The 209,476-nt window shown below is 41.3% G+C and carries 178 protein-coding genes, 3 tRNA genes, 3 pseudogenes and 1 riboswitch; of the genes and pseudogenes, 103 read left to right on the top strand and 81 right to left on the bottom strand.

The features are described from left to right. Nucleotides 1–77 (top strand) — tRNA-Val (locus tag ORI98_RS03235). 27 nt (nt 78–104) lie between these two features. Beyond that, nucleotides 105–181: transfer RNA gene (locus ORI98_RS03230), tRNA-Val, on the top strand. 427 nt (nt 182–608) lie between these two features. Here ORI98_RS03230 and ORI98_RS03225 read toward each other — a convergent pair. From ORI98_RS03225 to ORI98_RS03215, 3 genes and pseudogenes are all read right to left on the bottom strand, one after another. Beyond that, on the bottom strand, nt 609–1,793 hold the full coding sequence (locus ORI98_RS03225; RefSeq protein WP_306134224.1) for a patatin-like phospholipase family protein: 1,185 nt from the start codon (nt 1,791–1,793) through the stop codon (nt 609–611). A gap of 105 nt (nt 1,794–1,898) precedes the next feature. After that, nucleotides 1,899–2,969, bottom strand: a pseudogene (locus ORI98_RS03220) (IS4 family transposase); the annotation flags it as partial. A gap of 369 nt (nt 2,970–3,338) precedes the next feature. Further along, on the bottom strand, nt 3,339–4,541 hold the full coding sequence (locus ORI98_RS03215) for a glyceraldehyde-3-phosphate dehydrogenase (protein ID WP_306134223.1): 1,203 nt from the start codon (nt 4,539–4,541) through the stop codon (nt 3,339–3,341). A 392-nt stretch (nt 4,542–4,933) separates the two neighbouring features. Here ORI98_RS03215 and ORI98_RS03210 point away from each other — a divergent pair. After that, nucleotides 4,934–5,680 (top strand): annotated as a pseudogene (locus ORI98_RS03210) (IS982 family transposase). A gap of 14 nt (nt 5,681–5,694) precedes the next feature. Here the strand turns inward: ORI98_RS03210 and ORI98_RS03205 are convergent. Next, on the bottom strand, nt 5,695–7,623 hold the full coding sequence (locus ORI98_RS03205; protein WP_306134222.1) for a S9 family peptidase: 1,929 nt from the start codon (nt 7,621–7,623) through the stop codon (nt 5,695–5,697). A gap of 822 nt (nt 7,624–8,445) precedes the next feature. Beyond that, a complete protein-coding gene (locus ORI98_RS03200; protein ID WP_306134221.1) occupies nt 8,446–9,735 on the bottom strand; it encodes an alpha/beta fold hydrolase in 1,290 nt (429 codons plus the stop codon). Nucleotides 9,736–9,899: 164 nt separating this feature from the next. On the opposite strand from ORI98_RS03200, the gene ORI98_RS03195 reads away from it, so the two are divergent. From ORI98_RS03195 to ORI98_RS03160, 8 genes are all read left to right on the top strand, one after another. Next, nucleotides 9,900–10,544, top strand: a complete 645-nt coding sequence (locus ORI98_RS03195) for an MBL fold metallo-hydrolase (protein WP_261297904.1) — start codon at nt 9,900–9,902, stop codon at nt 10,542–10,544. A gap of 119 nt (nt 10,545–10,663) precedes the next feature. Continuing rightward, on the top strand, nt 10,664–11,857 hold the full coding sequence (locus ORI98_RS03190) for an XdhC family protein (protein WP_306134220.1): 1,194 nt from the start codon (nt 10,664–10,666) through the stop codon (nt 11,855–11,857). Continuing rightward, the gene (locus ORI98_RS03185) at nt 11,857–12,552 is read left to right on the top strand and encodes a nucleotidyltransferase family protein (RefSeq protein WP_306134219.1); all 696 of its coding nucleotides are present in this window, start codon (nt 11,857–11,859) and stop codon (nt 12,550–12,552) included. Before ORI98_RS03190 ends, ORI98_RS03185 begins: the two co-directional genes overlap by 1 nt. Nucleotides 12,553–12,555: 3 nt before the next feature. Beyond that, nucleotides 12,556–13,020 (top strand): (2Fe-2S)-binding protein, encoded by a 465-nt coding sequence (locus ORI98_RS03180; RefSeq protein ID WP_261297901.1) that lies wholly within the window; start codon nt 12,556–12,558, stop codon nt 13,018–13,020. A gap of 1 nt (nt 13,021) precedes the next feature. After that, the gene (locus tag ORI98_RS03175) at nt 13,022–15,265 is read left to right on the top strand and encodes a xanthine dehydrogenase family protein molybdopterin-binding subunit (RefSeq protein WP_306134218.1); all 2,244 of its coding nucleotides are present in this window, start codon (nt 13,022–13,024) and stop codon (nt 15,263–15,265) included. 229 nt (nt 15,266–15,494) lie between these two features. After that, nucleotides 15,495–18,326: a xanthine dehydrogenase family protein molybdopterin-binding subunit gene (locus ORI98_RS03170; protein ID WP_306134217.1), complete on the top strand. Its 2,832-nt coding sequence runs from the start codon at nt 15,495–15,497 to the stop codon at nt 18,324–18,326. Continuing rightward, the gene (locus tag ORI98_RS03165) at nt 18,326–18,856 is read left to right on the top strand and encodes a (2Fe-2S)-binding protein (RefSeq protein WP_261297898.1); all 531 of its coding nucleotides are present in this window, start codon (nt 18,326–18,328) and stop codon (nt 18,854–18,856) included. The genes ORI98_RS03170 and ORI98_RS03165 overlap by 1 nt, the downstream gene beginning before the upstream one ends. Before the next feature lie 249 nt (nt 18,857–19,105). Next, nucleotides 19,106–20,548, top strand: coding sequence for a methyl-accepting chemotaxis protein (locus tag ORI98_RS03160; RefSeq protein ID WP_306134215.1), 1,443 nt, complete (start codon nt 19,106–19,108; stop codon nt 20,546–20,548). Nucleotides 20,549–20,600: 52 nt separating this feature from the next. Here the strand turns inward: ORI98_RS03160 and ORI98_RS03155 are convergent, their stop codons facing one another. Then, nucleotides 20,601–21,311, bottom strand: coding sequence for an SIMPL domain-containing protein (locus tag ORI98_RS03155; protein ID WP_306134213.1), 711 nt, complete (start codon nt 21,309–21,311; stop codon nt 20,601–20,603). Between the two features lie 116 nt (nt 21,312–21,427). Here ORI98_RS03155 and ORI98_RS03150 point away from each other — a divergent pair, with 116 nt between their 5' ends. Continuing rightward, the gene (locus tag ORI98_RS03150; protein ID WP_306134212.1) at nt 21,428–22,669 is read left to right on the top strand and encodes an HD-GYP domain-containing protein; all 1,242 of its coding nucleotides are present in this window, start codon (nt 21,428–21,430) and stop codon (nt 22,667–22,669) included. Nucleotides 22,670–22,780: 111 nt separating this feature from the next. On the opposite strand, the gene ORI98_RS03145 is transcribed toward ORI98_RS03150, so the two are convergent. Both ORI98_RS03145 and ORI98_RS03140 read right to left on the bottom strand, forming a co-directional pair. Beyond that, nucleotides 22,781–23,848, bottom strand: coding sequence for a 3-deoxy-7-phosphoheptulonate synthase (locus ORI98_RS03145; RefSeq protein WP_261297894.1), 1,068 nt, complete (start codon nt 23,846–23,848; stop codon nt 22,781–22,783). Between the two features lie 242 nt (nt 23,849–24,090). Continuing rightward, on the bottom strand, nt 24,091–24,903 hold the full coding sequence (locus ORI98_RS03140) for a pyruvate, water dikinase regulatory protein (RefSeq protein WP_188839898.1): 813 nt from the start codon (nt 24,901–24,903) through the stop codon (nt 24,091–24,093). Nucleotides 24,904–25,030: 127 nt separating this feature from the next. Between ORI98_RS03140 and ppsA the strand changes: the two genes are divergently transcribed. The 5 genes from ppsA (at nt 25,031) to ORI98_RS03115 (ending at nt 32,154) form a co-directional block, all read left to right on the top strand. After that, on the top strand, nt 25,031–27,400 hold the full coding sequence (gene ppsA, locus ORI98_RS03135) for a phosphoenolpyruvate synthase (protein ID WP_306134211.1): 2,370 nt from the start codon (nt 25,031–25,033) through the stop codon (nt 27,398–27,400). Between the two features lie 155 nt (nt 27,401–27,555). Next, nucleotides 27,556–30,600 carry an FAD-binding and (Fe-S)-binding domain-containing protein gene (locus ORI98_RS03130; protein WP_306134210.1) on the top strand — a complete coding sequence of 1,015 codons (3,045 nt, stop codon included), beginning with the start codon at nt 27,556–27,558 and terminating at the stop codon, nt 30,598–30,600. A gap of 13 nt (nt 30,601–30,613) precedes the next feature. After that, nucleotides 30,614–31,054 (top strand): DUF1285 domain-containing protein, encoded by a 441-nt coding sequence (locus ORI98_RS03125; RefSeq protein ID WP_306134209.1) that lies wholly within the window; start codon nt 30,614–30,616, stop codon nt 31,052–31,054. Between the two features lie 81 nt (nt 31,055–31,135). Continuing rightward, entirely contained in the window at nt 31,136–31,552 is a 417-nt protein-coding gene (locus ORI98_RS03120; protein ID WP_261297890.1) for a MarR family winged helix-turn-helix transcriptional regulator, read from the top strand. Between the two features lie 101 nt (nt 31,553–31,653). Beyond that, on the top strand, nt 31,654–32,154 hold the full coding sequence (locus tag ORI98_RS03115) for a GNAT family N-acetyltransferase (RefSeq protein WP_306134337.1): 501 nt from the start codon (nt 31,654–31,656) through the stop codon (nt 32,152–32,154). A 64-nt stretch (nt 32,155–32,218) separates the two neighbouring features. Here the strand turns inward: ORI98_RS03115 and fur are convergent, their stop codons facing one another. Then, nucleotides 32,219–32,650: a ferric iron uptake transcriptional regulator gene (gene fur / locus ORI98_RS03110; protein WP_188839892.1), complete on the bottom strand. Its 432-nt coding sequence runs from the start codon at nt 32,648–32,650 to the stop codon at nt 32,219–32,221. 610 nt (nt 32,651–33,260) lie between these two features. Here fur and cobB point away from each other — a divergent pair. After that, nucleotides 33,261–33,995, top strand: coding sequence for a Sir2 family NAD+-dependent deacetylase (cobB, locus tag ORI98_RS03105; RefSeq protein ID WP_261297889.1), 735 nt, complete (start codon nt 33,261–33,263; stop codon nt 33,993–33,995). Then, nucleotides 33,992–34,465 (top strand): AAA family ATPase, encoded by a 474-nt coding sequence (locus ORI98_RS03100; RefSeq protein WP_261297888.1) that lies wholly within the window; start codon nt 33,992–33,994, stop codon nt 34,463–34,465. The genes cobB and ORI98_RS03100 overlap by 4 nt, the downstream gene beginning before the upstream one ends. 57 nt (nt 34,466–34,522) lie before the next feature. On the opposite strand, the gene ORI98_RS03095 is transcribed toward ORI98_RS03100, so the two are convergent. Then, a complete protein-coding gene (locus ORI98_RS03095) occupies nt 34,523–35,809 on the bottom strand; it encodes a citrate synthase (protein ID WP_261297887.1) in 1,287 nt (428 codons plus the stop codon). A gap of 414 nt (nt 35,810–36,223) precedes the next feature. Between ORI98_RS03095 and sdhC the strand changes: the two genes are divergently transcribed. The 12 genes from sdhC to ORI98_RS03040 all read left to right on the top strand — a co-directional run bounded on the left by sdhC (nt 36,224) and on the right by ORI98_RS03040 (nt 49,681). After that, entirely contained in the window at nt 36,224–36,619 is a 396-nt protein-coding gene (gene sdhC / locus ORI98_RS03090) for a succinate dehydrogenase cytochrome b556 subunit (RefSeq protein ID WP_188839888.1), read from the top strand. Continuing rightward, nucleotides 36,613–36,960 (top strand): succinate dehydrogenase, hydrophobic membrane anchor protein, encoded by a 348-nt coding sequence (sdhD, locus tag ORI98_RS03085; protein ID WP_261297886.1) that lies wholly within the window; start codon nt 36,613–36,615, stop codon nt 36,958–36,960. Before sdhC ends, sdhD begins: the two co-directional genes overlap by 7 nt. Beyond that, nucleotides 36,961–38,727 carry a succinate dehydrogenase flavoprotein subunit gene (gene sdhA / locus ORI98_RS03080; protein ID WP_261297885.1) on the top strand — a complete coding sequence of 589 codons (1,767 nt, stop codon included), beginning with the start codon at nt 36,961–36,963 and terminating at the stop codon, nt 38,725–38,727. A 15-nt stretch (nt 38,728–38,742) separates the two neighbouring features. Then, the gene (locus ORI98_RS03075) at nt 38,743–39,450 is read left to right on the top strand and encodes a succinate dehydrogenase iron-sulfur subunit (RefSeq protein ID WP_188839885.1); all 708 of its coding nucleotides are present in this window, start codon (nt 38,743–38,745) and stop codon (nt 39,448–39,450) included. Nucleotides 39,451–39,674: 224 nt separating this feature from the next. Then, nucleotides 39,675–42,497 (top strand): 2-oxoglutarate dehydrogenase E1 component, encoded by a 2,823-nt coding sequence (gene sucA, locus ORI98_RS03070; protein ID WP_306134207.1) that lies wholly within the window; start codon nt 39,675–39,677, stop codon nt 42,495–42,497. Nucleotides 42,498–42,525: 28 nt separating this feature from the next. Beyond that, a complete protein-coding gene (odhB, locus tag ORI98_RS03065; protein ID WP_261297883.1) occupies nt 42,526–43,713 on the top strand; it encodes a 2-oxoglutarate dehydrogenase complex dihydrolipoyllysine-residue succinyltransferase in 1,188 nt (395 codons plus the stop codon). A gap of 78 nt (nt 43,714–43,791) precedes the next feature. After that, a complete protein-coding gene (gene sucC, locus ORI98_RS03060; RefSeq protein ID WP_188739245.1) occupies nt 43,792–44,958 on the top strand; it encodes an ADP-forming succinate--CoA ligase subunit beta in 1,167 nt (388 codons plus the stop codon). Then, nucleotides 44,958–45,830, top strand: coding sequence for a succinate--CoA ligase subunit alpha (gene sucD, locus ORI98_RS03055; protein WP_188839882.1), 873 nt, complete (start codon nt 44,958–44,960; stop codon nt 45,828–45,830). Before sucC ends, sucD begins: the two co-directional genes overlap by 1 nt. An 85-nt stretch (nt 45,831–45,915) precedes the next feature. Continuing rightward, nucleotides 45,916–46,140: a hypothetical protein gene (locus ORI98_RS03050; RefSeq protein WP_306134203.1), complete on the top strand. Its 225-nt coding sequence runs from the start codon at nt 45,916–45,918 to the stop codon at nt 46,138–46,140. 130 nt (nt 46,141–46,270) lie between these two features. Further along, nucleotides 46,271–46,468: a serine hydrolase gene (locus tag ORI98_RS18130; protein WP_371931112.1), complete on the top strand. Its 198-nt coding sequence runs from the start codon at nt 46,271–46,273 to the stop codon at nt 46,466–46,468. Nucleotides 46,469–47,249: 781 nt separating this feature from the next. Then, complete coding sequence (locus tag ORI98_RS03045; RefSeq protein ID WP_306134202.1) at nt 47,250–48,743, top strand: lytic polysaccharide monooxygenase; 1,494 nt, start codon at nt 47,250–47,252, stop codon at nt 48,741–48,743. Between the two features lie 533 nt (nt 48,744–49,276). Then, a complete protein-coding gene (locus ORI98_RS03040) occupies nt 49,277–49,681 on the top strand; it encodes an NUDIX hydrolase (RefSeq protein WP_306134201.1) in 405 nt (134 codons plus the stop codon). 114 nt (nt 49,682–49,795) lie between these two features. On the opposite strand, the gene ORI98_RS03035 is transcribed toward ORI98_RS03040, so the two are convergent. Genes ORI98_RS03035 through ORI98_RS03020 form a run of 4 tightly spaced genes read right to left on the bottom strand, consistent with a single transcriptional unit; the run spans nt 49,796 to nt 52,072 of the window. Continuing rightward, nucleotides 49,796–50,197: a CBS domain-containing protein gene (locus ORI98_RS03035; protein WP_261297879.1), complete on the bottom strand. Its 402-nt coding sequence runs from the start codon at nt 50,195–50,197 to the stop codon at nt 49,796–49,798. Then, nucleotides 50,194–50,544: a P-II family nitrogen regulator gene (locus ORI98_RS03030; RefSeq protein WP_306134200.1), complete on the bottom strand. Its 351-nt coding sequence runs from the start codon at nt 50,542–50,544 to the stop codon at nt 50,194–50,196. Before ORI98_RS03030 ends, ORI98_RS03035 begins: the two co-directional genes overlap by 4 nt. Continuing rightward, nucleotides 50,534–51,328, bottom strand: coding sequence for a DUF1538 domain-containing protein (locus ORI98_RS03025; protein WP_306134199.1), 795 nt, complete (start codon nt 51,326–51,328; stop codon nt 50,534–50,536). The genes ORI98_RS03030 and ORI98_RS03025 overlap by 11 nt, the downstream gene beginning before the upstream one ends. Nucleotides 51,329–51,337: 9 nt before the next feature. Beyond that, nucleotides 51,338–52,072 (bottom strand): DUF1538 domain-containing protein, encoded by a 735-nt coding sequence (locus ORI98_RS03020; protein WP_261297876.1) that lies wholly within the window; start codon nt 52,070–52,072, stop codon nt 51,338–51,340. A gap of 202 nt (nt 52,073–52,274) precedes the next feature. On the opposite strand from ORI98_RS03020, the gene ORI98_RS03015 reads away from it, so the two are divergent. The 3 genes from ORI98_RS03015 (at nt 52,275) to ORI98_RS03005 (ending at nt 55,050) form a co-directional block, all read left to right on the top strand. Then, nucleotides 52,275–52,688: a PliI family lysozyme inhibitor of I-type lysozyme gene (locus tag ORI98_RS03015; RefSeq protein WP_306134198.1), complete on the top strand. Its 414-nt coding sequence runs from the start codon at nt 52,275–52,277 to the stop codon at nt 52,686–52,688. Further along, the gene (locus ORI98_RS03010; protein ID WP_306134197.1) at nt 52,685–53,854 is read left to right on the top strand and encodes a lipid-transfer protein; all 1,170 of its coding nucleotides are present in this window, start codon (nt 52,685–52,687) and stop codon (nt 53,852–53,854) included. Before ORI98_RS03015 ends, ORI98_RS03010 begins: the two co-directional genes overlap by 4 nt. Nucleotides 53,855–53,937: 83 nt before the next feature. Beyond that, nucleotides 53,938–55,050 carry a TonB family protein gene (locus ORI98_RS03005; protein WP_306134196.1) on the top strand — a complete coding sequence of 371 codons (1,113 nt, stop codon included), beginning with the start codon at nt 53,938–53,940 and terminating at the stop codon, nt 55,048–55,050. On the opposite strand, the gene ORI98_RS03000 is transcribed toward ORI98_RS03005, so the two are convergent. From ORI98_RS03000 to ORI98_RS02980, 5 genes are all read right to left on the bottom strand, one after another. Then, nucleotides 55,047–55,391 carry a hypothetical protein gene (locus tag ORI98_RS03000; RefSeq protein WP_306134194.1) on the bottom strand — a complete coding sequence of 115 codons (345 nt, stop codon included), beginning with the start codon at nt 55,389–55,391 and terminating at the stop codon, nt 55,047–55,049. The two genes, ORI98_RS03005 and ORI98_RS03000, sit on opposite strands and share 4 nt — an antisense overlap. A 201-nt stretch (nt 55,392–55,592) precedes the next feature. After that, complete coding sequence (locus tag ORI98_RS02995; RefSeq protein WP_306134193.1) at nt 55,593–56,015, bottom strand: CBS domain-containing protein; 423 nt, start codon at nt 56,013–56,015, stop codon at nt 55,593–55,595. Between the two features lie 116 nt (nt 56,016–56,131). Then, on the bottom strand, nt 56,132–57,865 hold the full coding sequence (locus ORI98_RS02990; RefSeq protein WP_306134192.1) for a lysophospholipid acyltransferase family protein: 1,734 nt from the start codon (nt 57,863–57,865) through the stop codon (nt 56,132–56,134). Then, nucleotides 57,865–58,833, bottom strand: a complete 969-nt coding sequence (locus ORI98_RS02985) for a UDP-2,3-diacylglucosamine diphosphatase (protein ID WP_306134191.1) — start codon at nt 58,831–58,833, stop codon at nt 57,865–57,867. The genes ORI98_RS02990 and ORI98_RS02985 overlap by 1 nt, the downstream gene beginning before the upstream one ends. A gap of 329 nt (nt 58,834–59,162) precedes the next feature. Further along, on the bottom strand, nt 59,163–60,194 hold the full coding sequence (locus tag ORI98_RS02980) for a Glu/Leu/Phe/Val dehydrogenase dimerization domain-containing protein (protein WP_306134190.1): 1,032 nt from the start codon (nt 60,192–60,194) through the stop codon (nt 59,163–59,165). A 392-nt stretch (nt 60,195–60,586) separates the two neighbouring features. Between ORI98_RS02980 and ORI98_RS02975 the strand changes: the two genes are divergently transcribed. Continuing rightward, entirely contained in the window at nt 60,587–61,027 is a 441-nt protein-coding gene (locus ORI98_RS02975; RefSeq protein WP_261297868.1) for a DUF4826 family protein, read from the top strand. Between the two features lie 70 nt (nt 61,028–61,097). Here the strand turns inward: ORI98_RS02975 and ORI98_RS02970 are convergent, their stop codons facing one another. The 6 genes from ORI98_RS02970 to rluE form a co-directional block, all read right to left on the bottom strand. Continuing rightward, nucleotides 61,098–62,228, bottom strand: a complete 1,131-nt coding sequence (locus ORI98_RS02970; protein ID WP_306134189.1) for a cupin domain-containing protein — start codon at nt 62,226–62,228, stop codon at nt 61,098–61,100. Between the two features lie 105 nt (nt 62,229–62,333). Next, on the bottom strand, nt 62,334–63,704 hold the full coding sequence (gene purB / locus ORI98_RS02965) for an adenylosuccinate lyase (RefSeq protein WP_306134188.1): 1,371 nt from the start codon (nt 63,702–63,704) through the stop codon (nt 62,334–62,336). Between the two features lie 44 nt (nt 63,705–63,748). Further along, nucleotides 63,749–64,369: a high frequency lysogenization protein HflD gene (gene hflD / locus ORI98_RS02960; RefSeq protein ID WP_261297865.1), complete on the bottom strand. Its 621-nt coding sequence runs from the start codon at nt 64,367–64,369 to the stop codon at nt 63,749–63,751. Nucleotides 64,370–64,381: 12 nt separating this feature from the next. Beyond that, complete coding sequence (gene mnmA, locus ORI98_RS02955; protein WP_261297864.1) at nt 64,382–65,497, bottom strand: tRNA 2-thiouridine(34) synthase MnmA; 1,116 nt, start codon at nt 65,495–65,497, stop codon at nt 64,382–64,384. A 153-nt stretch (nt 65,498–65,650) separates the two neighbouring features. Beyond that, a complete protein-coding gene (locus ORI98_RS02950) occupies nt 65,651–66,109 on the bottom strand; it encodes an NUDIX hydrolase (RefSeq protein WP_306134187.1) in 459 nt (152 codons plus the stop codon). A 4-nt stretch (nt 66,110–66,113) separates the two neighbouring features. Further along, nucleotides 66,114–66,743 carry a 23S rRNA pseudouridine(2457) synthase RluE gene (gene rluE, locus ORI98_RS02945; protein WP_306134336.1) on the bottom strand — a complete coding sequence of 210 codons (630 nt, stop codon included), beginning with the start codon at nt 66,741–66,743 and terminating at the stop codon, nt 66,114–66,116. A 586-nt stretch (nt 66,744–67,329) separates the two neighbouring features. On the opposite strand from rluE, the gene ORI98_RS02940 reads away from it, so the two are divergent. Next, nucleotides 67,330–69,555 (top strand): NADP-dependent isocitrate dehydrogenase, encoded by a 2,226-nt coding sequence (locus tag ORI98_RS02940; RefSeq protein WP_306134186.1) that lies wholly within the window; start codon nt 67,330–67,332, stop codon nt 69,553–69,555. Between the two features lie 124 nt (nt 69,556–69,679). Here ORI98_RS02940 and cspD read toward each other — a convergent pair whose 3' ends face one another. Beyond that, nucleotides 69,680–69,886, bottom strand: coding sequence for a cold shock domain-containing protein CspD (gene cspD, locus ORI98_RS02935; protein ID WP_188839529.1), 207 nt, complete (start codon nt 69,884–69,886; stop codon nt 69,680–69,682). Between the two features lie 195 nt (nt 69,887–70,081). Here cspD and clpS point away from each other — a divergent pair, with 195 nt between their 5' ends. Both clpS and clpA read left to right on the top strand, forming a co-directional pair. Then, complete coding sequence (gene clpS, locus ORI98_RS02930) at nt 70,082–70,390, top strand: ATP-dependent Clp protease adapter ClpS (RefSeq protein WP_188839530.1); 309 nt, start codon at nt 70,082–70,084, stop codon at nt 70,388–70,390. A gap of 38 nt (nt 70,391–70,428) precedes the next feature. Further along, nucleotides 70,429–72,687: an ATP-dependent Clp protease ATP-binding subunit ClpA gene (gene clpA, locus ORI98_RS02925; RefSeq protein ID WP_306134185.1), complete on the top strand. Its 2,259-nt coding sequence runs from the start codon at nt 70,429–70,431 to the stop codon at nt 72,685–72,687. A gap of 200 nt (nt 72,688–72,887) precedes the next feature. Here clpA and infA read toward each other — a convergent pair whose 3' ends face one another. The 3 genes from infA to aat form a co-directional block, all read right to left on the bottom strand. Continuing rightward, nucleotides 72,888–73,106, bottom strand: a complete 219-nt coding sequence (gene infA / locus ORI98_RS02920) for a translation initiation factor IF-1 (RefSeq protein WP_011496276.1) — start codon at nt 73,104–73,106, stop codon at nt 72,888–72,890. A gap of 77 nt (nt 73,107–73,183) precedes the next feature. Next, on the bottom strand, nt 73,184–73,903 hold the full coding sequence (locus tag ORI98_RS02915; protein ID WP_306134184.1) for an arginyltransferase: 720 nt from the start codon (nt 73,901–73,903) through the stop codon (nt 73,184–73,186). Further along, nucleotides 73,893–74,600 (bottom strand): leucyl/phenylalanyl-tRNA--protein transferase, encoded by a 708-nt coding sequence (aat, locus tag ORI98_RS02910; protein ID WP_306134183.1) that lies wholly within the window; start codon nt 74,598–74,600, stop codon nt 73,893–73,895. Before aat ends, ORI98_RS02915 begins: the two co-directional genes overlap by 11 nt. A gap of 53 nt (nt 74,601–74,653) precedes the next feature. On the opposite strand from aat, the gene ORI98_RS02905 reads away from it, so the two are divergent. Then, on the top strand, nt 74,654–75,142 hold the full coding sequence (locus ORI98_RS02905; RefSeq protein WP_261297857.1) for a glycine zipper 2TM domain-containing protein: 489 nt from the start codon (nt 74,654–74,656) through the stop codon (nt 75,140–75,142). A gap of 222 nt (nt 75,143–75,364) precedes the next feature. On the opposite strand, the gene ORI98_RS02900 is transcribed toward ORI98_RS02905, so the two are convergent. Continuing rightward, on the bottom strand, nt 75,365–75,742 hold the full coding sequence (locus ORI98_RS02900) for a hypothetical protein (RefSeq protein ID WP_261297856.1): 378 nt from the start codon (nt 75,740–75,742) through the stop codon (nt 75,365–75,367). 491 nt (nt 75,743–76,233) lie between these two features. Here ORI98_RS02900 and ORI98_RS02895 point away from each other — a divergent pair, with 491 nt between their 5' ends. Further along, nucleotides 76,234–76,986 (top strand): Nif3-like dinuclear metal center hexameric protein, encoded by a 753-nt coding sequence (locus ORI98_RS02895; protein ID WP_306134335.1) that lies wholly within the window; start codon nt 76,234–76,236, stop codon nt 76,984–76,986. A 59-nt stretch (nt 76,987–77,045) separates the two neighbouring features. Here the strand turns inward: ORI98_RS02895 and ORI98_RS02890 are convergent, their stop codons facing one another. The 6 genes from ORI98_RS02890 to ORI98_RS02865 all read right to left on the bottom strand — a co-directional run bounded on the left by ORI98_RS02890 (nt 77,046) and on the right by ORI98_RS02865 (nt 83,009). Next, complete coding sequence (locus ORI98_RS02890) at nt 77,046–77,369, bottom strand: YdbL family protein (RefSeq protein ID WP_261297853.1); 324 nt, start codon at nt 77,367–77,369, stop codon at nt 77,046–77,048. Between the two features lie 11 nt (nt 77,370–77,380). Further along, complete coding sequence (locus tag ORI98_RS02885) at nt 77,381–77,572, bottom strand: YnbE family lipoprotein (protein WP_261297852.1); 192 nt, start codon at nt 77,570–77,572, stop codon at nt 77,381–77,383. A gap of 10 nt (nt 77,573–77,582) precedes the next feature. Beyond that, nucleotides 77,583–80,702: a YdbH domain-containing protein gene (locus tag ORI98_RS02880; protein ID WP_306134182.1), complete on the bottom strand. Its 3,120-nt coding sequence runs from the start codon at nt 80,700–80,702 to the stop codon at nt 77,583–77,585. A gap of 103 nt (nt 80,703–80,805) precedes the next feature. Then, entirely contained in the window at nt 80,806–81,651 is an 846-nt protein-coding gene (locus ORI98_RS02875) for a D-hexose-6-phosphate mutarotase (RefSeq protein WP_306134181.1), read from the bottom strand. 96 nt (nt 81,652–81,747) lie between these two features. Continuing rightward, entirely contained in the window at nt 81,748–82,347 is a 600-nt protein-coding gene (locus ORI98_RS02870; RefSeq protein WP_371931111.1) for a DUF938 domain-containing protein, read from the bottom strand. Continuing rightward, complete coding sequence (locus tag ORI98_RS02865) at nt 82,347–83,009, bottom strand: response regulator transcription factor (RefSeq protein ID WP_306134180.1); 663 nt, start codon at nt 83,007–83,009, stop codon at nt 82,347–82,349. Before ORI98_RS02865 ends, ORI98_RS02870 begins: the two co-directional genes overlap by 1 nt. A gap of 615 nt (nt 83,010–83,624) precedes the next feature. Between ORI98_RS02865 and katG the strand changes: the two genes are divergently transcribed. Continuing rightward, entirely contained in the window at nt 83,625–85,778 is a 2,154-nt protein-coding gene (gene katG, locus ORI98_RS02860; protein ID WP_306134179.1) for a catalase/peroxidase HPI, read from the top strand. A 500-nt stretch (nt 85,779–86,278) separates the two neighbouring features. Here the strand turns inward: katG and ORI98_RS02855 are convergent, their stop codons facing one another. The 5 genes from ORI98_RS02855 to kdnA form a co-directional block, all read right to left on the bottom strand. Further along, entirely contained in the window at nt 86,279–86,665 is a 387-nt protein-coding gene (locus tag ORI98_RS02855) for an acyl-CoA thioesterase (protein WP_261297955.1), read from the bottom strand. A gap of 313 nt (nt 86,666–86,978) precedes the next feature. Further along, nucleotides 86,979–87,194, bottom strand: a complete 216-nt coding sequence (locus tag ORI98_RS02850) for a DUF2897 family protein (RefSeq protein WP_261297847.1) — start codon at nt 87,192–87,194, stop codon at nt 86,979–86,981. Nucleotides 87,195–87,214: 20 nt separating this feature from the next. After that, nucleotides 87,215–87,952, bottom strand: coding sequence for an 8-amino-3,8-dideoxy-manno-octulosonate cytidylyltransferase KdsB (gene kdsB, locus ORI98_RS02845; RefSeq protein WP_261297846.1), 738 nt, complete (start codon nt 87,950–87,952; stop codon nt 87,215–87,217). A 72-nt stretch (nt 87,953–88,024) separates the two neighbouring features. Further along, entirely contained in the window at nt 88,025–89,095 is a 1,071-nt protein-coding gene (gene kdnB / locus ORI98_RS02840) for a 3-deoxy-alpha-D-manno-octulosonate 8-oxidase KdnB (protein WP_261297845.1), read from the bottom strand. Between the two features lie 77 nt (nt 89,096–89,172). Next, nucleotides 89,173–90,357 (bottom strand): 8-amino-3,8-dideoxy-alpha-D-manno-octulosonate transaminase KdnA, encoded by a 1,185-nt coding sequence (gene kdnA, locus ORI98_RS02835; protein WP_261297844.1) that lies wholly within the window; start codon nt 90,355–90,357, stop codon nt 89,173–89,175. A gap of 498 nt (nt 90,358–90,855) precedes the next feature. After that, a riboswitch (TPP riboswitch) is annotated at nt 90,856–90,955 on the top strand. 190 nt (nt 90,956–91,145) lie between these two features. On the opposite strand from kdnA, the gene thiC reads away from it, so the two are divergent. The 8 genes from thiC to ORI98_RS02795 all read left to right on the top strand — a co-directional run bounded on the left by thiC (nt 91,146) and on the right by ORI98_RS02795 (nt 99,827). Continuing rightward, nucleotides 91,146–93,122, top strand: a complete 1,977-nt coding sequence (gene thiC, locus ORI98_RS02830; RefSeq protein WP_306134178.1) for a phosphomethylpyrimidine synthase ThiC — start codon at nt 91,146–91,148, stop codon at nt 93,120–93,122. Then, on the top strand, nt 93,122–95,011 hold the full coding sequence (locus ORI98_RS02825) for a bifunctional hydroxymethylpyrimidine kinase/phosphomethylpyrimidine kinase (protein WP_306134177.1): 1,890 nt from the start codon (nt 93,122–93,124) through the stop codon (nt 95,009–95,011). The genes thiC and ORI98_RS02825 overlap by 1 nt, the downstream gene beginning before the upstream one ends. A 2-nt stretch (nt 95,012–95,013) precedes the next feature. After that, complete coding sequence (locus tag ORI98_RS02820; RefSeq protein ID WP_306134176.1) at nt 95,014–95,793, top strand: HesA/MoeB/ThiF family protein; 780 nt, start codon at nt 95,014–95,016, stop codon at nt 95,791–95,793. Nucleotides 95,794–95,845: 52 nt separating this feature from the next. After that, nucleotides 95,846–96,049, top strand: coding sequence for a sulfur carrier protein ThiS (gene thiS / locus ORI98_RS02815; protein ID WP_306134175.1), 204 nt, complete (start codon nt 95,846–95,848; stop codon nt 96,047–96,049). A 2-nt stretch (nt 96,050–96,051) separates the two neighbouring features. Then, nucleotides 96,052–96,828 (top strand): thiazole synthase, encoded by a 777-nt coding sequence (locus ORI98_RS02810; RefSeq protein WP_306134333.1) that lies wholly within the window; start codon nt 96,052–96,054, stop codon nt 96,826–96,828. Then, nucleotides 96,828–97,955 (top strand): 2-iminoacetate synthase ThiH, encoded by a 1,128-nt coding sequence (thiH, locus tag ORI98_RS02805; protein ID WP_306134174.1) that lies wholly within the window; start codon nt 96,828–96,830, stop codon nt 97,953–97,955. Before ORI98_RS02810 ends, thiH begins: the two co-directional genes overlap by 1 nt. 69 nt (nt 97,956–98,024) lie before the next feature. Further along, nucleotides 98,025–98,306, top strand: a complete 282-nt coding sequence (locus tag ORI98_RS02800; RefSeq protein WP_261297840.1) for a chemotaxis protein — start codon at nt 98,025–98,027, stop codon at nt 98,304–98,306. Between the two features lie 66 nt (nt 98,307–98,372). Further along, the gene (locus ORI98_RS02795; protein WP_306134173.1) at nt 98,373–99,827 is read left to right on the top strand and encodes a putative metalloprotease CJM1_0395 family protein; all 1,455 of its coding nucleotides are present in this window, start codon (nt 98,373–98,375) and stop codon (nt 99,825–99,827) included. Here ORI98_RS02795 and ORI98_RS02790 read toward each other — a convergent pair. After that, the gene (locus ORI98_RS02790) at nt 99,824–100,726 is read right to left on the bottom strand and encodes a LysR family transcriptional regulator (protein ID WP_261297838.1); all 903 of its coding nucleotides are present in this window, start codon (nt 100,724–100,726) and stop codon (nt 99,824–99,826) included. The two genes, ORI98_RS02795 and ORI98_RS02790, sit on opposite strands and share 4 nt — an antisense overlap. A 762-nt stretch (nt 100,727–101,488) precedes the next feature. Next, complete coding sequence (locus ORI98_RS02785; protein WP_306134172.1) at nt 101,489–102,967, bottom strand: hypothetical protein; 1,479 nt, start codon at nt 102,965–102,967, stop codon at nt 101,489–101,491. 509 nt (nt 102,968–103,476) lie between these two features. Here ORI98_RS02785 and ORI98_RS02780 point away from each other — a divergent pair. Next, nucleotides 103,477–104,055 (top strand): annotated as a pseudogene (locus ORI98_RS02780) (transposase); the annotation flags it as partial. A gap of 177 nt (nt 104,056–104,232) precedes the next feature. Here the strand turns inward: ORI98_RS02780 and lgt are convergent. The 5 genes from lgt to ORI98_RS02755 form a co-directional block, all read right to left on the bottom strand. Further along, on the bottom strand, nt 104,233–105,012 hold the full coding sequence (gene lgt / locus ORI98_RS02775; RefSeq protein ID WP_261297836.1) for a prolipoprotein diacylglyceryl transferase: 780 nt from the start codon (nt 105,010–105,012) through the stop codon (nt 104,233–104,235). Nucleotides 105,013–105,590: 578 nt separating this feature from the next. Beyond that, nucleotides 105,591–107,258 carry an asparagine synthase B gene (asnB, locus tag ORI98_RS02770; protein ID WP_306134171.1) on the bottom strand — a complete coding sequence of 556 codons (1,668 nt, stop codon included), beginning with the start codon at nt 107,256–107,258 and terminating at the stop codon, nt 105,591–105,593. A gap of 405 nt (nt 107,259–107,663) precedes the next feature. Then, a complete protein-coding gene (locus tag ORI98_RS02765; RefSeq protein WP_306134170.1) occupies nt 107,664–109,343 on the bottom strand; it encodes a M28 family metallopeptidase in 1,680 nt (559 codons plus the stop codon). A 323-nt stretch (nt 109,344–109,666) separates the two neighbouring features. Continuing rightward, nucleotides 109,667–110,413, bottom strand: a complete 747-nt coding sequence (locus tag ORI98_RS02760) for an HAD-IIA family hydrolase (RefSeq protein WP_306134168.1) — start codon at nt 110,411–110,413, stop codon at nt 109,667–109,669. A 198-nt stretch (nt 110,414–110,611) separates the two neighbouring features. Beyond that, nucleotides 110,612–111,988 carry an L-serine ammonia-lyase gene (locus ORI98_RS02755; RefSeq protein WP_306134166.1) on the bottom strand — a complete coding sequence of 459 codons (1,377 nt, stop codon included), beginning with the start codon at nt 111,986–111,988 and terminating at the stop codon, nt 110,612–110,614. A 299-nt stretch (nt 111,989–112,287) separates the two neighbouring features. Between ORI98_RS02755 and nagZ the strand changes: the two genes are divergently transcribed. Next, nucleotides 112,288–113,304, top strand: coding sequence for a beta-N-acetylhexosaminidase (gene nagZ / locus ORI98_RS02750; protein ID WP_306134165.1), 1,017 nt, complete (start codon nt 112,288–112,290; stop codon nt 113,302–113,304). A gap of 701 nt (nt 113,305–114,005) precedes the next feature. Here the strand turns inward: nagZ and ORI98_RS02745 are convergent. From ORI98_RS02745 to ORI98_RS02735, 3 genes are read right to left on the bottom strand one after another with little or no spacing between them, the layout of a single operon-like run. Then, the gene (locus ORI98_RS02745) at nt 114,006–115,049 is read right to left on the bottom strand and encodes a peptidoglycan binding protein CsiV (RefSeq protein WP_306134164.1); all 1,044 of its coding nucleotides are present in this window, start codon (nt 115,047–115,049) and stop codon (nt 114,006–114,008) included. Then, a complete protein-coding gene (mfd, locus tag ORI98_RS02740; RefSeq protein WP_306134163.1) occupies nt 115,049–118,558 on the bottom strand; it encodes a transcription-repair coupling factor in 3,510 nt (1,169 codons plus the stop codon). The genes ORI98_RS02745 and mfd overlap by 1 nt, the downstream gene beginning before the upstream one ends. Before the next feature lie 28 nt (nt 118,559–118,586). Further along, entirely contained in the window at nt 118,587–119,195 is a 609-nt protein-coding gene (locus ORI98_RS02735) for a hypothetical protein (protein WP_306134162.1), read from the bottom strand. Nucleotides 119,196–119,351: 156 nt separating this feature from the next. Here ORI98_RS02735 and ORI98_RS02730 point away from each other — a divergent pair, with 156 nt between their 5' ends. Genes ORI98_RS02730 through ORI98_RS02710 form a run of 5 tightly spaced genes read left to right on the top strand, consistent with a single transcriptional unit; the run spans nt 119,352 to nt 123,402 of the window. Beyond that, nucleotides 119,352–120,596, top strand: coding sequence for a lipoprotein-releasing ABC transporter permease subunit (locus ORI98_RS02730; protein WP_306134161.1), 1,245 nt, complete (start codon nt 119,352–119,354; stop codon nt 120,594–120,596). Continuing rightward, nucleotides 120,596–121,303, top strand: a complete 708-nt coding sequence (gene lolD / locus ORI98_RS02725) for a lipoprotein-releasing ABC transporter ATP-binding protein LolD (protein WP_261297826.1) — start codon at nt 120,596–120,598, stop codon at nt 121,301–121,303. The genes ORI98_RS02730 and lolD overlap by 1 nt, the downstream gene beginning before the upstream one ends. Then, nucleotides 121,296–122,537 (top strand): lipoprotein-releasing ABC transporter permease subunit LolE, encoded by a 1,242-nt coding sequence (lolE, locus tag ORI98_RS02720; protein WP_306134160.1) that lies wholly within the window; start codon nt 121,296–121,298, stop codon nt 122,535–122,537. The genes lolD and lolE overlap by 8 nt, the downstream gene beginning before the upstream one ends. Nucleotides 122,538–122,566: 29 nt before the next feature. After that, entirely contained in the window at nt 122,567–123,139 is a 573-nt protein-coding gene (locus tag ORI98_RS02715; RefSeq protein WP_261297824.1) for a GNAT family N-acetyltransferase, read from the top strand. Nucleotides 123,140–123,147: 8 nt separating this feature from the next. Beyond that, nucleotides 123,148–123,402, top strand: a complete 255-nt coding sequence (locus tag ORI98_RS02710) for a DUF3624 domain-containing protein (protein WP_261297823.1) — start codon at nt 123,148–123,150, stop codon at nt 123,400–123,402. A 148-nt stretch (nt 123,403–123,550) separates the two neighbouring features. On the opposite strand, the gene ORI98_RS02705 is transcribed toward ORI98_RS02710, so the two are convergent. Continuing rightward, the gene (locus ORI98_RS02705) at nt 123,551–124,054 is read right to left on the bottom strand and encodes a DUF2062 domain-containing protein (protein WP_306134159.1); all 504 of its coding nucleotides are present in this window, start codon (nt 124,052–124,054) and stop codon (nt 123,551–123,553) included. A gap of 31 nt (nt 124,055–124,085) precedes the next feature. On the opposite strand from ORI98_RS02705, the gene ORI98_RS02700 reads away from it, so the two are divergent. The 4 genes from ORI98_RS02700 to ORI98_RS02685 are packed head-to-tail and all read left to right on the top strand — an operon-like array spanning nt 124,086 to nt 129,790. Further along, nucleotides 124,086–126,716 (top strand): DNA internalization-related competence protein ComEC/Rec2, encoded by a 2,631-nt coding sequence (locus ORI98_RS02700; protein WP_371931108.1) that lies wholly within the window; start codon nt 124,086–124,088, stop codon nt 126,714–126,716. Nucleotides 126,717–126,752: 36 nt separating this feature from the next. Then, nucleotides 126,753–128,567 carry a lipid A export permease/ATP-binding protein MsbA gene (msbA, locus tag ORI98_RS02695; RefSeq protein ID WP_306134157.1) on the top strand — a complete coding sequence of 605 codons (1,815 nt, stop codon included), beginning with the start codon at nt 126,753–126,755 and terminating at the stop codon, nt 128,565–128,567. Then, complete coding sequence (gene lpxK / locus ORI98_RS02690) at nt 128,567–129,610, top strand: tetraacyldisaccharide 4'-kinase (RefSeq protein WP_306134156.1); 1,044 nt, start codon at nt 128,567–128,569, stop codon at nt 129,608–129,610. Before msbA ends, lpxK begins: the two co-directional genes overlap by 1 nt. Next, nucleotides 129,611–129,790: a Trm112 family protein gene (locus ORI98_RS02685; RefSeq protein ID WP_306134155.1), complete on the top strand. Its 180-nt coding sequence runs from the start codon at nt 129,611–129,613 to the stop codon at nt 129,788–129,790. Between the two features lie 188 nt (nt 129,791–129,978). Here the strand turns inward: ORI98_RS02685 and metG are convergent, their stop codons facing one another. Further along, on the bottom strand, nt 129,979–132,051 hold the full coding sequence (metG, locus tag ORI98_RS02680; RefSeq protein WP_306134154.1) for a methionine--tRNA ligase: 2,073 nt from the start codon (nt 132,049–132,051) through the stop codon (nt 129,979–129,981). Between the two features lie 152 nt (nt 132,052–132,203). Here metG and apbC point away from each other — a divergent pair, with 152 nt between their 5' ends. The 9 genes from apbC to ORI98_RS02635 all read left to right on the top strand — a co-directional run bounded on the left by apbC (nt 132,204) and on the right by ORI98_RS02635 (nt 139,361). Next, on the top strand, nt 132,204–133,325 hold the full coding sequence (gene apbC, locus ORI98_RS02675) for an iron-sulfur cluster carrier protein ApbC (protein ID WP_371931107.1): 1,122 nt from the start codon (nt 132,204–132,206) through the stop codon (nt 133,323–133,325). Nucleotides 133,326–133,331: 6 nt separating this feature from the next. Further along, nucleotides 133,332–133,970, top strand: coding sequence for a uridine kinase (gene udk / locus ORI98_RS02670; RefSeq protein ID WP_306134152.1), 639 nt, complete (start codon nt 133,332–133,334; stop codon nt 133,968–133,970). A gap of 43 nt (nt 133,971–134,013) precedes the next feature. Further along, nucleotides 134,014–134,601 carry a dCTP deaminase gene (dcd, locus tag ORI98_RS02665; RefSeq protein ID WP_306134151.1) on the top strand — a complete coding sequence of 196 codons (588 nt, stop codon included), beginning with the start codon at nt 134,014–134,016 and terminating at the stop codon, nt 134,599–134,601. Beyond that, complete coding sequence (gene pabC / locus ORI98_RS02660; RefSeq protein ID WP_306134150.1) at nt 134,598–135,431, top strand: aminodeoxychorismate lyase; 834 nt, start codon at nt 134,598–134,600, stop codon at nt 135,429–135,431. The genes dcd and pabC overlap by 4 nt, the downstream gene beginning before the upstream one ends. Before the next feature lie 50 nt (nt 135,432–135,481). Continuing rightward, nucleotides 135,482–136,492, top strand: a complete 1,011-nt coding sequence (gene mltG, locus ORI98_RS02655) for an endolytic transglycosylase MltG (RefSeq protein ID WP_306134149.1) — start codon at nt 135,482–135,484, stop codon at nt 136,490–136,492. Then, complete coding sequence (gene tmk, locus ORI98_RS02650) at nt 136,489–137,127, top strand: dTMP kinase (protein ID WP_306134148.1); 639 nt, start codon at nt 136,489–136,491, stop codon at nt 137,125–137,127. The genes mltG and tmk overlap by 4 nt, the downstream gene beginning before the upstream one ends. A gap of 34 nt (nt 137,128–137,161) precedes the next feature. Continuing rightward, nucleotides 137,162–138,136: a DNA polymerase III subunit delta' gene (holB, locus tag ORI98_RS02645; RefSeq protein ID WP_306134147.1), complete on the top strand. Its 975-nt coding sequence runs from the start codon at nt 137,162–137,164 to the stop codon at nt 138,134–138,136. 64 nt (nt 138,137–138,200) lie between these two features. Further along, nucleotides 138,201–138,527, top strand: coding sequence for a PilZ domain-containing protein (locus tag ORI98_RS02640; RefSeq protein WP_188839587.1), 327 nt, complete (start codon nt 138,201–138,203; stop codon nt 138,525–138,527). 45 nt (nt 138,528–138,572) lie between these two features. Next, nucleotides 138,573–139,361, top strand: a complete 789-nt coding sequence (locus ORI98_RS02635; RefSeq protein WP_306134146.1) for a TatD family hydrolase — start codon at nt 138,573–138,575, stop codon at nt 139,359–139,361. Between the two features lie 447 nt (nt 139,362–139,808). On the opposite strand, the gene rsmF is transcribed toward ORI98_RS02635, so the two are convergent. After that, on the bottom strand, nt 139,809–141,263 hold the full coding sequence (gene rsmF, locus ORI98_RS02630) for a 16S rRNA (cytosine(1407)-C(5))-methyltransferase RsmF (protein ID WP_306134145.1): 1,455 nt from the start codon (nt 141,261–141,263) through the stop codon (nt 139,809–139,811). Nucleotides 141,264–141,375: 112 nt separating this feature from the next. Between rsmF and ORI98_RS02625 the strand changes: the two genes are divergently transcribed. Beyond that, a complete protein-coding gene (locus ORI98_RS02625; protein ID WP_306134144.1) occupies nt 141,376–142,602 on the top strand; it encodes a nucleoside recognition domain-containing protein in 1,227 nt (408 codons plus the stop codon). Nucleotides 142,603–142,739: 137 nt separating this feature from the next. On the opposite strand, the gene ORI98_RS02620 is transcribed toward ORI98_RS02625, so the two are convergent. The 8 genes from ORI98_RS02620 to ORI98_RS02585 all read right to left on the bottom strand — a co-directional run bounded on the left by ORI98_RS02620 (nt 142,740) and on the right by ORI98_RS02585 (nt 150,486). Then, complete coding sequence (locus ORI98_RS02620; RefSeq protein ID WP_261297806.1) at nt 142,740–143,555, bottom strand: alpha/beta fold hydrolase; 816 nt, start codon at nt 143,553–143,555, stop codon at nt 142,740–142,742. A gap of 188 nt (nt 143,556–143,743) precedes the next feature. Next, on the bottom strand, nt 143,744–144,454 hold the full coding sequence (locus ORI98_RS02615; protein WP_306134143.1) for a M15 family metallopeptidase: 711 nt from the start codon (nt 144,452–144,454) through the stop codon (nt 143,744–143,746). Next, nucleotides 144,445–145,575, bottom strand: coding sequence for a succinyl-diaminopimelate desuccinylase (dapE, locus tag ORI98_RS02610; protein WP_261297804.1), 1,131 nt, complete (start codon nt 145,573–145,575; stop codon nt 144,445–144,447). The genes ORI98_RS02615 and dapE overlap by 10 nt, the downstream gene beginning before the upstream one ends. Then, nucleotides 145,575–145,916, bottom strand: a complete 342-nt coding sequence (locus ORI98_RS02605) for an ArsC family reductase (RefSeq protein WP_261297803.1) — start codon at nt 145,914–145,916, stop codon at nt 145,575–145,577. Before ORI98_RS02605 ends, dapE begins: the two co-directional genes overlap by 1 nt. A gap of 207 nt (nt 145,917–146,123) precedes the next feature. Next, nucleotides 146,124–146,639: a PTS glucose transporter subunit IIA gene (gene crr / locus ORI98_RS02600; RefSeq protein ID WP_188839594.1), complete on the bottom strand. Its 516-nt coding sequence runs from the start codon at nt 146,637–146,639 to the stop codon at nt 146,124–146,126. A 138-nt stretch (nt 146,640–146,777) separates the two neighbouring features. Next, the gene (gene ptsP / locus ORI98_RS02595) at nt 146,778–148,514 is read right to left on the bottom strand and encodes a phosphoenolpyruvate--protein phosphotransferase (protein WP_306134142.1); all 1,737 of its coding nucleotides are present in this window, start codon (nt 148,512–148,514) and stop codon (nt 146,778–146,780) included. A gap of 9 nt (nt 148,515–148,523) precedes the next feature. After that, nucleotides 148,524–148,781 carry an HPr family phosphocarrier protein gene (locus ORI98_RS02590; protein ID WP_226410078.1) on the bottom strand — a complete coding sequence of 86 codons (258 nt, stop codon included), beginning with the start codon at nt 148,779–148,781 and terminating at the stop codon, nt 148,524–148,526. Nucleotides 148,782–148,881: 100 nt separating this feature from the next. Next, a complete protein-coding gene (locus ORI98_RS02585; RefSeq protein ID WP_306134141.1) occupies nt 148,882–150,486 on the bottom strand; it encodes a methyl-accepting chemotaxis protein in 1,605 nt (534 codons plus the stop codon). Nucleotides 150,487–150,756: 270 nt separating this feature from the next. Between ORI98_RS02585 and ORI98_RS02580 the strand changes: the two genes are divergently transcribed. The 18 genes from ORI98_RS02580 (at nt 150,757) to ORI98_RS02495 (ending at nt 164,828) form a co-directional block, all read left to right on the top strand. Beyond that, a complete protein-coding gene (locus ORI98_RS02580; protein ID WP_306134140.1) occupies nt 150,757–151,470 on the top strand; it encodes a DUF3334 family protein in 714 nt (237 codons plus the stop codon). Between the two features lie 44 nt (nt 151,471–151,514). Beyond that, nucleotides 151,515–152,546: a LacI family DNA-binding transcriptional regulator gene (locus tag ORI98_RS02575; RefSeq protein ID WP_306134139.1), complete on the top strand. Its 1,032-nt coding sequence runs from the start codon at nt 151,515–151,517 to the stop codon at nt 152,544–152,546. A 147-nt stretch (nt 152,547–152,693) separates the two neighbouring features. Further along, nucleotides 152,694–153,560 (top strand): transporter, encoded by an 867-nt coding sequence (locus tag ORI98_RS02570; protein ID WP_306134138.1) that lies wholly within the window; start codon nt 152,694–152,696, stop codon nt 153,558–153,560. A gap of 26 nt (nt 153,561–153,586) precedes the next feature. After that, the gene (locus ORI98_RS02565) at nt 153,587–154,525 is read left to right on the top strand and encodes a DUF808 domain-containing protein (protein WP_306134137.1); all 939 of its coding nucleotides are present in this window, start codon (nt 153,587–153,589) and stop codon (nt 154,523–154,525) included. 874 nt (nt 154,526–155,399) lie between these two features. Continuing rightward, a complete protein-coding gene (locus ORI98_RS02560; RefSeq protein WP_306134136.1) occupies nt 155,400–155,864 on the top strand; it encodes a hypothetical protein in 465 nt (154 codons plus the stop codon). Nucleotides 155,865–155,979: 115 nt separating this feature from the next. Then, nucleotides 155,980–156,333 (top strand): hypothetical protein, encoded by a 354-nt coding sequence (locus ORI98_RS02555; RefSeq protein WP_306134134.1) that lies wholly within the window; start codon nt 155,980–155,982, stop codon nt 156,331–156,333. Nucleotides 156,334–156,481: 148 nt separating this feature from the next. Beyond that, complete coding sequence (locus tag ORI98_RS02550; RefSeq protein WP_306134133.1) at nt 156,482–157,330, top strand: hypothetical protein; 849 nt, start codon at nt 156,482–156,484, stop codon at nt 157,328–157,330. Between the two features lie 80 nt (nt 157,331–157,410). Beyond that, on the top strand, nt 157,411–157,929 hold the full coding sequence (locus tag ORI98_RS02545) for a GNAT family N-acetyltransferase (protein WP_306134132.1): 519 nt from the start codon (nt 157,411–157,413) through the stop codon (nt 157,927–157,929). Between the two features lie 121 nt (nt 157,930–158,050). Next, nucleotides 158,051–158,386 (top strand): DUF6176 family protein, encoded by a 336-nt coding sequence (locus ORI98_RS02540; RefSeq protein ID WP_306134131.1) that lies wholly within the window; start codon nt 158,051–158,053, stop codon nt 158,384–158,386. Nucleotides 158,387–158,492: 106 nt separating this feature from the next. Then, nucleotides 158,493–158,996, top strand: a complete 504-nt coding sequence (gene def, locus ORI98_RS02535; protein WP_306134130.1) for a peptide deformylase — start codon at nt 158,493–158,495, stop codon at nt 158,994–158,996. 376 nt (nt 158,997–159,372) lie between these two features. Beyond that, nucleotides 159,373–160,392: an agmatine/peptidylarginine deiminase gene (locus tag ORI98_RS02530; RefSeq protein ID WP_306134129.1), complete on the top strand. Its 1,020-nt coding sequence runs from the start codon at nt 159,373–159,375 to the stop codon at nt 160,390–160,392. A gap of 277 nt (nt 160,393–160,669) precedes the next feature. Continuing rightward, entirely contained in the window at nt 160,670–161,293 is a 624-nt protein-coding gene (locus ORI98_RS02525; RefSeq protein WP_306134127.1) for a hypothetical protein, read from the top strand. 120 nt (nt 161,294–161,413) lie between these two features. Then, nucleotides 161,414–162,019 carry a DUF998 domain-containing protein gene (locus ORI98_RS02520; RefSeq protein WP_306134126.1) on the top strand — a complete coding sequence of 202 codons (606 nt, stop codon included), beginning with the start codon at nt 161,414–161,416 and terminating at the stop codon, nt 162,017–162,019. A 124-nt stretch (nt 162,020–162,143) separates the two neighbouring features. Then, a complete protein-coding gene (locus tag ORI98_RS02515; protein ID WP_261299985.1) occupies nt 162,144–162,515 on the top strand; it encodes a nuclear transport factor 2 family protein in 372 nt (123 codons plus the stop codon). A gap of 89 nt (nt 162,516–162,604) precedes the next feature. Then, a complete protein-coding gene (locus ORI98_RS02510; protein ID WP_261299984.1) occupies nt 162,605–162,892 on the top strand; it encodes a hypothetical protein in 288 nt (95 codons plus the stop codon). A gap of 115 nt (nt 162,893–163,007) precedes the next feature. Then, nucleotides 163,008–163,277, top strand: coding sequence for a hypothetical protein (locus tag ORI98_RS02505; protein ID WP_306134125.1), 270 nt, complete (start codon nt 163,008–163,010; stop codon nt 163,275–163,277). 136 nt (nt 163,278–163,413) lie between these two features. Continuing rightward, nucleotides 163,414–163,971 (top strand): hypothetical protein, encoded by a 558-nt coding sequence (locus ORI98_RS02500; protein WP_306134124.1) that lies wholly within the window; start codon nt 163,414–163,416, stop codon nt 163,969–163,971. 347 nt (nt 163,972–164,318) lie between these two features. Beyond that, complete coding sequence (locus ORI98_RS02495) at nt 164,319–164,828, top strand: type II secretion system protein (protein ID WP_306134123.1); 510 nt, start codon at nt 164,319–164,321, stop codon at nt 164,826–164,828. A 292-nt stretch (nt 164,829–165,120) separates the two neighbouring features. On the opposite strand, the gene ORI98_RS02490 is transcribed toward ORI98_RS02495, so the two are convergent. The 11 genes from ORI98_RS02490 to ORI98_RS02440 form a co-directional block, all read right to left on the bottom strand. After that, nucleotides 165,121–165,504, bottom strand: a complete 384-nt coding sequence (locus ORI98_RS02490) for a DUF805 domain-containing protein (protein WP_261299209.1) — start codon at nt 165,502–165,504, stop codon at nt 165,121–165,123. A 218-nt stretch (nt 165,505–165,722) separates the two neighbouring features. Beyond that, nucleotides 165,723–168,182 carry a glycoside hydrolase family 15 protein gene (locus tag ORI98_RS02485; RefSeq protein ID WP_306134122.1) on the bottom strand — a complete coding sequence of 820 codons (2,460 nt, stop codon included), beginning with the start codon at nt 168,180–168,182 and terminating at the stop codon, nt 165,723–165,725. Nucleotides 168,183–168,236: 54 nt separating this feature from the next. Continuing rightward, a complete protein-coding gene (locus ORI98_RS02480; RefSeq protein WP_306134121.1) occupies nt 168,237–169,796 on the bottom strand; it encodes an MFS transporter in 1,560 nt (519 codons plus the stop codon). Nucleotides 169,797–170,173: 377 nt separating this feature from the next. Continuing rightward, a complete protein-coding gene (locus tag ORI98_RS02475) occupies nt 170,174–172,210 on the bottom strand; it encodes a glycoside hydrolase family 97 protein (protein ID WP_306134332.1) in 2,037 nt (678 codons plus the stop codon). Nucleotides 172,211–172,458: 248 nt separating this feature from the next. Next, a complete protein-coding gene (locus tag ORI98_RS02470) occupies nt 172,459–174,252 on the bottom strand; it encodes a YdiU family protein (RefSeq protein WP_306134120.1) in 1,794 nt (597 codons plus the stop codon). 137 nt (nt 174,253–174,389) lie between these two features. Further along, nucleotides 174,390–174,986 (bottom strand): tRNA (pseudouridine(54)-N(1))-methyltransferase TrmY, encoded by a 597-nt coding sequence (trmY, locus tag ORI98_RS02465; protein ID WP_261299213.1) that lies wholly within the window; start codon nt 174,984–174,986, stop codon nt 174,390–174,392. Nucleotides 174,987–175,302: 316 nt separating this feature from the next. Next, nucleotides 175,303–176,172 carry a GGDEF domain-containing protein gene (locus tag ORI98_RS02460; protein WP_306134119.1) on the bottom strand — a complete coding sequence of 290 codons (870 nt, stop codon included), beginning with the start codon at nt 176,170–176,172 and terminating at the stop codon, nt 175,303–175,305. Nucleotides 176,173–176,774: 602 nt separating this feature from the next. Continuing rightward, nucleotides 176,775–178,778, bottom strand: a complete 2,004-nt coding sequence (locus ORI98_RS02455; RefSeq protein ID WP_371931106.1) for an alpha-amylase family glycosyl hydrolase — start codon at nt 178,776–178,778, stop codon at nt 176,775–176,777. Nucleotides 178,779–178,794: 16 nt separating this feature from the next. After that, nucleotides 178,795–180,696 (bottom strand): glycoside hydrolase family 13 protein, encoded by a 1,902-nt coding sequence (locus ORI98_RS02450; RefSeq protein WP_306134117.1) that lies wholly within the window; start codon nt 180,694–180,696, stop codon nt 178,795–178,797. A gap of 73 nt (nt 180,697–180,769) precedes the next feature. Next, nucleotides 180,770–182,269 (bottom strand): tryptophan halogenase family protein, encoded by a 1,500-nt coding sequence (locus ORI98_RS02445; protein ID WP_306134116.1) that lies wholly within the window; start codon nt 182,267–182,269, stop codon nt 180,770–180,772. Between the two features lie 82 nt (nt 182,270–182,351). Continuing rightward, nucleotides 182,352–185,078: a TonB-dependent receptor gene (locus tag ORI98_RS02440; RefSeq protein ID WP_306134115.1), complete on the bottom strand. Its 2,727-nt coding sequence runs from the start codon at nt 185,076–185,078 to the stop codon at nt 182,352–182,354. Nucleotides 185,079–185,579: 501 nt separating this feature from the next. Here ORI98_RS02440 and ORI98_RS02435 point away from each other — a divergent pair. The 4 genes from ORI98_RS02435 (at nt 185,580) to ORI98_RS02420 (ending at nt 192,449) form a co-directional block, all read left to right on the top strand. Further along, on the top strand, nt 185,580–187,202 hold the full coding sequence (locus ORI98_RS02435; protein WP_306134114.1) for an alpha-glucosidase: 1,623 nt from the start codon (nt 185,580–185,582) through the stop codon (nt 187,200–187,202). 79 nt (nt 187,203–187,281) lie between these two features. After that, the gene (locus tag ORI98_RS02430; RefSeq protein WP_306134113.1) at nt 187,282–188,550 is read left to right on the top strand and encodes a sugar MFS transporter; all 1,269 of its coding nucleotides are present in this window, start codon (nt 187,282–187,284) and stop codon (nt 188,548–188,550) included. Between the two features lie 296 nt (nt 188,551–188,846). Then, nucleotides 188,847–190,061 carry an RsmB/NOP family class I SAM-dependent RNA methyltransferase gene (locus ORI98_RS02425; RefSeq protein ID WP_306134112.1) on the top strand — a complete coding sequence of 405 codons (1,215 nt, stop codon included), beginning with the start codon at nt 188,847–188,849 and terminating at the stop codon, nt 190,059–190,061. A 150-nt stretch (nt 190,062–190,211) separates the two neighbouring features. Next, complete coding sequence (locus ORI98_RS02420; protein WP_306134111.1) at nt 190,212–192,449, top strand: EAL domain-containing protein; 2,238 nt, start codon at nt 190,212–190,214, stop codon at nt 192,447–192,449. 200 nt (nt 192,450–192,649) lie between these two features. On the opposite strand, the gene ald is transcribed toward ORI98_RS02420, so the two are convergent. Then, the gene (gene ald, locus ORI98_RS02415; protein ID WP_306134110.1) at nt 192,650–193,765 is read right to left on the bottom strand and encodes an alanine dehydrogenase; all 1,116 of its coding nucleotides are present in this window, start codon (nt 193,763–193,765) and stop codon (nt 192,650–192,652) included. Between the two features lie 182 nt (nt 193,766–193,947). Here ald and lrp point away from each other — a divergent pair, with 182 nt between their 5' ends. The 7 genes from lrp (at nt 193,948) to ORI98_RS02380 (ending at nt 201,249) form a co-directional block, all read left to right on the top strand. Beyond that, nucleotides 193,948–194,451, top strand: a complete 504-nt coding sequence (gene lrp, locus ORI98_RS02410) for a leucine-responsive transcriptional regulator Lrp (RefSeq protein ID WP_261299224.1) — start codon at nt 193,948–193,950, stop codon at nt 194,449–194,451. Nucleotides 194,452–194,697: 246 nt separating this feature from the next. Continuing rightward, complete coding sequence (locus ORI98_RS02405; RefSeq protein WP_306134109.1) at nt 194,698–197,388, top strand: DNA translocase FtsK; 2,691 nt, start codon at nt 194,698–194,700, stop codon at nt 197,386–197,388. A gap of 8 nt (nt 197,389–197,396) precedes the next feature. Continuing rightward, entirely contained in the window at nt 197,397–198,038 is a 642-nt protein-coding gene (gene lolA, locus ORI98_RS02400) for an outer membrane lipoprotein chaperone LolA (protein WP_306134108.1), read from the top strand. Between the two features lie 6 nt (nt 198,039–198,044). Beyond that, nucleotides 198,045–199,376 (top strand): replication-associated recombination protein A, encoded by a 1,332-nt coding sequence (locus ORI98_RS02395; protein ID WP_306134107.1) that lies wholly within the window; start codon nt 198,045–198,047, stop codon nt 199,374–199,376. Then, entirely contained in the window at nt 199,369–199,743 is a 375-nt protein-coding gene (gene crcB, locus ORI98_RS02390; RefSeq protein ID WP_261299228.1) for a fluoride efflux transporter CrcB, read from the top strand. The genes ORI98_RS02395 and crcB overlap by 8 nt, the downstream gene beginning before the upstream one ends. Nucleotides 199,744–199,761: 18 nt before the next feature. Next, entirely contained in the window at nt 199,762–201,048 is a 1,287-nt protein-coding gene (gene serS / locus ORI98_RS02385; RefSeq protein WP_306134106.1) for a serine--tRNA ligase, read from the top strand. A 78-nt stretch (nt 201,049–201,126) separates the two neighbouring features. Beyond that, nucleotides 201,127–201,249: a hypothetical protein gene (locus ORI98_RS02380; protein ID WP_261299230.1), complete on the top strand. Its 123-nt coding sequence runs from the start codon at nt 201,127–201,129 to the stop codon at nt 201,247–201,249. A gap of 150 nt (nt 201,250–201,399) precedes the next feature. Here ORI98_RS02380 and ORI98_RS02375 read toward each other — a convergent pair whose 3' ends face one another. The 6 genes from ORI98_RS02375 to punR all read right to left on the bottom strand — a co-directional run bounded on the left by ORI98_RS02375 (nt 201,400) and on the right by punR (nt 204,722). Beyond that, nucleotides 201,400–201,729, bottom strand: coding sequence for a TusE/DsrC/DsvC family sulfur relay protein (locus tag ORI98_RS02375; protein WP_306134331.1), 330 nt, complete (start codon nt 201,727–201,729; stop codon nt 201,400–201,402). Nucleotides 201,730–201,746: 17 nt separating this feature from the next. Beyond that, nucleotides 201,747–202,043 (bottom strand): sulfurtransferase complex subunit TusB, encoded by a 297-nt coding sequence (tusB, locus tag ORI98_RS02370; RefSeq protein WP_306134105.1) that lies wholly within the window; start codon nt 202,041–202,043, stop codon nt 201,747–201,749. Next, nucleotides 202,040–202,396 (bottom strand): sulfurtransferase complex subunit TusC, encoded by a 357-nt coding sequence (tusC, locus tag ORI98_RS02365; protein WP_306134104.1) that lies wholly within the window; start codon nt 202,394–202,396, stop codon nt 202,040–202,042. Before tusC ends, tusB begins: the two co-directional genes overlap by 4 nt. Nucleotides 202,397–202,408: 12 nt before the next feature. Beyond that, a complete protein-coding gene (gene tusD / locus ORI98_RS02360) occupies nt 202,409–202,798 on the bottom strand; it encodes a sulfurtransferase complex subunit TusD (protein ID WP_306134103.1) in 390 nt (129 codons plus the stop codon). 58 nt (nt 202,799–202,856) lie between these two features. Then, the gene (locus ORI98_RS02355) at nt 202,857–203,516 is read right to left on the bottom strand and encodes a Bax inhibitor-1 family protein (protein ID WP_188839627.1); all 660 of its coding nucleotides are present in this window, start codon (nt 203,514–203,516) and stop codon (nt 202,857–202,859) included. A 303-nt stretch (nt 203,517–203,819) separates the two neighbouring features. Continuing rightward, a complete protein-coding gene (gene punR, locus ORI98_RS02350; protein ID WP_306134102.1) occupies nt 203,820–204,722 on the bottom strand; it encodes a DNA-binding transcriptional activator PunR in 903 nt (300 codons plus the stop codon). Nucleotides 204,723–204,835: 113 nt separating this feature from the next. Here punR and punC point away from each other — a divergent pair, with 113 nt between their 5' ends. The 3 genes from punC (at nt 204,836) to ORI98_RS02335 (ending at nt 207,693) form a co-directional block, all read left to right on the top strand. After that, the gene (gene punC, locus ORI98_RS02345) at nt 204,836–206,104 is read left to right on the top strand and encodes a purine nucleoside transporter PunC (protein ID WP_306134101.1); all 1,269 of its coding nucleotides are present in this window, start codon (nt 204,836–204,838) and stop codon (nt 206,102–206,104) included. A gap of 89 nt (nt 206,105–206,193) precedes the next feature. After that, nucleotides 206,194–206,283: transfer RNA gene (locus tag ORI98_RS02340), tRNA-Ser, on the top strand. Between the two features lie 87 nt (nt 206,284–206,370). Further along, on the top strand, nt 206,371–207,693 hold the full coding sequence (locus ORI98_RS02335; protein ID WP_306134100.1) for a tyrosine-type recombinase/integrase: 1,323 nt from the start codon (nt 206,371–206,373) through the stop codon (nt 207,691–207,693). A gap of 474 nt (nt 207,694–208,167) precedes the next feature. On the opposite strand, the gene ORI98_RS02330 is transcribed toward ORI98_RS02335, so the two are convergent. Then, nucleotides 208,168–208,419, bottom strand: coding sequence for a helix-turn-helix domain-containing protein (locus ORI98_RS02330; RefSeq protein WP_306134099.1), 252 nt, complete (start codon nt 208,417–208,419; stop codon nt 208,168–208,170). A gap of 127 nt (nt 208,420–208,546) precedes the next feature. Here ORI98_RS02330 and ORI98_RS02325 point away from each other — a divergent pair, with 127 nt between their 5' ends. After that, a complete protein-coding gene (locus tag ORI98_RS02325) occupies nt 208,547–209,026 on the top strand; it encodes a hypothetical protein (protein ID WP_306134098.1) in 480 nt (159 codons plus the stop codon). The last annotated feature ends 450 nt before the right edge of the window (nt 209,027–209,476 follow it).

Here is a 209,476-nt window from a genome sequence, read left to right as displayed (position 1 = left end):
ACACCCGTAGCTCAGCTGGTTAGAGCACTACCTTGACATGGTAGGGGTCGGTGGTTCGAGTCCACTCGGGTGTACCAATTTTATTCCCTCAAGCATCCCAGTATACACCCGTAGCTCAGCTGGTTAGAGCACTACCTTGACATGGTAGGGGTCGGTGGTTCGAGTCCACTCGGGTGTACCATTTCTTGTTTAAATTCATGTGTTTAGCATTTTCAAGTTATTTCGAATCTGTGCCTAAATCAAGTTTTCAATTTCTAGCTTTTAAATTATTCAAACAGAAAAATCGTATTGAGTACTCAAAAAATTAATTTTTTGTACTTCGATTAAATCTTCGCTCTCAGCCTTTGTGCCCAAACTTGTGCCCATGTGCCCAAAGTAAATTTTTGATGTATTTTGCCGTGAGCACTATCCTCTTAATTTTGCATCTTTCAAAGTTAATGCTTTCTCATAGCCTGAACCTCAAGCATTTAAATGTTCCAATATCAACTCCAAGCAGTTGTGTGGTACTAAAGAAAACGGTTAAATATCCAAGTAAAAATGCCACTCGCTCTTAAGCAAATGGCATTAAGACTAAATCTGGGGTCATTGGCTGCGATATAACGATATTGTTAAGGGACGGTTTTTTGCCAAACACTGTTGTTGATTACTTTATCGTAACCATATTTGTATAAGGCTTGCATGTATTGCTGGTCAAACATTTGTTTGGTTGCTTTTTCTCCATCAAACTCATGTTCAATGTAAGTGAATGATAAGTCGTACTGGTTTATTTCACTTGAATAAAGCATACGGTATAAATCACCACGAGTTTGTTGTACCAATAGGGTTTCCAAACTGCGACCGATTAAATCCACACCTTTGTCTCTTAAAGGTTTGTAAGTGGCTTTAAGCACGCCATTACGGATAATATGAATGGTTGGTTTTTGCTGCTTGCCGAGCGCGTTATTGACTAGGTTGTAATTAAAGTTACCTGTAGAAGCAAACATTTGTGTGTTCATACCACCATCAACATGTAATTCCTCTTTAACTTCACCATCGACTTCAACTTGAATAAATTGTGGTGGAAATACCTCAGGTATAGAAGAACTTGCTGCTAAAATTTGGTGGATTAAGCGGTTTTTATTCGCTAAATTACTTGCAGCAATTGCTCCTACATTCCAAATGACTAATTCACCAGAATCAAAATGAGTGGTACCAATAAACAGTCTGCGGCCTTTGTTGTGCTCTTGGGCAATTTTCTCGATCATTTCAGCATTATATAAGTGTTCAACCGTTTCAAATAACTTGTCACCATTGGTAAAGGCATCTTTAATGAGCGCGTTTAAAAAGTTGCGGCTACCCAAAACCTCCTTGTCATTAATACCTAGCATTGCTTCTTTTAAGCGAGGTATTTGATCGCCTCCGACAAACACAAAGGGTGCAATCATTGAGCCAGCACTGATCCCCGTGACAATTGAATATTCAGGTAATTGGTTGGTGTCATATAGTGCATTGATTACACCGGTACCAAACGCGCCATTGGCACCTCCGCCAGATAACACCAGTATATTTAAACTATCAGCAGCACTAACGAGTGGCGTCGTGTTTGTTGCTGAATCAAATAAAAAGGCCGGTTTCTCATCGCCCCAAAAACGGTAGGGCTCTGCTGCTTTGTTGGTTACTGGTGCGACTTGCGCGACTTGCGCACTTTTATAATTGTCTTCATCAACACGCATATCAAGCTCGTGATGAGTACTACAGGCAGTAATAAACAAAGTGATAAACATGAACTTGGCCAAGTTATTAAATGTCTTCATTAAGTTATCTCCAATTTTTAATTGTATTCGAGGTTAGATGGGGGAGTCCTACATCACACACTGGACATTAAGCTTAGCATAAATCACATTTAAGCTTATGTCTTCTTAGGGTTTTCTTTGCTGTGACTTTTGAGTGTTTTTGTTATAAAACAAATCGCCCAGTCTAGCTTTTCTGCTATTTCTGACCAGGCTAGATGACAGATACACTCAAAGATAGGCAGCAGCCAAACGTCCACATTCTTTGCTGCTTTGAACAGTTAAACAGTTGGCATTATTTGAAGTGCGGTACTGTGTCTGATGATAACTGCCAGCAGGCTGGCCCAGACTAGGCCGTCAACTACCGCTTTTTGCGCGGTAGCCATTTTTGCCAGTTTGTATGTAATTTCAACTCTTTGAACAGCAGTTCAACCTACCAGCGATAGCGATAGCGATAAATCGCCATAATATCATCGGCTGAGTAGGCCTTTTTCGGTAGGTTTGTTAACCAGATGCAAAAACGCTTTTCTTCTGCAACCACAGCCTTACAACTCGAAACTCTTGTTTTCCTCTGCTGACTGTTAAGTCAAGGGCTTCTGTACGGTTGGTAAGGCGCGTTATGTCTTTGAGTTTCATTCCAACAAGCTTAGGAAGAACGCGGCCCTTGCCATTTTTAGCTTCAACAACCCTTGGGTTGAGTGACTTTGCACCCCGAACAATATAGAAACCATTATGACGTTCCACATCGGCAAAAAAATCGAAATCAGGGTATCCCGTATCAGCCAGAAGTAGCTTGTTTTTCACCTTAAATGGCTTGGGGAGATAGGCTCTTTCTGAAGCCGTATCAGCTGTTATCGTCATCGAGGTTGGGTTAAATGTTCGCAGAGACATCGTCATATAGGACTCTATCGCTGCAGGATTAAGTTTAAAACGGCTGGTGTAGACATCAGCTAAGGCTTTGAGAACATAAAAAGAACTGCCATCCTGAAGCAAGATATCATCAAAGCAAGACAGCTTCTTTGGAGGTTGAGCACATTGCTGGCGGGCTAATTGAGCGATAGCAAACTGAACCCGTTGTTGCATAAAATGAGGAAACGCTTCTTTACGGAGCTGTTTATTGAATGGCTTGTAAGCCACATTATCGTTTTCAGTCAGGCACATACCATTGAACTGACGATGCAAGTTGGCAATGGCTGTGCAGCATAAAGTTGAGCCACAGAGGATCAGTTTCATTAATGCCCCATCTTTAAAACAGGATGAGTTTGGTTGGAGTGACAGAGGGAGTCCAGGCGCGATCCCACAGCACTTAAAACGATTGAGGCAAAATGGCAAAAGGTTGATTTACCCCCAAAGAGGAAGCGACCATGATATCCACGCGTGGTACTAAAGAAAACGGTGAAATATCAAAGTAAAAATGCCACTCGCTCTTAAGCGAATGGCATTAGTTTTATACTCGGTTATTTTTTAGATATGTGAAGCAGATATCTCTGCTGATATAGTCGATAGTCGTGACGAGCTAGTTTATTGCTCTGGTCGAAAGACGCTTTAATTTGAGCTAAGTCGGTATGTTTAAAAACCGGTACCGACTTTAAAGTATACGGCGCTATCTTCTTCACTAAATGCCACGTCAATACCTGTTCTAAGGCCATAGCGTCTGGCAATCAAATATCTAAAGCCTAAGCCGTAAGCGTATTCAGTATTTGAATTAAATAAATCGCTAAATTCATCGGTTGCTGACCCTGCGCCAACAAAAGCTAGAGTAGACCATCTATTATCAATTTCCCACGTTACTTGTGCTTCCAGTGAACCGACAACTTCACCTTGATAGCGATTACTGGCAATACCGCGAAGGTTGATATAAGGGTAAGCATTTGGTGGTAAAAATTGTTCGTTATTGACTAAGGCATCAAATTGTACTTTTACGCCTAAATTAACCACATCGGTTAATTCCCAGAAATTTTTACCGTCAATATCAATAGAGTCATATTTATAATCAGATCCGATAGCGTCCCTAAATAGCATATATGACAATACGTAATTATAACCTTCTGTAGGATACATAAAGCTGTTTTGGCTGTCGTATTCAACCATAACGCCAAGTCCCGATAAGGCCGGTGACAAATTTAGCCATTTGCCTAAAATGTCATTTAATCGGTCTTGATCTTTTATTCCCATTTCAGGTTTGACATAGGATTGTTTTAAGCCAAGTAACCATGGACTGCCATCAATGCGAAATTGTAGTTGTTGGATAGCACCAAAACCGGTTAACTCTAGTTCTAAGCCATCATTTAAAATACCTGAACCACTGGCTTCCGATTGACTAAATGGATAGTAAACCATGTTTATTTGGCCATAGCCGCCACCAACTAAATAGCGAATAGAATCTTGTTTCCATGAGTGACGATGAGCCGCAAAGCCTAACCAACTACCATTAGATGTAGCAAAACCACCGATAGCGGTAATCCCAGTTGTTAATAATTGAGCTCCACCATCAATAGACTTAAGTGCTAATTGTTTACGTTTTTCTCTTTGTTCGTCGCTTTCGTTTAGAAATACACCGGTAAAACCGCCACCGTAACCTAATGCAGGCTCGGTAATAATGATGGGGACGGGCAAAAATCCATAGGCATTTTCGGCAAGGTACTCACCCATATCAAATTGCTTATCAATTGGGTCAAAAAGGTTAACAGCATAGCTACTTGTTGAAAATAATGAAAATAATAGCGCAGTTACTATGCAGGCAGAACTTAATTTAGGTAGATTTAGTTCCATTTTACGTCTACTCCCTTTTGAAATGTGGCTATCAATTTAGCTACTTTTTAACACAACTAAACCATTACCGTAATGTTGTTTTAATGCTGTAAAAATGTTGATTTCCATAATGATAGATAATTCATATTTCAATTACCATTAAATTGAACTAGATATTAGAGTCCGGTGGACATATTTATGTTGTTTTTGCTGCAAATGAGTTAACTAACCTGAGCTTCGGATAAAAAATTAGTTCCCCAAAGGAACTAAATGCTCGTCCCCATATCATTCGACCAAGAGTGATTAGAAAAAGGAACGAATATGAAGAAATTGGTTGAAACCTAATTCGATGTAGATGACTTCTTTCAGTTATTTATCTCACATTGGCAGCGCATACTACTTGAAATGGTGAAATGAAGCGCAATAGAACTTGTCGCCTTTCTCCCGCAGAAGTGATGACCATTATTATTCATTTCCATCAATCACATTACCGAGATTTCAAAAATTACTATCTTAACTATGTTTGTCGCCAGCTTAAGCCCTATTTTCCTGAGTTGTTATGTTGCACGCATTTTCTTGCATTAATGCCTAGCGTCGTTGTACCCATGTGTAGCTATCTGACTGCAAAACTTGGAAAGCCAACTGGAATTCAGTTTGTAGACTCCAGTAAAATTGAAGTCTGTCATATCATTAGAGCGAAGCGAAATGAGGTTCTTGAAGGCATTGCCGAACATGGAAAGGAGACCATGGGGTGGTCGTTTGGATTTAAACTGCATCTTATTATCAATCTCTTGGGTGAAATTGTAGCGTTAAAACTGACAAAAGGTAATGTGGATGACAGACAGCCTGTCAGAGAAATGGCTGAGTGTCTTTTCGGTAAGCTATATGGCGATAAAGGCTAGATTATCCAAGACCTAACGGGTGGGCTTTTGGAAAAGGGCGTTGAATTGAGCACCACCGTACGTAAGAACATGAAGAAAAAGTTTATTTCTTTATGGGATAGCGCCATGTTAAAAAAGCGATTCATCATTGAAACAGTGAATGACCAGTTGAAGAATATTTCCTATATCGAACACTCAAGGGCGGGTGTTGAGTTGCTTGCTGATGAAGATATAACCAAGCCATTGATTCGCCCAATGGCCTGGTGCGATTTGAAGTAAATTAAACTCGGTACTTATTTGCTCGTTTTCATCAAATAAGTATTTAAAAATTCGAGATATTTATTAGAAGCACTGATACGGTTATTTTTTTTAGTAAAACCATGACCTTCATCATCAAACACAAGATAATCAACATAGGTGCCACCAGAACGAATTGCTTCTACCATTTCATCACTTTCAATTTTGAGTACCCGTGGATCATTCGCTCCTTGCACAACCAAAACAGGGCTTTTAACTTTTTCACCGAAAAATACCGGTGAAATGTTGTGTAATCTCTGTTTGTCGGTAGCTGGATCACCAAGTTCGTCATACAAACTTTTCCTAAAGGCTTCCCAATATGGTGGGATACTTTCGAGGGTGCGCACCCAATTAGTTACACCAAAGATATTAATGCCAACCTTGAATTCGTCTGTGAATGTCATTGCCGCCATGGTTAGGTAGCCGCCATAGCTTCCCCCCATAACACCTATTTTATCAGCATCAACCCAATCTAAAGTTTGAAGATACTTTTTGTTATATACAACATCTTGTAAATCATCTTCCCCATGGCGTTTATCATCTAAATGGAAGAATGTTTTGCCATATCCACTCGACCCACGATTATTGATCATCATAATCGCATAGCCGTTATTAACAAGATGCTGAATCATGGCACTGTAACCCTTACGTGATTGTCCACCAGGGCCGCCATGAATAAATACCAATGCGGGCACTTTGTTTACACTGGCTTGCTTAGGTTTATACAATATTGCGGGAATTTCTAGACCATCAAAACTTTTGAACCTCACCACCTCACCAGTAACTAGGTTTTGCTCTTTAATATTTGGATTACCAGAGTTGGTCAATCGTTTTATAGAGCTTGTACCTAATGTATGAACATATAAATTAGAGGGTGAAGTATCAGAGTTAATATAAAACACCATAGACTTGGAATCATCACTGAAATTTACGCCACGTAAATCGCCACTAGGTAATGTTGGCAAACTAAGTTCTGATTGATTAAACAAATCTTTAATGACGAGTTGCGTTTGTGCATCAGCATTAACACCGGTTACTTGGAATCGACCATCTTTTGAGAAGTAGCTAAAAATGACATCCCAATCAGCCTTGTAGTTTAAGCTACTCTTACCCGTTTCTAAATCATAAGCCCAAGATTGGTTAAACTCACCAAATTCATCCGTTGCATAAAGCAACTGTTTACTATCTTTAGAAAAAGTATAAACAGAATATGATACATCACCGCTATGTTGGGTTAGCAATTTAGGTTTCACCATTTTCAAACGCAGATCTACTAGGTAAAGATCAGAATTACTATTCGAATGTGTTTTACTCAAGACGATAAATCGTCCATTAGGACTGACACTTTCAACACTAAAACCTAAATCGTTTTTGAACACTAATTCTCGATTGTAATCATTAGTATTGTATTGATAAACATCAAAAAACTTTGAGTCACGTTCATTTGTGGAAACGAAGAATGAGTTTTTATTTTCATGCCAAGACATCATTAGTGCTTTTAAGCCTTCACCTGGGGTTAAATCTAACTTTGTACCATCTAATTGTTGAACATAAAGGTGATTCAGTTCATCACCGCCTTTATCAGCGCTATATAAAAATCTTTCATCTTGAGGAAACCATGATTCAACAAATATGGATTCTTTAGTTGAGTTAGTCAGTTTTTTTGCTGGACTGCCATCAACAGGCACTCGGTAAGCATTAAAAATGCCACTTTCATCATTACTAACTAAAACGGCATTACCTAGATGATTAATAGACGAACCCAAAACACTTGTCGTTTTGAAAAACTCTTCCGCATTATAGGTTTCAAAAGCGACAGAATTAATTGGGTCAGGTAAAGATTTTACATCATCGGAGTCAGTTGAGTTCGAGCAAGCGCTGAGGGCCGCGATTGCTAAAACGGTTGTCATGAAAAGCTTATACATAAAAGGTCCTTTTTTATTGACAATATTATCGAGCTAATTCGAAACAGAGACGTATTTAGTTAATCCCAATCACAGTAGCTAATGTTCATATAGATTGTGAAAAATACAAGAAGATAAATTAGCATATCCTCGCATTAACTAGGATTTTCACCATATTCAAACTAGTCGTAAAAACCGATATTAACAAGGCTGAATTCAATTTATCATTCATGAATTTCTTTGTTATTAACAATAAGTCATGTGACGGTAGTCCCCATCGGGTAGGTACTGTCAAATTAATCACTGCCGTTAACTTGAGAGCTACTTTTTCATTTTTGCGATAACTTTTGAATAAAAATTTAAATAACGAACTAGGTTATCATTATTTAAACAAATTATTGGTCCAGCAGTTTGGTTTTATCATCGTTTCTCGTTCATTTTTCGTGATATTGAAGAGTTGTTTTAAGCTAGGGGGATTGTTGTTAGCAATAAAACATTCAGCCAAATCAATAAAAAGGTTCGACTAACTGTCTGAACATAAAAAGAGCCGTGGCCTATATGGATTTAATGGCTATTTCGGATGAGGTTCGCTAATGAATATTTGGATGAAAAAAAAGGTAAACCAATTCGGTTTACCTGCATACGGGAAAGGTTTAAAACTTATAATGATGGGTCAAATATCATTGATTAAACACATAAATGTATAAAGAGTGTGTAGAACGCTTACATCCTACAAGCTGATACTTAACTGACTATTAATTAGAAATTAAGTGCTTCAAATTTTGTTTGTTGCGGCTAAGCATCACTTTTTGGTTAATCCCTTCACTTGGGAGGAGTTAAGTATTAACGTAAGCTATGACCACGATTCAATTTGATTAATTTATCTAAAATATGTTCACCGTCCATACGAATACCATTGTGTTCATATTCTGAAGTTAACCAGTATTTTAAGTTAGCGACCTGTTTTGCCGTTTCTAAGCTATATTGCATCTCAACAAACATATCTTCGCTGTATATTGCCGCAGCAAGTGGCACCTTGTTGTTGGCCAATTGCTGTAAATTATACAGTTCAGGCCAATCTTTTTTAGCGGCCAAAAGATCTGCTGCAGCGCTTAATGGTTGCAGACCTTCAAATTGATTAAACATCCATGGATAGATCATTTCGCCAGTGAACAATAACGGTTTGTTGGGTTGATAATGAAACTCAGGGTAGCTATCACGTACTCTATGTGCCGCCCACTTAGAGGCACTTTGTTGGCAATAAATAGACTCATGCAGTAGGGCAAAAATAGGGTTAGTGTTGTAATCCAAAAATTGGCTAAATTGATGCAAGAATAGTGGATTGACTTCAATGCCATGACGAGTGTCGATAAGGGCTTGCTCTAATAAATAATAAACCGCCTCAGGGCCTTGTTCCATGCCCAAATTGATGCCGAGCAATTGGAACATTTCAACGGTGAGTTGCTCTCCACTGGCTAAATACACTTTATGCTCATATAAATGCTGCGCAATGTTATCAACTAATGTTCTTGCATCGGTAAAGCGTTTGAAAAAGTCAGCATTTTTGGCAAGAACTCGTTGGTATGTTGCCTGATAAACTTCATCAGCGCTACGGGTTAAAGAGGGAATGCCACCTGTTATATAAGCTTCTTTAACACCTTCAGGCGCTGCCGATAAGTAATGCAATACACAAAAACCACCAAAGCTTTGGCCTAAAATGGTCCAAGGCTCGTTGGCTGATAATTTAGTACGGATCAGTTCAGCATCGCGGATGATATTGTCTGCACGAAAGTGACTTAAATATTCAGCTTGTTGGCTAGCATTCAAATAACTTAGTGATACTGCATTGACGGGAGTAGAAAGTCCTGTGCCGCGCTGATCAAGTAATAATACGCGGTATTCTTGTAAAGCTCGCTTTATCCAGCCGCTGTTATTCAACGGTCTAGCAGCACCAAATCCCGGCCCGCCTTGAAAAAATACCAAGTAGGGTAAAGGTTTATGTTGATTTTCTACACTGACAATTTCACGGGCAAATATCGAGATTTGCTCACTTGGACTTTGTTGATAGTCTAACGGAACAGAGAAAGTGTGTTTGTGAACAATGATGTCACTTAAGGTTTGGGCAATATTCATGTGAGCTTTTCGTTATTGGTTTTAGGGCGATTGTATGTGGCTGACCCATTGAGCACAATCAGTCAGGTGGATTAAATTTGAGTAAATTGGTATCAAGATCAAGTTAGCAAAGGTAAAATTAGCTAATAATGAAATGTTTATTATTGCATTTAGGAGTGTTTTTCATGAAATATCAAATCATACCTGTAACCCCGTTTCAGCAAAATTGTAGTGTGATTTGGTGTGACACCACCCTGAAAGCGGCAGTTATTGACCCAGGTGGCGATATTGAGCGTGTGTTAACTGAAGTGAATAAACTCGGGTTAACCGTTGAAAAAATATTGTTGACCCACGGGCACATTGATCATGTTGGTGGTGCCCAAAAACTCGCGTCGTCATTAAATGTACCTATTGTCGGCCCCCATATTGCGGATAAGTTTTGGTTAGACAGTTTGCCTAAACAAAGCCAAAATTTTGGTTTTCCAGCAGTGGAAGTGTTTGCTCCAACTCAGTATTTGACTGAAGGTGATGAGGTTAATGTTGGTGAGCAGCTTTTGTCTGTGATCCATTGTCCCGGTCATACTCCTGGCCATATTGTGTTCTTTTCAAAATTATCAGGTTTAGCCTGGGTGGGGGATGTGCTTTTTAGAAGCTCCATTGGCAGAACCGATTTTCCGCAATCGAATCATCAAGATCTAGTTAATTCCATTACACAGAAACTGTGGCCTTTAGGTAACCATGTGAGTTTTATTCCTGGCCATGGTCCTATGTCAACATTTGCAGAAGAACGTGAACATAACCCGTTTGTGGCCGATCAACTTTTGGGTTAGTTACTACTTATCAAAATCTTATGGTTAGACTAATGGTATATTAACCTTGTTATAGACTTCTCATTCTTGTAGCACTCTGTTAGATTAACTTAAATATAACAGAGTGACTTGGATGATACATGCGTCAACATTTGCTCGATTTATTAGATGTCTGGCAAGCTGATTATCAAGATGATTGGGTTGTTGCAATTCTCACTCATGTGCAAGGGTCTTCTTATCGAAAACCCGGTGCGCTGATGTTTTTCCACCCTATGGGGAAAACGCTGGGTATGTTAAGCGGTGGCTGTTTAGAGGCCGATTTACGTCGCCATGCCCAACGTGCTATTCAATCTCAACAAGTTATTCAGCTCACCTATGATGCCACTGATGAGTCTGATACCAGCTATCAATTAGGCTGTGGCGGCATAGTTAACATAATGATGTTGCCGCTTACTTCTGCCAATCATTACCTCGGGTTCCAAAAACTTTATCATGATTTAAACAGCGGTAAATCTGGTGAGTTTCACATTGATATTTTTAATGATGGCGCATCGGCGGCACAGGTTAAAGGTCGATGGCTAATAAAATCTAAAGCGGCGCAAATTAGCAAAACCACCTTTGTCGCAGCCAGCCAAAATGTTGAAGCACTATCAACTGTAACCCTAAAAGCTGCGTCCCCAAAAGACTCACATTTTAATGTTCTTTCTCAACAAGACCAACTAGAAGCTGAAGCCGCAATAATTAACCCCATTCATGCCGAAGCATTACCTCTTGCACAAACAACTCCTGCAGAGCTTCTACAAAATGAATCCGATGAATGTGAGGGGCAGTTAATTATTCCTATTACGCCACCTATCCATTTAGGTATTTTGGGCGGTGGACTAGATGCGCAACCCATCGCGCAAATGGCGAAAACCTTAGGCTGGAAAGTAACGATATTTGATGAGCGCACAGCTTATGCACGTCAATATGACTTCCCGAGTGCCAACATCATGAAAATGCCCTGTGATGCAGTGAATGATGAGGTTTACCAGAGTTTAGATGCGGCATTTGTCATGAATCATAATGTCAACTTAGATGCGAAAGCACTGAATCAATTGGTGAGATTCGATCTTGGTTATATTGCATTACTTGGTCCTGTTCATCGTCGAGATAAAGTATTACATGCAGCGCAATTGTGTTTGACTGATTTCAGCGGCTATTTTTCGGCCCCTGCAGGTTTAGCATTAGGAGGCGAATTACCCAGTTCTGTCGGATTAAGTATTTTGGCTCAATGCCATGGCATTTTGCACGGTAGCAACGCTAATAGTTTAGATAAAGTGATGCTGAAATAATGCAGCCTATTCAAGCTATCTCATCTATTAAAGACAGACCTCAAAAGCTGGTAGCGGTTATTTTAGCCGCTGGAGGAAGCCGTCGTTTTGACGGAATAAAACAGTTAGCTGCGCTAGGTACTAAGCAACCCATGCTTGCTCAAACATTGAATGTGGTTAAGCAAGTGCAAAATATCATTCATCAGCAATGTGAAACTGATGAGACAAAACAAAGCAATCTAACCAAAATCGCCGTCGTCTTAGGTGGGCATCAACAGCAAATACTATCTAACCCACTTTTGCTACCGTCACTTGAACACGTTGACGTGATTCATAATCATCAATGGCAACAGGGGTTATCAACTTCGATTCATCGTGCGGTGAATTTTGCCCAAAGCCAGCAAGCAGATGGATTAATGTTGTTACTGGCGGATCAAGTGGCGCTGAATGTAGAGGATTATCTTGCAATATGGCAAGCATTTATCGACAACTGTCAAACAACCTGTGCATTTTATCAGCAAGATGTCGGCGTGCCAGCTATATTTCTTAAGGAAGATTTTCAACCTTTACTCGCTTTAATCGGTGACGCAGGCGCAAAAAAAATATTAAGAATAAGGCTGCAGTCAACTCGCTTAGTGTGTGTCGACTTACCGCAAGCAAGCATTGATATTGATACTCAAGCCGATCTGACTATGTGGTTGGCAAATAAGGACTAACCGATGACAATTTCAACCCAAACATTACTGGTTAATGGCAAAAATTTTACCATTAACGCCGATCCGAATATGCCTGTGTTATGGGCATTGCGTGACATTATAGGATTAAGTGGCACCAAATTCGGTTGTGGCTCAGGTCTTTGCGGTGCTTGTACCATTCATGTCGATGGTGCGCCAATGCGTGGCTGCTTAACCAGCTTGAAACAAGTGGTAGGTAAACAGGTGACGACTATCGAAGGTGTAGAGGCTGCGCAGCTAAGGGCAAAGTGGGCCGAGTATAACGTGCCGCAATGTGGATACTGTCAAGCTGGGCAAATTATGTCTGCCGCGGCCTTGTTAGCCACCACGCCGACACCGACAGATGGCCAAATTGACGAAGCGATGGCAGGTAACATTTGTCGCTGCGGCACGTATCCACGCATCAAGGCTGCAATTAAAGCTGCCGCTACCGAAAATGCGGAGGCTTAATATGACAACATTTACTGCAGTTGAAAATATCAGTCGACGCGATGTTTTAAAATTATTTGGCGCAGCGGGTGGTGGATTAGCTTTAGGGGCAACGGGACTAGCCTGGAGCCCTATGGCACTTGCTCAAGATAACCAAGCCATGATGAATTTATTTATCGCTATTGGTGAAGATAATAAGGTCTATTTAACCTGTCATAGATCTGAAATGGGTCAGGGGATCCGCACCGGCATCCCGCAGATTTTGGCAGATGAATTAGAAGCCGATTGGGATAATGTGGTGGTTATTCAAGGTTTAGCGGACAAGCGCTATGGTAGCCAAAATACCGATGGCAGTCGCAGTATTCGTAAGCATTATACTCGTATGCGTCAAATGGGCGCGGTGGCTCGTACCATGCTTGAACAAACCGCGGCGGCTAAATGGCAAGTGCCTGTATCAGAGGTCTATGCCAAATCAAGTAAGGTATTTCATAAAAGCTCAAATAAAAGCCTAACATTTGGCGAGTTGGCCCTAGATGCGGGTAAACAAACGGTACCGGCAATAGAGTCGGTCAGGTTAAAGTCTGATAGTGATTTTACCCATATTGGTCAGTCCAAAACCATTGTTGATATGCAAGACATGCTAAACGGCAAAGCTATTTATGGCTATGACATCAAGTTAGATGGCATGGTGTACGCCAGTATTAGCCGTCCGCCAGTGTTAGGCAGTGATGTGGCGAGTCTTGATGATACTGAGGCTCGTAAAGTGGTTGGCGTTATTGATGTTATTCAACTACCCGTGCCTAAAGGGGCACCTCTTTTCCAAGCCCTCGGTGGTGTCGCCGTTATTGCAACCAATACTTGGAGTGCAATGCAAGGGCGTAAAGCGCTCAAACTGACCTGGACTGCTTCGGTTAATGACCTTCATGACACTGATAAATATATGGCTGAGTTGGTGGCGAAGGTTAAAACCCCAGGAAAAGTGATGCGTCAACTAGGCGATAGTGTTCAAAAATGGCCAAAGGAGTCGACGTTAAATGCGGTGTATACCGTGCCTTATCTTACCCATGCAATGATGGAGCCTCCTGTAGCAACCGCGAATGTGACGGCACAAGGCTGTGAGTTATGGTCATCAACTCAAACACCGCAAAGCACACAACAAACTGTTGCAGCCGCTTTAGGGCTGCAAGAAGACAATGTTAAAGTGAACGTAACCTTATTAGGCGGCGGTTTTGGGCGTAAATCAAAACCCGATTTTAGCGTTGAAGCGGCTATGTTGTCACAACGTCTTAATAAACCGGTCAAGGTGTCTTGGACCCGTGAAGATGAAATTCAGCATGGTTATTACCATGCGATCAGTGCGCAGTTCTACCAAGCCAAGTTTGATGGCAACAACAAAGTTGATGCTTTATTGGCAAGAACAGGCTTCCCGTCTATTAGCTCGACCTTTGCCGAAGGGGTCGAGATGCCTTCCGCTGGTGAGTTAGATCTTGGCTTTACAGATGTGCCATTAGCATTACCTCAAATTCGATTAGAAGCGGTTAAAGCCGTTGCTCGCACACGCATTGGTTGGATGCGATCCGTGTGCAATATTCAGCATGCTTTTGGCATTGGCAGTTTTGTTGATGAGTTAGCCGTAAAAGCCCAAAAACCTTGTATTCAAATGTGGCGTGAAATGCTTGGAGCACCGCGTAAGGAAACATTTGCCGATCAGGGTTTTAGTTATGGCAATTATGGCGAAGAGTTAGCTGACCATCCCGTTGATGTCGCGCGTTATCATCACCTTTTAGATGTTATGGAGGCCTCATTAGCTAAACAGCCTAAAGTGGCTAAAAATCAAGGCTGGGGATTTGCCATTCATCGCAGTTTTGTTAGCTACGTTGCTGTGGCAACCTTAGTTGAAGTGGTTGATAACAAATTACAGGTGTTGAAATCGATAGCCGCTATCGATGCCGGTTTAGTGGTTAACCCTGATAGAGTTAAATCACAAACTGAAGGCGCAATCATTTTTGGATTAACTTTGGCCATGATGGGCGAGATCAGTTTTATAGACGGCAAGGTTACCCAATCAAACTTCCATGATTACCCATTACTTAGATTACCACAGTGCCCAGATATTGAAGTGATATTGGTCGAGTCAAATGCCAAGCCTGCCGGAGTTGGCGAGCCAGGTGTACCGCCAGTTGCCCCCAGTTTAACCAATGCGATTTTTGCTGCAACCGGGGTTCGGTATCGCGATCTCCCTTTAAATAAGGTGCTATCTATCTAGTGTTGTATATAACCTAAAAGCCATTTTGGGGAAGTATGAACAGGACTTACAGATATTTTTTAGGTTGAATTGGTTTGGATTTAAAAACGTTTTAATTGCGGTTGATGGATTAACAAAAAACACCTATGACGCGAAAGAGTGATGCTCTTTATGAAGTGTTTAATGATGATATGAATATATTTTTGTAAAAATACAGTGAGATTAGTGTCATGCAACATGGAGACGATATATGAAGGATTGGGCTTTATCCCGCAGGGATTTTATTAAAAAATGCGTAATAGGTGGGGTGACTGTTTACAGTGCACCTATGTTATTTAAACCTGAAGAGGCTATTGCCGCTGGTGTTAAGGAATCGCTGGCCCAAAGTTGGTTTCAGGATGGCAAGCCCGCTTTTCGATTTGATGCCATTGAAAAAATTACAGGTCAAAAGATATATGGCCGTGATTATCGTGCTGTTGATATTCCATCATGGCCGGACACCCAGCATCATGCTTTCATTGTGAGATCCCATATTGCCAACAAAGTGTATCTTGGGCTTGATTTAGACATTATTCCTGCAGATATTCAACCATATAAAATCATTACTGCGGAAGATCTTAAAAATAATGAACTCACCTTGCCACCATTTTATGGTGACAATATGTTGCTGGAGGTCGGTAAAGTACCAGACTATTTAGGACATGAACTGGCTATCCTTTTATTTGATAAATTCGACGATTTTATTAAAGCCAAATTACTGCTGCAATTTCATGAGCAGTTTGTTAAGTATGGTGATGAAGTGGTGCCTTATACGGCATTATCTCGTCCACCTTACGCAGCTTGGCGTATCATTCGTCAAGAATCCGCTCAAGGCGTGGCAGCAGAAGATCAATACAGCACATTCAGCAATGGGCAGTTTTTCCCGAAATACGTAGGCCAAAAACTTGAATGGCCAAAAGCCAATAATGACAGTAAAGATGCGGGCGAAAAAGGCATGTTTATTGCCAATGCACTTCGCCAGGAGATTGACTCAAATAAAAGTTGGTTTGTATTAGATAAGCATTACCAAACTCAATCAATAGAACCTATGATGCTAGAACCTGAAGCATTTAATGGATTTTATGATAAGAAGAGTCAAACGTTACACGTTGTGATCACTACCCAATCCCCGCAGGACTTTTTTCAACAGGCAGGTAAAGTACTTGCTCAAAGCCCTTTAACAAAAGGCATTACCAATTTGGTGGTGCATTCGCCATATATCGGTGGTGGGTTTGGTGCAAAAGATCATACCATTTTCCCTTATTACGGTGTCATTGCATCATTGTTTGCCACAGCGCCAGTTCGCTTGGCTAACAATCGATTTGAACAATTTCAATCTGGTTTAAAACGACATCCATTTAGCATTTCAAATAAGCTCGCATTTGATAAAAAGACACTTAAAATTCAAGGTTTCGTCTCTGATATTAAAGTTGACGGCGGCGGTCGAGAAAACTTCTCTCCATCTGTGACTTCAGTGGGCGCAAGCGCAAGTCAGGGCATTTATTATATGCCTCGAAATGACATTCAAGCTTGGTGTTTACCGTCACATTTGCCTACCGCAGGCTCAATGCGAGGATATGGTTCATTACAAACCATGTCCGCAATGGAAATGATGATGAATGAGGCGGCTGATACGTTAGCTGTTGACCCATTTACACTTCGCCGTGCTAATGCCATGGTTGATGGGGATAAAAATACCCAGGGAGCCACACCTCTAGGTAAAATTCGTTATGTAGAAATGTTAGATTTAGCTGAAAAACATCCTATTTGGCAACAAAGAGATGCGAATAAAGCCAAATTTGATAAAGCTAATCCTGATAAATCATTTGGCGTGGGATTTGGATTTGTTAGCAAAGATTATGGCACCGGAGCCAATGCACCGTCCGCTTATGCAGGTGTGACACCTGAAGGTAAATTAGTTGTAAAAATATTTTCAGTTGAAATGGGTACTGGAACAGACACATCGCAAGCGACATTAGTGTCTGACTATGTAGGTAAAGCAGCTGATACGGTTGAGATTGCTCAGATTAAACTTTTTGATGCAATGGAGCTGTTTGAGGATGATAATCCCTACATCATGAGCCAAGAGCACCAAGACAAAATGGCCAATGATCCTCGATGGACGCCTGCTGTGGTTTCAGCATCTTCAGCTAGTCAGTCGGCATTTTTTCAAAGCCATGCGACTAAACATGCGGCAAAGATATTATTTGAAGAGACATTATTTCCTGCCGCTAAAGCGATTTGGTTAGAGGCGGGTGGCAAAGCAGAAAAAATATTGATTGATAATGCACAATGGCAAAATGGACAATTGACCCTTGAAGGTTTCGCGCCGATTGAATTTAGTTTGCTGTGTAAAAAAGCCCATGCAATAGGCATAGTTACTGGGGTGATGACCCATGCATTTAACCGCTGGGAGTGGGCAGATGGTGATTTTAAAGTCAGCAATCAACTTAAAAACTATCCGCTAGATGCAATAGCTGTGGAATATGGCATAGGTGCCAGTAAAGCAATTAAAGCCACACTTAATAAGCAAGGTTTTAAAGTGATACCTCGCCAATCTATGCGTTACCCTAAAGTTCAACTCAATAGTGCAATGGTTCGATACTACACACCTTGTTTAACTATGGTGGAGGTTGCGGTGCATAAGGTGTCTGGAGTGGTTGAGATTTTACGGAGTCATACCTGGATAGAACCAGGAAAGGTACACGTAAAACAGTTAGTCGAGGGACAGATTGAAGGTGGCCTTACAATGGGCGTGGGTCATGTACTTCATGAGTATTTACCTGCAGATGAAACAGGAGCGGGTAATGGCGAATGGAACATTGACCGTTATAAAGTCCCGTTTGCTAAAGATAATGGCGTTTGGAATATTGACTACACTATGTTGCCTCCTATTGAAGGTATTGATGAGTCAAAAGGTCTTGCTGAGGTTGTGATGATCCCTATTGTCCCCGCAGTTGTTGAAGCAATTTATCAAGCGACTAACAAGCGTTTTTACCATTTACCTATCACTCCCAATGACATTCTGGAGGCCATAAAATAATGAGCATTTTAAATCTTTCAATAAACGGTAAACCTTATGGTCCATTTGATGTAGAACCAGGCATGCCGATGATTAACTTTTTACATGAGTACGTCAATCTGACTGGCACTAAGTTTGGTTGTGGCGAAGGTATTTGTCATGCTTGTGTGGTTATTATTGATAATGATGATGGCACATCTTCTACACATAGAACCTGTATCTCAAATGTGATGTTATTTAATAATCAGCGTGTAAGAACAATTGAAGGTCATGCTGAAAAAAATAAAGTGGGTGAAATCATTGCGCTTCATCCGGTGCAAAATGCGTTCATTAAGAACTTCTCTTTTCAATGTGGGTGGTGCGCGCCAGGGTTTACTAATGAAACAGTGGCTTTGGTTGAAAAGCTGAAGAAGCAACCTATTGCTAAAGAACAAGTGGAAAAAGTGATAGAGGATACCCTAGGTGATCATGTTTGCCGTTGCACAGGGTATGTAAAGTACTTTAATGCCACTAAGGAGCTAATATTGACGACAGAAGGCCTTACAGTTTAGTGATGTCTTTCTTAAAATAGCCTAATTAAAGGCTAGCCTAAAACTGTGAGCCAATCGAATCACGTTTATATCAATCTGGCCGATAATAAAAGCCTAAGTGTTAAGGGTCAGCACTTAGGCTTTATTTGTTTAAAAATGTGTTTCAGGGTGTTTTAGAATAAGTTGCTGTGCTATTTAAAGTAAAAAATAATATTAAACTATACTTTGGTTCAGCTTTTCTGTTTACAAAATAATTACTAGGGAAATCTTATGAAACAAATTCAGTTTCGTAAAGTCGATGCAATGTTGATCAAACTTAGTTTGAACGGTAAGTTTTGGGTAATTTGTTCATTAGTCTCGATAATCACGCTCGCCATCGCGGTGTTGAATCAGCAGCATAATCAAAAAATCATTCAAGTCGCCTCTATGGCACAAGTGACAGCCAGTGTACAGGCATTTGCCGATGCTGCAATCAATCAACAATTATCATCCGATCAATTAGATCAGTTTGCTCGAGATAACCAGTTGTCTTTGGTGTCACGCTCAACCTCTGCTCGACAGGGTGATTCGATTACCGTAACCGCCGCAGTAGGTAATGAACATTTATCATTGACCAAGAATGTCGCACAATGGGAAGCCTCGCAATCTGATAGCAGTCTATTTTGGTATGCCTTAATAGGCTTATTGCCATTATTTCAATTGTGCTATTGGATCTCGACCTCATTAGGTGGCGGATTATGGGACATGTACGTGGCGATTAAGCGTTTAGCCGACGGAAACTTAACTCAGCGTCTTAATTTTTTTGGTACTGATGATTTTAGCTTGATTGCCAAAGAGATTGACCGTTGCGCTGATAACATGAGTGAAATGGTGACCGCGATTGGTGAAAATGCAAAAACCTTAGCCATGGCAGCTACCACATTTAGCCAACAAGCCAGTACAAATGATGACTTAATAAAACAACAACATCATTTTTTAGATTCAGTTTCACATTCGATGGAGCAAATGACGGCTGCTATTTCGGATGTGTCGCATCATGCTTCCACTACGTCTGGTCATACAAAAGAGAATGCCAATCAGGTGAATGAAAGCCGTAAGAAAATTAAAGATGCTGAACAACGTATCAGTTATTTAACGGCTAGAATTTCAGAAGCATTCGCATCAGTTGAGCAGTTATCCAAAGATGCGACTCAAATTAATGCTGTTGTGACCACCATTAATGGCATTTCAGAGCAAACTAACTTGTTAGCACTCAATGCGGCAATTGAAGCGGCGCGTGCCGGTGAACAAGGTCGGGGTTTTGCTGTTGTCGCAGACGAAGTGCGTACACTTGCAGGACGGACACAAAATGCAACGGTTGAAATTCAAACCATGATTGAAGGGTTGCAAAGAGGCTCAACTAAGTTAACCCAAATCACCAATGAAATTGTCGAACAAGCCGATGAGGGCAGTGCCAGTATCATGGCGGTAGGTGAAGAAATTACCCACATGGCAGACTCAATCAATGCAGTATTTGATATGAGCAGCCAAATTGCCGCTTCAGCTGAAGAACAAAGCGTGGCATCGGCCGATATAGTTTCGCAAGTTAATGAAGTGAGGAGTCAATCGAATACCATTTTAGCTAATGCGAACCAGGCCTTAGTAATTGCCAAAGATTTAAATGTGTCTTCTAAAGGACTAAGCCAGATTTTAACTCAGTATCGCACGGCATAGTTTTAACAAAATTAGATAGATTAAAGGCTCTGAAATTCAGAGCCTTTATTATTTAATCAGCAAGATAATAAGCTATGGTCGATACCACTCTTACTCGTTTTATGTGTGGATTATTTTTATCACGATCGCCAATAGAAAACTGTCCCTGAGAGGCATTCTTAATCTTACCGAGTCTGCTATTTGAATCTGAGGCAAACTTTTCTGCTACCATGCGCGCATTTGTGGTGGATTGCTCAATCATTTGCGGTTTTACATCGTTTAAACGACTGAAAATATATTCTACTTGCGCGTTGTAATCATTTTGGCTGAAAACAATTCCTTTTTTGCCGAGTTCGGTGATTTTAGGCATAGCATCACGAACCAATTTAATACTACTAGAATAAACCGTGATCGTTTGCAGCGCACTATAACGAAATTCAAAGTCTTGTTGCCCACCATATTGTTGCGCTAGTTTGTCGTTAATTTTTGGCGAAGAAAAACTGATTTCATCAGGAGCAATGTTTTGTGATGCGAGAAAACTAATGATTTGTTGTGCCTGTGCATCGACTTGATTATATAAACTTTCCAGGTCGTTACCCGCGGCTGTAAATTGTATAGGCCAAATAACGATGTCTGCTGGGAATTCGGCCTCTGCAAGCCCTTTAACCGTGACATTGCGATCAAAGGTTTTTACCTCTAACAATGCCTGCTTTATGAGCAATCCAAAAATGGTAAAGCTGATTACTAACATGACGCCTAGAATTGTTGCGCTGGATTTTTGCATCTTTGTTCCTTCAATAAGGGATTAATGTCAGGTTTCATCACTAATCAAATTTTATTTAATTGCGATTTCAATATAACGAACTAAGCTTATTAAGTAAATATTTCAATGGATTGAAAATGTCAGTAACGATAACCTATCAAAACCCTAATTCAATCACGTTTATTTTTGCTTCGGCGCTTACCGATTGGCGAAAAAATATTTTCGAGCGTGTCTTCTCCATTTTAGCCCTGTTATGTTTTCCGGTTTATATTAGCAGTGTCTACTTGTGCATTAACATTAAACACTGGGATCTTGTGGTATTCGACACCCTTGTTTACGGCATATTCTTATTGGTCACTTTTGGAAGCTTTATTCCATTAAAAGTGAGGTTTATCGTTGGCAGCACCATGGCTTATATTATTGGTGTGGCATATTTATTTGTGCTTGGACCTGCCGGGGCAGGCTTTTTTTGGTTATTTATCTACCCATTATTAAGCTGCGCTTTAACGGGGACTAAATCAGGATATATTGCCCAAGTTATTAACTTTTTTACACTTGCTATTATTGGACTTTGTTATTATTACCATTGGTTACCTTGGCCAAAAATAGAGGGATATTCCTTTTTTATCTGGTGTGTCATAGCGTTAAATTTTATGGTGACAAATATACTGGCGATGTTGATTTGTGGCTATTTAATATCCATTATGGCTAAGAATTTAAGTCTTACGCTTAATTCTCGATATGCATTGGTTGTCGGATTAGCGACGGCACTAGAAGGGAGCAACATTGATACTCAGCAACATATCCATCGGGTTGCACTGTATGTAAAAATGTTAGCCGAACAGTTTTCTCGCTCAGCAGCCAATGAAAAAGACGTAGTGACGGATACGGATAATTTAATGCTTGCGAGCATGTTACATGACGTTGGAATGTCCGATGTACCAGATGAATTATTGTGTATCGAACGCTCGCTATCATTAGATGATCACGAAGAGATAAAACGGCATTGTGCTGGTGGGGCAAGGATCATCAAAGAGATGTTACGCTGTGATAATAACTGTCCAATGTTGCAAATGGCCAAAGATATTGCTTTATATCACCATGAAAATTGGGATGGTTCTGGCTATCCACAAAATATCGCAGGTGAACTTATTCCTTTAAGTGCAAGAATTATGCGCCTAGTCGATGTTTATGACGGCATGACAAGCCCAAGGCACTACAAAGAGATCAGTGGACATAGCAAGGCTGTAGCGTTTATTACTCAGCAATCAGGACGTATATTTGATGCCAATCTTGTGAGTGCTTTTTTAATGGTAGAGAATGAGTTTGCTAAGCTGAATCCAAACAGCCACTTAAGTGAGCCGCAAGTTTATGGTTAGAGTGGGAGGCCAACAACCCACTAGTCAGGCTAATATTAATTTGTTTATCGGATGAAAACACAAAACCAGCATTTGATGCTGGTTTTGTGTTTTTGCTGAAGTCGTTAAACCTTAGTTATTGGCAAGCTTTGCTTTACGATCTCGTGACGCTTGAGCAAGATCGCGTAATAACTTTTCAGAATCATCCCAATGCAAACAGGCATCGGTAATACTTTGTCCGTAGATTAAAGGCTGGCCCTCAACGACCTGTTGGTTGCCTTCAATCATAAAGCTTTCTGCCATAATACCTGCAACTGCGGTTGAACCATCACGAAGCTGAGCCATAATGCTATCGGCCACATTGAGCTGATTTTTATGTTTTTTCTGGCTGTTGCCATGGCTAAAGTCGACCACAATACGCTGACTAACACCAACAGCTTCTAATTGTTGGCGGACGATTTCAATATCGGCGGCTTCATAATTAGGCTGCTTACCGCCACGTAAAATAATGTGACCATAAGGGTTGCCGTGAGTTCGGTATACCGCCATTGCACCATCTTTGTCCGGCGAGTAGAAAATATGTGGCACTTGTGCAGCACGCACAGCATCAACAGCAATATTGATATTGCCATCGGTGCCGTTTTTAAATCCAACAGGACAAGATAAGGCAGAAGCCATTTCACGGTGAATTTGGCTTTCTGTTGTACGGGCACCAATTGCGCCCCAGGTGATTAGGTCAGCAATATATTGACCGTTTACCATGTCTAAAAATTCAGTGGCGATTGGTAACTTCAATTCAGTTATTTGCTGTAATAACTGACGCGCCATGCGTAAGCCTTTGTTAGGGCTAAAGCTGCCGTCTAAATCTGGATCTGATATTAATCCTTTCCAACCTACAATCGTGCGAGGCTTTTCAAAGTAAACCCGCATTAAAATACATAAATCATCTTTTAATTCATGGTGCAGGGCAGATAAGCGCTGCGCGTAATCTAATGCCGCTTTAGTATCATGTATTGAACAAGGTCCAATAATCACTAATAAGCGCTGGTCTTCACCAGAAATAATGGCTTCTACTTCTCGGCGTTGCTGAACAAGATAATCGGCAGCATCTTGAGTAAGAGGATATTCAGACGCAAGTTGCGCGGGTGAAATTACTTTACATAAAAGGGATGTACGTAGTTCGTCTGTTTTAATGGTCATTCATCTTACCGCTAAATCGTGAGGTGCTTATTCGCATCATAATGCCCGCGATTATAACCCCAATTATGCAGGCTTTGCGAGTTTCAAAGGCTAACTTATAGTTGAAAATTATCGATGAACCTAATTGAAGAATTCATTTAGGTATAAATTAGGTGAGGGACGACGTCTATTTTCTTTATCCTTAAAGTTGAAAATAAACGTCAAAAGCCGTCAGTAATATTGTTCCAATTCCAGAACAGGTTTTAAAACATGTGGCGTTCTAGTCCGGTGACATCCAATATCTTGGTGGCGATTTCTTCAACCGAATGATTCGTGGTATTTACAAAGGGGATCCGCTCTTTTTTGTAAAGCATTTCAACCTCTTTGACCTCTATCCGGCACTGTCTAAGCGATGAGTAACGGCTGTTTTCCATTCGGCTTTGACGAATTTCATGTAAACGCATCGGATCAATTGTTAAACCGAATAATTTCGATTTGTTTCTCTTTAACGCATCAGGCAATTTGAGGTTATCCATGTCATCTTCGGTAAAGGGGTAATTGGCTGCTTTAATACCAAATTGCATTGATAAATAGAGACTTGATGGTGTTTTGCCACAACGTGAAACCCCTAATAAAATGATATCGGCCTTGTCCATATGTTTCATGGTTTGGCCATCATCGTTTTCCATAGAGAAGTTAATTGCATCTATTCGCGCTTCATAACTGTGATTGGCTTTACCATGGGTTCGATGTAATACCGGTTTAGCTTCAACCCCTAAATGTTGTTCTAAGGGCGCAACAAAGGTGTTTAAAAAGTCATAATCCATTCCTTCAGAGGAATAAATCACGTTGCGAATATCCGGGTTTACAATGGAATGAAATACCAACGGTCTTTCACCTGTTGTAATAAAACAATCATTTATTTGTTGTTTTACTTTTTCTGCTCGCTGCAACGTTTCAACGAACGGAATGGTAAGTGCTTCAAATTGAATAGGAAATTGAGAAAGCACTGCATGCCCAAAAACCTCTGCTGTGATCGCCGTCCCATCTGAGATATAAAATACTTTTGGTGCCATTATGACCTCTTGTAGTAATAAAATTACAAATAAAATTATAGATTTACGCGTGTTATTGGGGAGTGTAGAATGCCCTTGCCCTCATGTGAAGTGGCCACTGAAATAAAAAACTTGCGGAGATAAAACTGTGCAGCAATACGTACTCTGGTATCAAGAATTAGGCATGGGTGATGTAAACAAGGTTGGCGGTAAAAACGCATCCCTTGGAGAGATGATCAGTAATCTTGCCAATGCAGGCGTTCAAGTACCTGGTGGTTTTGCAACTACCTCTCATGCGTTTAATGAATTCCTCGAGCAAAGTGGTGTAAATCAAAAAATTTACGACCTTCTAGAAACCTTAGATGTAGACGATGTAACCGCGCTAGCGAAAGCCGGTGCACAGATCAGACAGTGGGTTATTGAAACCCCATTCCATCCAGAATTTGAAGCTGCAGTGCGTGATGCCTATGAAAAATTAGCCAGCGAAACCTCAGATGCTTCATTTGCAGTGCGTTCATCTGCCACTGCTGAAGACATGCCAGACGCTTCATTTGCGGGTCAGCAAGAAACCTTCCTAAACGTAAAGGGCTATGACGCCGTTATTTTAGCCATTAAGCATGTTTTTGCTTCGCTATTTAATGACCGTGCTATTTCTTATCGTGTTCACCAAGGTTATGAACACCAAGGTGTTGCTTTATCAGCCGGCGTTCAGCGCATGGTTCGTTCAGATAAAGCTGCGTCAGGCGTAATGTTCACAATGGATACTGAGTCAGGTAATAACGACGTTGTGTTTATCACCTCTTCATTCGGTTTAGGTGAAATGGTAGTGCAGGGTGCAGTTAATCCTGACGAGTTTTATGTTCATAAACCAATTTTAGCGCAAGGTCACCAAGCCGTTGTGCGCCGTAATATCGGCAGCAAATTAATTCAAATGGTTTACTCTGACGATGCGTCACACGGTAAGCAAGTTAAGATTGAAGACGTGTCTGCTGAGCAAAGACGTTTATTCTCAATCGATGATGCTGAAGTGATGGAACTGGCTAAACAAGCCGTTGTGATTGAAAAGCACTATGGTCGTCCAATGGACATCGAATGGGCAAAAGATGGCAACGACGGTAAGCTTTATATTGTGCAAGCGCGTCCTGAAACCGTGCGTAGTCGTGAAAACGTGCAGTTAATTGAACGTTATCATTTAAAAACCAAAGGTGATGTGATCTGCGAAGGTCGTGCCATTGGCCACAAAATTGGTAGCGGTGTAGCGAAAGTACTCGCATCGATTGAAGATATGGATCAAATCCAACCGGGTGATGTACTGGTTACAGACATGACTGACCCTGATTGGGAACCTATCATGAAACGTGCTAGTGCGATTGTGACTAACCGTGGCGGTCGTACTTGCCATGCGGCAATTATTGCTCGCGAGTTAGGTGTCCCTGCTGTTGTGGGTTGTGGCAATGTGACTGATTTAATTAAAAATGGTGAGTTAGTTACTGTGTCATGCGCCGAAGGCGATACAGGATTAATTTACTCAGGTAAGCAAGAGTTTGAAGTTGTCACCAACCGTGTTGACTCATTACCCGATTTGCCGATGAAAATCATGATGAACGTGGGTAATCCTGATCGTGCATTTGATTTTGCGCGTTTACCAAACGAAGGTGTAGGCCTTGCGCGTTTAGAGTTTATTATCAACCGTATGATTGGTATTCACCCTAAAGCCTTGCTTGAGTTCAATCAACAAAGTGCTGAATTACAAACTGAAATCAATGAAATGATTGCGGGTTATGAATCACCTGTTGAATTCTATATTGCACGTCTTGTTGAAGGTATTGCCACTATTGCTTCGGCCTTCTATCCGAAAAAAGTGATTGTACGTATGTCAGACTTTAAGTCTAACGAGTACGCAAACTTAGTCGGTGGTGAACATTACGAGCCAGAAGAAGAAAACCCAATGTTGGGCTTCCGTGGTGCAAGCCGTTATATCTCTGAATCATTCCGCGATTGTTTCGCGTTAGAGTGTGAAGCGATTAAACGTGTTCGTAACCAAATGGGCTTAACTAACGTTGAAGTGATGATCCCATTCGTACGTACATTAGGCGAAGCATCACAGGTTATCGAGTTGCTTAAAGAACAAGGTTTAGAGCGTGGTAAAGATGGTTTACGCGTCATTATGATGTGTGAATTACCTTCAAATGCCATTCTTGCTGAACAGTTCCTTGAGTACTTTGACGGTTTCTCAATCGGTTCAAACGATTTAACCCAGTTAACCTTGGGCTTAGATCGTGACTCAGGCATTATCAGTCACTTGTTCGACGAGCGTAATGAAGCGGTTAAAGCGCTATTAGCTATGGCTATTAAAGCCGCTAAAGCAAAAGGCGCGTATGTTGGTATTTGTGGCCAAGGCCCATCAGATCATGCTGATTTTGCACAATGGTTAGTTGAACAAGGTATTGATACCGTATCACTGAATCCAGATACTGTAATTGATACTTGGTTATACCTAGCCAAAGAACATGTTTAATCAATTAAACTTGTTAAAGTACGGGCTTTGAATGTGATTAAGCATTTAGGTTAATTCCAGAACACGTATTTTTATCAACTTGTTAAAAAAGCCGCTTTTTAGCGGCTTTTTTTTGTTTATAATGGCGGTAACTCAAAATTAATAATAAGTCTGCCATGTTACCTTTACTCTCACACAAACAAACATTAGAACCCGTTTATTTAGCGTATTTAGATGCGTTAGAACAAAGTGACTTTAATGGTGAAATTGACAAGCGTTATAGTGCCAGACTGATCCAAGCTACCGATAACTCAGTGTACCAATTCTTACCTCAGGCGGTTATTTATCCTGCTAGCCAAAAAGATGTTGAACTGGTATTACGTCTAGCGGCAAAACCTGAGTTTAAAGCCGTGACGTTCAGCGCACGTGGTGGTGGAACAGGCACTAATGGCCAGTCTTTGACACACGGTTTGATATTAGATGTGTCACGTCACATGAACCAAGTTATAGAAGTCAACGCGAAAGAAGGCTGGGTGAAAGTACAGGCGGGAGTGGTTAAGGATGCATTGAATGACGCCTTACGCCCCCATGGCTTTTTCTTTAGTCCTGATTTATCGACGTCAAATCGTGCCACTGTCGGCGGCATGATCAACACGGACGCATCTGGGGCGGGCTCATTAGTCTATGGCAAAACCTCAGATCATGTTTTAGGGCTTACTAGTGTATTGATTGATGGCAGTGTATTAACTTCAAGGCCAATAAATAAAGATGCCGTACATGCCTCTCCAACCGAAAACTCGCTAGCTGATACTATTATTGCCGCTATTTCCGATGTGTGCCTTGATAAGCGCAAATTAATCGAAAGCCGTTTTCCGAAATTAAATCGTTTTTTAACGGGTTACGATTTAAAGCATGTTTGGAATGATGACTTAACACAGTTTGATGTCTCTCGCATATTAACCGGTTCTGAAGGGACTTTGGCGGTGATCACCGAGGCGAAACTGAATATTACGCCACTGCCTAAAACACGGATGATGGTAAATATCAAATATGATTCGTTTGAATCAGCTTTACGCCATGCACCATCGTTAGTTCAAGCCAAAGCCACCGTTGTTGAAACGGTCGACTCAAAAGTACTCAATTTGGCTAAACAAGACATTATTTGGCATTCAGTTTCTGATCTGATCAAAGATGTGCCTAATAAGGTTATTGAAGGCTTAAACATGGTTGAGTTTGCCGGAGATGATGCTGAAGTTAACTTAAAAGTAGCCAACTTAGAAACGGTATTAACTCAACAACTCAATGATCAACTCTATGGCCTAGTGGGTTTTCAAATTACTAACGATAAACCCAGTATTGAGCAAATTTATGCTATGCGTAAAAAAGCGGTTGGTTTACTGGGTGCAACGAAAGGGCGACGTAAACCTATCGCTTTTGCAGAAGATACCGCGGTACCACCTGAAAACTTAGCCGACTTTATTATGGAGTTTCGAGCACTGTTAGATGGTCATCAATTACAATATGGCATGTTTGGTCATGTCGATGCAGGCGTATTGCATGTCCGTCCAGCTCTGGATATGTGTGATGAAGCCGATGAAAAATTGCTTAAAGTCATTTCTGATGAGGTTGCCGCATTAACACTAAAATATGGTGGTTTAATGTGGGGCGAGCACGGTAAAGGTGTTCGTGGTCAATATGGTCCCGCGGTATTTGGTGATGAACTTTATGGTGTGCTTGAACAAATTAAAGGTTTGTTTGACCCCGATAATCGCTTAAATCCAGGAAAATTAGTCGCGCCGCCAAAATCGGCGCCGTTAATGTTTAACGTCGACAGTGCCAAGCGTGGTAGTTTTGATCGTCAAATTCCAATTCAAGTGCGTGATGCTTTTCCAGATGTCATGAACTGTAATGGTAATGGCCTTTGTTTTAACTACAGTGCTTATTCGCCTATGTGTCCATCATTTAAAGCCACTGGCGATCGTATTCAGTCACCTAAAGGTCGTGCGGGATTAATGCGAGAATGGTTAAGATTACTCGAAGCTGAAGGGGTGGATGTTAATGAGTTAGCGGCAGCTAAATCGTCAAGTTTGCTTCAAAGAGCGCAAAATACCATAAATGCGAAACGAGATTATGATTATTCCCATGAAGTCATGGACTCGTTAAAAGGATGTTTGGCTTGTAAAGCTTGCTCAAGTCAATGCCCTGTAAAAGTTGACGTACCAAAGTTTCGAGCGCAATTTTTTGATATTTACTACAAACGATACTTACGTCCTGCAAAAGATTACTTAGTGGCTGGAATTGAAGATTCACTGCCATTGATGGCATCAATGCCAAAAGTGACTAACTTTGCATCGCAAAACCCTGTGAGTCAGTGGATTATCAAAAAGACAATTGGCTATGTCGATTCGCCCAAGCTTTCTGTTCCGACATTGAAACAACGCTTAGATGGTCACCCAAGCCGAGGTTACGAATTAGATGACTTATATGCCGTGCCAGAGGCGGACCGCAGCCAATATGTGTTAGTAGTGCAAGACCCATTTAATTCATTTTATGATGCCGATATTGTGTATCGATTTATACAATTAATTGAAAAACTTGGATTTAAACCCGTATTGTTACCATTTAAACCGAATGGTAAACCCAGTCATATCAAAGGTTTTTTAACCAAATTTGCTAAAACTGCGCAAAACAGTGCCGATTTTTTGAATAAGTTGCATGCGCTCGGTATGCCGATGGTAGGCTTAGACCCTGCATTAGTGCTTTGTTACCGCGATGAATATAAAGAAGCATTAGGGCAAAAACGCGGTAATTTTGAAGTCAAATTGGCGAATGAATGGTTAGTTAATGCCATTGAGCATTGTCCTAAAATAAGCAAAGAGGTGCCTGAACAGTTCACTTGGTTTAGTCATTGTACAGAATCAACAGCTAAACCTAATACGGCTAAAGAATGGCAAATTATTTTTAATCATTTTGGCGCAAAGGTCACTAGTTTGAATCTAGGGTGTTGTGGGATGGCTGGAACCTATGGCCATGAACTTGAAAACCTTGAGCGTTCTAAAGCCTTATTTGAAATGTCATGGCAATCAAGTATCGATGACATCGCTGAAAAAGGGCAAATTTTAGTCTCAGGATATTCATGCCGTAGCCAGGTAAAACGCTTCGCTAAATTCAGTCCTAAACATCCGATAGAAGCACTTTTAACTTTATTGAACAACAATTAAGGCTAATCAGTACATGACAGATAGCGATACAGAAACAGTCTCTTCAATAGCTCAATTCACTCACCAAAGTGGTGTAAAGTTATGCAGTGAAGATGTGCTGTTTCGTATTTTATCTGACGGACGTTGGCTTTATCTTGATAGCCCATTACCGACAAAGTTTGCTCGAATGTTCAGCCATATTCTGCATTGTATTGGCGGTGAATACTTTTTGATTACACCCGTTGAAAAAGTGAAAGTCGCCGTCGAATCTTGGCCGTTGTTACTGGTTGATGTCGAGAAAAATGATGATGGATTTTGCTTTACCAGTAGTCTTGATACAAGATTTCATGTCGCGGATACTGCAATTGAAGTGAAAGAGAAGGGCATTTTGGTCAGTTTAAATAAAGGGTTAATAGCAAGCCTGAACCGTGCTTGTTATTATCGTTATATAAATGAATATTTATCTTTTGACTAATTTGTCCCTTTCTAGCGTATGCTAATATCAGTATCAAGTTTACATCAATAAAATATTGATGGGTGTAATGAGGAGGTATCAATGAAACGTTATGAAAGTTTAAATTATTTGGTATCACACCTTAATTTGACCTTGCAGCAAGCGCTAGATACACGCTTGAAACGCTACGAATTGGATATTAAACTTTGGCCAGTGTTATTTACCTTATGGCAAGAAGAAGGCTTAAGCCAAACGGAATTGTCAAAACGCTGTGATGTTGCTAACTACACCATGACCCGCTTGCTTGATCAACTACAAGTACAGGGGCTGATTACCCGCCATCAAGAAGCGGACAACAGGCGCGCATTTCAAATATTTCTGACAGATGATGGTAAAGCCTTAGAGCATGATTTAGTTCACGAGGCAGAGTGGGTCAACGAGCATTATTTAGCACTATTAACCACAGATGAACAAGATGAGTTAATGCGACTTCTTAATAAAATCAACAAAATAGCTTAATTCTATCTTTTTACATATCAACTTTGTGTTAACATTATTTTGTCGATAATTGTTCAAATGGAAGCACAATCATGGTTGATAACAGTCAATTACCAACAGAAATAATTACTGAAACCAACAGGCTTATTCTTAGGCCATTCACCGAACCAGATATTCCAGCTCTGTTTTTGATGAACAGCGTACCTGAAATGCTGACTTATATTCCTATGGAGCCTTTCACTCATGAGGCCCAAGCAGCAGATATTTACCATAATGTGATCCTAGCTGATTACGCAAAGCATGGTTTTGGGCGCTGGGCTGTGCATCATAAAGATGATAATAAAGTCATCGGTTTTTGTGGGCCTAAATATTTACCTGAGTTTAATAAAGTCGAACTTGGATATCGCTATTTTCCAGAATATTGGGGCCAAGGCATTGGCTATGAAGCAGCACAAGCTGCTGTAAATACTTTTCAACCCCAATTTAACATCGATTTGTTTATTGCGCTGATCCTACATGGTAATCAAGGTTCTGAAGGTGTGGCTAAAAAGGTCGGTATGTCGTTATTTGAACAAAGCGAATATTTAGGCCACAAAGTCCATGTTTACCAGCGCGAGTTTTAGCTTGTTTGCATTGTGTAGACAATAAAAAACCAGCGTATCAGCTGGTTTTTTTATCGACGTCGATTTATTCGTCAGCGTGGTCACAGGTATCATTGGTGCAGTGACCGTATAAATATAAGCTGTGATGTGTCAGTTTAATATTATGACGCATCGCAATCTCATCTTGGCGACGCTCAATCACCTCATCAGAAAACTCGATAACTTTATCGCAGGTTAAGCAGACTAAATGATCATGATGCTTTTGAGTCGACATTTCAAAAACGGCTTTGCCGGATTCAAAATGGTGACGGTTAAGAATACCAGCATCATCGAATTGGTTGAGTACACGGTATACAGTGGCTAAGCCAATTTCTTCACCCACTTCTAACAATTTCTTGTATAAGTCTTCAGCGCTAATGTGCTGGTTTTCAGGATTTTGCATTAGCTCAAGAATTTTTACTCGCGGCAGGGTAATTTTTAAACCGGCTTTTTTAAGGGCTTGATTTCCATCTGTCATTGCTAATCTCTTGATTGCAGAACCAATCGGTTCGTCCGTGGATAATGAAATCATTATATGTGTTGAATATGAAAACTTAAACCTCTAAGTGGCTTAATCTGGTTATTAATATAAAAATTGTCCACAGTGCAATAAAATACATCCCATTTGCGACAATAAGCTTACTTATACTAAGGGATTATTGCGATATATTTAGGTTCAAGCGACACTGGATAATAATATGTAACCTGATATTGGTTAATTAATCTTCTTTTAGCGGCTATTTTTCGACGGGAGTAGCGTTGAATTTACATGCAATAGGCCACTTATTTGACACGAAAATTCGCCTGTTACCACTAAAAATCGTCGGATGAAGAGGTCGCGTATATTTAATTAATCATATTAATAGTGAGTAAATCTGTTAACCAGCGTTAAGGTTAAGTCAGATGACTATCACGTTTATTTAGTCACTATAAAGTGACAACTTTTAGCGCTATAAATAGCCAAAACTTCAGGATTACTGCAGCAATCGATTGCAGGTTAATCGCAGTTTTTGCTAGTGTAGCTTATGAGTTAAATCCGGCTATGATATTGATTTATTAATTCAAGCCAATATTAAAAAGGAAGCACAATGTACCGGAATATTGTCGTGTTAACCGGCGCAGGCATTTCTGCTGAATCAGGTATTCGTACGTTTCGCGATCAACATGGATTATGGGAACAGCATCATATTGAAGATGTTGCTACACCGGAAGGTTACGCTAAAGATATTGAACTAGTAGAACGTTTTTACAATAACCGCTGGCAACAATTGCATTCAGATGAAGTCAGTGAAAACCTTGCGCATATTGCGCTAGCTAAATTAGAAGCTGAATTTGATGGCAATCTTCTAGTGATCACCCAAAACGTGGACGATCTCCATGAAAGAGCAGGCTCACGTCGTTTACTACATATGCATGGCGAATTGTCTAAGGGACGGTGTCCAAAGTCGTTACAAACCTTTATTCTTCGAGAACCGTTTGGGCCTGATAACTGCTGTACTTGTTGTATTCCTGCAATGCGCTTAAGGCCTCACATAGTATGGTTTGGTGAAATGCCATTTGGTATGGATAGAATTCATGATGCACTCGATCATTGTGATTTGTTTATTGCAATTGGTACATCTGGCACCGTTTATCCTGCTGCGGGCTTTGTTGATAGCGCTAATCACCACGGTGCACAAACCGTTGAGGTCAATTTAGTCGCACCAGATAGGCACAGCCAATTTCAATATCACTTTACCGGTAAAGCGGGGGATATCGTTCCACAACTGGTTGAAGATATTCTCAAGGGTAAAACCCTCGGTAGTGAACCGATTGCATCATGAGTGATGTAAATCAGGCTCAAAATGACAGTAAATTGGTCATTATTATGCGCGGTTTACCCGGTAGTGGAAAATCCTACTGGGTAGAGCAATTTATACAATCTCAGCCGCTATCCGTAGCGACTCAGATTAAACAATATGGCTATTATTCAACAGATAATCTTTTTTTTAACGATGGCGAATATCGATTTGATATCAATAAGCTGTCACAAAACCATCAACTTAATTTGAGTTTATTCATTGAAGCGCTAGCAAGAGCTGAACCTGTGGTGATTTGCGATAATACTAATGTCTGTCATTGGGAGTATCTTGCTTATAAAACGGCTGCTGTTGCGCTTGGCTACCAAGTAAAAGTAGTGCTTATCGGCGATCCTAAATCAGTGGAACATCAAGAGCTATGTTCGCAACGAAATAAGCATAGTGTTTCACTAAAACAGATCCAAAGAATGGCGAAGTTATTTGAGATAGATTGAGTATTACTCGCATAAAAAAAGCGCCCTAAGGCGCTTTTTCGTATAAACATTAATAGATTAACGTTTATCTAAGCTGACAAAATCACGCGCTGATTCACCAGTATATAACTGACGAGGACGGCTAATTTTGTGGCCTGGTTGATCTAACATTTCTTTCCAGTGTGAAATCCAACCAACGGTACGAGACAATGCGAATAACACTGTAAACATATCATTAGGGATACCAATGGCTTTCATGATTAGGCCAGAGTAGAAATCAACGTTCGGGTAAAGCTTTTTAGAGATGAAGTATTCATCTTCAAGTGCTATACGCTCTAGCTCCATTGCTACATCGAGTAATGGATCAACCACTTTAAGTTCTTTTAATACTTCATGACACGTTTCACGCATAACTTTCGCGCGAGGGTCGAAGTTTTTGTAAACGCGATGTCCGAAGCCCATTAAACGGAATGGGTCATTCTTATCTTTGGCTTTTTCAATAAATTCAGGGATACGATCCACTGAACCAATTTCTTCAAGCATAGCAAGACAAGCTTCGTTCGCGCCACCGTGAGCAGGGCCCCATAATGATGCAATACCCGCTGCGATACACGCAAATGGGTTAGCACCAGAAGAACCAGCCAAACGTACTGTAGACGTTGAAGCATTTTGTTCGTGATCTGCGTGAAGAACAAAGATACGATCCATTGCACGTTCAACTACAGGGTTAACTTTATACTCTTCGCATGGTGTTGCGAACATCATAGATAAGAAGTTACCCGCATAGCTTAGTTCGTTACGTGGATACACAAAGGGTTGACCCATTGAGTACTTGTAACACATTGCAGCAATAGTTGGCATTTTAGACACCAAGCGATAAGCAGCAATTTCACGATGCTTTGGATTGTTCACATCAAGAGAATCTTGATAGAAAGCAGAAAGTGCACCTGTCACACCACATAGCATCGCCATTGGATGTGCGTCACGACGGAAACCTCGGAAGAAGAATGCGATTTGCTCGTGAACCATAGTGTGTTCTTTCACTGTGGTTTCGAATTTGTCGTAATCAGCTTTAGATGGCAACTCTCCGTAAAGGAGCAGATAGCATAAGTCTAAATAACTTGATTCAGTTGCAAGTTGATCAATTGGATAGCCACGGTGCAATAAAATACCTTGGTCACCATCGATATATGTGATTGCAGACTCACAAGATGCTGTTGCTAGAAAGCCAGGATCAAAAGTGAAATAGCCTTTCTTTCCCAATGTACTGATGTCGATTACATCAAACCCTTCAGTACCTTTCTTAATTGGTAAGTCGATTGAATCGTTACCTGGTAACTCTAATTTGGCTATATTATCAGCCATACCCCGTTCTCCTTACGTCATTCTTTTATATGAGTGCGGCATGTTAAGCGGACATTACTTTACAGTGGAAAGGGATATCAGATCAATTTAAATAAGCGTTTAAATTTGTTAGACCATGGTATATACCCTGTTAAAAGCCTTGCACCTTGGGCTTTAGAATAAAAAATTCATAAAAAAACATAATTTGCATAATGTGATGTTTGTATTTGACAATTCTCGCGAGTATACTTGCCTGCGTCCTTAAGGGCGACAGACATCACACTTTTGAAATGATTATTTTACAATCTAAATTAGTGATTTCTCAATTAGTTAGGTGTTTGATAGTAGTTTGTTTTTTGCTTAAACATGTTGTTAACACTTTTTTGGCGTTGATGTCTTAAGCAAAAAAGAAATACATAACAAAAATAATGCTCAATGGAGCTGAGTGAGCAGAACGTGAAAAAGCAAAGACCTGTCCATCTAGACCTGCAGACGATACGCTTCCCTGCGACAGCTATCGCATCAATCCTACACCGCATTTCCGGTGTCATCATGCTATTCGCTATTGGTATACTTTTGTGGTTGTTAAATTCTACTTTAACCTCTGCTGAAGGCTTCGCTAGCGTACAATCCTTGTTTGATGGTTTCGTAATGAAGTTCATCCTTTGGGGCATTCTAACCGCGCTTGGTTATCACTTATTAGGTGGCATCCGTCACTTGATCATGGATACTGGTCGTTGGGAAGAATTAGCTTCAGGTATCGCTTCAGCTAAAGTGACATTTGCTTTAGCAGCAGCCTTTTCAATCATAGCGGGGATTTGGGTATGGTAACTAACGCAGCAAGTTTTGGACGCAGTGGTGTTCATGACTTTATTTTACTACGCGCCAGTGCGGTGATCCTAGCTTGTTATACAATCTTCTTGGTTGGATTTATCGCGTGTAGTTCGCCACTAACTTTCGACATTTGGCACGGCTTATTCAGCACATTGCCAATGAAAGTATTTACCTTGTTAGCTTTAGTTGCTCTACTTGTCCATGCATGGATTGGTGTGTGGCAAGTATTAACTGACTATGTTAAATGCACGTCGTTACGTGGTGTATTACAGTTTACCTTTGTTGTGACCGCATTCAGTTATTTAGCGGCCGGCATCGTAATAGTGTGGGGTGTATAAGTGAGTATTCCAGTACGCGAATTTGATGCAATCGTTATTGGTGCCGGTGGCGCTGGTATGCGAGCAGCATTACAGATTTCTAAAGAAGGTAAAAGCTGTGCGCTTTTATCAAAGGTTTTCCCAACACGTTCTCATACAGTGTCTGCGCAAGGTGGTATCACTGTTGCGTTAGGTAACGCGCATGAAGATCACTGGGAACAACACATGTACGATACGGTTAAAGGTTCTGATTTTATCGGTGACCAAGACGCTATCGAATTTATGTGTCAAACCGGTCCAGAAGCGATTATTGAACTTGAGCATATGGGTTTACCATTCTCTCGTTTTGAAAATGGCACAATTTATCAACGTCCATTTGGTGGCCAATCAAGAAACTTTGGTGGCGAACAAGCGGCACGTACAGCAGCTGCTGCTGACCGTACAGGTCATGCATTGCTTCACTGTTTATATCAACAAAACGTTAAGCATAAAACTCAAGTGTTTTCTGAGTGGTATGCGTTAGACCTAGTAAAAAACGATGATGGCGTGATTGTTGGTTGTACTGCAATCGAAATCGAAACCGGTGAAATCGTTTATTTCAAAGGTAAAGCAACGATTTTGGCTACTGGTGGCGCAGGGCGTATTTACGCTTCAACCACTAACGCACATATCAACACGGGTGATGGCGTGGGTATGGCAGCACGTGCTGGCGTTCAATTACAAGACATGGAAATGTGGCAGTTCCACCCGACGGGTATTGCTGGCGCAGGTGTACTTGTTACTGAAGGTTGTCGTGGTGAAGGCGGATACTTATTAAATAAAGATGGCGAGCGTTTCATGGAACGTTATGCGCCTAACGCGAAAGATTTAGCATCTCGTGACGTGGTAGCACGTTCAATGATGACTGAAATTCGTGAAGGCCGCGGTCTTGATGGTCCTTTAGGTCCACACTGTTTACTAAAACTTGATCACCTAGGTAAAGAAACCCTAGAAGCGCGTTTACCAGGTGTATGTGAATTATCACGTACGTTTGCGCACATTGATCCGGCTGATGGTCCAATCCCAGTATTACCAACTTGCCATTACATGATGGGTGGTTTACCGACTAAAGTGAGCGGTCAAGTTATCCGTATGGATAAAGACGGCACTGAATCTGAAGTTGTTGGTTTATTTGCTGTGGGTGAAATCGCTTGTGTATCTGTTCACGGTGCAAACCGTCTTGGTGGTAACTCACTATTAGACTTAGTCGTATTTGGACGTGCAGCAGGTCAACATTTAGGTAAGGCGCTTGATGCAACTGCTGATCCTAAAGATGCTTCTACCGCAAACATTGATGCTTCTCTTGCGCGTTTAAATCGCTGGGAAAGTAACAAAGACGGTGAAGATCCAGCAGTAATTCGTAAAGATTTACAACTTTGTATGCAACTAAACTTCTCTGTATTCCGTACTGGTGATGCAATGGCTGAAGGTTTAGAACAGCTTCAAGCAATTCAAAAACGTTTAGATAATGCCAAACTTTCTGATAACTCAAGAGAGTTCAACACTCAACGTATTGAATGTTTAGAGCTAGATAACCTTATGGCTACTGCGTTAGCAACAGCATATGCTGCTAACTTCCGTACTGAAAGTCGTGGTGCGCATTCTCGTGAAGACTTCTTAGAGCGTGATGATGACAACTGGTTATGCCACAGTTTGTTTGACCCAGCTGATACATCAATGACTAAACGTGATGTGAATATGGCGCCTAAGTTACGTGAAGCCTTCCCTCCGAAGAAACGTACTTACTAAGCAGGAGTTGCAAAGATGAAATTAACATTTGCAGTGTATCGTTATAATCCTGATGTAGATACTAAGCCATACATGAAGGATTACACCCTTGAAGTGCAAGATGGCACGGATATGATGGTGTTAGATGCATTAATTAAGCTTAAAGAACAAGACCCAACGCTAGCGTTCCGTCGTTCATGCCGTGAAGGTGTGTGTGGCAGTGACGGTATCAATATGAATGGTAAAAATGGACTAGCGTGTATTACGCCAGTTTCTACCTTCAAGGGTAAAAAGCTTGAAATTCGTCCGTTACCTGGCATGCCAGTAGTACGTGATCTTGTGGTTGATTTAACTCAATTCTATAAACAGTATGAGAAAATCAAACCTTTCTTGATCAATGATGAAAAAACACCAGCACGTGAACATTTACAATCACCTGAAGAGCGTGAGCACTTAGATGGTTTATATGAATGTATCATGTGTGCATGTTGTTCTACCGCTTGTCCGTCTTTCTGGTGGAATCCAGATAAGTTTATCGGACCAAGTGGTTTATTACATGCTTATCGCTTCTTAATCGACAGCCGTGATACCGCTACAGAAGAGCGTTTATCTGAGCTTGACGATGCTTACAGTGTGTTCCGTTGTCACGGTATCATGAACTGTGTTGATGTTTGTCCTAAAGGATTAAACCCAACTAAAGCTATTGGCCATATTAAGTCAATGCTACTGAAGCGAGCTGTTTAATGAACATAGAAGAGCCTTTTAACCTGTTTAATTAGCTCTTTTTGAGAGCCATCTGCTGAGTAGGAGATGGCTCTTTTGTGTGTTTATGGATTACCTTTGTCATGAGTTTGTGAAATTCGTTATTTAGTACAAGTCTTTGGCAGAGATAGAAAGTTAAGCATGGCGATGAGATTCATTGTTATGCATTATGGCTAGCACGTGTATCAAGTTTGAAAGGAATAACAATGCACCAAGGCATCATGAAAGCCTGGCTCGAGTCGTCTCACTTAAGTGGTTCGAACGCGACCTATGTAGAAGAGATGTATGAAGCCTATCAAGAAGATCCGCAATCAGTTTCAGCTGATTGGCAGCTTGTTTTTGATAACCTCCCTCCAGTTAACGGTGTCGCTAAAGATGCACCGGAAGCTGCCCACTCTAAAGTTCGTGACTATTTCCGTAGTTTAGCTCTTGAAAGTCGTGCCAAAGGCGCAGCTCGCGTAAGCGACCCAGAGTTAGATGCAAAACAGGTTAAAGTTCTTCAGTTAATTAATGCTCATCGTTTTCGTGGACACCAAAATGCCAAACTCGATCCATTAGGATTGTGGAAGCGTGATGAAGTTCAGGAATTAGATCCGGCTTATCACGGGTTAACTGCAGAAGATATGCAGCGTGAGTTTAATACGGGTTCATTCGCCTTAGGCGGTGAAACCATGAAGCTTGCGGATATTATTTCTGCGCTTAAGAGCAGCTACTGTGGCTCTATCGGTGCAGAATATATGCACATAACTGACACAGACGAAAAACGTTGGATCCAACAACGTCTTGAGCCAACCTTAGGTAAAGCTAACTACAGTCCAGCAGTTAAGAAACGTATTCTTGAAGGCCTGAATGCTGCGGAAGGTATTGAAAAATATCTTGGTGCTAAATTCCCAGGCGCTAAACGTTTCTCGCTAGAAGGTGGTGATGCATTAGTGCCGATGATGCGTGAGATTATTTATCGCGCAGGTGAAGCGGGTACTAAAGAAATCGTCGTTGGTATGGCTCACCGTGGTCGCTTAAATTTATTAATTAACATTCTAGGTAAACGTCCTGGTGAGTTATTTGACGAGTTTGCTGGTAAACACGCTGATACCCACGGTTCAGGTGACGTTAAATATCACCAAGGTTTCTCATCAGATTTCGAAACGCCAGGTGGCAATGTTCATTTAGCGCTAGCCTTTAACCCATCTCACTTGGAAATTGTTAACCCAGTGGTGATCGGTTCAGTGCGCGCACGTCAAGATCGTCGTGGTTGTAAAGATGGCTTACAAGTCATGCCTATCACTATTCATGGTGACTCAGCTATTACAGGTCAGGGTATCGTTCAAGAGACATTTAACATGTCTCAAACCCGTGGTTTTAAAGTGGGTGGTAGCATCCGCATCGTAGTGAATAACCAAGTTGGCTTTACTACGTCAAACCATGCAGATGTGCGTTCAACGGAATACTGTACTGACATCGCTAAAATGGTGCAGGCACCTATTTTCCATGTGAACTCTGATGATCCTGAAGCTGTTGCGTTTATTTCTCAATTGGCTGTTGATTACCGTAACGAGTTCAAACGTGATGTTGTGATTGATTTAGTGTGTTATCGCCGTCACGGCCATAACGAAGCGGATGAGCCGAGTGCAACGCAACCGCTAATGTATGCAAAAATCAAAAAACACCCAACCCCACGTAAGATTTATGCTGACAAGCTGATTGCTGAAAACAGTATTCCTGCAGATGAAGTAACAGGGTTAATCAACCACTATCGTGACGCGCTTGATGCGGGTGATTGTGTCGTTAAAGAGTGGCGTCCAATGACGCTACATACGGTTGATTGGACTCCTTATCTGAATCGCGAGTGGGATGAAGATTACGCAGGTGCTATGTCTATGGAGCGTCTACAAAACTTAGCCAATAAGTTAGTGGATATTCCAGAAAGTCATAAATTACAATCACGTGTTGAAAAGATTTACGGTGACCGTGTATTAATGGCTAAAGGCGAGAAGCTATTAGACTGGGGGTTTGCAGAAACCTTAGCCTATGCTTCAATCCTTGAAGACAAGAAACGTGTCCGTATAACCGGTCAAGATTCTGGTCGTGGTACTTTCTTCCATCGTCATGCGGTATTGCATAATCAAAAAGATGCATCTACTTACATGCCGCTGCGCAATATTGCCGAAGAACAAGCCCCGATTGATATTACCGACTCAGTATTGTCGGAAGCGTCAGTGTTAGCATTTGAATACGGTTATGCTACTGCAGAACCTGGCGGATTAACCATTTGGGAAGCTCAATTTGGTGACTTCGTTAACTGTGCCCAAGTAGTGATTGACCAATTCTTATCGTCAGGTGAGCAAAAGTGGGGCCGTTTATGTGGTCTAACTATGTTGTTACCTCACGGCTATGAAGGTCAAGGTCCAGAGCATTCAAGTGCCCGTTTAGAGCGTTTCTTACAGTTATGTGCTAACCATAATATGCAAGTGTGTGTTCCTTCAACACCGGCACAGGTTTATCATATGCTGCGTCGCCAAGTGGTGCGTCCAATGCGTCGTCCACTGGTTGTGATGTCACCAAAATCTTTGTTACGTCATCCATTAGCCGTGTCTAGCATGCAAGAGCTTGCTGAAGGAACTTTCCAAAATATCATTGGTGAGATTGATACCTTAGATGCAAGCAAAGTTGATCGCGTGGTGTTCTGTAGCGGTAAGGTGTACTTCGAGCTACTTGAACGACGTCGTAAAGAAAACATCACTAACATTGCAATCATTCGTGTTGAGCAGTTGTATCCGTTCCCAGATGTGGAAATGCGTGCAGCATTAGAAACATATCAACATGTTACTGATTTTGTTTGGTGTCAGGAAGAGCCTCAAAACCAAGGTGCGTGGTACTGTAGTCAGCATCACTTCTGGGCTAATATTCCAGCAGGCGCTCAATTAACTTATGCGGGTCGTGAAGCGTCAGCTGCACCTGCTTGTGGTTATCCAGGGTTGCATGTACAACAGCAAGAATCATTATTGAATAGCGCATTAAAACTGTCGTAAAGATAATTTATATAAAGGGAAGCTTTCCATGAGTATCGAAATTAAGGTACCGGTATTACCAGAATCAGTTGCTGATGCAACTATTGCAACTTGGCATGTTCAACCTGGCGAACAGGTATCTCGTGATCAAAACTTAGTTGATATTGAGACCGATAAAGTTGTTCTAGAAGTTGTTGCCCCTGAAGATGGTTCAATTTCTGAATTATTGTTCCAAGAAGGCGACACCGTTTTAGGTGAGCAAGTTATTGCAAAGTTCATCGCAGGTGTTGTTGCTGGTCAAGAAGTGACTAAAGCGGAAGCTAAGGCTCCTGCTGCAGACGCTGCACCAGCTACTGATGAGTCTAATGACGCATTAAGCCCATCTGTACGTCGTTTAATTGCGGAGCATAATCTTGATGCTGCAAAAATTAAAGGCACAGGAGTTGGCGGTCGAATTACTAAAGAAGACGTTGAAGCGTTTGCTAAATCAGCTCCAGCAGCAAAACCTGCAGCAGCGCCAGTAGCACCTTTAGAAGGCCGCAGCGAAAAGCGTGTGCCAATGACGCGTTTACGTAAAACAATCGCAACGCGTTTGTTAGAAGCGAAAAACTCTACAGCAATGTTAACGACGTTTAACGAAGTTAACATGAAGCCAATCATGGATATCCGTAAGCAATATCAAGATATCTTTGAAAAGCGCCACGGTATCCGTTTAGGCTTTATGTCTTTCTACATCAAAGCGGTCACTGAAGCACTTAAGCGTTTCCCTGAAGTAAACGCATCTATTGATGGCGATGATATTGTTTACCATAACTATTTTGATATCAGCATTGCTGTATCTACACCACGTGGTCTGGTTACTCCTGTGCTACGTGATACCGATACTATGAACCTTGCTGAAATTGAAAAAGCAGTGCGTGAATTAGCAATCAAAGGCCGTGACGGAAAATTATCTGTTGCAGACATGACCGGCGGTAACTTTACCGTCACTAACGGTGGTGTTTTCGGTTCGCTTATGTCGACCCCAATTTTGAACCTGCCGCAAAGCGCTATCTTAGGCATGCATGCTATTAAAGATCGCCCAATGGCTGTCAATGGTCAGGTTGAAATCCTGCCTATGATGTACCTAGCACTCTCTTATGACCATCGTATCGTTGATGGCCGTGAGTCAGTTGGCTTCTTAGTCGCTATTAAAGACTTCTTAGAAGATCCAACTCGTCTATTGCTTGACCTATAAGAGTCAACTAGACACACCCTCGTCGCTGGCTCAAGTTGAGCCAGTAGGATTTGATTAGAAGTATATGGATAGATCATCATGAATTTGCATGAGTATCAGGCAAAATCTTTATTTGCCGAATATGGTTTACCAGTCTCTGAAGGCTTTGCATGTGATACTGCTCAAGAAGCAGTTGAAGCGGCTGGCCACATTGGCGGAAATATGTGGGTTGTTAAGTGTCAAGTACACGCAGGCGGCCGTGGTAAAGCAGGTGGCGTTAAAGTTACCGGCAATAAAGACGAAATCAGAGCATTCGCTGAAAACTGGTTAGGTAAAAACTTAGTAACATATCAGACTGACGCTAAAGGTCAGCCAGTTGCTAAAATCCTAGTTGAAAGCTGTACTGATATCGCCAACGAATTGTACTTAGGTGCAGTTGTTGACCGTAGCACGCGTCGCGTTGTCTTTATGGCATCGACAGAAGGCGGCGTTGAAATTGAAAAAGTGGCTGAAGAATCTCCAGAGCTTATTCACACAGCGATCATCGACCCGTTAACAGGTCCTCAAGCATACCAAGCACGTGATCTTGGCTTCAAGTTAGGTTTAAACCCAACTCAAATGAAGCAGTTCACTAAGATCTTTATGGGTCTAGCTAACATGTTTAACGACCATGATTTTGCGTTATTAGAAATCAACCCACTTGTTATCACCACTGAAGGCAACCTTCACTGTTTAGATGGCAAAATTGGTATTGATGGCAACGCATTATTCCGTCAACCAAAAATCAAAGCGATGCACGATCCATCTCAAGATGACGCTCGTGAAGCGCACGCGGCTAAGTTTGAATTAAACTATGTTGCGTTAGATGGCAACGTAGGTTGTATGGTTAACGGTGCAGGCCTAGCAATGGGCACAATGGACATCGTAAACCTACATGGCGGCAAGCCAGCTAACTTCTTAGATGTTGGCGGTGGAGCAACTAAAGAACGTGTTGCTGAAGCATTTAAGATCATTCTTTCTGACAGCAATGTTAAAGCGGTATTGGTTAACATCTTCGGTGGTATCGTTCGTTGCGATATGATCGCTGAAGGTATTATCGGTGCAGTGAAAGAAGTTGGCGTTAAAGTGCCAGTAGTTGTGCGTCTTGAAGGTACTAACGCCGAATTAGGTCGTGAAGTATTGGCTAAGTCTGGTCTTGATATCATCGCGGCAACAAGTCTAACTGACGCGGCTGAGCAAGTTGTTAAAGCTGCGGAGGGCAAATAATGTCTGTTTTAATTAACAAAGATACCAAGGTAATCTGTCAAGGTTTCACTGGTGGTCAGGGTACTTTCCACTCTGAGCAGGCGATTGCTTATGGCACGCAAATGGTTGGTGGTGTTTCTCCTGGTAAAGGTGGTCAAACTCACCTAGGTCTTCCAGTATTTAACACTGTTAAAGATGCTGTAGCAGCAACAGGTGCAACTGCAACTGTTATTTACGTACCTGCACCATTTTGTAAAGATGCCATTCTTGAAGCAATCGATGCAGGCCTTGAGCTAATCGTTTGTATCACTGAAGGCATTCCAACACTTGATATGTTACAAGTGAAAGTGAAGCTAGAAGAAACTGGCACACGTATGATCGGTCCTAACTGTCCAGGTGTTATCACTCCTGGTGAATGTAAGATTGGTATCATGCCTGGTCACATTCACAAACCAGGCAAAGTCGGTATTGTTTCTCGCAGCGGTACATTAACGTACGAAGCGGTTAAGCAAACGACTGACGAAGGTTTCGGCCAATCTACTTGTGTAGGTATCGGTGGTGACCCAATTCCTGGTACTAACTTCATCGACGTATTGGAAATGTTCCAAAACGATCCACAAACTGAAGCGATTGTTATGATCGGTGAAATTGGTGGTAATGCTGAAGAAGAAGCGGCTGAATATATCAAAGCACACGTAACTAAGCCTGTTGTATCTTACATTGCTGGTGTGACAGCACCAGAAGGTAAGCGCATGGGCCATGCTGGCGCAATTATCGCTGGTGGTAAAGGTACAGCTGCTGATAAATTTGCTGCTCTTGAAGCGGCTGGCGTAACTACTGTTCGCTCTTTAGCTGACATTGGTAAAGCATTACGTACTCGTACTGGTTGGTAATATCGTTACTTACTAGAAAAAAGGCGCTTAGGCGCCTTTTTTGTTGCGCATTTTTTGTGTAATTTTTTTAGGTTTAACAAGCTTAATGGATAAAAAATATTACTTTAAGGATGAATTTCATGAAACCAAAAGTCGCGCTATTTTTACAATAATCGTCTCGTCATTTGTTGTTCAGCCAGTATTGGTTTCGGAACATAATTTTAACGCTAATTCTGACAAAATTGAGCGTGTTTCGCAGGGATTACCGGGACATATTGGCGTGGCTGCACAGGAAATAGCATCACGGTTAATGACGATGAATCGCTTGTGATTGCCAATACCTATAAATTGCGGTTACCTTGTTAAATCGTGTTGAGAAAGGTCAGGTTAAGTTGTCTGATTTAATTGATGTCACACCTGATCTGATGGTTGCTGGTGATAATGCATGAGCTGAAGCCTTTATTCATTCCGGTTTAAAGTTATCTGTAGCAAACTTGATTGAATTGATGCTAACCGCCAGTGACAATACGGCGACCGATATATGTTTAACACTTGCTGGAGGGCGAGAAGCCGTAACCAAGATGTTGCGTCGTCTTGGTATAAATGACCAGCGAGTTGATCGCTACACGAGTGAAATATTAAGGGGTTTTATGGTTTAGCTTTTTAGCTGACAAGGTTATCTGTTGTCGCCAAAGCTGCTGCCAATGATTTTTCTCTTATTGTCACTATGGCTGATCGAAATATGGATTTCGAAAAGGCCTCTCATGATCAATCTACCGCAAAAGCCATTTGGTATTTATCTAATAATTAGCCACAGCAGGTATTTTATGGCTGCTGTAGAAATGCCAATATTTTCTTTAAAACGACTTTAGTTGGTATTAAGCTGCACAATACCTCATTAGTCTTCAAGTGAATGTTATCTGGTTTTTCGCGTTAGTTTAGTTCGGTCAAAATGTTTGTTCATAGCTATGTTCAATGGTGTCAGCGAACTAAAACGCTTTTATTTCAGCGTTCATCCACAGTCCAATTCACCCATTAATATACTTTGTAGCTCCAAATTTAACACAAGATTGAACGCAACTTAATCAGCTTTAAGTATTGTTATGTTCAATCGTCATTTCTCTAGCTGCGCTATAAGCACATTCCCATTCAGGATTAGATTCAATCATTGATACATTGCAAATTCGTAACATAAAACGAGCATAGAAAGTAAACTCATTACATCAATGAATGTTTACATAACAGGTGCATCATGTCTGGATGCGAATTAACAGCCTAAATGAGTATTAAGTAATCGTATGAGAGTTTAAAAAGTAAATTATTCATAAAGTTAACTAAAAATAATCTAAAGTCGTTTTATAATATTGGGCTGTGACTTAACACATGTTAGATGTTGAAAAAGATCACAGATTTTCTCATAAAATAATAAAGGACTTTTTAATGAAAAGTACAACATATTGGGGTGTAGCAATTGCTTTAACTGCAATTCAAATCACTCTCCCTGAACAACAAGCTCATGCGCATGGTTGGACCGAATTTCCTGAGGCGAGACAATCAATCTGTTATGAGCAAGGTGGACTGTGGTCTGGGACACCACCAAATGCTGCCTGTGCGCAAGCTAAAGCGCAATCTGGTACTTATCCATTTGTGCAACGTAATGAGTTTGCCATCAATATTGCCGCACCTCATTACAATAATATGGACGCAGTTAAAGCGGCAGTGCCAGATGGCAGTTTATGTTATGCCAACGATCCACAAAAAAGTGGTATGGGTGCTGAACATTCTGAGTGGACGCGGACTAAAATGCAGCCAGGCACTTTTGAATTAGTGTTTAATGCCACGGCACCGCATAACCCTTCTTTCTGGCAATTTTATATCACTAAAGCCGGTGTTGATGTTTCTAAGCCTTTAAAATGGGATGACTTAACGCTTATCCAGGAATATGGCAACGTCGCTGTGGATAGCGACAAAAAATACCGCATGAATGTGACTATTCCAGCTAATCGTAATGGTGATGCAATTTTGTATACTCGCTGGCAACGTGATGATGCTGTTGGTGAGGGGTTTTATAACTGCAGTGATATTACCATTTCAGATGAAGGTGCTATCAACCCACCTGAGCCAGGCTTGCCTTATTTAGAGCAGGGTGATGCATTTATTCCAAGTGATATTGAGTTATCGACGCCTAAAATTGGCGAGTCGGTTAACTACACTGTATTTAATAAAGATGGGGTCGAGCATAGCCGATTTTCATTAACCATCACTCAAGAAAATATCACAGATTGGGATCGTTTATTGGCCTCGCAAGTTAATGGCTACTATGAAACCAATTTCGGTGGTCATGTGTTTATTGGTCGTTGGCATGCACAAATGAATCACTATATGTATTTCCGTGATGAATTACATAATAACTTCATTAACACTAAAAACAGTGAAGCATCTGGTCAGTTCAGTATTTCGCCACCTAATCAATATGTCGAAGCGGTTATAACACCTAGCGTTTTGCAAGTGATTGAAAATGCTACGGTTAACTATGGCGATTTTGTTGTGTTAACGCCAAAAGACAGTGTAGGCGATATCGATTCGGTATCGTGGAATCAAATAAGTGGCTCAGCTGTTGAAACTGAAATTGGTTCGAATAATGAATTGATGATTCACACTGGTTCACTTGATAATTCTGAGCATCAGTTGAGTTTTGAATTAACCATTTCAGCTCAAGATGAGCAAGATACAACTGTATATAGTTTTACGGTTTTACCTACTCAGGTCGATCCTGGTCCGGGGCCAAGCCCAGAGCCTGGTTCAAATTGGGATCCTAAAGCGGTTTATACTGGTGGCGACAAGGTTGATCATAAAGGCAAAGAGTGGACCGCACAATGGTGGACTCAAGGTGAAGAGCCTGGAACCACTGGCGAATGGGGAGTATGGCGTTAGATTGTTAAAGGTAGAATTGGTTATATAGGGTTATTTATGCAATTTGGTGAATGCTCATGAGATTCGATCAGCATTAGCTATAGCCCATCACTATCGATTTTCAATTGATATTGATATTGATGCAACCTACACAATCTACCTTAACTCCTTGTATGCTCGCTGGTTATCTTTTTTTGCTAACTAGGGCTGTTGATTTTGCTGGTTGAGTTTAGTTCGAGTTAAAAATGTTTATAGCCGAACCCTTCGGGCAGCGTTTGTGGGTCATTTGTACTGCGTTATCGACTTATTCTGTAGAATAACTACACCACAAAGTCTCTGGCTTGTACAAATTACCAATAATTTGCTGCAAAATAACCTTGAAAGATCAACAGCCCTAGCGAGTATGCAACGGGTTGTTTGAGGTTTAAAGTGATGTTTTGCTTATTATCTGAGCGTTAATGACCGTAGAGGTTTTACCTTCAAATAATGGTGGCTATTTACTTTGTCGCTAAGCTCTATTTGGCGTTCAAATAATGAAATAAACAGGAATGACAATGGCATTTAATGATTTGTTTCGGCTTAGTGCCCATGCAGTGATAACGAACATCCAAGGGCAGGTATTACAGGTTAAAGCGACTTATGGTGATAAATGTTGGGGCTTACCTGGTGGTGCACTAGAGTTAGGCGAAACAATACACCAAGCGGTTAAACGCGAGTGCTTGGAAGAATTAGGCTGCGATATTAACATTGATTATCTTTCAGGTGTTTATTATCACAGTGCTTATCAATCACAAGTGTTTATTTTTAAATGCACACTTGTTGAACCTTTTACCATTAAGCTAAGTAATGAACACAGTGAATATCAATATACTGATTTATTAGCCTTGTCAGCAGTGCAGTTGCACAGAGTCAAAGCTTGTATTGGGTTTGTTGGCGAAGTCGACAGCCGAGTATTTTAATTCGGATTAAATGTAAACAGCAAAAATAAATAGAGCCGAGGTTTGAATACGGCTCACTTGTTTACACTTAATGATGCTTATGGCGTATGTCTTGTTAAAAACCATGTTATTTAATTAGGTGTTGATCATGCCTTTTAACACAATATCATCGTAGGTTACGAACCCTTTTATATCGTTGTCTTCTAACACTGGCGCTTTATTGATGTCAAAACGCTCAAATAGTCTGGCGGTATAACGTACGTCCATATCGGCCGAGACAGAAAAAACCGGTTTGATCATAATTTCATATACGTTGGTGCGATCTGGTGACTTGTCTTTAGCCAACACTTTGCGTGCAATATCACTCATCAAAACTAATCCGTATTCGTCATGTTCAGAACGCTTGTTTACCACTAACACTTTGACATTTTTAGCCAAAGCCACGGCAATAGCCTCTGAAACCGTAATTGTGCCTTCTACCATGGCGTAATCTTGGTTTAATACATCGCGGTTTCTGACAGGGGTTTTAGCGTTCATATCTGGTCCTCAATTTCTTTTGTCAGCTCTTGCACTTGATGGGCAACCCCAACAGCGTCTTCCACATCAATTTGAATGGCAATGCCACGGCCTTTGTTAGTGTCAAACTTACCGACTCTGGCGATCGTTTCCAAAATATGGCGTGACATGTGCTCTTCAACTAACCATAAAATAACATCTCGTTGTACATCTAATCCTAAGCCCATAAAGGTTTTTTTCTTAATTAGCCCTTCGCCGCGCGCGTGATTAATGACTGTTGCGCCAGTCGCACCGGCTTCACGGGCTGCATCTAAAATGTCATCGGTACAGTCGTCATCAACAAAGGCGACAATTAATTTAAAGCGCATCTGTATGCTCCTCTTGCTGCTCAGCAGCAGCTTTACGTTTAGAGATATATTCGACTATTTGGGCATAGGCCATCACGGAAATAATCGGAAATAAACTGGCAAAAGCAATAAGACCAAATCCATCAATTAAAGGGTTACGACCTTCTACATTGGTGGCTAAACCTAACCCTAGGGCGGCAACAAGCGGCACGGTAACGGTTGAGGTGGTGACTCCACCAGAGTCATATGCCAATGGAATTATCATTTTAGGGGCGTAAAAGGTTTGAATGACCACAATAATATAGCCGCCCATAATGTAGTAATGAATGGGATCACCTACCACAATACGAAAACAGCCTAAAGAAATCCCAAAGGCGACACCAATCGCCACCGAGATCCGTAAACCCTGAATCCCTATGGTACCGCCTGATACTTCATTGGCTTTAATTGCTACGGCGATTAGGGATGGCTCGGCAATGGTGGTGCTAAATCCTATTGCTGCGGCAAAAATATACACCCATAAATAGTCTTGCCAAATAAAGGGGGTAAGTGAGCCATCAGGGTGTAAAAACGCAGGTGTGGTTAATTGATTTGCCATGCTTTCGCCAATGGGAAATAATGCCAATTCAAGGCCGACTAAGAAAAACGTCAGCCCAATAATGACATACACAAAACCCAGCGCGACTTTACGCCAGTTAGGAATAGGGCGTTTTAGTACACCTAGTTGAAAACCAAATAAGATAATGGCAATGGGGACAACGTCTCTAGCTGTCAGTAATAAGGTTTCCAATAACTGATAAAACATCTTGGCTCCTTATAAAAAAATCATGCCGTACACCATCACAAAAATCATCGGCGTAAGGCTAGCAAATGCAATTAATCCAAATCCATCAAGCATGGGGTTTCGTCCTTTAATGACGGTCGCTAAGCCAACACCCAGCGCGGTCACTAAAGGAACCGTAATGGTAGACGTGGTGACGCCGCCGGAATCGTAAGCGATACCTATGATGCTAGGTGGTGCGAATGAGGTGAGGATCATCACTAATACATAACCGCCAATAATGATGTAATGAATAGGCCAGCCTTTTAAAATACGAATTACGCCGAGTAAAATGGCTAATCCCACAGATATCGCTACCGTTAAGCGCAATCCCATGGCGTAATCATCTAATGATGTTTCATCATTAGCTATTGCACCTGATTCGGCCGCAACTTTTGCGGCCTCATTGGCAACCGCGGTGAGGGCCGGTTCTGCTAAGGTGGTACCAAAACCGAGCGAAAATGAAAATATGACCAACCAAAAAACACTGCCTTTGCGGGCAAGGGCTTCTGCAAGAGATTCCCCAATCGGAAATAACCCCATTTCAAGGCCGAACACGAAAAAGGTTAGTCCAAGGACAATAAACATTAAGCCAATTAAGATTGAGCCTAAATGATCGGGTGCTTGTTGTAAGATAAAAATTTCGAAAAAGCCAACAACTAAGATAATCGGCACCAAATCTTTAAAGCTACTGAACATTGAGGTTAAAAGCTTCAGCACTGCAGACATCTATCCTCCATAAAAATCAGTAAGTCATATTTTCAGTGTGCCTTAGTAATCAAGGAACTCAACAAATTGTTTACAAAAGTCACCATTTGTTTGATGTTAATCAATAAATGTGCAATTGCTGTGAGATAGGTAACTGTGTTTGACATTCACATTGCCATCATTCAGGGTATGATAACTTTCAAGATTTAAAAGGAGTTTTGTGATGTGGAAAACATGTAATATTTTAATGTTAGTGTGTGTATTTGTGTTCAATAGCCCCGCTATGTGTGCTGATAATGACGTAAGTAACATCACGGTCAATCAGTCTGATGGTTATTTACAGGTGCTAAGGTTGAAAAATGGAATGTCAGTAGTGATTGAAGAAGGGCGTTTAGAACCGCGTTCCATTGGGAGTATTAGCGTAAAACTGTATCGTGATATAGACGTTGGTGACTTTGCCTCGGCGGTAACTTTTGTGCGTGATGGGACGATTATCAACACAGCTCTCAACGACAATTTTGATGGGGGTAGCCAAATCTCTATTACTACTGTCACTGCAGGTAGCGGCCAATATCAGGCTATCAATAATGTCTGTATAACAGGTGATGTTGTTACAATATGTCAGGTCGCGCCATGAATAACGTCGTGATCGCTGGCGTGGGAATGACGCCGTTTTGTAAGCCTGGTCAACATCAGCCTTATCGGGTTATGGCTGCCAAGGCGATAGCATTAGCTTTAGCAGATAGTGGTTTATCGGCAGGCAATATTCAGCAGGCTTTTGGTGCTTATATTTATGGTGACAGCACCTGCGCGCAACATGCGTTTTATGATGTGATCCAAAGTGGTATTCCAATCATTAATGTAAACAATAATTGTGCAAGTGGTTCTACAGCACTCTATTTAGCCAGACAGGCCGTGTTATCGGGTGAAGTGGATTGTGCATTAGCGTTTGGCTTTGAAGAAATGCAACCCGGAGCTTTAGGCGCACATTGGCAGGACCGTGAAAGCCCATTTACTAGAATGGATCCGGTATTATCAACCTTCACTGCTCCCGATGGTCCGATTGCGTTGCGTGCTTTTGGCGCGGCGGGTAAGCATTACATGGATAAATACCATGTGTCTTCTAAGCTATTTGCTCAGGTGGCGGTCAAATCTCGCCGTCATGCTATTAATAACCCTAACGCGTTATTTAGAATGCCACTGTGCACAGATCAGGTGTTAGCAGATAAGGTCATATATGACGGGTATTTAACTCGCCTAATGGCATGTCCGCCGACTTGCGGCGCCGCCGCGGTGATAGTGTGTAGTGAGCGCTTTGCAAAACAGCACAACCTTGGGGCAGCGGTGAAAATTTTGGCTCAGTCTATGGCAACTGATACTCAGGTTTCATGGCAAGATCCTATCAATGCCGTTGGTAAGTCAATGACAATGATGGCTGCAGCGAACGTGTATAATACAGCGGGTATTGCACCACAAGATATTGATGTGATTGAATTACATGATTGTTTTACCCCAAATGAAGTGATCACCTACGAGGCATTAGGCTTGTGTGCTGAGGGCGAAGCGGAGCAATTTATCAATGCGGGCAATAATACCTATGGTGGTCAATTTGTTATTGGGCCGTCAGGTGGACTTATGTCAAAAGGTCACCCAATAGGGGCGACAGGTATAGCACAATGTGCTGAACTTGTTTGGCATTTACGCGGTCAAGCAGGTGATCGTCAAGTGCAAGGTGCTCGCTTAGCTTTACAACATAATGTGGGTCTAGGTGGGGCTGTTGTAGTGACTTTGTACGGTAATTGATGTTACTGTATCTGTTGTAAAATCTTATCTTTTTAGTGCCAAGTATAGGCACTTTACACTGACAAATAGAGAATGGAATCTATATGAAACATAAAACCTTCCAGTTTAATTCTAATACTATTACTGCAAACATCAGAATGTGTGTTTACGGCAGTGTGTTAGTGTCGAGCATGCTATCGCTTATGGTGCAAGCAGATGATTTTTCTTCAAGTTATCAAGCTTATCAACAAGCCGTTGCCGCAAATGATAGTAAGCAAACATTAGTGTACGCTCAGCAAGCTTATGATTTAGGAAAAGTCAGCTTTGGTGAAAACCACATCGATACAGCGAAGTTACTGATGAACCTTGCCAATGCGCAGCGTGATAGTGGTGATAAGGTTTCCGCAAGTCAGAATTACAACAAAGTGCTGGCCAGCTACCAGGCACATTATGGTGACGATAGCATTGAAGTGTTAGATCCTATGTTGTTAGCTGCAGAGTCAACAACCAATGACAAAAAGGCCCAAGCACTGTTTGAAGATGCCATTGATGTGGCTAAGTCATTAAATGACCCCCTATTGCTAGCTGAAGTGTATACTGCGGCATTTAAACACTTATATAAAACCCCCGAATATAATCACACCATAAAAAACTATGGTTTAAAGGCGTATGACATTTACAGCCAACATCTTCCAGAGGATGCTATTATCCGCGTTGATGCCACTTACTTGGCCGCATCCATCCAGTTTGCTGAAAAACACTATGATACAGCAGAGCGCTTATTTCTTGAGGTGATTAAACAGTATCAAGCCCTTGATTATAGCCATCCATCAGAGTTACATGCCCACGCTGTGCTGGTTGAGTTGTACGAGAAACAAAATAATAGCCAACAAGCGACGGCACACTGTATTGCGATTGGTAAGATGAAGCCTTGGTCGGATGATCAGGATCAAGTGCCCTTATTTAGACATCATCCAAATTATCCAAAATCCTATGCAAAAGACAGAAAATCGGGATGGGTTGATATGGTGTTTACCATTGATGCAAATGGCTTTGTTAAATCGGCATCGGTATTAGATTCAAAGGGCGGAAAACGTTTTGAAAAAGAATCGTTAGAGGCCATTCAAAAATGGCGCTATGCCCCTAAGTTTGTTGACGGGAATCCGGTTGAAGCCGAAGCCAAAGTGCGTCTAGATTTCACCATTGCTGATAGCTAAATTACCATGTAAACCGTGACTAGCGAGAACAGCATACACACTAAGCCAGCCTCAATAAGTCGCTGGCTTTTTTGTAGCTGATTTTTGCCTTGTTTCAATACGGTGATTAAATTTTGTTGGTTATAAATTCTGCATGTGAGCAGATCAGTTTGTGGATCGACTAATAATTGTAGATTATATTTTTTACCATTTTTCAATAAGATATCGTGATTGCTTAAAATGCCAAAGTTGAACTTTTGCGATACCACTTTACCATTAAGCAGTACTTTTTCTAAGCCGCACCAATTGCTGGCTTGTAACTCAAAATTGTCCTGATTTAAAAGATAACTGAACTTAATCATGGCATCGCTCCATTGCACTTTACTCTCCCAAAGGTGTATTAATCTAAGCAGAGTAATGTGACAGTTTCCAGTACCAAAATATGACGCTTTTAAGAATATGGGCTAATTGATTGGTGGCTAAACGAAAAATATATTTAACTATTTTTTCTTGCAAAATGTCTGGCTATACACTTATTTGAGATTGCGGAGACTGACCTCTATTTAGTCGTTATCGCTATAGGCTCTTAGTAAGTCTTTCCAGGTGATAATGCCCACTAAAGTACCACTATCTAATACTGGCAAACTGCCAATGCCGTGCTCAAGAATGATTTCACAGGCTTGTTTTAAGGTGGTATGAGGTGCAACTGTGATTGGATTGTGACTCATGACTTGATGTACGCGTTTGTTGAGGGTTTCAGTGTCTCTAATCAGTTCAGCAGCAGTGCCGAGATTGGGGCTTAGTGCTTTCAAAAAATCACGATGGGATAAAATACCCTGTAAATTGTCGTCTTCATCAATGGCTAACAAATGATGAAAGGTGACATTATCAAAAATGTGTTTAGCAACAGATAAACGATCATCAATTGAAATAGTGACAATTCGCTTGGTCATAATGTGGCTAACAAGTGTGATTGCTGCAGGCATATTTATCCTCTTTAACTCGGCATCTTCAGCTTTGCTTAGCCGCGTTATTAATTTATAGCAGATAAACTATATTACAACAACGAGTTAGCCACATTGTTAAGTCATTCAAGTCAATTCTAAGGGGTGATGCCAAGGTATTTTTGTGCTTTATGGGGTTTGAGTTGATGAATATCCACTAAGACTAAACCATCAATACAATCACCAAATTCAGCATCAATACCAAAATCAATAAACTGCACGCCCTGATCTTCACACAACTCACCATATTGCTTAAATAGTGTCGGTACTGATACGCCCATGTTTGCTAATGTCCTTTTGAGAATTTTAAAATTGTCAGCATAATTATTCCCGTTAAATAGGCGGTGTAATTGGTGTGACCGTTCATCAGTTATAAAAAACGCGTTATGTGATTTAGCTAAATCAACCTGGCTTGGAAATTGGTTTTGATAGAAATGGATGAGTATTTCTTTCGCAGGCTCAGGATAGCTGTTACTTATTGTCACTGGGCCAAACAAGTATCGATATTGTGGGTGTTTTACCAAAAAGGCACCAATACCTTGCCACAGGTATTCAAGGCTTCTGCGGCCCCAATATTTTGGTTGTACAAAGCTTCTGCCTAACTCTAATCCCTGTTCAAAATAGGGCGCGAAATTGGCATGGTAAGTGAACAAGGTTTCGCTGTATAAGCCATTGGCTGTATTTTGCTGATGCATATGTTTGGCACTGACAAAACGATATGCGCCGACTATCTCTAAATCGTCTTTGTCCCATAACACTAGATGCCAATAATCATTGTCATATTTATCTATGTCTCTGTGTTTTCCCGTACCTTCACCCACCGCTCTGAAAGCGATTTCACGTAAACGACCAATTTCACGCATAATCGCGCTACTTTTTTTATGCTGGTAAAGGTAGATCACTTTATTGTCAGAAGTGTGTCCCAATGGCTCACATAATTGTAATTCCTGTTGTAAGTTGGTTCGAGATTCTGGGTGAGCAACGGCATTTTGGGTACTAAATAAAGGTGGCCGGTTTTTACCAATACGGTAAAGGTGATTTTTGAGTAACTTCACCTGTGTTTTTAGCGGAAAGTCATTGTTGGCAACGGTTTCTTTAGCAATCAATTTACCAATTCGAACTGGCATCACTTGGTTGACTTGACGAAACATCTCTTTGACCAGTAATAGTGTCGCTAAGGGTTTATACAGCATCGATGCGCCATAGAATGTAGCCGAGTTTTTCGCATCAACAAACATCGGCAGTAACGGCGCATGGCAGGCTTTGGCCATTTTGACAAAACCCGTTTGCCAGAGTAAATCTGTCACACCGCTGGGGCGTAAACGTGACACTTCACCGGAGGGAAATATTAATAACGCCCCTTCAGATTTTAAATGCTGGTGGATATTGTCAAAATGCTGTTTTGGGGTGCCACCTGTCATGTTTCTTACCGGTAGCAAAATGGCATGTAATGGCTTAATGGCCATGAGTAATTCATTGGCGACGACTTTGATATCAGGTCGAACTTTACTGATTAACTTTATCAGTGCCAATGCATCAAGCGAGCCGATAGGATGGTTGGCATAAATGATCACACGACCGTCAATGGGGATATTTTCAATTTCATTGTTGGGAACGCTATAACTGAAATTAAAGCTGGCGAGCACCTGTTCAACAAAATCTACGCCGGTAAGATGTTGGTGCTGCTGAGCGATATCATTACACTGCTGTTCGTGCAGCAAGTAGCGAAGCATGGCTTTAGTGGGTTTAGCTAACCAGGGTTTATTGGCTAATAGTGGCAGGTTTTGTTCCACCATTTGGTCGACTGTAAACATCATTTGCCTTGATTTCATTATGCCACCTTCTGGTTTGGCTGTTGTAATGGCTGAAATGTGGCTGTTGGTAGAGGCTGATCCGTTTCAACACGTTCAATGATATTGGGGATTTTGTTCTGCTCATCCCACTTTAATAACTGAAACTCGCCTAATAAGGTTTCAACCACCAAGGTGCAGTTTTCAACCCAATCTCCGTCATTGGCATAGATGATTTGCCGTTCACCACTGTGATGAATGGAAAGCTCTGGTTGGTGGATATGGCCACAAATGACCATGTCGACCTGCTGTTTATCGGCAAATCGAATGACCGCATCACGAAAACTATTTATGGCCTGCTGTGCTTTGTTTACGCGTAATTTGATGTAACTTGCCAATGACCAATAGGGGTATCCCAGTTGACTACGTACATGGTGTAGATTGCGATTTAGCCACAATAAGACATCATATAAATGGTCTCCTAATTTGGCATAGGTGCGACTTACACACACTTCAGAATCAAATTGATCACCGTGTAACATTAAGCATCTTTTACCCAAGATTGATTGATGTACATAATCGGGTGCAATGGTGATCCCCCTAAAGTGACTGTTAACATAGGCTTTAAATAACTCGTCGTGATTGCCTGGTATATAGAATACTTGGGTGCCGTTTTGGGCTAGTTCGAGTATTTTTGTCAACACGGCTTGATGGCTATCTGGCCAAAATACCCGTTTTTTTAATGCCCAAATATCGATAATATCGCCGACAAGATATAAATGCTGACAGTGAGTGTTATTCAAAAAATCTAATAAAAACTCAGCCTTACAATCGATACTTCCTAGGTGAACATCGGATAACCACACAGCATAAAAACCTTGTTGGCTATTTGATTCATGGGCTGTTTTTTTTGCTTTGGATAATGAAGAGGTTAAGGCGGGGGGCACATAGGTTGATGAATGCGCGTTAGCTTGAGTCGCTTGCTTGAATAGTGTGCTTATTTTATTCATTTATTTACTCTCTACCAAATAGCACTGTATTAAGTTAGCTTCAGCTTAATGGCGGAAATTGACTAAACGGTGACGGAAATATTGCAATTGGATGAATAATACGAGGGGGAATATTTACTGGTAGAATGTTGTTCGAGATCAAACGAATTTAGTGCGGTGATTGTGGACTGGCTAGCTCTAAGGACGATGCACTGCAAAACAGTCTTGCAAGTTCAATCGACCCTTTTGATGCTAGTAACAAAAAAGGGAAGCTAAGCTTCCCTTTTAAACGGTATAGTCTTGAACAATATAGTCTTGAACAATATAGTCTTTAAGATTATCGCGATGAACTATCGTGCAGCATCAATAATGGCTCTTGCCATTTCATCTGCCACAGAGCCTGTGGTGCGATTTTCTGCATCTGCGCGAGTAAAGATGGTCAGCAAGGTTTGATAGATTTGTTCTACCTTGGCAACCGATGCCGCTTTATCGTAGTTATTTTCAAATGATACGTTAATAATACCACCGGCATTAATGACGTAATCTGGTGCATACAAAATGCCCATTTCTTTTAATTTTTCACCGTGACGCACTTCTGCCAGCTGGTTGTTGGCACAACCTGCGACAATCGTCGCTTTCAATAATGGCAGGGTAATATCGTTTAAGGTTGCCCCTAGCGCGCATGGTGCATACACATCAACATCTTGATTGTAGATATCTTGTGGTTCAACCACGGTTGCGCCAAATTCACTGGCAACACGATCTAACGATGCTTGATGAATATCGGTCACGACTAATTCAGCGCCTTCTTCATGCAAGTGCTTACAAAGGTAATATCCCACGTGTCCGACGCCTTGCACGGATACCTTAATGCCCTTAAGGCTATCAATACCACGTTGATGTTTTACCGCAGCTTTAATACCTAAATAAGTGCCTAAAGCGGTAAGAGGTGACGGGTCACCCGATTTGCCTTCTAATCCAGCAACATATGGCGTTTCGCGGTTTGCAATCATCATATCTGAAGTTGATACACCCACATCTTCGGCAGAATAGTATTTACCGCCTAAGCTATTAACGAAACGGCCAAATGCAAGAAATAATTTTTCACGATCTGTGGTTTTTGGATCAGCAATAATAACCGCTTTACCACCACCCATAGTTAAGCCTGCAAGTGCATTTTTATAGGTCATACCGCGCGACAGGCGCAATACATCGGTGAGCGCTTCATCGTCAGATTGATAATTCCACATTCTACAACCACCAACGGCAGGGCCTTTGTTGGTGTTATGCACTGCAATAATAGCTTTCAAGCCACTTTCTTTATCATGACAAAACACAACTTGTTCGTGCTCATCAAACGAGACATGATTAAATACAGCCACGTAAATTCTCCACTTGCTTTATGGTCGTGTGTTAGTTTTGACTAACACTTAATTATTAACGCTTTGGTTATTTATTCTGACGCTTAAGATAACAGTTATAACAACGCCAAAGTAGGGTAGATTAAGCTACCACACAGGCTTGGCGATACTTTATATCCTGTTCATATTAAATGTCGTAAATGAATCAAATTCGATATTTAGTATTGCAGCACGATAGCATTTAGCGATACTCTCAACAAAGCCTGATGACGTAATTTTTGTGATCAAGCTGGCAATTTTGCTTGCCACTTTACGTAAACGTAAAGTATTTTAGTGTTGAGTGTGAATTTCAGCATAATGGATGAATAAAAAATAACCCATGTATGCTTAATAACAATAAGATAGGAAGTGTTATGGCTGATGAAGTAGTTGAACAGGTTGCAGAGCCTGCTGTTGATCAAGAAGCATTAAGACAGCAATGGGTAAAAACACAATTCCAAAAAGCAAATCGTTTTCTCGCGGAAAAAGGCGTGATCCCTAATAAGGTTTTTGCAGATGAAAGTCGTTATCTTGCGCCATACCTTGCGATTTGGAAAATGGACTCAAAACAGCCTACCAAACAAACATTTTGGGTCATGTCAGGTGATTTACCGTCTGACTATGTTGATGTAAAAGTTGCACAAACTGCTCGTGATGCACTGCGTCACTTTTCAATGATGTGGCAACTTAAAGCTGAAAACCTTCATAAATCTGGCGCAACACGCGATGCGACTCAGTTGAAGTTTGCTAATTTGTTAGTTTCACGCGCAGAAAGCTTATACAAAATGCATGAAGATGAAAAACTCTGGTCTTAAACCTCATTTCATTCTGGCTAAATAAAAAAGGCACATAATGTGCCTTTTTTATTGTTCCCGCGAGTGGATGTTATTCAGCCAGGTAATATAACCCTTGATTGATTAGCTCAACTAGCAGTTGCCCAATAGATGCGTTTGCCAATAAATCAGTGGCGTTTTCGCTATCTAAAGTCATTGTGTTGGCTAACAGGATTAGCTGTGCTTCTGTAACATCTTCAAGTGGGTATACTTCGCCATTAATAAATAAACGACATTGTTGGTCGTTCTCTAAACGCAACACTTTTAACCCGCCGATGCGCGCAATACTGGCATTGTCTTGTACCATTTCTTGTAATTCTTCGAGTGTGACAGGTTCTTCACCTTCACAAATATCGAGTTCAAAACGGTTTTGACTTAATAATTTACCAAGCATGGTTTGATATTTTTCAGGTTGAGTGGCTAGCTCTGCCAATAACTGCATAATACCTTGCTGCTGAGTTTGACTTACCACACCTGGATCTGTTGCCTCAGACTTTGAGGTGAAACGTTTGTGACCGCTGTTATTATCAATCAGCGAATCTGCAAGTTGAGTTAGCAGTTCTTGCTGGCTAGGGGCTCTAAAGCCAATTGAATAGCTTAAGGCTAGAGACAATGTCTCGCCACAGTGTGGATAACCTGGTGGGATATATAACACGTCACCCTTTTTTAATACAACGTCGATAATAGGTTCAAAATCGTCCACTAATGGCGATGTAGCATCACCACCGCGACGTTGATGATTGCCTTTGTCGCCCACTTTCCAGCGACGTTCACCTTCACCTTGAATAATAAACACATCATAATTATCAATGTGTGGGCCTACGCCGCCTTCAGGTGTGGCAAATGACACCATTAAGTCGTCAAAGCGCCAATCGGGTAAAAAACGAAATGCATCAACCAATGGTTGAGAGTCTGGATACCAGTGATTTACCGCTTGCACTAATAGTTGCCATTTCGTTTCACCATAAGCATCGTAATCTTCAAAGGGGCCTTGGATCACGTCCCATTGATTGTCTTTAGTGACAACAATACGCGATGAAATTTCTTCTTCGCAAGCAAGACCTGCTAATTCATCTGCGGCAATTGGGTCAACAAAGTCAGCGAAGGCTTGTGTGAGTACCACAGGGGTTTGTTGCCAGTACTGCTTAATGAAGGCTTGGGTGTCAAAAGTTAATTGATACATGGTCTTACTCTCTGTACGTTGTGAAAGCAGTGTAAAAGAAAAGCGGCAACTCGAATGTCGAGGTGCCGCTAAATTAGGTGAGGCTTTTTATCCTCAGTTGACAAATTATTTTAATTCGTCAACAAATGCCTCTGCACGGCCAATGTAGTTAGCTGGAGTCATTTTTTTAAGTTCAATTTTAACGTCTGCTGGTAACTCAAGTCCGTCAATAAATACCGCTAACTGTTGTGCATCAATACGTTTACCACGTGTTAACTCTTTCAGTTTTTCGTATGGTTTTTCAATACCGTAACGACGCATTACCGTTTGAACGGGCTCTGCTAACACTTCCCAGTTTGCGTCTAATTCAGCACGTAAATGCGCTTCGTTAACTTCTAATTTGCTGATCCCTTTTAGGGTAGCTTGGTAAGCAATTAATGAATGAGCAATACCAACACCTAAATTGCGTAATACGGTAGAGTCAGTTAAATCACGTTGCCAGCGAGAAACTGGCAATTTAGCGGCTAAATGCTGCATAAGCGCATTGGCGATGCCTAAGTTACCTTCTGAGTTTTCAAAGTCGATTGGGTTAACTTTATGCGGCATGGTTGAAGAGCCAATTTCGCCAGCAATCGTGCGTTGTTTGAAGTGACCTAACGCAATGTAACCCCAAATGTCACGATCGAAATCGATTAAGATGGTGTTGAAACGTGCCATAGCATCAAATAATTCAGCAATGTAATCATGCGGCTCAATTTGTGTTGTGTAAGCGTTCCAGTTAATGCCTAGGCTTGTCACAAAACGCTGTGACAACGCGTGCCAATCAACCTCAGGGTAAGCAGATATGTGAGCATTGTAGTTACCTACAGCTCCATTGATTTTACCCATAATTTCAACAGCTTGAATTTGCTTCAGTTGGCGTTCTAAACGTACAACCACGTTAGCCATTTCTTTGCCTAAGGTACTTGGTGAAGCAGGTTGACCATGAGTACGTGACATTAATGGCACAGTTTTATTGTCATGGGCTAACTTCTTGATTGCATCAACGATTTGTTGACACTGTGGCACAACAACGAGTTCACGAGCTTCTTTAAGCATTAGGCCGTGTGATAGGTTGTTAATGTCTTCTGAAGTACAGGCAAAGTGAACAAATTCATCGATTGCGACTAACTCTGGGTTGTTGGCAATTTTTTCTTTGATGAAGTATTCGACCGCTTTCACGTCATGGTTAGTGGTGCTTTCAATGGTTTTAACACGTAGTGCGTCTTGCTCACTGAAGTTATCTTTAATGCTGTCTAATAATGCTAATGCTGATTCGCTAAACGGTGGTACTTCTTCAATTTCTGGGCAGCTAGATAATAATTTTAACCAGTTAATCTCAACTTGTACGCGGTACTTAGTAAGACCGAACTCGCTGAAAATCCCTCTTAATGACGCGGTTTTACTACCATAACGACCGTCTACCGGAGAGATAGCAGTTAGTGCGGAAAGATCCATTTGAAGCTCCTTGGTGAACTTTTATTGTAGGGTGATTCGATTATTTATTTTTGTTGGCTTTTAACAGCCGTATCAAATATCGCTTTTCGTGCAAAGACTAAATGGCGACGTTTGCCACCTAATTGACGCCATAACACGGCGCTGCGCATAGCTGATAGTAGCAATGCGCGAATTTTGTTTTGCACGTTAGTTTGTTTTAAAAATGCTGGATTACCTGAAATCTGAAGTTTAGGGCCAAGAGCACTAATCACATCACTGTAAATGCTAGCTAGATTTGCGAGCACTTGTTCATCGGTAATCGAAAAATGGGCTAACTGACGATGCACCTGATTAATGCGTTCAGCCAACATGCCTAAACCGTTAGGTGAGCGAGACAGTTTGCGCTCTAATGCCAATACACCGACTAAATAACGGGTGGTTTCGACATCTTTGTTACTGCCATCGCCAAGTTGATTTTGGATAAGCTGGTAGCCTTTATCCAATATTTCTTTGTTTGGATAAACATCAGCGGTGCTTTCAGGGTTAGTGACTAAAATGGTATTCAAGCTAGCCGCTAACGCTTGTTCGTCACTTTCACCATGACGGGCGATGTATTGCACTTGTCCGATGGCCTGTAAAATGCCAGCAAATGCCATGGTGCGTTCATATAAGATATTGTCAGTCACGATGTGGCTTACCTATCCTCTGATTAACGTATCGATGATCCCGCCGCCTAAGCAAACTTCACCATCATAAAAAACTGCCGATTGCCCAGGCGTGACGGCGGCAACAGGTTCATCAAAGAACACTTCAATGGTGTCTTCATTGATATGTTTAATTTTGCATTGTACATCACGTTGACGGTATCGGGTTTTGACGCTTATGTGTTCAGCATCCGCAGGCCCTTTACGGTCAACCCAATCTAATTGTTTTACGCTCATGCCAACAGACATTAATCGCGGGTGATTACCGCCTTGGGCAACCACTAATACATTGCGGTCTAAGTCTTTATCAACGACATACCATGGGTCTTCGTTGCTATTCTTTAAACCGCCGATACCTAAGCCTTTACGTTGACCTAATGTATGGTACATCAAACCTTGGTGCGTACCGATCACTTCACCTTCAGCGGTTTCAATATCGCCAGGCATAGCAGGTAAGTAGGTGGCTAAAAAGTCGGTAAATTTGCGTTCACCAATGAAACAAATACCCGTACTGTCTTTTTTATCATGGGTAATGAGTCCCATTTGTTTTGCGATATCACGTACTTGATGCTTTTCAAGTTCGCCAACAGGGAATAAGCTTCGCGCCACTTGCTCATGGCTTAGTGTGTATAGAAAATAGCTTTGATCTTTGTTGTTATCGACTCCGCGTAACATTTGAGTGCTGCCATCAGCATTGTCACGACGACGAACATAATGGCCCATTGCAATAAAGTCAGCGTCTAATATTTCATCAGCGAATTCTAAAAAAGCTTTGAACTTGATTTCTTTGTTACACATGATATCGGGGTTAGGGGTACGACCTGCTTTGTATTCAGCGAGGAAATACTCAAAAACGTTATCCCAGTATTCAGAGGCAAAATTGACGGTATGCAGTTTTATGCCTAGCTTGTCGCAAACCGCTTGTGCATCTTTTAAATCTTCACTCGCAGCGCAATATTCATCCGTGTCATCTTCTTCCCAGTTTTTCATAAATAGACCTTCAACTTCATAGCCTTGCTGCATTAGCAGATAAGCTGAAACTGAAGAATCTACACCGCCAGACATGCCAACGATGACTTTTTTACCATTAGTGGGTGTGATTGATGTCATAGATCCTATAAACCGTTCTGTATACCTATGAAAAGCCAAAATTCGACGTTTCAAGAGAGAAATTATGTGTAAATTCTGCGGCGCGTATTCTATCACGCATTCGCTTTAGGGGCTATCTTGGGACGGTAATTGTTGAATTCAATGACAGACCGATTATAAATAGTCTGAATTTAACAGCCGAACCGAATAATGTTTACCTTGTTGCTTAATAAAATCATCAATAGATTTAAGCACTAACGGGCTTCGCATTTGATCAGCTTTTTTCGCTATTTGCTCTCTGCTAAACCAATGGGTTCGAGTAATTACAGGGTCAAGAGGCTCGCATTTCACTTGAATGGGTAATTCTGCACAAAAAGTGAAACGTACAAATGCCAACTCAGGACTGGCGGTAAATTGATAAATGCCTACCAATGAAATCGGAGTAATGATTAAACCCGTTTCCTCAAGTATTTCACGTTTGCATGCCTCAATGAGCGATTCGTCGGCTTCAAGATGACCCGCGGGTTGGTTATAACGCACTTCACCGTCGATGAGTTCTTCTACCAGTAAAAATTTACCGGCACAGTGAATGATAGTGGCAACCGTGGTATTGGGTTTATAGCGTTCACTCATTGGACTAACTCTTGGCTGATGCAGTTTGATTAATCACTTGGTATTCACCATTGGCTAAGTTATCGAGACTCCATTGACCTATTTTGTAACGGATTAATCTGAGTGTGGGATAGCCAACATGCGCCGTCATTCGTCTGACTTGACGGTTTTTGCCTTCACATATTTGAATTTCTAACCAGCTGGTTGGAATGGATTTTCGTTCCCTTACAGCTGGCGTACGTGGCCAAATGTTAGGTGCAAGCATTACACGTACTTTGGCTGGCAAGGTTTTACCGTCTTTTAATACAACACCTTGCTGAAGCGATTCAATCGCTTGTTGAGTCGGTTCACCTTCAACCTGCACCCAATAAGTTTTGAAGGTTTTCTGATTTGGTTGAGTGAGCTTAGCCTGTAATTGACCGTCATTGGTCAGCAGCAATAAACCTTCACTGTCTCTGTCGAGTCTTCCTGCGGCATAAACATCGGGTATGGCGATAAAATCTTTTAACGTTTTTCTGCCAGCTTCATCGGTAAATTGGCATAACACATCAAATGGCTTATTAAATAGCACGATGACGGGATTGGCTGTTCGAGGTTTTTTAGGTGACGATTTATTAGCCAATGACTTTATCGGCGATGCTTTCGACGAGCGCATAGCTGCATTCTTAGCAAGGCTTTTATTAAAACGTGCTTTAAATGATTGGTTTTTTACAGGGGTTGCCATAGTGAAAGCTTGATGCCTTTGCGTTCAGTTATGCCACCGTCCTGAATAAGATTGAAACTTCCAAGCTGGAAACTTTTCACTAATGAATCAGGTTGGCATAAAAAATTTACGTTAAATATGCGTAAAAAGGGTTAAAAAATCGGAACAACGACCAGTTTACTGCTTATTCGCCATAAGTGGAATTTGAATATTATTCAGAATGCTCTATGATGTTGGCCTGAAAATTGTGATCTGTACCTAATTTTTTCTTAAATTGGCTTGTGGAGATATATTTAACTAGCTGATTTTTCATTGTTTCAAGTAAAACAATGAAGGAAGTATTAATAAAAATAAAAAATGGGATAGGGGATTTCACAAATGTTACCGCATCAAAACCTCGCTTGAGGCATGTGGCAAACAACGTTTCATCACAGCAAACAGATAATCATCTTGCTTGATGACATCATCGTGAAATCGTCAACATATCCGCACCAAATATTCTAATAAATTATTAATTTACAATAATGTAGGAAAAACCATGAAAGATAACTCTCCAACGATTATTTATACTGAAACGGACGAAGCGCCAGCACTAGCAACACTTTCTCTGTTACCTATTATTCGTACCTTTACAAATGCTGCGGGCGTTAAAGTTGAAACACGTGACATTTCTTTGTCTGGCCGTGTGATTGCAAACTTCCCTGAAAAATTAACAGCAGAGCAAAAAATTGCTGATGCATTAACTGAACTCGGTGAACTTGCTAATCTTCCTGAAGCTAACATTATTAAATTACCTAATATCAGTGCTTCAATTCCTCAATTAAAAGCGTGTATTGCTGAACTTCAAGCGCAAGGTTATGACGTCCCTAACTACCCGGATGAGCCAAAAACTGACGCAGAAAAAGAAATTCAATCACGTTATGATAAAATCAAAGGCAGTGCGGTAAACCCTGTATTACGTGAAGGTAACTCTGATCGTCGTGCGCCAACGTCTGTGAAAAACTATGCTAAGAAAAACCCACATTCAATGGGCAAATGGGCGAGTGATTCTAAGTCACACGTTGCGCATATGTCAGAAGGCGACTTCTACGGTAGCGAACAGTCAGTGACTTTAGCTGCAGCCGATAAGGTTAGCATCGTATTAGTGAAAGCTGATGGCAGCGAGCAAGTATTAAAAGCAGGTTTAGCCTTATTAGCTGACGAAGTGATTGATACTGCTGTGATGAGCAAAAAAGCCCTTGTTGATTTCTATACTCGTGAAATTGAAGCGGCTAAATCAGAAGATGTTTTATTATCGCTTCACTTAAAAGCGACCATGATGAAAGTGTCTGACCCAATTCTTTTTGGTCATGCAGTAAAAGTATTCTTCAAAGACGTATTCGACAAGCACAGCGCATTATTTGCTGAGCTAGGCGTTGATGTTAACAATGGTTTTGGTGATGTATATGCCAAAATTAAATCATTACCAGATGCACAACGTGCTGAAGTTGAAGCCGATATTGCAGCTGTTTATGCCGCTCGCCCAGCGCTTGCTATGGTTGATTCAGACAAAGGTATCACCAACTTACACGTGCCTAGCGACATCATTATTGATGCTTCTATGCCTGCAGCAATTCGCTCTTCTGGCCAAATGTGGGGCCCTGATGGCCAATTGAAAGACACTAAAGCCATGATCCCAGATCGTTGCTATGCAGGTGTTTATCAAGAGACCATCGCATTCTGTAAAGCTAACGGTGCTTTCAATCCAACGACGATGGGCAGTGTACCAAACGTGGGTTTGATGGCTCAAAAAGCTGAAGAATACGGTAGCCACGATAAGACATTTGAAATCAAAGCAGCGGGTACCGTCAAGGTTATTAACCAAGCGGGTGATGTGTTAATGACTCACGCTGTTGAAGCTGGCGATATTTACCGTATGTGTCAGGTGAAAGATGCGCCAATTCGTGACTGGGTAAAACTTGCAGTTAAACGTTCACGTTTAAGTAATACTCCAGCGGTATTCTGGTTAGACAGTAATCGTGCACATGATGCTGAATTAATCAAAAAAGTGAACACATATTTAGCCGATCATGACACTGCAGGATTAGATATCCGCATCATGTCACCGGTTGATGCTACACGTTTCACCTTAGACCGTATCATCAAAGGTGAAGACACTATTTCTGTTACTGGTAACGTGTTACGTGACTATTTAACCGACTTGTTCCCAATTCTTGAGCTAGGTACAAGTGCTAAAATGCTCTCAATCGTACCTCTAATGAATGGTGGCGGATTATTCGAAACAGGTGCAGGCGGTTCAGCACCTAAGCACGTTCAACAAGTTGAAAAAGAAAACCACTTACGTTGGGATTCTTTAGGCGAGTTCTTAGCACTTGCAGCATCTTTAGAACACCTAAGCCAAACGACAGGCAATACTCAAGCACAAGTGCTCGCAGATGCGCTTGATGTCGCTATCGGCCAGTTCCTTGATAGCAACAAGTCTCCTTCACGCCGTGTGGGTGAGTTAGACAACCGTGGATCGCACTTCTTCTTAGCACTTTACTGGGCCCAAGCCCTTGCAGCGCAGACATCTGATCCAGAATTAGCCGCGAAGTTTACAAAACTAGCGACTGATTTATTATCGAATGAAGCTGTTATTGTGGCTGAGTTAAATGCAGCACAGGGGCCAGCGGTAGATTTAGGTGGTTACTACCGCTTAGATGCAGCTAAAGCTGAAAAAGTAATGCGCCCAAGTAAAACCTTAAATAGCTTTATCGTGGCATAAGTCACTTTTTAGCCAATAAAAAACGCGCCTGAATGGCGCGTTTTTGTTTTTTTAGCATTTATTTTGGTTAAATAAAAAGACAGGGATTAAAATCCCTGTCTTTTTGCTTTATAGTTTCACCTAACTAATTAGTTGGTGAAATGGCTGATGCATGCATCCCTTTAGGGCCTGCTTCTACCTCAAAAGAAACTGGTTGTCCCGCCTTTAGCGTTCGATAACCTTCCATTTCTATGGTTGAATAATGTGCAAAAACATCCTCGCCACCCTGATCTGGGCAAATAAACCCGAATCCTTTGGCGTTGTTGAACCATTTTACAGTTCCGCTTGCCATACTTCCACTTCCTTCTTTTGTCTACTTACCAGTAAGATAGTAAAACTTATTATTCAGCGGTCTTGAATTGCCGCCTGACAAACAGAATGAAATTTGTACGAAAAGAAGTCAAGCATAAATTAACAAAAAGACAACATTTAATTAATTTAATATTATCATGTGGTCGGCATTGAAATGAGAGGCTAGTATTAGAGCATGGCTAAAATAGGCAGCATTGAAAAAACGGAAGAAAAAGTTGAATCAGACCTACAAAGACCCAACTTATATAAAGTGGTTCTGAATAACGATGATTACACTCCAATGGATTTTGTAGTGGAAGTACTACAACGTTTCTTCGATAAGAATGAGCAACAGGCCGTGGATATTATGTTGGCCATTCACCACAAAGGGAAAGGTTTATGCGGTGTGTATCCATTTGGCATTGCAGAAACTAAAGTTTTACAAGTAAATCAATTTGCAAGAGAAAACCAACATCCGTTACTGTGTAGTTTAGAGAAAGAATAATCTTACTCTGCTGTTTGTGGTTAATTTAGGGGGTGCTTATGCTGAACAAAGACTTAGAGGTCACTTTGAACCTAGCGTTTCAGCAAGCTAGAGATTCGCGTCATGAATACATGACGGTAGAACATTTATTATTAGCGTTATTAGATAACCCTGCAGCTTACGAGGCATTAATGGCTTGTGGAGCAGATATTAATAAATTGCGTGAAGAAGTACATAATTTCATTCAACAAACCACGCCAATTATTGCAGAAAGCAGCGAAGACAAAGAAACTCAACCGACATTAGGATTTCAGCGTGTGCTTCAGCGCGCCGTCTTTCATGTTCAATCATCAGGCCGCAATGAAGTTACAGGCGCTAATGTGCTAGTGGCTATTTTCAGCGAGCAAGAATCACAAGCTGTTTATTTGTTACGCCGCTGTGAAATTACCCGATTAGATGTGGTTAACTTTATTTCTCATGGTTTTTCGAAAGATGAAGATAAAGCGGACGACAGTGACAATTCAAATATCGATGATCCAACCGATGCACCTGAAGAGCGGAGTATGTTGTCGCAATTCGCGGCTAATTTGAATCAGCTTTCAAAAGACGGAGTGATCGATCCATTAATCGGTCGTGATGCAGAGGTTGAGCGTGCGGTACAAACCTTGTGTCGTCGTCGTAAAAATAACCCACTGCTAGTGGGCGAGGCAGGTGTGGGTAAAACCGCAATTGCTGAAGGTTTGGCTTATCGCATCGTTAATGGTCAAGTGCCTGATGTCATGGCCGATGCTACTGTGTATTCACTTGATATGGGATCCTTGTTAGCCGGAACAAAATACCGCGGGGATTTTGAAAAAAGGTTTAAAAGTTTATTAAAAGAACTCGCGGCCGATGAACACGCCATTTTATTTATCGATGAGATCCACACCATCATTGGTGCTGGTGCGGCGTCCGGCGGGGTGATGGATGCCTCAAACCTACTTAAACCATTGTTGTCGAGTGGTAAATTACGTTGTATGGGCTCTACGACATTCCAGGAATACCAAAGTATTTTTGAAAAAGATCGTGCCTTGGCTCGTCGCTTCCAAAAAATTGATGTCAATGAGCCTTCAGTGGCTGAAACCACTAAAATTTTGATGGGATTAAAGTCGAAGTACGAAGAGTACCATGGTGTGCGTTATACACAGGCGGCTATCAGCAGTGCAGCGATTTTGTCAGCCAAACACATTAATGATCGCCATTTACCCGACAAAGCCATTGATGTGATTGATGAAGCGGGTGCGAGAATGGTGATGATGCCTGCCAGTAAACGCAAGAAAACCATCGGTCAGGCTGAAATTGAATCCATTATTGCTAAATTAGCCCGCATTCCGGAAAAATCAGTGTCGTCGTCTGACAAGGATTTACTGAAAAACCTTGAACGTAACCTTAAGATGGTGGTATTCGGTCAAGACAAAGCGATTGAGAGCTTGTCAGCCGCCATTAGATTGTCTCGCAGTGGCTTAGGTAGCGATAAGAAGCCAGTGGGTAGTTTCTTATTTGCAGGGCCAACAGGTGTGGGTAAAACCGAAGTCACTAATCAGTTAGCCGCTGCATTAAGTTTAAAGTTAATTCGTTTTGATATGTCTGAGTATATGGAGCGTCATGCTGTATCTCGTCTGATTGGCGCACCTCCAGGTTATGTCGGGTATGATCAAGGAGGTCAATTAACCGATGCCGTGATTAAAAACCCTCATTGCGTGGTGTTATTGGACGAAATTGAAAAAGCGCATCCTGAAGTTTATAACTTGCTGTTGCAGGTTATGGACCATGGTACGTTAACGGATAATAACGGCCGCAAAGCAGATTTTCGCAATGTGACCTTAGTGATGACCACCAATGCGGGGGTGCAGGAAACCATTCGTAAGTCGATAGGCTTCCAGCAACAAGATCACACTCAAGATGCGATGGCGGAAATAAATAAAGTATTTTCGCCAGAGTTTCGTAATCGCTTAGATTCAATCGTCTGGTTTAACCATTTGGATATGACAGTAATTGCCAAAGTGGTTGATAAGTTCTTAGTTGAGCTGCAAGCGCAATTAGATGATAAGCGTGTGGTGCTAGAGGTGAGTGATGAGGCGCGTACCTTATTAGCTGAGAAAGGATACGACAAAAACATGGGCGCTCGACCGATGAGCCGTGTGGTGACTGAATTGATTAAACGTCCATTAGCGGATGAGATTTTATTCGGTAAACTCGAGGCCGGTGGTATTGCACATATTGACGTTAAAAATGATGAAATTCACATTGAATGTGAAACACCGGAAAAAGTGTCTTAACTGAATTTATTAGTGAAAAAAGATGGCAAAAGCCATCTTTTTTTATGCTGTAAATTAAAGAGTGCGATTGCGAGAATAATCACGATAAGACAGACTGCGATGGGATTAACGCGCGTGCAACTTTGACAATTTGAGTATAAAAATTAGTTATAAAAAAACCGACATCTGAGTCGGTTTTTTTCATACGAAAACTATAATCATTAACGTGCGCGGAAGACGATACGTCCTTTAGATAAATCATAAGGAGTCAACTGAACAGTGACTTTGTCACCCGTTAAAATACGGATGTAGTTTTTGCGCATTTTGCCAGAAATGTGGGCTATCACCACATGTCCATTTTCAAGCTCTACGCGGAACATTGTGTTTGGCAAGGTCTCAAGGATAGTGCCTTGCATTTCAATGTTGTCTTCTTTCGCCATTAATAAATTATCCCATTAGCCTTCAAATATGAAAATCGGGCGTATCATGCCGCAAAATCGCCTTGCTGTAAAGGCCGTTAACACGAAAGAGGGTGAAGTTGTTCACCATTTTGCCAACCTTCTGCGGTTAAAATTTGATATGGACGATACTGCCGCTTGTAAGACATTTTTCGGTTTTCATCGATTTGATAGCCTAGATAGACGAAGTGTTTTCCTAATGATTTTGCCAATTGGCATTGAATCAAAATCATTAACGATCCTAATGAATGTTTTTCATATTCGGGGTCGAAATAGCTGTATATGGCCGATAGGCTATGGGTCAGGTTGTCGGTAACGGCAACACCAATCAGTTTATCTGCATCATAAAGTTCGATAAAAGTGGGCGGTAGCCAGTCACAAAGTAAAAAGTCATCAAACTGTGATTGGCTTGGGGGAAACATAGGTCCATCGTGATGCCGAGCATTGATATAACGTGCATAAAGAGCGTAATGTTCAAGTGTTGTTTTTGTCACCACTTTCCAATGCAAAAGTTGGTTATTTCGTAATGTTCGCTTCTGCCTTTTAGACAACTTAAAGCTGTGAACGGGTACTCTTATCGATTGGCAAGCCTGACATTGTGGACAACGTGGTTTGTAAATGGCATTACCATTGCGCCTAAATCCCATGGATAACAATTGTTCGAATAGTTGGGCATCCAATTGTTCTTCTTGAATCACCAGGAGCTGTTCTTGGTTACCTTCAATGTAGCTGCAATCGAATGGCTTACTGATACCAACAGATATGGATTTAGAGTTCAAATTTTACCTCTTGCTTTAGCCACATTTCGGGGGCAACAAGGTTAGTGCGCTTTTGCCTTAAAATCGACAAAAATGATGTTCGAGTAATGGCTTTAGCCCCTAAGTTGACTAAATGCGGATTGATAAGCTGCGCATCAATTAAAGCAAAGTCATGTTTTGCTAGATGCTGGTTTAATAGGGTAAATGCAGCTTTGGATGCATTTGTTTGTCGATGAAACATGGATTCCCCGCAAAATATATTGCCTACCGGAATGCCGTATAAACCGCCGACTAATCTGTCCTCATCCCACACTTCAAATGAATGTGCAAAACCTTGTAAATGCAGTTCGTAATATGCCATTTGGATTTGTGGTGTGATCCAGGTGCCTTGCTGATAGGATCTAGGTTGAGCGCAACCTGCCATGACATCTAAAAAGGCATGGTTAATGGTGTATTTCCAAGTTGCATGCTTGAGTGTTTTTCTTAAACTTCTGCTGCCAAAGTTTAATTTGGGTACAAAAACAGCCCTGGGACTTGGTGACCACCAAAGTATTGGGTCTTCTGCGTTGAACCATGGAAAAATACCGTGATAATAAGCCTCTAGCAGTCTTGCTGGAGATAAATCACCGCCAACAGCAAGTAAGCCGTTGGGTTCCGCTAACGCCTCTTCAGGAGCGGGAAAGTTGATTAAATCATTTAAATAAGACAGTGAATTCACAATTGATTATAGTTAGCATATAAACCTTATTATTAAGTTAGCGGAAAAAGTCTATGTTGAACATCTTAGGTCGTAAATTTACTGCTTTTTTATTGATAATATTATGCTTGGGCAGTGTAAACCTGCCTGCACGGGCTGCCTATGATAGGAACCAAGCGGTCCCAGTTGAAAAGGTCTTATATGGCCATGTTGAGTCGGTCAAAAACATCACCGAAAAGCAATTGGTTGAAGACAAAAACCAAGGCTGGCGGACATTTGGTGGCGCATTGGTTGGTGGCGTCATCGGCCATCAATTTGGCGGCGGGTCGGGACAAGATGTTGCCACTGTACTTGGGGCGCTGTTAGGTGGTGGCATTGCGAATCAATATGGTAATCAACAATATTATCTTGAGTACAAATTAGTTGAAATGATGATCAAACAAGAAGATGGTACACAGGTTATGATCATTCAAGATGTTGATCCTGGCATGACGTTTAATGCCGGTGATGAAGTCAGAGTGGTTTATTTACAAGGTTATGTCCGAGTGGATTTAGCGATGTAACCTGAACTCGAGTCTAGAGATTGACTGACCATCATCAGCGATTATTTTTAATGGCAACTAGTCACATTAAGCGTTAATAACTGGTCTATTACAGGTCAATTCAACGCCGTTAGCGTTGAGAGTCGCTGCTGATGATAGAGTAACTAGAACCTAGGTTATGTTCGTTTCGTCGCAACAAAAAAAGGCGCATTAAGCGCCTTTTTTGTTAGGGTTTACACCAATTTAAAAACCACGTGGCAGGGTATTTTTACCTTTCGTGTTTTCAAGTTTTGCTCGCCATAATTCTTTTGGACTTAAGCCTGAACCTTTACTTGATTGAGTTGACTTTGCCGAAGCAGAAGGCGTTTTTTTAGCGGCAGCTGGTTTTGCTTTTGTCACAGATGCTTTTTTAGCAGCGGGCTTTGTTGCCGGCTTCGCTTTGCTTTGTGCGCCGTTATCCAGTTCTGCTAACATGGATTCTAGCTCGCTAAAACGAACTGATTTTCCGCCATCAATTTTGTACCAACTTCCAGATTGTTCGATGTTAACTGCAGTACCTGTCTGTTTTTCTAATGCAGCCTGCAATGAACTGATCACGTCTTCCTTCGATAATGTTGTCATAAATTAACCTATTTTTATATAATTGACTTTTTTGGTTTCAGGTAATTTTATAGGTTAAATGACATAAAAGTCCAATTTAGGACACTTTTAGTGCTACAACTTTACACCTATCTTAACAAATAGATGATCTTGAGAGTCGAATAAGTTAGCTGTAAGAAGGACTTTTTTTAACAATGAAAACACCCCAAAACAACACCTCGAAGAATATGCCTAAGCCGATAAAAATGACCATACCCGATGATAATCCCATCGCATAACAAGTGATCGCGGCAAAAACACTGAGTATTAGTATCCATAGTCGTGCTGATTGTGTCGTATTGCGTTCCACACATTGATGAAGAGGAGGAATTTATCTTAGGCTTTAGTATTATCGTACTCAAATGAATCATTTTTCATGCACTTTTTGAGGGTGTCACTTGATTAGCGGATATTGTAAAATGGTTTAATTAACCCTGCATCAATAATGGATTACCAGTATGACTAATAACGAAATAGATCGTCATTCTTTGTCAATGTACTTAAATGAGTTTTTAAATGTCGCAAAATTTAAAGATTATGCACCAAATGGATTACAAGTGCAGGGCAAAGACACGATTCGCACAATCGTTACAGGGGTAACCGCTTGCCAGCCGTTAATCGAACAAGCTATTGCATTAAATGCTGATGCCATTTTGGTTCACCATGGTTTTTTTTGGAAAAATGAGCCTGAAGTGTTAACCGGAATGAAGTACAAGCGCATTAAAGCCCTTATAGATCATGATATCAGTTTATTTGGTTATCACTTACCTCTAGATGCCCATCATGGCGTGGGTAATAATGCGCAACTTGCGCAACAGTTAGGTATTTTAAACCCTGCGGTATATGAAGATGTTCCGCAAGATTTGTTGTGGCATGGTCATCTAATGCAACCAGTATCGGCTACAGAGTTTAACGCTCACCTTAGTCACGTTTTACATCGGGATGCTTTACATATTGGTGATTGTACTAAACCGATTCAAACGGTTGCTTGGTGTACCGGAGGGGCGCAAGATTATATTGACCATGCAGTGGCTATGGGGGTTGATGCCTTTATTAGTGGTGAGGTGTCAGAGCGAACTTATCACAGTGCAATGGAGCAAAATATTCATTATTTTGCTGCAGGACATCATGCGACAGAGCGTTATGGAATACAGGCTTTAGGTGAGCATTTAGCAGAAAAGTTTGGCTTAAATCATCATTTTGTTGATGTGGTTAATCCGGTTTAGCGTTTAGCTAGCGGATATGCTGGCTAATGCCGCTTAGCCAGCAAATTTGATTTAATGTCTTACTTTCTAATTTGCCATTGGCCATTATTATCTTGATAAACATGGCCTTTATCGGTAGCCGCAATAGCTTTTTCTGCCGCTAATTTGGCAATACTTGCGGTACTTAAGCCGTTTTTAGTCGCGATACGTTGATAGTGTTGTAAACGTTTTGCATTGATATCTTTGACGAGGGCTTCAATTTCAGTTGAAGGTTTTACCACGCCTAAATACCCATCGGTTTGTTCTCCGACTAAAGCACTGGATTTAGCGTCTTGCAGTGTTATAGCCCAAGCATTAACACAAAAAAATAGACTGATTAATAGCGTCGAAAAGGCGAGTTTCATAAGTACTCCTATTAAAATAGTTGTTCATTTTCTAATAAGTTATCGAGTTCTTTATCGACTTTTATTCTGATCTCATGCTCAATTTTCACGTTCAAATTGATCACGATTGGTTTATCCGGGGGCTCTATTTTTACCGTAGGCGTACAACCAGCTATTAAGCTGGTGAGTAACAAGGTTGAGGTCAGTGCTGCGGCAAGTTTCAAAGTATCTTCCTTATTTAACAGACTTTTCTATATTCGATTGTAGCTGATTACCAATTTGAGTGCTGCGGTATAATTGAATCAAATTTTCTTCATGGGCGTAATTGAGGTGTATCGGTCTTTCAATATCTCGGCTTTTACCTTTGACTGCAATATTAAATTTGGCGTCACCATTATTTTGCATATCGAGAGTGCCTGCAAGTTGTTGATAATTTAAATGCTCTAACGCATCAAAGACTAAACCTAAATATGGTTGAGTTTGTTTTAATTGCTCAATTGCCTCGCTGTTAGCAACTTCTATAAGCCCACCAGGGGCACGAGCAGCCAGATGTCCTCCTGTGATAGAGAGCTTACCGTCAATAAATTCAGCAGGTAAAACGCCATCAAAGGTGCCATTAGCATACACACCCACTTGCGGCTGTTGTGCGAGCAATTGTTCTAGACTTAAGCCCTGTAATAACAAGTATCCATGGGATCTGTCTTGCAATTTAAAGACAAATTCAGGAATGAAAAATTGACCACCCAGTGCATCGCCGGATAATGTCATACTGATATCGGTATGACTTAAACCGGTGAGTTTTTGCAACCAATTATTTACTGGCTTATTTGGATCAATTGCCAGCGCCACATTGGCTTGAATATTAACGTCTTTGAAGATTAATCCTGAACGGCCATTGGCGATGTTGATATGTGTTTCAGGGCAACTAAGTTGACTGAATGAAACCGTTTCAGTCATTGCTTGCTGCCAATTGAATTTACACTCAGTGTTAATCTTAGTATCGGCAATATATTGATCAATATAATCAATATTCAGCTTATCGATATCTGGTTGGATTAACATTTCAAAATAATTGCTGCCATCTCGCTGGCTCATTGAAAAGCTACTAGTTAGCTTCATCAGCCCCGCAATGTTTAAACCTGATGGCAGCTTTTGGTTTTTCGTGATTGTGGGAAGCGCGTCAGTGATATTGGTTTCTAGCTGCCATTGTCCTGCTAACGAAAATAATTGAGGCTGAAAGAGATGTTGGCTGCTGGCATGGATAGTATCAAATTGCCATTTATCATCACTTTGAATCAAGCCTTTGTGGATATTAAATTGCTGGTTAATCGCCAATTGATTTAAATTAAGCAATGTTTGTTTACGTTGCTTTAACGGTGTTTTAGTGACTTTGAGTTGTTCAATCTGAGTGTCGAGTGAATGGTTACTGCTGTGCGCGAGTAGTTGTTCCGTGAGTGGTAAATTGGTGTCCAATGAAAGTGAATATGCCGTTAAGGCTTGCCATGAAAACTGAGCTTTGTCAGCATTAATTTGTTGCTTGGCTACAGGCGTTGAAAACAGCGAAGTGACCTTGGTAAAAGTGGCCTGCACAGGAGAGATGTTTAGCTGCACCTTATTAGTGTTAGCCATAATTTTGCTGATTTGGTTTAACCGAAAATCGGCAAGATCACTGGTCATTTTTTGCGTGTTAGATCCAGCAGCATTTTTGGTCGTTTTAGCCACTTGAAGTTGATTGAGGATGATTTTACTTGAAGGCAGTAATGTGATGACCTGTTCAAAGCCATTATTAACCCATTCACGCTGATAATCACCAGCGATTGCTATCACTCCATGGTCTAAGGTTAATTCATCAACAGGTAAGCTAAGAGACAAAGGCTCGGCTTGCAGGGGAGAGAGAAAGCTTACAATATCTGTCGGTTGTTCCAGTGCTAATTCACTACTGAGCGCAAAGTACACTTCACCTAGGCTATTCACCGTTAATTTAGCCAAACTAAATTGATTTTTGAATTTTGTGCCGGATACATTGGCGCTCATCTTTGGCGTGCTAAAGGTCACTGGCAAAGTATGCGATGAGTCTGGCTCTGATGTGCGGGACTGAGCCGCGCGAATTAATGGTAACCACAGCGTGCTTTGTTCAGGTAATGAGGCTGATAACGTCACTTGGGCGGGGTTATCGTCTATGTTAGGCAGCAATAAACCCTTAATAAATTCAGTGAACTGATTAGCTTCCGCTGTTGTTAAAAATCGATTAAAAAATTGATTTAATTGAATGTGTTCAAAAGTAAATTGTTGCGTAAAAGGTGCTATATCGACTTTGGCACCATAGGCCATTTGTAATGTTTCACCAATTGTAACGGGTATTAATTGCTCTTTAACTGTGAGTTTTATCGTAAATTCATCCTGCAGCTCAAATTTCAACGAGGGATACAATGCTGAATGAACTTTGAGTGATGTAAAATGGTTTGAAGATGTCATCTCACCTTGAGCTAAATCAAAGTGAGTTGTGGTATGCCATTCACCTTTAATGTTTATTTTTTGTTGATTTAATGGCGATAGCGCTTGTGCAAGATATTGTTCTAGCTCAACTATTATGCTTTTAATCGCACGTTCTTTATCTTGTAGTGATAACTTGTGTAACGCAGCTGTGAGGTATGATGAAAATGCATTTAATCCAAGTTGGCTTTGCTCCAAATCTAGCGTCGATGTCAATGTAACCGAGTTGGGTTTAAGCTGAGCTTGAAGATTGAATAACTCATTATTATCAAATCGCCACCGCGTATTAAGATCACCTTGATTGTTCAGGGTTAACTTATCCATTTTTAAACTATGGCGAAAACTCACCGCCGCAGACTTGGCGGAATCATTTCCTGCGATAACATCAGTTTCGGGTATTGAGGGCAGGTTAATCAGAACTTCGCCTAAATCAATATTAGGTATTTGATTAAAGACCAGTTGCCACACAGCACTGGATTCGGTTTTTTGCTGACGTTGGCGATTGAAGAAACTTGCACCTAAATCAATATACACACTTTGGCTGGTGAGCTTAATGATATCACTGGGGGCGAGTTGTTGTTTTTGCACGATTGCCAAGGTATCCGTTAGGCGTAACTCAAAGCCTTGAATCGCGATATAACTGTCTTCGATTTGCAGAATAAGCCTTGGGATCTGCAGTTGATTGATAGACACAAATTGTGAGTCTAGGTTAAGTACCTGAATGTCATAAGGCGCGAGAAGTTTATTCAGCACTTTGACACTGATGGGATGAATATTCTGGCTGACATACCAACCCGCACCGATAAACATCAGCAGGAAAAATAGCAATAATCGCTTAACGGTGAATATGCCTTTAATCATTAAGACTTCATGGTCAATTAAAAAGCCAGAGTATCAAACTCTGGCTTTAAAAGTAATGCTAAAAACTATTTGGTTTAAAACAGATTAGCAGGATCGATAAAGACTAAACCCAACGGATGTGCGTTGTTAATGTATGACTTTGACCCGGAGCTAAAATCACTTTATCTTCAAGTACGTTTGCCGCTTCTAAACACACCATTGTTAAATAATCATCGGCTTTGAAACGTGAAAGCCGAGTCGATTTTTCTATCCAAGGATTCCATAATACAGCAGAACGGCTATTTTCACGGCTAACTTCAATTGTGCCTTGAGGCGTATGCAATTGCTGTACTAATGATAAATCGGTATACACACGATCAGTTTCTTTATCAAAAATGACATAATCATCTGGTTGTTTATATGGGCCTTCGCCAAATTCAATGTATTTAGATTGACTAAAGCCAGATGCTTTAAGTTGATGAATGTCGTCTACTGGAAAATAAGTATGTAATGCTTGCGTAAGGCTAACCTCATAATCAGCATTGTTTTGGTTCACTATGCTTACTGATAAGGTTTCACCTAAAGTGAATAGTACTTTGACTTCTGTATCATGGGGCCAATATTGCTTATCTTGTTCTGTGATTTTTAAACTGAACGTCAAATCCACTAGTTGATCGCGCATTTTCACTGAATCTAGGTTCCAGATGCGTGTGCGTGCAAAACCGTGTTGCGGAAAACCTTCAACCCCGCTCATACCAAACCATGGCCAACAAACCGGAATGCCCCCGCGGATCCCATTACCTATTTGGTAATCGTCTGCTTCTGAAACCCATAATAACGGGGCTTTTCCTGTGGGGGTAAACTGATCAATTTGTGCGCCTTGCATAAAAATACGTGCTTGACATAAATCAGTGTTCACCTCGACATAATCAAGGCCATTAGGATGCTTCTTAGTGGTCACTGAACCCATAATATATTTCCTTGTGTTCAACTACGTTGTGCTTTTAAGATTGATGCTTAACTTAACTGTTTTTGGTCAAAAAAGTAAGCCAACAAACTGTGGAAATTATCGCTTGATAAAATGCAGTAAACGATTATTGGCAGGCATAGAAACATCTTCGACGAGTTCAAATTGTTGAGCTTTGGCTAATTCCACTATCCATTCAATATCCCGAATACCACTGTGTGGGTCGCGATCTTTCAGCCAAAGATCAAAATTAGCATTACTGTCACTGGTATATTGTTTTTGATAATTAAATGGTCCATAAATCAACAGATTTGCGTTTGTGCTCGTTATTAGGCCTACACCTGCAAAAAATGCTTCAACAAGTTGTTTACTGATTATATGTAACGTATTCGACGTAAAAACAGCATCATAGTGTTGTTCCGTCCATGTATTCCCAATATCTAGTACAACAGCAGCCGGTAAATTAGGCAGTTTAAAATGTTTGATACGGCAATTGATATGATGAAGGTTGCAATGTTGATCACTGGCTTGCCAAGTTAGATGGGGAAGGTGGCTAGCAAAAAATGTTGCATGTTGCCCTGTGCCAGAACCCACTTCAAGTAGATGAAGTGAGTCTGCTAGCTTATGCGTTAAAACGGCTAAAATAGGGCGTTGGTTATTTTCACATGCTTGAGAACACGGCAGCTGCGTTATCTCTATCAAGATAAGTTAACCTTTTCCATTTCAAGTTGCTGTAAAGCAATCACAGCCTGGGTACGGTTTCTGACACCAAGCTTTCTAAAAATGGCCGTTGCATGGGCTTTAATTGTCGCTTCAGAAACCCCAAAATCATATGCTATTTGTTTATTGAGTAAGCCTTCGGCAAACATTTGCAACACTTTGTATTGCTGTGGTGTTAAGTCAGACAAACGGCTGGCCATTTGATCTGTTGCATCATCACTTACTGGCACAATTTGTGTTCCTGCGGGTAACCAAATATCGCCATAAAGTACAGCATTAAGTGCTTCAGCAAGGGTTTCCATTGAGGAAGACTTTGGAATAAAACCACTGCTGCCGTAATGAATGGCACGACTAACAGTATTGATATCCTCATGGGCAGATATGACTACCACAGGGATGTCAGGGTAGTGGCTGCGTAAATGAATTAGGGTTGAATATCCATGTGAGCCTGGCATTTGTAAATCAAGCATTATGAGATCAAATGGGGCTGCGTTTTTATCCATTAATTGTTGCAGTGCTTCGGCACTGTCAGCTTCAAACCATTGAGTGTTATTAAAAGCTGAGCTTAATGCTTGACGTAGGGCATTGCGAAATAAGGGATGATCATCGGCAATGATAATGTTTAAATTTTCTAGCTTCATGGCTGTTATATTTCGTTGTGGCGCGTGAAGATTAAGTCAATGTAACAGAAAAGTAACTGGTAATTCCAACGCTTTATATCCGAATTCACTAAGATTTATAAAAAGTTAGACTTTGGTCTAATAAGCGTTTTGCGTCATACCTTGTTAAAGCGTTTGCTGATATCCCACATTATGTTTTTGTTTTTCAAATTCTCCATCCACCAAGCTTACTTTGTGAAACATCATTGATCCTAAATATTCGATACCCAGTATAGAAGTAGCCTAGTTTGGTTTATTGAACAAAAGAAACATATATTAATTTTCAATTTCAATTTCAATTTCAAAACAAAGCCAGATAATAATTTTAACGCAAGCATAATTCAGATTGATTAAGACTAGATATTTGATTTTAAGTTATTGATGTTAAAAGCATCACATTTCTGCATATGTTTTATCGATAAATATCAACGTCTGATTTAGATTTCATGCGAATGTTTTAATTTATTGATTTTGTTGAGTTAAATTTGTTTCACTGTTGTCAATTTGTAGCGAACGTAATGTGAATGTATGCGCACAATTATTATTCAACGCTAAACTGATTGAGTGTTGTTTTCGGTTACATATAGGAGATTAGCAATGACAGGTAAGTGTCCAGTAATGCATGGTGGCGTGACAACTCAGCCTATGGCGAGTACTGAGTGGTGGCCTAAGTCTTTGAACTTAGACATTCTGCATCAGCATGATAGTAAAACAAATCCAATGGATGCCGATTTTGATTATCAACAAGAAGTGAAAAAGCTTGATGTCGATGCATTGAAAAAAGATCTGCACAATTTAATGACCCAAAGCCAGCCTTGGTGGCCAGCAGATTGGGGCCATTATGGTGGCTTGATGATCCGTATGACATGGCATGCAGCAGGTACTTATCGTGTCGCTGATGGCCGCGGCGGGGCAAGTACGGGTAATCAACGTTTCGCACCATTAAATTCATGGCCAGATAACGGCAACCTAGATAAAGCCAGACGTTTACTGTGGCCAATCAAAAAGAAATACGGCAACAAACTGAGCTGGGCAGACTTAATCGCCTATGCGGGTACTATTGCCTATGAGTCGATGGGGTTGAAAACGTTTGGTTTTGGATTTGGTCGAGAAGATATTTGGCATCCAGAAAAAGACATTTATTGGGGCGCTGAGAAACAATGGCTGGCACCAAGTGATAACCCAAATAGTCGCTATTCAGGCGAACGAGATTTAGCCAATCCATTGGCAGCGGTAATGATGGGGCTTATTTACGTTAACCCTGAAGGGGTTGATGGTAAACCTGATCCATTGAAAACGGCTCAAGATGTGCGAGTCACATTTGCACGTATGGCAATGAATGATGAAGAAACCGTTGCTTTAACTGCTGGCGGCCACACTGTGGGTAAAGCCCATGGTAATGGTAAAGCCAGTTTATTGGGGCCAGAGCCAGAAGGGGCTGAAATTGAAGATCAAGGTTTTGGTTGGCTAAATAAAACGGCCCGCGGTATTGGCCGTGATACCGTAACCAGTGGTATTGAAGGGGCGTGGACCACCCATCCTACTCAGTGGGATAACGGTTATTTCGACATGCTACTAAATTACGATTGGGAGCTGAAAAAAAGTCCAGCAGGAGCCTGGCAATGGGAACCGATTGATATTGCTGATGCGCATAAGCCTGTTGATGTAGAAGATGCATCTATTCGTCATAACCCTATTATGACCGATGCCGATATGGCAATGAAAATGGATCCGGAATATCGTAAAATTTCAGAGCGTTTTGCTAAAGATCAAGACTACTTCTCAGATGTATTTGCCAGAGCATGGTTTAAACTAACTCACCGCGATATGGGGCCAAAAGCATGTTACATCGGTCCAGATGTGCCAAGTGAAACATTGATTTGGCAAGATCCTGTCCCACAAGGGAAGACAGATTACGATTTACAAACGATTAAAGATAAAATCTTGGCGAGTGGGTTAACCGTTACTGAAATGGTCACCACAGCTTGGGACAGCGCGAGAACATTTAGATCATCAGATCGTCGTGGTGGGGCCAATGGCGCGCGGATCTGTTTGGCACCACAAGCACAATGGCTAGGCAATGAGCCTACTCGATTAGCCAAAGTGCTTGATGTACTTAAACCTATTGCTAACCAAAGCGGCGCTAGTGTTGCGGATGTCATTGTGATTGCCGGTAATTTGGGTATTGAGTTAGCGGCTAAAAAAGCTGGCCATAAACTCACTATACCGTTTACCCCAGGTAGAGGTGATGCAACCGCTGAAATGACAGATGCTGCATCATTTGATGTTTTAGAGCCACTGCATGATGGTTATCGTAATTGGTTAAAAGGCGACTATGTTGTCAGTGCAGAAGAGTTACTGTTAGATCGCACCCAATTAATGGGATTGACAGCTCATGAGATGACGGTATTAGTTGGCGGTATGCGCGTTATGGCGACTAACTATGGCGATACTAAGCATGGGGTGTTAACCGAAAATGAAGGCGCATTGAGCAATGACTTTTTTGTTAACTTAACGGACATGAATTATAGCTGGAAACCGGTAGGCAAAAATCTGTATGAAATCTGCGACCGCGCTTCTGGAAAAGTGAAATGGACAGCAACTCGGGTTGATTTGGTGTTTGGTTCTAATTCAATTCTTCGTGGTTATGCAGAGGTGTATGCCCAAGACGATAACCGGGATAAGTTTGTTAAAGATTTTGTCGCTGCTTGGACAAAAGTAATGAATGCAGATAGGTTTGATCTGAACTAACACGTTTAAGCTAAGCTCATGTTTGATTAACGATGTTGTTAATTTGACAGCTAAAACTGACAGAAATGCTGATTGAGTGAGTAATTAAGAGCTTGAAAAAATCCATCCGAGTTGTTTATTCATAACGATTCAGGATGGATTTTTGTTTCTTGGCGAGCCAGTGTTGACCTTTACAAGGTTGTTGTCGCTATTTGTTGGCGACCTCTATAAAGCTGAGGCTTAGCGGCGTAATTATTCTACACAATAGCTGATGATGCAGTAAAAATGCTCAACAGACGCTGTCAGAAGGATTTGGCTAAAAGCGAATTATACTGAGTTGGGTGAATCTTGCTTAGAGAGGGTGTAACAGAATTACTAAGCTGCACTCAACTCGTCACGCTTAATCGTTTTTATCTTGAACACAACGCCTCTAGTAAAGTTCAACAGACTCTAGTGATAATAGCCGCTAATGAATGTCAGCAGTCAATAGTTAACTTACTGAAGTCAATTGGTTATCACTGTTAGCTTAAAGGCCATACCTTAGTTGGATTGCGCTGTTCATCAACGGCAACAAAGGTAAATACACCTCTAATAGCATGCTCACGATGGTCGTTATACATATCTTCAACAAAAATATTCACTTCAACTTTCAGTGAAGTATTACCCACATGGATCACTCGAGCCACTAATTCGGCAAGACTACCTGCGGGGATGGCTTTTTTAAAATCAATCCTGTCTGAGCTGACGGTAACTAATGATTTACGGCAAAAACGTGTGGCCGCAATAAAGGCAGTTTCATCCATCCAGGCTAAGGCGTCACCGCCAAATAGGGTGTTATGGTGATTAGTATTTGATGGGAAAATGGCTTTAATAACACGAGCTTCAGAGTGTTCTATACGGGCAAGCATTTCATCAGAAAGTTGACTTGCTTCTGAGCGAGTATCTGTAACGGTAAGGGGCATATTACTACCTGGTTTGTATCAAAATGGATGGTCAGTAAAATAATTCAAAGCTTCTTTTCATTTACATGAGAAGCTTTGAATAATCGATTAAATTGATTTGAGTTAGTGAGTGCTCAGGTTTTTAGTTGAGAATGCTTGTCCATTTCGTCGACTAACAACATCACGGCTGAATGTTGCGGTATTACGTAATGGTATTAGATAACAAGCCAACTTAAACAACGGCCAACAAATGATGACCGAGTTTTAGTGCACGCTAAAATTAATCTGGTTTTGAAGGGGGGTTATCTTTTGAATTAACCTGACTCTGTTGTTCAGATACTTTGGCATCATCTTCAGACACAATGCTTTTATCCTTGTGTGAGCCTAAATGAGGCATTTTAAATTTAGCGCTGTACTTTAATACGGCTAAATTACTGGCAATAACACCTACCACTAAACCAATGATAATCCAAACTTCAAAACCTGATAAATCCATGATGGTTCTCCAAGATTTTGTTAGTCAACTGCTAAACGTAATTCACATTTGCGAATATCTTCAGGGGTGTCGACTTCGGGAGAATCAAATGCGCTGATCGCCACTTTGATTTTGTGGCCGTACTCTAATGCGCGCAATTGTTCTAACTTCTCTAAATCTTCAAGCTTACCTAAGGGCAACTGAGCAAATGCATTTACAAAACGACGCGTGTAAGCATACACACCTAAATGTTTATATACAGGGTAGTCATTGGTGTCACGGCCAAACGGAATGCGCGCACGTGAGAAGTACAAGGCGTTAAAGTCATTATCGAACACCATTTTAACGTGCATTGGGTCGTCTAATTCTTTTTTATCAACAATTTCAAACCCTAAGGTCGCCATTTCAAACTCACCTGGGTGACGTTCAAATAAGCTAATGATTTGTTCAATTGAAATAGGATCAATTAACGGCTGATCACCTTGAAGGTTAATCACCAAGTCATCATCGGCTAAGCCTAACTGACTAATGGCATCATTAATTCTGTCGGTCCCAGATGCAGCATCAGCACTGGTCATAACCACTTTGCCACCAAAGCCTTCAACAGCGTCTTTAATGCGCACATCATCAGTGGCAACATAAATGTTGTCTAATCCCTTGGCTAAAGACGCGCGTTCGTATACGTGTTGGATCATGGGTTTACCATTAATCGGCGCTAATGGCTTACCAGGAAAACGACTTGAACCATAACGAGCTGGAATTAATAGAGTAACATTCATCAATAAAAACCTATTTTAATGGTAAACAAAAGGGCTCATCTGAGCCCTTATGACAAAAATGACTTAGAAGTATTATATACGACGGAACAGCTTAGTCAGCATTTCATCGGTAACTTTTTCTTCCCAGCCTTTACCGTAAACATTGTCCCATAGTGGTCCCATGCTCTTAGTGACAGCAACCATCTTAGCGATCGTTTCATCTGGTAAGTCTTTACAGATGTTTTTCGGTAATGTGATGTTATGAATTTCCATCATTTTACGGAACTCAGCCACACCTTCAGGATAGAATTCTTCTAACACATCAAATGCTAAACAGTTACCGATACCATGGTGATAACCCAATACATAACCTAAACCATAAGATACCGCATGACAGGCACCTACTTGGCTATAAGCGATACTCATTCCGCCCATATAAGAGGCCATCATTAGCTTGTCATCTTTTTCTGGATGATCGTCTAAGTAAACCTCACGACATAAATCCATCGATTTTTCAGCGAAGGCCTTAGCAAATTCGTTAAGGTAAGTCCCTTGTAAAGACTCAACACAGTGGATAAAGCAGTCCATACCTGTGTAGAACCATTGATCAGTAGGTACACCGGCGATGAGCTCTGAGTCCATAATGATTTGATCAAATACAGTGTAGTCTGAGTTCAAGCCTAACTTACGCACTGGGCCACACAATACTGCGGTGCGTGAAGCTTCTGCGCCAGTTCCTGATACAGTCGGAATACCAATATGGTGGATTGCTGGATTTTTGATTAAATCCCAACCTTGATATTCAGATGAACTACCTGGGTTCGTTAGCATAAGCGATACGGCTTTGGCTAAATCCATTGTAGAACCACCACCTAAACCAACAACACTGACTGGCTGTTTAGTATTAAAGGCTTTTACCTGTGCGGTTAACGCATCAACTTGTACTGTCGTTGGCTCGTCATCTACGTTAACGTAAATCACTAAGTCATGACTTTTGCTAGGAACTCGGCCAGCTAATGGTTTTTCTTGGTGAACGTCGTCTACAAGGAATACCACAAAATCATCAGCTTCTTTGCGTTCTTGAGCTAATACGTCATCAAGTTGTGCGAATGAGCCACGGCCGAAAATCATTTTTGGTACACATTTAAAATTTTTAAAACTCATTACAACACTCTCCAGTTGAGATATTTACTGTAAAAAGTACTGTCACCTCAAAGGAAGTGACAGAATTAAAGGCTAAATTACGCAAAAGCACGTTTGATATTTTCAATACGTTCAGCAATTTGCTCGTCAGTCCAAGACAATTTGATCAGCATCGAAATGGTGCGGCTCATAATGGCATCAGACTTTGGTGTTTTAATTTGAGTATAATCAGGGCGATCAGCGATAAGCATGATAGGTAAAGCAGCAGGGGCTTTTAATTCCTGAATGTGTTTCCAGTTTTTCAAGTAGTGCCAGTTGTTAATATACCAGTAAAAACAACCATCTACTTTGTTAGCAGCCAGTTTTTTGTTGATTTCAATGGTGCGTTCTTCTGTTGGTAAGAAGAAGGTTAAGAAACCGGCAGAGTCACCCTGTGGATCCGGAATTTCACGGAATGTCACTTCAGGAATGCTGGCCATGGCATCTTTGATGGCTTTTTTGTTTTTACGCTGAATTGCGATAATTTTATCTAACTTGCGTAACTGAGCTAAACCCATAGCAGCATTCATTTCAGAAATACGGAAGTTCAAGCCCATAATAGGGTGGCCTTCAGCACCACGATCGTTACCAACATGGTCATGGCCATGATCTGAGAACATGTGGCTATGGTTGTAGATTTCAGTGTTGTTAGTGACTACTGCACCACCTTCACCACAAGTGATGGTTTTTACTGAGTCAAATGAGTAACAACCTACATCACCGATAGTACCTAATGCTTGACCTTTATAACTGCCACCAATGGCTTGGCAAGCATCTTCTAAAATGACTAAGTTATGTTTTTTACAAACGGCTTTAATCTCGTCCATTTTTGCCATAGAGCCACACATATGGACCAAGTTGATGGCTTTAGTACGAGGAGTAATAACGGCTTCAATGCCTTCTGGTGATAAACATAAGGTTTCATCAATTTCAGCAAAAATAGGGACAGCGCCTGCCATGAAGACTGCTTCAACTGAAGCAACAAAGGTAAATGGTGGCACGATAACTTCATCACCAGCGCCAATACCCGCAGCAGCCATAGCGGTTTGAAGAGCGGCTGTGCCACTTGATAAAAGATGAGCATGTTTAACATTCATCTTTTCACAGAGTAACTGCTCCATGTCGCGAGTTTTCCAGCGATCATTGCGCATGTGGTCAAAGTTGTAACGGAAGGTAAAACCGTTTTCCATTACATCAGCGACTTCCTGCTTTTCTTCTGGACCGAATAATTCAAAACCTGGCATGGAAATTATCTCCTAAAATTCTACGCATCTTTGCGTTTACATAAACCCGCTAATTATAACTAGGTTAATGGGGAGACTGCGACAGTTATTGAAAAATAATTCATTTTTCTTTAGTGCTGTAGATTAATTAGTCTAACCCGCGCCTCACAGTAACATATCACCATCTTTATTTAACGATGATTTGGGTGTGATAAGGCATGTATTTAAGCCGAACTGCAAGTTAGCTGATGAGGCCCAAAAGCCTTAACTTGCTTACACTAATAGCGGCGAGTCACAGCAAATAGCTGCTTCAGTGTCGAGGTGAAATTTAAAGTAAGTTATTGCCTCAAATATTGAGTGATGATTGCTGGATAACAGTAATATTTTTAACAGAGGGTATATAAGAGGTGAATCTGAATACAACAACAGACGCTAAAAAAGCGCATGGATTATAAGGGGATAAATATTTAATCTGATTGGTATGACTTGTTTTTAATGAATAATTCTGATTATACTGCTGCCATCTTGTCGGAGTGCCATTAAGGCTGAGACCGTTAATTCGGGATCCGTTGAACCTGATCAGGCTAAAACCTGCGTAGGTAACAAGCATAATAATCTTTAGCGATTATTCATGCGTAAAACTGAAGTGGTTTTACCATACTCACTTCGTTTTACCCGTGTTTCCTCCTTTCGATTATTGACAGTAACTTGAGTCTCACAGTGCTTTTCAACCTGTTATTCATATTGCTGGCTCTCAACACATTTTCCTCCAGACAAGCAACTTTCTCTCATTTAATTCGAGGTTGCTCATGTCAAATCGTCGCCAAACCCGTGCTAGCGCACAAGCTTTTATCGATACCTTAAAACCGTTACAACATCCTAACTCTGAGAAAATTTACCTCTCTGGCAGTCGTGCTGATCTTCGGGTGGGAATGCGTCAAATACTGCAAACCGATACCTTAATTGGTGGCGATGAGCACAATCCAATTATGGAAGCTAATCCTCCGATTAAAGTGTATGACTGTGCTGGCGCCTATTCTGATCCTCAGGCAAACATTAATGTTCGTGAAGGGCTAGCAAAGTTAAGACAAAGCTGGATTGAAGAACGTCATGATACCGAGCAGCTCGATAGTGCAAGCTCGCATTTTACCCAGCAAAGATTAGCCGATGATGGTTTAGACCATTTACGTTTTGATGCATTGGTTCCACCACGCCGTGCCAAAGTCGGTAAGCGGGTAACCCAAATGCATTATGCTCGTCAGGGTATTATTACCCCAGAAATGGAATACATTGCCATTCGTGAAAACATGGCAAGACAAGACATTGCCGACACAGTGTTAACCCAAAAAGCACAAGGCGAGGCGTTTGGCGCAGAAATTGGCGCATTAATCACCCCAGAGTTCGTGCGCAGCGAAGTGGCAAGAGGCCGAGCAATCATCCCGCTTAACATCAATCATCCTGAATCAGAACCTATGATTATCGGGCGTAATTTTTTAGTTAAAGTGAACGCCAATATTGGTAATTCAGCAGTAACATCTTCAATCGAAGAAGAAGTGGAAAAGCTGGTTTGGTCTACTCGTTGGGGCGCTGATACCGTGATGGATTTATCGACTGGGCGCTATATTCATGAAACCCGTGAATGGATCATTCGCAATTCCCCCGTGCCTATTGGCACAGTACCGATTTATCAAGCACTAGAGAAAGTGAATGGCGTGGCTGAAGATCTCACCTGGGAAGTCTTTAGAGATACCTTAATTGAACAAGCCGAGCAGGGCGTTGATTACTTTACCATTCATGCTGGAGTGTTATTACGTTATGTGCCGATGACGGCAAAACGCTTAACTGGCATTGTGTCCCGTGGTGGTTCAATAATGGCAAAGTGGTGTTTAAGTCACCATAAAGAAAGTTTTTTATATGAGCACTTTCGCGAAATTTGCGAGCTGTGTGCTGCGTATGATGTGTCATTGTCTTTGGGCGATGGTATGCGTCCAGGCTCGATTGCTGATGCCAATGATGAGGCACAATTTGCAGAACTTGAAACCTTAGGTGAACTGGTGAAAATTGCCTGGGAATATGATGTACAAACCATCATAGAAGGTCCTGGGCATGTGCCTATGCAGCTTATTAAAGTGAATATGGAAAAACAATTAGCCCATTGTGATGAAGCGCCATTTTATACCTTAGGCCCACAAACCACAGATATCGCACCGGGTTATGACCATTTTACTTCTGGTATTGGCGCCGCCATGATGGCCTGGTATGGCGTAGCGATGCTGTGTTATGTCACCCCCAAAGAGCATTTAGGCTTACCCAATAAAGAAGATGTAAAACAAGGACTCATTGCCTACAAAATCGCCGCCCATGCCGCCGATGTGGCTAAAGGGCATCCGGGAGCGCAGGTAAGAGACAACGCATTATCAAAAGCGCGATTTGAATTCCGTTGGGAAGACCAATACAACCTTGGACTTGATCCTGAAACCGCCAGAGCCTTTCACGATGAGTCATTACCGCAAGAGTCGGCTAAGGTTGCGCATTTTTGCTCTATGTGTGGGCCTAAATTTTGCTCGATGAAAATTACTCAGGATGTACGTGAATATGCCGCGAAGCTTGAAAAACAAGCCGAGCAAAAAGTAGAGGTGATTTCACCTGCTGATTATCAGTCTTACCAAACAAGCGGCAGTAAAGTTGATGAAATTGCTCAGCAGATGGCGCAAAAATCAGTTGAGTTTAAAGCAACAGGCTCATCGCTTTATCATCCTAAAACGCTGGTTGAGGTTGTGGAATAATGTCTGCCACGGATATGTTGTTGCCGTTATCTGCGGCTGAAACGCCCAGTCGCCAGCAAAAATCAGTGAATAAAATCGTCTGGTCGATAGCGGGATCTGATAGTGGCGGCGGTGCTGGTATTCAGGCTGATTTAGCCACTATTCAAGATTTAAATTGCCATGCATGTACGGTGATCACTACGCTGACGGCGCAAAATTCGGTCAATGTTAATTTGGTCGAGGCGGTATCTGAGGCAATGTTATTTGCGCAACTGGATAGCCTGTTGTCAGATATGCCACCAGATGCAATCAAAATTGGTTTAATTGCTAATCAGCAGCAAGTAAACCAATTGGCACAATGGTTATCAGCTTCTATTGTGAAGGCTAATCGATACGTGCCGATTATTTTAGATCCTGTGATGGTGGCCAGTAGTGGCAATTTGTTAAATCAGCATGTAGTTGATTTTTCACCATTACGTGGTGTCGTCAGTGTGATCACTCCAAATCAGTCAGAGCTGATTGCTCTGGCGCGCGCTTTTAAAAGTGATGCACGCAATCAAGCTTCCAGCCAAGCAGGCAATCATGCTGAAGTGAACCATCAAGCTGACCCACAGATAAACGTCAAAGATGTGTTTACCTCGATAACGCCAAACACTACCTCATCCAATGAGGCGTTAACTTTGGCAAAAATGGTGCTTATGGCGCAGCAAGTCAGTCGTTATTTGGGTTGTCATGTTGTTGCAAAGGGCGGCGATGCAGCATGGCAAGCTGATAGGGCGATGGATGTGTATGTTTGTCAGCACGTTGAGGGGGGCAGCGCTGAACATAACGACAGTGTTTTTGTGCTCAGCAGTCAGCGAGTCGACACGGCTAACAATCATGGCAGTGGCTGCACCTTATCTAGCGCTATGGCTTGTTTTTTAGCACAAGACTTTGTGTTACATGATGCGGTAGTGCTAGCAAAAGCCTATGTTACAAGCGGGCTAATACAAAGCATTAAAGTCGCTAGCGGTCCAGGCTATTTAGCCAGAACGGGTTGGCCAACATCGCTTGAATTAATGCCGCATATTGTACCGTTAATAGTAAGGGATAGCGCGAATAGGTTACTTAATGATGCCAGTATTGAGCAGCAAATTAGCCAGTCAATACGGCAAAAAAAGCAATATCAATTTAGCAAACTGTCCACGCCTCTTGAGGTTTATCCTGTGGTGGCAAACATTTCAATGTTGGAGATGTTGTTAGGCGCTGGTTGTAAAACCCTACAGTTGCGGCTTAAGCCAGAGATCAGTTGTTGCGATAAAGGCATCGCCTTTGAAGATGAGCAGCAAAAAGCTCAATGGATTGAGCAGCAAGTGTTTAACGCAATTCAATTAAGCCGAAAATTTAATGCACAGTTATTTATAAATGATCATTGGCAGTTAGCCCTAAAATACGGCGCATTTGGTGTTCATTTAGGCCAAGAAGATGCCTTGTCAGCTGATTTAGCCGCTTTAGCGGAAAATAACATCGCACTGGGGTTATCCAGCCACAGCTATTTTGAAATATTACTCGCCACTCAAGTTAATCCATCTTATATCGCACTGGGTCATATTTTTGCCACCACCACAAAAAACATGCCCTCTACACCTCAAGGGTTAACTAAATTAGCTAAATATACTTCGTTATTGAAACATCATTTTCCAACGGTAGCCATTGGCGGTATTGATAGCCAAAACCTCAAGGATATTGCCGTCACTGGCGTGGATGATGTGGCTGTGGTCAGGGCGATAACTCAGGCGCGCGAACCTGTTGAGGCATATAAGTCATTAAATAAGCAATGGCAAACGCTCAAAAGCTTATCCGTTATCGCTGATTCAAAGGGATTAAATAACAGCACTATTAGTACTGAACCCTATCAGGAGGCATTGTGAAAATGAGTTTGAACGATCATCAATACATACTCTATTCCAAACAAATGTTATTGGCTGATGTTTCTGAGCAAGGGCAACTAACCTTGATGAAAGCTGAAGTGACAGTGGTAGGCGTGGGCGGGCTTGGACAGCTGGTGGCACAATATCTGGCTGCATCTGGCGTGGGCCATGTACATCTGATTGATGACGATAAGGTTGCGTTATCCAATTTGCCAAGACAGTTATTGTTTAGCGCAAATGATATCGAGGTTAATAAAGCGCAAGTTGCCGCCAACAAGCTACAACAGCGTAATCCCGACAGCCAGGTGTCAGCCCACCCAACACGGTTAACCTCGGACAATTATCTGACGCTATTCAATACGATATCGCCACAAGTGATATTTGATTGCAGTGATAATTTTGCAACGCGCCAGTTAATTAATCGCATTGCGGTTGAGCGACACCTGCCGTTGTTCAGCGCAGCTATTTCAGGCGATCAGGGCCAATGGTTTGCCTACTTACCTGAGTCTGTTTTGACAAAAAATCCGGCATTAAACACAAAGCCACATGGATGTTACCACTGTGTATTTCCAGCTGACAGTTTGCTCAGTCAAAACTGCAGCCAAATGGGGGTGTTAGGACCTGCGGTAGGGATCATGGCATCAATGCAGGCATTAGCTGGCATGAACCACATTATTGGCAGACAAGTTGAATTTGGTGTACTGCATCGATTTGATGCTAAGCGGTTGTCATGGTCAAAAGCGACGATGGCCATTGATAAACACTGTTGCGTTTGTCGCTAATTTATTCACTAGCAGATAGCAGATAGCAGATAGCAAAGCATAAGGGATTTAAGTGATAGAAATATACATTAATGGTGAGCGGCACAAGCTTACAGCCAATATCACTTTGGTAGAGATACTCGCGCTAAAGCAAGTCGCAGAACAAAGTGTTGCTGTGGTGGTTAATCAAATCATTATACCGCGCAGCGAATGGCCACATTACCAGTGTCAGATTGGTGATCAGGTAGAATTTTTTTCTGCAGTAGCAGGAGGGTAATGATGTTAACGATAGCCGATCACCAATTTGAATCTCGTTTATTTACGGGAACAGGTAAATTTGCCAATTCGACAACCATGCTTGCGGCAATTGAAGCGTCAGGTTCACAATTGGTGACTTTAGCCATGAAGCGCATCGATTTTAAGATGGGCTTAGATGATTTACTCAGTCCATTGCAATCGCGTGGCGTTAAACTGTTACCTAATACCGCTGGGGCAAGAAATGCCAAAGAAGCCATATTTGCCGCTGAGTTGGCTTATGAAATGCTTGGCACAAAATGGCTAAAACTAGAAATTCATCCCGATCCCAAATATCTACTGCCCGATCCTATTGAGACCCTCAATGCAGCCAAAGTGCTGTGTGAAAAGGGTTTTATTGTATTGCCTTATATTCATGCTGACCCAGTGCTATGCAGAAGATTAGAAGAGGTAGGGTGCGCTGCGGTGATGCCTCTTGGCAGTCCAATTGGCAGTAATCAGGGGCTTGCCACTGAAGCGTTTTTAAAAATTATCATCGAGCAGTCATCCGTTCCCGTGATTGTTGACGCAGGTATTGGCGCGCCTTCACAAGCGTGTCGAGCGATGGAAATGGGCGCTGACGCAGTGCTGGTCAATACTGCCATAGCCAGCAGTGCCAATCCTATTTTAATGGCTCACTGTTTTCAGCAAGCAGTAGAAAGTGGTCGTAAAGCTTACAAGGCAGGCTTAGGCGTGGTAAGCCAAAATGCGAATAATACAAGCCCTCTAACTGGTTTTTTAGCCACTAGCAAGGTGTCGTAATGAGTTTTTCAGCGCGTTTTAGTCAGTTGAATATTGATGATTTATCAATGAAGCTATACGCCTCAACAGCAGCTGATGTTGAGCGGGCACTACAGCATCCCAGTGGCAATTTAAATAGTTTGCTGGCATTGTTATCACCCGCAGCGCAGCCGTATATAGAACAAATGGCTCAGGCGGCTGCACAATTAACTCGCCAGCGTTTTGGTGCTAATTTAGGATTGTATCTACCGCTTTATCTATCCAATTTATGCGCTAATGAATGTGATTATTGTGGTTTTAGCATGAGTAATAAAATCAAGCGCAAAACCCTTAATGATGCAGAAATACTGGCAGAAGTCGAAATCATAAAATCGCGAGGATTTGATTCGATTTTATTGGTTTCTGGTGAACATGAGACAAAAGTGGGGATAGAGTATTTTGCCCATGTGCTACCACTCATTAAGCAGCATTTTAGTTATGTCGCGATGGAGGTACAGCCGTTAAAAGCGGACGAGTATCAACGTCTGGTTGCATTGGGATTAGATGCCGTGATGGTCTATCAAGAAACCTATCGCGCACAAACTTATGCAAAGCATCACACTCGCGGAAAAAAACAAGATTTTACCCACCGTTTAGATACTCCTGACCGAGTGGCTAAGGCTGGCGTTGATAAAATCGGTTTAGGCGTGCTGCTTGGGTTAGATGATTGGCGATTAGATGCACTGCTAATGGGTTATCATCTGGATTATCTTGAGCGGCACTATTGGCGAACGCGTTATAGTATTTCACTGCCAAGGCTTCGGCCATGTACAGGTGGTATTGAGCCTAAAGTGCTGTTAACCGATACCGGTTTAGTGCAAATGATTTGTGCTTTTAGATTGTTCAATCAACAACTTGATATCAGCCTTTCAACCCGTGAAACGCCAGAGTTAAGGGATAATTTACTGCCACTTGGGGTTACACAATTAAGCGCGGGCAGCTCCACTCAGCCAGGAGGCTACCAGCAACCTGACAGTCAGTTAGATCAATTTGAAATAAGCGATGAACGTTCAGTAGATGACGTTATAGTCGCCATGAAAACCCGCGGCTTTAATCCAGTATTTAAAGATTGGGAAAAAGCGTGGGGAGTAAATAACGTCAATGGTTAAATACTGTACATTTAAGCCTGCATGAGCGATACTGTTCAGCAGGCTCACCTGTTTATTTAAGGACGTTTTATGCAAATTCAATCCGCGTATTCATCGGGTGTTCAAGGTTTACAAAGTGCGCAACAAGGTCTTGCTCAAGCCACTACGGCAGTTGCTGCGCCAGATCCAAAACCAACAGCACCTCCAGCTCAACAAGACACGGTCACATTAAGTAGTCGTGCTGTTGATCAGTCTGATAAAACGAGTGCATTGGTGTCTGCTGTTGAGTCCCAACAGCAGGGCGAAGCCTCAGTTAAAGTGATAGAAGCTGCCACTGAAACAGTGGGTAGCATTATCAATATTGAGGCATAATAACTAAGCTAGGTGTTGACTGACCAATCAAGTCTGCAGCCAAACTTAGCTTATTAGTGATGAAAAATGGATATTCGTCAATCAAGCTTAACCATGAATTCTTTACAACCTGCTGCGACTCAATCAAAGCAGGTTTTGTCGTTATCCGCGAATACCCATTCAGTCAATTCAAGCTCTGCTAAACCTGCGTCGATTAATGCCGCTGCGATAAATCATCAGCAATCTGTTAATCCTGGTTTAAGTGCAACCACTGCAGCGATCACTAAATCAGCTGTACTTTCTAGCCCAAATGTAAACTTAACCTCTACAACGGTTGCTGCTATTTCTAAGGTTACGCCAGCGGCAACGACGTCGGTGTCAACATCCTCATCGTCAAATATCTCGCAAAGCAATAGTTTTAACTTACGCACTGGAGCAAGCCAAATTGGTGGTTTTAATCCTGGACAAATAGCTAATCTATCTGGCGCTAGAGCGGGCACATCGCCATCATTAACCACTTTAACCGAAGCAAGTTTTACCCCAACAAGCACCAATAACGCTATTAATTCAGAACCGAATTCATTATCTGATACCACAGCCGTCGCCAATCCTTTTCAATCAGGGTCACCCTCATTGGATGATGCAAATGATGCAGCCGTAGAAGAGAGGGTTAATCCATTTGAGGATACAAGCTTGGCAGATGATGCGACTCAGCAAGATGAATTATCGCCAGCTATTCAAGAGGTTACTAAAGAAGCTGAACCAGAAAAACAACAAGTAGTTCAACCTCAATTTAGCCAAATAAATCAACAGTCCGATGCAGAAAAAGCCGCTGAACAAGCTGAAAAGCAAGTAAAGGCGCAGCAACAAAAAGCCATTCAAGCTGAACAACAAATTATTAATGAGCTGTCCAAGCGTGACACTGAAGTTAAAACCCACGAACAAGCCCATAAAGCCATCGGCGGGATGTTTGCTCAAAGCCCATCTTTTTCTTATGAGAAAGGGCCAGATGGTAAGCGTTATGCGGTTGATGGAGAAGTACAAATTGATGTGGGTGTGATAAAAGGCGATCCACAAGCAACCTTTAATAAAATGCAAAAAGTTTACGCCGCAGCAATGGCGCCGAATCAGCCATCAAGTGCTGATATTCGTGTTGCGGCAGAGGCTGTGCAAAAAATGAATCAAGCCAAGGCTGAAATGGCCGAACAAAGACAGGAAAAAATTGTTCCCGCTGAAGACATTCAGTATATCAATGAATTGGCTAATATTTATAAACAGGCAAACGTTGAACAAAATGGATTTCAGGAGTCACAATTAACCCCGTTCACATTACCTGATGATAATGCTTCGAAACCAAAAGTGACGCTTGCTGCCAAAAATGAGGGCGCTGAACTGTCTAATCCAGCAAGTCGATTTATCGAAAAAATGAATGAATCGGTCGATACCCAATCACCGCAGATGCCATCGGCAACCTTAGCTTACTTCAAAAATCAACAGCCTGAGCCCACCAACAACTTATCCACTTTAGCCTTTTCGGTTTAAACCGCCACAGCTTCAATATCATGTTGAAGTAAAATCAAACTTTCCAATAGCTTACAGGCTGGGCCCTGTCTGTCACGATTAGGAATAATGATGTTTAAGGTGATCCTGCGTTGGTAACTGCCATGCAATTTGAGTTTGTGTAACTTTCCTTGCTTTAAATCGTCTTCAACTAGAAAATTGGGGATCCAACAAAAACCAATGTTTCTGCTTAAAATGACCTTGGCTTCATGAAAATTCGACACGGTAATCCGCTGCTCAGCTTTTAACCAGCCAATATCATTCATTGAGTTAGACCCCGTGTCTTTGATGACTATCTGTAAATACTGAGCAAGTTGTTTTTCATCTTCAATCACCCCAAATTGCGCTAAGGGGTGATCAGGATGGCAAACTAAATCAAAATCACATTCGCCTAAAGGCTGGGCTAAATGTCCGCGTGGTGGTGTGGCACAAATAGCAATATTAACCATCTGTTGATTAATTAAATCATGGGTGCCTGAAATAACTGAATCAAGCACTGTCACTCGTGTACCACGGCTTAGCGGAATAAAAGCTTCCAGTGCATCGACTAACTTTTCAGTTGGGTAAATAATTTCTTTGGCAATGGTTAAGCTTGGCTCCCAACCTTGGCCTAAGTTTGTTGCTAACTGCTCTAGCTCATCTACCGATTGAGTGAGGTGGCGTGAGCGACGCAGCAATACTTCACCTTGCTCTGTTAGATAGGCTTTGCGACCTTTTACTTCTAATAACTGAATACCTAATTGATGCTGCAATTTGGCAACAGCATGATTAAGTGATGATTGGCTTTTATTGAGTTGTTCAGCCGCCTGAGCATAACCACCATGATCAACCACAGCTTGTAAAATACGCCATTGTTCTAAGGTTGATTTTGCACGATTCATATAAAAGCCTTTAACTTGGTTGTTCGGGTAGTCGAAAAGATGTAACCAGCATTCAGATAGTAGCATTTTGTAGCACAAAGCAAAGCGGATAGGGCGCTTTTAAATCTGTTGACAGTATGGCATCACTTTTTATCGACTTGAGACTGAATGCTGGTGCCTGGGGCGAATCCTTCAAACCATGGTATTTATTTACCGACATGCGCAAGAATGTCCATATGAGCTCGGCCGCCCGTTCATGGGGCGGACGACTCGCAAACACTCATGGAGCATATGGCTAAGCTGATGGTTTAAGCAAATAAGCTGATATTGAGTGTTTCAATCCTCAGATTTGAATGTAATAGCTAGGTATTTATAAAGTGTACTCTGACCCGATGACCCTTTTTTCTATCAAATTTAACCTTTTTGATACTCCGTTCGCAGCCATCTCAATGAGTGTTCTCATTTATGATGCTTTCCCGGGACGGCATAGGAGTAGTATGGAAATTATGGTGCATAGTTATTGATTAACTATCGGGGGCAACTTTTTTAACCGCCAATAGCTCAGCCATGGTGAGCGTTTCACAATACAAAACGCCCGATGAGGTTCATCAGGCGTTTTAGGAGGGAATAAGTGTCAACTTATTTCAGGATTAAACATTGATAAACCCTGAACGGTATGCACGACATTGAGTGTTCTATACTGCCAGCTTCGTTAAACTAGCACTTTCAGCTCAAATCTTCTGAGGAAAGTGCATGTCTGCGAGGCCTGATTTTTAGCTTAAATTAGAACCGATAACCAAAGTTAAGCGTATATGAATCACGGGTTTCACCTTTACTGTAAAGAGCGGTTATGTTGTAGTTCTTACCGATTTGCTTATTAAAACCAATAAGATATGCCCACTGATTTAATTCAACGCCAACATCATAAGTAAAATCTTGATCAAGTCCATCAATTTTACCTAAATTACCCGACATGGTAGAATCGAGGCCTTGATATTCTGCACCTAAAAATAATTGCGCGCGATAATCAACAAATTGATAACCAAGCATAGGCTGAACGGTAATGATACCATCGCCCCAATCTTGTCCACTTAATTTAGTGGCAGCGTATGTGGTATTCACCGAGGCAAAAAACTCCCGGTAACCTACAGACAAGGTTGTACCGACACCAACTACGTCATAATCGAGTTCCAATGGCACATCAAACTCTGCTGGTGAACAAATAGGCAAGCCGGCTTTTTCAGCTATGCCACAAACTAAGTCGGCTTTGAATTCCCCCCACCGTTCAACGAACACATTACGAATATTACCTGTGTAATCGGCATTGACAACTGCATCTACATTAATTTTGCCGTAGATTGCATAGACATTCCAAAACGGTAAAATATTAACATCTGCTCTGAGGGTAGCACTCTCAGCGGTTACTGAGCCCGAAGTTGTCTTTGGATCAAAAAACTCATCAAGATTGATCCCCATAATGTTAAAAGACGTGAAAGGCACATCCATATCCTGTTTGCGCATTGCTATCGAGAAACCATATGGCAGCGGGACATCAATACCTTGGCGACGGACTAAGTCAGCCATTAACGGGAGAGGTCTTTTTAAATCGACCTTTTCTTCGTGAATACGTGGGTCAGATACTTGAGCTAATAAATCTGCATCAATGACTTCAACAGTATTTTTTCTATCGTACAGCGCAATGGTTTTGGTTGTTGTTGTGACAGTGATAGGTTTGCTTTTTTTTCTACCGATGATTTTCTCAACTTTTTCTTTTACATAATGATTGCCGTTATCTAAATAACCAAAATCGGTAGTCTGACTATAATCGGAAACGATAATGTCATTTAATTCAAAAGATTGATTATTAGAAATGACCATTTTAATTGCTTTGCCATCTTTTGCTGTTAAGGCAACTTTCATAAAACGGAAATAGGCAATGTTTTGTGGCAGTTGATATTTGGAGTAATTGAAACGGATCTCAACTTCGCCATTAGCTTTTTCAGCCACTTTTAACGTTGATCTATCTAAGCTTTCTGCATATTGACGGAGTAAATATTCAGATTTTGTTAAATCTTCAATTCGAGCGATAACGTCTTCATCTTGATCAAGTTTAGCTGGGTCGTATTTTATTCTTAGATCAATATTATTTTTTTCATCGACGCTTTGAACTAAAAATATTTCAGATGATTTTATTTCACCATCATATTCGGTTACCCTGATAGCATGTTCCACAAGATTTTCACCTTGTATCATAGAATTCATAGCAATCTTAGGTATCTCGGGAGATAGTCCGTACCGTTCAAATACATTCACATCCTTTTCAACGCTTTTAAATAGTAGCGGCTCACTCTCTTCAGCTATCGCTCCATTACATAAAAGCAAACTAGCGAGTGTTATACCTAAGATTTTGTTCATTTTATTAACACCCCACATAAAAATGATTAATTTATCGTCTGAATAAAACATATTTTAAAATTTTTACTAAAAAAATATCTTAAAAAGTATTCTAGCAAAAAAACACAACATTAAGGTAACTGATTTTCAACATTTTTAAGTGATGCAAGTACAAAAGTTTAAACTAATTTGTCTGAATCCTTCTGTTTAAGAGTGTAGGTTGAAAGTGGCTACACAATTGGAGTTACATATTGGTGTTTTCATGCGAAAAAAATTCAAAATAAATAGGACAGACAATGAATAGAACACCCAAAGTTTATGGCACATAAATAGATCTTCGACTTTACTTTGGTTAAGCATTAAACAAGCAGGTTTTTATGCCGCACCCTCGTCGAACTCAAATTAGCCTTGAAGACACACCTTACTACCATTGTTGTAGCCGCGTTGTACGTAGGGCTTTCTTGTGCGGCAATGATGCGCTTTCAGGTAAAAATTATGACCATCGCCGTAGTTGGATTGAAACACGACTCTTTCAACTTGAGCGTGTTTTTGTTATTGATATAGCCGCTTTGCGGTGATGTCGAATCATCTGCATGTGGTGTTGCTTATCGATGTAAAAAGTGTAAATCGCTGGACAGACCGAGAAATAGCTGAGCTGTGGCATAAGTTGTTTTAACGGAGACGACTTAACGCGAAAATTCGTCAAAGGTGCGCTAGTTGAACCTCACGAAGTGGTCAGGTTAAGGCATGCGATAGCGATTTACCGAAGTCGGTTATGTGACATAAGTTGATTCATGCGCTGTTTAAATGAACCCATGGCTCGGCAAGCCAATCAAGAAGATAACTGTACGGGTCGCTTCTGGGAAGGGCGCTTTAAATCCCAAGCCTTGCTCGATGAAGCCGCAGTATTAGCCTGTATGGCTTATGTTGATTTGAACTCAATTAGAGCCAAAATGGGTGGCAACCTTTTTGGCTTCAATGAAGCGAGCATACATCATACATAATAGTGTCGAGTGCTAAAGTTGGTTATATCGGTATATTGAGTAATGGCTAACGCATCGATCCATTAGACATCTGTCGATAAACATCAGCCATTACCTTTTAATCAACCAATTTAACGCTCAACTTCCCGTTTAACGTTTTAATATAAACGGCATGATAAACAGTAATAAACCGACTATCACAAACGGTATGCTAAGCATTTGGCCAACACTCATACTCCAGTCTTGTGCAAACTCGGCTTGTCTCACTTTAACAAACTCAATCAAATAACGTGAACCATAAACCAGCGCTAAAAACAGTCCTAATAATGCGCCTTGCTTTTGCTTAATATTGGTAAAACGATAAAGCAGCCACATACCAATAAATAACCCGAGATAAGTGAATGCCTCATATAACTGCGCCGGATGGCGGGGCACCAAATCAATACGCTCGAAAATAATTGCCCACGGTTTATCTGTTGGAATACCGATAATTTCAGAATTAGCGAAGTTTGCCATTCTAACAAAGAAGCAAAAAATACCCGTGGCGATAGCAATACGATCCATCAAAAATAAAAACGGTATTTGGGCTTTACGTTTATAAAAGTACATGGCCAATATCATGCCGATGGTACCACCATGGCTGGCCAAACCGCCTTTCCAAATAGCCAATATCATCAGAGGGTTAGATAAATAGTATTCTGGTTCATAAAAAAACACATGACCCAAGCGCGCCCCGACAACAATACCAATAACACTATAAATCAATAAATCATCAAGCGATTCACCGTCTAGTCCTTCAAGCGCATACATTCGCTTCATTACCATAAAACCAGTGGCAATGGCCGTGGCAAAAAGTAGCCCATACCAATGTATTGTAAGGCCCATAAAAGACAGCAGCACGGGATCTAAGTTCCACACAAAATGTTCCACAACGGGTACTCCATATAAAATTATCTATGCAAATTAATTAACTGTTAATCAGCGCAGTATGACCCTGTTAATTGTCTCATTTCAAGGAGATATTCGCCTTTAAGCTAAACATTTATCATTAGCGCTATTCCCCTCCTATTTAGTGGTTTTATGCCATCATGGTTTATCACTTACAATCAAACGACTATCTGTTAGTGCCGTTCAATGATGCAGTTGAAACAAACAAGATACATCCCAAATATGACACTTATTTAGCATTCAGTTAGTCTTATGCGACAGTAGGGTGAGAGGAATTTTTATTTTGGCAGCCTAAAACAATCACTATATGGGCTTACAGCTAGAGTCCGTTGATACTGATTTACACCACTATAAAGCTCATCAACCCCACACACCGACTGAATAACGAACAGCAGATTACGCGAAAAATTATCCAGGTTTGCGATGAAAAAATCTCCTTAAAGGCTGAAAGTGTGGGGTTATCACACAAAGCTTAACTTGTTAAGTTAGAATAAAAAAACGTCCGTGATATAAGTCGCGGACGTTTAGGTATTGCTAGATTCTAGATTCTAGATTGCAGATTACTGGTAACTGCTAGTGTGTACGTTACGTACTGCACGACCTGAAGGGTCAATAATACCTTGTAAGCTCTCATCCCATGCCAGTGCTTCTGGAGTAGAGCAGGCTACCGATTTACCACCTGGTACGGTTTCTGCTGCACTTGCTAGAGGGTAAAACTCTTCAAAGAAACAGCGGTAGAAGTAGGCTTCTTTGGTTTCAGGTGTGTTGTACGGGAAACGGAATTTCGCATTAGCTAATTGCATATCATCAACGTGTTTTGCTGCATGTTCTTTTAACCCGTCAATCCATGAATAACCCACACCGTCACTGAATTGCTCTTTTTGACGCCATGTGACTTCTTTAGGTAATTTATGTTCAAATGCCTGACGAAGAATGTGTTTCTCAATTTTGCCATCTTTAGACATTTTCGCTTCTGGGTTGATACGCATAGCGACATCCATAAACTCTTTATCTAAGAAGGGCACACGGGCTTCTAATCCCCAGGCTGCCATAGCTTTGTTAGCTCGTAAACAATCAAATAAATGCAGTTTATCGAGTTTACGGACTAATTCTTCATGGAATGCTTGTGCATTTGGCGCCTTATGGAAGTATAAGTAGCCGCCAAACAGCTCATCAGCGCCTTCACCTGATAACACCATTTTAATGCCCATCGCTTTAATTTTTCGGGCCATTAAATACATAGGGGTTGCTGCGCGAATGGTGGTGACATCATAGGTTTCTAAGTGATAAATCACTTCTTTAATCGCATCTAACCCTTCTTGGAAAGTGTAAATAATTGGGTGATGTATGGTGCCAATTGCGTCAGCTACTTTTTGTGCCGCCACTAAATCAGGTGATTCCGCTAAGCCCACAGCAAAAGAGTGTAATTGCGGCCACCATGCGCCGGTTTCACCATCGTTTTCAATACGATGTTTAGCATAAGTTTGGGTAATCGCTGACACAATTGATGAATCTAAACCACCTGATAACAACACACCATAGGGTACGTCAGACATTAATTGACGTTTAACCGCGGCTTCTAATGCGTCACGTAATTCTTCAACGCTGGCAGGGTTATCTTGTACTGCATCAAACTCCATCCAATCACGCACATAGTATTTAGTCGGTTTGCCATCGGCTGAATATAAATATTGGCCAGGTAAAAACTCTGCAACCGTTTTACAGACAGGCATAAGTGCTTTCATTTCTGAGGCAATGTAGAAGTTGCCCGCGCTATCATGGCCTGAATACAGTGGGATAATCCCCATATGATCGCGACCCACTAAATAGGTGTTTTTGGCTTTGTCATAAAGCACAAACGCAAAGATGCCGTTAAGTTTATCTAAAAAGTCACAACCGTACTCTTGGTATAAAGATAAAATCACTTCACAGTCTGAGTTGGTTTGATATTGGTATTTATCACCTAAGTCAGCTTTAAGTTGCTTGTGGTTATATATTTCACCGTTTACTGCTAGCACAATGTTGCCATCTTGGCTGATAAGCGGTTGAGCACCATGGTCAACGTCTACAATTGCAAGGCGTTCGTGGGCAAGAATGGCTTTTTCATCTGCATAAATACCCGACCAATCTGGTCCGCGGTGTCGTAACAGTTTTGACATTTCAAGTGCCACTTGGCGAAGCTCACTTGCATCTGATTTGATATCTAAAATTGAAAATATTGAACACATAATACCGCTCCAACAACATTGTTTAATCTTTATCTGTTTTCTACTTTGCCAGCATTTTATTCACTCGCCAAGTGTTATTTTTGATAAAAACTCACTTAAAATGTGTTTTTAGCGACAATATCGTTTATTTAATTTGTTATTAATGAAGATAGTTCAGTTAAAATGGATAAAAGTTGATTTATCTTGATTTTTATTGGCGAGGATAGGCAATTATTGAAGAATTGTTAGTGATGTGCTGAAGATAAATAAATCAGCTGACAGGTTTATTTGCTGATTTTTTGCACAGAAATCTATTGGGTTGCGAAGGCTTGTTACTATTGAGGTGAGTTTCTAGGTTAAAAAAAGACCAGAAGCTTGGCTTCTGGTCTTTGGCTTTATATCTTATTTGGGAGGAAGATAAATAGGTTACTTGGCTGGACGTAAGTGATTAAACTCTGAACCGACAAAATATCCAGGCCAGTCTTGGTTGTTACCCAGTGTATGAGCTGCGTGATAATAGACGCCTAAATCCTGTAATGCGCCTGATAAATCCCAGCTCTCATGGTAATGGTCGCAAACATTGTGATAACAGCCTTTCATGGTCGCTTGCATTTGAGTTTTGTATGTCGAGGTTGCTTCATCTAAAGGCTCGTTGCCACCGCCAGCAAATACCGCTGGCACGCCATATTTGGCAAAGCTGAAGTGATCTGAGCGGAAAAAGCCACCAGATGCGGGATTACGTTCAGATTTCACTTCGCGATTTTGCAATTTTGCAGCATCAGCTAGGTAGTTTTCTAATTCCGACTGACCTTTACCCACTATGGTGTAATCTTTAGTTTTGCCATACACATTGGTACTGTCTAGGTTGAAGACAGCGACGGTTTTATCTAAAGGGTAAATCGGATTGGCGGCATAATAACGTGAACCGAGTAACCCTTGTTCTTCACCCGTGGTGGCGATAAAGGTGATTGATCTTTTCAGGCCATTGCCTTGTTTTGCTTGCACTGCAAACTGGCGGGCAATTTCCATGATACCCGCTGTACCTGAAGCATTGTCTAATGCACCGTTGTAAATTTGATCGCCTTGTTTAGTTTCATCTTTACCAATGTGATCCCAATGGGCGGTAAATAATAATTGTTCATCGGCTTGGGTTGAGCCCTTTAACGTTGCGACAACATTATAACTATCAGCGTATTGTGCTTTATTGGCGAACTGAATATTAGCTGTTTGCGCTAAATCAACGTTGACAGCTTGATCCGCGGCACGTTCCATTAAGGTTGGCAATGAGAATCCAGCTTGAGTGAATAACTGAGTCGCCGCATTTAACGTCATCCAGCCTTCAACTTGAATTCGATTTTTTGCTTCATCAGTGTTTAACACTAGATCCTGTTGAGGACCTGTCCAACTGTTTTCAACTACAGACCAAGGGTATGAAGCTGGTTTGGTATCATGAATGATGATTGCACCTAATGCACCTTGACGGCTGGCTTCTTCAAACTTATAACTCCAACGGCCGTAATATGTCATCGCTAAGCCGTTAAACTTAGTGCCTTCAGGATGAGCAAAACCGGGATCATTGACAAGAATGACGGCTATTTTACCTTTCATATCAACATCATTGTAATCATTCCATTGATATTCAGGCGCATTAATGCCGTAACCAACAAACACTAGCGGTGCATTTTCAATGCTAATTTGTTCATTGGCATGACGACTGCTCAAGACGATATCTTGACGATATTGCAGTGGTAAATTGGCTAAGGTAATGCTTTGTTGCTCGCTGGGGGTATAGGTCACCATAGGGACAGCTTGTAAAAAACTGCCTTGATTGGCGCCAACTAAACCCATTTCGGTAAACTGTTTGGTTAAATAATCTAACGTGAGTTTTTCACCCTGGGTGTTAGGGGCTCTGCCTTCAAATTCATCCGACGACAATGTTTTTATATCAGTACGAAAACGCGCTTCATCAAAAGTGACATTTATTGCGGCTTGGTTTGCTTCGGTAGTTTGCTGAGTTTGTTCAATCTGGGGCGCATGCGCTGGTTTGTCGCCGTTACAGGCACTCACCATAAGAGCCATAGCGCATAATGGAAATAAATGCTTCATCAGTATTCCAATTATTATTGTTTGTTGTTTGTTGTTTGTTGTTTGTTGTTTGTTGTTTGTTGTTTGTTGTTACTGTTGGGGGAGCATAATGAAGCAAGCCTGCACTTGATAACAAGTGTGCAGGCTTGAAAATATGTTACCTAATGTAAATAACCCCAGTGCGCGAGACTAATTGGATATTAAACCGTCTTTACCGCGCTAATGACGTTATTGTTCAGTGACCAAATCTTACAATGGGTGGGTGGTTAGCCTTATTGCGAGTGCAAAGAACATGTTTGCCGTGACGTCTTAGGTCGCGAGATTGTGCTTATAAATTGCTGACCTTAAACAACATCAATATCACCGGCGCAGGCAAACACATGGTTTGGTCTAAAGGGTTCTTTATCTATGTCAGCCATTTGACTGACACCACTGGTAACCAAAATGGTTTCTAAACCCGCTTGGAATCCAGCCAAAATATCGGTGCGCATATTATCGCCAATAATAACGGTGTTTTCTGAATGCCCCTGTATGTGATTTAACGCAGAGCGGATAATCCAACTGGAGGGTTTACCGACATAAAAAGGCATTTTTCCGGTGATACGTTCAATGGGGGCGCATAATGCGCCGCAGGCTGGACTGTATCCCGGGCCATTAGTATCGGGGTTAGTGGCAATAAACCGTGCTCCACCCGCGACAAAACGCGCCGCTTTATGGATCATATCCCAATTGTACGAGCGGGTTTCGCCAACAATCACAAAGTCAGGATTGATGTCGGTGATAGTAAAACCTGCATTGTAAAGCTCATGGGTGAGGGCACCTTCGCCGATAACGAAAGCTTTTGTGCCTTTTTGATGCTTCAAAAAATCTGCAGTGGCCATGGCTGAAGTGTAAAAACAGTTCTCTGGGACATTGATCCCTGCTGCGCCAAGACGATTTTGCAAATCTTTACCCGTTTGTACTGGGTAGTTGGTTAAGATAACCAGTGGGTTACCTTGTTCAAGGATACGGTGAATAAACTTATCGCTGCCTGGGATCAGTTTATTATCGTGCAGTAAAACGCCATCGATATCACAGATAATATTTTTCATGCTGCTGTATTGTCCTTTAATCATTAACTTTGCTTATCTTATATCATTGTTATGGGTGAAGTGTGTCATATGTGCGGTTTCTGAACAAAATTCAATTTCTATGCTGAAAACTTAAAAATATCAAGTGTATGAAGCATAAAACAATAAAGCCAACCTGTGAGGGTTGGCTTTATTTAATGATTAATCAATCAACAAGATTTAACACTCTACAATGTTTACCGCAAGGCCACCTTTAGCGGTTTCTTTATACTTACTGCGCATGTCTTTGCCTGTGTCCATCATGGTTTTGATCACTTTGTCGAGTGACACCTTGTGGTTACCGTCTCCGCGTAATGCCATACGTGAAGCATTAATGGCTTTGACTGCGCCCATAGCGTTACGCTCAATACAAGGCACTTGAACTAGGCCGCCAACAGGATCGCAAGTTAAACCTAAGTTATGTTCCATGCCAATTTCTGCGGCATTTTCTACATGCTCGACTGTGCCGCCCATAATCTCAGTGAGCGCTCCCGCAGCCATTGAACAGGCCACGCCAACTTCACCTTGGCAACCGACCTCTGCACCTGAAATTGAGGCATTTTTCTTGTACAAAATACCAATAGCTGCAGCGGTGAGTAAGTAGCGACTGCAAACATCGATATCCACTTCTTGCACGAACATATCGTAGTAACATAAAACGGCTGGAATAATTCCTGCTGCCCCGTTGGTTGGCGCCGTAACTACGCGATCGCCTGCTGCATTTTGCTCATTGACAGACAGGGCGAATAAATCAACCCAATCCATGGCCGTTAATGGATCGGTGTTATTGCGTCCTTCTGCTTTTAAACGGCGGTGTAAAGAAGGCGCGCGGCGACGTAGTTTAAGTCCACCGGGCAAAATGCCTTCTTTTTGATAACCACGTTCAACGCAGGTTTTCATGGTTTGCCAAATTTTCCATAGACCTTGCTTAACTTCATCTTCCGTTGCGATGCTAAGTTCATTGGCCATCATCAGCGATGAAATACTTAAACCATTTTCGCAGCAAAGTTCTAGTAGCTGCGCGGCACTATGAAAATCAAAAGGAGCTTGTTTAATCGGTGTTGCAGGCGATGCGTTGCGCTGAGTAATTTCATCTTCATCAAGAATAAAACCACCACCGACCGAATAATAGGTGCGTTGATAGATGATTTCGCCTTTAGACAATGCGTACAGTGTCATGGCATTGGCATGGGCAGGTAACGTTTTGCGTCGATGATAAGTGACACCATCATCACGGGTAAATTTAACATAGCGGCCATCGGCTAACTTTAGCTGTTGATCTTTAGAAGCGGCTTCTAAAATGGCATCAATGGTATCGGTATCAACGGTTTCTGGATCTTCACCCATTAACCCTAAAATAACGGCTTTTCCCGTACCATGGCCTTTACCGGTTTGACCTAAAGAACCAAATAATTCGGATTGAAGTTCATCGGTACTGTCTAGCAGGTTTTGTTCTGCTAATTTGTCCATAAAGATTTTACCGGCTTTCATTGGTCCGACGGTGTGGGAGCTTGATGGGCCGATGCCAATTTTGAACATGTCAAAAACGCTGATCATAATATGTAGCCTTTATTAGGTCGTTTATTGTTTTAGTTATTTGAGAGTATTATCATCGCTCAACTAAATATATCGATTCACTGTCGCTGAGTGATTTCACTATAGACGATCGTGAACTGATTTGTTTTACATCTCACCAACGTAAAACAATGAGCTACTTTGTGTTGAAATACTCAGTTCTTTGAAGAGTATCCCACAGTTTTTAATTGTACTGTTCATTAGTTTTTTTTATGCATTTATTTCAGATTAGCCTGACTTATACATCAATGGTTTTAGGCTAAAAATTTAGAGGTAGTCGATTGAGCTATTTAATGATGGATCTTGCGGGATTAACGGTATCAGATCTCGAAGCGGTACAACTTCAGCATCCCCAAGTAGGAGGGATAATCCTTTTTAGCCGCAATTTTTCTAATAAAGACCAGTTAGTTGATCTAGTTAAACAGGTTCGAGGCATTAGGCCTGAGCTACTTATCGCCGTGGATCATGAAGGTGGGCGAGTACAAAGATTCAAAGATGGCTTCACTCATATTCCTGCAATGGGCGATATTTTACCTGCCGCAAATGGCGACATTACATTAGCTAAGCTGTGGGCTAAAGAGTGTGGTTTTTTGATGGCGGTAGAATTACTTGCTTGTGATATTGACCTAAGCTTTGCACCAGTCTTAGATGTAAATGGTATAAGTGAAGTGATAGGTAAACGCAGTTTTAGTCCTAATCCTGATGAAGTGACCACTTTAGCGGCGGCGTTTATTAGCGGTATGGAAGACGCCGGTATGGCCGCGGTAGGCAAGCATTTCCCTGGTCATGGCAGTGTGGCGGCTGATTCGCATATTGCGATGCCAGTAGACAGTCGAAGCCAAGCCGAAATTGAAGCCTTTGATATGCAGCCATTTGTCAGTTTGATGTCAAAAGAGCAATTAAATGGTGTTATGCCAGCCCATGTTATCTACGATAAAGTAGATCCAAATCCTGCTGGATTTTCACGTTACTGGTTGCAAGATGTTTTACGTCAGCGTTTAGGTTTTAAAGGGGTTATTTTTTCAGATGACTTAGGGATGAAAGGCGCCAGTTTTGCTGGTGACTATTTAGGTCGTGCCCAAGCGGCACTGAATGCGGGCTGCGATATGATATTAGTCTGTAATGATCCCGTTGGCGTTGACGCATTATTGGCGCAGTTTGTTTGGCCAACTACGCCACCCGTAGCAAATGCCATGAGTTTAAAACCTCAGCCATTAACCGTGGTGAATGCCTTAGAACAGCAAGCACGCTGGCTTAAAGCGATTGAAACGGCCAAGCTCATTCATCAGTCAGTTTAATGCTTGTTATGGACGTTTAACTTCAAAATGGAATAATAAATACCTACCAAACAGTCACTTGTCTTGTTAGCTGCATTTAATTAACGTGCAATAGGCCAGCTATGAATGTGTTGATGTGCTTTGTTTTCAAAAACGAATGATAAGTTTGCTACGAGATTAGCTAAATTGATTGAATTCATCTTATTGAGCAGATCTCAACCCACGTTGGGGTTATTTAGTTTGTGAGCGGTTTTTAATCTGAAGTATTGGATATTCTTTTACTTGAGCGGTTTTTAATCTGAGGTATTGGATATTCTTTTACTTGAGCCGTTTTAACCTCTTTATAAAGGCTTTTGATTCGTACTGACAGTAACGTTAACAGCTAAACTAGTGCTAAAAGCGAGTGTTTTGTTTGTTTTTACAGCATTTGGCAAGGCAAAAAAGGCTAAAGATGGCAAAAAACGAACTGTCGTGATACAAATTGATACAGCTAGCATTTGAAATGCGATTCGAGTGCTATCTTTAATGTCATATTTTTACTATTTTATGCAATTTTTGCAGGCGGCTATCTTTGATAGCCGCTTTTTTATTCCCTCAATAAAATGCCAAATAAGAACGTGGTTTTGTAGTATTACTCATTATTGTTTCAATTACGGCAATGGATTTTACGTATAAAAAAACCGGAGAATGCCCCCGGTTTCATTTTCAACTACTTGTTCACTTTACTGAGAATAAGGTTGGATCACACCTGATTGAATCGCTTGTGATGGCTCAGATTGTGGCAGGCTTTGCGGTGTTGGCTCACCTAAATCAATCGGTTTTACCCTGGTGGGTTGAGGCATTTTTCTGATTTGCATCACAATACCCATTTGCGGGTGATCAAAATAATGGATTTCACCGCTACGAACGCGACGATTTTGGGTTAAAGGGATCGCCTGTAGAAAAGGCTGCATGGTCTTTTCTATTTGGGTATTCACTGCATCGAATTGATTAAACTCACTGCGATTAGACTCAACAAGCTTTTGTGTCGGCTTACGCAATGCTAAGTTATTTTCGATATATAAATAGTGACTTAAGTAAATGTTGATTGTGCCATCAAGCTCCCATACGGGGTTAACTTGCTCGGTTTGCATCATATTACCTAACGTTGAATAATCACTCATTGATAATTGATTCGAAGGGGCATTATTACTTTGGTTGCTAACTTGCTGCCCGTGGTAGTCAAATTGCTTAGAATAATCTTTACCACCAAAAATACGCACTGCTTTGGCGTAACGTTTTGATTGTATATTTTGCTGCCAGGTTAAATGCACAATCGGCTTTACGTTACGTTCGCGGTTAACGGTTCTGATAATGTCTTTAAATCGGCTTTGGCTTTGCGCTAATAGCACTGGGCCTTGGTTCAAGTACGCCTGTTGCGGACTTGACGCAGCAACTTCAACGGGAACCTGACTTGGATGACTGCGAACCGTGCTACTGGTTAACGGATCATTACAATCTGGGGTTAATTCAGTAGACCAATCATTCGAGGTGCAACCGCTTAAGCCTGCGGCTACGCCAGTGATGTCGGTGCTGATCAACGGCGTGATAAAGTCGATTGCACGATCATTAATTTGTGGCGCAGGAGTGTTGATCCATTGCTCTAATGATTGGCTGTCACGCTCAAAGATAAACACTTCTACTTCAAACCAAGAATCCGCCTTGGCTTGAACTGACATAGACAGCGCACCAAGCGCTGTCATTGCTATCACTATTTTACGAAGCACTATTGCTCTCCAGTTTGATGTTTAGCAAGCTGTTCAAGTAAGGTTTTTAACAATCCGAGTCGCTCTTTACTTGTTTCAGCTGGAATGGTGAACTTTAACTTATTTGGCCCATCCATTCGATAGATTTGTGGCTGCTTTTGCAATAAATCGATGATAAACATGGGATCGACTTTATGTTGTGGCCCAAATTCGATGCTGCCACCTTTTGCATGCATCTCAATTCGCTGTAATCCCAGCTCGGTTGCTTGATGTTTGTATAAGGTGATATCCATTAAATTACGGGTGGGGTCGGGCAGCATCCCGAAACGATCGATAAACTCTACTTTTAGTTCATCAATCATTCGTTCAGAATCGCAATTAGCAATACGTTTGTACAATGACAAACGCATATTAACGTCACTGACATAATCTTCAGGTAGCAAGGCCGCAATACGCAAATCTATGTCGCAAATGGCATTCATCATGTAAGCCAATGATGGCTCTTTACCTTCTTTGAGCGCTTTAACCGCTGACTCTAACATCTCCATATACAGGCTAAAGCCGATTTTACTGATGTGTCCGCTTTGCTCATCACCCAGTAATTCACCGGCACCGCGAATTTCAAGATCCTGGGTGGCAAGTAAAAAACCTGCGCCTAAATCTTCCAGAGCATCGATGGCCTCTAGCCGTTTGCGTGCATCTGCTGTCATGCGTTTGGGATGCGGCGTCATCATATAGGCGTATGCCTGATGATGCGAACGACCCACTCGACCACGTAACTGATGCAACTGGGCAAGACCAAACATATCAGCGCGGTGGATTAAAATGGTGTTTGCGCTGGGCACGTCAATACCGGTTTCAATGATGGTAGTACATACCAACACGTTAAACCTTTGGTGATAAAAGTCTGACATGACTTTTTCTAAATCACGTTCGCGCATTTGCCCATGCGCCGTTACTACACGCGCTTCAGGGATAATGTCACGAATTTCTTGAGCAGCTTTTTCAATGGTCTCAACGTTATTATGTAAGTAATACACCTGACCACCACGTAAAATTTCTCGTAATATCGCTTCTCTTACTGTGGCAATATCGTACTCACGCACAAAGGTTTTAACCGCTAAACGTTTGGCGGGTGGCGTGGCAATAATCGACAAGTCACGCATACCAGACATAGCCATATTCAAGGTACGCGGAATGGGTGTAGCGGTTAAGGTGAGAATATCGACATTGGCCCGCAGGGCTTTGATTTTTTCTTTTTGGCGAACACCAAATCGATGCTCTTCATCGATAATTAATAAACCGAGATTGTCAAAATTTGCCTCAGCGGTCAGAAGTTTGTGGGTGCCAATGACAATATCCACTTTTCCTTCGCCTAACGCTTCAACAACTTGGCTTTGTTCTTTGGCGCTTTTAAAACGCGACATGACTTCTATCACAATCGGCCAATCAGCAAAACGGTCTTTAAAATTTTCATAATGTTGTTGAGCCAGCAGGGTGGTGGGTACTAATACCACAACCTGTTTACCCGCATTGACGGCCACAAAAGCGGCGCGCATGGCAACTTCAGTTTTACCAAAGCCAACATCACCACAGACTAATCTGTCCATCGCCATAGGCGCTTGTAAATCGGCTAACACAGCATGAATAGCGCTTTCTTGATCGACGGTTTCTTCAAACGGAAAACCTTGGGCAAAAACGGCGTATTCGTCTTCGTCCAGAGATAACGCTTCACCGGGCCTTGATTGGCGACGGGCGTAGACATCTAATAACTCGGCGGCGACATCACGAATACGCTCGATGGCTTTTTTCTTTGCTTTGGCCCAGGTTTCATTACCCAATTTATTCAGTTGGGTATTGTCATCATTGCCAACACTGTAGCGGCTGATAAGATGCAATGACGACACGGGGACATATAATTTATCTCCGCCGGCATATTCTAATTTTAAGTACTCTGCGACCAAGCCGCCGGTATCAAGGGTTTCTAACCCTTGGTAAAGCGCAACGCCATGCTCTAAATGCACTATGGGTTGACCCACTTTTAATTCGGCGAGGTTTTTGACTAAAACATCAGAACTGACTTGTTTTTGTTTTTCACGGCGGCGTTGCTGCGAAATGCGATGGCCGAAAAGTTCAGTTTCACAAATGATACTGACTTTACCTTTCGCACCCAGTTCTAGCTCACAGCCTCGTGATAATGGCGATACGATTAAGCCAATAAATTCTTTAGCACTGATGTAATCATCAATATGTTTGAATAATTTTGGTTTTATGCCGATTTTTGCCAGCAACTCTACCAGTGCTTCACGGCGACCTTCAGATTCTGCCACAAATAACATTTGCGGTTGCTTTTGGCTGTAATCCTGTAATGCCTGCATAGGCTGTTTAAGCTTATGGTTGGCATTGATGTCACCAATCGGTTTCGCTTTTACCATTTGGGCCGTTTTAGGCACTAATTCAGTATCTTGTTGCCCATCAGCCGTGACAATAGTCTGAATAAACTGACTGCGTGGCATCGGTTTAAAAGCTGCAAACAATTGCTCTGTTAATAAATACAGCTCTTTAGGCTCCAGTAATGGCCGGAGTGGATCAACGCGGCGATCTTCATAGCGGGTATGCACTTCGTTTAAGTGTTGCTCACAGGCTTTTTCTATATCACCTAGGGTAATAAGCTGGGTTTGCTCCGGTAAATAATCAAATAACGAGGCACTGTCATCAAAAAATAATGGCAAATAATTTTCAATACCTGCGGGCATGAGATTACGGCTAACCAGTTGATAAACTGACTCGGCTTCTTTTGATATCACTTCAAAACGCCGACGATAGCGCAATCTAAACCCTTCAATAGCAGCGCTATCTGTTGGGAATTCCTTAGCAGGCAACATGCGTATATGTTCAAGAGCCATGCCTGAACGTTGGGTATCAACATCAAAAAAGCGGATTGATTCAACCTCGTCATCGAATAATTCAATGCGTAAAGGTTGTTTTGAGCCCGTTGGGAAAATATCAATAATTGAACCACGGATAGCGAACTCACCATGCTCATACACTTGATCAACAATGTGGTAGCCAGTGTCGGTAAGATGTTGACGTACTTGATCAAGGCTATAAATATCGCCTTTTTTCAAAATCATCACGTTAGCGGTTAAAAATGACTTGGGCGGCAAACGCACCATCAAGGTATTCACCGGCACAATGACCACGTTATGGGTGCTTTGACTGATTTGGGCTAATGATTCTAGACGCTGTGAAATCAGGTCTTGATGCGGCGAAAAACTGTCATAGGGCAAGGTTTCACGATCGGGGAATAAACACACATTTACCGATGAATTTGCCAATAAATAACCTAACTCGGCTTCTAGTGCCAGTGCACTTGGCGTGTCGTGGGTAACGACCAAACTGGTGCCTGAATGCTGGTTAATTAAGTTTGCCACTGTCAGCGCTTGGGATACGCCGCCAAGCGTAGCTAAAATTTGCTGATGTTGGCCTTTTTTGACACTTGGCGGGGCAGTTACACTAAATTGCTTCATGAAATTGATTAACTTGTATTAAGAGAACTTACAGATTGTCATTACGTTGTTGCTTACGCAGTTTAAGCATTTTTTGTTGCACATTTAAGCTGGCTTTCACTAGTTGTTCGATATCTTCATCTAAAATTTGTGTATAGGCGAGTTCGATATGCCATGACGGCGCGGCTGATACGTCTGGTGCGACTGTTTCTACATTGACCTGTTTAGCGGCGGTGACTTCACACATGCACAGTACTGCCACGACTTCTGCGTGAAGATAAATATGGCAACTAAAAATAGATCCCACTTCAATTGGGGTGTCAGACACAATAGTTAAGCCGCTGCCACCAAATTGAAGCCCTTGGTACTGTTGACCCGTTTGGGTTTCTTTTTCCAATACATGCTGTAGTACTAAATCGACTTTACGTGATTGAAGTTTTAAAAACTCAACAATCGATTTGGTTTCACTCTCTAGCTGACGTATTTGCATTAAACAGTTAGCTTCAAGCGCTTTCACCTCTGATAATAGTTTCAAACCAGTCGATTGCATTTGACGTAATTGGTTATCGTCAGGGATCGGGCGCTGTTTATCCCAAGCATTAAGATACACATTAAACTGGTGAGGCACGCTAAAATAAGAATTGCTATCGTTTATCAAGGTTTGCCTCTTTATTTATCAAACTAATACCCCTATTATCGTGCCCAACTTGATGGTTTAGCAAGTCATAAGCTTTTATGGCCAGTTTTAGCATAGTTTTTGGCTCAGCGATAACCAATATACGCCCGAAATACGGCAGTGGATGACAAATTTTATATGAATTTTGGATTTTCTTTTTTTGTGGGGTATCGCTATTGGCACGCACGTAAAGCCAATGCCTTTGCTTCATTTATTACCTTGTTTGCTGTGTCGGGCATTTTTTTAGGCGTGGCGGCGTTGATTGTCGTCAGTTCTGTGATGAATGGTCTTGAAGGCCAACTTAAAAACCGAATTTTAGGGGCTGTACCACAACTGACGTTAATTAGTGATACAGGCTTTGACGACTGGCAAACAAGTGTTTTAGCCGTTAAACAGGATAAACGTTTACAACATGACATTATGGGCATTGTGCCTAGCGCGACCACTCAGGGTATGTTGCAATCCAGTTCAAATATTGCTGCGGCTCAGGTGTTGGGGGTGTTCCCCGAACTAGAGCAGGGTTTATCCAGTATTATTTCCCATACCTATTCCAGCGCGTTTGATGCATTGACGCCAGGAAGTTATGCCATTGTACTAGGCAGTGAATTGGCGAGAAAACTGGGGGTTAAACCCGATGATGAAATTCGGATTTTAAGTGGTGATGGCGTCGTTTATTCACCGCTAGGGCCTGTGCCGAGTCAACGTAAATTTAAGGTGGCGGGTGTGTTTGAGATGGGGGCTCAGGTCGACGCGACTGTTGCTTATGTACATTATCAAGATGCGCGTCGGTTAATGCGCCAAGACCCTGAGGTGATTTCCGAATTACGAGTATACCTGGACGATCCCTTTAATGTTGCCAGCATTACGCCGTTAATAACCCATAGTTTAAGTGAACAGGGCGTAGCAGTTACAAGCCGTGATTGGCGCGCTGATTTTGGCCATCTATTTGCTGCCGTGAAGATGGAAAAGAATATGATGTCATTGATGCTCAGTTTAATTGTCGCGGTGGCGGCGTTTAATATTGTCTCGGCACTAGTGATGATGGTAGTAGATAAAACCACTGACGTTGCAGTATTAAAAACCCAAGGCCTGACGACTGCCGCTGTAATGAATATTTTTATTGTGCAAGGCTCACTTAATGCGGTGCTTGGCTTAGTCATAGGCACTTTAACCGGCATTGTGCTTACGCTTAATTTGAATGAAATTTTAACCACGTTAGGGATATCTATTCTAGGCGCAGGTCAAACGCTTCCGGTGCAATTATCACTCACGCAATTAACTGTGATTGTGGTTGGCACCTTATTTATTACCCTGATTGCCACCATTTATCCAGCGTTGCGCGCCGCGCAGGTTCAACCCGCTACTGCATTGAGATACGAATAATGACACAGACCAAACAAGTATTACTGCAAGTTAATCATGTCAGTAAACATTATCACGACGGCGAAGTGACTACCCATGTGCTAAAAGATGTCAATCTTGAGGTTTACAAAGGAGAGCAGTTAGCGATTGTGGGCAGCTCTGGTTCAGGTAAAAGTACTTTACTGCATTTGATGGGCACCTTAGATACCCCAAGTGATGGGAAGGTGTTACTTGATGGTGCAGATATTTACCAATTATCTGCGGCTAAGCAAGCCAAATTGCGAAATGAAGACTTAGGGTTTATTTATCAATTCCACCATCTTCTGCCGGAGTTCAGTGCTATTGAAAATGTGGCGATGCCGGCTTTTATTCAAGGTAAGGATAAGCAGCAATCTTTGCAAAACGCCAAAGTGTTGCTAGAACGCGTTGGACTTGGCCACAGACTGCAACATATCCCGGCGCAATTATCGGGTGGTGAACGACAGCGCGTTGCCATTGCCAGAGCGTTAATCAATCAACCTAAGTTAGTGTTGGCTGATGAACCAACAGGTAACTTAGACGCCACCAGCGGTGAAACCGTTTATCAATTGATCCGTGAATTAGCTCAGCAGTTTGGAACGGCCTTTGTGGTGGTCACCCATGACCATAAACTGGCAGCCAAAATGGACAGACAATTAACCATGAAAGACGGTGTGCTACAGGTGGCAGCAGGTAACATTAATGAGTAAATGGTTACCTTTTTTAATCGGTTGGCGTTTTTATCGCGCAAGGCAAAATAATGGCTTTATTGGTTTTATTTCATTTGCATCGACAGCGGGCATTGCTTTAGGCGTCGCTGTGCTGATTATCGTGTTATCGGCAATGAATGGTTTTGAAAAAGAACTGCAAAACCGTTTGCTTGGGGTGATTTCCCATGGTGAGTTGGTCGGCGTGAATGAACCTATTCATGATTGGTTTACCATTGCTGAAACCGCTAAAAATATCCCGCAAATTACCGGTGTCGCACCTTTTGTGCGTTTACAAGGACTGGTACAAAAGCCCGGTGGTTTTCAAGGTATTGTTGTGAACGGTATCGATACTGATTATGAACAGCAAGTATCAAGCATTGCGCAATATATGAATGACAGTGCCTGGCAGTCTTTGCAAGGTAATGACAATCATATTGTTCTGGGGCGCAGTTTATTAAATAAATTGCAATTAAAGGTTGGCGATACGCTGGCAATGTATACCCCTGATGCGAACAATAATCGCTTAAGTGCCGCTAAAAGCCATCGGTTTTTGGTCAGTGGTGTGTATGATTTAGGCGGTGAAATTGAAGCTTCACAAGCGTATGTGCCGCTAAAGTATTTAAGCGACTTACTCAATCTTGGCACTGGTGTTAGCGGAGTGCGTTTGCAAGTTGATAATGTGTTTAACGCGCCAGGTGTTACCCGTGATTTAGGTTACGCTCAGGAGCAATACTTATATTTAAATGACTGGACGCGCTCTCAAGGCCATTTATATCAAGATATTCAACTCGTTAGAATGGTAATGTATTTAGTGTTAGCGCTAGTGATCGCTGTGGCATGTTTCAATATTGTGTCTACTTTGGTGATGGCGGTACGTGATAAAGCGTCTGAAATTGCGATTTTAATGACGATGGGATTAAAGCGTTCAGCCATCATGACCATATTTATTATGCAAGGCGGATTAAATGGCCTTTTAGGTTGCAGTTTAGGCGGTGCAATCGGGGTGTTAGTCGCGCTGAAATTGAGCAGTATTGCCAAAGGCGTTGAAACACTTTTGGGAATTAAGTTATTAGATTCAGATATCTACTTTATTGATTTTCTGCCATCACAATTACAAATGCACGATGTGGTTTTTGTGATTGTATTAGGCTTGGTGATGAGTTTAATTGCAACAGTTTACCCAGCTTGGAAGGCAACCAAAATTGCCCCAGCTGCTGCGTTAGCCGGTCGGTAAATTGCAATGCTAATTCAGGACATACGGTGATGACCACTAAAACGCAATTATCATCACCCGTGTTGCAATCAGAACGCTTTGTCATTCGTGCTTTTAACGAAGACGATTTAATGGCTTTTGCAGCTTATCGAAATGATCCTAATGTGGCTAAATATCAAAGTTGGACCCATTACAGTCTAGAGGATGCTAAGCAGCTTTTACAGCAAACGGATTACTGTCAATTTGCTCAAGCTGGCAAATGGTATCAAATGGCGATTTGCGATAAACGCACAGATACCCTCCTTGGCGATATAGCATTGCATTTTATTGATGAAGACCAGATTGAAGTCGGTTTTACTGTTGCACCTTTGAATCAAAAGCAAGCGGTAGCCTCTGAGGCACTTTACTGTGTTCTCAAATACTTATTTGATACGCTAGGACGTCATAGAGTGCTAGCTATTACAGATTGTTTAAATATAGCCAGTATTGCGCTGTTAGAAAAAGTGGGGTTTCGCCGTGAAGGTCACTTTATTCAACATGTGCTGTTTAAAGGGAACTGGTGCGATGAATATCAATACGCACTGCTAGCCAGTGAATTTAACTCGATCCGTGAACCTAACTAGAGTGCTTCATGTCCTGTCACCAGTGTGAAGAATCCATTTTCATCCAAAAGCTGGGGCGTTGCTTTCGTTGTATGGCACAACTTAGCTTGTTATCAGTTTTCTGCTGGCCGCTATGGTGGTGGTTTTACGCTGAACAACCTAAAACTGTTGAGTCAATTGCGTTACTGTTTTTCTGTGTGGCTTTTAGTGGCTTGTTGTTACTGCATCTAGTGTTTTGGCTGTTTTATCGAATCAGAAATCGTGCTAACACTCAGCATAAATGAGTGTTTTAGCAGATTAAACTGAACATATTAGACATGATTAGTCGGTATGTAGAAGCTAAACATCAAGGTGGAGATGTGAAGTGCGCTTATAAAGGCAGACCTAAACCTCAATTAAGGTTAATTAATTTAGAGATTTAGATGATATGAACTATTTTCTTTTTTGCCATTTAAATAATACTGAATATTTCCATAAGCTATTAATCACCAAATAACCTACTGCAGCAGACACGATACCTAATACAAAACATCCTAGTAAAAATGGTGGCCCTATCGTAGACAATGATGCTTCTATCCATTGCCAACTAGCTTCAAATTCAAAATGCTGACTTTCTTGCCCCAGTAATTTAGAACCCAACAAATAGGCAATGTAAAACATAAAAGGCATGGTTACAGGATTGGTAATCCAGACTAGGGCGACTGCAACCGGAATATTCACATTGAACATGATTGCTAAGCCTGCTGCTGCAACCATTTGAAATGGCATCGGCATCCAACCAACAAACAGGCCCACTGCAAATGCCCCAGGTGCTGATTTGCGATTCAGTAACCATAGATTAGGTTTATCTAATAGCTTGCCGAACACACGCAAATATTTATGCTTTTGCAGTGTTTTAGGATCCGGCATAAATTTTTGTATGAATTTTTTTGGCATCTTAGTTGATTACTGTCTTTACTAGTATCTTATGAATCGATTTGTTTTCGGCTTTTGCATCAGCTGCCTGAGTGCATTACTTTGGCCTGTTATGCCACCTATATGGTGTTTGGCCCTCATACTGCTTTTGGCTTTTGTTTGCCTGATTAAAGCACCGCTGTTAAGTGGTGCTACTTTTGCCGTTTTTTGGATAAGCATCTATTTCTATTCGTTAGACTTTCAACCAAGCTATACACTGCAAAACAAAGTTACATTTACCGGTGAGATAATATCACTAGTTAATGGTGACCGCGACTGGATAAGTCTGGATGTACGTGTAATTGAACCTAAATTAACCAATATTAATCTATCTCAAGGCATAAATGGGTTACCAAGAGACAGAATATATCGACTAACTTGGCAGAAGCCGCCCTCTATTACTGTAGGCCAAGTTTGGCTATTTGAAAATACACGACTTAAGCCTATCACCAGCATTGCTAATCAAGGGGGATTTAACCAACAGCGGTATTACATTCATCGCCATATCGTTGCCAAGGGGCAGGTTAAACAGGCCAGTTTAGTGTCTTATGAGCCATCAATAAGGCAAAAATGGTTATCGTCATTGTCGTTAGTCACCCCTAAATTAAACAATGGAGACTTACTACTGGCTTTATTATTTGGCGAAAAAAGTCAGATTTCAGATGTTCGCTGGCAGCAGTTAAGGCAAACGGGTACAGGACATTTAATCGCCATTTCAGGGTTGCATTTATCAGTGGTGTTTGGCTTGGTTTTTCTAGGATGTTTTAGTTTATTGACTTGTGTTCGATTTGGGCAGTTTTTATTATCGAAAATACATTGTCAATTTGGCTTGTTTCCTTTGTATGCCTCACTCATGTTAGCAACATCAATGGCATGGGGGTATGCCTATTTAGCGGGTTATTCTGTATCAACACAACGCGCATTAATCATGCTGGTTTTATTGGTACTGCTGAGTTTATTGAAACAGCATCATTCTTTGTGGCAAAGATTAATGTATGCACTGGCGGGGGTATTACTATTTGATCCATTTGCAATGTTGAGTGCCGGATTTTGGCTATCATTTGTCGCCTTAGGCATTATTTTGCGTTTCATTGACCAGCACCAGCACCAGCACCAGCAGCAATTGACACAATCCCCTATTACATCAGGAGCTAATCGAATACAAAAAATGTTCGGGTATTGCCTGGATTTGTGGTCGATTCAATGGCGATTAGCCATAGGGCTTGGTGTGTTGCAAGCACTACTATTTGGAACACTATCTATTCATAGCATTTGGATCAACTTGCTGGTGGTGCCTTGGTTCAGTTTATTAGTGATACCAGTAGCAATGTTAAGCTTTGTTGTTTGGTCAATGTGGTACTTTTTGAGCGAGGTATTCAGCAACACGCACATTGTGGATTTAGCTTCAGATACTTGGATATTTGCATTAGTTGATATCTTGTTAGTGCCATTTAGTGCATTACTGAATCAGTCAGATGACTTTCCAAGTAGTTTGATTGATGTCAGTGAAACTTGGATTGCTGCAAGTCTGTGTAGTTTGCTTGGTTTTGGCTTATTACTGACATTTCGTTGGTCGATATTTAATAATGCATTTCGAGCGAATCAAAGCATAAATGGGCGGCAGCGTGGACTGAGTCAAAATGGCTTTATTCTCTGTCTGTTGACCTTGGTAATGAATCTTCCTTTTATGCAGCTTATGTTTAAGGCTGTCACCGCAAATGATGTTAATCATTTTACAGGAAAAGCGCCCATAGGCTTTAGTGAAACAACAAGTGTGAAGCCAATCCATGACATCAGTTTGCATACCTTGGATGTGGCGCAGGGTAGTGCAATTGTTTTGCAGCAACAGAATAGGGCGTTGATATATGATAGCGGGGCCGCCTTTGGGGATTTTAGTTATGCCGAGCGGGTAATCATTCCATTTTTAAAAACGAGGGGGATCACGCAAATTGATTACATAGCGATCAGTCATCATGATAACGATCATAGCGGTGGTTTACCGGCATTAATTACTGAATATCCTCATGCTGAACTAATCGCTGACGAGGGGGAGCTGTTATTCAATCAAACTCGCGAAAATACACATGTAAAAGTCAGCAGTTGTCAGCCGGGTGTGCGGCAATGGGGGCGTGTTACAATTACGACTTTGGCAGATCATTTGCAGTCTAATAAAGACAATAATCGCTCATGTGTGATGATGTTAGCCATTAATCAGAACCCAAATATAAATTCGCACAATCCGCACAATCCCCATAAAGCAATAACAAAGGTATTACTGACTGGCGATATAGAAGCCGCAAGAGAACAAAGCTTGCTGTATAATCAGCAAAATATTAATGCAGACATTTTATTTGTGCCGCACCATGGAAGCCGAACCTCATCTTCCTCAGCATTTATTGATGCTGTCTCTCCACAGTTAGCGATATTCAATGCCGGATTTAATAATCAATATGGATTTCCTAAAGAAGACATTATGGCCCGTTATCTTGATCGCGACATTGCCACGCTAGTCAGCGGTGAACAAGGTCAAATAAGCATAAAATTCAACTCAACTGATTACCATGTAAGCAGTTATCGACATGATATGGCCCCTTTTTGGTATAACCGATTGTTTAGATTTGGCCAGATAGTTAAAGCAGAGTAGAATGCTGTCCATGTTTGTTAGCAAAGAATGATATTAATGTCGTCTCACTCAGATAATGCTCACTCAGATAATGAAATGTGGAGCGTTTTTAAACGCTTGATGATTTATGTTTTACCCATGAAAGCTATGTTTATTATGGCCGTGCTGGGTTTGCTCACCTATGGCGCAGTCGATGCCGCATTTATCGCTTTTATTAAACCCTTTATTGACCAAGGCTTCGGAGCTGCACCTGTTGTTGCGGGAGTTGAATTACCAACTCATGGTGGTTTTAATGCCAACACCGACATTATGATGATGGCGCCTTTTGTTGTTGTTGGCATGTTTACCCTCAGAGGACTTGCCAATTTTGTCTCTACCTACTGCGTTTCTTATATGAGCGCGCAGTTAATTATGGACATGCGTCAGCAGGTGTTTGAGCACTATTTGCGTTTACCTGTGAGCTATATTGATCGCGAAAATAGCGGTAATTTAATTTCTCGAGTGACTTTTGATACTGAGCAAATCGCCAGAGCCTCAGGCAGTGCATTGATATCAATCGTGCGTGATTCTATGACAGTCGTAGGCATGTTAGCGATCATGTTTTTCTACTCATGGAAATTATCACTGTGTATTTTAGTGATTGGGCCTTTGATGGGCATTGTTATCAGTATTGTCAGTAAACGTTTTCGTAAAGTATCAAAACAAATTCAATCAGCAATGGGCGGGGTTACTGCGACAACTGAGCAAATGATTAAAGGGCATAAAAACGTACTCTCATTTGGCGGGCAAAAAACCGAAATGGCACGTTTTTTTGAAGTAAATGATAAAAACCGCCATCAAAATATGAAATTGGCGGTGGCGCAATCGGTTAGCCAGCCGGTAATTATGATTATTGGTTCATTCGCACTTGCTTTTGTACTATTCGCTGCCAGCTGGGAGAGCATGCAGACCGATTTGACCGCGGGTACGTTCACTGCAATTTTAGGTGCCATGATGGCAATGCTGCAGCCGATTAAAAATTTAACTCGAGTCAATGCTGAATTCCAACGTGGTATTGCAGCTTGTACAACCGTGTTTGAATTACTCGATACGCCAGCAGAATCTGACACAGGCACCCATGAGGTGGACCGTGTACAAGGTCATTTGCAATTTAAGGGGGTGAGCTTTAGTTATCCTGAGCAGGAAAAGCAAGCCTTAAACTTAATTGAATTTGATGTTAAGCCGGGTAAAACGATTGCATTAGTCGGGCGTTCGGGTTCTGGTAAATCGACTATCGCCAATTTAATTACCCGTTTTTACGGTGGATTATCAAACGGTGATATTCTGCTTGATGACACTAGCATTTATGATTACAAATTAAAAAACCTGCGTAATCAGGTCGCTTTAGTGTCACAGCAGGTCACATTATTTAACGATACCATTGCCAATAATATTGCCTATGCGTACCCAGGCGAGGCAACGCGCGAGCAGATTATCAATGCCGCTGAATTAGCTTATGCGATGGAATTTATTAATACACTTCCTGAGGGATTAGACACCCAAGTGGGTGAAAATGGCGTGTTATTGTCTGGCGGACAACGTCAGCGTATTGCAATTGCGCGTGCTATGTTACGTGACGCACCTGTGCTTATTTTAGATGAAGCAACTTCTGCATTAGATACCGAATCTGAAAAAGCGATTCAAAAAGGCTTAGATAATTTACGTCATAATCGTACTTCAGTGGTTATTGCCCACCGTCTTTCTACGATTGAATCTGCCGACGAAATTTTAGTTATCGACCAAGGTAAGGTGATTGAACGTGGTGTGCATAAAGAGTTAATTACTCAGGATGGCGTATACGCTAGCTTGTATCAGATGCAGTTTGGCAGCTAATGCAAAACTGGATTAACCAAGTTTGGTATCAAGGGCATTGGGCAAAATGGTTTTTATTGCCCTTGTCAGCACTTTTTTGGCTGATAAGCTTTATCCGGCGCGCTTTATTCAGGTTAGGGCTTAAATCAACTCATACCTTGCCAGTGCCTGTTGTGGTCGTTGGTAATATAACCGCCGGAGGTAGCGGGAAAACCCCAACCGTGATTTATTTGATTAATCTATTACGGGCTAATGGCTTGAAACCGGGGGTTGTCAGCCGTGGATATGGTGGCAAGATTGACGGTGTCGCCAGTGTCACGCCGTTAAGTTTAGCTGCCGATGTGGGTGACGAGCCGTTAATGATTGTTACCCGAACCCATGTGCCTATGGTCGTTGGCAGTCAACGCGTGTTAGCTGCAAAAAAACTACTGGCCGATTTTGATGTTGATGTGATCATTTGTGATGATGGTTTACAGCATTATGCCCTTGGTCGAGATATTGAAATTGCATTAGTAGACGGTGGACGTCGTTACGGCAATGAGTGTTTATTGCCAGCGGGTCCATTAAGAGAAGGGCTTTGGCGATTAAATACCATTGATTGGATCATCAATAATGGTGGTCCGGTTGCTTCGGTTAATTCTGACAACTTGACTGAACATCTAATGCAGCTTAACCCTGCGCCCGTATGTCAGGTTCAGTCTTTAAATAGTGTCTTACTACCACCCGAAGACACAGACTCTCAATTAGCATTGCAACAAGCACCGATAACAGCAATGGCTGGCATTGGCAATCCGCAACGATTTTTTGACAGCTTAGCTGAGCAGGGATACCAACTTAAACAAGTTGTCGCCTTTGCCGATCATCAGGCATATGACAAACATCAGTTGATTGCGTTATCTCGAGACACACCTTTGTTAATGACAGAAAAAGATGCGGTTAAATGTCGCGATTTTGCATTACCGAACTGGTGGTATTTGCCAGTAAATGCGAAGCTAAGTACAGAATTTGACACCCAGTTTATGAGTCGAATGACTCAACTTATCCAACTTAAGAAGGAAATTTAAATGGCTTTTGATAAAAAGTTACTTGATATTGTCGCGTGTCCTGTGTGTAAAGGTAAACTGGAGTTTGACAAGGAAGCACAACAGTTGATCTGTAAATTTGATAAAATTGCTTACCCGATTAATGATGGTATTCCAGTGTTACTTGAAAATCGTGCGATTCCTTTAGTCGCTCAAGATTAATCATTAGCCGCTCAAGATTAAGCTTTAATCGCTAAAGATTAACCGCTAGCCGTTTAAAGATTAACTGTTAGTTGTTAAAGATTAATCATGGCAACAAGATAAAATTAAAATTTACCTTGGTTAATACGACATAAAATAAAAAGGCTGTAATCATTCGATTACAGCCTTTTTTATTTCATTCTGCGTCGTTATTTAACACGCATACCCGGTTGAGCACCTTCATGTGGCTCAAGGATCCAAAGGTCTTTACCGCCAGGACCTGCGGCTAATACCATGCCTTCTGACATACCAAAGCGCATTTTACGTGGCGCAAGGTTGGCGACCATCACAGTTAACTTACCGACTAAATCTTCAGGTGAGTAGGCAGATTTGATACCTGCAAAGACTTGTTTGGTTTCACCACCAAGATCAAGCTCTAATTTTAGCAGTTTGTTCGCTTCAGGGACATGCTCAGCTTTCGCGATACGCGCAATACGTAAATCCAATTTAGCAAAATCGTCAAACTCAATTGTATCACTGATAGGATCATCTTCTAACGGATTGCCGCTAGAAGGCTTCACATCTGCTTTGTCGGTCTTTTTACTCTTGGTTTCAACCTGTGTTTGGGTAACTTGCAGATTGTCTTTAGAGGCATCTACCATGGCGGCCACTTTCTCTAAATCAACACGTTGCATCATGGCTTTAAATGGTACTATCTCATGGCCAGTCATATCCATGTTTAAGCTATTCCATGTCAGCTCAATTTGTAAGAATGCTTCAACATCTTGACTTAAACGAGGCAGCACAGGCTTCAAATAAGTCACAAGAATACGGAATAGGTTCAATGCTATAGAGCACACCTGATGGGCTTGTTCTTGTTGATCTTCTTGTTTGATAAGTTGCCAAGGTGCTTGATCAGCAACAAAACCGTTCGCGATGTCAGCAAGAGCCATAATTTCACGCATGGCTTTGCCGTATTCACGGGTTTCGTAAAACTCTGCAATCTGATCCTGTTTAGCTAAAAACGTTTCAGCAAGGCTGTTGTCGGCAATTTTGGCTAACTTGCCATCAAAACGTTTGCTAATAAAGCCAGCTGTTCGAGAAGCGAGGTTAACTAACTTGCCGACTAAATCAGAGTTTACACGTTGTGCAAAATCCTCAAGATTTAAATCCAAATCATCAATACGGCTGCTGAGTTTTGCCGCGTAGTAATAACGCAAAAATTCAGGGTCTAAGTTATCTAAATAAGTACGCGCCTTGATAAAAGTGCCTTTTGATTTAGACATTTTGGCACCGTTAACGGTGACATAGCCATGAGCGTAAACACTTGTTGGCTTACGGTAATTGGCGCCGTGTAACATTGCTGGCCAAAATAAACTGTGGAAATAGACAATGTCTTTACCAATGAAGTGATAAACTTCTGCAGTAGAGTCTTTTGCCCAAAACTCATCAAAACTGACATTAGGGTTTTTATCGCAAAAGTTTTTGAATGAACCCATATAGCCAATAGGCGCATCTAACCAAACGTAAAAATACTTGCCGGGCGCATCTGGAATTTCGAAACCGAAATACGGTGCATCGCGTGAAATATCCCACTGTTGCAAGCCTTGTTCAAACCATTCACTCAGTTTATTGGCCATTTCTTGCTGAAGCGAACCTGAGTTAATCCACTCTTGTAACATGCCCTCAAATGCTGGCAAGTCAAAGAAAAAATGCTCGCTGTCTTTCATGATCGGCGTGGCACCTGATACTGCTGACTTAGGATTGATTAAATCCGTTGGACTGTAGGTTGCGCCACAGCTATCGCAGTTGTCACCATACTGTTCTTCTGATTTACATTTAGGGCAAGTGCCTTTTACAAATCGGTCTGGTAAAAACATGGATTTTTCAGGGTCAAATAACTGAGAAATCGTTTTTGACTTAATATAGCCACCTTCGCGCAATTTAAGGTAAATGCTGCTAGCTAGCTCACGGTTTTCTGGGCTATGTGTGCTGTGAAAATTATCAAATTGAATATTAAAGTCAGCAAAGTCCTGTTCATGTTCTTTTTGAACTTGAGCAATCATTTCTTCCGGAGCAATCCCAAGTTGCTGTGCTTTTAACATAATAGGTGTGCCGTGAGCATCGTCGGCACAAATATAGTGACACTCATGACCGCGCAGCTTTTGATAGCGAGACCAGATATCAGTTTGAATGTATTCAAGCATGTGGCCTAAATGGATAGGACCATTGGCATAAGGAAGGGCACTGGTAACCAGTATTTTACGCTGTGATTGGGTCATTTTTTCTCAACATCGAATTTCGCTAAAAATATTGCCCAGATACTAACTGAAAAAAGCAATATTTTCACCAAAACATGCATGAAAATATCCCAATTAGTCACTAAATTTTTGTGAAGTTCTGATACACTTGCAGAAATTTGTCTACGGGAGTCATGCTTTTGTCTATTTCCTATCCTGATTATCAACTTGATGCTCAATTATTAACCCCAGTGTTAGCTATTTTAGATGCGCATCAAGATCCTTATTTAAAGCAAGGCTTAGTTGCCGCTGGGTGTGTGGTTAAATTAGCCATTGAAGGCAAACGACTGTTACTTGGATTAGTGTATCCCTATCCTTGTATGACTCAATACCGCGATACCGTCATGGCGATTACTAACAAGCTTGCGGTTTTAGATGCGATTGATGAAGTCGAATGTGAAATTGATTTTCAGCCAAGAGTATACTCAGCGATTACTTCAGTTGCGCCGATTGCCAACGTCAAGCAAGTTATCGCGATAGCTTCTGGTAAAGGTGGCGTTGGTAAATCAACGACTGCGGTAAATTTAGCGTTAGCGCTTAAAGCAGAAGGGGCTGAAGTGGGGATCTTAGATGCCGACATTTATGGTCCCTCTATTCCATTGATGCTAGGGATCCCAAACTTCAGACCGCAATCTCCTGACGGTAAGATGATGACTGCGGCATCAGCCCATGGCATATCAGCACAATCAATCGGTTTTATGCTGGGTGATGGCGAAGCTGCTGTGTGGCGTGGTCCTATGGCGGCAGGCGCGCTGGTTCAATTACTGAATGAAACTCAATGGCCTGAATTAGACTATTTGATTATCGATATGCCTCCTGGAACCGGTGATATTCAGCTTACATTGTCACAAAAGTTTCCGGTTAGCGGCGCAGTGATTGTTACAACACCGCAAGATATTGCTTTAGCTGATGCGCAAAAGGGCATCACCATGTTCAATAAAGTACAAATTCCTGTGCTAGGGATTGTTGAGAACATGAGTTTCCATTTATGTCCAGAATGTGGCCATAAAGAACACCCATTTGGTACTCACGGTGGCAGTAAAATTGCGGAACGTTATAACGTTCCTTTATTAGGTGCATTACCACTGAATATCAGTATTCGTGAGTCAATGGATAATGGCGCGCCTAGCGTGGTCAAAGAGCCAGATTCGGAAGTGTCAGGTATCTACCGTGAAATAGCCCGTAAATTAGGTGCGCAACTAGCACTACAACAAGTTAAATCAACCGTATCAATCAGTATATCGGACGACGAGTAAGCGTATATGAATTCTCAACAGTGTGTCATTATTGGTATTGCCGGTGCATCGGCATCGGGTAAAAGTTTAATTGCTAATACCATTTTTCAAGAACTTTGCCGTGACTTGGGCACCAACCAAATAGGCGTGATCAACGAAGATGCTTATTACCGTGATCAATCTCATTTGACCATGGAAGAGCGAGTTCAAACCAATTATGACCATCCTAAAGCGCTGGATCATAAATTGCTGGCTAGCCATCTTGAGTTACTTAAACAGGGGCAAGCGGTTAATATTCCGCGTTACAGTTATACCGAGCACACGCGTATGTCTGAAACCATCGAAATGTCGCCTAAAAAAGTGATTATTCTTGAAGGCATTTTATTACTAACCGATCCTAAACTGCGTGATTTAATGGATGCCAGCGTGTTTATGGATACACCACTGGACATTTGCTTCTTACGCCGTTTAACCCGTGACGTGGCTGAGCGTGGACGTACGATGGAGTCTGTGATTTCTCAATATAAAAAGACAGTTCGCCCGATGTTTTTACAATTTATTGAGCCGTCTAAACAGTATGCCGATATCATCGTACCACGCGGTGGAAAAAACCGAATTGCGACTGATATTTTAAAAGCGCGAATTCAACATTTGCTAGCAAAGTAACCGTTAACTACCTTAGGGGTTATTACCAAAGAGGCTACATTAAATGCGTCTAACCGATATCGAAATTGAACAAAGTTTGGATGAGGGTCTAATCGTTATTCACCCTAGACCGTCGGTAGACGCCATTTCTGGTGTTAGTGTTGATGTTCGTCTTGGCGATCAATTTCGTGTTTTTCAAGGTCATACCGCACCGTTTATTGATTTAAGCGGCCCGAGTGCAGAAATGCAAGCAGCCCTTGATCGCGTGATGGGCGATAAAATAACCATTGCTGAAGGTGAGGCTTTCTTTCTTCACCCGGGGGAATTGGCGTTAGCCGTTACGTTTGAAACTGTAACTTTACCAGCCAACATTGTTGGTTGGTTGGATGGTCGTTCATCATTAGCACGTTTAGGCTTAATGGTACATGTGACCGCACATCGTATTGATCCTGGCTGGCAGGGTAAAATTGTTTTAGAGTTTTTTAACAGCGGCAAACTGCCGCTTGCATTGCGTCCCGGTATGACAATCGGTGCATTAAACTTTGAACGCTTAAGTGGCCCTGTAGCAAGACCGTATAATCAAAGAAAAAGTGCCAAATACAAAGATCAACAAGATGCTGTTGCCAGCCGCATTAGTCAGGATGACAAATGACACAAGTTTGGGTTAATCAGCAAAATAGCGCGAACGTCAGCCCGTTTGATCGTGGTTTAGCTTATGGCGATGGCGTATTTGCAACAATGCGCACCTACCCTAAATCAGCCCCACAATCTGGGATTATGTTTTTAGATTTACATTTAGCAAGATTGGCGCAAGGGTGTCAGAGATTACATATTAATTGGACAGTTTCTGAGACATTACTTGCTCATTTGTCTGAGTTAGCAGAAAAGAACCCTAATTGCTGTATCAAGTTATTGCTCACTCGAGGTGTTGGCGGACGAGGTTACCAGGCACCCGTGAATGCCAATGTCACAGAAATAACTTCAGTCCATGAGATCCCCGCACACTACAAAACCTGGCAATATCAAGGTGTCGCATTGGCGACTTCAAGTATTACATTGGCACAACAGCCTTTATTGGCTGGTATGAAACATTTAAATCGTTTAGAGCAGGTGTTGATAAAAACACAGCCGCTGCCCGAAGGCTTTGATGACTGGTTAGTTTACGATACTCAAGCCAATGTTATTGAAGCTTCAATGGCCAATATTTTTATTGTGAAAGCACAACATGTATATACTCCTGCAATAAATCAGGCGGGAGTCAGTGGGGTTATGCGTCAGGCCGTTATTGAAGCTCTGTTAGACATAGGTGTAGATGTTCGCATTCAGTCTTTAAGCCAAGCTGATGTTGTTGAAGCCGATTCAATCATGATCAGTAATAGTTTGTTTGGCATTATTGATGTTATAAAAGTCGATAAAACCAGCTATCAACCTTGGCTTAATACAATTGCAGTTGCACAAAAGTTGCAAACGACATTAAGCTAAAGCGCTTTAAAATAATAAACAATAATAATCATCCACCTAAATAGATGCCTATGAATACAATAATAACGCGACTATTAGCCAGTTTGATCCCGCTTTTTACCATCATTTGTTTGGCGGGATATTGGTATGCAAAAGATATTTTAGAATACAAACAACAGCCTTTAACTATTACTGAGGCAACACAAATTACTGTAGCGCCAGGAACTTCATTACTTAAGCTAACACAAAAATTAGAGCAACAGGGCATAGTGACCGGCAGTTGGAAAGCCAGGTTTCTAGTCAAACTTGAACCTCAATTTGGCCAAATTAAAACCGGTTTGTACCAAATGACGCCAGGTGACAAGCTAGTTGATTTTTTGAACCGAGTCAGACTTGGGCAAGAAGTGGCGTTCTCAGTGACCTTAATTGAAGGTAAAACCATAAAAGAGTGGCTACCTGTACTACAAAACCTTGAACATATGCCATTTGAAGACGATGTATTTAATCGTGTTCTGGCTGCAAATGGTGATACTTCAGGGTTACCTGAAGGTAAGTTCTTCCCTGAAACCTACCATTATCGCGTTGATGATGATTTGTTTTCTATGTTGCAACGCAGTTATCAAATGATGCAAACGCATTTATCTCAAGCATGGCAACAACGCGATCCTGATTTAAAATTAAACTCGCCATATGAGTTATTAATTATTGCCTCGATTATTGAAAAAGAGACAGCACAAGACTCAGAACGAAATTGGGTTAGTGCGGTGTTTAATAATCGATTGAAAAAAGGCATGCGTTTACAAACTGATCCAACCATTATTTATGGAATGGGTGACAGATATAAAGGCAATATCACTAAAAAAGACATTTTAGAAAAAACGCCTTTTAACACCTATAGAATCGACGGATTGCCACCTACGCCTATTGCTGCGCCAAGCAAAGCGTCTTTGTATGCAGCGGCTAACCCGGCGAAAGTAAACTATTTATACTTTGTGTCAAAAAATGATGGTAGTCATATTTTTTCATCGACTTATAAAGATCATAACCGCGCCGTCAATGAATATCAGAGAAACCGAAAATGAGCCAAACAGGACAGTTTATCGTTATTGAAGGATTAGAGGGGGCGGGTAAATCCAGTGCTGTCGAGTTAGTCCACAATATCATTACCGCAGAAATAGGCCATGAGCCCGTTTGCACACGAGAACCGGGTGGCACACCATTAGCTGAAAAAATCAGAGATTTGGTTAAAATCGCTGAACCCAATGATCCCTTATGTGATGAAGCTGAATGCTTGCTATTTTATGCTGCACGTACCCAATTAATTACCAATGTGATTAAACCCGCATTGGCGAAAGGCCAATGGGTACTTGGCGATCGCCATAATTTATCATCGCTTGCGTATCAAGGTGGTGGTAGGGGATTAATGCCGTTAGTCAAAGCCATTAGCGATGCAAGCTTACATGGTTTCAAACCTGACTTAACTTTGTACCTAGATATAGAACCTAGCCTAGGTTTACAGCGTGCATCGCAACGTGGCGCATTGGACAGAATTGAGAAGCAGCATATCGCGTTTTTTGAACGTGCACGTGAAACATTTCTGCAGTTTGCCGCACAAGATAATTCGATCATTGTGATTGATGCGAGTCAAACGATGGAAAAAGTACATCAAGATATTCGTGCAGAATTAACCAAAAGACTCTTATTAGTGTCTAAATAAGTGTGACGCATTATGTTGAAACACTGGGAATAGAATGATCGACTTCACTCAGGCCAATTATAGACTGACACAATTACCATGGCTATTGACCCCATTTGAGCGGTTTGCTCGACTGTGTTACCGCAATGAACATAGCCATGCACAGTTAATTCCTGTCGATGTGGCGTTAGGTGGTATTCAACTGGCTGGCGAAATGGCACAAATGGCATTGTGTATGGATAGAACCCCCGTCGGTGCCTGTGGTAAATGTAAGGCATGTTTATTGTTCAAAGCGGGTAATCATCCTGATTTACATTGGATCCGCAGTGATGGCAGTCAAATCAAGGTCGATCAAATCCGTGAGCTTTGCCAGTCTCTAATCCATACCGCACAGCAGTCTGGTGCTCGGGTTGCGGTTATTGAACACAGCGAGCGAATGAACATCGCCGCTGCAAACGCATTACTTAAAACGTTAGAAGAACCAGGTAATAATACATTACTGCTATTGCAAACCGATACACCGGCAAATCTGTTACCCACAATCACCAGCCGATGCCAAAAAATTGCTTTCATCACGCCAACTCGAAATGACATTATTAGCTGGCTGGCACAGCAAGATTTATTGCCTCAAGCTGATGCGCAGGGTAATCGCCATGACGTCACTTGGTGTTTAGGTGTTGTAGGAGGGCCAATAAAATTGGCCGAGAGTTTGACCTCAAAACACTACCAACAGTTACTTGATTATCGTCAGGATTGGTCGGCCAGTTTACAGTCGGGACACCTGCAAAACAGTTTATTAAAATTATCAGAACAACAAATTATTGATGCCTTAAAGGTTTTATATTTGTACTTAAGGCAATATGTGTTAAAAAGTAATAAGTTAAATCCACTTATTCAAGCTAGGGTAATTGGATTAGCAGGTGACGTGATGCACATGAGCCATAAATTGACTACAATGGCTAATGTAAACACTCAAGCATTGTGCCAAAATTATGTTTTACAATTCAGGCACGTGCTCGCACTTACTTAACGATTATACTCCTTGAGTTTAGTTCGCTTCAAAATCACTTAACATAAGAGAAGTAAAAGATATTATGGTCGACTTGGTGGTTAACTACGATACATTGCATCAGCTATATCGTGCCTATATGCCGTTTATAAAACCGGCTGGGTTATTTGTTGCAACCACAGAAAGTCATTTTTTAGGCCAAGAGCTCACCATTGCCTACCGTTTACCCAATACAAGCCAAGTAAATGAATTTAAGGGTTCGGTTGTGTGGATAAACCCCATAGGTGCTTCAGGTGGACGTCCAGCAGGTATTGGTATTAAAATTAAAACCGATCCTGAAAGCCATAAACATCATATCGAAAAGTTATTAGCACAAGAATTATCATCAGGTGATTTGACCTGCACCATGTAGCTCGGTATGCTCTGCATCCCATTTGTTTAAATCATCTTTTTTACTATGCTAATTGACTCACATTGCCACCTAGACCGTTTAAAAGCGGCCCCTGATCATGCTTCAATGCAAACGATAATGAATAATGCCAAGGCTCAAGGAGTCGATTATTTGCTATGTGTCAATGTGCGTCAGCAAGGTTTTGAGCAAATGCGTGAAAAAGTTGCGCAGTTTGATAATGTATTTTTATCATCTGGTGTTCACCCATTAGATGTTAAAGAAGGTTTAGATGTTGCACAAATCAGACGCTTCGCAACCGATCCTAAAGTTGTCGCCATTGGTGAAACAGGTCTAGATTACTTTTATGCCGATGAAACCAAGCAATTACAGCAGCAATGCTTTGAGCAACAGATTGCTTTAGCCGTTGAAGTGAACAAACCCTTAATAGTCCATACCCGTGATGCTAGAGAAGACACCATTGCCATGTTAAAAAATGGCCAAGCCGATAAAGTGGCTGGTGTGCTACATTGCTTTACTGAAACATGGGAGATGGCAAAAGCGGCTATTGATCTTGGTTTTTACATCTCAGTGTCTGGCATAGTTACCTTTAAAAATGCAGGTGATTTACGCAGTGTTATTCGTAAAGTCCCTAAAGACAGATTGTTAGTTGAAACCGATTCGCCCTATCTTGCGCCAGTTCCCCATAGGGGACAAGAAAACCAACCTGCTTACGTTAAAGATGTTGCCGAGTTTGTGGCTGAGCTGCGCGGCGAAAAATATCAGGATTTGGCGGATTACACATCAGAAAACTTCTTCACCTTGTTTAAAGATGCAGCCAAATTAGTGGGCAGATAATGACCAAGAAAAATGCTTAATTGAACTGTTATCAATATCAACAGCTCAAGATATTCAATGCATATCAACCAGCTTTTATTACACAGTTAATAGTATTAAATTTTAGACAAAAAAAGACTCAAAACGATCCAGTTGTTTTGAGCCTAGGGGAATGGCTCTTGCAGAGCCGTGCGCTAGAGTGGAGGGACATTGTGTACAAATTATAGACAGTGTTTTTTAGCTTTGCCTAAAAAATAAGTTTTATTTGCGTACTTCTTGTGGATTAATGATGATTTGCCAAACAAACTCGCTATTTATTAGATGATTAAGCTCGATTCGAATGAAAAATTAATTTGCCAGTATCGCTTATAATAATTGAGTAAAGATAAGCCTGAATTGCTTCAGGCTTTTTTATTGGGTCACTTTTTCAGGAAATAGTGACATTTAAGGCGATAAACTAAATGCTGGTTATTCAATGAAGGCAACATTATCCCTGACTAATTCCCGTGGAAGATTGTTTTTTAGTCGATGGCCCAAATGCTTTACCACACCTAAAACGCTTTGATGATAGCTAACCAACATTTCGCCCTGGGGATGTTGTGATAACCATTGCTGATTTTCAATACTGAAACTTGTTGTTTCAATGTCACGGCCCATCAAAAATTGTTGTGCTTGCTGGGCAGATAGTTCAATACAATGAGGGTTAGTTGCAGTCGTTCCAACTAAAGCCTGTATCGCTTCATGTTTGACTTTAAAACCTTTTTTCATCGCATCTGCCAGTTTTACACCTATACGTTGAAAGCGCATTTTTCCTATAAGTGTATTGAAACTATTCGGAAATAACCAAAACTCATCATCGCGTTGCATGACAAAACTGTCGGTAGGCAAGCTAATAGCAAAGCTGGCATTTAAATATTGTGTAATTGCCTGTATTTGTTTTTCTGACGCGGGTGTAAAAGGGAAGTTTTTTTGCAATTTTGGCTGCTTTTTAATCCGCTCAACGGTTGCCGTTTTTTTGATTTTAGCGACAAAGAAACCTTCACTATCAAATATTTGTGGCCAAACGTGTAAAAAACCTTCAGGGGTACAAGCTGCTTGTGCATTAGGGAATAAATCGTTCAATGGCATAAATTCTACCGCATCTGGGTAGGTTTGCTGCAAGTGATAACAAATTTGCTGATTTTCTAATTGGCTTAATGTACAGGTTGAGTACACTAAGGTTCCACCGGTTTTTAATGCTAGAAAAGCAGATTCAATTAAATCTTTTTGAGTATCAGCGATTGCTGTTACGTCACTAATATCCCAGTTTTTTAAGGCATTAGGGTCTTTTCTTACAGTACCTTCGCCGCCGCAAGGTGCATCCAATAAAATAGCATCAAAGGTATCATACAAATACTCGCCAAATACGCGACCATCAAAGTGAGTAAGGGCTACATTACTTGCGCCCATTCGCAACACATTAGCGTGCAACACTTTCACTCTGCTTGCTGAATATTCATTGGCAACTAATAGGCCTTGATTTTGCATCAAAGCAGCTATTTGGGTCGTTTTTGAACCTGGGGCAGAAGCCACATCTAAAATCATGTCTGGATGCGATATGCCATCGAATAATGCAGTAGGCGGTAACATTGAACTGGCTTCTTGAATGTAAAATAGTCCCTGAATATGTTCAATGAGATTACCAGGTTGCAATTCTTCATCATGGTTTATCCAAAATCCATCATTACACCAGGGAATAGGCTCAAATTGCCAGCCTTTAGGTTCCATTAACTGGATAAAGTTAGCACTGCTGATTTTTAAGGTATTAACTCGAATAGATTTACGCAATGGCTTATCGCAAATAGCGATAAACTCATCTAGGCAAAGATGTTCTGGTAATTCATTAGCGATGTGTTTGATAAAATTTGGATTTAATTGAACCATAATGCAGACATTGTTCACTCTCGTGGCATAATTAACAGGATCATATCACGGAATGTGACCGCTTGGGGGCATTGGGAAGACAAACCCATAACCATTTTAAAAAGGAAAGGGTGTGCTGAATCGAGTTTGGTTAGGTTTTTTTATCACTGCGGCGATTGCCATATTATTGCAGCTGATTTCAGGTAATGTAACGGTCTTAAACGATTCTGTTAGTGCACTATTTGCCAGCGCAAAGTTGGCGGCTGAAATCTCGCTTGGTTTGATCGGCGTTTTAGCGTTATGGATGGGCTTAATGCAAGTGGGTGAGAAAGCCGGCGTTGTGGGATTATTTGCCAAACTTTTCGAACCCTTGTTATCCAAATTAATGCCGGAAGTACCACGTGGTCATGCAGCTTATGGCAGTATTAGTATGAATTTAACCGCCAATATGCTTGGATTAGACAATGCTGCGACTCCTCTTGGGTTAAAAGCGATGCAAGACCTGCAAAGCTTGAACCCTAACAAAACTGTGGCGACCAATGCCCAAATTTTGTTTTTGGTACTCAATACTTCTTCTGTGACATTGGTTCCTGTTACGGTGTTTTTATACCGTGCTCAGCAGGGCGCGGCATCACCAGCTGAAATATTCCTCCCCATCTTGCTGGCAACTTGCGCATCGACATTTGTTGGCTTAACTGTGGTGGCGATTGTGCAACGTATCTCATTATTCAATAGCGTCATTCTTGGATACGGTGCGCTGTTGTTGTCATTATTAATGGCTTCGATGTTTTATTTGCTCAGCTTAAGCGCCGAGGCGATTGGCCAGGTGTCTAGCGTGTTAGGTAATGGCATTTTATTACTGCTGGTTCTCAGTTTTGTGATTGTGGCGGGCATAAAAAAAGTGGCCATTTATGATGAGTTTATTGAAGGCGCCAAAGGCGGCTTTGATCAGGCAATTAAGCTTATTCCTTATCTGTTAGCAATGCTGTTAGCCATTGGATTACTCAGGGCATCTGGTGCACTCGATTATGTGTTGCAAGGATTGGCAGGCTTAGTGTCTTGGATGGGTTATGACACACGCTTTATCGATGCGATGCCCACCGCCATTATGAAGCCTTTCAGTGGTTCGGGCGCTAGAGCTATGATGTTAGAAACCATGGATCATCACGGTGTTGACTCATTTGCAGGGCGATTGGCGGCAATATTTCAAGGCAGCACAGAAACGACCTTTTATGTTTTAGCGGTTTATTTTGGCTCTGTGGGTATTCGAAATGGACGCCATGCGCTAAGTTGTGGCTTAGCGGCAGACTTAGGCGGCATCATTGCGGCCATTGCGGTGTGTTACTGGTTTTATGGTTAGGCTGAACTTTGCTTTATAGTCTTGTAAAGCTTTGCCAGCTAGTATGCTCGGCTGACTCAAACACACGGCTGACTCAAATAAGAGTCGTACCTTATCCGCATGCAGAGTGCGAATAAGGTGACAGGTTAAGTGGCTGATTATTGCTGCTGATAAAAGTGATGCAATAATGTATTGATTTGTTCAGGTTGTTCAACCATGGCTAAATGCCCAGCATCAGCAAGATGATGTAAGCTTGCGCCATCAATATCATCACTCATTAAGTAACTTTCTAATACGGTTCTCAGTTGATTTTCTACGCCGATGATAACCAGAGTCGGTAAAGTTAATTGCTCTACCAACTCCATGGTGTCACGTTTATAAATAGCCATGTGGGCAAAACGGCTTAATACTGGGATCTGCTGGCTATCGATATTGCTTAACTGTTGGCTTAATTGATTTACAAGATTGATATCCTGTTGTCCCTTAGCGAACATCAAGGTGCTGATCGTGTTGGCGAGTTCTTTTGTGATAGTTTTTGTTTGGTTCATTACGTCTAACCACTGCTGATACTTGACGCAATTGACTTCTGGTTCAAAGCCAATAAATGCATTAAGCATGACCAGTGATTTTACTTTTGATGGTTGTTGTAACACCATTTCTGCAGCGATTGCTGCGCCACAACCGTGACCAACAATATGATATTGGGCAATTTCTAAATCAGCTAATAGCTGCGTTATATGTGTAGCCACATCAATTAAGTTTCTTGTTTTTGCTGGAATGGTTTTATTGTCTCCATGGCCCCACAAGTCAATCGCAATACAGCGGTAGTGCTCACTTAGATACTGCACTTGGGCTTGCCAAATGTGCTTATCAGCAAATAAACCATGCAATAACACAATCACATCACCTTGACCATTGTCGGTGTAATGCAATGGTTGTTGGTCGATTAAACCTTGTTTTGAATTGGATAACATAATAAAACTCAATAATGAATGAAAATGGCTTTGATGATTGTTCGCTGCCAGTAAAAATATAACCCAAAAATAATCAGGGTGGTGGATGTCAGCAGCCTAATTTATTGAACTTGTTTATCGCTACCTATCAGTTTTATGCATAGTTAAAAAATGCAGTACTTGATGAACTGATCCAATATAGTTATTGGTTAACATGGTGGATGAGCAACAAATTTAACGTAATGGCTAACCAGTTTGTCAAGTTGAGTTAATGTAGGCTGCTTTAGCTCAAATTCGGCATTATCCAGTACTTTTGCTAAGTCTTGTCCGCAAAATAGGCTAGTGTAACCGCTAGCGATAGGAAAGTAACTTAAATGCCATTCCTCAGTGCTGACGCCACTTTTTCCGTGTTGAAAAGGAAAGTAAAAACCAAATTGCTGTGCGTTTTGCAGTAACCACAGATATAAGCTGTGGCAAGGGCCACCAGCTTGATATTCTTTGGCGACTAATTGCAAATTATCACGGTTGATATTATTGGCGTCATACACATCGATATCTGTGCCCCAATGATGTCGAGATGTACCAGGAAGTGCAGACCAAAGTAAAATTGAGTCGATAATTTGTTGTGATGACAAAGACATGAAGTCAATTGGTTGATGCTGTAAATCAAGCAATTGACGTTTGCCTGTTGCTTTGGCATTCCAAATAGATAATTGTTTATCAAAACTGCGATATGCTGAGCAGATGGCAAGTTGAATGCCATCTTTTTGTGCCGCAGTTCGCATAGCCGCAAATGCCGTCGCGGTATCGCTTTGTAATAGTAAAGATTCAAACTCAACTAATGCAGATGCATCCAAGCCATATAGTTTTGGATGCATAATTGTTGAGTTTGTCGCCTCGCTAATTGTACCTAGTCGCACAATAGTTTTTCCAATATACGCTCATAACAAAGGGTGAGTAACTCAAGATCCGCAGTACTGACACATTCATTGATTTTGTGAATAGTCGCATTAACAGGACCTAGTTCAATAACCTGCGCACCAGTAGGGGCAATAAAACGCCCATCAGATGTGCCACCTGAGGTTTGTGGATCGGTATCATAGCCAGTGATTTCACGAATACTTTGCTTAGTGGCTTCAAGTAATGGTCCATCGCCGGTTAGAAATGGTAGACCATTGAATACCCAATTAATGTCGTAATCTAATCCGTGCGCGTCTAATAAACTCAGTACTCGCTGGATCAATTCTTCAGCAGTCACTTCGGTTGAGTATCTAAAGTTAAACATGACCTGGAGGTCACCAGGGATCACATTGGATGCCCCCGTTCCACCGTTGATATTCGCTATTTGAAAACTGGTCGGAGGGAAAAACTCATTGCCGTTATCCCAGTGCATTTGTGCCAGTTCTGCTAATGCCGGTGAAGCTTTATGAATGGGGTTGTCTGCTAGGTGAGGGTAGGCAACGTGCCCTTGAATACCTTTCACCGTTAGGTTGCCTGTTAAGCTACCTCTGCGACCATTTTTCACCACATCACCCAGTTTGTGGGTTGATGAGGGTTCGCCAACTAACGCCCAGGTAATTTTTTCATTACGGGCTTCAAGGGTTTCAATCACTTTGGGCGTGCCATTAATGAATGGGCCTTCTTCATCACTTGTGATCAAATAGGCAATTGAGCCTTTATGATCAGGATGCTTGGCGACAAAGCGCTCAGTGGCAATGATCATAGCCGCCAAAGATCCTTTCATATCGGCAGCACCACGGCCATGCAAATAGCCATCAATAATGGTCGGGTCAAAAGGTGGTGTATGCCAACGACTTAAATCGCCTGTAGGCACAACGTCAGTATGGCCTGCAAAGCAAAAAACAGGAGCTTCAGTACCGCGACGAGCCCACAAATTAGTGGTATCGTGAAACACCATAGATTCGATATTAAATCCAATTTTACTCAGGTGTTCGGCCATTAATGGCTGGCAACCTTCATCGAGTGGCGTTACCGAGGCGCGAGAAAGTAAATTTTTGGCTAAATCAATAACACTACTCATTATTTGAACCACGCTTGATAGTCAGCATCTTTGAAACCAACCATTACCTTGGATTGGCTTTCTAGTACGGGACGTTTGATTAGGGTTGGGTGTTCCAGCATTAAAGCGATGGCTTTTTGTTCGGTCAAATCGGTTTTTTGAGCTTCATCAAGGCCTCTAAAACTGGTACTACGCTTGTTAAATACCGTTTCCCAACCTAGGATTTGACACCATTGAGCAACACTTTCCTGAGTCAGAGGTTGTTCACGAAAGTCATGAAATTGGTGGTCAATGTTATGTGCTTCTAACCATTTACGCGCTTTACGAACTGTATCGCAATTTTTAATACCATATAACTTCAATCTGAATACTCCCTTAATGATTTACTGCGCTTTGGGGTGTGATGCAACATTGTGGCATTGTGAATAAGCTTGAACAAGATAAAGGCGCGTGTTTGAAGATATTTCACCCATTATTGATGACAAAAATGAAAAAAGCAGATATTCAATATCTGCTTTGTGTCACTCACATCTCGTGAGTTCTGTGAGGTAATTTAAGGGCTATCTTTTCTATGACAGCTGAACGGTAAAAATAATGTCTTTACCTGCGGTAACATGACCTTGCGGGGACTTATCTAACCCTTTAATGTCTTCCATATTAGCAAGTACCACAGGGGTTAATAGGCTTTCCACTTGTCCCTGTAAGAAGGCTAAATCAAAAGACAAAATCGGCTCACCGGCTTTAACTTGTTGCCCTTCTTCGGCAAGTCGTTTAAAACCATTACCACGAAGCTCTACAGTGCCAACGCCAAAGTGAACAAAAAGTTCTAACCCCTGTGGCGACTCAATGCTAAAAGCATGATTGGTCTCAAAAATCTTTCCTATGGTGCCGTCAATGGGTGCCAGAATAAATTCACCTTCGGGATTGATGGCAATACCATCACCCACGATTTTTTCAGCAAATACCACATCGGGTACTTTTTCGATTGGCACAATTTGTCCTGAAACCGGCGCATAAATAGCGATACCACCAGTGAGTTCTGGTTGGCCTGAAATTAGTCGTCGAATACGGCTTAAAAATCCCATTAGAGCAAGCCTCTTGTTATTGTTGTTTTGATTATAGTTGTCTATTGGCAACTTATAACACATTCTAAGCTCAACTAAATACTCTGATTAATCTTAAATCGACCGTATCAGTGTGTATTAGCATAGTTGGCGGGGGTTCTATTTGCCGAATAAGTGTTTACTGCTTACGTTAAACGATTTTATGGCTTCGTCAATCGCTGCGTTGGTAATAAGTTGCTTAACCGATTGAGCATGCTGATAAAAAGCACTGAAATTACCCTCGACAATACGCGCTTTAACCGCAAGTAAACTGGCGGGATTAATGCTAAGTTCATTCAATCCCAAACCCATCAACAATGGTAAGACGTTTGCATTGCTTGCGAGTTCCCCACATAAACAGACTTTAACCTTTGCCTGATGGCATTTTTCAATCGTCATGGCAATTAATCTGAGTACCGCTGGTGATAATGGCGGATATAAGTTAGCTAATTTGAGGTTAGTACGATCAGCTGCAAGAGTATATTGCGTTAAATCATTACTGCCAATACTGACAAAATCTAAATAGGGCAACATACTTTCTAATGATAAAACCGCTGCAGGCGTTTCAACCACAATGCCATATTTAACACTGCCAAATTTTTTGCCTTGCTCAACCAGTTGTTGTTTTGCCTGCTCTATTAGCTCAAATGCCTGAAGCAACTCTTCAATTTGACTTACCATAGGGAACATTAATCGAATGTCACCATGGCAGGCTGCCCGCAAAATTGCTTTAGTTTGCACAATAAACATTTTAGGGTTGAGCAGACTGTAACGAATACCTCTTACCCCGAGTGCGGGGTTTTCTTCAGTATGCTGCTGTAAGCAAGGAATGTCTTTATCCGCGCCAACATCAAATGTTCTAATGGAAAACGTTTGTCCATTTAATGCTTGTAACGCATCTGTGTAAAGTTTGTATTGCTGGTCTTCATCAGGCAATGCCTGGGCATTCATGAGTAAAAATTCTGTTCTGAATAAGCCAATGCCTTCAGCTCCAACCAACATTAGTGAACTAATATCACTTAAATTACCCACATTGGCACGTAAAGTTAAGGCATGACCATCAAGGGTGTGGCTCGGTTTATCTTTGTACACCAGTAACGCTTGCTGCTGCTTGAGATGTTCTACGTGCTTATGCTCAAGCGATATTTGCATTTCAACATCAGGTTGGATGTAAAGCACACCTTCAATGGCGTCGAGGATCAACACTGCACCATCTTCAATATGACTGTCTTGGCTGGACCAAGGACAATTGAGTAACGCAGGAATACCGGCTGAGCGGGCTAATATAGCGGTGTGACTGGTTAAGCCTCCTGACTCTAATACTATGCCTTTAATAAACTTAAGCGGCAGCATGGCAAAGTCGGCGGGGGTGAGGTCATCTGCCAGTAAAATGGTATTTTCAGTGAGTGTTGATAAATCGTGCTGACTTTTTCCCTGCAAAGTGGTGATCAAACGCTTGGCGAGTAACAAAATATCTTGGCTACGATTAGCAAGATAGGGATCGTCAATATCGGCAATGGCCAATGCTTGCTCGTTAAAAATACGTTCTACTGCTACAGCAGCACTGACGCGATATTGTTCAATATGCTGCTGTATGTCAGTAACAAGTGTTTCATCTTCAAGCTGCAATATATCGGCATCAATTAATTGAAACGTATCGCAAGAGGAACAAACCCGTTGTTGACAGTCTTGAAGGTAGCTAATGAGATGAAGAATAGCTTTTTTTAAGGCGTCTTTTTCAGAATCGATATTGGCAATAGGCAGTAAACGCAGATCAAGTGGTTGAGGGTGGGGACTAATATTGAGTGCTTGTCCAAATGCTACACCCGTTGATACCACAATGCCATTTACCTGCATGATAACCTCTTAGCTTAAGGTAATGAGAAGTTCTGAAACCCTTTCAACGGCTTGTTGAGCCTGCTCACCTTGGGCTATTACCGTTACCTCAACACCCTGGTATAACCCAAGGGTTTGTAGTTTAAATAAACTTTTAGCACTCGCTTGTTTACCATTACATTCAACTATCACATCACAATCAAAGCTTTTTGCCTCTTTAACCAGTAAAGCGGCTGGTCGAGTGTGAATACCATGTGGCGCGGTAATAGTAACGGTTTTTTGATACATATTGATGAGGCTCTTTTAAAGGACTAAGACTAAAACCGAATTACTATACCTTAATGTACTAAGCCATCAAAGCAAGCAATTCGACTGACTTTTTTGTTGGCTAAATCTTAAATTGTTTTAACGTATTGTCCATTTTTTGGCTGATGTTTTGTAACGCATTTGCTTCATGTTCATTGACTTCATTGGCTTTGACCACTTGGGCGGTGAGATCTGAAATCGCATTGATGTTGATATTAACCTCTTCGGTTACCATTGCTTGTTGCTCGGTGGCGCTAGCTAATTGGTTGGTCATATCATTAATATTGCCGACCAGCGATAAGATAATAGCCATCGCCTCGCTAGATTGGCGAGCCTTTGACTGCAAGTCGTCAGACTGTTGTAACGTTTCGCTATTGCTTTGCTTCAATAAAGCGATGCCTTGATGAATTTTTGCAACGATTTGATTGATCTCATTGGTTGAATCTTGAGTCCTATTGGCCAGAGCCCTGACTTCATCGGCTACAACCGCAAATCCACGGCCATGGCTGCCAGCTCTTGCCGCTTCAATTGCAGCATTTAGTGCAAGGAGGTTAGTTTGATCTGCGATGCCTTTAATAACGTCTAAAATTGAGCTAATTTCATTAGAAGATTGCGACAAGGTCTCACTGACCTCTACGTTATGACGTAATTCGTTGCCTAGTGCTTCACTTTGGCTAACCGTTAATTGCATCAATTGCTGCCCATGTTGAGCTTGGGTTGTTACTGCGCTGGCACTTTCTGCCGTTTGCTGGGTATTACGCGCCATATCTTGAGTGGTCATCAGCATTTCATGAATGGCAGCGGCCACGCTTTGGGTTTCTTGATTGACGTTTTGGCTACTGTGTTGAGAGGTGCTTACCGATGTTAATAATTCTCTGGCATTAATATTTAATTGCTGACCAATTGGGTTTAGCTCGCCAACCACATTGGCAATTTTTATCACAAACAAATTGAAGGCTTTAGCTAATTCAGAGACTTCATCTTTGCCATTTTCATTTAGGCGGCGGCGTAAATCACCTTCACCTGCGGCAATGTCCTGCATGGTCGCAATAACAGTATTGATGGGGGTCGTGATTGAACTATTCAGTAATAAGAAAAAGATGAAAATCGGCACCGATATCATCAGCATAATAATCAAATAATTGATGGTGATGCGTGTAAGGTTAGTGTTTATATCATCGGTGTTTGCGTTTGAGACAACGAAATATCCTCGTTGACGATCATATTGTGCGGTCAGTAAGCGGGTATGCGAGCGGCCGTTAATATTGAATTCAATTGTGGCATTGGCATGGGATTGATTTTTAGCTTGATCAAGTAAATGGCTGACACTAAATTTACCTTTGGTATCGGTTAATTTGGCAATATGGGTCGTAAAAAGTGGATCTGATGTTTGCGACAGTAATTGTTGGTGACTATCAAATAGATAAATGGGATTTTGACTGTGTTGATTGATACCGTCGAGTAGCTCAATAAGTTGATTATCATCATATTGACTTGCTGTTAACTCATTTGCTGTTGCAATGAAAAGGGCAATATTGCTTTCTAATTGATGGTGTTTCTCATGGATCAAATTGTCATATTGTTCTTTGACGGAAAAACTGCCAAAACACACAGTGCCGATAGCTGCTAAAATAAGCATAATGAACAAACGTTTTAATATAGTTAACTGCCGTAATGATGCGATCATTTCTGCCCTCAAGTGGTCAAATCAAGATGAGGCTAGGATATAAGAGTAAGCAGAGTTTGTAGTGTTTATTGTCATAAATTTGTGAGGTTAGAACAAATTTTTTCTAAAACGTTGTCCCACGGCTAAGCTATTAAAATTAACCTTAAATCAATAGGTTAATCGTTAATCACTTTTTTTAGCTGACTTATTGAGCTAAAGAGTTGTTTTAATTTTGATTTTTTATCATTTTACCCGCAAGATTAGAACAATTATAAAAATAAGGTGTCCCCCATGAATGCATATCAAACCGTTAACAATGACGATATTTTGTTAAAACTCTGCCATTCAGTTTCCCATGTACTTTCCAGTACCAGTGCAAGCCATGTTACCCACGCTGGTATGGTGCAGTCTATTTCACGTACCCGGTTAAAACCTGACTTAGGCTGTTTTTCTATTTTTGATGGCGGCTTTTCAGGCCTAGTTGTGATCAACTTTTCAGCAGATGCCGCAATTGAGATATACCGCCGTTATATGATTAATATGGGCATGCCAGAAACTGAATTGGCTTTTTCGCACACTTCAGATGATGTTGCCAACGTAATGGGCGAGTTGATGAATCAAATTTTAGGTGATTTCATCGGCAAAATTTCGAAAGAACTGCAAACCTCTATTAGTCAAAGTCAACCTAAAATGTTAACCATAAACAAAGAGTTAACTATTTCTGTTGATACTAATCTTGATAACGCAGTCGCGCGTCGTGTGTCATTTCGCACTGAAAACAATCATATTTTCTACCTCGAATTTGCAATGGATAAAACTGAATTCATGCGTTCTGAAGATTTTGAAATGGATGAAGAGTTTGATCCAGATTCATTATTTGAAAGCCATCGTCAAAGTGAATCCAAGGCACCGAAATCATCTAAACCCACACCCAAGCAAGATACTAACGTAAAAGGGGTTGCCATTGCCGAAGCCGATAATTTACTTGATGAGTTAGGTCTTTAATATCGAACAGTTATGTGTAACTTGAATCAGGCAAGGCGATAAACATGGCATCTAAAGCTACATCCATTGATATTGCTTATCGCGCAGGCGTTTCCCAATCTACGGTTTCACGCGCGTTAAGAAACAGCCCATTAGTCAATTTAGAAACTCGGCAACGCATTCAAGCAATTGCCAAAGAAATGAATTACAAAGTGGATAAGAACGCCAGTAATTTACGGACTCAAAATAGTCACACTCTGGCGCTGTTAATTTGTGAAGATCCCACCAATGATGACTCAATGATTAACCCTTTCTTTTTATCTATGTTGGGGTCAATCACGCGAGCAACCGCGCAACAAGGTTATGATTTATTAGTGTCATTTCAACAGCTTTCAAGCGATTGGCATGCTGATTATGAAGACAGCAATAAAGCGGATGGTATTATTTTATTAGGCTATGGCGACTATATGGATTACGCCCATAAGCTTGAAAAACTACTCGCACAAAATACCCACTTTGTTATTTGGGGTGCCGAACATAATAATAAATCAGTGTTATCTATTGGTTGTGATAATCATCAAGGTGGGGTGATTGCCACTGAGCATATGCTGGCCCAAGGCAGAAAACATATCGCATTTTTAGGGGATTCATCCAGTCATAGTCCTGAATTTAGAGATCGCTATCTTGGTCATTGTGAAGCCTTGAAAGCCCAGCAAATAAAACCGAACAAGCAGTTACAATTTGATGCGATAAGCACTGAAAGTTCGGGATTTGATGCTGCTAATGCACTATTAGATAAAGGGATAGCGTTTGATGCCATCTTTGCTGCCAGTGATTTAATTGCCATTGGTGCATTACGGGCATTGAAGAAGCGTGGAGTAAACGTGCCATCTGATGTTGCAATTATTGGCTATGATGATATTCCAGTGGCCAGCTTTGCTAATCCCTCTTTGACTACCATTAAGCAAAATACACAACTAGCAGGCGAAATACTGGTTGAAAGTTTATTAAAACTGATCCGAGGCCAAGACGTTTCTCCTATGTTGATCCCAACTAATCTTGTTGTGCGGCATTCATGTGGGGCAACCTCAGATTAATTTTGAGGTAAGGGTATTCAGCTAACTCAGTAACACACTGTTATCCAGTGTGTTCAAGTTGCAATCATCATTAAAGGACTGAGAGATTCAATGCTAATACGACCATTTAGACACTTGATTAAACCAATAATCCTCCCTATTTGTCTTATGAGCAGCTTAGTAAGCTTGTATGGTTTCGCACAAGATTTAGAACCCCGCAGTTATTCGAATATCCCAATTGATATGCACTTTGTGGTAGCCGGTTATGGCCGTTCTCAGGGCGGTTTATCGCCAGCGCCTGAAGTGCCGGTCAAAGACTCTGATGTGGAAATCAATGCCGGGGTTTTAGGCTATGCCGCAACGTTTGATTTAGGCGGCAGCTCGTCAAAATTCGACATGGTGGCAAGTCGGGTTTGTCTTAGTGGCTCGGCAATATTTCAGGGTGAATATGTTGAAGCTGAACGTTGTGGTTATAGCGACCCAACATTCAGATTAACCTGGAATTTTTATGGTGCACCGTCTTTAACTCGTCAAGAATTTGCCCAATACAAAGAAGGCTTTGTGATGGGGGCGAGTTTGCAAGTGACCGCGCCAATTGGTGATTATGATGCCAGTAAGTTAGTGAATATTGGTGCTAATCAATGGGTATTTAGACCCGGGTTTGGTGTGTCATATAAAGTAGGCGATTGGTATTACAGCGCAAATACTACGGTACGCATCTATCAAGACAACGATGAGTTTTATAACGGGATTTATTTAGAGAAAGCACCTCAATATTCACTTCAAGGCCATCTTATTTACAGTTTGGCTAAAGGTCAGTGGGTATCTTTAAGTGCAAATTACTTTATCGGTGGTGAAACCCGTAAAAATGGTGAGGATGCCAACGATGAACAGGACAACTCGCGTTTTGGTCTAACTTATTCATTAGCGTTAAATCAACAACATAGCCTTAAGTTTTATGCCAATACTGGTGTAATTACGCGCATTGGCAACGATTTCGACTCATTTGGTTTACTTTGGCAATATGCGTTATAACGCGCTTAAAAAGGAATAACGAGATTATGGCTGGTGCAAGTTTATTAACATTACTTGATGATATTGCAACGATTTTAGACGATGTTGCGGCTATGAGTAAAGTTGCCGCACGTAAAACGGCAGGGGTGTTGGGTGATGATTTAGCATTAAATGCCCAGCAAGTTTCCGGTGTGGCTTCTGAGCGGGAGTTACCCGTGGTATGGGCTGTTGCGAAAGGATCTTTTCGTAATAAGCTGATATTGGTGCCCGCGGCATTATTGATCAGCGCTTTTATTCCCTGGGCCATTACGCCGCTGTTAATGTTTGGTGGCTTATTCCTGTGTTACGAGGGCTTCGAAAAATTACACCATTCCTACACTCACAGAAATCAACAACATCAGCAAGATGATCAAGCCGCAGAGCGCAAACTCGCTCAAGATGTGAAAGATTTACAGCTTTATGAACAAGAAAAGGTCAAGGGGGCTATTCGAACCGACTTTGTGCTTTCTGCTGAAATTATCGCTATTAGTCTAGGCGTTGTTGCCGAGTCAGATTTAATGAGCCAATTTTTAACCTTGTCCGTTATTGCAATAGTGATGACCGTTGGCGTTTATGGTTTAGTGGCGGGAATCGTAAAAATAGATGACCTCGGTTTTTATCTTAATAAGCGTCAGGGTGAGGGCGTATTGACCCGCTTTGGACGATATATCGGTTTGAAGCTGATTCTAGCAGCCCCATACCTGATGAAAACATTAACCGTGGTCGGTACGATAGCCATGTTCATGGTAGGTGGCGGTATTCTTACCCACGGGTTACATGCCGTGGGCGAGTCATTTGAGCACGCAGCAACATGGGTGTCGCAACTTGACTATATAGGTGCTGTATTAGGCGCTATGACACCCAGTGTATTAAATGCGTTGTTTGGGGTTGCAGCAGGGGCGATAGCATTGGCCTTGATGGCAGCGGTGCAAAAATTACGGTCATAGCTAGGTTCACATTAATGTGTAGCACTTTTATGCTTAGTTGAGCGGTGTTAGGGGAGTTTGGTTTAATGTCTAGCTGCGCAGGAATTGGTTATGTCTGTTTGAGCTTTTACCTTTATGGTAATCAATTGCCTGAGCATCCCAGCGGCAGGCAATGGGTTAGATTGACGTTATGGTCTTCCATAATTGAGCAGAGATAAATGAATTAGACTGTGGGTGTCTGTCACTCACTTTTGCCCTAACGTTTGCTTGGAAATATGGCCTCAATTCAAATTAAGCAACCCATCTTTAAATACAGACGACTAATGATGCAAAATCGAAAAGACAAAATATCAGCTACTGGTCAGCCTAGGGCAGGCAATTGTGTGGATTACCGTTATGGCCCACTGTGACTTAATCAACAAAAATCAAAGTAAAATATTGAATTAAATATATAAACTAGGTTAAATTATAAAAAATTAAGGACAGAGTTGGGTTATCTCGAACATAATCATCGAGCACGCCATTTAGGGAAGAAGAAGCCATTCAATAACTTGAACCGCTCGACTCCCTTTTTAATGTTTACTCAACCCCACTAATTTCTATGTTTGATAAATTCGCCCGCTTTCATTTATACCTGTACATTTATACAGTTGTAATGATTTTCGGCAAATTGACGAAATATAAGGTCAAAAATCATTCATAAGTAGTAGATGTTATTGAAGTGATGGTTTTATAAGATGTTAATTTTTTAATGTTTTTTCAGCAAGCAAGTCGAAAAATAATATTGAAAAACATTTTGCACGCTTTGTTTTGCGATTTTTGAAATAAAAAGTGCTTTACATCAATAAGATAGCAAATTTAGGATGTTATTAATCAATAACTTGAATGGCCGACATTGAATGATGCGCCGTTCAATAAGCTGTTAAGTGCTTTGGAGATATCGCGCATTAAGATAGTAATAGGGAGTTTTATTTCTGTTGGTCTCGTCGAGGCCTTAAGTGATTACCTCATTTATATTCAGGTGATCTTACCAATGTTACCTGAAGTTCAGGCTGTACCAGTTTTTTGGTGGCTTGTCTTATTTTCTCCTCTTATTGCTGTCTGCATTGTTATCGGTGGGCTGTCTAAATCGGTAAAAGGTATAGTTCCACTTGCCATTTCAGCTTCAATTTCTATGCATTTATATAATCAAATTGCTGCAATACTCAATCTTCCTGGTCATGCTAAAAGCTGGGCATATGAAGCTCCCTTAAAGTTTTGGTCTATTGGTCTAGGCCTTCAGGCAATGTTTTGCTTCTTATTAATGCTCATTGGTTATGCTATCGTAACGTATTATGTACATCGCAAAGTCAGCACTTAACAAGCGCGTGCAATCTGACCTCCGGCCACTGTCACCTTTTGTGCAAAAAGCCGCACAAAAGGCGCCAGTAGCCTCCGGCAGTTGACGCGGGCGTTAAGTGGTAACCGAGTTCGAGATGCGATTACTTATACTTTTAATATCAATTCTTCCGCTAAATGCGTTTGCAGAAGTGTCGGATAAAATTGCATCTATACCCTTAATGTGGGTTCAGGCAGTGATTTTTGGCGGTATAGGTTTTTATCTGGCTTCTAGAAAGTGGTGGCTTTCCATCGTTGGTTTTATATTATTTTTTGCAATGGCTATCGGCACATACGATATGCAATCTGACAAATTCATGAAGGTTGCTGTTATCAAAGAGCAAGGAGAAATCTACTTTGCTATAGGTTATATCACGTCAATTATTGTCGCAGTTTTAACTACATTCGGTATTTTGTATGGTTATTGGCGTAAGCCTACAAAATGCACTTAACAAGGCCAAGCAACATAGTTCGCTGCGCTCTCTGGACAGCCTTGCGCTTGCGCCTTTTGTGCATGGCTTCGCCATTGTTGCACAAAATTCACAATCACAAGTCTGCCGTTGTTGGCGGCGTTAGGGTCCAAAAAAAGGATAGCTATACGTGACAGAGATTTTTGAATTTTTTAATCAAGGCTGGGTTGGCTCACTTATAGGTGTAATAGGCATCATTCTTGGTATTTTTGGTATCTTTTCATACAGAATTTCAAAGAGCGTTGCTAAACCTTCGTATCAAAAATCGTCACTGAGATTAATTGGAAGAAACGAAGATAACCTGCCTAAAGATGTAAAGGTGACCTATAAGGGTAATGAAGTAGATAGGCTCACAAAAACAACACTAACCATTTGGAATAATGGCACCGAAACACTGGATGGTAGTGATGTGGTCGACTCCGATCCTTTGCTAATATCTTTTAAGGAAAATGACAAGATATTGAGTTACAAAATCCTAAAGAAAACAAAGGATGCTAATGCGTTTTCTTTAATCAATTGTGAGGATGCTACTAACAAACTACGTTTAGAATTTGAATACTTAGATCCTAAAGATGGGGTTGTCATTGAACTGCTACATGATAGTGAAGAAAGGTATCCAACATTTAGCGGAACAATTAAAGGTCTGCCGTCAGGTTTTGTTGATCAAGGCCGAGTTATGCAGAGAAAACGAAATAATTTGAAAGGCCCATTAAAAATCTTGCTAGATAGACCAAAACTTGTTTTTGTTACTGCTATTGTGATCGGATTAGCCATGACTCTCTTTGGCCTTTTACCACAAGAAGCTAGAGATTTTATCGTTGGATTTTTGTCTGATAGCTCGGCTCAAAAGTCAATTGAACAGCAACCTATATTTTTTGTCGTTTTGGGCGTGATATACGCTGCAATGCCCGCTTTTGTGCTTTGGACACGTCGAAAGAAGTACCCTAAACAGTTGGACGTATCAGAAATTGAACCCTAACAAACCACTGCACACGGAAATTTTACTCGCTACGCTCACAAAATTCCGGTGAGTGGGGCGTTAGGCATCAAAGGACATATATGAGCACTCTGAAAATAAGAGTTTTAAATAAGGAGGACTGGGGAATTTATAAAGAACTCCGGCTCTTATCTCTTCAAGACTCACCCGATTCGTTTGGTAGTACTTATGAACATGAGATTAAATTTTCTAACGAAGAGTGGATTTCTCGTCTTGATCACGATAATCGGGCGAATTATGCATTGCCACTTATTGCTGAGTTAAATGGTGTAGCAGTAGGTTTAGCTTGGGGGCTGCTTCACAATCCGTATGATAAAACGGCTCATATTTATCAAATGTGGGTTTCTCCTAGTGTTCGCGGACAAGGTGTAGGTCGTTTACTGTTGAAAAAAATCATCTCGTGGGCAAAAGAATTTGATTTTGAGAGTATTTCTTTAGCAGTAACAACTACCAATATTGCTGCTGTTCATTTATATAAAACTACTGGTTTTGAGCCTTATGGTTCATTAGAAAGGCTCCGAGAGATATCAGCATTGTATGCTCAACCCATGAAATTGAAATTGTGCGATAATGCTGCCTAACAAAAACAATCACTTGACGCATTACGGCTTGTCATCATTTTTGCAAAAGAAAAGGCGCAAAAATAAAGCCAAACCTATGCGCAAGTGTTGTAGGCGTTATGTTTCAAAAGAGAATTAAGCTATGGAATACGCTTCAGGGCTAATCAAGTTAAAGCCCGGAACAGAAGATAAAGTTGAGGAGTGGCGCAGCACGATAGCATCTCGCTTAAATGAAGCTGCAGCCACTCTACGAGATGAAGAGGTTCAGATTGAATCTTGGTTTAAGGTTGAACTAAACGGGGAAAAATATCTTCTCTGGTATCTGCGAGCCAAATCAATCAGGCGAGTATTTGAGGTTTCAATGCAGCTGAAACACCCAATTGACAAGTTTCACTACGAGCTTATGGCCGAGATTGCTTCCGATAATGGGAACATATTGGCCGAGCCGCTAATTGATATTCCACGCAATGAAACATAACAAGTTGCTGTTGTCGCGCTGCGCGCTGCGCGCTGGGACTGCCTACGCTGCGCTTCGGCAGCCCCAAAGCAAAGCGTTATGAGCTTCCAAGAATTAGAAGGAAAATATGGCAGTTTTAGAAATTCTGACTGCACTGGATCCAAGGCTTAAGGTTAAAGCGGAAAAGGTGCAAGATATTACGACGGTACAAACATTAATAGACGATATGTTGGAAACGCTATATGCGACTGACAATGGTATCGGTTTGGCGTCGACTCAAGTTGGTCGTAAAGAGGCAGTTGTTATTATCGACCTTTCAGAAAGTCGAGATGAACCGTTAATTTTGGTTAACCCAGAAGTGGTTAGTGGCTCGGATAAAGTATTGGGTCAAGAAGGTTGTTTATCAGTTCCTGATTACTATGCAGACGTAGAGCGTTTTACTTCAGTTGTTGTGACTGCTTTAGACCGCGAAGGTAAGCCAATAACCATCGAAAGTGATGAGTTTCTAGCCATCGTAATGCAGCACGAAATAGATCATTTATCGGGTAATCTATTTATTGACTATCTTTCGCCACTTAAGCGTCAAATGGCTATGAAAAAGGTTAAAAAGTACGTTAAAGCGCACTCTTAACCTCGCACATAACAAACGCCTCAAGCGGGACTGTCAACGCGTGGCGTTTCCAGTCCCAACGCGATGCACTAAGAAGGGGAAGCCCTTTTTACTTTGAAAATACTATAACCCCGTCTCAATACCTCTTAAAGCGCACTAAAAAAACCACAAAACTGCATGTTAAATAATAATCGAAACATCACTAAATAATTGAATCAAAATATAGAGTCAGATATTGTTTGTTCATTAATCAAAATAAATTATAAAACGAGTAATTCTACAGGCTCGTTAGACCTTCGGGGAGAGAAACTTCATGCCCACTCGGCGCACCTTCATTAAATCATCTGGTCTTCTCACCGCAGCCACTCTGCTTGGCGGAGTGAAAGGAGTATTCGCGATGGCGAATAGTAAAGACGTTTGGTTCATGCCAGACGAGAGTGACCCACACCAGCGTACATGGATGGCTTTTGGAGCCAGCCGAGTAATATGGGGTAAGAAGCTATTGCCAGAAGTGCAGCGCAACTTGGCGACAATTGCTCTGACCATAGCAAAGTACGAGCCTGTTTCAATGCTGGTTCGCCAATCTGACTTGCAATTAGCCCAACAACTGGTGGGGAACAAGGTTGAGCTGATTGTCTGCCCGCTTGATGATTTGTGGATGCGCGACACGGGCCCAGTTTTTGTCGTGACGGAGAATGGTGACAAAGCAGCGGTTGACTTCAATTTTAACGGATGGGGAGAGAAGCAGGACTTTGACTACGATGCTGAAGTCGCCTCGTTCGTTGCTCAACATGCTGCTGTACGACGTATCCAGACCGACTTAGTACTTGAAGGAGGCGGTATCGAGGTTGATGGGCACGGTACGGCGATCATTACCGAGAGTTGCGTGCTAAACGACAACCGCAATCCGGGTGTGAGTAAAGCTCAGTGCGAGCAGGAACTGAAGCGGTTACTTGGGTTGGAGAAGATCATTTGGTTGCCTGGCATCAAGGGCAAAGACATTACCGATGGGCATACGGATTTTTACGCCCGCTTTGCTCGCCCTGGGGTGGTTATCGCTGGCTATGATCCTGATCCTGAGTCTTTCGATCACGCGGTGACAAAACGACATTTGGAAATTTTGCGTAATGCAACGGATGTCGAAGGCCGCAAATTGGAGGTTGTTGTTCTTGAGGCACCTTCAAAGGTTCGAGAGAAGTTTGCAAACGACGACTTCGCCGCTGGCTACATTAATTTCTATGTCTGTAATGGTGCCGTTATTGCCCCTGAATTTGGTGATCCGCAAGCCGATGCTGCAGCTAAACGCGAACTGCAAAAAGTGTTTCCTGGGCGAGAAGTGGTCCAGATCAACATTGACGGCATTGCGGCAGGCGGTGGAGGCATTCATTGCACGACACAGCAAGAGCCGAAGGTCTAACACATATAGAGGCTCACTTAGTGCGATTTATTTTGATATAAACAATGCTGCCTGACGCTTTTCAATCCTTTGAAATATCAGGTCGCGCAGTTTATGGCGGCGTTGAGGTTGTAGAATTACTCATATGGTCAAATCTTTAGGTGATTTTAGGGGGCTCAAATGCATCGCTTAGAAAGCGATATAGGAGGCCTAAAAAATGGCTAAATGTCTAAAAATAGACATTGTACAGGCTCGTTAGCATTCTTGAGATTTCCCCATTATTTAGAGTATTTATAAAATGTCGACAAGAGAAATATTATTGGTTCTAGTTTTGGTATTTGCATCAGGTTTTATATCCAGCCAAATAGCGAATGTATCGATACCTCACTATGCGGTAGCTTTTATGGCGATGATTGGTGGTTTTGTTGCAGTAGCTTTCAACAGGTTAAAACATTTAGATGATCTTAATTTAACTCGTAAAAAGGATGCCTCACTAGAATATATTAAGCACTTTAGTGAATACCGTTCAGCTCTACTGAGTCTTATTGACCCATCAGTAAAAGATGACATTTTCCATTCAAATTTAATAGAAGCAACCAAAAACATGAACGCATCACTAGATAAACTTCACGTAGTATCAAGTGATATAGTGTCTGAGAATCTAGAGTTAAAAAATTGTGAAGTAGTAAAGTTAATGATGGATTTTAGAGCTAAATCTACAGAGTTTGGTGAAGATAAAGTATCATTGTTAAAGTGGTTTGTTGAGGAAGATATTGGCTCTAAACTTAATATAATGAGGTATGAAATCATTAGCCTTATAAATACTGAAGTTGGCGATGGCTCGGGCACTAAAAGGTTTAAGATCGCTATTGACTCAAACAACGCTTATTTCAAAGGTTTATTTTCCAAGTTGTTAAAATAGAATGTTAAAAAGGCATTTAAATGGAGCAAAAACAGTGGGTTATGTTCCGCTTCGCTCCACATTATAACCAACAATTTTAGTCCGCTTAAGCAGCATTAGTTTACAAAAAGGATTTTGGAAGTGTTTGAAAGTATTGCGATCTATTCAGGATTAATTGCAACAATCTGGATCTTTATTGGTGTTTATGTAGCAGGTCGATTTTATGCTGGTTACGATCATTCTAAACAATTTTGTAGTGAATTAGGTGCGACAGGTAGTCCAACTGAAAAATTATCTCCCTTAATTAATAACTATCCCCTAGGCTTTCTATTTTGCTTTTTTGGTTGGTATGTTGCACAACTTTCAAACGTTTCAATCTTGGTTAACATTGCTGGCTGGTTAGTGATCGTTCATGGTATTGGTACATGGGTGGCAGGTTACTTCCCAATGGATGCTGATCCATTTACAAAGAATCCAACATTCAATTGTAAAGTACATTCTTGGGCTGGGTTTATCATGCTACTTTCGTTGGTTGTAGCTCCAATTTTAATTGCAATAAGTCCAACAACTGAAGTTATCCCACTATTCCTTCGAATTTTTTCAATTTTTTCTGTCGTAGCAGCAGTTTATTATCTATTTGCTATGGCTAAAGCGGTTAAAAATAAAAGTAACCCAGGCATTCATCAACGCTTATCTTATGGCTTTCAATTAATTTGGTTAAGTGTGTTTTCATTAGTATTGGTGTAAATGTAAACTAACAAGCAAAGTTAACGGGACAATTTTAAGCAGGCTTCCGTCGCTTTGCTCCTAATTATAGATAGCCTGTTTTAAAGTTTTCCCTGCATAGGGAGTTAGGTTACTTGGAGACTTGGTGGAAAATCTAAAGGCGAAGCTCATTGAATTAGAAGAGCATTTATTTGAGGCTGAGACCAGAGCTTCATACGGCGAATTGGATGAACTAATTGCGGATGAGTTCACTGAAATTGGTTGTTCTGGAGTTCGATTTGGAAAAAAAGAAGCTCTGGAGCGTCTGCCATCAGAATTGCCTCCTAAGATCAGAGCATCTGAATATGAATTAAGACATTTAGCGCCAAATTGTGCCCAGTTACTTTATAAAGCTGTAATGGTAAAAGGTGGTGATACAAGCGCGATTTACTCATTACGATGTTCAATATGGTCTCTGATAAATGGGAGGTGGCAAATGATTTTTCATCAGGGCACATTATGTAAAGCATTTGAGTAGCAACCCTGACAAGGCCATTAAATACGCTCCCAACGGTCCTACCGTCGTGGACTTATGGCGAGGTTATATTTCAATGAAAGGATTCAACTATGAAACCGTATAATAATTTATCAACACAAAACTTACCTTTGTTATTGCTAATCACAAGGATTACAACTGTTTTAGCGCTAATTGCTATTGTTTTATCGATTGTTGCCTTTATCGCTTCTTTCTTCATGAAAACGGGATTTGGCATTAATCAATTCTTTGTTTTATCAACAGCTATATTCCCGTCAGCCATGTATGTTTTATTAGGCTCGGGTGTTGTTGCTGCAATTATTGCTTTTGAAGAAAGTTATCGCAAAAAGTCTGAGGCGTATATTGCATCACTTAACTAAAAGATAACAAGGCAATTAAATTACTGCCACATAATAGTTGGCTCGGTTCCGCTTCACATTTTAGCCAACTATTTCTTAGCTGTTTATTGCGGCATTGTACAATGAGGAATTATCTGTGCCAAAAAAAGTTGTAGAAACAACGATAGCAAATACGCACATCAGGTTTGAAAATACTTGGTTAAGTGGCGCAAAGTTAATTGTAGATGGCAAAATATTAGCACAGGATGATTCATATTTGTCGCTGAATAAAAACTCACCATTGGTAGCAAAAAAGATTGTAGTAGAAGGTGTTGAGCACCTTATTGAAGTGTTTGTTTATGCCATTTTTACCGTAAAAATCAAAATACATGTCGATGGTCAGTATGTTGCTGGTGACAAGTTCTGAAAATGAACAATAACGTCTGGTGTCAATCTGTAAGACCTTGGTTTTATTCAATTCATCACTCATATTGGCTTAGCCATCAATTGACATCGCTGAACAACGAAATCGCTTTCAATGGTTTCAATTTTGTAGAGGTTTTATGTACAAAAAACAACTAAGCTTGCTGATAGAAGAGGGGCATCCTGCATATGAGTGGGCTAAAAAACAGTCGGACTCGGTAAGTGCTTTTGGTCATATAGGAACACATATTGATTGTTATGAGTCTGAGCCAGAACAGGCAAAATATGAAGTGGCCGCGCAAGTTATCGACTGTACGGATAGAATGCCTTTATTGAGTGATTTTGAACACTTAGATATTTCTGGAAAAGCACTGGTAATCTTTACTGGGAATGTTGAGATAAATGGTTATGGCACCCCCGACTATGGCGCAATGGATACCTCACTTAAAACTGATGTTGTTGATTGTATTCTAGCAAAAGCGCCTGCATTTATCGTGATAGATAGCTATGGAATTGGCTCTCACGGTGATGAACATATTAGGTTTGATAAAAGGTGTGAGTCAAATGGCTGCTTTGTCATCGAGAATGTAAATTTATCTAGGGCCGTTGTGGGTAAAATTAACAAATTGCAAGTTGAGTTTGATAAATCATCACAGTCAACGGGTAAAAGGTGTGAAGTAACCGCACTTTGTATCTAAACTAAGGCTCCTAATAAACGGTTTGATACGGACTCATGATGTTTGGCATTGAGTTAACAATATAAAGAATAAGAAGGTATGAACATTAAGGTCAATGTAAGATTAATTTGGGAACCATCAGCGACCCTGCTATTCAGGGATGATAAAGCCATTAAATAATATCTGTCCTCTACAGCCCTAAAGCTTTACCCTGAGCCGCTAATTAAGACCTTATCAATTGCACCAATCATTTGAAGTTTTAAACGCTAAGTTTTGATTTTTAAGCCTTTATTTTTTACTGACTTGTTTGGAAATGAGTGTGACCATCAACTAGAGTTAATATATTCGTCCAAATTGAGTGCAAATATATGAAAAAAGGAAATAATCAGGGCTTTACTCTTATCGAGCTGGTAGTTGTGATTATTATTTTAGGGATTTTAGCCGTTACAGCAGCACCTAAATTTATTAACCTGCAAAGTGATGCTTATTTTTCAGCGTTGCAGGGCTTAAAGGCTGCAATTAATGGTTCTAACACATTAATTTACTCAAAAGCTGCGATTCAGGGGGTAGAAAAATCCCCCAAAACAGATATCGTCATAGTATCTGCTGCTGATCCGGCCAATAATGTAGAGGTTACTATTGGTTATGGTTATATAAGACCAAACTTTAATGATTTTGCGGTCGCATTAGACATGAGTATTTCTAAAGGTGATGATCCTTCAGACCCAACTATCACTACAGAGTGGATTTTCGATAAACCAAATAGTATTGGCTTTTTTTGGCAAACTGGTGCGCCGATTACATGCTTTTTACAATATACACAAGCGACGGCGACAACTTCTCCTATTATTGAACTACCCGATCCATCTGATTGTTAAATAGATTAATAAGGCTCACTCAAGAATATAAACGTTGAATTGTATCTGTGAGGAAAGACAAAACATGAGCCGTTAGACTCGCACAATGGCGAATTCATTGGATATCTTGAAACCTTTTAGATACAAAAAAAGCATCTTGATACGCTCGCAAAGGTTTCAAGATGCTTTTTTGTTTTTGCAGTTTTTTCACCTGTTATCAATAATATTCACAAGGAAACTATCTTGTATAGTACTGATTTGTTGGTGTACGGGAGTATTTTCCCGTTTTGGTATCCTGACGGTTGAGCTCAAACTACGCGTTTAATGCATCATCAGTTAACATTTTAGGGTTTGGACCATATTCATTGTCTTCTTTACTATCAAAACAGAATACGACTAGTAAGAACAAGGCGCCCAGTAAAGGGATTAAACCAATTAACAACCACCAGCCAGAATGATTGGTGTCGTGTAAGCGTCTCACTGCAACCGCAATACTTGGGATCAGCACTAATAAGGTATAAATACCACTCAGTGCACCCAAACCTGTGACTTCATCAAAACTGCCTATGCCCATATCAACGAGTGATAATACAAAGCTCACAATAAAATTGAATAAAGTGAACATCCAATATTCTTTACGACGTGCTCGTCCACTGAATACAAAATATTGTTTTAATACTTTTACATACCATTCCATTGTTAAATATCCTATTTTTGAGATTTTATTAAGCTAACATTTGGTTCTTTACGACCAAAGTTGCACTACTAGTAGTATCAATTTCATTACTAATTAACAAGCAAAGTCGATAAAAAAATACCGCTAATCTGGATAAATTAACGGTATTGGTGTTTGTTATCATCTATTGCGGGTCTAGGGTTGACCCCTTTAAGATTTGGCTATGGTTTATGCCAATACTAAGGTTGTAGTTTTTGCTCAACAATGGGGTAGTGGTCCCAAACCTGTTCGTCGGTCATGGAGCGAACCAATTTTACATATTCAGCATGGGTCCAGGCCAACGGTGTGGCTGAGTTGGTTCCTTGCCCTAGGGTGTATTGGTAACGTGTTGTGTTACCCACACCATCCCAAGACTGTTCTGGTAACATTAAGCCTTGATTGGCAAAAGTTTCCATACCTTGTACATAGGTATTGATCAGTTGGCTTTTAGTGGCTGGAGTAAGATTGCCTGAGGCTTTAGCCAGTGCTAATTCATAATGCCCCCGCTCACCGGTAAAAAATGGCCATACGCGTCCACGTTGTTGCTCTGTATTGCCTTTTTCGGCATAACTTAAGCCTGTGACAATATCCTCGCCATATCCATCGTTACCATAACGGCGATAACCCGGAATTTTACTGCCATCTTTAGCAGTAAATTCATACTTGATCCTTAAATTATCCTCCAATTCAGTGTTATCCACTAACATGACACTGTTTTGAATAATAGGATCTTGGGCATTTTTAACCCCGTAGCGAACTAATTCTAAAAATCCAGCATCTAAAATTAAACGTTGGTCTATGCCCGTTTTGCCATTGTTGTCGAGTAATTTGTCGGCGGTATTTGGGGTGCCGTTTGGACTAATTCGCAGGTAAAATGGCTTTGTTTCACCGTTATCATTTTGTGCAAATTCGCCAGTATTAGTCACCATAGAGGTAGATAGTTCTGACTCAAGTTTACGGGCTGCGTTTAAGTACACTGCGCTGTTGGGATCTTTTGCAAGGGTTGCGAGTTCACTAGCCGCAACTAAGCCTGCTATTACAGCTGCTGTGGTTGAGGGTGAATATCCTGCTTGCTCTTCCCAGCGTTCTTGCTGAGTACTAGGAGGATTGATTTGAGTATCATTCCAATCCAGTTTTACCTTACCACCTGTGATTAAAAAATCTGCCGCAGGTTTAAGCATCTGCTGATACCACTTGGTTGCTTCGGCATCGGTCAGTACGCCAGCTTGCCATAATTTCCAGCCAAGCATGATAGGCATTGCGGTTTGATCAAGCTGTACACCCACCCATTCAATTTCACCATCTACATGGGTTTTTTGTAAAAACCATCCAGGGGTGCCTTGATAACCTGGAGTTTGCTCTGTCACTTGCACTTTTTTCAGGTATTCAAATGCCACTTTAGGCGTTTGGGTATCACCCATGGCTAAAAATGCCATCGCGCATTGGTAAAAATCCCGCGGCCAAACGGCTTTATAACCCGTGCTACCCACCTTGGCAGAAACCGAGTCTCCCCAAGGATTAGACAGTGACGCAATTAAGGCGCCGGCATGGGTTTTATCCTCCTGAGCTTTTAACACTAAAGCACTGGCGTAAAGTAATTTGCCTCCATCTGTGGTGTTGTTAGCCATAGAGGTAAGTGGAGCGAGTGAGGATAAATAATCTTTCCAACCAACATGCTTATCATCACCAAGGTATGCGCTTAATACCGCGTCATAGCCCGATGCTAAGGTCGAATTGGCATTGTCTAAACTGGCTTGTTTATCCGCGCCAAAACCCAAGGTGAAGTTCACCGTATAGCTGTTGCTATTAAGGGTAGGGTACTGCGCGGTCATCGCGACATTCCCTACTGTGGCTTTATCGGCGGCAGTGGTTTGATAGGTATTGTCTAATTGACCGTTGTCAGCCAAATCAATTAAGCCATCAGATGTGCCAACAAAACCCGCGCTAGCTTTTACAAAATCAACATCTGAGCGGATGGTTAACACCGATGAATCAGCGGCACTGGTGTGGGCAAATAGTGCATTACCTTCAACCTGAGCAATGTCATTGGCGCCACTATTATCAATATGTGGGTTAGCATAAAGGTAGGGAGTTATCCCATCTTCAAAAGCGGTAAATACCACTTTCATCATTAAACTGTCACGGTTTGGATCGGTAAAAATATGCTTTTCGATCTGGTACTTTCCGTCCTTGTCTTGATTCACTATTTTATAAGCTAAAGACAGTGGTCGGCCTTGCGCATCGGTATGTAAATATTCAATAGTGCTGTTGGTATGGTCTTTTTCAGTGTCAATAAATCCATTACCCACAATCACAAATTGCAGTTCTTTTAACTGTGCATTGTGGATCATGCCATACATGGTTTCAGTTAAAATGCCTTGCGCGACAGAAAACCATACTTTGCTGATTGGGTTAGCTTGTGTGCCTTGATATTGTCCATCAGTGTAGGGCTCATACGAGGTGCCAATACCGGTTTTACCAGAAAATGCCCACACAGGATCAACTCCAGGTGCACCTGGGGCGACAGAATTTACCGCTGTTGTAGCAAGCGTAACGTCGTTAGCCAATTGATTATCGGAGCAGGCGGATAATCCAAGTAACCCAATGGTGATGGCACTGGTTAATGCCGATTTTTTGATAACAGAAGACGCCTTTAACATGAAAAACCCCAAAATTTTATTGTTTATGTTATTAAAATATTGATTGAAAATGTGCTATTGGGTGTGTTTGTTTTGATCAACAAATAACACCGCGATACCTGAAACCATCATAAATATGCCGCCTAGTACCACGGCGTAAATCGGTTGACCATCAAAGAATAACTTCAATAACAGTCCAAGAATGCTGGCGGCCAGTAGTTGAGGGATCACGATGAAAAAGTTAAATATTCCCATGTATACGCCCATTTTTTGCGGTGGTAACACCCCTGATAACATGGCGTAAGGCACTGACAAAATAGATGCCCAAGCAAAACCAACGCCAATCATTGGGATCCATAACTGTGTTGGGTCTTGAATAAAGTAGAAACTGATCAAGCCGATACCACCAAGAAACATGTTGATGGTATGGGTAAGCTTAATGCCAACCGCTTTGGCTAAAAATGGGATAATGATTGCTGCAATTGCCGCAAAGCCATTATATGAGGCGAATAACATACCCACCCAATCGGCACCATCATTGTATGCTTGGCTGACCACATCGGTCGTACCATAATGGTGAGCCGTTACCGCAGCAGTGGTATATATCCACATGGCAAATAATGCAAACCATGCAAAAAATTGCACCACAGCTAATTGACGCATGGCTTTAGGCATGTGAAATAAATCATCTATCACATTGAACACTAAACCAAGGCTACTGCGGGGTTGTTGCTGCTTATTAGCAAGCTTAATTGAGCAAATTAGTTGTAATGGACCAAAGGAAAAAATGCCTAAGCTTAAAATATACAGTTGTTTATCTAAGTCGTTAACGATAATTGCTGCTGTAAATATTGCACCGATAGCCATCCACACAAATGCGCCATAGCGGTATTGATTGACAGTACGTGTGTTAGCAGGTTGTAAGTGTTGTTGTGCTGACTCCTGTTGATGAAAATGTGCCAGCTCCTGAGGTGAATACTCCTTGGTTGAAATCACGGTCCAGCCAACGGACAAAAACAGTACCGCCCCACCAAAATAAAATGCATAACGCACTGAATCGGCGATTTCGCCAGCTGGCGCTGTGTTAGTCACATCAAAGTAGTTGGTGAGTATATAAGGTAACGCTGAAGCGATGACCGCACCTATACCAATGAAAAAGCTTTGCATGGCATAGCCTTGGGTGCGTTGATTTTGCGGCAAATTATCGCCAACAAAGGCACGAAAAGGTTCCATTGCAATGTTGATTGACGCATCCATAATCCACAGCATACCCGCGGCTATCCAAAGGGTAGGCGAGTGCGGCATTACAAATAAAGACAGGGTAGTTAACACTGCGCCAATGAGAAAGTAGGGACGGCGGCGACCTAACACGTTCCAGGTGTTATCACTTAAATAGCCAATGATAGGCTGCACTATTAACCCCGTTAGCGGCGCCGCTATCCATAAAATAGGGATCGCTTCAATATCAGCGCCCAGCGTTTGAAATATTCGGCTGACATTGGCATTTTGCAGGGCGAAACCGAACTGGATCCCTAAGAATCCAAAACACATATTAAATATTTGCCAAAAATTAAGTTGTGGTTGGGTATTAGGTATGGGGCTCAGCGTTTGATTGTTTTGGTTATTTGCCGACATGCTTCTTCCTTTATATGGGTAAATCTATGGCTTACCCTTGCTAACTCGTAAGGTAAAAAAATGGCGAATACACATCTCCCTAAGACGGGTATTCGCCAAAGACCTAATATCTTTATTCGGTAAACAAAACACCCAATAAAGTTAATCGAGGTACTCCAAAGCTGATACTTCCCATGGCCTGTTCGGTATCAGAAACGACCTAGCCTTCTTCATCTGCACAAGCACAGGGTGAAATAAGCTGGTTTTATAGTAGCCTCGAGCTCTTGTTTTGCACAACTGAATACATACGTATTCATCTATCTTAAACAACTTATTTGATACATTTTGGTTACACTTTTTTGTGCTAGAACAAAATGCATTTTAAATATAACAAATTGTTATTTAATGATTTTAAATCTAATTGCTGTGCCGCCACTGCTGGCCATTGTTAAGGTTAGTTTATCATTTGCAGTAACTGTTTTTTGCTCAATAACATAATCATAGGGATGAGTTAACCAATTTGCTTGGTCACCATCACGGTATATTTGTGCCAAGTATTTTGTCTTAGGGGCAAGAAAATCTAGGCTAATATTGATACTTCGTGGTTTTTCATCGGTTAACCCGCCTAAAAACCAATCATCGTTTTTACGTGATTTACGTGCAAACACGACATATTCGCCCACTTCACCCGCAAGTGCTTTTGATTCACTCCAGTCGGTTGGCACATCTAAAATGAATTGAAATGCATCTAAACGCTCGACATAGTTACGGGGTAAATCAGCGGCCATTTGGATAGGGCTATATAACACTACATACAAGGCTAATTGCTTCATCAGTGTGGTTTGGACACGATTAACTGCATTTAGTCCCTCAGGGGCTAAATTGAATATCCCCGGGGTAAAGTCCATAGGGCCTGATAACATGCGGGTGTAAGGTAAAATGGCCGTGTGTTCAGGATTATTAGGTGGGGTTCCCCAGGCGTTGAACTCTTGGCCTCTGGCACCTTCGCGGGCGATCCAGTTTGGGTAAGTACGGCGCAGACCAGTATCTTTGATGGGTTCATGGGTATTAATACTGATCCCGCGTTTAGCGGCTTCGGTAACGCTATGTAGATATTCATTAACCATAAACTGGCCATCATGCCATTCATGGCGAGTGATGCCATCATTGTCGACCCGTTTGATGTCACCGCCATCAGCCACATAACCGGTTTTGATCTGGGTGACGCCATGTTGTTGATACAAATCGTAAGCGGCAGACATTTGTTTGCGGTAATTTGTCACCGAACCTGAGGTTTCATGATGACCTATCAAACGCACATTTTTAGCTAAACCGTATTGGCTAATAGCCTGAAGATCAAAGTCATCATAAGGCTGGGTGAAACTGAACACATCGCCGTTATGAAACCAACTGCCATCCCAGCCTTCATTCCAACCTTCAACCAGTACACCATCAAAACCATATTGGGCGGCAAAGTCCATATAGCGTTTGGTTTCTTCTGTTGTGGCACCGTGTTTAGCTCCGCTGCCCCATGTTTTTTCATTTACATGCATTGCCCACCAAATACCTATGTATTTGCCAGGTTGAACCCAGGAAACATCACCAAGTTTGTTCGGCTCATTGAGGTTTAAAATTAAATCTGAATTTAATAAACCGATGGCATTGTCACTGATTTGTATTGTGCGCCAGGGGGTATTAAACCCTGGTTGAGTTTTAACACGAATACCATCAGACCAGGGCGTAAGATCAGCGCGTAAAATACCATCACGGCGTTGATCTAAAACCATGGCGGCATAGTCGGTGAGGGCAGCTTCATGGATGCTTAAATGCACGCCATCGACCGTTTTAAACGTCATTGGCGTATGAGCTCGGTCAATGTTATTTAGCGATGTGGTTTGATACAGGTATTCGTAACGGTTCCAACCGCGACCGGGGATCCACCATGCGGTAGTCTGTTGAGGGTTTGGTATGGCAAATTCGGTTAGTTCGTCAGTAATATCCAGTTTGGGTGTGTTTGCTAATCCAGCTTGCTTGGGTACTGTGTAGCGAAAACCGATACCGTCGTTAAATGCTTTAAATTCGATATCAAAGTCGACTTTTCCATTACTGAATGTGGCGATAATGCGGTTGTAATGGTCGCGTACATTTTCACGCTCTCCCCAAGGTTGCTGCCAAGTTTGATCAACGCTGTTACTTTTAACGTCTTTAATGGTGAAGTCGACACCAAACTCCCCCAACTGCTGGAATACCAGACCCAGTTTACTCGGGTTAACCACGACTTTACCGTTAAAATGGACTTGGTATTCAGGGCGGCCATTATCATCAGTCAAACTGACGACAATGTGTTTGTCAGGGGAAACTACATTGACCGTTTCAGCTTGCACAATGTTGGGTATGGTCAAGCTGAACAATGCCAGTGTGCAAGATAAGCTCATAATGCTACGGATAAGGTGTTTATCATTTGCTATTTCAGCAGGTGGCATAGTTACCGCTGAGCGCATTGAACCCATTGAATGAACTGAGCGGCTACATTTCGTTGAGCCGGATAAAAAAGCGAGCGCCATACAAAATCCTTGTTGTTTATTCTTTTTTCAACAAGCAATATATGACGCTTTGTGATTTTACCGCAAAGAATTACATACGTATTCAACGCTGATTGCTAATATCAAATGTAGCCTTAGCTTCACGATGAGCAGCTTAAGTGTGACAAACCGCCGATGTCAAAAAACTCTGATGCCTTGAGTCGATAAAACTGATTGTCAACTTGGGTAGATTGTTCTTCATAAGGGTGTGTCATCACAGCCTGAAGTTCTCGTACCAGCGCATAATTACCCTCACTGGCTTGGGTGTATGCTGGGACTAATAACCATTCACGCAAACTGTATTTGGGGTTGACGAGTTTCATTTGCTGAGATATTTGCTCACGGGTGCGTGACGGTTGTGGTTTGACTAGGGTGTTTGCATCAGCGCGTTTATCTGTACTCACATCAGTATCAAGGTGAACTGAACAATCTAGTAATGAATGCCAAAGGGCTAACCAAGCGGTCCATCGTTGCTCAAGCCCTTGGGGAGCGTGCTCTAGGTCTTGATAGAAACTTTTTTTCAGTGGGCTAATATCCACAGGCAGCGCTGAAAGCTCGCGGAAGAAAAGGGTGTAATCAACGGGCGTTTGTATCATCAGAGTTTCAAGCTCACTAAATAACGCCTTATGGAATGTATCTAACCCCAGTTTTGCAGCCCACATCTGCTCCATTTTTGTTTGCATCTCGGTTGAAAAGCCATTAACTAACTGTTGAAGTTGGTTCAGTTCATCCGCTTTAGTCGCGATCAATGGGCTTAATGCGGTGCAAAACATCAAAAAATTACGCTCTGCTGCTGCACCTTGATTGAAAAATGCAAAGTGCTGACCTCCACCTGTCCAGGGTTGAAATTGTGGATCAAATACATCGCAAAATCCAAACGGACCGTAATCGAGAGTGAAACCTCCTGCGGCGCAATTGTCGCTATTAAAGTTGCCCTGGCAATAACCCACGCGGATCCAGTTTGCCACCAATGAGGTCAGTCTGTTACGAAACTCGCGCGCCAGTAATAGTACTTTATCGCTGATGCTCAGTTGCGAGTCGATTACATCAGGGTATTCTCGACTGATTAAGTGTAATACCAGCTGTTCAAGCTCAGCCATTGCGTGTGGATGTTCTTGTTTACGCGCGCGGCGTCCGAAAAGTTCGAGTTGACCGACCCGAATAAAAGATGATGCAACACGCGTTGAAATCGCCACCGCCTCGGTGATCATTCGGTCAGGGTCTTGCGAGCGCGATCCTTCAGAGTACCAAGGACGCATGACAGTCTCGGTTTTGGACACATACAAGCTTAGCGAACGGGATGTTGGCACACCAAGCGCATGCATGTGCTCCTGGGCTAAAAACTCACGTACGCTGGAACGCAACACAGCACGACCGTCTGCTCCGCGACAATAAGGCGTACGACCGCCACCTTTAAGTTGCATTTCCAAGCGTTGACCATTGATGACAGCTTCAAATACTGACATAGCGCGACCATCACCGTAGCCGTTGCCGGTTTTGAATGGGCATTGTTGGATGTATTCAGTGCCAAAAATAGACAGCGCATAGCCACATGCCCAACCCAGCTTACTCATTGGCGCAGGAACATTAGACAGATCGCCGGAAAACATATTTATAAAGTCTGGGGCTTGCGCCATGCTGTCAGCAAACCCCAAATCGGCAAATAACATGCTGCTATGCGTTACGTACTCGGGGTTTTCGATAGGCGTTGGTTTGACGGTAACATAGTGCCCGGAAAATACTTGGCGCGGAGCGTAGTCTATGCCATTTTCTTTGGCGTCAGGATCGCGGTTTAGCGTGTCCATAAATGAGTAGTTTGCTTGTTTAGCCAGATCATCTACAGAATTGATTGTGTCTATTATCGCCGCGGTGTCTTGGGACATTTTATGTTTCATAGATAGCCTAAGTAATTGAGTTGGTATGCCTTAACCCAAGGGGAGCACTGGACAATAGATGTTTTCAAAAGCAATAAAGCGATGCTATAAGAATACGTAGGCGCCACAGTGACTCAACATTGGTCCCACAACTATAGCTACTGTCTCATGTCTAACTCGTTGTGAATGAGTACAATGCATTGTGAAGCAAACAGCATTTTAGGGCCTAAATTAATATGTTGGGTACCAAGACGTTTTAAGCTATTAAAGCTCTTTTTGGGCATGGGAATATGATCTGTTAGCAAAAAACATGCATTGTGGGCAAATTCGACTTCTCTTACTGGTGTGCCTTTTTTCTCTAACATATACAATTGGTAATCTTCAGCTAATTCTTGGACTAACTTTTCAAAGCTCACTGTACGCACGTTGATACCAGGTTCAACATCACGAGATTGCTCTTTACTCATGCCTTTTGATACATCAAGTGCTTTGGCTATTTTCGCGGTGAGGTTTTGCTCATGAAATCCGCCAATATTGCGTAATTCATTTGATGTAAAACAAATTGTCCGTGAAAAGTCATTGGTACTTTCAAGCACTAAATAAACGACTACATCATCCCGATAAGATTGGGCCACAAAAATGGTGTTCATTAACACATGAGCGAGAATTTCTGTGTGTGCTTCTTGACCTATTCCTGCAAGAAAAAGTTTACTATCGACGGGGGCCGCTCTGGCTCGTAAAACAAAGGCGCGCATGAAGTGTCCTGTAGAAATAAAAAACGCAATCTAATTTATCTTAAGACCTGTTGGCATAAGAGACTTTAGGATATGCGGATATTTTTGTCACTGAAAGATAATCAATCAACGAATACGTGTGAGTTATTATCTCAGCTTTAGTTAAACCTGTAACGCTAATAATCGACATTATCCATCGTTATGTCTATATCGTGATAGTAAAAAGCAATCCTGCCAAAGAGGTTAATCATCCACTGATTTGTGTGTGTTGTTTGGGTTTATTGGATACTGTTTATGTTTTTAACCATTATGATGAAGGGTGTGCAGGTACTTAAAATTACTGTTGGTACAACACCACACAATTACGACCGCTTGCTTTGGCCTGATACAGAGCCTTATCGGCACAGTCAACTTCTTGCTCTAAGCAGTGTGATGTTGTTGCATGATAAACACCAATACTCACAGTGCAAATTATTGTTTGATTATTACATTCAAACGACAGTTGTTGAATATGGCGTCTTAGTGCATTGGCTATATCCTCAGCTTCTTCAGCGGTGACATCCGCCAAATAGAACAGGAATTCTTCGCCGCCCCAACGAGCTAATATGTCATATTGTCTCGTTTGTGATTTTAAAGCTTTTGCCGTGGAAGCAAGCACATGATCGCCGCATGCGTGACCGTAATTGTCATTAATCGCTTTGAAGTGATCAATATCTAATAATAAGAATGCTCGGCCTTCATCTTCTTTAGCGCGATGTGAACCTTGAATATGCTGAATAAAAGCGCGCCGATTTAATAAGCCGGTTAATTGATCCGTTTCAGCTTTTATTTTTAACTCACTGATCAATTCGGTATGTAAATTCATCCATCGGTGGATCCCCAAACTTAATAGAATAAAACCAAGGGTTTTTAGAAAATCATCAAGATTACTTTCACTGACGGCACTTTCTACAAAAAACTCTTCTGTTAAATCCATAAATGCAGACACACTGTAAAAGGTAATACCAATTAACATCAGCCAATATATTTTTGGGAAAGCCTGCAATGGCTGGATGTAAAATAAAACGGCAAAGCAAGCGATAAGCATTAAAGATTCAGCAACTAACTCGACCATATCAACCGGCCAAGAGAAATCGAAAAGGACCAAGTTGTAGATAAAGCTTAAAAAAAACAGAAATAAAATAGTGTATTGTGTTTTATATTTCATACGTGCCTTATTTAACTTTCATCTCGATAAATAAAGTAAATCCAAAATCCTTTTATAATCAGAACCATATAATTAAATCTTCATGCACAATTGGGATGGATATATTGTTGCACGCCTTAACAATTTGTCAGCGCTATTTCGACATTACGATTTAAACAGATAACAGAAATGGCTAAATCACCATCAAGACTGAATGCTGTTGTCGATATCACTAAAATCAATCACTAATGTGCTCAAATTAAGCATAGCAATGATTTTAAAAGTTGCACTTGTATTAAGTCTGGTATGGGGTTTTAAGCCACGATTAGCTAACAATGAAAATCAACCTTGGTGAACGATTGATGGCGGATATTGATTACGGATATTAGTGTGTTGACCTTGGCAAAAAATATCCAACAATGATCAACGGGTGATAATCATGCTGCGATTGGCAAGACTGCGGCCAAGTATTGTTTGATATCAGCAATGCCTTCCCTAATAACTGTTTAGGGAAGGCGGTTAGAACTAAACTGAACTGAACCGAGCTAAACTGAACTGAGGCTAAAGGCTAGTCTGTACAGTTCTAATTTTGATTAATGTCATAGCCCAACAAAATAATGCTCTTAAGGTAGCGCCAGTACGACAGATTGCAATGGCGCTAAATTGATATTTACTTTGAAGCTATCTTGGTGTTTTTGCAGGGTGTATGGTGTTAAATGTGAGTCACTTAGCAAATCGGTTAAATTGATGTTTGCGCTTATTTGCCATCGTTGAGTAAGAGTTTGAGGTAATACTAGATCAAATCGACTGCTTGTCGTTGAGCTAAAATTGCTCACAATAATCAATTGCTGTTGTTGATCAAAACGGGTAAATGCAAACACTTTATCGGTATATCCGACCACATTGTTGTTTCGTTGGTAACTATCTAGCTCTTGATATTCACCTTTAAGCGCTGAAGCGGTATGACTTAAATTGAGTAAGCGTTGGTAATATTGGCGTAATGCTTTTTCTTGCTCGGTGGATTGTCCACCATCAAACTTGCCGTTATTCATCCAGCGTTGATGAGCGGGTACGCCAATATAATCAAAAATACTGGTACGTGTTGCTTGACCAAATCCAGCATTATCAGCCGCAGCTTCGCCAACATCTTGGCCAAAGTATAATAACGTGGGTGAACGGCTTAAGGTTGTTGACACCACCATAGCAGGTAATGCCGCTTCGGGAGTGGTTGCAAAGTCTTGGGTGTTTATCCGCTGTTCATCGTGGTTTTCTAAAAAATGCAGCATGTGGGCTTCAATATCGGCCACTTTAGCCTGAACTGTGGCAATTTGAGCCGTACTGGCCTTATCTTGAATAATAGCTTTTAAGGTGTCGTACAGATCAACTTTGTCATACAGGTAATCCATTTTCCCTTGTTGGATGTAAGCGCGGTACAAACTAGGGTTGTATACCTCTGCCAATAAAAAAGCTTGTGGGTTAGTGTGTTTAATCTGGCTATTGAGGTAACTCCAAAATTCCACAGGTACCATCTCTGCCATATCGTACCTAAACCCATCGACTCCTTTGGCTAACCAGTATTGAGTGATGTGAGCAAACTTTTTCCATGAGTCGGGTATGGAATCACCCTGTTGCGATTGCCAAAAAGTATAATGGACGTTTACAGGCTGAGTGTCAAAATGGTTTGGCAGAGCAGGGAAGTCATAGCTGCCATCGGGTTTTACGCCATAATTAATTTTAACGGTTTCATACCAATCATTGGCCGCGGGTTTGGCTAGGCGTGAGCCGTTACCTGTCCATTTGGCAGGCGATTCGCTAAACATACCATCACTGAGCGGATGGGGTTCACCGTTTAAAGGTTGGACTCCATTATTTGCATCAGGTACTTGAAAATCTTCTCCAACCACATAGTAAAAATTATTATCTTTAGCGTAAACCTGTGTCTTGTCATCATTAGCACCAAAATTTTCAGCGCCATCAACAGTTGCTAATGTCTGATAATTACGCGCAACATGGTTAGGCACAATATCAATAATCACTTTCATACCATGCTGGTGGGTTCGGGCAATTAACGCTTCAAATTCCGCCAAGCGATTGGCCGGAACATCAGCCAAATCAGGATTAACGTTATAGTAATCTTTCACCGCGTACGGTGAGCCAGCACGGCCTTTAACCACATCTGGATCATCATTGCTGATGTCTATATTCGTGTAATCATTAATCAATGCATGATGAGGTACGCCAGTATACCAAATGTGGGTGGTGCCTAATGATTTTATATCTTGTAAGGCGGCATCAGTAAAATCGCTAAATTTGCCCACGCCATTTTCAGCAAGAGTGCCCCAAGGTTTATTTAAGGTCTTGGTATTACCATATAGTCGGGTGAATACTTGATAAACCACGGCTTTGTGAGCCAAAGCCGGAGCGACAGTATTTTGGGGTGCTTGGTTTACAGGATCTTGTTTCACCGACTCTTTTGTAACTGACACAAGTTGGCTTGTGTGTTGTTCATTCGCCCTTGGCTGTGTCGGCGTCTTTGCCGCTGGCGTTGATTCCGAACAAGCAGACAATATCAGTGAAGCGATTACCGCCAATAAAGCGCCATGGTTATGTTTAATTCTGTTCATCATATTAACCTTTGCTGCTTTACTGAGTAATTGACAAAATAGTGACACCTTTTTGTGTCAATTTAATTGTTGAATCTAGCCGTTTAACGTTTTGTGTCACTATATCTTTTGCCGTGGCAGATGGCGGTAAGCTTTGATTAAAACGTTGTAAATCCAACTCAAGCGGCTGTTCATTTTTGTTGTAAATGATCATCAGGGTTTCAGCATCAGCTTGTCTAAATTGCACATAAACCCCATTTTGGGGGGCGTAGTGTGTTAATGTGCCAGAGGTAATGGCCACTGATTGCTGACGATATTGCAGTAACGCTTTAGTAAAGCTAAGTGCCTCTAATTGTTGAGATGATAAATTTTGTTGAGTAAACACATTGACGTCATCGCCTTGCCATCCACCAGGGAAATCCGCTCTGACTGCGCCATCATTTCTGTCTTTTGTTGGGCTGGTCATTAACACTTCGGTACCATAAAAAATCTGCGGGATACGATTACTGGTTAATACATAGGCCATGGCCATTTTGTATAGGGCGAGGTTTTGATTTAATAAACTAAATAATCGATTAGTGTCATGATTACCTTCAAACAACACTAGCTCGGTTGGATCGGCATAGACTACATCATTAGCTAACATTTCATACAGGTTAATTAACCCGCTACCCCAGTTTTCTTGTTCATTCAGGCTTGAGATGATTTTTTCATACAAGGGGAAGTCCATCATACTTGGCGAGTAAGATTGATAACCGTCTTTATTGTGTTTACCTGCTTGCCAATAACTGACAGTGATAGGGTTGGCAGACCATTCTTCTCCGACAATATTAAACTGTGGATATTCGGTCATAATGGCTTTTGACCATTTAGCTAAAAAAGTTTTATCTGCATAAGAATAAGTGTCTTCTCGAATACCACTTAGGCCGGCATATTCTACCCACCAGATACTGTTTTGAATCAAATACGTGGCCAAATGTGGGTCGCGCTGATTGAGGTCTGGCATGGTGTCAGTAAACCAGCCATTCTCAAATTCCGCAGTATCAGCTGCTACAGCGTAAGGATCTTGTACTGTGGTACGTCGATGGCTGGTGTAGGTGATATTCTTATTATCCTGTAACCAGTTTGATTGACCATTAATCCAAGTTGAAGTTGGCAACCCTAGACTATTATTACCTGTCATCCAGTGATGACCCGATCCCATGTGGTTGACGATGACATCTTTAATGATCCCGATCCCAAAGCTGTTCGCTTCTTCTACAAGCGATTTATACTCTTCATTACTGCCAAAGCGCGGATCAATTTTATAAAAGTCGGTGGTGGAATAACCATGATAAGAATACTTTGACTGATTATTCTCTAACAAAGGATTAATCCAAAGCTGAGTGACTCCTAAGTCTTTGAGATAGGGCAGTGCTTTACGGATCCCCATAATATCGCCGCCATGTCGGCCATCTTTGTCTTTACGGTTAGCCGATTCAAGCATATCAGGATGGTTATCATTGTCGGGATTGCCGTTAACAAAGCGGTCTGGGGTGATCAGGTAAATTACATCTTTATTGCTAAAACCTTGTCGATTTTTAGCATTGTTTCGGCGGGCTAAAATGGGATATTCAATTTGTTGTACCAACTGATCATTTTGATACAGACCAAAGATCAACGTTTGCGGTTTGGCCTGGGATAAATCTAGATCAATAAACAGGTGATGCTGGCTTTGACTATTATCAACCTTAATAAGCTTTACGCCATTAGCATCTATCAATTTAACCTCAAATTGATGAATATTTTCACCGTAAACAAGTAATTGTAATTGGCTGTTTTGCATACCCGCCCACCAAGATTCGGGTTCTACTTTAATGGCATTTATTTGGGCGAAAGAGGGTGAAGAGAATAATAAACCTGCAATGAGACTGTAACGCAGCTTAGGAGATAAGAATTTCATTGTGGTACCTTTTTTTTATAAAATTCGGCGTTTGTAACGTGAGATAAAAACAAACTAACGACGCAAAATACTGTTAAAGCCGCTGAATATACTGTTCATGATCGGGCATGTTATCAACCGCCCGATTTATAATGGCTTTTACGTTAGCTAAAAATTCACTGAGATCCTCTGGTTGAATACTGTTGGCAAGAGGGTTGTGATCCAAAGGCATAATGCCTTGTCCTAACATGACTTGAACCCATGCAGCCTCAGTAAACAATTCATCTTGATGGCGAGTCACGGTACCGGTTGCTTTAAACAAATCTATTTTATTTTTTAATGACTTCGGGATGTCCATTTCCCGGCACCGTTGCCATAAATCAGCCTGCTCAGCTGATTCGTTACTGCGTTGATTTAAGTGATAATGCAAAATAATAAAATCGCGAATTTGTTCGAACTCTAAGGCCGATTGACGGTTAAATTCATCGATATTGGCTTGCTGGATACCATGATGGGGAAATAATTTTGTTAAACGAATAATTGCCGACTGAACAAGATGCAAGCTGGTGGACTCAAGTGGTTCTAAAAATCCACTTGATAGTCCAATAGCGACGCAGTTTTTATGCCATTGCAGCTTACGACGACCCGTAGTGAACTGAATTTTGCGAGGTTCAGTTAATGGTTTTGCGTCTAAATTATCCAGCAAAAGCGCTTTTGCATCGTCATCTGAGATAAACTGGCTGCAATATACCAAGCCGTTACCGGTACGGTTTTGCAGGGGAATACGCCATTGCCAACCGGCATCATGGGCAATTGAGCGAGTGTAGGGAGTGAGGCTTTCAACTCGTTCGCATTGCACTGCGTATGCACTGTCACAAGGTAACCAATGTTGCCAGTTTTCATAACCTACGTGTAATTGTTGTTCAATGAGTAACGCCGTAAAACCTGAACAATCAATGAAAAAATCCCCCTTAATACATTGATTATCCGCTAATGTAATTGATTCAATATGACCATCTTGGTTTAATTTACTTGCGGTGATCCGGCCTTCAATGCGTTTTACCGCAAGATTTTCGCTATAGTTTCTTAATAAGCTTGCATAAAGACTGGCATCAAAATGATAGGCGTGGGTAATACCGGCAAGTGGCGAGCCTGCAATGCTATCTATAGCATCAAATTTATTGTGTTTAGCGGCCTGATAATTAAGGGAGTATTGCCAAAAATCAGCAGCTTGCAGCGGATTAGATTTAAGCCAATAATGATGAAACTGGGTGAAGCCAATGTCTTTGCCTATGTTACCAAAGGCATGCATGTAGGTTTGTTGCTGTTTTCCCCAATTTTCGAATTCAATCCCTAGTTTGTAGGTTGCTTGGGTTTGTTTAATAAAGTCTGCTTCTTTAATCCCTAACACGCTATTAAATATTTGTAACGGTGGAATAGTGGCTTCACCGACACCGATAGTGCCAATATCTTCGGATTCTACTAAGGTAATATTTAGCTGACTTTTAAACAGACGAACTAACATAGCAGCAGTCATCCAGCCCGAAGTGCCGCCACCTACAATTACAATGTTTTTAATGTTGTTATTATTCATGGTAATCGCCTTACATTTTTATTGTTTTTAAAGTAAAAAAGCCCCTGTAACAGGTTACAGAGGCTTATTTTCGACACTAAGATTAGAACTTGTAGTTCGCACCTAGCATGAAGTTACGGCCGTAATTTTGGTAATCACGTACTTGGCGTTGATCACCATTGACGTATGACGAAAATGGTTCGTTAGTTAAGTTATTCACCTGGAATAATACTGATAGGCCATATAGGGCATCAATACCACTTTCACTGAAGTCGTAACCGACTTGCGCATCAACTACGGTTTCAGCTTTAACATTAACATTTGTACGCGTTAAGCTAACTGCTGTTACTTCACCTAAGAAGTCACTACGGTAGCGAGAGCTAACACGTGCTTCAAAGCCTGAATTTTCATAGTACACTGTTGCATTAAAGGTTTTCTCAGAAAGACCTGGCAAGGTTGTCGGTTCGCTATCAGGTGTTTCTTTTACTTCACTGTCATTGTAAGAGCCACTTAATACGGTACCAAAACCTTCTAACGCATCAGCCCACATTCCAAAGTCCATAGAGAATGACGCTTCAATACCTTGAACATATCCGCCTTGACCATTTTGCCACTGCGCAAAAGATCCAATTGGGTTATCTGTTGGGTTTTGTGGCACGATGTCAGTAAAATCGATAAATGATGTTTGTCTGTAAGTGTAGTTTTCTAGGTCTTTATAGAATACCGCTAAAGCAAAGTAACCTTGATCGCTGAAGTAGTTTTCATAGCTAATATCGTACTGACGGGCTAACCAAGGACGAAGTTGGGTATTACCCGCATTACCTTTCCAATTCACACCGTCTTTAGGGTTATCTTCATAATTATAACCAATGTTAGAGTTCATCTGATCCATACGTGAACGAGTTAACGTGCGGGCAGCAGAGACACGTAGCATTTGGCTATCGGCAACAGCAAAACCTAAGTTCATGCTTGGTAGCCATTCGGTATAAGAGGCGCTGTCGTAGTTGGCGTTGGTAACCAACTCACCACCTTCTAGGGTTGATGCGGTACCGTTTGAACTTTGATCTGTCATTACAGCTTGAATACCGAAGTTACCCGTAAATGGAACATCGTAAACATCAGTATCAATGGTTGCCATTACAAATGCGGTAGTGACTTCTTCACTGACATCCCATGAGTCAACCGCACGGTGCTCTTGACCTGGAGTATCTTTGGCATCAGTTTCAATGTAGTTACCGTCATTGTAGAAAGCTAATGAGTCATAGCTTAATACGTCACCCATACCAAAGAAGGCTAGTGAGGTGGGACGTAACAAATATTGTTCAGGGACTGACATTACATAGTTATCAGTGTCGTCATAACCTTTAAGGGTTAAAAAGTAACCTTTGTCTAATTTGGTTTTTTCACGTTCTGAGTAATTCACACCAAATTCAACACTGCGAATCGCACTATCGTCAAAAATATATTCAGCGGCTAAACGGAACGATTTTAATTCATCTTCAATTTCAGGCTTGTTTATGAAACCATGTTGAGAATTGGGTCCTAGTGGTTTCCCCCAACCAAGTGGATCGCCAAGTTTGATGAGATTTGGATCAGAGTAATCTAACTCAGGGCTAAAGGTATAGGTGCCATCGCTATTGTAAGCAAAGCGTAGATCTTCTACTGCGCCCACGCCAGATCCACTGCCTGTACCACTGTAACTTTCTAAACTAAAGTCAGTACGTTCGGCTTTTGATAAACCAATATCTGCTTCAACACTCCAGTTATCATTGATTTGGAATTGGTTGTTCCAGCCAACAGATATCGATTCTGCATCACGCGTGCTTAGATCATTACGTACTACCACTTCAGCGTCACGAATAACACCTTCAGTAACAAGGCCGTTTTCGATTTTAGTGGCCTCTGTACTGCCGGTACCAGCCCAAGCCGCAGGAATTTCGATACCACGTAAGCGTTGGGTATCAGTAAATTTAGAGTAATATAAATCAAGTTTGGTTTGATAAAAATCATTTGGTGCGAATTCAACTACCGCTAACACACCATCACGTTCAAGTTCTGATGAACGGACATAAGGTTTTGCACCGCCAAGTACACTATCACCCGCTGCAGTTTCTGGGTAACCCCATGCATTCCAGCGCTCTTCTTGGTTTGGCGACATCATACGCGCATAACCAATGGCTAAACCTATGGTGTCATCAGCGAATTGGTCGATATAAGAAATACTGCCACGGTATCCGGTATCAGATGAACCTGAGTTTAATGCACCAAGGTCATTCATTTCACCGCGAATACCAACAGCAAAAGTTTGTTCGCCGTGGGTAAGTGGACTAATGGTTTGCATATCTACCGTACCACCAATAGCTTGCGCCATTACAGAGGCATCAGGTGTTTTATATACAACTACACGGTTTAATAATTCAGAAGGGTATTGGTCAAATTCAACGCCACGGTTATCGTTAACCGATGCTTGCTCGCGTCCGTTTAAGGTTGCTGTGGTGAAATCTGGGCCCATTCCGCGAATCGAGATAACGTTAGCGCGGCCATCAAGACGCTGAGCCGATACACCTGGTAAACGAGCAAGTGACTCTGCAATAGATACATCAGGTAGTTTACCAATATCTTCAGCTGAAATAGCTTCAACTACCGAAGAAGAGCTCATCTTCACTGCTTGAGCTTCTTGTAAACTACGGCGAATACCAGTGACTTGAATCACTTCAATGTTTTCATCAGCAGTGGCTGTATTTGTAACATCGTCAGCAGCATAAGCACTTATACTTGCACCTGCAGCAGCTAACGCTAATGTGAGTAGGCTCGGTTTAAAAAGCAACATTCATCTTTCCCCTTTTGTGAATGCTTAACCTTGATATGTCCAGATCAAGTAGTTAGCAATCATTATGATTTTGGTTACAGTCTTTATTGTGTTTTTTGTATCAGCCGTCTTAATTGACTGCATAAGCGCTGAAGTTATGACCAAATTGTTGCACAACAGTGACGATACTACTCCTAGGATTGTTTAGCCGACAATATTATGCATACGTATTCAAAAGCGTCACACACAAATGTTGACTGTTTTTTTACATTTTATTAACTGGATTTGAATCATTTTTTGTTGTCATAAGTCCATGTATACAAGAGATATTAATCAAATTTCATTAAGATGATTTGATAACTAATTTAATGCATACGTATGCAGGTGTATTGAACCTGATTTCCAAATTCACGTATCCTCGTTGCAACAACAAAATAACGATGGCGTGTTAAAGCGTCGCAACATATGTTTAACAGTATAGGTGCTACTTGCTTGTGTTGAGCATCATTTAGAGGGAATGTAATGGGTCAAGTAACCTGGTGGCGCGGCGGTATTATTTACCAAGTTTATCCACGCAGTTTGATGGATTCGAACGATGATGGAGTAGGTGACTTACAAGGGATCATTGCCAAGCTTGACTACATATCAAGTCTAAATGTGGATGCGATTTGGATTTCCCCTTTCTTTAGATCACCGATGAAAGACTTTGGTTACGATATTAGTGACTATCGCGATATTGACCCAATGTTTGGCACCATGGCTGATTTTGACGAGCTAATTGCAAAAGCACATGGATTGAATATCAAGATCATTATCGACCAAGTACTTAGCCATACCTCAGATCAACATGACTGGTTTGAACAAAGCCGTCAAAACCGAACTAATCCTAAAGCTGACTGGTATGTGTGGGCCGATCCAAAAGAGGACGGTAGCGCACCGAATAACTGGCTTGCCATTTTTGGTGGCTGTGCATGGGAATGGGAGCCACGTCGTCAACAATATTTTTTACACAACTTCTTAAAAAGCCAACCGGATCTTAATTTCCATTGCGATGAACTGCGCCAAGCGGTCCTAGATAATGTTGAGTTTTGGCTGAAAAAGGGTGTTGATGGCTTTAGATTAGATGCGATTACCTTTTGCTATCATGATGAGCAATTACGTGATAATCCCGCTAAACCGAAAGATCAACGTCAAGGTCGCGGTTTTAGCGAAGACAATCCTTATGCTTATCAATACCATTACTACAATAATACTCGCCCACAAACGGTAGGATTTATTGAAGAGTTACGGGCATTGATTAATCGCTATCCAGGGGCAGTCACTTTAGGTGAAGTGTCATCTGAAGATTCACTTGCCACTATGGCTGAGTACACCCAAGGTGATGATCGCCTGCATATGGCTTATAGCTTTGAGCTGTTAACCGATGATTTCAGTGCAGCGTATATTCGCCAAACCGTTGAAGAATTAGAAGCCAGTATTGGTGACGGTTGGCCGTGCTGGGCCATTGGTAATCATGATGTTCAACGTGTTGCAACGCGATGGGGCAAGGGCGAAACTAATCCCGATCTTGTTAAAATGCTTAACGGCATGTTGTTTTCATTACGCGGCAGTATCTGCAGTTATCAGGGCGAAGAATTAGGATTAACCGAAGCCCCGATCGAGTTTGACCAGCTTCAAGATCCTTTTGGGATTACATTTTGGCCGATGTTCAAAGGTCGAGATGGTTGCCGTACGCCAATGCCTTGGACAAAAGATGCCGAGCAGGCGGGTTTTTCAACAGCCGCGCCTTGGTTACCCATTCCGTTAGCTCATGCTGAAAACGCAGTGGACACTCAAGAGACAGATCCAAAGTCTATTTTGAATAGTTATCGACATTTTTTAGCATGGCGAAAGCAACAACCTATACTGATTAGCGGTGATATTCACTTCGTCAATACAAATGAATCAATACTCGCTTTTGAACGCCATTTTGAAGAAAAGAAAATGTTAGTGCTGTTTAATCTTTCAAACCAAAATACAGTGTTTGCGGTCGATACTTATCAATTAAATGCTGAGTTGAATGAACATGGTTTGTTAGCGGGTAAGCAAATCGGCACGGTTATCGAGTTGCCACCCTTTGGCAGTTATTTCGCTAACATAGAATAAAGTGTACACGCCGATAGCCAATTTATCGGCGTTTTTTTATCACCTTTTCAATAACAATAATGAATAAAGGAAACTAATTATGGCGCTTTCAGCCCCCTCAAATACAACTACCGTATCATCGACTGGTAATGACAATTACCGTTTTGCACTGGTTTCGCTCACCTCGCTATTTTTTATGTGGGGATTTATTACTTGCTTAAATGATATTTTAATTCCACATTTAAAATCGGTGTTCTCGCTTAGCTACACTGAAGCAATGTTGATTCAGTTTTGCTTTTTTGGTGCTTATTTTTTAGTGTCGCTACCAGCAGGTAACTTAGTTAAAAAGCTAGGGTATCAAAAAGGGATTGTCACAGGATTAGCTATTGCCAGTTTAGGTTGTGCTTTATTCTATCCCGCAGCTGATTTTGCCGTTTATGGTTTATTTTTAGCCGCGCTATTTGTGCTTGCATCAGGTATCACCATATTACAAGTCGCTGCCAATCCTTATGTAAATGCCCTTGGTAGTGTTGAAACGGCATCAAGTCGTCTTAATTTAACTCAGGCTTTTAACGCCCTAGGCACTACGGTGGCACCCTTTTTTGGGGCGGTGTTGATTTTATCGGTTGCATCAGGCGCGACGGCAGAATTATCTCATGCGCAAGCAGAAGCTGATGTGGTTAAATTACCTTATTTACTATTATCAGGCATGTTGGCGTTATTAGCGGTGATTTTTTCAAAGTTATCATTGCCACAAATCGTTGAACATGCCGAACCAGCAGATGTCTCTGGCAATATTACTCATAATGGCAAAACCAGTGCGATGCAGTCGATACACCTTGTATTGGGCGCAATTGGTATTTTTGTTTATGTGGGTGCTGAAGTCTCTATTGGCAGCTTTTTAGTCAGTTTTTTGGGGGAAGAAAGCATCGCAGGGCTGAAAGAAGCCGATGCCGCCAATTATATTGCGTATTATTGGGGCGGGGCGATGGTAGGACGGTTTATTGGTTCAGTGGTTATGCAAAAAATTCCAGCCGGTACAGTATTAGCTTTTAATGCTCTGATGGCTTCAATACTGGTGTTGGTGGCAATGAATACCCAAGGTGCGATCGCTATGTGGGCAATTTTGGCGGTGGGACTTTTTAACTCGATAATGTTCCCTACCATTTTCAGTTTAGCACTGCGTGATTTAGGTCCACACACTTCGCAAGGATCTGGCATTTTATGTTTGGCTATTGTTGGTGGCGCAATAGTGCCATTATTACAGGGCGTTATGGCTGACAACATGGGCTTACAACCTGCGTTTATTTTGCCGGTAATCTGCTATGCCTTTATATTATTCTATGGTGCGAAAGGCGCTAAAATGTAGGTGAGATTAGCGTGTTAATTGAATATGCTAAGTTAAAGCGACCTTATGGGTCGCTTTTTTATTGCTATCATTGCGGTTAATACCTATGATCGGCGCAAATATTCTATTGGTTCTCATTATTTAGTAGGTTTTAGCTAACGTAAGTTATCCATGTTTAAAAAAGCTGGTTATCTAGTCATAATTAACAGGTTAATTTTGCGTGATGTGAAAAATGAATCGAACCGTAATTAATGGTTCAAATAGTGAGTTGCTGTGGTTTGACGTTGTTTTTATCTTGTTGCTAAATTGAGAGTGTTATGCTGACTTTTCCTTTATCTGGTAGTTCTTCTGAGCTGGTGTTAAATGTGTTAACTATGGTGTTAAACCAGGGAAAACCTTTGGACCGCGCTTATTCGCATAACTTTTCGGGTTTAAAACTTGAGCCTTCTGAACAAGCCAGAATTACCCTTGTGGCGGGAGATATTCTGCGCCGCTTAAATCTGTATTGTTTTATCGTTGATATTGAGCAGGATGAGTTTGACCGTTTAGGTTCAAAGTTACTTAATGGCTGGCATTTATTCCATGGGCTTGAGTTACCTAAAATGCAGTATTCATTACAAGTCGATGAGAAACTACTGAAGCAAAAAATTGAAACCGCTAAATCAATACCAACCTTATGGGATGGCTGCCCAGAATGGCTAGATACGCTTGGTCAAGCACAGTTAGGCGATAAATGGCCTGCAGAACGCGCCGCGTTAACGCAAGTCCCCGGTCGATTTATACGCGTCAATGAATTAAAGACAAACCGTGAAAAGTTGATGACAAGCCTTGCCAAAGAAGGTGTCGAAACTCAAATAGTAGTTGCTGTCGACAGCGCCCTTGAAGTGACGTCCAATTCTGCATTATTTAGAACGGATTGCTTTCAAAAAGGATTATTTGAGCAACAGGATGCCGGTTCGCAATTAGTTGCCGCTGCCGTTGATGCTAAGCCTGGGATGCGCGTAGTGGATGCCTGTGCAGGCGCAGGGGGTAAAACGTTACACATTGCAGCGCAGATGCAAGGTAAAGGCCGATTATTGGCAATGGATATCGAACAATGGAAACTGGATAATCTTAAAACGCGTGCCAAAAGAGCAGGGGCTCATAATGTTGAAACGCGTATTATTGCCAGTTCGAAAACGATTAAACGCTTGAAGCTAACGGCAGATCGTGTTTTGCTTGATGTGCCATGTTCAGGGTTAGGTGTTTTAAAGCGAAACCCTGATTCAAAATGGCGTGACACGGCAGAGCGTTTACCAGTGCTTATCGATTTACAAAAACAGATTATTGATAGTTATAGCCGCATGGTTAAAGTTGGCGGCATGCTGATTTACGCTACCTGTTCAATTATGCCTGATGAAAATCGCAATCAAGTGGATCGTTTTCTCAGCGAGAATCCACATTTTAGCTTAATTGAAGATGAAACTATTTTAGTTTCAGAACATGGTTTTGACGGTTTTTATCTGGCAAAAATGATCAGAAATGCCGAGTAACAACTTATCCCTGTATCAAATGTTAAATAGGTTTGTTGTTAATGGAATGTAGTCATGTAGTAACTAATGTTTGATAAAATCCGCTATTAGACATAATCTAAAAGTAGCTGATTTTATCTCACTTTTTGTTATTAGTTTATGCGGAGCTGTATGGATTCTAGTCAAATAGATATCAAAGCGGATTTAGGCATTGTGCATACGGATGAGCACAAGACTAGTCTTGAGCGCTATAGCGCCATTTTAAATATGGTGCTTGAAGCTGTACCTTTAGGCGAAATGTTACACAGTTTAGTATTGTTGATCGAAGCCCAAAAAATAGGTACTCGCGCGTCGGTATTGTTATTAAGTGATGACGGTACCCGCTTGTTATCTGGAGCCGCCCCAAATTTACCAAATGATTACAACGAAGCTATTAATGGTGTTTTGATTGGTCCTAATGTCGGCTCATGTGGCACGGCGGCTTACTTGCAACAGCGTGTGATTGTTGAAGATATTGAAAATCATCCTAACTGGGCTGATTACAAAGCACTGCCCCTAAAAGCAGGCCTGCGCGCATGCTGGTCTGAGCCTATTTTTGATAGTATGGGCAATGTACTTGGTACTTTTGCAATGTACTACGACACCATTAAATCGCCTACCTCTCAAGATTTAAACTTAATTCAAGAAGCCGCAAGATTAGCGAGTTTAGCAATTGAACGTAGCAGAGGATTACACTTACAGCGCTTAAGTAGCAAAATTTTTGATAGTTTGCCTATTGCACTGGTTATCACAAACGAGCAAAACGCAGTGTTGACCTGTAACCCCAGTTTTGCGCAGTCGACAACATTGTATGATGTTAAGAATAACTACTTCAACGTTAGAACCTACCTCAAACCTTCTAATTCAGAATTATTGCAAGAACTGTTCAATACAATCCGTTTAGGTCAATCATGGCAAGGCGAGCTAAAAGCGCGAAAAAATATTAACGATATCATCGATATTGAACTAGTTGTCACGGTTATTCGTGATTCTTTAACACAGCAAAATTGTTATGCATGGATGATAACCGATATCACTGCCCGTAAAACGACAGAAAAATTAATCGATTTTCAGAATCATTATGATCAACTTACCGGTCTTGCCAATCGTAAACATCTATTTAAGAGGATGGATAGCTTAATTAGTGAGTCTCACTGTTTGGGCGGCGAAATTGAACCTTTCAGTATGATGATTTTAGATTTAGATCACTTTAAGCAAATTAACGACACTTTAGGTTCAGATAATGGCGATGAAGTACTGCAAACGGTGGCGAAAAGGTTATTAGAGGTTTTACCTGATAATAGCTTACCCGCTCGCATTGCTGCAGACGAGTTTGCAATTGTGCTTCCAGGTTATGACAGTACAGAAAAACTATCCGACTTTGCGGAAAAAATTAAAGCCGCTATCGGTAAAGAAATGTCTGTGGCTAATCAAACCCTGTCAGTGGGTATTAGCAGTGGTTTTGCTACTTTTCCAAGCGATGCTACAACGGCGGAGTTGATGCTTAACTGTGCCAGTCAGGCAATGTACAACGCCAAAGCGAGTGGTCGAAATTGTCATCAATTTTTCAATCAGGAAATACAATTAGAAGCAGAGCGAATTGCGCAATTACATTTTCATTTAAAAAAAGCCATTAGCCAAAATGAGTTAGAGTTATTCTACCAGCCAATCGTAAATCCATTAAGCGGTGACATTGTTAAAGCAGAAGCTTTACTGCGTTGGTGCCATAAGGGCCAATATATATCACCAGCTGAATTTATTCCTATAGCAGAACAGTCAGGTTTAATTGTTGAAGTTGGAGAATGGGTAAAAACTCAAGCTGTTATTACAGCGATGGACCTTAAAAAACGAGGCTTACATATTCCCATCGCTGTCAATGTGTCCACTTTAGAGTTTTGGTCGTTAGAGCTTCAAACACGTTTTTTACAGTTTTTTGACGATGTTGTCGAAAAACTCAATATCGACGCCTTCCCTTATGAAATGATTACGCTAGAAATCACCGAATCCTTAATGATGAAACAACAAAAAGAGGTATGCGAATTACTGTCTTTATTACGTCAAAGAGGTATCAAAATTTCAATCGATGACTTTGGTACAGGATATTCATCATTGTCTTATTTGGTTAGCTTTCCTGTTGATCAAATTAAAATTGATAAGTCATTTATTCACCAACTTGAAACCGATCCCAGACATAAAGCATTAGTCGAGGCTATTGTTAGTATGAGTCGTGCTTTAGATTTAACAGTAATTGCTGAAGGGGTCGAAACTCAACGGCAGTTGGACTTTGTCAATCAACAACAAATTCAAGCTGTACAAGGGTATTTTTATTATAAACCCATGTCTAAGCAAGACTTCTTTAAGTTGATGTAAGATATTGATTGAAATGGTATTTCGGGTTTCTGGTGAGCTTTTTACTTTTGTTGTTTAAAACAGCGCTTTATATTGCCTATTGAGTTAGATACAGAATAATGTTCTGTTTCTTGGGTTTGGCCAATATCCCATAAAAATTGAATAAAAAAATACCGCTGAATCAGCGGTATTTAATTCATTTCATTAACTTACTAATTTAATTATGCAAGTAAGCTTTTAGGATCAGTGAATGTCAGTGATAGCGCTTCAGCCACTTCTTTACATACAATCTTACCGTGCATCACGTTCAAGCCATTTAATAAGTGCTTGTCGCTTAATAATGCTTCTTTATAGCCTAGGTTTGCTAATCGGATGATATAAGGCAGTGTTGCATTGTTAAGTGCAAATGTTGAAGTACGTGCAACAGCACCAGGCATGTTAGCTACACAGTAATGCACTACGTCATCCACAATGTAAGTTGGATCTTGGTGAGTAGTAGCATGTGATGTTTCAACACATCCGCCTTGGTCAATCGCCACATCGACAATTGCACTACCAGGCTTCATACGCTTAATCATATCTTTAGTGACAAGTTTAGGTGCAGCAGCACCAGGAACAAGTACACCACCAATTACTAAGTCAGCTTCTAATACATGACGTTCAATGGCGTCTGCAGTTGAGTAAACCGCTTTAACAGCTGAACCAAACTGAACATTTAAACGACGTAAAGCATCAATGCTACGGTCTAAAACAACAACGTCAGCACCCATACCCACAGCCATTTGTGCAGCATTGGTACCAACCATGCCACCGCCAATAATTACAACTTTAGCAGGCTCAACACCAGGAACGCCGCCCAATAACATGCCACGGCCGCCTAATGATTTCTCTAAAGCACGAGCACCCGCTTGAATAGACATGCGACCAGCAACTTCAGACATTGGAGCAAGTAGTGGTAAGCCGCCACGGTCATCAGTTACGGTTTCATAAGCGATACAAACGGCTCCGCTTTTTACGAGATCTTCAGTTTGTGGTAAATCTGGTGCTAAGTGTAAATAAGTAAATAAAATCTGGTCGTGACGTAGCATCGCACGCTCAACAGCTTGTGGCTCTTTTACTTTTACAATCATTTCAGCTTTTGCGAAGACTTCCGCTGCAGTCGCTAAAATTTCAGCGCCGGCATCAATATAGTCTTGATCAGTAAAACCAATACCAACACCAGCATCAGCTTGAACAAAGACTTCATGACCTTTAATAGTCAATTCGCGAACACTTGAAGGAACCATACCAACACGATATTCGTGGTTTTTGATTTCTGTTGGAACACCAATAATCATTTTTGAGCCTCGATTTGTATAGTACTCGTAGGGGAGACGAGTAATTTTATTATTAATTATTTACCCTGAACGTGCTTATTTCAGGAGGCTCTAGTATAGTACCGCTCCAGCAGTTTATGCTGCTGAAGTTTGATAATAAAAAGATAATAATGTTGTTAAAGTGGTGCAATAGAGTTAAAAATATGGCAAATAATAAGAATTATTCAATTAAAGATTTAGACCGTATTGATAGAAACATTTTGAATGAACTGCAGATGGATGGCAGAATTTCAAATGTTGAATTATCAAAGCGTGTCGGTCTTAGTCCAACCCCTTGTCTTGAAAGGGTTAAACGTCTTGAGAAACAAGGTTTTATTAACGGATATACAGCATTAGTGAATCCGCATTATTTAGGCGCTTCATTGTTAGTATTTGTGGAGATCACGTTAAACCGTGATACCCCTGATATTTTTGATCGTTTCAATCGTGCTGTTCAGTTACTCGATGATATTCAAGAGTGTCATTTGGTCTCTGGTGATTTTGACTATTTATTAAAAACCCGTGTGTCCGATATGTCAGCTTATCGTCGTTTGTTGGGGGAAACCCTGTTAAAGCTTCCTTCAGTTTCTGATACTCGTACATACGTTGTGATGGAAGAAGTTAAGCAAACAAATAAAGTAGCGCTTAATTTAATCGCCGAGTTGTAATATTTGTCGAGTTAGCTGTAAATCGCAGCAGTTAACTCTTCAAATCTCCTTAGTAGAAATAGGCTATTACTCAGCTATTTCTGCTTATTATTTACCCAGCCTGTCTTATTCGCGATTTAAGCGATGAAATCCTCTTCACATTCGATTGAGCTTATGGCTTCCACAGTGCATAATCACTGAAAACACAGATTATTCTGTGATAATCTATTTAATTACTGTCTTTAATTTCATGTATGGATGATACCGTTGACTCAGGGAAATAGTTTAAAAACGCTCAGTGGCCTACAGCGACTACTTGAAGGCGGCTTAATTTTTTGTTGCATGGTAGCAACATACATATTATTAGCATTATCTAGCTTCAGCCCAAATGACCCAGGCTGGAGCCAATCGCATTTTCAAGGTGAAATTCATAATTGGACAGGTGCCGTTGGCGCCTGGACTGCAGATGTATTGTTGTATTTCTTTGGTTTCATTGCCTACTGTATTCCCGTCATAATAGCCACCACCGGGTGGTTCTTCTTTAATCGTGCGCACAAGTTATTAGAAATTGATTATTTCTCAGTTGGTTTACGTATTATTGGCTTCATGCTAATGGTATTAGCCTTGGCCGCCTTAGTCAGTATGAATGTCGATGATGTCTATGTGTTTTCTGCCGGAGGAGTGGCGGGGGATGTGATTAGCCAGGCTATGTTGCCGTACTTTAATGTAATGGGGACTGTTCTGCTTTTACTGTGTTTTATTGGCGCTGGGTTCACTTTAGCTACAGGGATCAGTTGGCTAACCATTATCGAGTTACTTGGGAACGGTGTTATCTGGTTAGCGAAAAAAGTATGGTCTTTACCACAATCACTCAAACGCGATCGTGAAACCGAAGACACTCGCGGATTTATGTCAGTGGTTGATAAGTTTAAGCAACGCCGTGAAAGTGGTTTTGACGATGAGTTATCCCAACCACTTGTTGCCGATGATGACAACGTAACTAACATTAAGATCAATCCAGTTGATGATGAAATTAATCATGTTACAGATATTAACACTACAGTTAAGCCGACGATAAAACCATTTTCTATACCTGAACCTAAGGCAGACAAGAAGCGAAGTATTTTCAGCCGTAAAGTGAAAGACGCGCCAGTTGAGCCTAAAATTGAAGCAGATTATGGTGACGACGACGATCGTCTTGAGCCAAAAATGTTTCAACAGGATATTAATGATTTAGAACCTTCATTTGATTCTTGGTCGACAGAAGATGAAGATAGAACCCCAAGCTTTTCTGCTATTGATGATCTTGATGAAAACCATGACATTATCGATGAACCTGAATTTGAACAGGTGCATTCAACAGGGGCATTAGTTGCACAGCAACAACCTAAAAAAGAAGCTAAAATTGTTGATGGCATTGTCATGATTGATGGTCAGGCACCCGAAAAACCAAGAGCGCCTATGGCACCGTTGCCAGACCTAAGCTTACTTGATATCCCCGATAGAAAGAAGAATCCCATTAGCGAGGAAGAACTTGAGCAGGTCGCTCGTTTAGTTGAAATTAAGTTAGCCGATTTCAATATTGTCGCCAATGTTGTCGGAGTCTATCCTGGCCCAGTCGTAACCCGTTTTGAATTAGAACTTGCTCCAGGTGTTAAAGCCTCAAAAATCACTAATTTATCAAAAGATTTAGCGCGTTCTTTATTATCAGAAAACGTGCGGGTTGTTGAAGTTATTCCCGGAAAAGCCTACGTAGGCCTAGAATTACCGAATAAATTCCGTGAAACCGTCTTTATGCGGGACGTGCTAGATAGTGATGCTTTCAGAGAGAGTAAATCGAAATTGTCTATGGTGTTAGGCCAAGATATTTCAGGCGAGCCAGTCATTGTTGATCTCGGTAAAATGCCGCATTTATTAGTCGCTGGTACAACGGGCTCGGGTAAATCTGTAGGCGTAAACGTGATGATCACCAGTTTGCTGTATAAGTCTGGTCCCGATGATGTTCGATTTATTATGATCGACCCTAAGATGCTTGAATTATCAGTGTATGAAGGCATCCCACATTTATTGTGTGAGGTTGTCACTGATATGAAAGAAGCTGCCAATGCTCTGCGTTGGTGTGTTGGCGAAATGGAGCGTCGTTATAAATTGATGTCAGCTTTAGGTGTTCGTAACTTAAAAGGTTATAACATCAAAATTAAAGAAGCGGCAGCAAGAGGTGAGTACATCCCTGATCCACTTTGGAAACAATCTGAAAGTATGCTTGATGAAGCGCCACCATTGGATAAATTACCCGCCATTGTAGTGGTGGTTGATGAATTTGCCGATATGATCATGATTGTAGGTAAAAAAGTGGAAGAGCTAATTGCTCGTATTGCCCAAAAAGCACGCGCGGCAGGTATTCATTTGATATTAGCGACACAGCGACCATCAGTTGATGTGATCACAGGCTTAATTAAAGCTAATATTCCAACTCGAATCGCTTTTCAGGTGTCATCACGCATTGATTCGCGCACGATTTTAGATCAACAGGGTGCAGAAACCCTACTAGGTATGGGTGACATGCTGTATTTACCCCCTGGTACAAGTGTTCCTAACCGAGTGCATGGTGCATTTATTGATGACCACGAAGTACATAAAGTCGTAGCCGATTGGTGTGCACGTGGTAAACCACAATATGTGCAAGAAATTTTGAATGGCGTGTCAGATGGTGAGCAAGTGTTGTTACCTGGCGAGTCAGCAGACTCTGATGATGAACTGGATGCTCTTTATGATGAAGCGGTCGCATTTGTTACCGAAACGCGCAGAGGTTCTATTTCCAGTGTTCAAAGAAAGTTCAAAATTGGTTATAACCGTGCAGCAAGAATAATTGAGTCAATGGAAGCACAAGGTATTGTTAGCTCCCAAGGCCATAATGGCAATCGTGAAGTATTGGCGCCACCGCCACCAAGAAATTAGGAAAAGTTATGCGATTAAAGCAAATAGCCATTATTACAATTGCAGCAGTTAGCTTGATGGGCAGTAGTATTGTACTTGCCAACGATGCTGAGGCGTTGCGTGGCAAGCTGACAAATATTGATAATTTACATGCTAAATTTCAACAAAAAGTTACCGACGTGAACAACAAGCCTATTCAAACAGGTAATGGTATTTTTGCGTTGTCATATCCGAATAAATTTTATTGGCATTTGACCGAGCCTGATGAATCTTTAATTGTGGCTGATGGTTCAAGTTTGTGGATCTATAACCCGTTTGCTGAAGAAGTAACGGTAATGGATGTATCTCAAGCCGTAGATGCGTCACCAATCGCCTTATTAGTTCATCGCGATGAAGCCACATGGTCGCAGTACAATGTTAAACAATCAGCTAAAAAATCCGATTGCTTTGATATTGTCCCAAAAGAAGCCAAAGGCAGTGTGATTGCGGTGACTGTGTGTTTTAACAAAAATCAGTTGTCGGCTTTCGATTTAACTGACGAGCAAGGCAATTTAAGCCAATTTAGCTTACTTGAACAACGCAGTGTCACGCCAACCGAGCAATCTTTGTTTCACTTTGCCCTCCCTGAAAATGTTGATATTGATGATCAACGTTTAAAGCAGATCCAATAATTATTCGTGGCCAATCTAGATTTTAATTTCGCACCCGATTTTCGCCCATTAGCGGCGAGAATGCGGCCGCGTGATATCAACGAATATATTGGTCAAATGCATTTACTTGGGGCTGGGCAACCGTTACGTAAAGCGTTAGAGGCAAATCGTGCCCACTCTATGTTGTTATGGGGGCCGCCAGGTACAGGAAAAACCACTTTAGCCGAGTTAGTCGCGCATTATGCTAATGCCCATGTAGAACGTATTTCTGCAGTGACTTCAGGTGTCAAAGATATTCGCGCTGCGATTGAGCAGGCAAAAGCTGTTGCTCAAAGCCGTGGCCAACGAACATTATTATTTGTTGATGAAGTTCATCGTTTTAACAAAAGCCAACAGGATGCCTTTTTACCGTTCATTGAAGATGGCACGGTTATTTTTGTTGGCGCAACAACTGAAAATCCCTCATTCGAAATAAACAATGCGCTTTTATCACGTGCCAGGGTTTATTTAATTAATCGATTAAGCAATGATGAAATTATTCAAATTGCCCAGCAAGCATTAATAGATGTTGAGCGAGGTTTGGGTAAAAGACAGCTGCTATTACCCGATAATGTGGCTAATTCATTAGCACAAATTTGTGATGGTGATGCCCGAAAAGCGCTTAACTTGATTGAGTTAATGGGAGATTTAGTTGCCGATAACGGTGAGTTTACTCTTGATATGCTAACCCAAGTAGCGGGTCATCAAGTGGCTGGCTACGATAAAAATGGCGACCAATTTTACGACTTAATTTCAGCGGTGCATAAATCGGTTCGCGGCTCTGCACCTGATGCGGCGCTTTATTGGTATTGTCGGATATTAGAAGGTGGCGGTGATCCGTTATATGTTGCTAGACGATTGTTAGCCATAGCCTCTGAAGATATCGGCAATGCCGATCCTATGGCAATGACAGTGGCAATCAATGCTTGGGACTGTTTTCATCGTTTAGGTCCAGCAGAAGGCGAGCGAGCCATCGCACAAGCTGTGCTTTATCTTGCCAGTGCCCCTAAAAGTAATGCTGTTTATACTGCATTTAAGCAAGCTAGAGACTTGGCTAAGCAAACAGGGCATGAACCTGTGCCAAACCATTTACGAAATGCACCCACCCAGCTAATGAAAGATATTGGCTATGGCCAACAATATCGCTATGCCCATGATGAGCCTGATGCCTTTGCGGCAGGTGAGAATTATTTTCCTGAATCACTACAAGATGCACATTTTTATCAGCCAACAAATCGTGGTTTTGAAAAGCGCATTCAAGATAAATTGGCCAATTTAGCCCAACGAGATCAACAAAGTGAGCTAAAACGCTATGACTAATATACTGTTTGTGGCATTGGGCGGTTCAATTGGCGCTGTTTTGCGCTATCTTATTTCAATTTTTATGATCCAAGTATTTGGAAGCAGTTTCCCTTTTGGTACACTGTTGGTCAACGTATTAGGATCGTTTTTAATGGGGATAGTTTATGCCTTAGGGCAACTTAGCCATTTAAGCCCTGAAGTAAAGTCACTTGTAGCTGTTGGCTTACTTGGAGCATTAACTACCTTTTCTACTTTTTCTAACGAAACCTTATTGCTTATGCAAGAGGGTTTATGGTTTAAAAGTATGCTTAATGTGTTGTTGAACGTGACCCTGTGTTTATTCATGGTGTACTTAGGTCAGCAACTAATTTTTTCTCGCGTTTAACTAAAAAGAACTGACAACATGCTAGATCCAAAATTTTTGCGTAACGAACTTGAAGACACAGCTAAACGTTTAGCTGCCCGTGGTTTTACCTTAGATGTAGAGCACATCTCGGCATTAGAAGACAAGCGTAAAACGCTACAGGTCGAAACTGAAGAGCTACAGGCTTCTCGCAATGCGATTTCTAAGTCCATTGGTCAAGCTAAAGCACGTGGTGAAGATACAAGTTCGATCATGGCACAAGTCGGTGATTTAGGCGCTCAGTTAGACGCTAAAAAGACCGAGTTAACCGCGTTATTGCAAGAATTAAATCTACTTGCAATGAGTCTGCCTAATTTACCAGACGATGCCGTGCCTCAAGGTGCTGATGAAAACGACAACGTCGAAGTGAGACGTTGGGGGACCCCTAAAGCATTTGATTTTGAAGTTAAAGATCACCTTGATTTAGGCGAAGCTCTACAAGGTTTAGACTTTAAAAATGCCGTTAAAATTACTGGTTCGCGGTTTATTGTGATGAAAGGTCAAATCGCGCGTTTAAATCGCGCCCTTGGTCAATTCATGCTTGATACTCATACTAATAAACATGGTTATACTGAAGCCTATGTGCCGTTATTAGTGAATGAAGATAGCTTATTAGGTACAGGACAATTGCCTAAATTTGGCGAAGATTTATTCCACACCAAACCAGCAACTGAAGAAGCCCAAAGTCTATCTTTGATCCCAACAGCCGAAGTACCACTGACTAACTTGGTGCGTGATACGATTGTTGATGAAGCTGAATTACCGATAAAAATGACTGCCTTAACAGCATGTTTCAGAAGTGAAGCTGGCTCTTACGGCCGTGATACACGTGGCTTAATTCGTCAGCACCAATTTGATAAAGTTGAGTTAGTGCAAATCGTTCACCCAGATCATTCAATGGCAGCATTAGATGAGTTAACTAAACATGCTGAAAGCATTTTAGAAGCGCTGGAACTCCCTTACCGTACAGTTGTATTGTGTACTGGTGACATGGGCTTTGGTGCAAGTAAAACATTTGATATTGAAGTGTGGTTACCGGCGCAAAATACTTACCGTGAAATCTCTTCTTGTTCAAACATGAAGGATTTCCAAGCGCGTCGTATGCAGGCTAGATACCGCAATAAAGTGGACAACAAACCCGCTTTATTACACACCTTAAATGGTTCGGGTTTAGCCGTAGGTCGTACTTTGGTGGCGGTTATTGAAAACTACCAGAATGCAGATGGTACTATTACGGTACCTGCAGTATTACGTCCTTATATGGGTGGTTTAGAAGTTATCGGATAAATCCGAAAGTTATTGACTTGGAAAGACTTTTTCATTAAAAATAGCAGCATTAGATATTTTTGTTGAGAAAGTTAATTCATGGCTCGAAAGCCTAAAAATAACAGTGTGGTATATTCTGTTGTGATGTATTTTTTTGGTTTTGTGGTATTAGTTCAGCTGAGCCAAGCTTTATATATTTTACTTGAGAATACTTTACCGTAATTTGCCTGCAACACATAAAGCCTCGAAGAATCGCTCTTCGGGGCTTTATGTTTTTTAGCATGGCAGTTCTGTTTGGGTTTCATTGCTCACTAACTAACCTCAACTCGGGTTAAGAGATGGGCTCAATAAGCAGAATTCAAAAGATAGAATTTAGAGGCACTTAGCGGGTTTAGGTAGGCCTGCAATCTTAGTTGCCTGCTTTGCTGGGCCAACAGGGAATAGGGTATAAAGATACTTTGAGTTGCCTTTATCTGGCCCTAAACTTTGCCCAATCGCTTTTACCAATACTCTAATAGCCGGACTGGTTTTGTATTCTAAGTAAAAATGACGTACAAAGTGGATCACTTCCCAATGGGCGTCTGACAATTCAATGTTTTCAGTCGCGGCAAGTATTGGTGCCATTTCTTGTTGCCAATCCTCGACGTTTTTTAAATATCCCAGTTTATCGGTCTCGATTGCTTGGCCGTTAAACTCAAACATAAATTCAAAAGTGGAACTTACCATGTAATCACCTTGCTGTGTCGCAGCGTTTGATTGACGAATTCATAATCATCGATCAAATTAATTTCAATGTTGCGTATATTAGTTAATTTAGACCGTAATCCACGTGCTTCGACCTCATCTTTTAAAATATAAACAGGAATAGCTGCCAGTAAGTTAATCAAGTCTGGGTAAAGTAAAACATTGACCGCATCAGCTGTTAGAATAATGCTGTCGCCTGGGCTGATATACCGTAAACATAAACGTAATGCATTGTCATGGCTAGTGGATGTTTGAATGTGATGTAAAATCAAAATACCAATACCTCATCAGCGTCCGCAAGTGCAGCTCTAATGGCAGCAGCCTCGGCTATTTGTACATCAATGGCTAACTCATGTTGATTGATGCCAAGCGTTTCAAGTGATTGTTTACAGGCCAATACCGTGTCGATTTCGTATAAGTCAAAGGCTTTAAAAACCGAGACATAATCTTTACTACCCGCTAACGTTGCCTGTTGATTAGGTAATAGGTGCAACACCGCTTCATCACAAAATACCAGCGACACTTGTTGCTCAAAACTGGCACTTAATAAAGCAAAATCTATCCCTTCACGGGTGGTTGTGGTGCCATAAGGGGAATGCCGAAATACAATACACACTTTTTTCATTATATTATTGTCCTAAAAACACACTAAACGATCGGCATGTTCGATACCACTGACCAACTCTCCCAGGCCGCCCATGGTGAATATGCTATCGCTGTTCCATTGTGGCTTGTTATTTTCTACGGCATCTTGCTCTGATAACACCCCGCGTCTTAGCGCTGCAGACACACAATTGATAAGTGGCACTTGTTGCGAGTGAGAAAACTTTACCCATAGTTGATGCAGATTCATTTCATCAGAGGACGGACAATGTAATGAATTGCTGTTTTGCACACCATCTTGGTAAAAAAATACTTTGATGACCTGATGGCCAGCAGAGGTAGCAGCTTGGCAGAACTTAAGGGCTCTGATGCTGGCAGTAGACCCATAAGCGGGACCGTTAACTTGGACGATGAATTTATTCATTATAAAAAAAATGACCCTAAACTAGAGTCATTTTATCTTAATTTATCAGTAATGACGATTAATCGTCGTTACCCATACCTAATAAATGAAGTAGGGCCATGAATAAGTTAATAAAGTTCAGGAATAATGAAATGGTGGCACGAATATAGTTTGTTTCACCGCCGTTGACGATACGGCTTGTATCAAACAAGATTAAGCCGACCATTAACATGGCTACCGCAGCTTGAATAGCCATGAATGCGACACCGTTGCCAACAAACATGTTGATCAGCGACGCACCAATCACCACAAGTAATCCGGCAAACAGGAAACCACCCATAAAGCTGAAGTCTTTTTTGGTGGTAATAGCGTAAGCTGATAACGATACGAAAATAATCGATGTTAAACCGAAAGCTTGCATGATTAATTCAGGACCGTTTGCTAAGCCAACATAGTGATTTAAGATATAACCCAGCGATGCACCTTGCATACCAGTGAAAGCAAAAATCCATGCTAGACCAGAAGCGTTGTCAGCTTTTTTCAATGTCACCATCATCACCACGATACTGCCTAATGACAGACCGATTGACATAAAGGGACCGATATTCAATGCCATTGCAACACCAGCCATAACCGCAGCAAATGCTAACGTCATTGAAAGCAACATATAGGTATTTTTAATGAGTTTGTTTGTTTCCATCGTCGTAGCATGTTGGCTCGACAAAGTGTGTTGATTCATAAGCGTCTCCAAGACATTTAAATACGTGTTCTAGCGTGCTGAACCAGGCAGCTTTGTTATAAACTGACTGACAGTAATTCGTTAATGAACGGCCAGCTTAATATAAATTGCTGCGTCCATCATTATAATAAAGCCAACTTATCATTAAAGCGTGTTAATTTTTTATTCGCTTCATTGTCAACAAGCTAACTTAATTGAATCTTAAAAATTAGCGTTTGGCACAAATTCCATTGTAACAATTGAATAGCGACATTACATTTACATATTGGGCTATTTTATTAATATTCAAGTTATTAGGCGAAATTAAGCTAACCACTCACGATGAAGCTTCTCTGTGTCACCCAAATAATCAAGCACCCATTGAAGAGCAGGGGACATACGGTCTTGGTCCCACGCTAAACAACACGGACTTGATGGTTTAGGATTTTGTAATGTTTTTTCAATTAACATCCCACTGGTAATAAAAGGCTGTGCAAGATGGATTGGCATATAACCAATACCTAAACCAGAACGAAAACAGTTAATTGCACGGATCCAATCTGGTACGACTAAACGTCGCTGGTTGTCTAATAACCAGGTGGTACGTTTAGGGATTTCTCTAGAGGTATCTTCAAGACAAATTGCCGGATATTGACGAAGTTCATCATCAATTAACGGTCTTTCAATTTCGGCTAGTGGATGATTTTTACTGACTAAAAAAGCCCATTCAATATCCTTCATATCACGATACTGATAAACACCACCCACAGGTATCGCAGTGGTCGCGCCAATTGCCACCATACTTCGCCCACTGGCCAATGATTCCCAAACCCCATTAAATACTTCGATTTGAATGATTAATTCCACATCATTAAAGTGTCGATAAAAGTCTGCAATTAAAGAGCTAATTTTATCCGCACGTACAATGTTATCTAGCGCAATCGACAAGGTCGGTTGCCAGCCATTAGCTACCCGTTGTGTTTCACGTTTAAGCTCATCCATTTGCCTGAGCAATTCTCGTGCGTGTTGCAAAAAGTGCTTACCTGGCTCAGTTAAGGTTACCGAGCGATGATGTCGCTCAAATAACACTACGCCAATATCTGTCTCTACCTGTTTGACGGCATAACTTACCGCAGAGGGCACTTTATGTAACTCATTTGCCGCTGCGGTAAAACTGCCTAATCTGGCAACGATGTCGATCATATGGAGTGTTTGCTCTGAAAGCATAGTAAAACCTTTGCTGTGATATTTTTTGAAAGCTATGTTCGAATATAAACGTTTCACAGAATAATTTCTAATAATTACACTATGTCTAATGAAAAATAATTTGAGTATTAGATATGAGTAAACAACAAAAATTCCCTGGTGTTATTGAGAAAGCTGGTTTTTTTCTCTATTTAACTATTTTGAGTATGCTGTGTTTTATTGCCACAGATATGTATTTGCCTGCTTTTAAATCAATTGAAGGCTCACTTAACGCATCAACTGCAGATGTGGCAATGTCACTTACGACATTCTTAGCGGGTTTAGCTTTTGGTCAACTACTTTATGGCAAGTTAGTTGAAAAATGGGGCAAACGAAATTCATTACTTTTAGGCTTAATGTTATTTGTATTGGCAACCGGCTTGATCATTGTCAGCGATAATATTGTGATGATGAATATTGGCCGTTTCATCCAAGCCATTGGTGTGTGTAGTGCAAGTGTTATCTGGCAAGCTTTGGTTATCGAAAAGTATGACGCTGAAGAGTCACAGCATGTATTGTCGAACATTATGCCATTAGTTGCATTATCACCCGCAATAGCACCATTAATAGGTGCGTTCTTCTTATCATATTGGGGATGGCAAAGTATTTTTGTTTGCTTAGCTTTATTGGGTGCCATATTGATTCTAATGACCCAGTTTTTTGTCAAAGCCGATAAGCCAAGTGTTGAAGCCATCCATGCGGACAAAAATAAAGCCATCACCTTTAAACAGATGTTAGCAAATCCATTTTATGTGGGTAATGTGATGATATTTGCCGCTTGCTCAGGTGCCTTCTTTTCATATCTAACGTTATGGCCTGCGGTGATGGATAAGTTTGGCTTTGATGCAACAGCCATTGGGTTAAGTTTTATTCCGCAAACAATAATGTTCATTGTTGGTGGGTATGGCGGTAAAATTCTGATCAAACGTCTCGGTAGCCAAACCGCATTAAAAGTACAATTGGGTCTGTTTTTTACAACGACAATATTAATCTCAATCATAACGATCGTTTTTGAGATGACGACTATCTATCCACTATTAATTGTATTTGCTTTTATGGCTGCAGCGAATGGTGCGATTTACCCTATTGTTGTGAACAATGCATTGCAAACATTCAAAGATGATGCCGCTAAAGCTGCGGGTTTACAGAATTTTATTCAAATCAGTGTCGCATTTGGAGCATCAAGTATTGTGGCAGCATTCGCAGGAGCAGGTGAGCAGGCAATTGGTTTAGGTATATTAATCTGTTCAGTGATAGTGTTTGGCGCCTATTACACAAGTCGGCATGTAACATGGAAAAGCTTACAAAACTCTTTCACCATGCCAGATCCTGCACGTATAGCAATAAAGCAGTCTAAAGACTAACCACATTGGTTTTAAAGTAATCATATAGACAATTATTTTAAATTAGGGCTTTACAGCTTCAAGAGGTTGTCATATTATTCGCGGCGTTCGGAGGGATGGCAGAGTGGTCGAATGCACCGGTCTTGAAAACCGGCAACGGTTTACCCCGTTCTAGGGTTCAAATCCCTATCCCTCCGCCATATTAAATATGAAAAAAGCCGTTGATTATCAACGGCTTTTTTTGTTTTTGGCGTTAGAGAGGCTTTCCAAGAGGATTGACTCAGACAATGTACCTATATCGAGCCCCTAATAACGTGTACTACACACGTATCTGTTTGGCCAAATCGTTACGCGATAAAGGCTTTCCTTTTGATATTAAAGTTTCTTTATTGACTTGCGACAGAGCAGAAGCGGTCATCCGCAATATTGATGTCGCTGGCACACTGAAAAAAATCATCAAGTCTATTGACCATAAAACCCGTATTAACGACTTTATTCGCTACGTAGATGAAGTGATTAACAGCCTCAGAGCGCAGTTTGATGCTGATAATGACACAGATAGCATTATTAACGTCACACAGAAGCGTCATAGCATCCCCATCAGAGACACTAAGCTGTCCGAGCATCGTGAAACCACTGCTGTTGCGCAAACAAAGCCTGTTATTGGGTTAAACGAAGCATTAAGCGCATTTATTATTTCAAAACAAAAATCTGCCATTCGGCCGCTGTCTATCAAGCAACTTGAACAACGCATAGGCCATTTTATTGATACCGTATCATCAAAATCCACATCAAAAGCTGAGAGCAAATGCGTGCACGAGATAACCAGCGCTGATGCGATGACCTACCGCGATGCTTTACTGACTCAAGGCCGAAGCTACAAAAGCAATAAAGAGTACTTAGCAGCCATATTCCAGTTTTTTAAGTGGTGCCAATTAATGAATTACAGCACCATTAATCCATTTGATTGTGTCACTGTTGGTCAAAAGCCTAAGGCAAAACCGAATCAAGGCCGTAACCGCTGGACAGCAACTGAATTAAAAAGATTAATCAGCTCGACAGCATTCAATGACTCAACAGCTGATTTTAAGTGGGTCACACTCATGATGCTTTATGGTGGTTTAAGGCCGTCAGAAGCGTGCCAGCTCAAGCCAGGAGATATTAAGCTAATTGATGGCATACACTGCATTAGCGTCGATGATAGTGGTGCCGTGCAACGAATAAAGAACATCAATGCCAAACGCTATGTGCCTATTCACAAATACTTGGTGGAACGAGACTTTTTGGCCTTTGTGACTCAGCGAAAAGCACAGCAAACACAGCTTTTTGATTATAAACCCGTTGGGATAAACGAAGACTGGTCAAAAAACTACTGTAAACAGCTGGCCAAGCTTCAAACCGAAATCAGCATGAAAGCGAACCAGCGCCCTACAGCATACGGTCTCAGGCACACGTTCATTGACGAAATGAAACAGTTAGATATTAGCGAGCACATCGTTGCTCAAATCGTCGGTCACGCTAACCCGAACATCACTTATAGCCGTTATGGTAAAGATGTGAAGGTTGATGCATTGCTCAAGGATATTGAGAGACTTGAATATGATATTTGATGATCGGGTTTGTTAATTTGGAAGTGATTACGGTAAATTAGTTCTTTTTGACCAACACTTTACATAGGTGATTGTCGTTATTTATTTTCTGTACAAACTTGTATCAGGAAAACCTAAAACTGCACAATAAGTTGCACTACGATAAGTAAACTAATCACCCTGTATACCCAAAGCTGTTACTCAACTTGCGCTCGATCTACGTCTATTTCTTGTCGTAATGACAATGATGATTTTGCGATTCTCACGAACCATACAAGTTTCTTGCATGAAATTGACAAACAAAATCAGAAATGATTCACTTTGTCCTGAGATGAAAATATATGAACTCCTTTGCCAATCTCGTAAAACTCACTAACACTATCATATCTTGACTTAATCTAACGTCGTTTTATTGACCTGAAACCCAAAATTAAAATATTATTTAAATACAGCGTCTTACCACTTATTTACAAGGGTTGCATATAGTCTTAAGTGTTAATCAATAATCCCTTTCGTCAACTTACGCTCAACCTCTGCAGCATCGGGAAAAATATCGGTGTGCTCGCAGCCTAAAATATGAATGATTTCGTAAATCCTATCGCAAGACACAGCAACGCTCCCTTTCTCAATACGGCTAATATAGCTTTGCTCAACGTCTAACTTGCTGGCTAAATCTGCTTGTGTCCAAGACTTTCTTATTCGGGCTACTTTAATGTTCATGCCAATTAAGGCTTGCGCTGATTGCATTCAAAATCTCAACAACTTCAATAGTATGTCAATAATCCCATATTGATTTACATATAAGTATTTACAATGGTGTATATATTATGTATTTTCATGCATATTAGATAATTTAACTATGATAAAGGTGTGTATGAAGGGATTGGTATTTACATTTCAAAACGTTTTCACGAGACAGAGGCGCGATGGTTTTCTTGCATCAGAAATTGTTGACGACGCCGTTGATATGCTTGAACAAGAGCTATTTACTCACGCTGAAATTGAACAGATGGTTGATGACTTTTTGACGAATCTGGTATTCATCGGTTGGTTAAAAACGGGTATCGATGAAAAGACCGGCTTAACCACTTACACTCGGGTTGATAAAGATGATGATCCGATAGGGCTAAAATTAACATCTTCAGAAGTTGCTGAGCTAGAAGAGGAAAGAGTTAAACTTAGTGAAGAATATATGTACGCCCGAACTATTTTATGTGAGGTCGAGAGGTTTGTGTTGAACAGAGACAATCCCGTTTTCTTAAGGACTACAGAATATTTTAGTAATTTTATTCGTCGAAAGTTGATGGGCAGGTTAAAAGCGATTGAGTATATTCTAAGCTCAAATGCAGAGTGATATAGGCTCATTAGCCTGTTGTTAATGCATTAAAAAATTCGAGAAAAGGAGGGGTTCAACACTGGACTTTAAGTCGTGGGCACCAGGTTAATGCTTTAAGGCGGCCTATTACCTGACGTGTGCCAGCTTTAACCTCGTGACATAATGGTAATTATAGTAATTGAAGGTGTTAATTGCATTAACGTTAATGACAGCGGCAAAGGTATTCCTACATTAACTTTATTTGGATTCATCAAGCAATTGAAGTACGACTTTTGGTGATCGGGTTATTACTGTAAATCGTTTGTGCCCCAATACGTGAAACTTACCTTAATTAATCCATTAAATTTGAAGTTAAAACATATATTCCACTGGCGTATTAGGCGTCAATGATGCTGTTTGTAAAAATAGAATAAGGATAAATGATACTGTAGAAATAAAGGCTGATTTTCAAGAATTTATCCAATACCA

The organism is Shewanella sp. ULN5 (genome assembly GCF_030731885.1).
GTDB lineage: Bacteria > Pseudomonadota > Gammaproteobacteria > Enterobacterales > Shewanellaceae > Shewanella > Shewanella holmiensis.
Note: the sequence above shows the minus strand (reverse complement) of the source record. Positions and strands in the feature narration are given on the sequence as shown.

Excerpts from the sequence above, each read along its gene's own strand:
- msbA (WP_306134157.1), top strand. The coding sequence starts at position 126,753 with ATGTCGTCTCACTCAGATAATGCTCACTCAGATAATGAAATGTGGAGC.
- rluE (WP_306134336.1), bottom strand. The coding sequence starts at position 66,743 with ATGCGCTCGTCGAAAGCATCGCCGATAAAGTCATTGGCTAATAAATCG.
- ORI98_RS03215 (WP_306134223.1), bottom strand. The coding sequence starts at position 4,541 with ATGGAACTAAATCTACCTAAATTAAGTTCTGCCTGCATAGTAACTGCG.
- ORI98_RS02970 (WP_306134189.1), bottom strand. The coding sequence starts at position 62,228 with ATGTATCAATTAACTTTTGACACCCAAGCCTTCATTAAGCAGTACTGG.
- ORI98_RS02880 (WP_306134182.1), bottom strand. The coding sequence starts at position 80,702 with ATGATTAAAGGCATATTCACCGTTAAGCGATTATTGCTATTTTTCCTG.
- ORI98_RS02800 (WP_261297840.1), top strand. The coding sequence starts at position 98,025 with ATGCAAATTCAATCCGCGTATTCATCGGGTGTTCAAGGTTTACAAAGT.
- ORI98_RS02480 (WP_306134121.1), bottom strand. The coding sequence starts at position 169,796 with ATGTCGGCAAATAACCAAAACAATCAAACGCTGAGCCCCATACCTAAT.
- ORI98_RS02995 (WP_306134193.1), bottom strand. The coding sequence starts at position 56,015 with ATGCCTGCAGCAATCACACTTGTTAGCCACATTATGACCAAGCGAATT.
- ORI98_RS02990 (WP_306134192.1), bottom strand. The coding sequence starts at position 57,865 with ATGAAATCAAGGCAAATGATGTTTACAGTCGACCAAATGGTGGAACAA.
- ORI98_RS02435 (WP_306134114.1), top strand. The coding sequence starts at position 185,580 with ATGGGTCAAGTAACCTGGTGGCGCGGCGGTATTATTTACCAAGTTTAT.
- ORI98_RS02475 (WP_306134332.1), bottom strand. The coding sequence starts at position 172,210 with ATGAGCTTATCTTGCACACTGGCATTGTTCAGCTTGACCATACCCAAC.
- kdnB (WP_261297845.1), bottom strand. The coding sequence starts at position 89,095 with ATGAGTTTTAAAAATTTTAAATGTGTACCAAAAATGATTTTCGGCCGT.
- infA (WP_011496276.1), bottom strand. The coding sequence starts at position 73,106 with ATGGCGAAAGAAGACAACATTGAAATGCAAGGCACTATCCTTGAGACC.
- ORI98_RS03050 (WP_306134203.1), top strand. The coding sequence starts at position 45,916 with ATGGATAAAAAATATTACTTTAAGGATGAATTTCATGAAACCAAAAGT.
- ORI98_RS02450 (WP_306134117.1), bottom strand. The coding sequence starts at position 180,696 with ATGAAATTCTTATCTCCTAAGCTGCGTTACAGTCTCATTGCAGGTTTA.
- dapE (WP_261297804.1), bottom strand. The coding sequence starts at position 145,575 with ATGAGTAGTGTTATTGATTTAGCCAAAAATTTACTTTCTCGCGCCTCG.
- ORI98_RS02975 (WP_261297868.1), top strand. The coding sequence starts at position 60,587 with ATGGCTGATGAAGTAGTTGAACAGGTTGCAGAGCCTGCTGTTGATCAA.
- ORI98_RS03185 (WP_306134219.1), top strand. The coding sequence starts at position 11,857 with ATGCAGCCTATTCAAGCTATCTCATCTATTAAAGACAGACCTCAAAAG.
- ORI98_RS02795 (WP_306134173.1), top strand. The coding sequence starts at position 98,373 with ATGGATATTCGTCAATCAAGCTTAACCATGAATTCTTTACAACCTGCT.
- ORI98_RS03005 (WP_306134196.1), top strand. The coding sequence starts at position 53,938 with ATGAAACATAAAACCTTCCAGTTTAATTCTAATACTATTACTGCAAAC.
- ORI98_RS02325 (WP_306134098.1), top strand. The coding sequence starts at position 208,547 with ATGAAGGGATTGGTATTTACATTTCAAAACGTTTTCACGAGACAGAGG.
- ORI98_RS02855 (WP_261297955.1), bottom strand. The coding sequence starts at position 86,665 with ATGCTTGCCCGTATAGAACACTCTGAAGCTCGTGTTATTAAAGCCATT.
- ORI98_RS02445 (WP_306134116.1), bottom strand. The coding sequence starts at position 182,269 with ATGAATAATAACAACATTAAAAACATTGTAATTGTAGGTGGCGGCACT.
- ORI98_RS03025 (WP_306134199.1), bottom strand. The coding sequence starts at position 51,328 with ATGTTTTATCAGTTATTGGAAACCTTATTACTGACAGCTAGAGACGTT.
- ORI98_RS02635 (WP_306134146.1), top strand. The coding sequence starts at position 138,573 with ATGCTAATTGACTCACATTGCCACCTAGACCGTTTAAAAGCGGCCCCT.
- ORI98_RS02685 (WP_306134155.1), top strand. The coding sequence starts at position 129,611 with ATGGCTTTTGATAAAAAGTTACTTGATATTGTCGCGTGTCCTGTGTGT.
- crr (WP_188839594.1), bottom strand. The coding sequence starts at position 146,639 with ATGGGATTTTTAAGCCGTATTCGACGACTAATTTCAGGCCAACCAGAA.
- ORI98_RS03010 (WP_306134197.1), top strand. The coding sequence starts at position 52,685 with ATGAATAACGTCGTGATCGCTGGCGTGGGAATGACGCCGTTTTGTAAG.
- ORI98_RS02950 (WP_306134187.1), bottom strand. The coding sequence starts at position 66,109 with ATGAGTGAACGCTATAAACCCAATACCACGGTTGCCACTATCATTCAC.
- ORI98_RS03100 (WP_261297888.1), top strand. The coding sequence starts at position 33,992 with ATGAGTGATGTAAATCAGGCTCAAAATGACAGTAAATTGGTCATTATT.
- ORI98_RS02865 (WP_306134180.1), bottom strand. The coding sequence starts at position 83,009 with ATGAAGCTAGAAAATTTAAACATTATCATTGCCGATGATCATCCCTTA.
- asnB (WP_306134171.1), bottom strand. The coding sequence starts at position 107,258 with ATGTGTTCAATATTTTCAATTTTAGATATCAAATCAGATGCAAGTGAG.
- ORI98_RS03205 (WP_306134222.1), bottom strand. The coding sequence starts at position 7,623 with ATGTATAAGCTTTTCATGACAACCGTTTTAGCAATCGCGGCCCTCAGC.
- ORI98_RS02575 (WP_306134139.1), top strand. The coding sequence starts at position 151,515 with ATGGCATCTAAAGCTACATCCATTGATATTGCTTATCGCGCAGGCGTT.
- ORI98_RS03130 (WP_306134210.1), top strand. The coding sequence starts at position 27,556 with ATGTTACCTTTACTCTCACACAAACAAACATTAGAACCCGTTTATTTA.
- ORI98_RS03170 (WP_306134217.1), top strand. The coding sequence starts at position 15,495 with ATGAAGGATTGGGCTTTATCCCGCAGGGATTTTATTAAAAAATGCGTA.
- ORI98_RS02485 (WP_306134122.1), bottom strand. The coding sequence starts at position 168,182 with ATGTTAAAGGCGTCTTCTGTTATCAAAAAATCGGCATTAACCAGTGCC.
- ORI98_RS03125 (WP_306134209.1), top strand. The coding sequence starts at position 30,614 with ATGACAGATAGCGATACAGAAACAGTCTCTTCAATAGCTCAATTCACT.
- lolD (WP_261297826.1), top strand. The coding sequence starts at position 120,596 with ATGACACAGACCAAACAAGTATTACTGCAAGTTAATCATGTCAGTAAA.
- serS (WP_306134106.1), top strand. The coding sequence starts at position 199,762 with ATGCTAGATCCAAAATTTTTGCGTAACGAACTTGAAGACACAGCTAAA.
- ORI98_RS03015 (WP_306134198.1), top strand. The coding sequence starts at position 52,275 with ATGTGGAAAACATGTAATATTTTAATGTTAGTGTGTGTATTTGTGTTC.
- ORI98_RS02420 (WP_306134111.1), top strand. The coding sequence starts at position 190,212 with ATGGATTCTAGTCAAATAGATATCAAAGCGGATTTAGGCATTGTGCAT.
- ORI98_RS03180 (WP_261297901.1), top strand. The coding sequence starts at position 12,556 with ATGACAATTTCAACCCAAACATTACTGGTTAATGGCAAAAATTTTACC.
- ORI98_RS02765 (WP_306134170.1), bottom strand. The coding sequence starts at position 109,343 with ATGAAGCATTTATTTCCATTATGCGCTATGGCTCTTATGGTGAGTGCC.
- thiC (WP_306134178.1), top strand. The coding sequence starts at position 91,146 with ATGTCAAATCGTCGCCAAACCCGTGCTAGCGCACAAGCTTTTATCGAT.
- ORI98_RS03190 (WP_306134220.1), top strand. The coding sequence starts at position 10,664 with ATGCGTCAACATTTGCTCGATTTATTAGATGTCTGGCAAGCTGATTAT.
- kdsB (WP_261297846.1), bottom strand. The coding sequence starts at position 87,952 with ATGAATGTTACTCTATTAATTCCAGCTCGTTATGGTTCAAGTCGTTTT.
- lolA (WP_306134108.1), top strand. The coding sequence starts at position 197,397 with ATGCGATTAAAGCAAATAGCCATTATTACAATTGCAGCAGTTAGCTTG.
- tusC (WP_306134104.1), bottom strand. The coding sequence starts at position 202,396 with ATGAAAAAAGTGTGTATTGTATTTCGGCATTCCCCTTATGGCACCACA.
- crcB (WP_261299228.1), top strand. The coding sequence starts at position 199,369 with ATGACTAATATACTGTTTGTGGCATTGGGCGGTTCAATTGGCGCTGTT.
- ORI98_RS03040 (WP_306134201.1), top strand. The coding sequence starts at position 49,277 with ATGGCATTTAATGATTTGTTTCGGCTTAGTGCCCATGCAGTGATAACG.
- ald (WP_306134110.1), bottom strand. The coding sequence starts at position 193,765 with ATGATTATTGGTGTTCCAACAGAAATCAAAAACCACGAATATCGTGTT.
- ORI98_RS03120 (WP_261297890.1), top strand. The coding sequence starts at position 31,136 with ATGAAACGTTATGAAAGTTTAAATTATTTGGTATCACACCTTAATTTG.
- sucA (WP_306134207.1), top strand. The coding sequence starts at position 39,675 with ATGCACCAAGGCATCATGAAAGCCTGGCTCGAGTCGTCTCACTTAAGT.
- ORI98_RS03145 (WP_261297894.1), bottom strand. The coding sequence starts at position 23,848 with ATGACCATTAAAACAGACGAACTACGTACATCCCTTTTATGTAAAGTA.
- clpA (WP_306134185.1), top strand. The coding sequence starts at position 70,429 with ATGCTGAACAAAGACTTAGAGGTCACTTTGAACCTAGCGTTTCAGCAA.
- ORI98_RS03165 (WP_261297898.1), top strand. The coding sequence starts at position 18,326 with ATGAGCATTTTAAATCTTTCAATAAACGGTAAACCTTATGGTCCATTT.
- sucC (WP_188739245.1), top strand. The coding sequence starts at position 43,792 with ATGAATTTGCATGAGTATCAGGCAAAATCTTTATTTGCCGAATATGGT.
- ORI98_RS02430 (WP_306134113.1), top strand. The coding sequence starts at position 187,282 with ATGGCGCTTTCAGCCCCCTCAAATACAACTACCGTATCATCGACTGGT.
- ORI98_RS02455 (WP_371931106.1), bottom strand. The coding sequence starts at position 178,778 with ATGATGAACAGAATTAAACATAACCATGGCGCTTTATTGGCGGTAATC.
- katG (WP_306134179.1), top strand. The coding sequence starts at position 83,625 with ATGACAGGTAAGTGTCCAGTAATGCATGGTGGCGTGACAACTCAGCCT.
- ORI98_RS03030 (WP_306134200.1), bottom strand. The coding sequence starts at position 50,544 with ATGCGCTTTAAATTAATTGTCGCCTTTGTTGATGACGACTGTACCGAT.
- ORI98_RS02490 (WP_261299209.1), bottom strand. The coding sequence starts at position 165,504 with ATGGAATGGTATGTAAAAGTATTAAAACAATATTTTGTATTCAGTGGA.
- ORI98_RS02540 (WP_306134131.1), top strand. The coding sequence starts at position 158,051 with ATGGAATACGCTTCAGGGCTAATCAAGTTAAAGCCCGGAACAGAAGAT.
- fur (WP_188839892.1), bottom strand. The coding sequence starts at position 32,650 with ATGACAGATGGAAATCAAGCCCTTAAAAAAGCCGGTTTAAAAATTACC.
- purB (WP_306134188.1), bottom strand. The coding sequence starts at position 63,704 with ATGGATCTTTCCGCACTAACTGCTATCTCTCCGGTAGACGGTCGTTAT.
- ORI98_RS02810 (WP_306134333.1), top strand. The coding sequence starts at position 96,052 with ATGTTAACGATAGCCGATCACCAATTTGAATCTCGTTTATTTACGGGA.
- ORI98_RS02545 (WP_306134132.1), top strand. The coding sequence starts at position 157,411 with ATGAGCACTCTGAAAATAAGAGTTTTAAATAAGGAGGACTGGGGAATT.
- ORI98_RS02590 (WP_226410078.1), bottom strand. The coding sequence starts at position 148,781 with ATGTATCAAAAAACCGTTACTATTACCGCGCCACATGGTATTCACACT.
- ORI98_RS03140 (WP_188839898.1), bottom strand. The coding sequence starts at position 24,903 with ATGGCACCAAAAGTATTTTATATCTCAGATGGGACGGCGATCACAGCA.
- ORI98_RS02440 (WP_306134115.1), bottom strand. The coding sequence starts at position 185,078 with ATGTTGCTTTTTAAACCGAGCCTACTCACATTAGCGTTAGCTGCTGCA.
- ORI98_RS02715 (WP_261297824.1), top strand. The coding sequence starts at position 122,567 with ATGACCACTAAAACGCAATTATCATCACCCGTGTTGCAATCAGAACGC.
- ORI98_RS03020 (WP_261297876.1), bottom strand. The coding sequence starts at position 52,072 with ATGTCTGCAGTGCTGAAGCTTTTAACCTCAATGTTCAGTAGCTTTAAA.
- ORI98_RS03095 (WP_261297887.1), bottom strand. The coding sequence starts at position 35,809 with ATGGCTGATAATATAGCCAAATTAGAGTTACCAGGTAACGATTCAATC.
- ORI98_RS02375 (WP_306134331.1), bottom strand. The coding sequence starts at position 201,729 with ATGTTTGAGTTTAACGGCCAAGCAATCGAGACCGATAAACTGGGATAT.
- ORI98_RS03035 (WP_261297879.1), bottom strand. The coding sequence starts at position 50,197 with ATGAACGCTAAAACCCCTGTCAGAAACCGCGATGTATTAAACCAAGAT.
- ORI98_RS02380 (WP_261299230.1), top strand. The coding sequence starts at position 201,127 with ATGGCTCGAAAGCCTAAAAATAACAGTGTGGTATATTCTGTTGTGATG.
- ORI98_RS02525 (WP_306134127.1), top strand. The coding sequence starts at position 160,670 with ATGTCGACAAGAGAAATATTATTGGTTCTAGTTTTGGTATTTGCATCA.
- ORI98_RS02500 (WP_306134124.1), top strand. The coding sequence starts at position 163,414 with ATGTACAAAAAACAACTAAGCTTGCTGATAGAAGAGGGGCATCCTGCA.
- ORI98_RS02730 (WP_306134161.1), top strand. The coding sequence starts at position 119,352 with ATGAATTTTGGATTTTCTTTTTTTGTGGGGTATCGCTATTGGCACGCA.
- mltG (WP_306134149.1), top strand. The coding sequence starts at position 135,482 with ATGAATACAATAATAACGCGACTATTAGCCAGTTTGATCCCGCTTTTT.
- ORI98_RS02825 (WP_306134177.1), top strand. The coding sequence starts at position 93,122 with ATGTCTGCCACGGATATGTTGTTGCCGTTATCTGCGGCTGAAACGCCC.
- ORI98_RS03075 (WP_188839885.1), top strand. The coding sequence starts at position 38,743 with ATGAAATTAACATTTGCAGTGTATCGTTATAATCCTGATGTAGATACT.
- mfd (WP_306134163.1), bottom strand. The coding sequence starts at position 118,558 with ATGAAGCAATTTAGTGTAACTGCCCCGCCAAGTGTCAAAAAAGGCCAA.
- def (WP_306134130.1), top strand. The coding sequence starts at position 158,493 with ATGGCAGTTTTAGAAATTCTGACTGCACTGGATCCAAGGCTTAAGGTT.
- ORI98_RS03150 (WP_306134212.1), top strand. The coding sequence starts at position 21,428 with ATGTCAGTAACGATAACCTATCAAAACCCTAATTCAATCACGTTTATT.
- punC (WP_306134101.1), top strand. The coding sequence starts at position 204,836 with ATGAGTAAACAACAAAAATTCCCTGGTGTTATTGAGAAAGCTGGTTTT.
- ORI98_RS02640 (WP_188839587.1), top strand. The coding sequence starts at position 138,201 with ATGGTCGACTTGGTGGTTAACTACGATACATTGCATCAGCTATATCGT.
- apbC (WP_371931107.1), top strand. The coding sequence starts at position 132,204 with ATGCTTTTGTCTATTTCCTATCCTGATTATCAACTTGATGCTCAATTA.
- tmk (WP_306134148.1), top strand. The coding sequence starts at position 136,489 with ATGAGCCAAACAGGACAGTTTATCGTTATTGAAGGATTAGAGGGGGCG.
- mnmA (WP_261297864.1), bottom strand. The coding sequence starts at position 65,497 with ATGACATCAATCACACCCACTAATGGTAAAAAAGTCATCGTTGGCATG.
- ORI98_RS02760 (WP_306134168.1), bottom strand. The coding sequence starts at position 110,413 with ATGAAAAATATTATCTGTGATATCGATGGCGTTTTACTGCACGATAAT.
- rsmF (WP_306134145.1), bottom strand. The coding sequence starts at position 141,263 with ATGGTTCAATTAAATCCAAATTTTATCAAACACATCGCTAATGAATTA.
- ORI98_RS03200 (WP_306134221.1), bottom strand. The coding sequence starts at position 9,735 with ATGAATATTGCCCAAACCTTAAGTGACATCATTGTTCACAAACACACT.
- ORI98_RS02425 (WP_306134112.1), top strand. The coding sequence starts at position 188,847 with ATGCTGACTTTTCCTTTATCTGGTAGTTCTTCTGAGCTGGTGTTAAAT.
- ORI98_RS03000 (WP_306134194.1), bottom strand. The coding sequence starts at position 55,391 with ATGATTAAGTTCAGTTATCTTTTAAATCAGGACAATTTTGAGTTACAA.
- ORI98_RS02585 (WP_306134141.1), bottom strand. The coding sequence starts at position 150,486 with ATGATCGCATCATTACGGCAGTTAACTATATTAAAACGTTTGTTCATT.
- cobB (WP_261297889.1), top strand. The coding sequence starts at position 33,261 with ATGTACCGGAATATTGTCGTGTTAACCGGCGCAGGCATTTCTGCTGAA.
- lolE (WP_306134160.1), top strand. The coding sequence starts at position 121,296 with ATGAGTAAATGGTTACCTTTTTTAATCGGTTGGCGTTTTTATCGCGCA.
- ORI98_RS02820 (WP_306134176.1), top strand. The coding sequence starts at position 95,014 with ATGAGTTTGAACGATCATCAATACATACTCTATTCCAAACAAATGTTA.
- ORI98_RS02790 (WP_261297838.1), bottom strand. The coding sequence starts at position 100,726 with ATGAATCGTGCAAAATCAACCTTAGAACAATGGCGTATTTTACAAGCT.
- kdnA (WP_261297844.1), bottom strand. The coding sequence starts at position 90,357 with ATGCCAGGTTTTGAATTATTCGGTCCAGAAGAAAAGCAGGAAGTCGCT.
- ORI98_RS02850 (WP_261297847.1), bottom strand. The coding sequence starts at position 87,194 with ATGGATTTATCAGGTTTTGAAGTTTGGATTATCATTGGTTTAGTGGTA.
- ORI98_RS02580 (WP_306134140.1), top strand. The coding sequence starts at position 150,757 with ATGAATGCATATCAAACCGTTAACAATGACGATATTTTGTTAAAACTC.
- sucD (WP_188839882.1), top strand. The coding sequence starts at position 44,958 with ATGTCTGTTTTAATTAACAAAGATACCAAGGTAATCTGTCAAGGTTTC.
- ORI98_RS02700 (WP_371931108.1), top strand. The coding sequence starts at position 124,086 with ATGAATCGATTTGTTTTCGGCTTTTGCATCAGCTGCCTGAGTGCATTA.
- clpS (WP_188839530.1), top strand. The coding sequence starts at position 70,082 with ATGGCTAAAATAGGCAGCATTGAAAAAACGGAAGAAAAAGTTGAATCA.
- metG (WP_306134154.1), bottom strand. The coding sequence starts at position 132,051 with ATGACCCAATCACAGCGTAAAATACTGGTTACCAGTGCCCTTCCTTAT.
- sdhC (WP_188839888.1), top strand. The coding sequence starts at position 36,224 with ATGGAGCTGAGTGAGCAGAACGTGAAAAAGCAAAGACCTGTCCATCTA.
- ORI98_RS02510 (WP_261299984.1), top strand. The coding sequence starts at position 162,605 with ATGAAACCGTATAATAATTTATCAACACAAAACTTACCTTTGTTATTG.
- ORI98_RS02470 (WP_306134120.1), bottom strand. The coding sequence starts at position 174,252 with ATGAAACATAAAATGTCCCAAGACACCGCGGCGATAATAGACACAATC.
- ORI98_RS02460 (WP_306134119.1), bottom strand. The coding sequence starts at position 176,172 with ATGAAATATAAAACACAATACACTATTTTATTTCTGTTTTTTTTAAGC.
- ORI98_RS02875 (WP_306134181.1), bottom strand. The coding sequence starts at position 81,651 with ATGGGTTCAGTGACCACTAAGAAGCATCCTAATGGCCTTGATTATGTC.
- lpxK (WP_306134156.1), top strand. The coding sequence starts at position 128,567 with ATGCAAAACTGGATTAACCAAGTTTGGTATCAAGGGCATTGGGCAAAA.
- trmY (WP_261299213.1), bottom strand. The coding sequence starts at position 174,986 with ATGCGCGCCTTTGTTTTACGAGCCAGAGCGGCCCCCGTCGATAGTAAA.
- ORI98_RS02985 (WP_306134191.1), bottom strand. The coding sequence starts at position 58,833 with ATGAATAAAATAAGCACACTATTCAAGCAAGCGACTCAAGCTAACGCG.
- ORI98_RS03155 (WP_306134213.1), bottom strand. The coding sequence starts at position 21,311 with ATGCAAAAATCCAGCGCAACAATTCTAGGCGTCATGTTAGTAATCAGC.
- odhB (WP_261297883.1), top strand. The coding sequence starts at position 42,526 with ATGAGTATCGAAATTAAGGTACCGGTATTACCAGAATCAGTTGCTGAT.
- ORI98_RS02940 (WP_306134186.1), top strand. The coding sequence starts at position 67,330 with ATGAAAGATAACTCTCCAACGATTATTTATACTGAAACGGACGAAGCG.
- ORI98_RS02530 (WP_306134129.1), top strand. The coding sequence starts at position 159,373 with ATGGCGAATAGTAAAGACGTTTGGTTCATGCCAGACGAGAGTGACCCA.
- cspD (WP_188839529.1), bottom strand. The coding sequence starts at position 69,886 with ATGGCAAGCGGAACTGTAAAATGGTTCAACAACGCCAAAGGATTCGGG.
- ptsP (WP_306134142.1), bottom strand. The coding sequence starts at position 148,514 with ATGCAGGTAAATGGCATTGTGGTATCAACGGGTGTAGCATTTGGACAA.
- ORI98_RS03225 (WP_306134224.1), bottom strand. The coding sequence starts at position 1,793 with ATGAAGACATTTAATAACTTGGCCAAGTTCATGTTTATCACTTTGTTT.
- ORI98_RS02570 (WP_306134138.1), top strand. The coding sequence starts at position 152,694 with ATGAGCAGCTTAGTAAGCTTGTATGGTTTCGCACAAGATTTAGAACCC.
- ORI98_RS02495 (WP_306134123.1), top strand. The coding sequence starts at position 164,319 with ATGAAAAAAGGAAATAATCAGGGCTTTACTCTTATCGAGCTGGTAGTT.
- ORI98_RS02620 (WP_261297806.1), bottom strand. The coding sequence starts at position 143,555 with ATGTTATCCAATTCAAAACAAGGTTTAATCGACCAACAACCATTGCAT.
- ORI98_RS02355 (WP_188839627.1), bottom strand. The coding sequence starts at position 203,516 with ATGAATCAACACACTTTGTCGAGCCAACATGCTACGACGATGGAAACA.
- holB (WP_306134147.1), top strand. The coding sequence starts at position 137,162 with ATGATCGACTTCACTCAGGCCAATTATAGACTGACACAATTACCATGG.
- ORI98_RS02335 (WP_306134100.1), top strand. The coding sequence starts at position 206,371 with ATGTACCTATATCGAGCCCCTAATAACGTGTACTACACACGTATCTGT.
- ORI98_RS03045 (WP_306134202.1), top strand. The coding sequence starts at position 47,250 with ATGAAAAGTACAACATATTGGGGTGTAGCAATTGCTTTAACTGCAATT.
- lrp (WP_261299224.1), top strand. The coding sequence starts at position 193,948 with ATGGCAAATAATAAGAATTATTCAATTAAAGATTTAGACCGTATTGAT.
- ORI98_RS02710 (WP_261297823.1), top strand. The coding sequence starts at position 123,148 with ATGTCCTGTCACCAGTGTGAAGAATCCATTTTCATCCAAAAGCTGGGG.
- ORI98_RS02705 (WP_306134159.1), bottom strand. The coding sequence starts at position 124,054 with ATGCCAAAAAAATTCATACAAAAATTTATGCCGGATCCTAAAACACTG.
- ORI98_RS03195 (WP_261297904.1), top strand. The coding sequence starts at position 9,900 with ATGAAATATCAAATCATACCTGTAACCCCGTTTCAGCAAAATTGTAGT.
- ORI98_RS02755 (WP_306134166.1), bottom strand. The coding sequence starts at position 111,988 with ATGATCAGCGTTTTTGACATGTTCAAAATTGGCATCGGCCCATCAAGC.
- ORI98_RS02890 (WP_261297853.1), bottom strand. The coding sequence starts at position 77,369 with ATGAAACTCGCCTTTTCGACGCTATTAATCAGTCTATTTTTTTGTGTT.
- ORI98_RS02900 (WP_261297856.1), bottom strand. The coding sequence starts at position 75,742 with ATGACAACATTATCGAAGGAAGACGTGATCAGTTCATTGCAGGCTGCA.
- sdhD (WP_261297886.1), top strand. The coding sequence starts at position 36,613 with ATGGTAACTAACGCAGCAAGTTTTGGACGCAGTGGTGTTCATGACTTT.
- dcd (WP_306134151.1), top strand. The coding sequence starts at position 134,014 with ATGCGTCTAACCGATATCGAAATTGAACAAAGTTTGGATGAGGGTCTA.
- punR (WP_306134102.1), bottom strand. The coding sequence starts at position 204,722 with ATGCTTTCAGAGCAAACACTCCATATGATCGACATCGTTGCCAGATTA.
- ORI98_RS03160 (WP_306134215.1), top strand. The coding sequence starts at position 19,106 with ATGAAACAAATTCAGTTTCGTAAAGTCGATGCAATGTTGATCAAACTT.
- ORI98_RS03175 (WP_306134218.1), top strand. The coding sequence starts at position 13,022 with ATGACAACATTTACTGCAGTTGAAAATATCAGTCGACGCGATGTTTTA.
- ORI98_RS02785 (WP_306134172.1), bottom strand. The coding sequence starts at position 102,967 with ATGAATTCTATGATACAAGGTGAAAATCTTGTGGAACATGCTATCAGG.
- udk (WP_306134152.1), top strand. The coding sequence starts at position 133,332 with ATGAATTCTCAACAGTGTGTCATTATTGGTATTGCCGGTGCATCGGCA.
- ORI98_RS02565 (WP_306134137.1), top strand. The coding sequence starts at position 153,587 with ATGGCTGGTGCAAGTTTATTAACATTACTTGATGATATTGCAACGATT.
- pabC (WP_306134150.1), top strand. The coding sequence starts at position 134,598 with ATGACACAAGTTTGGGTTAATCAGCAAAATAGCGCGAACGTCAGCCCG.
- ORI98_RS02555 (WP_306134134.1), top strand. The coding sequence starts at position 155,980 with ATGCGATTACTTATACTTTTAATATCAATTCTTCCGCTAAATGCGTTT.
- tusD (WP_306134103.1), bottom strand. The coding sequence starts at position 202,798 with ATGAATAAATTCATCGTCCAAGTTAACGGTCCCGCTTATGGGTCTACT.
- thiH (WP_306134174.1), top strand. The coding sequence starts at position 96,828 with ATGAGTTTTTCAGCGCGTTTTAGTCAGTTGAATATTGATGATTTATCA.
- ORI98_RS02905 (WP_261297857.1), top strand. The coding sequence starts at position 74,654 with ATGTTGAACATCTTAGGTCGTAAATTTACTGCTTTTTTATTGATAATA.
- ORI98_RS02330 (WP_306134099.1), bottom strand. The coding sequence starts at position 208,419 with ATGCAATCAGCGCAAGCCTTAATTGGCATGAACATTAAAGTAGCCCGA.